Source organism: Rhizobium sp. BT03, assembly GCF_030053155.1.
Lineage (GTDB): Bacteria > Pseudomonadota > Alphaproteobacteria > Rhizobiales > Rhizobiaceae > Rhizobium.
Map to the genome: position 1 here is coordinate 3,966,616 of NZ_CP125640.1, position 225,063 is coordinate 4,191,678.

Consider the following 225,063-nt stretch of genomic DNA (forward strand, 5'->3'; position numbering starts at 1 on the left):
GCTCGTGCTTGTCGCCCGGTTGGACTTTTCCCTGGCCGCCGTCGTGCTGTTCTGGCTCGGCGCCTTCAGCCTGCTTGCCCGCCACTTCGTTCCGAGGATCCGCCATCATTCCCGCGAAACGGCGGAGGCCGGATCGATGCTGAACGGACGGATGGTCGATTCCTACAGCAACATGCAGACGCTGAAGCTGTTTGCACGTGACGAGGAAAGCGACCGCTATATGCGGCAGGGCTTCGATATCTATCAGGATACGGTGCTGCGCTTCACCCGGTTCATCACCGGCGTCAGGGCCTCGATGGCGCTGCTCTCCGGGCTGATGATCGTGACGATGGCGGGGCTGAGCGTCGATCTCTGGCTGCGCGGCATGGTCAGCTCGGGTGCCGTGGCATTCTCGCTGGCGCTGGTGCTCCGGCTGAATTTCCTGCTCGGGCGGCTGATGACGCAGTTCAACGGCATCATGCGCAATCTCGGCACCATCCAGAACGCCGCCGAGCTGATCTCCCAGCCTCTGGGGCTCGTCGATCGGCCGGATGCGAAGAACCTGCTGATCCGGCAGCCCGGCATCCGCTTCGACAATGTTTCGTTCCGCTACGGAAAGGGCCACCTGCCGGTCGTCGAGAATTTCTCCCTGACAATCCATCCGGGCGAAAAGGTCGGGATCGTCGGCCGTTCGGGCGCGGGCAAATCGACGCTGATGAACCTGCTGTTGCGCCTCTACGACATTCAGGACGGCCGCATCCTCATCGACGGCCAGGATATTGCCGCCGTGACGCAGGAATCGCTCAGAATGCAGATCGGCGTCGTCAGCCAGGATACCTCGCTGCTGCATCGTTCGGTGCGCGACAATATCCTGTTCGGACGGCCGGATGCCGGCGAGGAGCGGTTGGTCGAGGCGGCCAGGCGCGCCGAAGCCATCGACTTCATCGAGCGCCTGCAGGATCAGCAGGGCCGCAGAGGTTTCGATGCTCATGTCGGCGAACGCGGCGTCAAACTCTCAGGCGGGCAGCGGCAGCGCATCGCCATTGCCCGGGTCATGCTGAAGGACGCCCCGATTCTCGTTCTCGACGAAGCGACGTCGGCGCTCGATTCGGAAGTGGAAGAAGCGATCCAGTCCAATCTCCATCGGATCATGGAAGGCAAGACGGTGCTTGCGATCGCCCATCGGCTGTCGACAATCGCCGCACTCGACCGGCTGATCGTCGTCGATCTCGGCCGGATCATCGAGGAGGGCAGCCATGATCAACTGCTTCGCCGCGGCGGGCTCTATGCCGAGCTCTGGGCGCGACAGTCCGGCGGCTTCCTCGCGGCGGACGAGGATGCGGGCTCAAGGGTCGATGGCAAATTCCGCCATGAGGCCAAAATGATTTGATCCGAAGCTGTTCTCGATGCGGCGGACCGATTTCAGCCGCAGAGGCGCCCGGCTGAAGATGTGATCGATAGGAATGCCGAAGGGACCGGCGACGATCGGCCATGTTGCCGGCTCCAGCGATACCGTGCCCAGTCCTTGGCTGCGCATGAGATACTGCACGTCGGGCGCCAGAATCGACGTGTTGAAATCACCGGCAAGGACGAGCGGTCCCGGGAGGGACGGAATAATCTCGGCGAGGTCCTCGATTTCCAGGCCGTGGAATTCGTCGTAATAGGGCTTGGTCAGGTGCGCGGCGAGGAAATTGACCTTCTGCCCGTCGAAATCGATCGTCGAGATCGTCAGCCGGTTGCGCCAGAGCAGCCCGAGATTGCGGATGCGGGGTTCGATGAGCGGGCGCTTCGCCAGCACCAGCGTATCGCATTCCTGCATGCCGACACCGCAGCCGATGTAATAGGGGTAGGTCTTCAAGAGCCGCGGCAGTTCCGACAGCAGTGGCTCGGCCTCCAGAATGCTGACGACGTCGGCGCCTGAGGCGATAGCCATGTCGGCGATATCGGCGCCGTTGGCGAAATTGTCATTCTCGATATTGAAGGACATCAGCTTGAAGAGGGCCGGCCGGCTCTCCTCGACAGCCGGCTCGACGAACTCGCGCATCATCACCACGCCGTGGACGGCGAGGACCACGGATACGCCGAGCGTCAGCAGCGCATACCAGTGGCGCTTGACGAGAAGGGCTGCGACGGACGCGGCTGCCGCGGCGACCGCCAAGTGGACCTGGAAGCTGTAAAAGAAGGAAAGCAGATAGAAATCGGTGACATAGCGCAGCGAGACAATGGCGAGAACGAGGGTGGTGAGAACGCTGAATACGCAAAAAATCGTGTCTCTCATCCGCTCCGGTCCGGCTCGCTGGCGTGGCTGCGACTGCGCCTATCACGGTGGGCTTTTTGTTGCAATGCAGCATAACGGCAAGCTGGTGTTTGCCTTAAAAAATTCATCGGAAATTCCCGCGACATTGTGCCGTCATCCCCTTGCCAAGGCTGGACATAATTTGCGATCAAGCTTAGAACGCGCCGGATTGCCGGGGAATCTATGGCCGAATTGTGTCCAGATCGATTCGCCGGCAGAGGGGGCAGGGCGGAATTCCGCGATAATTGCGCAGAGGATGGTTAGGCCGTGAGCGAACACGTAACGACAAGCGAGGCTTCGACAGAGCCTACTCGCCGTGATTTTCTTTATCTCACCACTGGTATGGCGGGTGCTGTCGGCGCCGTCGCGGTTGCCTGGCCGTTCATCGACCAGATGCGCCCGGATGCGTCGACGCTGGCACTGGCCTCCATCGAAGTCGATGTCGCGAGCCTCGAGCCCGGCATGTCGCTGACTGTGAAGTGGCGCGGCAAGCCGATCTTCATCCGCAACCGCACGCCTGAGGAAGTGAAGGCCGCCGCCGACGTGCCGCTGGCCGACCTCAAGGATCCGGTCGCCCGCAATGCCAACCTGCCGCCCGAGGCTCAGGCAACGGGCGTCGACCGTTCGGGCGGCAAGGACAAGGAAAACTGGATCGTCATGATCGGCACCTGTACCCATCTCGGCTGCGTTCCGCTCGGCCAGGCCGGCGAATATAATGGTTGGTTCTGTCCCTGCCATGGCTCGGTCTACGACACGGCCGGCCGCATCCGGAAGGGTCCTGCGCCTCAGAACCTGGCGATCCCGACCTTTTCATTTGTGTCCGATACCAAAATCAAGATCGGTTGAGGGGAGACTGATTAATGAGTGGCCATTCCAGCTACGAACCATCAACCGGCTTCGAGAAATGGGTCGATGCGCGCCTGCCTTTGCCGCGCATGGTCTATGACAGCTTCATCGCATATCCGGTTCCGAGAAACCTGAACTATGCCTATACCTTCGGCGCCATGCTCTCCGTCATGCTGATCGTGCAGATCCTGACGGGCGTCGTGCTCGCCATGCACTACGCAGCCGACACGGTGATTGCCTTCAATTCCGTCGAAAAGATCATGCGCGACGTCAACCACGGCTGGCTGCTGCGCTATATGCATGCCAACGGCGCCTCCTTCTTCTTCGTCGCCGTTTACCTGCACATTGCCCGCGGCCTCTATTACGGTTCCTACAAAGCGCCGCGCGAAATCCTCTGGATTCTCGGCGTCGTCATCTACCTGCTGATGATGGCGACCGGCTTCATGGGCTATGTTCTTCCCTGGGGCCAGATGTCCTTCTGGGGTGCGACCGTCATCACCGGTTTCTTCTCGGCCTTCCCGATGGTCGGCGAATGGATCCAGCAGTTCCTGCTCGGCGGCTTCGCCGTCGATCAGCCGACGCTGAACCGCTTCTTCTCGCTGCATTACCTGCTGCCCTTCATGATCGCCGGCGTCGTCGTCCTGCACATCTGGGCGCTGCACGTCACCGGCCAGACGAACCCGACCGGCATCGAGGTCAAGACCAAGACGGACACGGTGCGCTTCACGCCCTATGCGACCATGAAGGATGCGCTCGGCGTATCGGTCTTCCTGCTGGTCTATGCCTATTTCGTCTTCTATATGCCGAACTTCCTCGGCCATGCCGACAACTACATCCCGGCCGACCCGCTGAAGACGCCGGCCCACATCGTTCCGGAATGGTACTTCCTGCCGTTCTACGCGATGCTGCGTTCGATCACCTTCAACATCGGCCCGATCGACTCCAAGCTCGGCGGCGTGCTGGTGATGTTCGGTGCGATCATCGTGCTGTTCTTCCTGCCCTGGCTCGACACTTCCAAGGTTCGCTCCGCGGTCTACCGTCCCTGGTACAAGGTGTTCTACTGGCTGTTCGTGATCAACGCGATCATCCTCGGCTGGCTCGGCTCGCAGCCGGCGGAAGGCGATTTCGTCTGGATCTCTCAGGTCTGCACGCTCCTCTACTTCGCCTTCTTCCTGGTTGCTATGCCGGTGCTCGGCCTGGTCGAGACGCCGCGCCGCATCCCGAACTCGATCACCGAAGCGGTGCTCGAGAAGCGCAACAAGACAGCTGCCGCCAGTGCAGCGGCCAATGCATAAGCGCGCGACGGAAGGGAACAGAAATATGAAAACGCTTGTTGCAAGCATTCTCTCGCTCGCCGTCGTTGCCGGTCTCAGTGGCGCGGCTCTGGCCGAGGAGGCGCCCGCCAACGGTGCGGCTCCGGCCCATCACGCAGAAGGTGAGACGCCGCATTATCCGCTGAAGCATCCGAAGGAGGAGGAATGGTCTTTCGCCGGTCCGTTCGGCCATTACGACAAGGGCCAGCTTCAGCGTGGCCTCAAGGTCTACACGGAAGTCTGTTCAGCCTGTCATTCGATGAAGCTCGTGCCTTTCCGCATGCTCGACGAGCTCGGCTATTCCGAGGCGCAGGTAAAGGCTTTCGCCGCGAATTACGAGGTCCAGGACGGTCCCAACGCCAGCGGCGAGATGTTTACCCGCAAGGCGGTTCCTTCCGATTACTTCCCGTCGCCTTTCCCCAATGCTGAAGCCGCAGCTGCTTCCAACAATGGCGCGGCTCCGCCCGATTTCTCGCTGATCGCCAAGGCCCGCGCCGTCACCCGCGGCTTCCCGCAATTCGTTTTCGACATCTTCACCCAGTATCAGGAAAGCGGCCCTGATTATATCCATGCACTACTGACCGGCTATGAAGAGCCGCCGGCGGGTTTCCAGGTGCCGCAGGGTGGACATTACAACCCTTATTTCAATGCTGCCGCCGTCCTCGCCATGCCGAAGCCGCTCTCCGATGGTCAGGTGACCTATGACGATGGCGCGCCGGCGACCGTCGACCAGTATTCCAGGGATGTTTCCGCCTTCCTGATGTGGGCTGCCGAGCCGCATCTCGAAGAGCGCAAGCGCACCGGCTTCATGGTCATGGTCTTCCTGGCGATCTTTACGGTGCTGATCTACCTGACGAAACGCTCGGTCTACGCCAACAAGGAACATTGAGCGCTTTCCGATCGACATTCAAAAGGCGGCCTCGGGCCGCCTTTTTTGTTGGTTCCGCCCCGGGCAGTTGATAGGGTGCGATAAGTTTTATGCCCTCGCAGATATGGACTTTTCATGGACAATACGACTTCCGAGCTTGCAGCCAGCATCCGCTCCATTCCTGACTATCCCAAGCCCGGTATCATTTTCCGCGACATCACCACGTTGCTCGGCAACCCGCGCGCTTTCCGCCGGGCGGTCGATGAACTCGTGCAGCCCTATGCCGGCACGAAGATCGACAAGATCGCCGGCATGGAGGCGCGCGGCTTCATCCTCGGCGGCGCGGTGGCGCACCAGCTTTCCTCGGGCTTTGTGCCGATCCGCAAGAAGGGCAAGCTGCCGCACGATACCGTGCGCATCGCCTACAGCCTGGAATATGGCGTCGACGAGATGGAGATGCATCGCGATGCGGTGCAACCCGGCGAAAAGGTGATCCTGGTCGATGACCTGATCGCTACCGGCGGTACGGCCGTGGGCGCGACCAAGCTGCTGCGCCAGATCGGCGCTGAGGTGGTCGGCGCCTGCTTCGTTATCGATCTGCCGGACCTTGGCGGCCGCAAGAAGCTGGAAGAACTCGGCGTCGTCGTACACACGCTGGTCGAATTCTCCGGCCACTGACCCGGTATTCGGCCCGCGGCGTCAGTCGAATTCCAAGACGCCGCTTTCGAAGCGCATGACGGGTTCGCCGTTCTGATTGACGCCCTCGCAGAGGATGGTGTTGAGGTGCCAGCCCGGCCGTGACGCGAGCGGCCGGCTGGAAAGGAGGGCGACCGAATAGGTCACGACGTCGCCCGGGAAGATCGGCCGCAGCCATTGCAGTTTCTGGAAGCCCGGCGAAGGGCCGAGGTTCGGCGCCTTCAGGCCCCTTTGGGCGAGGGCGACGCTCTGGTTTTTCCAGAAGGCGAGGAAGGTCCGCATCCAGGCGGCAGTGGTGTGCCAGCCCGACGCGCAAAGGCCGCCGAAGAGTGTGTCCTTGGCGGCTTCCTTGTCGACATGAAAACGCTGCGGATCGTAGCGCTTGGCGAAGCGAAGGATGTTTTCCTCGGTGAAGGTGTAGCTGCCGATCTCGGCCTTCTCGCCGACGGCGTAAAGCTCGGACATTCTCATACCAATACCTCCGGGCTCGTGCCGATCCCCGGCACGGAGCGCATGCGGATCATGACCGAATTTTCCGAGAGACAGACGAGCTCGCCGCGCTGATTTTCCAGCTCGTGGCGGAACTTGGCGATTCCCATGCCGGGGCGCGAGCGCATCGGCCGGGCTTCAAGCACGGTCGAGTGACCCTGCAATGTATCGCCTGAAAGCACCGGCTTTCGCCATTCCATCAGATCGATGCCGGGCGCACCCTCGCAGAGCGCGTTCAGGATGTAGCTGTCGGCCATCATGCGCATGAGCATCGCGGACGTATGCCAGCCGGAAGCGGCGAGGCCGCCCAGAATGCTGGCGCGGCCGGCGGCCTCGTCGAGATGCATTGGCTGCGGGTCGAATTCCCGTGCAAATTCGATGATTTCCTCGGCGAGCACCAGCTTCGGGCCGAGTGCGAAGCGGCGGCCGGGCTCGAAATCCTCAAAGGAAAGCTTTTCTGCCGCCATTCGCTTCTCCCGCCATATGCAGCGCCTGGAACAGGATGATTTTAGGCCGGATCAGCCTAAAATCTGAATCCTGTTCTACATAAGAGTTAGAGCATGATGTCGCCCGAAAACCACTCACACTTTTCGGCACCATGCTCTATTGCTTACAATAGCATCCGCGCGGGCTCAATGATTCCGGGGAGAGAAACCGGCATGACGGAACTGAGGTCGATACTCGACGAGGCGGCGCGCCAAGGGCTGATTTCGCCGGAGGCGGGCGGGCGGCTTTTGCCGTTCCTGAGCGAGCGCGGCGTCGCTGTCGTCGGACATCCCGCCGGTATCGCCGAGGTGTCGCCGGCCATGGCGTCGGAGGGGCAGGTATGGTCGGATACCGAGACGCCGCGTTTCGTGCGCGGGTTCCACGACGTGCTGATCACCATCGGCGTTATCGTGGCGCTTTGCGGCCTCTGGGGGCTTGCCGCACTTTATGCCGTGCTGCCTGCCATCATCGTGCTTTCGGAAATCCTGGTGCGCCGCCAGCGGCTTGCTTTGCCGGCCGTCAGCCTGACGATCGCGCTGTTCTGCTGGACATGCCTGCTGATGTCCCGTTTCTTCCCGCCGTGGACGCCGACCGCGCAATCCTTCGGAGCGGAGGCGACGCAGTTCGCCGCCGGATTCCCGATCATTCTCGGCGCCTATTATGCCCGCTACCGCGTGCCGCTGTCGCTGGCGCTCGCTATCATGTCGGCGCTTGCCTTCGTCCTCACCCTGCTTTTGCGGCTGGTGCAATGGGCAAGCGGCAATCCGGCATTTTTCCTCGATCATCCCGCCGTGCTGGCGCTGGTTGCCCTGACCTGCGCGCTCGGACTGTTTGCGCTGGCGCTCTATTTCGATCTCGGTGACCGGCTGCGGCGGACGACGCGTTCGGATATCGCTTTCTGGCTGCATCTCGGGGCGGCGCCGGCGCTGCTCTACAGCACGGTGTCCCTGCTGTCGTTCGGGGGAGGTGTCCGTATTTTCGACGTCGCGAATATGTCGGCGCGGACACCTGCAGTCGTCGCGACAGTGGCGGCGCTGATGCTGATCGGTCTCGTCATCGACCGGCGCGCCTTCGTGACATCTGGGCTGCTGTCGCTCGGCGTCGCGATCTTCAGCGTCGTCAGGCAGGGAAACGCTACGGTCGACACCTACATCTTCACAACGCTGATCGTTGTCGGCGCGATCGTATTGATCATCGGCACCGGCTGGATGCCGCTTCGGCGGCTGGTGCTCAGGGCACTGCCGCCGGCTATCGCAAACAGGCTGCCGCCGGGTTGAGGCGGCAGCGCTCCTTTATTTACGTATTGAAGCGGAAGTGGATGACGTCGCCGTCCTGGACGACATATTCCTTGCCTTCGTCGCGCGCCTTGCCGGCATCCTTGGCGCCGACTTCGCCGTTGTACTTGATGTAATCGTCATAGGCGATGGTGTTGGCGCGGATGAAGCCACGCTCGAAATCCGAATGGATGACGCCGGCGGCCTGCGGCGCCTTGGTGCCGCGCTCGATCGTCCAGGCGCGTGTTTCCTTCGGGCCGACGGTGAAATAGGTGATGAGGTGGAGCAGCTTGTAGCCGGCGCGGATCAGTCGGTCGAGGCCTGCCTCGTCGAGGTCGAGGGCGGAGAGGAATTCCTTGGCTTCCTCTTCGGGAAGCTGGGCGACCTCAGCTTCGATCGCCGCCGAGATGACGACGGTTTCGGCGCCCTGTTCCCGTGCCATGGCGGCGACGGCCGCGGTGAATTCATTGCCGGTCGAAGCCTCGGCCTCGGCAACGTTGCAGACGTAGAGCACCGGATGCGAAGTCAAAAGGTTGAGACCCTTGAGGATTGCGATTTCCTCGGCATCGAGCGTCGACAGCAGCGTGCGCACCGGCTTGCCTTCATTGAGCAGCTTCAGCGACGCTTCCATGATCGGCAGCATCGCCATGGAATCCTTGTCCTTGCTGGTGGCGCGCTTGCGCGTCTGCTCGGTGCGGCGCTCCAGGCTTTCGAGGTCGGCGAGCATCAGCTCGGTCTCGATCGTCTCGGCATCGGCGACGGGATTGATGCGGCCTTCGACATGGGTAATGTCGCTGTCTTCGAAGCAGCGCAACACATGGACGATCGCATCGACTTCGCGGATATTGGCGAGGAACTGGTTGCCGAGGCCTTCACCCTTCGAGGCGCCGCGCACCAGGCCGGCGATGTCGACGAAGGAGATGCGGGTCGGGATCAGTTCCTTCGACTTGGCAATGTCGGCAAGCTTGCGCATGCGCGGATCGGGCACGGCGACTTCGCCGGTGTTCGGCTCGATGGTGCAGAAGGGATAATTCGCCGCCTGTGCCGCCGCCGTTTTGGTGAGCGCGTTGAAGAGGGTCGATTTGCCGACGTTCGGCAGACCGACGATGCCGCATTTGAAGCCCATGGCTAAAACCTGCTGTTCTTGAATTCCTTGCTGGTGCCTATGGGATAAAGGAGCAATATGGTCAAGTCTTAGAGAGGTTTTAGCGTCGTTCACTTGCCGACCAATCCGTGCTGACCTATTGTTAAAAGCGACGGAGATTTCGGCGCATTGCGGATTTCACCGGGATGCGCCCTCGCTCAGATGCATTTGACCCCATCGGTGTCGCAGGCGGCGAGCGGTTCTGCTCGTTTGAAGCTTGGAGCCGCGACGGCTGACTACCGAAAATTCGTCATCGACTGATTAGCTGGTTTGAAGATTGCCGACCCCATGTCATCAATGGGTGGATTTTCCGATGAGTGACAATGACGTTGCCCTGAAACCGAAGACCAAGGTGAAGCCGAAGCTCGACAAGCCGAAGCTCTACAAGGTCATCCTCGTCAATGACGATTATACCCCGCGCGACTTCGTCATCTTGATCCTGAAGTCCGTCTTCCGCATGAGCGAGGAGACCGGCTACCGGGTGATGATGACGGCGCACAAGCTCGGCTCCTGCGTGGTGGTGGTCTGCGCCAGGGACATTGCCGAGACCAAGGCCAAGGAAGGCATCGACCTTGCCAAGGAGATGGGCTTTCCGCTGATGTTCACGACCGAGCCGGAGGAATAACTCGGGTTCAGCGCCGGCGGATCTGATATCCGGTCTTATCCCGCATGAAGCCGCAATTCTCGTAGAAGCGATGCGTCGCCGGGTTCGTCGAGCCGGTGAGCAGCATCACCTTGTAGCAGCCGGCCTTCCATGCCTCGGTCACCGCATGGCCGATGACGGCGCCGGCATAACCGCGCTGGCGGTGATCGGCGTGGGTGACGACGTTTTCGATGAGCGCATAGGAAGCGCCGTTCCGCGTCAGGTTGGGCACGACGATCAGCGTGGCGGTGGCGGCGGCGACATTACCGGCAAAGCCGATGAAGACGGTCATGCCTGGCTGGGCGAGGATGGTGGAGAACAGCTCCTCGGCCGTGGCCTTATCGAGAACCGGATCGGCCGGGTTTAAATGCTGGTAGAGTGTGGTCAGCTTGGGGAGGTCGACGGAGGCAGCGGGGCGGATGGCGAAATTCTGATCCGGCACCGGCCTCATTCCCCTTTGTTACCGAACATCTTCTTCAGAATATCGGCCATCGGGCCGGTGGCCAGCACCTTCGGCTGATTGTGATTGCGGGCCTGGTGGATATGCGACTGGCCGGCCGGCTTCTTTTCGGTCGTCTTACTGTCCTTCCGCGGCTTCTCCTCTTCGGCCTTGCCGCCGAGCGCCAGCGCGATCTTGTTCATCAGCTGCGAATCCTCGTTTCGCACCAGCATGTCGGCGTTGTCGGCAAGCGTCTCGAGAAGCGGCTCCAGCCAGGCCCTGTCGGCCTTGGCGAAATCGCCGAGCACGTGGTTCTGCACCATTTCCCTGATGCCGGGATGGCCGATGCCGAGGCGCAGCCGCCGGTATTCCTTGCCGCAATGGGCGTCCAGCGACTTGATGCCGTTGTGGCCGCCGTGGCCGCCGCCGGTCTTCAGCCGGGCCTTGCCCGCGGGAAGGTCGAGCTCATCATAGATTGCGACAAGATCGCCGGGCTGGAGCTTGTAAAAGCGCATCGCCTCGCCGACGGCCTCGCCGGAGAGGTTCATGAATGTCTGCGGCTTGATCAGCAGCACCTTCTCGCCGCCGAGTTCGCCTTCGGCAATCTCGGCCCTGAATTTCTTCGACCAGGGGGAGAAGCTGTGGCGCCGATGAATGGCGTCGACGGCCATGAAGCCGATATTGTGGCGGTTGCCGGCGTATTTGCCGCCGGGATTGCCGAGACCCGCGATGATCAGCATGGCCTGTCGTCCTCACTTAAGCTTTTCCCACGTTCACCACCCGGAAACGGGAGCAAAGTCAAGCGGAAAGGGCAAGCCCGCCGGCCGCGTCATTCCGAAAGGTTCATGCCGTATTTCAAGAAGATCTTTTTCTGGTCGCCATCGGCGATCAGCTTGTCGAGGGCAGCCTGCATCTTGGCGAGCAGGTCGTCCGGAAAGCTCTTCTCGCAGGCGATGCTCATAGGCTGGGCGGAGAGCACGGTCACGATCTCCACCGGCTGGTCGGCCTTCAGCTTGTCGAAATAGAGTTCGGAGATCGGCATCATGTCGATGCGCCCACTTAGCAGCTTGCGCAATGTCGCGTTGAAGTCGCTGGCGACATCGAGCTTGGTGAATCCCTTCTCCTTCAGGATCGTCTCGGTATAATCCTCGCGCTGGGTGCCAACCGTATATTTCTTCGCCTCGTCCAGATTGCCGGCGGTGACGCCTGAGCCCTTGCGGGTAATCAGGATGTTGCGGTCCATTAGCAGCGGTTCGACCCATTTGAACAGCGGGTCGCGGGCACTGTTGTGGGCCGTCACAAAGACGCAGGTCATCGGCACCGTGCGGGCAAGGCTGAATGCGCGCGCCCAGGGCATGATCTCGATCGTGTAGTCGACGCCGATCGCGGCCATCACCTTTTCGACCTGCTCGACGGTCGCGCCCTTGATCTCCTTGCCGTCGCGATAGTTGAAGGGGGCATAATCCTCGGTCGTGAAGGTTACCGTCTGCGCATGGGCGGCGCAGGGCAGCGCCAGGCATGCGAGAAGCAGGAGCTTTTTCATCATCTCATCTCCTTTGTTCATGAGGCGCGCGCGACGGCCGATTGCGAGGCCATCAGTTCCTCGATGAGTACGGCTGCGTGCTGCGGACGGTGGAAGAGGTAGCCCTGGCCGTAATCAAGCCCCATCTGATGGAGCGTGCGGCATTCCTCTTCGGTTTCGATGCCTTCGGCGATGACGGTACAGTTCATCTTGTGAGAGAGCGTGGTAATGCCTTCGATCAGCATGCGGCTCTTCTGGCGCACGTCGTCGTCGCCATCGTTGATCGCGCGGGTGAAGGACTGGTCGATCTTGATGATGTCGACAGGGAAGCGGTTGAGGTAGCTCAGCGACGAATAGCCGGTGCCGAAATCGTCGAGCGCGATACGGCAGCCGAAACGGCGAAGCTCGGTGACGATCATGCGGATCTGCGGGTTGTCGTGCATCAGCACGGCTTCGGTGATCTCGACGACGATGCGTTCCGGGCGGATGCCATGACGACCGACAATGGCGGCGAGACGGGCCGGCAGTGCGGGCTCGAATTGCAGCGGCGAGAAGTTGATGGCGAGATAGGTATTCTCCATGCCCGATATGCGGGAAATCTTCGCGAGGTTGGCGATCGCCTTCTCCATGATGACATTGCCGACGCGGACGATCTTTGCCGTCTCTTCGGCGACGCTGATGATCTCGGCCGGCGGCATCAAGCCCTTCTGCGGGTGGTTGAGGCGCATCAGCGCTTCGAAACCGGCGACACCGCGGCCGTTCAGATTGACGATCGGCTGCAGGAAGGCTTCGAACCAGTTGTCGGCGAGGCCGGCTTCGATATTGGCCTCGATCTCGGCCCGGCTGCGGGCACGGTCGAGCATGGCGTTGTCGAAGAGCTGGGCGCCGTTCTTGCCGTCGCGTTTCTTGGCATACATCGCCAGGTCGGATTTCTGCAGCAGCTCGGCCGCGGTTGCGGCATGGTGCGGATAGATGGCGATGCCGACGGAGGCACTCAGATGCATGTCGGGGGCGAAGGGCGTATCGAAGATCGAGGCGATCTGCTCGCACATCATCCGGGCGCGTTTTTCGGCGTCCTTCGCCGGCAGCAGGATAGCAAATTCGTCGCCGCCGAGACGGGCGGCCTCGTCGGAGGGAGCGAGATAGATCTTCAGTCGCTCGACGAGCTCGATCAGCGCCATGTCGCCGGCGGCATGGCCCATATTGTCGTTGATCCACTTGAAGCGATCGAGATCGACGAAGAGGCAGGCGAGTTCCTGGCCGGCCGCGTCGGCGGCGGCGATCTTGTTGTCGAGGACGGCTTCGAAGCCCTGGCGGTTGAGCAGCCCGGTCAGGTGATCGGTGATCGCCTGGCGGTGGTTGCGGTCCTCGGAGGCCTTGAGTTCGGTCACATCGGTCATGACCGAGAGCGAGAGGCGGTCGGGCGCGCCGGCTTCAGCCTCCGATTCCATGATGAGGACGTCCATGGTGCGGCCGTCCAGGCAAACGAATTTGACGGTGACGGTCATGCCGCTTTCGGCCTGGCGGCGCCTGACGAATTTGTCGCGGGTGGTCGATGTGACGAGATCGGCGAAGTTGCGGCCGATGACGGCGGCGCGGTTATAACCGGTGGTAAGCAGCCAGTAATCGCTGACGGCGGTGATGCGGTCTTCCTCGTCGAGCGAGAAGAGCATGGCAGGCGTCAGATTATAGATGTCGGTGGCGCGGCGGTGAGCGAACTTCAGCTCCTTTTCCTCGCTTTCAAGCTTGGTCTGCATCTCGTTGAAGCTGCGGGCAAGCCGTCCCATCTCATCGTTCGACTGCCAGTCGACATGATGGCGAGAGCCGAGCTGCCGGGTTGCCTCGATCGCTGCTATCAGCCGCATCAACGGCTGGATGACGAAGAAACGGTTGCCGATCAGCGCCGTCCCGAAAACGGTCAGCACGGCGAAGATGAAGATCGAGATGAAGACGACCTCTTCCTGCTTGAGGCCGGAAAACAAGCCGAGTGCGGGATAATAAACGCTGATGCTGCCGAGATTCTTCGGGCCGTCGACGGTATTGTAGATAATGGCGCGCGACACCTGAACGAGCTTGCCGTCGAAGGAGCGCGGGATGGTGGATTGGCTGACGTCGAGCTGGCCCGACTGGTCGCGCACTTCGACCTTGACGATGGCGCCCTGGGAAACGACCGTCGCGCTGATCTGGGTGACGCTCTCCTCATCGAGATCCCAGAGCGGCTTTGCCAGCGCCTGGGCATTGGCGACCAGAAGAACGGAAATATGATCGCGTATTTCCTTGTCGGCCCGTTCCGAGGAAAGGAAAAGGAAGAGAACAAAGAGAGGAGCGACAAAAACGAGCAGCGCTCCGCAAACAATTCCAAAAAATCTGTTCTCAACGGAATTGTTCATGGTTCCGTCTTCTCCCCCCAGGCCGACCCTATCTGCTGTCGCGCGTTAAGACGGGCTTCTTCGCAGCTGACGAAGCATGCTTTCACGAATACGTTAAATGTTGCTGAAACAGGGGCTTGCCGGGCAATGAAAAGCCCGCCTTCCCAGTGAACTGGCTGCTGAAAGTTGGACGACAACCTTTCAGGGGCAGTTCACGGGAAAGCGGGCCGTATGCTTTACAAATTGGTCGAAGCGATCAGGCTTCGGCTTCGCCTTCCGCGGCGCTCTCGTCGACGCCGGCAGCCGGAGCGATGATGGTCGCGATCGTGAAGTCGCGGTCGATGACCGTCGTGACGCCCTTCGGAAGGGTGACTTCCGAAATATGGATGCTGTCGCCGATCTTCTTGCCGCTGAGGTCAACGTTGAAGAATTCGGGGATCGCATCGGCCGGGCAATGAACTTCGACTTCATGGCGAACGATGTTGAGAACGCCGCCGACCTTGAGGCCCTGGGACTTCTCTTCGTTGATGAAGTGAACCGGGATTTCGACGGTCACCTGGGTGTTGCCGGAAACGCGCAGGAAATCGACATGCATCGTGAAGTCACGGACCGGATCGAGCTGGTAGTCCTTCGGCAGAACCTTGTACTTCTTGCCGTCGACTTCGATCGTCGCCACGGTGGTCATGAAACCACCGGCATGAATACGCTTCGTCACCTCATTGGTGTTGAGAGCGATGGCAATGGGGGCCTGCTTGTCACCATAGATGACAGCGGGAATCAAACCGTTGCGGCGAAGTTCACGGGCGGACCCCTTACCAACCCGTTCGCGCGCCTCGGCCTTGAGCTCGTAAGTTTCCTGGCTCATGGCTATTCCTTTCGAGGTTATTTGGAGAGTTCGGCGGCGGGCAGAAGCCTTGTTCCGTCGAACCGGAGGCGGGTTTCCCCATCCTCATCCGCGTTGCCTCCAAGGGTGTCTACACGGACCGGTGGCCTATATTATATGTCGATCGGAAAGGCAAGTTGCGGATTCAGGCTGTTTTCCGGTGAAATACGTGCTTTGGCAAGCCGAAACCGCACTCGACATCGAGGCGATCGTATCCCCGGTCCCGCAAGCGGCAAAATTCAGCAGTTCCCGCTCCGGCCGAGGTTGACATCGGCGCGCTTCCCCTTTTTGGATGCCGCATTCAAAAAGGGGCTGAGGAGAAATCGGACTATGCGTCTTAAACTTGTCACGGCAACGAGCTTGCTGGCACTTTGCCTTGCCACCACGGCTCAAAGCGTCGAGATCAACCAGGATGGCGCCAATGCGGTCAAAGACACTCTGACGAAGCTGCTGCCCGAGGATATGGCAAAGAGCGGCTTCATCAGTGTCAATCCGGCAGGCACGCGCTACGAGATCATCTACGATCTGGCGAAACTGCTTGCCAAGGTCGATCCGGCGAAATTCGCGATCAACGGGCTGACGCCGTTCTCGACGTTCGCCACGCCACTCGACAGCGGGCTCTGGAACATCGAGGGTGACAACAAGCTCAACGTCTCCGGCCATTTCAAGGGCCCCGACGAGAAACCGACGGATTTCGCCTATTCCATCGCTTCGCTTGGTTACACCGGCGTCTTCGACCCGGCGATCAGCTACCTTCGCTCCGGCACCTTCACCGCCAAGGACATCAAAGTCAGCAGCAAGTCCGACATGGAGGAAGTCCATGCCAGCATCGCCGGGATGGACCAGAAGCTGAGTTCGACCGACAGCGCCGGCGGCAACGGGCGTATCGATTTTGCGGGCAGCGGCTCGATGTCGACCTTCGTCGAGCAGGTTTCCGGCCTGCAGATGCCGCCCATTGAAATCCGTGCCGACTCGATCGATTTCGACGCCAAGGTGAACGGCCTGCCGGCCAAGCAGATCCGCGAGATAGTCCTTTTCGTCCTCGACCATCTCGACGAGAAGGAGTTGAGCCCCGAAAACAGCGACAAGATCAAGGGAATGTTCAAGGACGCGTTCCCGCTCCTTGCCTCGTTCAGCGAGACGATCGGGCTCAACAATCTGACCGTCAGCAGCCAGATGGGCAATGGCGGCGTCAAGGCGTTCGGTTACAACGTGGCTGTGGACGGGCCGAGCGACGCCATGCGTTTCGGCTTCGGCATGAATGCGCAGGACATCAGCTTCGACAGCCCGCTGATGCCGGCAAACTATTCGCCGTTCCTGCCGACCAGCTTCGAGCTGCAGCTGGCCATGCCGAATCTGGATTTCGCCACCTTCGGCGACGCCTTGATGGCGATGGATTTCAACGCCCAGGCGCCGGAGCAGAGCAGCGACGAGATGGCGAAAAAGCTCTTCCGCGACGGCCGCCTCGCCGTCGAGTTTCCGAAGATCAGCGCCAAGTCTGAGGTCTATGACGTCGACGTGACCGGCAAGATCGAAGGACGGGTCGACACCGAGAAGGACTATTCGATGGAGGCAACCATCCTTGCCCGCGATCTCGACAAGACGATCGCCGCGGTTCAGGAGCTTGCCAAGACGGATCCCGATCTCAACCAGGTCTCCTTCGGCATCATGATGGTGAAGGGCTTCGCCAAGACCGATGCGGATGGCCGCTCGCGCTGGGATATCAGCATCAGCCGCGACGGCGCGGTCGCCGTCAACGGACAGGTGGTCAAGGGGCCGGACGCTCCGGATCAAGATCAGGGGCTGGAGACAGACCAGGAGCCGGAACCGGATCAGGGCCAGGATGCGGTGCCTGCGCCGCCGCAGCAGCCTTGAGCGTTATCAATCGGGATAGGAAACAAATGAAGCCGGCCTTGTGCCGGCTTCTTGCGGCTTACGTGACAAGCTTCGCGGAATGATCGGAACGGCGGTTTATTCTGGGCTAATTCATACTGCTCAGTGAGCATGCCCGGTAACAGCCAGGTCCATCTGATGCAGAAATTGAAAGAGCCGGTCGAATGCCGGCTCTTTTTAATCGAAGAGGCTGGAGACCGACTCTTCCTGGGCGGTTCGGCTGATGGCTTCGCCGATCAGCGGCGCCGTCGTCACGATGCGGATATTGTGTGCCGAGAGCACGGCCGTGGTCGGCTGGATCGAATCCGTAATGACGAGTTCGCGCAGCTTCGAGGAGGTGACGCGGGTGACCGCGCCGCCGGAGAGGACGCCGTGGGTGATATAGGCAGTGACGCTGGCTGCGCCCTTGGCGAGCATCGCGTCGGCTGCGTTGCAGAGCGTGCCGCCGGAATCGACGATGTCGTCGATCAGCAGGCAGTCCTTGCCGGTGATGTCGCCGATGATGTTCATCACTTCGGATTCACCCGGCCGATCGCGACGCTTGTCGACGATGGCCAGAAGACAGTCCAGCCGCTTGGCAAGCGCACGGGCGCGAACCACGCCGCCGACATCGGGCGAGACGACCATGACGTTGCTGAGGTCGTAATGGCTCTTGATGTCGCGCGTCAGTACGGGCAGAGCGAAGAGATTGTCCGTGGGTATATCGAAGAAGCCCTGGATCTGCCCGGCATGGAGATCGAGCGTCATGACGCGGTCGGCGCCGGCTTCGGTAATGAGGTTCGCGACCAGCTTGGCGGAGATCGGCGTGCGGCCTGAGGCGCGACGGTCCTGACGCGCATAGCCGAAATAGGGAAGCACGGCGGTGATGCGGCGGGCTGAGGAACGACGCATCGCGTCGATCATGATCAGCAGTTCCATCAGGTGGTCGTTGGCAGGGAAGGCGGTGGGCTGCACGAGGAAAACATCCTCGCCGCGCACATTTTCCTGGATTTCCACGAAGATTTCCTGATCGGCAAATCTTCGAACACTGGCTCTCCCCAAGGGAACGTTGAGATAGGTGCAGATCGCTTCGGCGAGTTGCCGGTTCGAATTGCCTGCGAAAACCTTCATTTTGGTCCGCCCGTTATGCGCTGATAGCCGCGCTTTTTAGCCAGCTTCCCCGTGAATGCAAGGGCAAAGGCGCCACAGGCTTTCATATTTGCGAAAAGTTTGTGACTAACCGCCCCGCGCCTGCCGCCAGGAGGAGAATTCCGCGATGGTTTTCGAGCCGATCTGCTGCATCACCGAGGCGGGAACGCCCGCCCAGGGGTCGGCCGCGGCCGCCGGCACGCTTTCCTGCCCCTGGATGCGGTGCAGGCGGCCGCCGGCGCTGTCGAGCACGTCCCAGACATAGACCACGGTGACCTTGCCGTCGTCGCTGAAGGCGGAGAGGTAACCTTTGAGAATGTAATCGCTGCTGGCGTCGGTCGAGCTCTTGATGGAAAGGCCGTGCGCACGCGCCTCGGCACCGAGCTGGCGCGAGAGCGGGGTCACCGCCTGCACCGGCGCGCCGATGATCGGCAAGAAACGCACGGTGTTGCTGCGGGCAGAGGAGGAACCGGGGAGGGCGGCGGTCTGTTGCGGCTGTTGCGTCTCGACCGGCTGAGCCGACTGTGCGGGAGGCGCACCGCCGGCAGCCGGCGGCGGCAGCGATTGTTCCTCGATCGGGGCGGAGGCGGCCGGCGAGGAACTGTTCCTCGACAGGGCGTCCGCCTGCTCCTGCATCGTCGTCGGCGGTGCGCCGGTGCCGGGCCGATAGGCCTGCTGCGACTGATCGTAAGCTGGATGGTAGCCGCGCGGCTGGGAGCTTTGGGCGAAGACCCGCTGGCGGGAGCCCGCCAGACGCTCAGCCTCGCCCTGCGTCACCGGGCTCGATGACGCGCGTGCGGAGGAATCGCCGATATCGACCTGCGGCGTCAGCGCATCGGTGGTATTGCAGGCAGTCAGCAGAGCCGTGACGACCAGGAGCGTGGGCACAATCGCAGCTCGCGTCATCCCTTGATCCGTCCTTCCCACAATCGCATCAGCCCCGTCCGAATTTATGCGGGCGGGGGCGGGCGTCTGTCAATTCCGGATTCTCATCGGTCAAAGACCGATGAAATCGAGCGGATGGCGGGACAGCGCGCGCGGCGCATCCGCCGTCGTCAGATAGGTCTGGCCGAGCGTCATCGCCGTGCCGGTGTCGGAATCGGCGATGATCATGTGCACGAACAGCGACATGTTCGGCTCGATCGGCTGCGGATTGCCGACATGGAACATCTGGTGCTCCATCCAGGAGGGCGAGAAGCGGGCGCCGAGCGAATAACCGCAGGCATTCAGCCGGTGGCGGGCGAGGCCGCGCTCGTCCATGATCTTGGCATGCATGTCGAAGACGTCGCCGAAGCTGTGGCCGGGCTTCAGGACGGTCTCGATCGCCTCGATGGTTTCGCGGCAGGCATTATAGAGTTCACGGTGGCGTTGCATCGGCTCGCCGATGACGACCGTGCGCATCATGGCGGCATGGTAATGCGCGTAAGTGCCGGCCCATTCGAGCGTCAGCTGGTCGCTGGCGTCGAGTTTGCGGCGGCCGGCCTTGTAGCGGCAGAGCAGGGCATCGGCGCCGGAGCCGATGATGAACTCGTTGGCGGGATAGTCGCCGCCGCCGGAAAAGATCGCGCCCTGCATGGCGGCGAGGATCTCGGCCTCGTCGGCGCCGGGCTTCGTCAGCCGGATCGCGGCGTCGAGCGCGTCGTCGGCGAGAAGGGCGGCGCGTTCGACATAGGCGACCTCGGTCGGGCTTTTGACGAGGCGCAGCCGACTGACGAGATAGGATGCGTCGACGATCTGGCCGAAGGTGGTCAACTGCGCGTCGAGCAGCCGGGAGATACGGCCGGTCATACCGTGCGTATCATATTCGACACCGATGCGGGCGCCGAGCAGATCCATTTCGACCAGCAGGTTCTTCAGGTCGAGCGTCGGATCGGCATTGACCCGGTCGACCCAGATATGGATGTCCTCGAGGATCGAGGTGTGCCTGGCCTGGCGAAGATCGGCCGAGCGGGTAAGCAGGGCCATGGTGCCGTCGCTCTTGACGATCAGCGTCTGGAAGAAGCAGTAGCCGAAAGTGTCGTAGCCGGTCAGCCAGTACATGCTTTCCTGGGCGAAGAGCAGCAGGGCGTCGAGCTTTTCTTCCTTCATCTTCTCGGTGAGGCGCGCAAGCCGGCTTGCGAATTCTGCCTTTTCGAAGTGCAGTGCCATTCTGCTCAAGTCTCCCTGATTGAGATCGCGGAAATCTGGCGGCCGTAGTCCGGCTCCTTGCGATGTGTCGTCCTGCGGTAGGAAAAGAAGCGCTCGCTGTCCGGATAGGTGCAGAGGCCGAGGCTTTCTGCCCGCACGCCGGCCTTCGTCAGCCGGTCGACGGTCAATGCCGGCAGATCGAACATGGCGTGGCCTGATGTTGCCGAAGGCGCGAAGAAACGACGGTAATCCGGGTTCTCGGCGATGAAGCGCTCGACGAACTCAGGGCCGACCTCATAGCTTGCCTGGCTGATCGAGGGGCCGAGGCAGGCGACAATGCGTGCGCGGTCCGCCCCCAGCGCCTCCATGGCGGCAATGGTGTTTTCGAGCACGCCCGTCAGCGCGCCCTTCCAGCCGGCATGGGCGGCGCCGACGACGCGATTGTCCGGGTCGGCGAAGAGGATCGGGCCGCAATCGGCGGCAAGCACGCCAAGCACGATGCCGGGGGTGCGCGTGACCATCGCATCCGCCTCGGGGCGGGCGCCGTCGTAATCGGCATCGATCGTCACCACATCCGGGGAGTGCACCTGATGCACCGTCGCCAGCCGCTCGACCGGCAGGCCGAACCAGGCGGCGACCCGGCGGCGGTTTTCCAGGACCTTGTCACGTTCGTCGCTGGAGCCGAGGCCGACATTGAGGCCACGATACAGCCCTTCGGAAACGCCGCCGGCGCGGGTGAAATAACCGTGGCGGATAGTGCCGCCCGCTGCTTCGTTCAGCAGCGCGCTTTCGATCGGTGCGGGAGGGGCCGCGTCCTGCATCTGTGATTCCGGGGTTTTTTAAGAGGTTTGTTCTTATCCCAAGCGCATCGCTCGGCGGCGCGCTTCAAGTTCTTGGTCGCGCGGATGTTGAACCAGCCGCGTGCGCCCTGTCAATCCACCGGGCGAAAGGGCATGAGGTCGACTGCGGGATGAGAGACCGCCATCGCCTTGAAGAGCTCGCCCATCCGGCCTTCACCAGCGCCGGCGAGCCGTTCGACTGCCGTTTGAATGACCTGCTGGGTTTGCGGCTCGCGATCCTGGCCGAGGGCGGCGGCACGTTCGAGGATGCCGAGGCCGGTCAGAAAATCACCCTGATGCAGGGCGCCGTTCAGATGGACGCCGGCCGCAAGCGCTGTTTCGGCGAGCTGCTGGAAGTCGACATGGCTCGTCAGATCGGCTTCCCCGGGATGGGCGAGCGGCGGGTCGAATTCATGCATGCGCACGGCCTGCAGCGTATCGCCGAAGCCGGTGACGAGATGGCCGTAATCGATCGCGAGCGCCGTTCCGCCGAAGGCGCGCAGCCGCTCGCAGATCGCCATCATCACCGCCTGGCGGGCAGGCGAGATCTCGAAGAGCGTGCCGAGCGGCAGGTTCTGCGCCGGTTCGGGCAGAAGTGCCGGATCAAGGCCGGCGACGCCGGCGGCGAAGGTCAGCTCGCCATTGGCATCAATGCCGATCATGCGCTCGCGGAAACCCGTCGGCATGCGGACGAACTGACGGATCGGGATGGCGTCGAACAATTCGTTGGCGGCTATCAGCGTGAAGCCTGGCGGGATTTCGTCGAAGCCGTCGTGCCAGGTGATCTTCTCGCCGTAAGCCTCGAGTGTCTGGCTCTGGACGTCGCGCAGGCGCTCGCTGGTTTCGACGAGATGCACGGTCATCGCCTCCAGGAGCGGCGGGGCGATGCGGGAGATGACGCGCAGCATATCCGCCATCATCGTGCCGCGGCCGGGGCCGATCTCGACGAGGCGGACGCCCGCCGGCGTGCCGTGGCGCTGCCAGGCATGGACGATGAAGACGCCGATCATTTCGCCGAAAATCTGGCTGACTTCGGGCGCGGTGACGAAATCGCCGGACCGACCGAAGGGCTCGCGGGTGCGGTAATAGCCATGTTCGGGATCGGCCAGGCAGAGCGAGAAATAATCGGTGACGCTGATCGGGCCGTTGGCCTGGATGATCGCCTTGATCTTTTCGCCTAGAGCGGTGGTCATGTCGCGCGTCCTGCCGTTTTCAGAGCTGCAGCGCAGCCTGGCGGCGGGCCCTGAGCATTGCCCAGAGGCCGAGCAGGATCATCGGGGAGGAGAGCACCATGCCCATGGTCAGCCAGCTCGTGCCGAGGAGATAACCGAGCTGGGCGTCAGGCTCGCGGAAGAATTCGACGAAGATGCGCGACAGCGCATAACCGCAGACGAAGACGCCGGTGATGAAGCCGGGGCTCTTCAGCGCCCGCATGCCGTAAACCAGGCCGGCCAGCACCAGGAGCAGAACTATGCCTTCGAGGCCGGCTTCGTAAAGCTGGCTCGGGTGGCGGGCAAAGGGGCCGCCGGTCGGGAAAACCACGGCCCAGGGCATGTCGGTCAGCCGGCCCCAGAGTTCGCCATTGATGAAATTGGCGATGCGGCCGAAGAACAGCCCGAAGGGAACGACGGTGGCGACGATGTCGAACAGGCTCCAGATCGGAATGCCGTTGCGGCGGGCAAAGACGATCATGGCGATCGTCGTGCCGGTCAGGCCGCCATGGAAGGACATGCCGCCGTTCCAGATCTCGAGCGCACGCACGGGACTGCGCAGGACGGCAGGGAGATCATAGAAGAAAATATAGCCGAGACGGCCGCCGAGGACGACGCCGAGGGCCGCCCAGACGATGAAATCGTCGAGCTGCGTCCTAGACATCGGCGAGACGTTGCCGGGCCAGAGACTGTCATTGGCGGCGAGGCGGCGCGCATAGGCCCAGCCGAGCAGGATGCCGGCGACGTAAGCGAGACCGTACCAGTGAATCGCCAGCGGGCCGATCGAAAAGGCGATCGGATCGATGTCCGGGAAAGGCATGATGGCAAGGAGATTGGCTGCTGTCGGCAAGGTTTTCCCACCTGTTTGGTTGCGCGGAACATGCCGCTGCGATCCCGGACGGTCAAGTCCATTGTTCGTGATGGCGCTTTCGCGGCCCGGTCCGGCAAGCCGATCCGATGCAAAGCGCTTGCATCGCCGGTGGCGAAGCCCTACCTCAATCCTTGAGGCCCCGAAGGGCTGAAATCCACCTCATGCGAAGGGAGAAAAACGCCATGACGACCGGAACGAACCGCATCATGGACGAATTCGCCAAGCTGATGACCGATGCGGCCGGTGCTGCCCAGGGCGTCCGCAAGGAGATCGAAACCGCCTTCAACGCCCAGGCCGAGCGTTGGCTGAACAGCATGGATATCGTCAAGCGCGAGGAGTTCGAGGCCGTGCGCGAAATGGCGATCAAGGCGCGCGACGAGAACGAGGCGCTTGCCGCCCGCATCGCGGCGCTCGAAGCGAGGCTTGCCGGCGAGGGGCACTGATCCGCGTCGCAATCTTTCAGATTCGCGCCTTGCGCCTCAGGTCTTTGTCTTCCGCGTGCCGCGCAAACCGCTGAACACTTTGCGCGGCATGCTTTAAAGTCTCGATGTGAGTGAGATGCGGCGTTGCCTTCATGCCACACGCCGCATCCGTCACAAAAAATTCAGGTGGAGTTTTCCACCTGTGGACACTGCCAAAAAAGCCAATTCGCAGAGTCGCTTATTCTCCCTTCTGAATTGAATTTCGAAGAGCCTTTCCACAGTGGGCCGGCCTATTTTCCCCTCAGGGGGCTGGCAGGTGGCAAGGGGCATTATACACTGATTTTAAATGATGATTCGAAGCGACTTGGTAAGCTCCGGGCAGGTTATCTGCGTTAAGTCTGGCAGCGGTTCAACGATCATCCGAGTGGTGGTTCCGGTATTTGCGTGTGTCTTTCTTGTGTTCGTACACCAAGTTAGGTCGCATTCGTTCCGGTCAAGAAGGTGCTGCATGAACCTGATGGAATTGGAAGTCGAGCGTCAGTCGAACCCGGTCGATATGATCGAGTACGTTGCCTCCAACAACGACTGGTCGTTCGAACGGTCCGGCGAGGACGAGATCGCGATGACGGTCGAGGGTCGCTGGACGGACTACCACGTCTCCTTCTCCTGGATGGAGGAATTCGAGGCGCTGCACCTTGGCTGCGCCTTCGATATCAAAGTTCCCGACATCAGGGTCAACGAGGTGGTCAAGCTGCTCTCGGCGATCAACGGGCAGGTGCTGATGGGGCATTTCGACCTCTGGCGCCAGGAAGATGTCGTCATCTTCCGGCAGTCGCTGCTGCTGGCCGGCGGTGCGGAGCCCACCAACCGCCAGGTGGAAGTGCTGCTTTCCAGCGCGCTCGATACCTGCGAAGCCTATTTCCAGGCATTCCAGTTCGTCGTCTGGTCCGGCATGGACGCGACGAAGGCGATGGAAGCCGTGTTGTTCGAAACAGTCGGTGAGGCATAAGATGCCCGCGAACGCTTTCTCCTCGACAAATCCCGTCGTTCTGATCGGCGCCGGAAACATGGGCGGGGCGATGCTCTCCGGCTGGCTGAAAAGCGGCGTGCCGGGCTCGGCCGTCATCGTCGTCGATCCCGGCCCGTCGCCGGCGATGCTGGCGACGATCAGCGAGGCGGGGGCGACACATTTGGTCGCGATTCCCGCGGATTTGAAGGCAGGCGTGCTGTTTCTCGCGGTCAAGCCGCAGGTGATGGAGGCGGTGCTGCCGGCGGTGAAAAGCGCCGTCGGGCCGCAAACGGTGGTCGTCTCGGTGGCGGCCGGCAAGACGCTCGGTTTCCTCGAGAAACATCTGCGCAAAGCCGCCATGGTGCGGGCCATGCCGAATACGCCGGCCATGGTCGGGCGCGGCGTTACCGGCGCCTTTGCCAATTCAGCGGTCAGCAATCAGCAGCGCGAGCGTGTCCATTCCCTTCTCAGCGTCTCGGGTCCGGTGGAATGGGTGCCCGCGGAGGCCGATATCGATGCCGTGACGGCGCTGTCGGGCAGTGGTCCTGCCTATGTGTTCTATCTCGTCGAATGTATGGCGGAGGCAGGCCGCAAACTCGGCCTGCAGGCGGACCTCGCCATGCGTCTTGCGCGGGAAACAGTCGCGGGGGCTGGTGAACTCTTGCACCAGTCCCCCGACGACGCTTCGCGCCTGCGGCAGAATGTGACCTCTCCTGGAGGCACGACGGCGGCGGCACTCGCCGTGCTGATGGCGGAAGACGGCATGCAGCCTCTGTTCGACGCGGCCCTTGCGGCGGCGCGCAAGCGGGCCGAGGAACTGGCCGGCTGAGGGAGATCCGCATGGCCGAAGAGATCACTTACGCCGATTTCGAGCGTGTCGACATTCGCGTCGGCACGATTATCGAGGCCAGTCCCTTTCCGGAAGCGCGCAAGCCGGCATACAAGCTGGTCATCGACTTCGGCCCCGAGATCGGCATCAAGAAATCCTCGGCACAGATCACCGTGCACTACACGCCGGAAAGCCTGATCGGCCGGCAGGTGCTCGGCGTCGTCAATTTTCCGCCGCGCCAGATCGGGCCGGTTCGCTCGGAAGTGCTGACGCTGGGATTCGAGGACGAGAACGGCGCAATCGTGCTTACGGCCGTCGAACAGCCGGTGCCGAACGGCAAGAAGATGATGTGAGCGAGCGCTCACAGCAATTCGTTGACAAGCTCTCATGCTCGGCCTTGTGCCAAGCATTTGATCATCGCAATTTCTGGGCAGAAAATCGTTTATTTTCAGGTGCTTGCTTTGACGTGCGTAGACCCTCGGCACAAGGCCGAGGGTGACGCCGCGGGTTTTGCATTGGTTTGCCAGCAGCCTGATTTGCCCGAGCCGGATGCTCAACGCGGCTTGATTTCCTGCAGAAATGGATTGCTGCGCCGCTCGTCGCCGATGCGGCTGCCGGGTCCGTGGCCGCAGATGAAGCCGACGTCGTCGCCGAGCGGCAGCACCTTGTCCCGGATCGAATCGAGAAGCTGCTGATGATTGCCGCCCGGCAGGTCGGTGCGGCCGATTGAGCCGTTGAACAGCACGTCGCCGAGATGGGCGAAATTCTGCGCACGGTTGAAATAGATGACGTGGCCGGGGGCATGACCGGGCGCATGATAGACTTCGAATTCGTGGACGCCGAAAGAGATCTTGTCGCCATCCTTCAGCCAGCGGTCGGGTACGACGTTGCGCAAGCCCGATATGCCGTATTTTTCGGCCTGGGTCTCGATCTGCTGCAGCAGCGGCAGGTCGTCCTGATGCGGGCCGACCACGTCGATGCCGAGGGCTTCCTTCAGCTCGCTGGCGCCGCCGGCATGGTCGAGATGGCCGTGCGTCAGCCAGATTTCCTTGATGATCAAGCCGTTTTGCGCGATCGCCTGCAGGATGAGCGGCACGTCGCCGCCGGGATCGACGACGACGCCTTCCTTGGTCTCGGGATCGAAGAAGATCGTGCAGTTCTGCTGGAAGGGTGTCACCGGAATGATGCCGGCCTGGAGCATGCCCATAAGTGCCTCGCTTGGTGTCTCGGATGCCCCGGGTATAGTCCGAAACCGCGTCAAGGACAGCCGGAATCTTCCGTGTCTGCTGCCCGCCTCACGGCAAAAAGACGGGCTGCAACAAGAATTTATGCCTTGCGACGCTGTCGCCAAAGGCCGAAAAACTCTTGTTTTCTTCAACGTCTTCAATGGTTTGTGAGCGGCGCCTTGCAACTGGTTTTTCGCGCTCCGGAGTGGGTGGGAACATCGTGGAACGCCGCGCGTTGTCCGCCCATCGAAACCAAGGAGACGCTCAGATGACCTTGAAGAGAAACATTCTATTGGCTGGAGCCGTGCTCTTGGCGAGCGGCGGTCTGGCGCAGGCGGAGATGATGGCGACGACCGTCAACGATCTCAACGTCCGCGCCGGCCCGGGCCCGCAATATCCGGCGGTCGGTCTTGCCACCCGCGGTTCGACCGCGGTGCTCGACGGCTGCATCGAAGGCAGCCGCTGGTGCCGCGTCGACGTCAACGGTATGCGCGGCTGGGTCTATGCCGATTATCTGCAGGTCGACCGCGGCGGCACACCGGTCATCGTCGAACAGAACCGCGCCGAAATCGGCGTTCCCGTCGTGACCTATGAATCGACCGCCAGCGTCGTTCCGGCTGACCCGCAGCCGGCGCCCGGCGACGAGCTGCTCGGCCCGGTCGGAGCCGTCGAGACCATCACCCCGCCGGAGACGGTCCGCACCTATATCGAAACCAATCCCGGCCAGACGGTGCAGCTCGGCGGCGATGTCGTCGTCGGCGCGGAGGTGCCCGCCGATGTTACCTTCCAGTCGATCCCGGATTACGAATACCGCTATACGAGGATCAACGACCGGCCGGTACTGGTCGATCCCGGTACACGCCGGATCGTCTACGTTTATCAGTGATGTAACCGGTAAAAATACAATGAGGCGGTCGGCTGGCCGCCTCGTTTCCAGCCCGTTCCCTTCTCCCCTTGCCTCCCGCATGGGTTGATTTTTTCTTAACGCTTTCCTTCTTAATATGATAAAATACTAATATGCCGAAGGTTCGGCGTATAACGGCGATCGGGGAGATCGCCACAGGAGGAAAGTCATGGAAGCGCTACTTCCGCTCGTCATCCAATTGATTGCCGGTGCCATCGGTGGCAATGCCGCGAGCGTCGCCTTGAAGCAGCAAGCGATCAATGTCGTCGCCCGTACGATCGCAGGTGCGATCGGCGGTATCGCCGGCGGCATGCTGCTCGGCATGGTCGGTGGGGAAGCGGCTATGACCGGCCTGATCGCCGACGGCATCGGCGGTCTGATCGGCGGCGGCATTCTCTCGACGCTCGCCGGACTGGTCATGGCACGGGCGCATCGGTAAATGCCCGGCGGGCGTTCAGCTTAGCGCCGCACGTCTTTTTAGCTGTGCGGCGCCGTAACGCTTTGAATTGCCCGGCCGATCACGTGAAGGATCTTATCCGGCGGCGACCGCTGCCGGATAGACCTCCTTCATGGAGTCGTTCATCAGCGTTTCGGAAATCGTGGACGGCGGGAAGCGAAGCGGGCCGATTTCGCAACCCGCGTCACCTCAGCAGCCGAGCTGGTGAGGAAGCACCGGCGTTTTGGCGAGTTCGATGACGGTCTGGCGGCCGATGTCGTTCAGGAAGCAATCCGGTGTCGGCCGGATGCTCTTCAGCTTCTCGGCCGGGTTGAAATAGCTGCCCCATTGCCAGATGGCGACGGCGACGTTGAACCATATTTCCCCGTCCAACTGGTCAAAAGGAACTGAAGCCATCCCCAGTCTCCTCCGGCGCTTCAGGCGCCATGCCTGTTGATTGTTGTCCCCATTACGTTTTATCCACAGACGCAAGGGGAAATCGCGTATTGCGTCGGAGTGCCGGGCGGGCCTTGGTTTCCAGGAAATGCTGAGGAAATGAGAGTCCGTGCGTTTCCCGCGGGGGCGGGAAGAGAAAGGAATGCCGCGTGTCACGACAGACCGGCCCGAAAACAGGCAAGCCAGAGCCGCTGGCCACGCCGATGGAAGATACCGACATCATCGATTTCGAGATCATCGAGCTGTTCTTCTTCGCCTATCGCGACTTCGTTTCCGATCCTGACGCCATCCTCGAAACGAGCGGCTTCGGCCGGGCCCATCACCGCGTCGTGCATTTCGTCAACCGTAACCCCGGCATGACGGTGGCCGATCTTCTCGATACGCTGAAGATCACCAAGCAGAGCCTTGCAAGAGTGCTGAAACAGCTGATCGATTCAGGCTATATTCGCCAGGTGGCAGGTCCAGAGGACCGGCGGCAGCGCAAGCTTTATCCGACGAAATCGGGACGAGAGCTGGCGCTTGCCCTTGCCGAGCCGCAATCGCGCCGCATTGAGCGGGCATTCGAAGGGGCTTCTGCGGAGGTGCGGGAGGGCGTAAAAGCTTTCCTTAGAGGCATGCGGGACAGACAGAAGGCGGATTGAATGGCGGTCAAGACAGGTATTTCCGACGATGCGGCGCATCTGCTGGTGGTCGATGACGACTCGCGCATCCGCGCGCTGCTCAATCGCTATCTCGCCGAGAATGGCTTCCGCGTCACCGTCGCCGCCGACGGCGCCGAGGCGCAGCGCAAGCTCACGGGTCTCGATTTCGACCTGATCATCATGGATGTGATGATGCCCGGCGAATCCGGCATCGAGGTCACCCGCGGGCTTCGCGCCATCAAGAACGTGCCGATCATCATGCTGACGGCGCTGGCGGAATCGGGCAACCGCATCGAAGGCCTCGAGGCCGGCGCCGACGACTATCTTTCCAAGCCTTTCGACCCGCGCGAACTGGTGCTGCGCATCAACAACATTCTGCGTCGCAATGCCGGTGGCGAAGGGCCGAAGATCGAACAGGTGATGTTCGGGCCCTACACCTTCTCGCTGACCCGCAAGGAGCTGAAGAAAGCCAGCGAGGTGATCCGGCTCACCGACCGCGAGCAGGAGATCATGCTGCTCTTTGCACGGCGCGCCGGCGACACGATCCCCCGTCACGAACTGATCGGCAACGACACCGAGGTCGGCGAGCGGACGATCGACGTGCAGATCAACCGGCTGCGGCGTAAGATCGAGGATGATCCGGCCAATCCCGTCTGGCTGCAGACCGTGCGCGGCATTGGATACAGGCTGAGCATCGACTAAAGCATGCCGCGCAAAACTGTGCAGCGGTTTTGCGGCAACGACATGCGGAAAAACAAAGACCTAAGGCGCAAGGAGCGAATCTGAAAGATCGCGACGCGCTTTAGATCCAAGGATAGAGGCCAGGACCGGCGCTGATGGTGACGATCGACAGCTTGCGGCGGGAAGACCGCAGTTCTGCGCCCGGTTGGCGCTCGATCGTCCGCTGGTTGCGCCGGCGGCTGCCGACCGGGCTTTACGCCCGCTCGCTGCTGATCATCATCATTCCGATGGTGCTGCTGCAATCGGTCGTCGCCGCCGTCTTCATGGAGCGCCACTGGCAGATGGTGACGGAGCGGCTGTCGCTCGCCGTCACCCGCGACATTGCCGCGATCATCGAGATCATCGAGACCTACCCGCAGAATTCGGACTATAGCGAGATCGTTCGCATCGCCCGCGACCAGCTCAGCCTGCAGATCTCGATCGAGCCGGACGGCGACCTGCCGCCGCCGCGCGTCAAGCCGTTCTTCTCGATCCTCGACGGCATCCTCAGCGACGAGATCACCGACGAGATCCACCGGCCTTTCTGGATCGACACGGTCGGCAATTCGAACCTCGTCGAGATCCGCATCAAGCTCGACAACAAGATCCTCAGGGTGCTGACCAAGCGCAGCCAGACCTATGCCTCGAACACGCATATCTTCATCGTCTGGATGGTCGGCACCTCGCTGGTGCTGATCGGCATCTCGATCCTCTTCCTGCGCGGGCAGATCCGGCCGATCCTGACCTTGGCGCGCGCGGCCGAAAGCTTCGGCAAGGGGCAGAGGCCAGACAATTTCTATCCGCGCGGCGCCGACGAGGTCCGGCGCGCCGGCCTTGCCTTCATCCTGATGCGCGAGCGAATCGAGCGGCAGATCGAGCAGCGCACCGCCATGCTCTCCGGCGTCAGCCATGATCTGCGCACCATCCTCACCCGCTTCAAACTGCAGCTGGCGCTGGCTGGCGATAATCCCGACCTGCATGGGCTGAACGACGACGTCGACGATATGCAGGCCATGCTGGAGGCCTATACGGCCTTCGCACGCGGCGAGGTCGAAGAGGATGTCGGCGAGCTGAAACTCAGCGAGGTCTTCGCAAAGCTGGAATCCGATTTCGCCCTGCACGGCAAGACATTCAGCTATTCGATCGAAGGCGATGACGACATATCCGTCAGGCCGAACGCTTTCATGCGTCTCGTCACCAATCTTGCCTCGAATGCGCGCCGTTATGCCGGCAGGCTCGACATCGAGGCCAAGCACAGTGCCAAATGGTTGACGGTCATCTTCGACGATGACGGGCCGGGCATTCCGGAAAAGAACCGCGAGGATGTGTTCAAACCGTTCTTCCGGCTGGATGCGGCGCGCAACCTCGACGCGTCGGGCACCGGCCTCGGCCTGGCGATCGCCCGCGACATCGCCCGCAGCCACGGCGGCAATGTCACCCTCAGCGACAGCCCGCTCGGCGGGCTCAGGGCAACGATCCGCATTCCGGCCTAAACGCCTGTCACGGTCAGCTTCACGGCCTTGCGCGCATCGAAATCGCCCAAACGTTCGACGATCCAACGCCAGAGGGCGGCAACCTGCATGAGGAGGTCGCGTCCGAGCGGCGTCAACTCATATTCGACGCGCGGCGGCACTTGCGGATAGAGGGTGCGGATGATGAGACCGTCTCTTTCGAGGGTGCGCAGCGTCTGCGTCAGCACTTTCTGGCTGATGCCCTCGACCCTCTCCATGAGGCGCGAGAAGCGTAAGGGTGCACCGGCATCGGCGAGCACATGCAGGATGCGTAGCGGCCATTTCGCCGCGGCGCGCTCGATCAGTTCGCGGGCGCGCGCATCCTGTTCGTCCGTCATGGAGCAGCAGAAGTCGAACATGTCGCCGGTCATGTCAGTTACCTCAAGGTGTGTATAGATCGTCGGGGTACCTTCTTTCGATTGGATACAGTAGACCATACATCAGCCGGAAACCAAAGAAGGGAAAGGTTTCCGATGTCCAGGGTCTGGTTGATTACAGGAAGTTCGCGCGGTCTCGGCCGGGCGCTGGCGGAGGCGGTTTTGGCCTCCGGCGACAATCTGGTGGCGACGGCGCGCGATCCGGCCCGCCTTGCCGATCTCTCCGAGCGGTATGGCGGCCAGGTGCTGACGATAGCGCTCGATGTGACCGACGAGACGGCGGCAGCAGTGGCGGTCGAGGCTGGCGTGAAGAGGTTCGGGCGTATCGACGTGCTCGTCAACAATGCCGGCTACGGCAATGTTTCCTCGATCGAAGATACCAGTCTCGCCGATTTCCGGGCACAGATCGAGGCCAACCTGTTCGGCACGATAATCATGACCAAGGCGGTCATCGCCCTGATGCGCGGGCAGGGGGCGGGGCACATCATCCAGTTCTCATCCGTCGGCGGCCGTATCGGGCCTGCCGGGCGCGGCGCCTATTCGGCGGCGAAATTTGCTGTCGAGGGCTTTTCCGAGGTGCTGTCGAAAGAGGTCGCGCCATTCGGCATCAAGGTGACGGTGATCGAGCCCGGCGGCTTTAGAACCGATTTCGCCGGCGCCTCGACGGTGCTTGCCGAAGGGCGGCAGGACTATGCGGAGACGGTCGGCGCTACCGTGCGCTTCCAGCGTGAGTATAATGGCCGCCAGCCGGGCGATCCCGCCAAGGCCGCCGCGGTTATTATCCATATCGCCGGTCTGGATCAGCCGCCGTTCCGGTTGCTGCTTGGCAGCGATGCGGTCAGCAATGTTGAGAAAGCCGATGCCGCGCGTATCGAAGCCGATCGGGAATGGCGCGCAGTCAGCGTCTCGACCGATTTCGAGCCCGATGCCGAGACCCTTTGAGAAAATCGGCCGACGGATGGGCAAAAGAAAGCGCCGCTAAAAAGCGGCGCTCGGCATCAGCGATGAAGAGAGATCAGCCGGCGGTGCAGAAATGGCTGCGGCCGTCATTGCCGATATAGGTGCCGCTGCGCGGGTCGAAGGAGCGGTAGCGGTAGGAGCAGTAACGCTCCCATTGCGGCGACCAGGGCTCCACGGCGGCGCGGGCCGGCGCATAGTAGCGCGGCTGTTCGACATATTGCGGCTGCTCGACATAGACTCGGCGCGGAGCGCGGTAGACCGGAGCCGGCTCGTAATAATCCGGCTCGTAGGCCGGGTCGATATAGCGGCGCTCTTCGTAAACAGGACCATTATTGGCACTGGCGATGGCCGAGCCGACGATCAGGCCGGTCGCGAGACCGACGGCGCCGCCGACGAGAGCATCGTTGCCGTTGTGATGGCGCCAATGACGGTCGCGGGCCGATGCCTCGCCGATGGCGGAAAGCGTGAGTGCGGCAGCCGTTGCCGTCAGCAGAAGAGTTTTGGCGAGCCTGTTCATAAGCATAAAGTCCTAATCCCGGGAACCGAACGCCGGTTCCTTTCTCGATGATGATAGTCCTATAGATCGGTAGCTGAACGAAGGCTGAACGACAAAACCCGGCATTGCTGCCGGGCTTCAACTCGAATTCGACAGCCTTGTTAAGGGTTCAGCCCGCAATCTGCAGATTGACGGCCTTGGGGCCCTTGCCGCGGCGATCCGGCTCCGTGTCGAAGCTTACCTTCTGATTTTCCGTCAGACCGGCCAGCCCGGAGGCTTGAACGGCAGAAATGTGAACGAAGATATCGGCGCCGCCCCGGTCCGGCTTGATGAAGCCGAAGCCTTTGTCGGTATTGAAGAATTTTACAGTGCCAGTCTCTGCCATGCGTCAGGTCCTTTTCTCTCTGCCCGCCATCCACACGGGCAGCATCATAGCATTGCCTCCTTGCGGGAGGCGTTGGCAGGCAATTCTTGAAATGTGAGAAAAAGGTCCCCTCTACCTCGGCCTGCTCCAGGCAGGACTTTCGCCCGCCATTTTCGGAACCGGCTGACCGGGATAATTGGCGTTCCCGGCGCGCAAATACTTAAGGACTTCCCATGCTCGCAAAATGCCCGAACGCGCTGAGAGTGCTGCGTTAAACGAATTTTGGCAAGCAAAAGTTTTTTGCCGTGTCGTTCGAGGCACGGCTGCCCGGATATCCAATTTGCGCAAAAACGCAAAATTTCCTTCGCCGATAGGGAATGATTAACGTTTTATATCGTCTGCAATATAAATTTCGAGCAGATTTTCCCAAAAGTGCAACGTGAACGCGTCTTTTCGGTTCCGACAAAAATTTTTAAAAGACGCCATTCGCCCATATTTGGACGCGTGTTCAGGTGGCTGGCAGGCGTCGCCGAGCGAATCCGGGTACGAGTTCGACTACAAGCATAGCGATAAACATGAGCGCGCAACCTGCATAACCGGTGGCCGGCATCGTCTCGCCGAGCAGCAGGGCTGCGAGCGAGGCGCCGAAAAGCGCTTCGGAGGAGAGGAAGATCGCGGCCTGCGAGGGCGTGGTGTAACGCTGGGCGATCACCTGCAGCACGAAGGCCAGGCCCGAGGAGAAGATGCCGACATAGAGGATCTCGGGTCCTGCCGTCCATATCGCCGATAGGGTGATCGGTTCGAAGGCTGCGGCCATCGCGAGCGCGCAGACCGCGGTGACGGCGAATTGCGTGGCCGAGAGCGCGAGCGGCCTTCCGGTCGCAGAAACGGTCGTGCCGGCAAGGGTGATCTGGATTGCCCAGAAGACGGCGCAGCCGACGGTCAGGAGATCGCCTGATGTGAGCGCCGAGAGATGGCCGCCGGACAGGAGATAGATACCGGCGACGGCCATCAGCGCGCCCGGCCAGATGATCCAATGCGGGGCGCGGCGCAGGAAGAACACGGCAATCAGCGGCACGAAGACGACATAGAGGCCGGTGATGAAACTGGAATTCGTCACAGTCGTGGTCTGCAGCCCCACCTGCTGCGTGACTGCGCCGCTGAAGAGGGCAAGGCCGGTGAGGATATAGAGTTTCGCATGGCGTGCGCTTGTCTTCGCCTTGGATTTGCGCGCTTCAAAAACGACGAAAGGCAGAACGGCCAGCGTGGCGACGGCAAAACGCAGGGCGATAAACCAGAAGGGGCCGATCGCCTTCATCGCCGTCGACTGGGCAACGAAGCCGCCGCCCCAGATGGCGGCTGCGAGCAATAGCAGGAGGTTCGCCTGGGCGCGCGTCATGTCGGCCTCGATGGGAAAGGGTGCGCCCGAGCGGTTAGCCGTTGCGTTTCCTCCAGGCAAGGGTGAAGACTCATGCCTATCGGCGGAGATGACAGGATGCGACACGAAGAAAGCCGGCTGGCCGGCGATGCGGCAGCGACGTCCGGGGCCGGCAGGATATTCAGGCGGGCCGCTCGCCAGCAAGCTCGGCCTTGGACGTGGGCAGGCGGTTGCTCTTCTCGGCGTTCCCGAAACGATTGGCGACATCCATGGCTTCGAGGGTTTTGCCTCGGTCACTCTTGCGCTTCCGGAGACGCCTCGGCGGACGTTCGACTATGTGCATCTGTTTGTGACCGAACGCGCTGCGCTGGAGGCTGTCGCGGTTAAACTCTTCGGTGTTCTCAAGCCGGACGGCATGCTCTGGATCTCCTGGCCGAAAAAGAGTTCGCGGGTGCCGACCGATATCACCGAGGACGTGCTGCGAGAGACCCTCCTTCCGACCGGCCTTGTCGACGTCAAGGTCTGCGCCGTCGACGAGATTTGGTCCGGGCTGAAATTCGTCATCCGCAAGGAGCTGCGCGGGGCTTTGTGATCTTTCAGCCGTTATTGGCCTCGGCGCGCGAAACCCTGAGCAGCGCACCGTTATCCTCATCCGTCACCATCAGCAGCGCGCCATCGGGCGCGACGATGACATCGCGGATGCGGCCGTATTCGCCCTCGAACAGGCGTTCCTCGGCGACGAAGACGCCGCTCTCGTCGCGCTGCATGCGCGAGAGCAGCTGGAACTTCAGCGCTGCGACGAGGAAATTGCCGTCCCATTCCGGAAACATGGCGCCGCGATAGACGGTGAGCGCGCCGGGGGCGATCGATGGATCCCAGTAATGCAGCGGCTGTTCCAGCCCCTTTTTGGCGGTGCCTTCGCCGATCTCGGCACCGGAATAATCACGGCCGTAGGTGATGATCGGCCAGCCGTAATTCTTGCCCGCCTCGGGCTCATTGATCTCGTCGCCGCCGCGCGCGCCGTGTTCGACGGTATAGAGTTTGCCGTCCATGGTATCGAAGGTGATGCCCTGCGGGTTGCGGTGGCCTTTCGACCAGATTTCCGGCAGCGCCTTGCCGCCGTCCTTGACCGGATTGTCGGCCGGGATACTGCCGTCGGCATTGATGTGGATGATCGAGCCGGCATCGTCCCGCCAGTCCTGCGAGCGGTCGCGGTCGCCGCGGTCGCCGACGCTGATGAACAGCGAACCGTCGCGGGCAATGGCGATGCGCGAGCCGTACTGGATATTGCCCGAGGTGAAGCGCCGCATGGTGAAAACAGGTGTCACGGCATCGAGAACCTTCTCGTCGGCGGAAAGCGTGGCGCTGAAGGCCTCGGTGCCGGAGCCCTGTCCATTGGCGATTGCGGCGGTGAAATAGAGCTTTCTCGATGTCGCAAAGTCCGGAGCGAGCGCAACGTCCATCAGGCCGCCCTGGCCGCGGGCGCTGACCTTGGGCACGCCGCCAATCGGGTCGGAGACCTTGCCGTCGCGGATGATGCGCATGCGGCCCGGCCGCTCGGTAACGAGGTAGGCGCCGTCGGGCAACACCTCGACCGCCCAGGGATGGTCGAGCCCGTCGGCGAGCTTTTCGACACGGACCGTGGGGCCTTGTGTATTGACCGTATCGGCGGCATCAGCCGATGCGGTGCCGAGCAAGACCAGCGCTGCGGCGAAATGGAAGGCGGACAGTCTCTTCATCTTGTATCCCCGTCGTCTCTCCAGCGTCAAACCTGGAGCGGACGGGGGAGGGGTTCAACCCTCATTCGGCCTGCAATAACGGCTTTGTGTTTGCCGGTTGAACGGAACCGGTCGCTTGTCCATCGACCAGTTCGGCTTCCAGGATGTAGCGCAGCGGCCCGCGTTCGGTCGCGTCGAAGGGCCAGCAGGTGGTCAGCACCAGGTGGCGGCCATCGGAGGCGGGATCGATGCCGCTGGCATCCCAGGGAGCGATGCGGCCTTCGCCGGCCTTGAAGGTCAGGACCTTGCCGTCGCGGCGGGTGACTTCGATGGTGTCGCCCGGCTTTATGTATTGCAGCCAGCGAAAGTGGGTGTCGCGATGGGCGGCGATAACAGCGGTGCCTTCATCGCCTGGCTGCGGCGTGTTGGCGAGCCAGGCAGGACCAAAGGCGAGAGCTTCGCCGGAAGCGCCGGAAAGCACGATCGCCTCCTTGCCGAGGCGCGGTGCCCGCACTTTGGCCTCCGTGGTGAAATCCGCCCAGGGCCAGGGTTTTGTCTCCTGGCCCTCAAGTTCCGCGGCGAAGGCGCGTTTCAGCAGGATCTGGGAGAGCTCCGCCTTCGCCTTCAGCAGGAAGCCGTCGCCGATCAGCGCCAAGCCGTAAAGCGCGAGGCCGGCAATGGCAACGGCGATCGCTTTCTCGATCGAGGAAAGACGCCAAAGGAAGAAACCCTTTCTCTGGCGCGCCTTCGGCCGGTCGTGGGCCATGGCGGCGGCCATGGCGAGTTCCAGATAGGTCGGAAGCGGCTCGAAGTCGGCCGCTTCCTCGTTCCGGCTTGCTAGGAGCCTAGAGGCCATTTGATTTGGCTCCGACCGCGATCAGGCGCTTGATGCGCCGGCGCCAGACGGCGAGCCCGCTTGCGGCCGTCAGCGCCAGGAGCAGCATGGTAAGCCCGCGGATGATCTGCTCGTCGGCGCGCGTCGCGGTCTGCGGCAGGTTCACGGTCGAGCTTTTCTGCGCGATCATCGTCGCGGCCTTGGCGGTCGGGGCTGCGGCCATCATGTTTGCGATCTCAGGCGACACGGCGAGATCCCCTGTTCCGGCCGCGCCCTGCTGCGGTCCGGCGTTTCCTGCAGGGGTAACGGCGCCATGACGTTCTCCGCCGCCGGGAGGAACAATGTTTTCGCCGAAGACCTTATCGAAGTCCCAGCCCTCGGGCAGGTTGAGCGGCAGCTTCGCCGAGCCGAGCGGCTCGCCGGCCGGCCGAGACGGGGTGACGTCGACGGCGACGAGGCTGGTGAGGCGGGAGACGAGATGGTGGGCGAGCGCCACCGTCTCGATATCCTTGTCGAGCCCGGCCGGATCCTGACGCTCATAGGCGCGGGCTTCGAAATCGTCGATCTTGCGCCGCGCCCAGAGCTTGGAGATGCCGCTGCCGTCGGCGGCATTGGCGATATCCATTTCGACGCGCCAGGGCTGGTCGCCTGTCTTGCCGACGATCTCAAGCTTGCCGGCGGGCTTGTCCGCAGGCAGTTGCGCGGTGAGAACGACGGGTTCGCCGCTATAAAGGTCCGGCATCGGGTTCGGCGTGATGTCCTCGGCTGCGATGCCTTCGAAATGCGCTGATATATCGGTCATGGCGGGGTTCTGCAGCTTGGCGAAAAGCTCGCCCATGCGGCTTGCCACCTGATCGGCCGAGCCGATCTGAGTGAAGGTCCCGCGGCCGATTTCGGCGGCCTTGGTCATGAAATAGGTGTTCGGCGCCGAGCCGATGCCGACGGTGAAGACGCGGGCATCGCCGCGGTTTGCGGTGATTTCCTGGAAGAGCTGCTGTTCGTTGCCGATCGCACCATCGGTCAGGAACACGACCTGGCGCAGTGCCCCGGTCGCGACCGGTCCCTGATTGCGCAGCGCATCCTCAAGAGCGGGCAGCATTTCCGTGCCGCCGTCGGCAGTCAGGCCCCTGACATAGGCGATCGCCTTTTCGCGGTTGTCAGGGGTGGCGGCGACGAGGCCCTTGAAATAGTCGGTCATCGTGTCGTCGAAACGGATGACGTTGAAGCGGTCGTCGGGGTTCAACTTGGAAATAGCAAGGGCCAGGCTCTGCCTTGCCTGCTCGATCGACGGGCCGGACATGGAACCGGAATTGTCGATGACGAAGACCACTTCGCGTTTGGCCGGTGGCGTTGCTGCATCCGGCGCCGTGGGCGGAGTGACGAAGGCGAGCAGATAGGTCTTGCCGTCCTTGACTTCACGGAAGAGGCCGGCACTCGGCGTCTTGCCCGGAGCAGCCTTCCAGATAAGCTCGAAATCCTTGTCGGCGGGAACGGCGTCCCCCTTTAGGCTGATCGTTCTCGCCTGGTCGCCGTCCTGGCGGATATCGACCTCGTGGAAGGAGGATTTGACGTCGCCGAGCACGAAGCCGGCCTTGAGGTCGACGGTCAGCGAAACCGGATTGATCCTGGCGTTCTCGCGCGGATCGAGCACCGGCGCTTCGATCTTCTCGCGGTTTTCCACCGGATCGCGCGGCGTGGCGAAACCGGCGCCGTTGTTGAACTCGACGGTCTGGACGATCGGTGCCGGATTGTAGCGCGGGGCGACGACCATCGGGAAGCGCAGCGAGAACTCGCCGCCCGACTGGTGGACCGTCTCCTGATATTCGATCTGCACGACGATCTCTTCGTCAGGCCCGATATTGGCGACCTGGTTGGTGAAGATGTTCGGCCGCTGCTGTTCGAGCAGCGCCGTCTTCTTGCCCTCGGCCTTGGCCTGCTCGTAGATCTCGCGGGCTTCCTGGCGCGGCTTGATCTGGCCTTCGATGAAGCGTTCGCCGATCTGCATCTTCAGCGCGTCGACGGCGGAATTGTCCGGCAGCGGGAAGACGTAGGTGCCCTCGACCCAGCCCTTGCTCGGGTTCTGGAAACGCTGCGTCACCCTCACCCTGGCGACGGGGCCGGAGACATCGATGGCGACATCGGTCTTCAGCCGCGGCGCTTCGACATAAAAGCCCGGCTCCTTCGACGGGAAGAGCAGCGAGCCGCTGTTGACGTCGTTCGGCCGGACCAAGGCCACGAGTTGGCCGGATGCCTGCTGCGTCTCGGCGCGGGCGGTGGAGGCAAGCCCCAGCATCGCCGTGACACAGGCGACAAAGGCGGTGACGGCGACAAGAAATGAAATGGAAATTCGGCGCGCGCGGATGCGCCCTATGGCATATTCATCTTCCAGAAACATTGGCATACCCTCAATAACCAATTTCGGATGAGAGAATGATGCGGCTTCGATCTCGGCGCGCTCGCGACCGAATTGCGGCGCGGCGCGGCATTTGTTGCGGCTTATTCGTGGCGATGACGAAATCCGACGATCTGTCTGATTTCAAAAGACATAGGTGACAAAAAACGCGATCGTCGCACCCGCGAAAGTGTCGGGTGCGGTCGAGGGTGTCGCCGACTGTCCGCTACTGTTGCATCTCTTATGGACGGGTGATCCTGTAGATCAGCAGATCATCCGAATCCGTAAGCTTGATTGCGGTCCTGTCCAGATAGTCGATAACCCCACCATGATGCTCGACGAACAGCCGGTCCTGCTTGTCGATGGCGTTCTTGGTCACACCGAACAGATCGGCGCCCTGCGCGCGCAGTTCTTCGAGTTGTGCGATCGCGGTGGTGTCATCCGCGACGAATTTCGACCATTCGGTATCGCCTCCGCCGGGCGGGAATATCCAGCCGCGCGCCCTGCTGTAGTAGACTGCGACGGGATCGCCCACCTCGGGCGCGATGGCGACGACGAGGTCGCCCGGTTGCGCCAGCCGCGCGAGTTCCTCGCCAAGCAGCTTGCCCTTCATGGCGATCGGCTTCTTCATCGTCCTGACGAGGGGAAAGGTCGACCAGACAAGCGTGACGGCCACGATGCAGACCGAGCGAAGCGCGACCGCCGGCGCTGGAACGATTTTCGATGAAAGCGTTGCCAGAAGAAGCGCGCCGTGGCCGCAGAAGATCGCGATCGGCACATGGAAGATGTGGAGGTTCCACACATTGCTGGTGATCTCGCCCGCCGCCGCCAGATAGAGGACCGTGGCCGCGGCCAGCCACACAGAGGGAATGGCCGAAAGGATGCGCTGCTTCCGGTCTTCGGCGGGTTTCGGCGGCATCCACAAGCCGATGGCGAGCAGCCCCAGGAATGGATAGCCGTAGAACCACAAGACCGAGGTGTTCCATAGCGAATTGACGTAGAACCTGTCCCTGACGTAGGCCCAGACGCCGTAATCCCAGATATAGCCGCCGCTGCCGGCCATATGAAACGGCGGATAGCTGCGAGCGAGATAGATCGCCCAGCTGAAATAAGCGCCTATGATGGCCAGGCTCAAAAGCCCCGACAGGAAGACCCAGGCTGCCTGCCTTCGCTTGTTCTCCAGAATCCAGCAGACCATCAGATAGAAGATGACGGCGCCGGCAGCGATGCCTGGTGGCTTTGACAGCACGCCGAGCGAGAAGCTGACCGTGGCGAGCGGCAGGAGCCAGCCGCTGCCGCCGGCCCAGTATTTGGCAAACAGCCAGACGCCGAGGGTCACCAAGGCCAGCATCGCGGGATCGGGAAGAAACGAGCTGTCGATCATGACGGCCGCCGGCATCAGCGCGTAGGCAAGTGCCGCCGCGTGGGCGTGCATCTCGTCCCAGCATAGCGCCGTCAGCCTGTGCAGCGAAAACACCGTCACCACACCGAAGAAGGCTGCAACCACGCGGCCGAACCAGTCGTGCCAGCCGAAGAGCTGGTAGAGCAAGGCTGTGAGATAGCTGACGATCTGGAACTCGCGGCCCTGATAACTTGGTCCGGGCCCGGTCCAGCTGACCTCCGGAAAGAAGATGTTCCAGCTGCGCTCCCGGAAATTGTCGGCCATCATCGCGGTGCTTATCTCGCGCCAGCTGAAGCCGTCGACCAGCGGCAAGGTGATCTTGTGGAACCTGAAGACGATGGCAATAAACAGGATCGCCAGCAGGATCGCCGTGTCGAGGTTGAGGTAGTTGCGAGCAGCCATGTGCCGGTCGCTGGTCTGCTGCGGGTATTGCCGACCTTCGGCCTCATTCAATTCCGGGTCGTCCGGCAGGATACGCGCCGGCATCGGATCGAGAAGAGGATTAGGCTGAACGGGATCTCGCGGTCGGCTGCGGGGCGGCTTTGTCATGGGCGCAGTTCATCAGCAACGCCTTAAAAAGCAATTCGCCCAGATTGATTATTGACCGGGCGCTGCAAGCATTACCGAAGAGCACGGCGGGCCGGCTCCCCGGTGCGGCGAAACGATCAATAAGAATCATTGCCTCCATCACGCCTTTGCGCTTGAAATGCCGTCATACATTGGACATAGAGCTAACCGCAGAACTCCGGTCCCGGCTTTCTGCCTGTTTCAACCAATAGGACCGATATCATGGCCTTCCTTGCCGATGCTCTTTCCCGTGTGAAGCCTTCAGCCACCATCGCCGTTTCCCAGAAAGCGCGCGAGCTGAAAGCAAAAGGACGCGACGTCATCGGCCTCGGTGCGGGTGAACCGGATTTCGATACGCCCGAGAATATCAAGACGGCCGCCATCGACGCGATCAACCGCGGCGAGACGAAGTACACGCCGGTTTCCGGCATTCCCGAACTGCGCAAGGCGATCGCCGCCAAGTTCAAGCGCGAGAACGGCCTGGAATATTCCTGGGAGCAGACGATTGTCGGCACCGGCGGCAAGCAGATCCTGTTCAACGCCTTCATGGCGACGCTGAACCCCGGCGACGAAGTGGTCGTCCCGGCGCCTTACTGGGTGTCGTATCCCGAGATGGTGGCGCTGTGCGGCGGCACGCCGGTTTTCGTTTCCGCCACCCAGGAGCATAATTTCAAGCTCCAGGCCGCCGATCTCGAAAAGGCGATCACGCCGAAGACCAAGTGGTTCATCTTCAACTCGCCGTCCAACCCGACGGGTGCGGCCTATACGCATGCCGAGCTGAAGGCGCTGACGGATGTGCTGATGAAGCATCCGCATGTCTGGGTGCTGACCGACGACATGTACGAGCACCTGACCTACGGCGACTTCAAGTTCGTCACGCCTGTCGAAGTCGAGCCCAAGCTCTACGACCGCACGCTGACGATGAACGGCGTCTCCAAGGCCTATGCGATGACCGGCTGGCGTATCGGCTACGCCGCAGGTCCGATCCAGCTCATCAAGGCGATGGACATGATCCAGGGTCAGCAGACCTCGGGTGCGACGTCGATTGCCCAGTGGGCGGCCGTCGAAGCGCTGAACGGCACGCAGGATTTCATTCCTGCCAACAAGAAGATCTTCGAAGGCCGCCGCGATCTCGTCGTTTCCATGCTGAACCAGGCCAAGGGTATCGTTTGCCCGGTGCCGGAAGGCGCCTTCTACGTCTATCCCTCCTGCAAGGGCTTGATCGGTAAAACCGCACCCTCCGGCAAGGTCATCGAGACCGATGAGGATTTCGTTTCCGAGCTTCTGGAATCGGAAGGCGTTGCCGTCGTTCACGGCTCGGCCTTCGGCCTCGGCCCGAACTTCCGCATCTCCTATGCGACCTCGGAAGAGCTTCTCGAAGAGGCCTGCCGCCGCATCCAGCGTTTTTGCGCCGCCTGCAAATAAGCGGACTGCGATAGTGTCGATCGAAGGCCTGCCGGTGACGGCGGGCCTTTTTAATTGCGGTGACATTGACGATGTGGCTGCATGTAGCTACATTTTGTGGCATGAAGACCGTTTCGATCCGCGACGCGAAGAACCGCCTGACCGAGCTTGCCCGCGAGGTCGAGGAAGGCGAGACCATTGTCGTGACGCGCAACGGCCGCCCGGTCTTCGATCTCGTGCCACATCGGAAGCGCGGTGGCTTGGACCTGGAAGCCGGTCAGGCTTATCTTCGTGCGCGGGGCATCACCAATCCTGTACCGTTCATCGCGGATGATTTTGATGATCCGCTGCCGGAGGATTTTCTCCTGAAGCCTTTGCCGTAGCGATGAGGCTTCTCCTCGATACCCATATCGTTCTCGCGATCCTGCGCAAGGACGTGGGACAACGTTTCCCGGAGATCGCGGCGCTGCTTGGTGATAGCAAGACCGAGGGCTTCGTCAGCGTCGCAAGTCTCTGGGAAACGGCGATCAAGGCTCGTCTGGGAAAGCTGGATCCTGGCATGCCGCTTGAAGACATCGCGCGGTCTCTCGAAGAAATAGGGCTGATATTGTTGCGGATCGAAATTCAGCACGTCATCACCGCCGCCGACCCGGAGCCGGAGACGCGCGATCCCTTCGACCGATTGCTGCTGGCGCAATGCAAGGTCGAGGGCCTGCAACTTGCGACAGTCGACCGCCTGCTCGTCGATCATCCGCTTGCGCTGCGACTTTAGGCTCATGTCCCGATTCAAAGCCTTAGAGCGTTGATTCCGCTTTGCCTCGCAAGCCGTTGAATTCCGATTCAAAACGTGACGAGGAGCGACGGTTCGGCTGGTGATCTGCGGTTGCGGGCGGCCGCCAAACCCACTAGATATCCGGCATCAAGTTTAAGTTGCCGCTTCGGGGGGCCGGGATTTTGCAGCAGAGTGCCGTCATCGTCTGTTCGGATGTCAATATGCTGCCGGCTGCCTGCTGCACGCTGCTTTCCGTCAAGCGCAATCTCGGCGGTCCTGGCGTGGAGTTCCTGCTTCTCGGCATCGACCTCAAGCCGAACGAGATCACCGAGGTCGGAAATTTCGCGCAGCGGCACGACATGGCGATCGCCGTGCTGCCCTATCATACGCCGGAGACGGCAAAGCAGGCCCGGGGCCGCTGGTCGGCTGCGACGCTGGCGCGGCTCTACATGGATCTGCATATTCCTGGGAATGTCGAACGCCTGCTATACCTCGACGCCGATGTGCTCGCGGTGGCATCCGTCGACGAACTCTTCGCGCGGGACCTCCAGGGCAAGGCGCTTGCCGCGGTCGACGATTATGTCATGGCCTTTCCGGAGAAATCAGGCGCCCGGCAGCGGAAGATCGGCATGCGCGAGGGCGGACGATACTTCAACGCGGGCGTACTGCTGTTCGACTGGTCGGCCTGCCGGGCGAAGGGGCTATTTGCCAGGACACGGGAAATCTTCGAGGAGCGGTCGCATCTGTTCGAGAATAACGACCAGGACGCGCTGAACGTCACGTTCGACGGCGACTGGCTGGTGCTCGATCCGCGCTGGAACACGCAGACCGGGCTCCTGCCTTTCGTCGCCCGGCCGGCGATCCTCCATTTCACCGGCCGCAAGAAACCGTGGCAGGCGACGGTGCCCTGGGTGCATCGCCGGATGGCCAGGCGTTATGCCGAGGATCTCGGCAACACGCCCTGGGCGTCCTTCTGCAGGCAGCCGTCGGCTGCCGGCCGGATCGGCGGCTTCCTCTCGCATGTGGGAAAGCAGATCGGCGGGCTGGCGCGGCTGGCCCGGATGCGCGCCTATTTCAGCAACAGCTAGCAAGGCGCGTCCTTGGAAAGTGCATGTGAGCCGATATGGAATCGATCCCCAGTGATACGCAGAAAATAGCCGCCGCCGATAGCGGCTTCAATTTCCTGACGCCGGACGCGTGGACGGCGCTGCTGTCGCGCTATTCCCACATCGTGCTGGTGGCAAACAGCGAGGCGGTCGATTTGGAGCGGCTCAGAAGCGAGTTGCCGGAGACGGCGCTCTACGTCTTCTTCAACAATGTCTACAAGGTGCTCGACGAGCCCTTCGCCGGTCATGCGGTGCTGGTTGCCCGCAGCGGCGTGATGGGCGCCAATATCGTCCACCGGCGCGAGGTGGCGGATGTCCTGCGCTTTTTTGCCGGCGGTGATTTTCTGGGTGTCGTCAACATCCGCGTTTCCCCCGAGGAGAACTTCAGCGAGGAGAGCCGCTTCAACGGCACCGGCGCCCGCCATCTCGACATGACGCAAATGATCCGAGATCTCTATCCGGCAGGCAAGATCGCGACGAGCGGCTTTGCGATGGCGCTCTGGCTCGCCGACCTGCAGCTGCCGGGCAAGATCCTGCTTGCCGGCTTTTCGGCAAAGAGAAGCGAGAAGTGGAAGGTCTTCGACGTGCACGATTGGACGTTCGAGCAGATTTTCCTGCGGCTCTTTGCCAGGATGGGTACGATCTCGATGATCGGCGGCGTCGATGCCAGCCCTTATGCGGCGCTCGCCAAACGCTTTCCGCAGGTGCCGCCGGTCGAGATCGCGATGACGGCGGCCGAAGTCCTGTCCGAGCGGCTTCACAATGCGAACAGCCAGATCGACCGGCTGATGTCCGTCACCAAATCCATCCGCGCCATCGAGGGTTTCTTCCGGCGTTTCAAGCCGAAAACCCGCAAGGAGCGTTTCCTCGAAAAGTCGAAGGAATAACGTTCAGACACCTGCCGATAGGTGGGTGCCAAAGAACTCTTTCCACTATCGGCGTCGGTGCGCCGGCTTTTAAAGCCCCAGCGCCGTCAGCATGATGAAAGTGGCGAAAAGAATGAAATGCGTCATGCCTTCGATGGCGTTGGTCTCGCCGTCATTGAGGTTGATCGCCGCGGCAATCAGCGTGATCGTCACCATCACCGTCTGCACCGGGGTCATCGCCATGATGAAGGGCTGGCCGGTATAGAGCGCGATCGCCTCCATGACCGGCACCGTCAGGATCACGGTCGAGAGCGAGGCGCCCATGGCGATGTTGACGGTCGCCTGCATGCGGTTCTTAAGTGCTGCCCTCAAGGCGGTCAGGATCTCGGGGGCAGCTGAAATCGCCGCGACGACGACGGCGGTCACGGCGATCGGCGCGCCGCTGTCGCGCAGACCCTCGGCCATGAAGGCGGCCATGAACTCGGCCAGCAGGCCGATGATGACGACGCCGACGAGAATGGTGGCGATCGAGATTGCGGCCGACTCGTCGGAGCCATGCTCGTCCGGGCTTTCTTTCTTCCGCTCGGAACGTGGGTAGCTGTAGCTGAAGAAATAGCTGTGCTGGCCGACCTGCATGCGCAGGAAGAGACCGTAGAGCGCAATCATCGCGACGATGGTGAAGGCGGAATAATAGTGCCATTTATCGCCGGGCACGAATTCCGGAACGATCATCGAGATGCCCATGGCGGTCAGGATCATCACGCCGTAGGTCTTGCCCGAATTGTCGTTGTAGGGCTGTTCGCCGTGCTTGAGGCCGCCGAGCAGGGCGGCGAGACCCAGAATGCCGTTGATATCGAGCATCAGGGCGGAATAGATCGTGTCGCGCACTAGCGTCGGCGAACTCTCTCCGCTCATCATGATGGCGAGGATGATGACCTCGACAGCGACGGCCGACAGCGTCAGGATCATCGTGCCATAGGGATCGCCGACCTTGACGGCGAGCAGTTCGGCATGATGGGCAACGCGGATCGAGGCGAGAACGATGGTGCCGACCAGGGCGGCGGCGGCGATGAGCGCGACACCGCGTCCCATCTCGATCACGGCGTGTTCCAGGAGATAGGCGACGGCGGCAACGGCAAGTGCGGCGACCAGAAACTTCTCTTCTTTCAAGCGTGACGCAATCCCCACGTCTTAGCTCCTGTCCTGATTTATGCACCTTATCTAAGTCACTGATTTCGCATATCAAGCAGGCTGCCATCCAGGGCCATTTGCAGTCTTTGGCGTTTAATGGAATACTGAACGTTATCGGGGCCGGAAAGCAGATCGCGGCGTCCTCGAATTCTCGTCAAGCGGCCGCGATGATCCGGATCCTGTCCGGCAGCGTGCGAATGCGCACCAAAGATGAGGAGACGGATGCATGATCAAGGTGGTCTACGAAGTCGTGCCGCATGACGGCGGTTGGGCCTACAGGCTCGGAGGCGTCTATTCCGAGGCATTCCCGACTCATGCCGAAGCGCTTGAAGCTGCGCGCATCGTTGCGGCCGAACAGCAGGTCGGCGGCGATTCCGCCGAGATCAGTTGGCAGGACGAGAACGGCAAGTGGCATGAGGAATATGCCGAAGGCGGCGACCGGCCGGAAACCGAGGTGGTGGACGCCCAGTGGAAGGATCGCGCGGCCGGGGCCTCGCAAGGCATTTGACGTCAACGATCGTCTGCCAATGCTCGCGCGACGATTGCGTCGACGAATTCGCGCTTGTGCGCGGTATAACTGTCGCCATCCATCCTGAATTCACCTGCCAGCCTGCATTTGAGCGCGGCATATTCGGCCGCTGCCTCGGGATGGGCTATGAGATAATCCCGGAAAGCCAGCCTGTCTCGATGGGTGCCATTGCCGGCAGGACATAGGTAGACCCGCTCCCGCGGCACCGAACCTCTCGATAGAAATGCCCAGACCTCGTCGTCATAACGATTGCCGCGCGGTTCGTAGCCTTCCGCCAGAAGCACAGCGGTAGCCTCCCCGATATGCCCGAGGCCGGGAAGAACGATGTCGATATCGATCAGCGGCTTGGCGGTCATGCCTGATATGGACGTGCTGCCGAAGTGATCGATGGAGAGCGCCTGCGGCAGCAAGACGAGCAACCTGTCGCGGATGCGCCGGAACGCCTGCGGCCATTGCGGATCGTAGGGCACGAGTTCAACCGGATCGTGGCTCATCATCTTTTTCCGCTACAGGGCCTCGCGTCCGATAGGACAGCTTTCCGGTTGAAATTTGCGCATGATTCTCTTCGAAAATCGATTCCGGATCTCGGGGTTATGTGCCGGTCGAATATCGGTGATAGTCCTGAAGCCCCTTGACCAGGGCGTCGAAGGTGGCGCGGCAGCGCGGCGAGGTCTTCAGGCTCTCATGCATTGCCACCCAGGTGCCCAGCGGGATCCTGAACGCATCGGGCAGGAGGTGAACCAGATCGGGATTATCACGTGCGAGCCCGATCTGGCAGAGACCGATGCCGACGCCGGCGCGGATCGCCGAAAGCTGGGCAAGATTGCTGTCGGTCCTGTAGGAGAAGTCGATGCCCGGCACTTCATAGCGTTTTGTGACCATGCGGACATAGGCGGTCTGCCGGTCGAAGCCGATGAGCCGGTGGTTTGCGAGATCAGCCAGGGTTTGTGGAATGCCGTGTCGCTCGAGATAGCGGCGATGGGCGTGGAAACCGAGCGGGATATCCCCGATGCGGCGCACGACGAGCGCACCTTGCTGCGGCTCGGCCATGCGCACGGCGATATCGGCCTCGCGGTTCACCAGATCCTCAATCGCATCGGAAGCCGAGAGCTCGATCTGGAGTTCGGGATAGGCCTCCTGCAGCGGTCCGAGAATCCCAGGCAGCACTTCGACGGCGATGACCTCGCTGGCGCTGACCCTGACGGTTCCCGCGACGCGCTCGCGCTCACCGGATGCGGTGCGCAAAAGGGCGGCGGTGGTTGCGGCCAGCGTCTCGGCATAGGGCTTCAGCGCCAAGGCGGCATCGGTCGGCAGCAGCCCGTTCGGGGATCGGGTGAAGAGTTCGGCGCCGATTGCCGTTTCCAGTGCGTCGACATGGCGGCCTATGGTCGGCTGCGTCAGCCCCAATTCGCGGGCGGCGGCCGAAAGCGAGCCCTGCTGAAGCACGGTCAGGAAACTGCGGTAGAAATCCCAGCTCGGTTCGGTGTTCATATATTTTTGTATAGCGGCTGCATTTCTTTCGTCAATTTTGTTTATTCCGGCGCAGTGGCATAGTTCCTCCATTCAATCGAAGGAGATGATTGTCATGAGCAGCGAAATGAAGATGACGGCGCTCGTTCTCGGCGCCACCGGCGGTGTCGGCGGCGCGGTCGCCCGCAAGCTGCTTGCGCGCGGCTGGCGTATCCGGGCGCTCAACCGTGATGCCGCCATGGTGTCCAGGCGCGAGCCGGCCTTCGAATGGGTGCAGGGCGATGCGATGAATGCCGGTGACGTGTTGAGGGCGGCTGAAGGCGTCAGTCTGATCGTCCACGCCGTCAATCCGCCCGGTTACCGCGACTGGGACAAGTTGGTGCTGCCGATGCTCGACAATACCATCGCCGCTGCCCGCACCGTCGGCGCGCGCATCGTGCTGCCTGGAAACGTCTATAATTTCGGTCCCGATGCCCTGCCGGCGCCGACGGAGGAAAGCCCGCAGCATACGCTGACGACGAAGGGAGCGATCCGCGTCGAGATGGAGAAGCGGCTGGAAGCGGCGTCGCAAGCCGGCGCCGGCGTGATCATCGTCAGGGCCGGGGATTTCTTCGGTCCGGGCACGACTGGAAACAGCTGGTTTTCATCGGGATTCGTCACCCCGGGCAAGCCCGTGGGCACGATCCGGAATCCGGGCCGGCGCGGCGTCGGCCATCAGTGGGCCTATCTGCCAGATATGGCGGAAACCATGGCCCGGCTCATCGAGCGGGTCGATCGGCTGCCGCCCTTTGCCGTCTACCATCTGGAGGGATTCTGGGATGGCGATGGCATGCAGATGGCCGAAGCGATCAAACGTGTCGCCGGCGGCAAGGCGAAGATCGGCCGTTTTCCCTGGTGGATCGTGCCGCTCGCTGCGCCATTCGTTCCGATCATGCGGGAGATCAAGGAGATGCGCTATCTGTGGAAGGTGCCGCTCAGGATGCGGAACACGAGGTTGACGGCCGAACTCGGCCAGGAGCCGCAAACGCCGATCGACGAGGCTGTCAGAGCTTCGCTCACAGCACTCGGCTGCCTGCCGGAGCCGTATCGTGACACGGCGGCCGCCTTGAGCGTGCCTTCGCCCGAGAATGCGGGTTAAGCCGCCAGCTCGGCCAGCGCCATCCGGGCGACCGTCAGGGCCGTTTCCGCCTGCCGAATATTACCGTCGCCGAGAAACCAGGCGGCGGAAAGGCCGGAATAGGCGGCGATCCATTGCAACAGCCGCTTCGGCTCCAGCCGCGCCTCCGCAGAAACGACGGCGAGCTGGCGGCGGAAACGGGCAGGATCTGTGATAACAGGCAGTTCCTCATTGGCGAAGATATTGGCGAAATCGAAGCCGCGCTCGCCATGGAGCCGCTTCGGATCGATCGCCAGCCAGCCGCGCGCCTCGAAATCGAGAATGTTTTCGTGATGAATATCGCCATGCAGGACGGTGAGGTCGCGCTGGTCGGCGAGCAGGGCGTCGGCAATCGCCGAGCAATCGGCCAGCGCGCCGCCATGTTTTTTGGCTGCCGGTTCCAGATCGCGGAACCAGCGGGTGAGGGGCACGGGGTCGGGAAGCGGTTTCTCGCGCGGCGCATGCAGCCGTGCCGCGGTGCGGCAGAGGATGCGGCTCGCCTCGTCGTCCTCGCCGTTCATCGCCATGGCAAGCAGCGAGCGTTTTCCCGTCGCCCGTTCCAGGAGCACCGCGTCGTCCTCATGGGCATAGACATGGGCCGCGCCGTCGCCGTCCCACCACCGCATCAGCAGCGCGCCGTAGCGTTCGTCGATATCGGTGGCGACTTTCAGCATGGCGGGCCTGCCCTGCCAGAGGACCGGCAACAGGCGGCTCGAATGGGTGATGATGGGCTCGCCGTCTGATATCAGCGACCAGCGATCAAGATGGGGAGCGAACATGACGGCACCCTACAGAGACAGGTCGAAAATGGAAATCCCGCCTTTCGGCGGGATTCGCGTTGGTGGAAAAGCTCAGGCGACCTTTTCGAGGGCTGGGTAATCGACATAGCCCTTGGCAGTGCCGCCATAGAAGGTCGACTGGTCCGGCGTGTTGAGCGGCAGGTTCTTCGCCAGCCGTTCGACGAGATCGGGATTGGCGATGAAAGGCTTGCCGAAGGCGACGAGGTCGACGCGGCCGCTTTCGACAGCGTCGATCGCCAGATCGCGGTCATAGCCGTTATTGACCATCCAGTCGGCCTTGCCGCCGGCGGTTTCATAAGCCTGGCGCAACGCCTTATAATCGAAGGAAGGATTGTCGCCCTGACGGTAGTCGCGATCACCGCCGGTCTGGCCTTCGATCACATGGATATAGGCGAGAGCGTATTTTGCCAGGCCTTCGACGACATGGGTGAAGGTCGCCTGCGGATTGGAATCGTAGCTTTCACCCGACGGCGTCACCGGCGAGATGCGGATCGCGGTGCGGCCTGCGCCGATTTCGCTCACCACGGCATCGACGACCTCGAAGGCCAGCCGCGTGCGGTTTTCGATCGAGCCGCCATATTGGTCGGTGCGGTCGTTGACGCCGTCGCGGATGAACTGGTCGAGCAGGTAGCCGTTGGCGCCATGGATCTCGACGCCGTCGAAACCGGCGTCGATCGCCGCACGGGCGGCCTTGCGGTAATCTTCGACGATGCCGGGGATTTCGGCGGCTTCGAGCGCGCGCGGTTCGGAGGTGTCGGCAAAACTGCCGCTGCCGTCGTCATTGACCAGATAGGTCTTGGCCTTGGCGACGCGGTCGGTCGAGGACACCGGCTTGTCGCCGTTCGGCTGCAGCGTCGTGTGCGAGATGCGGCCGACATGCCACATCTGGACGACGATCTTGCCGCCGGCTGCATGAACGGCATCGGTCACGCGCTTCCAGCCGTCGAGAGCCTCTTTGCTGTAGAGGCCCGGCACATTGGCATAGCCTTGGCCTTGATGGGTGATCGCGGTCGCTTCGGTAATGATCAGCCCTGCCGTGGCGCGCTGGCGGTAATATTCGACATTGAGATCGTTCGGGATGGCGCCCGGCGAGCGGTTGCGGGTGAGCGGCGCCATGACGATGCGGTTCTTGACTGTGATGTCGCCAACCTTGGTGGGTTCGAAAAGCTTGGCCATGATGGTCCTTTCTTTTGCGGGAGGATCACTCGGCAGGGGCGAGGGCGGCCCGGCCCCGGGCGGAGAGATAGGAGAGTCCAGTCGCGCCGGCTGCGGCGAGCGGAACGCGGGTGAGATCGAAGCCGAGGGGCATTCTAACTAAAGGTCCTGCGTCAGCTGCTTCAGGAAGGCGGCGATCGTTTCTTCGTTGCGCTTGTAGAAGATCCACTGTCCGACGCGTTTGGTGGTGACGAGGCCGGCGCGATGCAGCGTTCCCAAATGGGCCGAGACCGTCGACTGCGACAGGCCGCAGCGCTCGAACTGGCTGGCGCAGACGCCCATTTCGAAGGGATGCTCCTGCGAGGGGAAATGCTGCTCGGGATTTTTCAGCCAGGTCAGAATGTCCATCCGGGTGGGATGGGCGAGCGCCTTGATAATCTCGTCTTTGTCCATCGTCGTGCACCGAACTATAAATCGTGTTTGTTCGATATATTGATCGTCAGACGTCGATATGCAAATCACGGAGGCGTGAGGCGGCGAGTTTTGTCGGGTGAGCAAAATTTAGGCAAAAAAAGAGGGCCACCGGAAAACCAGGGCCCTTGTAATTGTGAAGGTCAAAAACCTCCAGAGGGGAACAGCTAATGCGGTGGTACTGGGAGAGAAACCACGAGATGCATCAGCTGAGAGAGATATGGTGCTTCATTGAGCAGGTTTCAATGCTTTTTTGTGCATGCCTGCTATGCGCCGCACAATTTTTTTGCGGTGCGGCATTTCCCGAAGAGCCAAGGCAAAAAAAGAGGGCCACTGGAAAACCAGGGCCCTTATAAGTGTGAAGGTCAAAAACCTCCAGAGGGGAACAGCTAATGCGGTGGAACTGGGAGGAAAAGCCACCATGTGCATCAGCTATGTGCGATATGGTGGTTTAATGGGCAAACGGCAACCCTTATTTGTGCATGCCAGTTATGCGCTGTCCGCATAGTATGGAAATCATTCCATAAATCTGGCTCAAAAATTCCAGTTTCTAGCCTTGCTGACGATGAAATCGCGGAAGGCCTTCAGCTTGGCGGCGTTCTTGATCTCATCGGGATAGCAGAAATAGGTGTCGAAGGAGGGGACGTCGGCATTGATCGCCAGCTGAATCAGGCCCGGGTCGCGGCCGACGATATAATCCGGCAGGCAAGCGACGCCGATGCCGAGCAGGGCGGCGCGCTTGATCGACGTCTGGCTGTTGATCTGCAGATGCGGGATGCGCTTGTTGTCCGACGAGCGACCGGCGACCTCCAGCCAGTTGACGTCGAGCAGGTAGCTCGGCGCCGGCTCGCCGAAGGTGATGATGCGGTGATTGTCGAGATCCTCGATCTTCTGCGGCTCGCCGTGACGGTTGATGTAGGAGGGGGCGGCATAGACGTGCATATGCACGGTGAAGAGCTTGCGCTGGATGAGGTCGGACTGCTGCGGCTGGCGCAGGCGGATTGCGCAGTCGGCATGGCGCATGTTCACATCCACTTCCTCGTTGTCGAGGATCAGCTGGATCTGCACATCGGGATAAAGCTGCAGGAATTCCTGGATCTTGTCGGTCAGCCAGCCCTGGCCGAGGCCGACCGTCGTCGTCACGCGCAGCTTGCCGGACGGCGTCTCGGTCGTCTCGGTGAGCTGCATCTTCACGGTTTCGAGCTTCAGCAGCACGTCATGGGCGGTGCGGTACAGCAGTTCGCCCTGTTCCGTCAGGATCAGGCCGCGCGCATGACGGTGAAACAGCTTGGTGCCGACGTCCTGCTCCAGCGCACTGACCTGGCGGCTGATGGCGGATTGGGACAGATGCAGTTTATCCGCCGCATGCGTGAACGAACCCGCCTCGGCAGCTGCGTGAAAAATACGCAGCTTGTCCCAATCCAATGGCATTCCCCCACCCCTCATGCCGATCTTACTCCGCTGCCACGGCGACGGGCACGTGGCTCGTCAGATAGCGTTCGGCTTCAAGTGCTGCCATGCAGCCCAGGCCGGCGGCGGTGATCGCCTGGCGGAACGTATCGTCTGTCACGTCGCCGGCGGCATAGACCCCTTCCAGGCTGGTCGCGGTCGAATCCGGCGCGGTCCAGAGATAGCCGTTGTCCTTCAACTTCAGCTTGTCCTTGAAAAGCTCGGTTGCCGGCGCATGGCCGATGGCCACGAAAACGCCGTCGATTGCCATTTCGGTGATCGCGCCCGTGCGGGTGTCGCGCAGCCGCGCGCCGGTAACGGATTGCGGCATCGGGGGCTTGGCCGGCGTGCCGGTGATTTCGGCCACCTCGGTGTTCCACAGCACTTTGACATTGTCCTTGGAGAACAGGCGTTCTTGCAGGATCTTCTCGGCGCGGAAAAAGTCGCGGCGGTGCACCAATGTCACCGACTTGGCGATGTTGGAGAGATAGAGCGCCTCTTCGACGGCGCTGTTGCCGCCGCCGACCACGATCACATCCTTGTTGCGGTAGAAGAAGCCGTCGCAGGTAGCGCAGGCCGAGACGCCGAAGCCCTGGAAATGCTGTTCGCTCTCGATGCCGAGCCATTTGGCCTTGGCGCCGGTGGCGATGATCAGCGTATCGGCGGTCCAGACCTGGCCGCTGTCGGTGCGGGCGACGAAGGGGCGCTGGTTCATGTCGACTTCGGTCACCAGGTCGTTGACGATCTCGGCGCCGACATGTTTTGCCTGCTGCAGCATCTGCTCCATCAGCCAGGGGCCTTGGATCGGATCGGCAAAGCCCGGATAATTCTCGACATCGGTGGTGATCATCAGCTGGCCACCCTGTTCGAGGCCGGCGATCAAAACCGGCTTCAGCATGGCGCGCGCGGCATAGACCGCGGCTGTATAGCCTGCGGGTCCGGAACCGATGATGAGCACCTTCGTATGGCGGGCGGGCATGTCATTTCCTTTCGACTGGCAGGAGGGCGGCGGCTAAGTGGCGATTGCGGCCGTTTCGCGGTCCTCGCGCCATTTATGAACGTCCAATGCTTTTATTCAAGGGCAGCCTTGCGTTACCAACAAGGCAAATCGTCCTGTTGTGCAAGAATCCGTCATCGGCGTGAAACATTCTTGCGTATTCCGCCGCTTTATATAGAAGCTCCCCGCGGAGAATTAAAGAAAGGCAATGATGTGGGTCGCGCCGAACTCGACGTCATCGATATAAAGATCCTCCGGGAATTGCAGGCCGATGGCCGCATGACCAATGTGGAGCTTGCCGATCGCGTCGGCATTTCGGCGCCGCCCTGCCTGCGCCGGGTGCGCAAGCTCGAGGAAGCCGGCATCATCGAAGGCTACCATGCGATGCTGAACAGCCCACGGCTCGGCTTCGATCTCGTCGCTTTTTGCATGGTCGGCCTCAAGCATCAGTCGGAAGGCAATCTCAAGGCGTTTGCCGCCGCCACCGCCGAATGGCCGCTGGTGCGGCAGGCCTGGATGGTCTCCGGCGACAGCGATTTCCTGCTGCATTGCGTGGCTGAAAATCTCACCCACTTCCAGGATTTCGTCATCGAGGTGCTGACGGCGAACGAACATGTCGATACCGTGCGCACCATGCTGACGATCCGGCAGGTGAAGAAGCTCGAGCTGGTGGAAGTCTGAAGCTGTCTAAAGCGCGTCGCGATCTTTCAGATTCGCTCGTTGCGCTTTAGGTTTTTTACGCATGTCGTTGCCGCAAAACCGCTGCACACTTTTGCGCGACATGCGTTATTTGCGCGCTGAATAGCCGCCGCGGTTGATGCCGTGGCGCTGGAGCTTGTCGTAAAACGTCTTTCTCGGAATGCCGAGCGCCTCGATGGTGCTGCGCACGTCGCCGTCATTGGCCGTGAGCGCCTCGCGGATGATCTCCGCCTCGTAACGTTCCAGCCGTTCGGGCAGGGTACCGCCCGTCGGTTGGGCAGGGACGGGTGCGGCTGCGCCGCCTTCGACCCCCAGGACCACGCGTTCGGCATAATGCGAGAGTTCGCGGACATTGCCCGGCCATGCATGCGAGGCAAAGTGGCGGCGCACTTCGGGCGAAATCTCCGGCACCTCTCGGCGGAAGCGCTCGGCGGCGCGGGCGGCGAAGTGGGAAAACAGCAGCGGAATATCGTCGCGGCGCTCCCGCAGCGGCGGAATGGAGATCGTCACCACATTCAGCCGGTAATAGAGATCCTCGCGAAAATCGCCGCGCAGCTCGGGATCGCCGAGATCGATCTTGGCCGCCGCGACGACGCGCAGATCGACCGGGCGCACCTCATTGGTGCCGAGCGGAGTGATTTCGCGCATCTCCAGCACCCGCAGCATCTTGACCTGGGTGGCAACCGGCATGCTCTCGATCTCGTCGAGGAAAAGCGTGCCGCCGCTTGCATGTTCGATGCGGCCGGTGCGGCGCTTCTGGGCGCCGGTAAAGGCGCCGGCCTCGTGGCCGAACAGCTCGCTTTCGATGACGGTTTCGGGGAGCGCCCCGCAGTTCAGCGCCACGAAATTGCCCTTTCGGCGGTGGCTCCACTGATGCAGGATCTGGGCCACGACTTCCTTGCCGCTGCCGGTTTCGCCGGCAACGAGCACGTCGACATCGGTGTCGGCGATATGGCGCAGAATCTTCCGCAAATTTTCCATGACCGGCGTCTGGCCGATCAGCGGCGAATTCTCCTGCGCCTCTTCGGCAGCCTTGCGCAGCATGCGGTTTTCCAGGATGAGCCGCCGCTTCTCGCCGGCGCGGCGCACGCTCTGGACGAGCCGGTCGGCCGCAAAGGGTTTGGCGATAAAGTCATAGGCGCCGTCCTGGATGGCTTGAACCGCCATCGGAATATCGCCATGGCCGGTCATCAGGATCACCGGCAGGTCGGCATCCATGCCCTTGAGCGTGGCGAAGAGCTGCAATCCGTCGATTTCAGGCATGCGGATATCGGTGACGACGGGGCCGGCAAAATCGGCGGACAGGCCGGCCAGCGCGGCCTTCGCGCCATCATAGGCGGAAACGGAAAAGCCGGCGAGTTCGAGCGTCTGGGCCGTGGCGCGGCGCAGATCCCTGTCGTCGTCGATCAGTGCAACCGGCATCGGTGTGGCCATGGTCTTAAGCCTTCCTCAGATGAACGACGAAGCGGGTCCCGCTGCCGTCGCTGTCGACCTCCATGCGGCCGCCGTAATCGCCGACGATATCCTTGGAGATGACCAGCCCCAGGCCGAGGCCGCTTTCCTTCGAGGTGTTGAACGGCGTGAACAGGCCCTTGCGGATCTCAGGCGAAATACCGGGGCCGTTATCGGCGACCGTCAGCGCCACCATGTCCGCTTCGATTGATGTGGTGATTTCGACGCGACCCTCGTCAGCCTTCGGCGCCACGGCTTCAAGCGCGTTCTGAAGCAGGTTGATCAGCACCTGTTCGAGGCGGATCCTGTTGCCCATGACCTGCAGCTCGGCCGGTGGCAGGTGGATGTCGAGCGTATCCATGCGGCCGGCAAAACGGCTGCGCAACAGCATCACCGCACCCTCGATGACCTCCTTCAATCCCGTCGGTTCGGCGCTGCCGCGGCCCTTGCGGGCGAAGCTCTTCAGCTCTTCGGTGATCGAGCCTATGCGCTCCGTCAGCGCCGCGATGCTTTCGAGATTTTCACCGGCAGGAGCGGTCTGGCCGCGGTCGAGGAAGGTGCGGGCATTGTCGGCATAGGCACGGATGGTCGCTACCGGCTGGTTGATCTCATGGGCGACGCCGGCGGCAACCTGACCGAGGATCGCCAGCCGGTTGGCCTGCACCAGATCCTGCTGCACCGCCTGCAGCTTCTGCTCCGTGCTGCGGTGGCCGATGATCTCGGCCTGCAGCCGGTCGCGCGCCTGGCTGAGATCCACGGTGCGTTCGGCCACGCGCCGTTCCAGTTCCTCCCGCGCCTGCTGTTCCCTGAAAATCCTGAGGCTGACCGCCTGGCGGCGGCGCAACAGGAAGGCGGCACCCGCCAGCAGCGGCAAGAGCATCAGCAGCGCCAGCATGCGGGCTTCGCGGACGCCCGCATCGACGGACGGCCCCAGCGCCACGAGATGCTGCAAATGCCAGGCCGTCGCGGGAACCGGCATGCCGGCATCGAGAAAGTTGGTTTTCCCGGCGCCGCCCGGCATGACGATCTCGACGACGTCGAGCCCGTCGCCAAGGTGCCGGACCTTGGCGAGCGGCAGCGGCTGAAGCGGCGCATCGCCGAATTGCAGGCTCTCGCGGATCGCCGTCAGCCGGTCCTCGGCGATCCGGCCGATCGTCATGAACCGCCACGAGGGAATGCTGGTGATGAGGACGATGCCGCGATCATCGATGACGTAGGACGGTGCGTCCGTGGCGTTCCAGTCGGCCTCGACATCGTCGAATTCCACCTTGACGACGACGACGCCGAGCAGCCCGTCGCTGCCTGATATCCGCTCGGAGATATAGAGGCCCGGTTTCTTGCTGACGGTGCCGAGCGCGAAGTGCTCGGCCTGTCCTGCAGCGACCGCGCCCTGAAAATATTCCCGGAAACGATAGTCGTTGCCGACGAAGCTCGTCGGTTCGCGCCAGTTGCTGGCGGCAACCGCCATGCCGTCCTTATCGATGACATAGATGACGGCAGCCTTCGTGCCTGCTGCCAGCGTCTCCAGCTTCTGACTGAGGCGCTCGAAGGTGCCGGCGTCCTTTCCCGCCAGGGCCGCGGCGAGCGCCGTATCCTGCGACAGCACGAAGGGCAGCGCCCGGTATTTTTCGAGAACCGTGCGCAGCAGGGCCGCATTCAGCCTGGCATCGGTGCGGGCCTGTTCTTCCAGGGCAGCCTCGGCCTGGCGCCGGCCGATCTCGCCGCTTGCCCACAGGCTTGCGGCGACGGCGAGAAGCGCGACCACCGCATAGGCCCGCCACATCCGGCGGATGCGGTGCCGCAGGGGCAGGGAAGGCCACAGCGATGATAGCGACAGGGACATGGCGGATTTGTGCATTTTTCTGCACTGGTTGCAAATGGATTTGTGCGGATTTCCGCATTTCTTGACGGGCGATCGGCGGCTGCGGAAATTTTTAATGCGTAGAATCAATTGCTTAAATCGGTGACGTCAAACTGGCACGGTGATTGCGAAGGAGATGGCAACAACGGCTGAGCTGTTGGATTGAAGCGAACGGCTCGGGAGGCCGGAGTTCGTTCCGGACGAGCCTTAAGGAGGACATCATGATCGCAGCACCATTCGATGCAGTCGCAGACAGCAAGGGCAAGAAGCCCTTTTATTCCCATCTTTACGTTCAGGTTCTCGCCGCTATCGCCGCGGGTATCCTTCTCGGTCATTTCTATCCCGAACTCGGCGCGCAGCTGAAGCCGCTCGGCGATGCCTTCATCAAGCTGGTCAAGATGATCATCGCCCCGGTCATCTTCCTGACGGTGGCGACCGGCATTGCCGGCATGAGCGACCTGAAGAAGGTCGGCCGCGTCGCCGGCAAGGCGATGCTGTACTTCCTCACCTTCTCGACACTGGCGCTCGTCATCGGCCTGGTCGTCGCCAATGTCGTCCAGCCCGGCGCCGGCATGAACATCGATCCGGCTTCGCTGGATCCTGCCGCCGTCGCCACCTTCGCCACGAAGGCGCATGAGCAGAGCATCGTCGGCTTCCTCACCAATATCATTCCGACGACGATCGTCGGCGCTTTTGCCGATGGCGACATTCTGCAGGTGCTGTTCTTCTCGGTACTCTTCGGCGTCGCGCTCGCCATGGTCGGCGAGAAGGGCGAGCAGGTCGTCAATTTCCTCAACGCCCTGACGGCTCCGGTCTTCAAGCTCGTCGCCATCCTCATGAAGGCCGCCCCGATCGGCGCTTTCGGCGCCATGGCCTTCACGATCGGCAAGTACGGCATCGGCTCGATCGCCAATCTCGCCATGCTGATCGGCACTTTCTACATCACCTCGCTGCTCTTCGTTCTCGTCGTTCTCGGCGCCGTGGCCCGCTACAACGGCTTCTCGATCCTGGCGCTGCTGCGCTACATCAAGGAAGAGCTGCTGCTGGTTCTCGGCACCTCGTCTTCGGAAGCGGCCCTTCCGGGCCTGATGAACAAGATGGAAAAGGCCGGCTGCAAGCGCTCGGTCGTCGGCCTCGTCATCCCCACAGGCTATTCCTTCAATCTCGACGGCACCAACATCTACATGACGCTGGCGGCGCTGTTCATCGCCCAGGCAACCGGCATCAACCTCTCCTGGGGTGACCAGATCCTGCTGCTCTTGGTGGCAATGCTGAGCTCGAAGGGTGCCGCCGGCATCACCGGCGCCGGCTTCATCACCCTTGCCGCGACGCTTTCCGTCGTGCCTTCCGTGCCGGTCGCCGGCATGGCGCTCATCCTCGGCATCGACCGCTTCATGTCGGAATGCCGGGCGCTGACCAACCTCGTCGGCAATGCGGTAGCGACGATCGTCGTGGCGCGCTGGGAAAACGAACTGGATACGGCGCAGCTTGCCAGAGCCTTGGGCGGGGAGACCGAAGACACGTCGGCCGCAGGGCTCCAGCCCGCCGAATAACCAGCCTCATTGTTGGTAATCTTTGCGGCGGCCCGTCATCTGACGGGCCGTTTCTTTTTCTGCTTTAGCGGTTGTCGCCGAGAAGGCGGTCGTAAATGGCGCCGATCGCGTTTGCTTCCTTCTCCAGCGCAAAATTCGCCCTGACATGGCGCAGTGCATTCTCGCCATGCGCGATCGCCCGACCGGGATCGGCGATATAGGGCGCGATGGCCCGCGTCAGCGCCTCGCCGTTGCCGGCGGCGACGACCGAGCCGGTCTCGCCTTCGGCGATGAGTTCGGCATAGGCGCCGGCGTCGGATGCCACTACCGCCGTCCGCGAAGCCATGGCTTCGAGCGGCGTCAGGCCGAAACCCTCGTTGCGGGAAGGGGCGACGTAAAGCGTTAAACGGCGATACCAGACCTTAATATCGGGCACTTCACCGAGGAAGAGGATACGGTCGCCAAGGCCGGCGGCCGCGACATCGGCCTTCAGCTTGTCCGCGAAGCCCGTGTGTTCCGCCGTCACCCGGCCGGAGACGACGGCCGTCCATTCCGGGTGCTGCGGCAGGAGTTCGATCATCGCCCGGACGAAGAGATCGGTGCCCTTCTGATGGCGCACGCGGCCGAAACAGCCGACCAGATGGCGGCCGGGCAGGCCGGTGGCGGCAATGGTGTCTTCCGCCGTTTCCGGCGGGTGGAACAGGCTAAGGTCGACGCCGTGCTGGATGACGGTGTGCGGCACCTCGAGGAACGAGCCGGATCGGTCGCTGGTCGCGATGACAGCGTCCATGCGGCGGATCAGCCATTTCGTATAGGCGGTGTGGCGGCGTTGCGCCGCTGATGTGAAGACGAGTTTCAGCGGCATGCGCAGCAGGTGGCGAAGCAGGATGCCGACGGCCATCTCATTGTTGCGGCGGGCGTGCCAGACACGCCGGCGCCGGCGCGCCGGCGGGCGCCAGAGACCTGGGAGCTGCGACCACCGCAGCTTCGGCAGACCCTCCGGCAGGCCGGGGCCGAGGGTTGCGATCCTGACGCCGAGCCGGATCTGGCAGGGGATGAGCTGGACGATGGTCGACGTGACGCCGGAGAGCCGGCGCTTGAAATTGGGCGCGATGATCTCGACGTCACGCATATCAGGCAAAGGAGGGGTCTCGTCTGTGGCGGGCGATCAGCCCCAGGAAACCTGGAGGATTTCGTAAGCCTTGGAGCCGCCGGGCGCATTGACCTCGATGGAATCGCCGACTTCCTTGCCGATCAGCGCGCGCGCGATCGGGGAGGAGATGGAGATGCGGCCGGCCTTGACGTCGGCTTCCTGGTCGCCGACGATCTGGTAGGTCTTTTCTTCCTCGGTGTCCTCGTCGACGAGCTTCACCTTGGCGCCGAACTTGATCTTGTCGCCCGACATCTTGGTGAGGTCGATGACCTCGGCGCGCGCCGTCAGATCTTCCAACTCGCTGATGCGGCCTTCATTGTGGCTCTGGGCTTCCTTGGCGGCATGGTATTCGGCGTTTTCGGAAAGGTCGCCATGAGCACGGGCTTCGGCGATCGCCTCGATGATTCGCGGGCGCTCCTCCTGCTGACGCCAGCGCAGCTCTTCCTGCAGCTTGACGAAACCACCCTGTGTCATCGGTACCTTATCAACCATTTTTCTGTCCTTCACTCCTTGTATCTACGCAGTAGGCGCGAACACAAAAGAAAACAGGTCCCGAAGGGGAGCTTCGGAACCGTGCCACAATCCTAGTTAAGTGCTTATAGCAGATCGCCAAGGCCGATTTCCAGAAAATTCGCATAGACGAAAAAGCGAGCCACCGCCACGGCGGGTCATCAGGCGCAAAAACGCGGTTAAGGCAGGATCGCCGCGATTGACTTTGCCCGTAAGAACATATAGTGAACATGCCAATGAAGAAATCGCTAACAGAACGCTTGGCGGTCCTTTCCGACGCCGCCAAATATGATGCTTCCTGCGCCTCCAGCGGCACGGTGAAGCGCGATTCGGGAACAAGCGGCGGGCTCGGTTCGACCGAGGGATCCGGCATCTGTCATGCCTATGCGCCGGACGGGCGGTGCATTTCGCTTCTGAAAATACTGTTGACCAATTTCTGCATCTACGACTGCGCCTATTGCGTCAATCGTTCGTCGAGCAATGTCGAACGGGCGCGCTTCACGCCCGAGGAAGTCGTCTGGCTGACGCTGGAATTCTACCGCCGCAACTATATTGAGGGCCTGTTCCTTTCCTCCGGCATTATCCGCTCTTCCGATTATACGATGGAGGAGATGGTCCGCATCGTCCGCGAACTGCGCGTGACCCATAATTTTCGCGGCTATATCCATCTGAAATCGATCCCCGAAGCGTCGCCGCGGCTGATCGAGGAGGCGGGGCTTTTCGCCGACCGGCTGTCGCTCAACATCGAGTTGCCGACGGATAACGGCATCAGCCGCTTCGCGCCGGAAAAGAAGCCCGCCAATATCCGCCGATCGATGGGCGATCTGCGGCTGAAGATCGAGGCGGCCGGCGAGCCGACGCTGCGCACGAGGAAGCGCCAGCGCTTCGTACCGGCCGGCCAGAGCACGCAGATGATCGTCGGCGCCGACGGCGCGAATGACGCGACGATCCTTGCGACCAGCGGCCGGCTTTACAGCAGTTACGGCCTGAAGCGTGTCTATTATTCCGCCTTTAGCCCGATCCCGGATTCATCGAAAAACCTGCCGCTGATCAAGCCGCCGCTGATGCGCGAACACCGGCTCTATCAGGCCGACTGGCTCTATCGGTTCTATGGGTTCGGCATCGACGAAATTACCGCCAACCAGACGGGCGGCATGCTCGACCTCAACCTCGACCCGAAGCTTGCCTGGGCGCTCGCCAACCGGGCCGAATTTCCCGTCGATATCAACAAAGCCGAACGTGAACGCCTACTGCGCGTTCCCGGTCTCGGCACCAAGACGGTCAAATCAATCGTTTCGGCCCGCCGCTTTCGCCGGCTGCGGCTCGACGATCTTTCGCGGCTCGGCATCTCGATCAAGAAAGTCCAGTCCTTCATCTCGGCGGAAGGCTGGTCGCCGCGCCGGCTGATCGACCGCCCGGACCTTCGCGCCATGTTCGAGCCGAAACCTGAACAGTTGTCTCTGCTATGATGCGCCGGGTCGTGCTTGCAGGACGGGGCGATCTTGCCGAATGGCGCGATGCCTCGCGCGCTTTTGCCGCCGCCGGCATCTTGCCTGAGGAAATCGACTGGCGGGAAAAAAGCGCAGAGGCCGATCTTGCCTTTCAACGCGACGCCATGCCGCCCGCCCCTGTGACACGCAAGCCGATGACGGTGCCGCCCGCCTTTATCGAGCTTGCGGAGACGGTGCTTTGCCATTCCGACGCGGCGCGCTTCTCCCTGCTTTACCGCCTGCTTTGGCGGCTGCAGCTGGACCGGCAAGTGCTGGAGGTGGCCTCCGACGAGGATGTCGTGCGTGCTCGGCTGATGGCAAAAAATGTCCGGCGCGACGCCCACAAGATGACGGCCTTCGTCAGGTTCAAAGAGGTTGGTGCGGCAGCGGCGGGCCGTCGAAAATTCATCGCCTGGTTCGAGCCGGACCATCATATCGTCAGGCGGACCGCGCCGTTCTTCCAGCGCCGTTTCACCGATATGGACTGGCTGATCGCCACGCCCAAGGGCTCGGCGGCCTGGGACGGCGAACGGCTGACGATGAACGACGCGCCGTGCGAGAAGCCCAATCTCACCGATGCCACCGACGATCTCTGGCGCACCTATTATGCCAGCATCTTCAATCCGGCGCGGCTGAAGCTGAAGGCGATGCAAGCGGAAATGCCGAAAAAATACTGGAAGAACCTGCCGGAGGCCGATCTCATTCCGGGTCTGATCACATCGGCCGAAAGCAAGGTGCGGGAGATGGCGGCAAGGGAGGCAACGCAATCGCTGCCCTTTCACGACCGGCTGCAGCAGGCGGCGCGCAATATCCCTGCCGAACCCAAGGCGCCGGCCGGCACGCTCGAAGCCCTGCGCGCCGAAGCCGCCGCCTGCGCCCGCTGTCCGCTGCATGCCAAGGCGACGCAGACCGTCTTCGGCGAGGGGCCGCGCGATGCGCAGGTGATGTTCGTCGGCGAGCAGCCTGGTGATCAGGAGGATATTGCCGGGCGCCCCTTCGTCGGTCCGGCCGGCAAGCTGCTCGACCAGGTGATTGCCGAAGCCGGCATCGACCGATCGGCGCTCTACGTCACCAACGCAGTCAAGCATTTCAAATATGAGCCGCGCGGCAAACGCCGGATCCATCAGAAGCCCAATATGGGCGAGGTGAAACATTGCCGCTGGTGGCTCGATCGGGAACTGGCGCTCATCAAGCCGAAGCTGATCGTCGCCATGGGGGCGACGGCGCTTGCGGCGCTGACCGATGTGAAAGAACGCCTACAGGACGTCAGGGGAAAGGCGATGGTGATCGAAGGAGGACACACGCTCTTCGTGACGGTGCATCCATCCTATCTGCTGCGGATCCCCGACGAGCGGCTGAAAGCGGAGGAGATGGTGCAATTTCGCAACGATATGCTGGAGATTCAGCGGCTTATGGCGTCCGCCGGATAAAGTGATTCCGCTTGAAGTCGCGTCACCGCTCATTGAGCGGTGACATTGTTCTTTGTTTTTTGCGCAATTTCGGAGGCAAAACCGCGGGCGCAGTTTTGCTGGAATTGCTCCAATCTCAGGCGAAGTAGCTCTGCAGCGGCCGGACTTCGAGATTGCCGGCCTTCAGCGCCTTGATCGCCTGGGCGGCGGCTTCGGCGCCGGCCATGGTGGTGTAATAGGGCACCTTCTGCATCAGCGTCGCGCGGCGCAGCGACTTCGAATCCGAGATCGCCTTGTTGCCGTCGGTGGTGTTGATGACGAGCTGGACCTGGCGGTTGCGGATCGCGTCCTCGATATGCGGACGGCCTTCGAGCACCTTGTTGATCTTGGTGGCGGTGATGCCGTTTTCACCGAGGAAGCGGGCGGTGCCGCCCGTTGCCAGCACCTTGAAGCCCTGTTCGACGAGAATGCGGATCGCCGGCAGCACGCGCGCCTTGTCCTCGTCGCGGACGGAGACGAAGACCGTGCCGTCACGCGGCAGTTCGACGCCGGCGCCGAGCTGCGACTTGGCAAAGGCCAGCGCGAAATCGGTATCGAGGCCGATGACTTCGCCGGTCGAGCGCATTTCCGGGCCAAGGAGCGTGTCGACGCCGGGGAAGCGGGCGAAGGGGAAGACGGCTTCCTTGACGGCGATGTGCGTGAGCTTGCGCGGATCGGGCTTCTGGCCGTAGGCGGCGAAGGTCGCATCGAGTTTTTCGCCGGCCATGACGCGGGCGGCGATCTTGGCGATCGGCGCGCCGATGGTCTTGGCGACGAAAGGCACGGTGCGCGAGGCGCGCGGATTGACTTCGAGCACGTAGACGGTGCCGTCCTTGATGGCGAACTGGACGTTCATCAGGCCGCCGACATTGAGCGCCTTGGCCATCGCCTTTGCCTGGCGCTCCAGCTCGTCGAGCAGCTCGACGGGCAGCGAGCGCGGCGGCAGCGAACAGGCGCTGTCGCCGGAATGGATGCCGGCTTCCTCGATATGCTCCATGATGCCGGCGACATAGACGTCGGTTCCATCAGAGAGGCAGTCGACATCGACTTCGATGGCGTGGCTGAGATAGCTGTCGAAGAGCAGCGGGTTCTTGCCGAGCAGGGTGTTGATCTGGCCGGTCTTGTCGTTGGGATAACGCTGCTTGATATCTTCAGGCACCAGCTCCGGAACCGTGTCGAGCAGATAGGTCTGCAACTGGCCCTCCGAATGCAGGATCTGCATGGCGCGGCCGCCGAGAACGTAAGACGGGCGCACGACCAGCGGGAAGCCGATCTCGGCGGCGACCAGGCGGGCCTGCTCGACCGAATAGGCGATGCCGTTGTTCGGCTGGTTGAGATCGAGTTTCATCAGCAGCTTCTGGAAGCGGTCGCGGTCCTCGGCGAGGTCGATCATGTCGGGCGCGGTGCCGAGGATCGGGATGCCGTTTTTCTCAAGCGCCTCGGCAAGCTTCAGCGGCGTCTGGCCGCCGAACTGGACGATGACGCCGACGACTTCGCCCTTTTCCTGCTCGGCGCGCAGAATCTCGATCACGTCCTCGGCCGTCAGCGGCTCGAAATAGAGGCGATCCGACGTGTCGTAGTCGGTCGAGACGGTTTCCGGGTTGCAGTTGATCATGATCGCTTCATAACCCGCATCCTTCAGCGCGAAGGCGGCATGGCAGCAGCAATAATCGAACTCGATGCCCTGGCCGATGCGGTTCGGGCCGCCGCCGAGGATGACGACCTTCTTGCGGTCGGACACTTCGGCCTCGGAGCGGGCGGCGCCGACGAAGGGCGTCTCGTAGGTGGAATACATATAGGCGGTCGGCGAGGCGAATTCGGCCGCACAAGTATCGATGCGCTTGAAAACAGGGCGGACGTTCAGGCCGTTGCGGAGTTCGGCGACCTGCTTGGGGCGCTTGCCGGTGAGCGTTGCCAGACGGGCGTCGGAAAAGCCCATGGCTTTCAGCATGCGCAGGTTGGCCGCATCTTCAGGCAGGCCGTGTTCGCGGATGCGGGCTTCCGTGTCGATGATGTTCTTGAGCTCGGCGATGAACCAGGGATCGATCTTGCAGCCCTCATGCACCTCTTCGATGCTGAGACCCATGCGCAGCGCCTGGGCGACCATGCGCAGGCGATCCGGCGTCGGCGTGCCGATCGCGGCGCGGATGGCGTTGTGGCTGGATTCGCCTTCCTCGGAATCGGGGATCTCGATTTCGTCGAGGCCGGTCAGGCCGGTTTCGAGGCCGCGCAGCGCCTTCTGCAGCGATTCGGCGAAGGTGCGGCCGATCGCCATGACTTCGCCGACCGATTTCATCGCCGTTGTCAGCACCGGCGAGGCGCCGGGGAATTTCTCGAAGGCGAAACGCGGGATCTTGGTGACGACATAGTCAATCGACGGTTCGAAGGAGGCAGGTGTGGCGCCACCGGTGATGTCGTTGTCCAACTCGTCGAGCGTATAGCCGATGGCGAGTTTGGCGGCGACCTTGGCGATCGGGAAGCCGGTGGCCTTGGAAGCCAGCGCCGAAGAGCGCGAGACACGCGGGTTCATTTCGATGACGACCAGGCGGCCGTCCTTGGGATTGACGGCGAACTGGACGTTCGAGCCGCCGGTCTCGACGCCGATCTCGCGCAATACCGCGATCGAGGCGTTGCGCATGATCTGGTATTCCTTGTCGGTCAGCGTCAGCGCCGGGGCGACGGTGATCGAATCGCCGGTGTGGACGCCCATCGGGTCGATGTTCTCGATCGAGCAGATGATGATGCAGTTGTCCGCCGTGTCGCGGACGACCTCCATCTCATACTCCTTCCAGCCGAGCACCGATTCTTCGATCAGCACTTCGGTCGTCGGCGAGGCATCGAGGCCGCCGCCGACGATTTCGAAGAATTCCGAGCGGTTGTAGGCAATGCCGCCGCCGGTGCCGCCGAGCGTGAAGGACGGGCGGATGATGGCGGGCAGGCCGACATGATCGAGCGCCTGGGCGGCAATCGCCACAGCGTGGTTCATGTAGCGCTGCTTGCGGTCGCTCTCTCCGAGGTTCCACTGGTTTTCCAGTTCGTCCAGGGCCTTGTCGAGGTCCGGGCCGGAGAGGCTTTCACGCAGCTTGCTGCGCTCGGCCTCGTGCGTCTTGCGGTCGAGGTCCTTGATGTCGGTGGCGTTCGCCAGCATCGAGCGCGGCGTTTCCAGCCCGATACGGGCCATCGCCTCGCGGAACAGCGCCCGGTCTTCGGCCATGTCGATGGCGGCCGGCTTGGCGCCGATCATCTCGACATTGTAGCGGTCGAGCACGCCCATGCGCTTCAGCGAAAGCGCGGTATTCAAAGCCGTCTGGCCGCCCATGGTCGGCAGCAGCGCGTCCGGGCGCTCCTTGGCGATGATCTTGGCGACGACCTCGGGGGTGATCGGCTCGACGTAGGTTGCGTCGGCAAGGCCCGGATCGGTCATGATCGTCGCCGGGTTGGAGTTGACGAGGATGACGCGGTAGCCTTCCTCCCTCAGCGCCTTGCAGGCCTGGGTGCCGGAATAGTCGAACTCGCATGCCTGGCCAATGACGATCGGTCCCGCGCCGATGATGAGGATCGATTTGATGTCTTGGCGCTTCGGCATGGGCGATATCCATTGTCTGGCTGCGCAAAAAGCCGGCCAGGGTGGGAGATCACCGGGTCGGGTCGCGCATTGAGGTCTTTTCAGGCTAGAAGCGGCTTATAGGCAAATGTATTTGCAAACGGAACCCCATAAATCGCGGAATCGACAGGAATCCAACACGGCGCGAAAGACTATCGTCAGGCACGACCATCAGCCCCCGATGAACTGGCTGGAATTCCAGCCGTTGACGGATATATAGATTCGTTAAGCGCAATCACGGGCATTGCCGGGGAGAACGAAGATGGAATGGAGAGGCCGGCGTCAGTCCGACAATGTCGAGGATCGCCGCGGCGACCCGAGCAGCGGCGGTTTCGGCCGCGGCGGTGGCTTCAACTTTCCCTCCGGCGGCGGCGTTCGCCGCGCCGGCGGCGGCTTGAGCATCGGCACGATCATCTTCCTCGTCGTCATCTATTTCATCTTCAAGATGATGGGCGTCGACCTGTTGCAGGTGCTCGAAGGCGGCGGCATGTCGAGCGGTCCGGGCTACGAGCAGAGCCAGTCGCAAGGCACGCGGACGCCCGCCAATGACGAGATGACCGCCTTCATGCGGACCGTGCTTGCCGAAACCGAAGATACCTGGACGGGCATCTTCCAGGCGCAAGGCCAGACTTACGAGGAGCCGCGCCTCGTGCTGTTTTCGGGCTCGACGGCATCGGCCTGCGGCTCCGCATCGGCGGCAACCGGACCGTTCTACTGCCCCGGTGACCACAAGCTCTATCTCGACACGGATTTCTTCCAGGAACTCTCGGATCGTTTCGGCGCGTCGGGCGATTTCGCGGAAGCCTATGTGGTTGCCCACGAGGTCGGCCATCACGTGCAGAACCTGCTTGGCATCCTGCCGAAGTTCAACCAGGCCCGCCAGCGCATGAGCGAGGAGGAGGCCAACAAGATGTCGGTGCGCGTCGAGCTGCAGGCCGATTGCTTCGCCGGCATTTGGGGCAAATTTACTCAGCAGAAGGGCCTGCTGGAATCCGGCGACCTTGAGGAGGCGCTCAACGCCGCCCAGCAGATCGGCGACGATACGCTGCAGAAACGGTCGCAAGGCTACGTCGTGCCGGAGAGTTTCAACCACGGCACCTCGGCGCAGCGCGTCCGGTGGTTCAAGCGCGGCTTCGACAGCGGCCAGCTGTCGGCCTGCGATACGTTCTCGGGGCCGGTTTGAGGGCTCCCGTCTTCTCCCCAGCGGGGAGAAGGTGGCCTGAAGGGCCGGATGAGGGGGCTACACGGCACAACATTCATTGTTGCCCTTCGCTTGCGCTCAGCGCATTCGCGGCTCTGCCGCTCACCCCCATCTGCCTGCCGGCACTGACCGGGGTCGAGCCGCGGGTCTCGATCCGTCCTTCGGACCCCCGCTGGGGAGAAGGGATTCGTGGCAACCACCGCGCCCGCGGTTGAGGCATCTTATAAATTTCCCGTTCCGCATTATCAAAATCTTTGAAATGTTCACGGATTGTTTCGCTTTCCTTTCTGAGCTATTTCACTTTCTCGGCGACGAGGTCGTCTTTTCAGAACCAACCGCTGTAGAGATGCCTCATGCTTGACCCCAAATTCGTCCGTCGCGGCCTTTTCCTGGTCTTCATCATCCTCTTCCTCGACATTATCGGCATCGCCATCATCATGCCGGTGCTGCCGGCCTATCTGGAGCAGCTGACCGGCGGCGGCGTCAGCGATGCGGCGATCGACGGCGGCTGGCTAATGCTCGTCTATGCCGGCATGCAATTCCTGTTTGCGCCGCTGCTCGGAAACCTCTCCGACCGGTTCGGCCGCCGGCCGATCCTTCTGCTTTCGGTGCTGACCTTTGCGATCGACAATTTCATCTGCGGCGTCGCCACCAGCTTCTGGATGCTGTTTGTCGGCCGCGTGCTTGCCGGCATCAGCGGCGGCAGCTTCGCCACCTGCTCGGCCTATATCGCCGATATCAGCACGGAGGAGAACCGGGCGAAGAATTTCGGGCTGATCGGCATCGCTTTCGGCGTCGGCTTCACCATCGGCCCCGTCATCGGCGGTGTCCTCGGCGAATTCGGCCCGCGCGTGCCGTTCCTCGGCGCGGCAGCGCTCTCGCTCGTCAATTTCATCGCCGCCTGCTTCCTGCTGCCGGAAACGCTGGAGGCTAGGAATCGCCGCCGCTTCGAATGGAAACGCGCCAATCCGCTCGGCGCGTTGCGGCAGATGCGCCATTATCCGGGCATCGGCTGGGTCAGCCTCGTGATGTTTCTGTTTTTCCTCGCGCATGCCGTCTATCCCTCGGTCTGGTCCTTCGTCTCGACCTATCGCTACCGCTGGAGCGAGGGGCAGATCGGTCTGTCGCTCGGCATTTACGGCATCGGTGCAGCGCTGGTGATGGGACTGGTTTTGCCGCGTGTCGTGCCTCTGCTCGGCGAATGGAAGACAGCGCTTCTCGGCCTCTGTTTTTCGGCCGCAGGGCTTACCGGCTATGCCTTCGCCTGGGAGGGCTGGGTGGTCTATGTCGTCATCGTCGCGACCGTCATGGAAAACGTCGCCGATCCGCCGCTGCGCAGCATCGCCGCCGGCAAGGTGCCGCCCTCGGCGCAGGGCGAGCTGCAGGGCGCGCTGACCAGCCTCAGCAGCATCACCACCATCATCGGGCCGCTGATCTTCACGCAATTGTTCAGCTATTTCACCCGGCCCGAGGCGCCGGTCACCTTTGCCGGCGCGCCCTATCTGACCGCCGCCCTGTTCATCCTGGTGGCCGCCGGCGTGTTCCTCGTGCGGGTCCGGGTCCGTCAGCCGGCCGATGCGCTTGAGGCGGCGGGCTGATCAATCAGAAATGGTGATACGATGATGAATTTTTCATCATCTGCCTGTTTTGGGGTAGTTCTTTGCGGGCCTTTGATCTAAATCCCGATGATATTTCTCCGCTAATTGCGCGGCGACGCATATTTCAATCACAGGACCAGGTGTCATGGACACGCCGATCGACGCGCGCAGGCTTGCGCCGACAACCGATAATCGTTGGGGCGCACATTTCCGTGCAACGCTGGCGCTCGGCATTCCGTTGATCGGCGCGCAGCTCGCCCAGCTGGGCATCAACACCACCGACGTGATGATCGTCGGCCGGCTCGGCGCCGAGCATCTGGCGGCGATGGTGCTGTCTGCCCAGTTCCTGTTCACGATCCTGATCTTCGGTTCGGGCTTTGCCATCGCCGTCATTCCGATGGTGGCGCAGGCCTATGGCCGCGGTGACGTCGTCTCCGTGCGCCGGGCGTTGCGCATGGGTCTCTGGGTGGTGATCGCATATTGGGTCATCATGCAGCCCGCCTTCTTCAATTCGGAGCAGATCCTTCTCTTCGCGCAGCAGAAGCCCGAGGTGGCCAAGCTCGCCCATGGCTACATCATGATCGGCCAGTTCGGCGTGCTGCCGGCGCTGCTTTTCAATGTCATGCGCGCCCTCGTCAGTGCCATCGGCAAGGCGGGCATCATCCTCAACGTCACCATCGCCACGCTGGTGCTGAACGCGATCTTCGCCTATGCGCTGGTGCTCGGCCATTTCGGCTTCCCGGCGCTGGGGCTCGAGGGCGCTGCGATCGTTTCTGTCGTCGTGCAGACAGCCGGCTTTCTCTTCATTCTCGCCTTCGTCCAGAAGCGGGAGGAGACACGCCGCTACGAGATCTTCGTGCGCTTCTGGAAGCCCGACTGGCATGCGCTGCTGGAGGTCCTCCGGCTCGGTTTCCCGATCAGCGTCACCGTGCTTGCCGAGGTCAGCCTGTTTACGGTGGCATCACTGTTGATGGGCTATATCGGCACCATCGAGCTCGCCGCGCACGGTATCGCCCTGCAATGGGCTTCGATCGCCTTCATGATCCCGCTCGGTCTCAGCCAGGCCGCGACGGTGCGCGTCGGCGTCGCGCACGGGCAGGGGGATTATCGCGGGCTGGTGCGGGCTTCGATCATGGTGCTGATCCTTGCCTGCGCCATTTCGGCGGTGGGATCGGTGCTGTTTGCCACCATGCCGCAATTCCTCGGCAGCTGGTTCCTCGACGTCAATTCGCCGGAGGCGCCTGCAGTGCTTGCCTATGCCGGGCCGCTGATCGTCGTTGCCGGGCTTTTCCAGCTCGTCGATGGGCTGCAGGTGGTCGCCAACGGATTGCTGCGCGGCCTGAAAGACGCACGGGTGCCGATGATCATGGCGTTGATTGCCTATTGGCCGATCGGCTTCTTCCTCGCCTGGGCCTTTGCCTTCCCGCTGGGCTTCGGCGGCATCGGCATCTGGTTCGGCTTCCTCGTCGGGCTGGCGGCGGCGGCCGTCATGCTCTGCTGGCGGTTCTATCTTCTCCTTCGCCGGGAAGGCGCGACTTCAGGCGCCTGAGCCGGCAGCGTTATTTTAAGCCGCGACAGGCTTGTAGCTGGCGATATCGGCGCGAATGCCGAGACGCGCAAACATCTCCTGCGGATCGAAATTGGCGGCCTTGTGCGCGGCCGCGACGGCTATCCGCGCACGCTCGACGACCTCGGTATTTTCCCATTCGGCAATGGTAACGAAATTGAATTCGCCGGGACCGGCGACCTGCTCCAGCACCCTGTGATCGACGAAACCCTCCTGTGCCTCCAGCAACTTGTGGGTCATCATCACTTTGACGAGAAATTCCTCGCGCGCCGCCGCCGGCACGACGAACTTGTCGACACGATAGAAAGCTCCGCTCATCCATTTTCCCCTGCATCAGATGTCTGCGGGGCGTTTGTAATTCCTCAAGTATGGTTGAGGTCAATATGGAAGGGAAGACGTTCGGTCACTAACTTGGAATTGCGGGGCGACCGCTTCCTGAAGCTGTCGTGTTCCAGAGTGACGGCATTACCTCTTAACCACTTGTTGACTCACCCGCAGTTGAACAATAACTTGCTAATTTGGTCGTTGGGCTTGTCCTCACATGACGGATCAATCTCTTCAGCGTCGCCTCGCTGCCATCGTCGTTGCCGATGTGGTGGGATATTCACGCCTGATGGAGGCTGATGAAGTCGCAACGCTTGAAAACCTTAGGGAACTCCGTTCAGGCGTTATCGAGCCGGCCGTGATGCGCCACAACGGTCGCATCTTCAAGGTCGTGGGCGACGGCTTCCTGATCGAATTCGGTAGCGCGGTGGATGCGGTCGAAGCAGCGCTGGAAATGCAACGGGCCAACACTACTGTCGAGGCTTCCGGAGATCGACAACTACTTTTGCGTGTGGGCGTCAATCTGGGAGATGTCATTGACGATGGTCCAGACGTCCTCGGCGACGGGGTCAATGTCGCGGCGCGCTTGGAGACGCAGGCCGCGCCGGGAGGTATCTGCATTTCAGCCGGCGTTCACGGCGAGATCGTCGGCAAGATCGGCGACCGGTTCTTCGACGCAGGCGAACGCTACCTGAAGAATCTGACCCGCCCTGTCCACGTGTGGCATTGGCCCGATGCGCTGCAGAGCATATTGCCGCTGCCCGACCGTCCCTCGATCGCTGTATTGCCGTTCACGAACATGAGTGGGGATGAAGCGGACGCGCCTTTCGTCGACGGCCTGACTGAAGACCTGATCACCGACCTTTCCCGTGCGGCCGGCCTGTTCGTCATCGCGCGCAATTCCGTCTACGCCTACAAGGGCAAGCCGGTCAACGTAAAGCTGGTCGCTCAGGAACTCGGCGTCCGCTACGTTCTGGAGGGCAGCGCCAGACGCGCAATGGGCCGTGTCCGCATCAATGCCCAATTGATCGACGCGCTTGCCGGCGGGCACTTGTGGGCCGAGAGGTTCGACAGGACGGTGGAAGATGTTTTCGAATTGCAGGACGAAGTCAACGCCAAGATTGTCGAAGCCCTCGTCGGCCGGCTGACCATCCCGCCGCCGCGCAATCGGCCGAAGAGCTTCGAGGCGTACGACCTGTGTGTGCGCGCCCGCCTCCTGACGGAAGAGTCGCCGCAAACCGAGCGTGAGGCCTATATGCTGCTCCAGCGCGCGGTCAAGCTCGAGCCATCATATGCCGAGGCGCTCGGTCTGCTCGCCTATAACCGTTGGCTGGCCTGGACCCATTTCGGCGAACCCGAAGATCCCAATCGCCTGATAGCGACGACATCAGCGCAGAAGGCGGTCGAGCTGGACCCCAACGATGCCGGCTGCCGTTACGTTCTGGGGACCATTCTGGCCTACGAGCGGCGATGGGAGGAATCGGAGGCCGCCTTCGCCAAGGCCCTGGAGCTGGACCCCAACCACGCCGACACCTGGGCCGCCATGTCTGATATTTCAGTGCTGGACGGCAGGGTTGCCGACGGACTGGCGCAGATCGAGAAAGCGCTGCGGCTCAATCCCCGTCCAGCCTGCTGGTATCTTTGTCACCTTGGGCAGGCGCAATACGCCGCGCGTGACTATGAGGCCGCAGCCGCTACACTCCGCAGGGAAGACACATATCGTACCAACTCCCGCAAATTCCTGGCGGCTACGCTTGCGCAGTTGGGCCAGCGTGAGGAGGCGCGGCGGGAAGCGGAATTGTTCCTGATCGCCCACCCTCACTTCACGATCGGCCATTGGCTCAGCTCCCAGCCGCTGCGCGATGCATCTGTACGAGATCACTTCGTCGACGGCTTCCGAAAGGCTGGCCTGCCGGAGATGTGACAGCGGGTGGTGGCAATCCCGACGTGTTCTTGATCAACGGATCCGCGCTGCGCGAGAACGGCGGTCTGGATCGCAGTGCCAAGCTTCTTCAGACGCTCCACAAAACGCGTCAACCAGCCCGAGTCTCGCATGACTTTTCCGCTGGACCACCTGGCATCATGGTGGCGATGAGCCCGTAGCCCAAATGAAGACAGGATGCTTTGCGAAACATTTAAGCAGCTTCGCCGAGACATGAAGTCGACGATGCTGACTTTCGCGACCGGCGGCGCAAAGATGTCGTTACCTTGAACGAGACAATGTCTGCTTTGCCGCAGGTGCAAGGTATGCCTCAACGGCCGAAATAAGGGCGCAACGCAGCCTTATTCCTTTAACGAAAAAAGACCGCTATCGGCAGATGGCGGTCCTTCCTCTCATTTCTGCCCACATCACGCTAGCGGCTGCCGGTTTAGCGGGCCCTTGCGAAATCGGCAGTTCTTGAAATCAGCGTTCGGCGAGCGCCTGTTCGCCCTTCTTCTCGCGCACCATGTTGATGAAGCGGCGGAAGAGATAGTGGCTGTCCTGCGGGCCGGGCGAGGCCTCCGGATGGTGCTGGACGGAGAACACCTGCTTGCCGAGCACGCGCAGGCCGCAATTGGTGCCGTCGAAAAGCGAAATGTGAGTCTCTTCAACGCCATCGGGCAGCGACTTCGAGTCGACCGCGAAGCCGTGGTTCATCGAGACGATCTCGACCTTGCCTGTTGTATGATCCTTGACCGGGTGGTTGGCGCCGTGATGGCCCTGGTGCATCTTCTCGGTCTTGGCGCCGAGGGCGAGGCCGAGCATCTGATGGCCGAGGCAGATGCCGAAGACCGGGATATCGGTCTTCACAAGCGTCTTGATCACGGGCACGGCATATTCGCCGGTTGCCGCCGGATCGCCCGGGCCGTTCGACAGGAAGATGCCGTCCGGCTGCATGGCGAGCACGTCTTCGGCGCTCGTTGCGGCCGGCACGACGGTCACCTTGCAGTCGAGGCCGGCAAACAGCCGCAGGATGTTGCGCTTGACGCCGTAATCGAGGCAGACGACGTGGTACTTCGCGTCCGCTGCGGCGAGTTCCCCATACCCTTCATTCCAGACCCACGGCGTCTCGGTCCATTGCGAGGACTGGCCCGACGAGGCGATCTTGGCAAGGTCGAGACCTTCGAGGCCGCTCCAGGCCTTGGCTTCGGCCTTCAGCGCCTCGATGTCGAAGACGCCGTTCGGATCGTGGGCGATCACCGCGTTCGGGGCGCCATTCTCACGGATCCAGGCGGTCAGCGCGCGCGTATCGATGCCGCAGAGGCCGATGACGCCGCGCGCCTTCAGCCATTGGTCGAGATGCTTGGCGGCGCGGTAGTTCGAAGGCTCGGTGATGTCGGCCTTGAAGATGACGCCGACGGCGCCGTGGCGGGCGGCGGGCGTCAGATCCTCGATGTCCTCATCGTTGGTGCCGATATTGCCGATATGCGGAAAGGTGAAGGTGACGATCTGGCCGAGATAGGAAGGGTCGGTCAGGATTTCCTCGTAGCCGGTCAGCGCCGTGTTGAACACCACTTCGGCCTGGACCTTGCCGGTGGCGCCGATGCCCCTGCCTTCGATGACCGTGCCGTCGGCAAGAACGAGCAGGGCGGTCGGCTTTTCGATTGTCCAGGGTGCTGTCGCGGTCATCTTCATCCCGTTTCCGGCGGTCGGCGCGCGTTGCCGCGCTGGTCGCCATTTGATCTCGCAGGCGTGTGGACACGGCAATGCCGCGCTCTTCAGGCCTGATCACGAATTTTGGTGCAGGTGGCGGTAAATAGCCACGCAATCGCTGAGCGTCAATCTTTGTAGCGGAGATTGCCGCCGTTTTCCTGCGCGTTATCGCGGCGACCGCGCAATTTATTTGATCCGCCGCATCAGCGTGGTTTATGAAGCGGCATCAAAACAGGAGTGAAGACCATGCTGCGCGATCAACTCGCCACCCAGCTGAAAGAGGCGATGAAGGCCAAGAATGCGGAGCGGCTTTCCACCGTCCGGCTGATTCAGGCCGCGGTCAAGGATCGCGATATTGCCAACCGCGGCACCGGCAAGGAGCAGGCGACTGACGACGAGATCCTGCAGATTCTGGCCAAGATGGTGAAGCAGCGCGACGAATCGGCAAAGATCTACGAGGAGAATTCCCGGCCGGAGCTTGCCGCCAAGGAGCGCGCCGAAATCACCGTCATTCAGGATTTCATGCCGAAGCAGCTTTCGGATAGCGAAGTGCGCGCCAATGTCTCGGCGATCATCGCCGAGACCGGTGCTGCCGGCGCCAAGGACATGGGCAAGGTGATGGCGGCGCTCAAGGAGCGTTATGCCGGCCAGATGGATTTCGCCAAGGCGTCGGCGACCGTCAAGGAACTGCTGAGCTAATCCTATCTCAGACCACGCGTCTTGCCTGCGGTTCGTCTAGGACCGCAGGCCCGAGCACCGCTTCGGCTGCAGCATCGATGATGGCGAATTTCGCCGCCTGATAATTCCAATATTCGAGAATGAAGCGGCGCGACAGCCAGAAGTCGCCCTTGCGGGAGGGTTCTGTCCAGCCGACGCTTTCCATGTTTGCGGCTTGCGTCAGAAGCCGCTTCAGGTGGGTGTTGGAGATCATGAACTGTTCGCGGATTTCCCTGAGCGACAGAGGACCGACCACGACACGTTCGGCCGTGCGAGGAAATTCCGGAAGCCGCGAGATCAGGTAGTCCATCACCAGGCCGCCGGTATTTGCCCAGTTGAAGAGGTTGAAGGTGGGGCCGGGATTGCGCACCGCTTCGCTCCCGATGATCGACCTGGCGATGCGCGGCTGGATCGCTGCCATCATCGCCGAGGGGTCGGCGCTGACCTTGCCGGCGCGTTCACCGCCGTCGAGGCTGTCGAGGATCGTCAGATGGGCGACGAGCCATCGGGTGAAATGCTCCTCCGCGGTTTCCGTCGGCTCCAGATAGCGTGTGCGCTTATCGGGGCCGGGAACCGGCCGCAGAAAACGATAGGCCAGCATTTCCTGCATGAAGGCTGCGGCCGTGTTGCGGCTGGCGATGTCGTTCCTGACCGCGAAATCGATGAAGCGGCCGGAATAGAGGCCGCTCTTGCCGTCGTCGGGTTGGCCGTAGTGAAGCGCAAAGCCGGCATGGGCCATCAGCCAGCGCTGCTGTGCGGCGAAAATCGAGGCGATGCGCGGGCTCTCACGATAGATCGTGAGCATCTGATCGGCGCAATGCAGGATCGCAGCGAGAAAGCGATCGTCTGCTGCAAGAGTTTCAGCGGTAAAGGCCATGTAAAAGAGGTCCAGGAAATTCGGCGCATACTTCTTTCACGCAAGCCCCGCCTGTCAACGGTTTTGTCAATAATCGGTTAATTTCAAAAGGGAATTTGTATCAGGGGAAGCCAAAAATTTAAGAAGGCAGGAGCTGGGGGCGCTCCTGCCTTCTTGCTCTTTGCTTCCGCCGGCAAACGCAGGGCCGAGGCCCAAGCCGGAGGGTATTTGCAAAGGCACCCTTGCGAAGCGGCGCCGGGGGTAGGGATGGTGCTTCGCTCGGGGATCGCTTTGTTGAGATCGAACCTATTGCGGTGCGGCGGCTTATTCAAATTACAAAAAAATAATGATTGCCGAAAACGTCGTTTTTGGAGGCTTCGAAGCGATGGCTCGCGTGGCGTCGCCAGGATAAGGCTGGGCCATCGACGCAGGTGATAAGTATCTGTTTTAAAACGGTTTAACTTCGCTTCATCAAAGGCCAGTACTCATGCCGAGACATTTGCGATGGTTGAATTTCAACGCTTGAAAGACAATAGTGTCGCACCCTGTCGCAGGGGGCGATAACGCGTTTTTGATTGGATAACCGACGCCCCTAAGGACGGCTGCACTTGCCTGTGAATAGCGGGTTTTCGTGACAAGTTTCGTGGCATGAAGCGGCAAAGCAGCTTATATGGAGGCTGGCCAAGAGGTATAAATGCGCTTTTCCAACACTTTTCTCGATGATATTCGTGACCGCGTTCCGATTTCGAACGTGATTGCGCGCCGTGTCAGCTGGGATAAGCGCAAGACCAATGTGTCGCGCGGCGATTACTGGGCCTGCTGCCCGTTTCACGGCGAGAAATCCCCGAGCTTCCACTGCGAGGACCGGAAGGGCCGCTATCACTGCTTCGGCTGCGGCGTCACCGGTGACCACTTCCGCTTCCTCACCGAGCTTGAGGGCCTAAGCTTTCCCGAGGCGGTCCAGCAGATCGCCGATATGGCCGGCGTTCCGATGCCGCTTGCCGATCCTGTGATGGAGAAGCGCGAGAAGGAACGCGGCTCGCTGATCGACGTCATGGAAATGGCGACACAATTTTTCCAGGATCAATTGCAGACGGCGAATGGGGCGAGGGCGCGCGCCTATCTGCGCGACCGCGGGCTGACCGGGCGCACCATCGAGACCTTCCGTCTCGGCTATGCGCCTGACAGCCGCAATGCGCTGAAGGAATTCCTCGCCGGCAAGGGCGTCACCAAAGAGCAGATCGAGGCTTGCGGCCTGGTTGTTCATGAAAACGTGCCGGTGTCCTACGATCGCTTCCGCGACCGCATCATGTTCCCGATCCTCTCGTCGCGCGAAAAGGTGATCGCCTTCGGCGGCCGCGCCATGTCATCGGATGCGCCGGCGAAATATCTGAATTCCAACGAGACGGAACTCTTCCACAAGGGCAATGTCCTTTATAATTTCGCCCGCGCGCGCCGCGCTATCCAGGGGCCGGGCCGCGGCGATGCTCAGGACGAGAATGCCGGCGGCACCATCATCGCCGTCGAAGGCTATATGGACGTGATCGCGCTCTATCAGGCGGGCATTGAGAATGCGGTGGCGCCGCTCGGCACGGCGCTCACCGAAAACCAGCTCGAGCTGCTCTGGAAGATGGTGCCGCAGCCGGTGCTCTGCTTCGACGGCGACAGTGCCGGCATCCGCGCCGCCAATCGCGCCGCCGAACTGGCGCTGCCGCATCTGAAGCCCGGCCGTTCCGTCCGCTTCGCGCTTCTGCCGGATGGCAAGGACCCTGATGATCTCGTGCGCGATGAGGGCCGCGCGCCGTTCGACAAGGTGATGAGCCAGGCAAAGCCGCTTTCGGAGATGCTGTGGAGCCGGGAGATCAACACCGGCAAGTTCGACACGCCCGAGGCGCGCGCCGAGCTCGAGGCGCGGCTGAAGCAACTGGTCGCCGTCATCGCTGACGAGAATGTGCGCCGTCATTACCAACAGGACATTCGCGACCGGCTGAACGCTTTCTTCCAGCCGCAGTTCCAGAATCGCAACAATGGCGAGCGCCGCGGTTTCAGCGGCAATTCCCGGACGGGCCGCGACAATGCTGTCAAGGCAGGGCCGAAAAGCCCCAGCCTCATTTCCGACCGGCTCGCCCGCTCAGGCCCGGTGCGCGGCCACCGGGACAATACGGCGCTGCGCGAAAGCGTGCTGGCGCTCACCATCGTCAATCATCCGTCGCTGATGATCGACGATTATGACGAGATCGCCGCGATCGATTATGACAGCCGCGAGTTGAAGCAGCTCTGGTCGGCTGTGCTTGGGGCGGCGGCTGCCGTCGCCGGGCCGCATCTGACGCGCGAATATCTGACCGAGAGGCTGGAATTCGAAGGCTTCGGTCCGCTGATCAAGAGCCTCGACCAACAGGTGCGCAATGCCAGACTCTGGACGGCAACCGAGGAGGCGGCGATGGAGGATGCGCGTGAAGGTTATCGCCAGGCACTCGCCTTCCACAAACGGGCAAAGGCGCTGCGCCGGCAGAAGATGGAGCTCGAACGCGAGATTGCGCTGGCGACCGAGGCCGGCGACGGTGAGGCAATCGTTCAGCTGATGCGGGCGCAGCAGGAAGTGCATTTCGAAGGTGTGCGGCTTGAGAACCAGGAGGCGATCATCGACGGCTTCGGCGTGCTTTCCGGCCGCGTCAAAGGGGCGGCGAACCACTGATGCCGCAGACCGAACGGAACGAACCGGGCTTTTCCGCCTCCGATGCGCTGTTTTCGGCCGGCCGCGCACCGCTCGATATTCTCAAGCAGGTCTATGGCTATTCCTCCTTCCGCGGCAAGCAGCAGCAGGTGGTCGAACATGTGGTGTCAGGCGGCGATGCCGTGGTGCTCTTCCCCACAGGCGCCGGCAAATCGCTCTGCTTCCAGATCCCGGCGCTTTGCCGTGACGGTGTCGGCATCGTCGTTTCGCCGCTGATTGCGCTGATGCGCGATCAGGTGGAGGCGATGAAGCAGCTCGGGATCCGCGCCGCCGCGCTCAATTCGTCGCTGTCGCGCGAGGAATTCGTCGAGGTTCGCCGCGCGCTTTCGGCCGGCCGGCTCGATCTTCTCTACGTCACACCCGAGCGCATCCTGACCGACGGCTTCCGCGAACTGATCGCCAACGAGAAGATCGCGCTGTTTGCCATCGACGAGGCGCATTGCGTCTCGCAATGGGGCCATGATTTCCGCCCGGAATATCGCGCGCTCGGCCAGCTTGGCGAGCAATATCCCGGCGTGCCGAGGATGGCGCTGACGGCAACGGCCGATCCGCATACGCGCGACGACATCATCGAGCGGCTGGGGCTCGACGCTGCCCGGATCTTCACCACCAGCTTCGACCGTCCTAATATCGCTTACGAAATCGTCGAGCGCGACCAGCCGCGCCAGCAGCTGTTGCGCTTCCTGTCCGGCCACAAGGGAAACAGCGGCATCGTCTATTGCCTGTCGCGCGCCAAGGTCGAGGATACGGCCGACTGGCTGAACGGCCAGGGCGTGCGCGCGCTTGCCTACCATGCCGGCATGGACCGGGCGGTTCGCGACGCCAATCAGGATGCTTTCCTGAAAGAGGAAAACCTCTGCCTGGTCGCCACCGTCGCCTTCGGCATGGGCATCGACAAGCCGAACGTACGGTATGTCGCCCATCTCGACCTGCCGGGCTCCGTCGAGGCCTACTACCAGGAGACCGGGCGTGCCGGCCGCGACGGCCTGCCGTCCGAGGTCTGGATGGCCTATGGCATGGCCGATGTCATCCAGCGCGGCCGGATGATCGACGAGGGCGGCGCCGCAGCTGAGATCAAGCGGGTCGAGCGCGCCAAGCTCAACGCCTTGCTGGCGATCTGCGAGACCGCCTCCTGCCGCCGCCAGGCGATCCTGGCCCATTTCGGCGAGGCGCATGCCGGCCAATGCGGCAATTGCGACACCTGCCTGAAGCCGGTCGAGACCTGGGAGGGTACGGAAGCGGCGATCAAGGCGCTCGCCGCAATCTACCGCACCGGCGAGCGTTTCGGCGCCGGCCACGTCATCGACGTGCTTGTCGGCTACGTCAACGAAAAGACCGAGCGTTTCGGCCATGTCGATATGCCGGTTTTCGGCGTCGGCAAGGATATTGCCTCGCGCACCTGGCAATCCGTCTACCGCCAGCTGCTTGCCATGGGGTTGGTCCGGGTCGATCATGAGGCTTACGGGGCGCTGAAGCTGGAGCCGGAGGCGCGCGCCGTCTTCAAGCACGAGCGGCAGGTGTTCTTCCGCAAGGACCGTCCGGCCTCCGAACGGCGCACGAAGAAGGCGGAGCGCAGCGAGCGCAAGTCGGGACTGTCGGGCGCCGACGGCGCTCTGTTCGAAGCGCTGCGGGCCGAACGCATGGCGATCGCCAAATCGCTCGGCGTGCCGCCCTATGTCGTCTTTCCCGATACGACGCTGATCGCCTTTGCCACGGAGAAGCCGAGGAGCCGCAAGGAGCTGCTTGCCATATCGGGCGTCGGGCAGGCGAAGCTCGAGCGTTATGGCGATGCGTTCCTGGAGATCATCCTGGCCCAGGACGGCTGAATGGGCCGGCCGATGTCCTCGGTCCAGCGCTGAACAAGACAAGCCGATGGCGATATGCTAACCCGGAAGCTATAAAAAACATCAGGAAGGGCCGCCCATGACCTCGCCATTTCTCTCCCATCTCAGGACCGAAATTTCGGCGCTGAAGGATGCCGGCCTCTATAAATCCGAGCGTATCATCAGTTCCAAGCAGGCAGGCGAAATTGCCATTTCGACCGGCGAGCGGGTGCTGAATTTCTGCGCCAACAACTATCTCGGCCTTGCCGACAACGAGGAACTGGCCGAGGCCGGCAAACAGGCGCTCGACCGCTACGGCTACGGCATGGCCTCGGTGCGCTTCATCTGCGGCACCCAGGAAGAGCACAAGCAGCTCGAGGCTCGTATCTCCTCCTTCCTCGGCATGGAAGACACGATCCTCTATTCCTCCTGCTTCGATGCCAATGGCGGCCTGTTCGAAACGCTGCTCTCCGAAGAAGATGCGATCATCTCGGATGCGCTGAACCACGCCTCGATCATTGACGGCGTCAGGCTGTCCAAGGCCAAACGCTTCCGCTACGCCAACAACGACATGGCGGCGCTCGACGAGGAATTGAAGAAGGCCGAAGGCAGCCGCTTCAAGCTGATCGCCACCGACGGCGTCTTCTCGATGGACGGCATCATCGCCAATTTGGGCGGCGTCTGCGATCTCGCCGAGAAATACGGCGCCATGGTCATGGTCGATGACAGCCATGCGGTCGGTTTCGTCGGCAGGAACGGCCGCGGCTCACCCGAACATTGCGGTGTCGAGGGCCGGATCGACATCATCACCGGCACCCTCGGCAAGGCGCTCGGCGGCGCCTCGGGCGGTTATACATCGGCGAAAGCCGAGGTCGTCGAATGGCTGCGGCAGCGCTCGCGGCCCTATCTGTTCTCGAATACCCTGGCACCTGTTATCGCCGCTGCCTCGCTTAAAGTCTTCGACCTCATCGAAAACGGTGATGCTTTGCGCAAGCGCCTGTCCGACAATGCCGATCTCTTTCGCAGCGAGATGACCAAACTCGGCTTCACCCTTGCCGGCGAAGGCCATCCGATCATTCCTGTCATGCTGGGGGATGCCAAGCTCGCCCAGGACATGGCCGGGTTGATGCTGAAGAAGGGGATCTATGTGATCGGCTTCTCCTTCCCGGTCGTGCCGAAAGGCCAGGCCCGTATCCGCACGCAGATGTCGGCGGCGCATTCGCGTCAGGATGTCGAGCGGGCGATTGCGGCTTTTGCCGAGGCAGGGCGGGAATTGGGTGTGATTTGAGAATGGGGCTGCCCCTCACCCTAACCCTCTCCCCGTAAACGGGGCGAGGGGACGTGCCAAACGCGGCGTCGAGGGTTGGCGAAGCCGGTGCGGCATATCCCCTTCTCCCCGCGGGCGGGGAGAAGGTGCCGGCAGGCGGATGAGGGGCCGAGACAGGCACTGACCAAGGGATACAGATATGTCGAACATGATGAAGGCACTGGTCAAATCGAAAGCAGAAGTCGGGCTCTGGATGGAGAATGTGCCGGTGCCGGAGGTCGGGCCGAACGACGTGCTGATCCGGGTGAGGAAATCGGCGATCTGCGGCACCGACGTGCATATCTGGAACTGGGACCAGTGGGCGCAGAAGACCATTCCGGTGCCGATGGTCGTCGGCCATGAATTCTCGGGCGAGATCGCCGAGATCGGTTCGGCGGTCACCCGCTATCATGTCGGCGAGCGGGTTTCCGGCGAGGGCCATATCGTCTGCGGCAAGTGCCGCAACTGCCGGGCGGGCAGGGGGCATCTCTGCCGCAACACGCTCGGCGTCGGCGTCAACCGGCCGGGCTCGTTCGGCGAGTTCGTCTGCATCCCCGAAAGCAATGTCGTGGCGATCCCGGAGGATATTTCCGATGAGATCGCCGCGATCTTCGATCCGTTCGGCAATGCGGTGCATACCGCACTTTCCTTCGATCTCGTCGGCGAGGACGTGCTGGTCACCGGCGCCGGGCCGATCGGCATCATGGGGGCGCTCGTCGCCAAACGGTCCGGCGCCCGCAAGGTCGTCATCACCGATATCAATCCGCACCGGCTGGCGCTGGCGCGCAAGCTCGGCATCGACCACGTCGTCGACGCTTCGCGGGAAAATCTTGCCGACGTGATGAAAACGATCGGCATGACGGAGGGTTTCGACGTCGGGCTGGAAATGTCGGGGGCCGCACCCGCCTTCCGCGACATGATCGACAAGATGAACAATGGCGGCAAGATCGCCATTCTCGGCATCGCGCCGGCCGGTTTCGAGATCGACTGGAACAAGGTGATCTTCAAGATGCTCAATCTCAAGGGCATCTATGGCCGCGAGATGTTCGAGACCTGGTACAAAATGATCGCCTTCGTCCAGGGCGGCCTTGACCTTGCGCCGATCATCACTCATCGCATCGGCATCGACGATTTCCGCGACGGCTTCGAGGCGATGCGCTCGGGCAACTCCGGCAAGGTCGTGATGGATTGGATGTGAGGAGGAAGACATGCTTTATGAAGGAAGCTGCCATTGCGGCAAGGTCGCTTTCGAGGTCGAAGGCGAATTCACCGAGGCGCTGGACTGCAACTGTTCGCTCTGCCGCCGGCGGGGCGGGCTTCTGGCCTTCGTGTCGCGCGACAAGCTGGTGCTGAAGACGCCCGAAGAGGATCTCTCGACCTATACTTTCAACCGGCATGTCATCCGGCATCATTTCTGCGCCAAGTGCGGCATCGCGCCGTTCGGCGAAGGCGTAGCCCCGAATGGCTCGGCGATGGCGTCGGTCAATCTGCGCTGCATTCCCGCGGTCGATCTCGGCGCGTTGAAGGTGACGGCCTATGATGGCGAGGCAAAGTAGCCAATATTCGTGCTGATAAAGGCGAATAGAGCAACGATAGGTTTGTAAAAATGCCGCGAACAACGGGCGTTACGGGCAAAATCTTTGCTGCCCTTGTCTTTTGTTCGCCGCATCTTAAATAAGGCTTCGCAATCGCTGCCGCGGTTCAAAGCCTGTGGATAAGGCTTTTTCCGAGCTTTCGTGAGCTTTTTTGGTAGAAAAGCTTGACGAGAACAAAAAATGTGGGAATCACCGTTCGACTTGTTGAAACGGTGAACTGGGTCAAGGCGGATCGCGCAACCATGGCCGGAAATCCAAAAGCAAAAAAGCTTTGCTGTCCGGTGCCGGCGATCGTGGTTAATCAGGCTTTAAATGTCATCCCGTTAGGTGGGCAAAGGTGATTCGAGGGCGGCGCGAGCGACGCGTCAGGCCCTGAGACGGCCCATTCACCGTAGCGAGATTGGATAGCGTCAGGAAGGCGACGATATAAATGGCAACCAAGGTCAAAGAGAACGAAGACGCGGAAGTCGAACGCGACGGCGCAAGCGACGGCCCTCTTCTCGATCTTTCCGACGACGCGGTCAAGAAGATGATCAAGGCCGCCAAGAAGCGCGGCTATGTGACGATGGACGAGCTCAATGCGGTCCTGCCGTCCGAAGAAGTGACGTCCGAGCAGATCGAAGACACGATGTCGATGCTCTCGGACATGGGCATCAATGTCATCGAAGATGAAGAAGCCGAGGAAGCCGGTGCATCCGGCGGCGGCGATGACGACGACGCCGGCGGCGACGAGGAGAGCGAGGGCGGCGAGCTCGCGCCGTCGAGCGGCACAGCGCTCGCAACCGCCAAGAAGAAAGAACCGACCGACCGTACCGATGACCCGGTGCGCATGTATCTGCGCGAGATGGGCTCGGTGGAGCTGCTTTCCCGCGAGGGCGAAATCGCCATCGCCAAGCGCATCGAGGCCGGCCGCGAAACGATGATCGCAGGCCTCTGCGAGAGCCCGCTGACCTTCCAGGCGATCATCATCTGGCGCGACGAACTCAACGAAGGCACGACGCTGCTGCGCGAGATCATCGATCTCGAAACCACCTATTCCGGCCCCGAAGCCAAGGCTGCGCCGCAGTTCCAGAGCCCCGAGAAGATCGAGGCCGACCGCAAGGCCGCCGAGGAAAAGGAAAAGACCCGCCGCGCCCGCTCCGGCGACGACGACATCACCGATGTCGGCGGCGAGGGCCTGCCTCCCGAGGAGGAGGAAGAGGACGAGGACGAATCCAACCTTTCGCTGGCGGCGATGGAAGCCGAGCTTCGGCCGCAGGTGATGGAGACGCTGGATACGATCGCCGAGACCTACAAGAAGCTGCGCAAGCTGCAGGACCAGCAGGTCGAGCAGCGCCTGTCGGCATCCGGCACGCTGTCTTCAGCCCAGGAGCGCCGCTACAAGGAGCTCAAGGACGAGCTGATCAAGGCCGTCAAGTCTCTGTCGCTCAACCAGAACCGCATCGACGCCCTGGTCGAGCAGCTTTACGACATCAACAAGCGCCTCGTTTCCAACGAAGGCCGCCTGCTGCGTCTGGCCGAATCCTACGGCGTCAAGCGCGACAGCTTCCTGGAACAGTATCAGGGCGCCGAACTCGATCCGAACTGGATGAAGTCGATCGGCAATCTGGCCGCCCGCGGCTGGAAGGAATTTGCCCGCGGCGAAAACACGACGATCCGCGACATCCGCCAGGAAATCCAGAATCTGGCGACGGAGACCGGCATTTCGATTTCGGAATTCCGCCGCATCGTGCACATGGTGCAGAAGGGCGAGCGGGAAGCGCGCATCGCCAAGAAGGAGATGGTCGAAGCGAACCTTCGCCTCGTCATCTCGATCGCCAAGAAGTACACGAACCGCGGCCTGCAGTTCCTCGACCTCATTCAGGAAGGCAATATCGGCCTGATGAAGGCGGTCGACAAGTTCGAATACCGCCGCGGCTACAAGTTCTCGACCTATGCGACCTGGTGGATCCGTCAGGCGATCACCCGTTCGATCGCCGACCAGGCCCGCACGATCCGCATTCCGGTGCACATGATCGAGACGATCAACAAGATCGTCCGCACCTCGCGCCAGATGCTGCACGAGATCGGCCGCGAGCCGACGCCTGAGGAACTGGCCGAAAAGCTCGCAATGCCGCTCGAAAAGGTCCGCAAGGTCTTGAAGATTGCCAAGGAGCCGATCTCGCTCGAAACCCCTGTTGGTGACGAAGAGGATTCACATCTCGGCGATTTCATCGAGGACAAGAACGCGCTGCTGCCGATCGACGCCGCCATCCAGGCGAACCTGCGCGAGACGACGACCCGGGTTCTCGCCTCGCTGACGCCGCGCGAGGAACGTGTGCTGCGCATGCGCTTCGGCATCGGCATGAACACCGACCATACGCTCGAAGAGGTCGGCCAGCAGTTCTCGGTCACCCGCGAACGTATCCGCCAGATCGAGGCGAAGGCGCTGCGCAAGCTGAAGCATCCGAGCCGCTCGAGGAAGCTGCGCTCGTTCCTCGACAGCTGAGGCTTCGATGCCGTTCTGATTGGAAAAGCCGGGCCCTGTGCCCGGCTTTTGCTTTGATGATTAACACCAATGATCGCGGCGGCTTTCTTGTCCCTCCCCGGTGACAAGGCTATAATCCCGGCCCACGGGGGAAGGGATCGATCGCGACGCGCGAGCGAGGTCGATATGTACCTGTCGGCCGATCCTCCGTCAGGAGGTGCGACATGACCACTTACATCCTTTTGATCGATTGGACGGATCAGGGCATCCGCAATGTTCGCGACTCGGCAAAGAGGCTGGACGCGGCGAAGAAATTGCTCGCCGGCGTCGGTGGCTCTTTCAACCAGTTCTTTCTGACGATGGGCGGGCATGACATGGTTGCCGTCTGCGAGGCGCCCGATGACGCGGTGATGGCGCATTTTACGCTGTCGCTTGCCATGGCGGGGAATGTCCGTACCGAGACGCTGAAGGCCTTTCCTGAGGCTGCCTATCGGGATCTCATCGGTTCGCTCGGCTGAGTGCAATTACAGATTGTGTATTTTATCTGTTGCATGGCTTCGGCCGTGCTGGCAGTGTCGCACCGTGCTTCAATTTCCGCGGCAGGGCTCCCGGCCCGATTTTTCGGCAAGCTTCATGATGAAAGCGCTCCCCAGTTTCACGATCGCCGCCGATCGTCCGGCCGCTGCTTCCTGACCGATGGAACTGGCGGCGGGCAAATGGGACGATGGGATCCAGCGGGGCGCGGCGGCGTCCTTCGCTTTGCATGCCGCGGCGATCCTGGCTCTCCTGCTGCTGTTGCCGAAGGCCGAGCCGCCGCTGCCATTGCCCGATGACGGTCTCTCGGTGGAGATTGTTCCGCAGCCGGTGGGGCCACCGACAATGCCCGAGCCGGTCAGGACGGCATCGCCGGAGCCGGCAAAGTCCGAAGCCGCAGCGCCTCCAGCCCAAAGGCCGGTTGTCAACAATCCGCCTGCTGCGGCAATGCCGTCGGTGACGCCGATCGCGCCGCCGGCGCCGAAGCCCGCTGAATTCGTCATGGCAAGCCGGCTGTTTTCCGACAAGGTGCTGGCCGATCCGCGCAGCCGGCGCGCCCGCGAAGCGCTGCGCGGCCTTGCCGGCAGCGAGCGCAGTCTGCAGCTTTGCGACCTCGAGGCGCTGGAGCAGGTCCGCCGCGCGCGGCCGGATATGCGGCCCGATCTGCTCGCCCCCTATGCCATGGCGCCGGAGAAAATCAGCGGCAACAGCGTCGAGGTGAGGGGCGGCGCGTTGCGCAGCAACAGGGCATGGTACAACATCCAGTTCAAATGCGGGCTCGATGCCGGCTCCGGTAAGATCACCTCCTTCGCCTTTCTCGTCGGCGATGCCATTCCGCAGGCTGAATGGCAGGCGCATGACCTGGTGGCCGATGACGGGGCCGCCGACCAATGACGCTTATCGCTGCCGCGATCACGCAGTTTTTTTCCTTTGTGGCTTGATGCTGCCGGTTTTAAAGGCCACATCGCTGCTGTGACAGAAGAAGACGTGGCACCGGCGGAAACGCAGCACGAAACGGGAAAACAGCGGCCTGAAATCCGCTGGGGCATCGGTGTGTCCGTACTTCTGCATGTCCCCCTTGTCGCGCTTCTGATCTTCGGGCTGCCGAAAATTGAGCCGAAGCCTGCCGAAGACGAGAGCGTAAAGGTCGAACTCGTTCCGCCGCCGGAGGAGAAGAAGCCGGAGGAAAAGCCCAAGGAAAAGCCGCCGGAGCCGAAGCCGCCGGAACAGGCGAAGAAGCAACCACCGCCGCCTCCGCCACCTCCACCACCGGCGGCTAAGAAGGCTCCCGCGCAAGCGAAGCCGATGCCGACCCTGCGCCCGGTCATTGAGTTTGGCGATAAGAATAGCGGCCCCGAAAAATCGCTGACCGGAAATTCTTCGCAAGGTGAAGCCAAACCTGCGACAACCCCGCCGCAGCAGGAGTCCGAAACGGCGGAGGTGCCGGCAAAGGCGGCGGCCGATAAACCTAAAACTGAGGAGCCTCCATCAAAACCCCTGCCAGATGACGTGAAGCTTCCTGAGGTTGCGACGGCGGACGTTTCGCCGGAGCGTAATGGGCCGCCGACAGACGTGTCTGGCGAAACCAATACGACGATCGAGCAGGCCAAACCGCCTGAAGAAAAGACCGCTGAGACGCCTAAAACGGTTGCTAAAAACAGCGATCTACCCAAGGCAAAAACGCTGTTTTCACAGACGGACGATGGCAGTTCGTTTGCACAAACTGCGATCAATGGCCTTCCACGTAAAAATCGAGTGGCCACGCTTTGCGCCACCGAGCTTCAGGCCCAACTTGTTCACGGTTCGCCGCGTTATTTCCCGATCTCATTGCCCAGTTTTGGATTGCGAGCCGGCAGCATTCTGAACGTCGACGATGCGGCCTTTAGCACAGCCAAAGGCTGGTACCACGTTCGTTTCCGGTGCGAGTTGGATGAGGGAGCGTCGAAAGTCGTGTCGTTTGCCCACGAAGTCGGCGGGTTGATCCCTCGCAGTCAGTATGCGAAATACGATATTCGTGACTAGTCCTCGCGATGGGATTGCGTCTCACCGGCAACCAGCCACACGCAAGGAACCGCATCTAGCCTCTCCTCATGGCCGTGATGTTACGGTGAAGAGAGGACAATGATATGTCGAGCGAGATCGAGCATTTTCTTGAGCGTCAGGATGAAGCGGTGAGCGCGCTGTTCCTGGAACACAAGGGCGACGAGCTGACCGATATTCTGGTGGCGGCTCTGGAAGAGGCGTTCGAAATCCTTCTCGAAGCTGCACCCGCCGAAACCGTTCATTGAGGTGGAGGCGTGCGGTATGCCGCATAACTTCCTGTAATCGGAATACGTTTCCCCGCCGGCGGAACGAGGCGCCCAGATGTCCCAGCAGGATCAACCGCTTCCGGCGCGTACACTTGATGCGCGTCTTGCCAATTACCGGTTCGAACGCGACGCGCTCGGCCGTTCGGCCGCGAGCGTCTTCCGGCTGGAAGCGGGCGGATTGCCGACGCTTTATCTGAAGGTGGAGGAGGCGGGGCCGTTCGGCGAGCTTGCCGACGAAGCAGCGAGGCTTGACTGGCTCAAAGGCTCCGGTCTGCCCTGTCCCGAGGTCATCGCGCGGGAAAGCGACGGCGGGCGCAACCGGCTGCTGATCAGCGCCCTGCCAGGCGCCGATCTCGCCAGCGCGTCGATGCTGACGCCGCTTGTGCGGGTGGAATTGCTGGCCGCGGCGCTTCTCGATCTGCATCGCCTGCCGATCGCATCCTGCCCCTTCGATCACCGGCTGGAAAACCGCATTGCGGCGGCCAAAGCGCGGATGCAGGCCGGCATCGTCGACGAGACCGATTTCGACGAGACGCGGCTTGGGAAAAGTGCCGAGACGCTGTTTGCCGAACTCGAAAGCAGAAGGCCGGGCCGCGAGGATCTCGTCGTCACCCATGGCGATGCCTGCCTGCCGAATTTCATCGCCTCGGCAGAAGGGTTCTCCGGCTATATCGATTGCAGCCGGCTTGGCGTCGCCGATCGCTATCAGGATATCGCGCTCGCCTGCCGCAGCATCGCCCACAATTTCGGCGAGACGCTGGTGCAGCCCTTCCTCGATCGTTGCGGGCTGACGATGCCGGATCCGGCTAGGCTCCATTATTTCCAGTTGCTCGACGAGTTCTTCTAGCCATTGCTCCATCCGGCTGGCACAGTGGCCGCAATCGAACCTGCGGACAGACGATGGCGAAGAACCAGTTCAGGATGCTGCGCTCGGCGCTGGCGGGCGTCGAAGCAGTGGAAGCGGAAACACATCACAGTTTTTCCAGGCACACGCATGAGCAGTTCGGCATCGGCCTCGTCTCATCAGGGGCGCAGAAATCGCTGAGCGGCCGCGGCATGGTGGAGGCTGCGGCCGGCGATATCATCACGGTCAATCCGAACGAGGTGCATGACGGTGCGCCGATCGGCCAGCGGCGGTCGTGGCGCATTCTCTATTTCGATCCCGAGATCGTCGCCGGCCTGTCGCGAGAGATCGGCGACGGCGGGGCAGGGCGATCGGAAATCCCGCATCCCGTCATCCGCAATAGGGCGATCGCCGCCCGCTTCGAGGCGCTGTTTCGTGCGGTCACCGGTGGGGCGGCCGATCCGCTGCTGCGCGAGCAACTGCTTCTGCAGCTCTTCGCCGATGTCATGTGCGAACGCGGCGGCAGCGAGCGGCCGCCGGTGCCGGCGTCGATCCGCGCGGCCCGGGATCTGATCGACGACGATCCGCTTGCCGCCGTCTCGCTCGCCGATCTCTCCAGGGAAAGCGGGCTCAGCCGCTTCCAGGTGCTGCGCGGCTTTGCCAAGGCGACGGGATTGACGCCGCATGCCTATCTCGTCCAGGCCCGCATCCATATCGCACGGCGGCTGATTGCTCAGGGAACGCCGCTTGCCGAAGCCGCCTTCGCCAGCGGCTTTGCCGACCAGAGCCACATGACCCGCGTCTTCGTCCGCAAATACGGTCTCTCGCCCAGACTCTATGCCGGCGCCTTTCTCTGATCGGTGTCGGTCGCTTCGTCACCGGAGCGGAGTACCGATCCGTGACCAGGCCAGCCACCCGCCCTCGTCCTTCGAGGCTCCGGCCTGCGGCCTGCACACCTCAGGATGAGGGCTGATCGTGGGTGCCGTGCTTCTGATAAGCGGGCGAAATGGCTGCTCCTCACCTTCATCGAAAACAGGAGAGGATTTGGGCTCGACGCCCAAGAGAGCCTCATCCTGAGGTGCCCCGCAGGGGCCTCGAAGGACGGGGCGGGTGCGCTGGGCGGTTGATGGATGCAAGGCGCAGCGCCGAGCGTGTCCTTCGAGGCTCCGGCCTTTGGCCTGCGCGCCTCAGGATGAGGGAGATTGGAGGATGCCGCACCCTCTCTCCGGCATCCTCCTTGTGCCCCGCAGCCGTGAGAGCCGACCCACCCGCCGCGCTTCGGTTCTTTGTTTATACCCTGCAATTTCGTTCAAGACCGCGAGAACTCCCTGCTGTTTTCTCGGCGCGTCCAACAGGAGGCGGTGAATGTCGAGGCATGTTCAAGGGTATCTCTATCTGGCGCTGGCCATGCTGACCGTCGGAAGCACAGTCATTGCGAGCAAGCTCATCGCCTCCGGCCTGCCGCCATTTACCGCCACCGCCCTGCGCTTCGCGCTGGCTTTTCCGGTCCTCCTCGTGCTGCTGCGGGCAGGCGGCGTGCGGTTGCCGAAACTCTCCCGGCACGACCGCCTGATCCTCGCCATTCAGGCCGGCGCCGGCAGCGTCGGCTATACGACGCTGCTGATCTCCGGCCTCAGCCTGACCTCGGCGGCCGATGCCGGCGTGGTCATCGGCACGCTGCCGGTGGTGTCGGCCGCCATTTCCATTCTGCTGCTGCGCGAAAGGCCCGGGCGCGGCCTGCTTCTTGCCGTGGCGCTGGCGACGGCAGGCGTGCTTTCGATCGCCGTCACGCCGGATGCGGCCGGCGGGTCGCTCGCCGGCAATGGCCTGATCTTCGGCGCCGTCGTCTGCGAGGGGTTGTTCATCCTGCTGAACAAGAAGCTGAAGACTGACATTCCGCCGCTCGCCCAGTCGACGCTGATGGCCGGCATCGGCTTCGCCGTCGCCGTCATCCCGGCGGCTTTCGAAGCGCCACTCGCACAGCATATGCCCACAAGCGCCCTCATTGCCGTCGCCTATTATGCGCTGGTGCCGACGGTCGGCGGCTTCCTGCTTTGGTATGCCGGGGCGGCAAGGGTGAGCGGCACGGAGGCGGCGCTGTTCACTGCGGTCGCGCCGGTCTCCGCCGTCATGCTGGCTTTCCTCATCCTCGGCGAGCCGATCGGGCTCACCCAGATCGCCGGCATCGCCTGCGTGCTGGCGGCCGTGCTCGGGCTTGCCCTTGCCGGCAGCCGGGCGGCAATGAATATATCCGGAGAGAGATAGGCCATGCAGTTCCGTCATTCCGATGCGATATGGCAGGCGTTTCCGGAGCTTCGCGCCGGCGCGCTTCATGTGGACGCTATCCATGCGGATGCCGATGTCGAGACGGCGATCGCGCGCTTCAGGGCAATTGCCGAGGCCCGGCTGGCCGCCGCGCAGGAGGGGGAATTTCCTGAAATCCAGGCGTGGCGGCGCGGCTTTTCCCGCATGGGGCTGAAGCCGACGCAATATCGCTCAGCCGCCGAAGCGCTGCTGCGCCGCTTCCGCCAGGAGCATGGCCTGCCGCGCCTGCATCCGCTCGTCGATCTCTGCAATGCGATTTCGCTTGCCTTCGCCATTCCGATCGCCGTCTTCGACACGGAACGGATCACTGATGATCTCGAGGTTCGGCGGGCCGGCGGCCACGAGACCTATCTGACCTTCGGCGGCGAAATCGAGCATCCTGAAGCAAACGAGGTGATCTTCGCGGACGGCGCGGAGAGGGCGCATGCGCGGCGTTGGACGAACCGGCAGAGCGGGCTTTCGGCAGTACGGCCGACGACGCGCTCGGCGCTGATCGTTGCCGAGGCGCTGCACGCCTCTGCCGGCGAGGATATCGGCCGGCTGGTCGCAACGCTGGCGGAGGCGCTGGCGCATCACTGGCCGGCGGCGCCGAAAACGGCGATGCTGAGCCTGGCATCGCCGCGTTTCGAATTCTAACGCCTGTCATCAGGAAAGAGCTTGGGGCGGCGGCATGCCCGCCCTATCTCGGTGAGATCGATATCTCATGGAGACGAACCTCATGTCGGACAAATCGATCAAGATCCCGGGGCCGGATCATCCGATCACCGTCGAGTACAATCCCTGCCGCGTCGTCGTGACTGCCGGCGGCAGGACGATTGCCGACAGCCGCGATGCGCTGACGCTGCGCGAGGCCTCCTATCCGCCGGTGCAATATATACCGCGCAAGGATGTGGAGATGTCGCTGCTGCAACGCACCGATCATGCCAGCCATTGCCCCTATAAGGGGGACGCGGCCTATTACAGCATCATTCCGGGCGGCGAGCGCTCCAGGAATGCCGTCTGGACCTACGAGGCGCCGAATGCCGCGGTCAGCAGCATCAAGGACCATCTCGCCTTCTATCCCGATCGCGTCGACGGCATCGAGGAAATGGCCTCGCCGGAGGCCGGCACCTTCTGACGGTGACAGAGGCCTCGGGTGGAACCTGTTGGTTGCGGGATCGTTGACATGATCTAGCGGGGGATGTGTCGTGCCGAAATTCTACTTTCAGCTCCTCGATCGTGATGGCGTCGGGGCGACCGAGACCGGATATGAATTCGCCTCCATCGAGGCCGCCAAAGCGGAGGCGCGGCGCGTGCTCGCGGAGATGGCCGCCGAAGGTCTGCCGGCAGAACCGCTGAACATGCTGTCGGTGGAACTCTTCGACGAAAGCCGCCGGCCGCTTGCGGAAATCCGGCTGATTCTCGAGGAAATCGCCAAATAGCTTCGGCCGGCATGCCGCCTCCGATCGCGCTCGGAGCAATACGCGACTATGTCAAATTTAATTGCCGGCTATGAAGGCGGGTCTTAATGCATGTCGCCCGGAAGTGTGCAGCGGTCCCGGGACGACGGCATGCAACGGCGGCCGCTAACGCAGGACGTCGAGCCATTCATTGTTGAAGACGAGGCTGGCAACCGTCACCGGGTCGCCGCTTTCGTTGCGAACGGTGACGGCGATGATGGTGCGATCACCCGCGGGCAGTTCGTCACGGGCCACATCCAGCAGGATGCGGGTCACCTCTTTCGGAATGTCCGCGCGCGATCTGAGCTCGGTGCCGTGCTCATCGCGTGTCGGACCTTCGCCGTTATGCAGATCGAAAAAGTAGCGAGCCATGTTTTTTCCTGTCGTCACAGGGGGAAAGTACAGATGAAGACAATTGTTCCCGAGGCTAGGCATTGATTCTTATAGAAAATACAGGTCGCATCATCATGATCTCCTCTTGTGCTATCGGCGGAAAAGCCCGTGATTGAAGCCCTGCTGCTCAATCTTGGAAGCCGCGACGTGCTTTCGGCCGAGGAGGAGAACCTTCTCAGGTCGATCCTGGTCAAGGACAGGCATTTTGTTGCGGGAGAGGATATCGTTCTCGAAGGCAGCCGCCCGCCCTACAGCACGCTGCTGCTCGATGGTTTCGCGGCGCGCTACAAGGTGATGGCCGATGGCAGCCGACAGATCACCGCGCTGCATGTCGCCGGCGATTTCGTCGATCTGCATGCCTTTCCCGTCAAGAAGATGGATCACGGCATCGTTGCGCTGTCGACCTGTCATGTCGCCTTCGCCGATCATGCCGACCTCAGGGCGATCACCGAGCGCATGCCGCATCTGACCCGGCTGCTCTGGCTCGATACGCTGGTCGATGGCGCCATTCACCGGGAATGGATCGTCGCCATGGGCCGGCGCTCCAAACGCGCCCATATCGCCCATCTCGTCTGCGAGCTTTTCGTGCGGTTGCAGGTCGTCAAACGGACGCGGGGCGAAAGCTTCCAGTTTCCCTTGACGCAGATCGAGATGGCCGACGTGCTCGGCGTTTCCGTCGTTCATCTGAACAAGACGCTGCAGGCGCTCAGGCGCGAGGGGGTCTTCACTTGGGAGAACCGGACGATCACGATCGTCGACTGGGAGCGCCTGCAGGAAATCGCCGAATTCGACCCCGCCTATCTGAACATCTTCAAGGAGCCGCGCTGATGCCCGACACCGAAGCCTGGCAGGCAAATGCCGGCCGGCGCGACGTCATGTCCGCGCGTGGCAATTGACAAAGCGCTCATCGGAGCAGAACACCGTTTCGACATTCACGAAAACCTCCTGAAGGCCGCCGCTCCCATCGCCGGCCGGTGACATCGCAATGGACATATCCCAAGGCCCGCGGAGCGTTCTTCGCCACCCCGGCTATCTGAACTTCGCTGCCTCCCGCGTCTTTTCCTCGCTTGCCTTCCAGTCGATCGGCATTGCCATGGGCTGGATGATCTACGATCAGACGCACAGCGCCTTTGCGCTCGGCCTCGTCGGCCTCTGCCAGTTCCTGCCGATGGCGGTGCTGACCTTCGTCGTCGGCCATGTCGCGGACCGTTTCGACCGGCGGCGCATCGGCCTCATCTGCCAGCTGATCGAGGCGGTGACGGCGCTGGTGCTCGCCGTTGCCACCTGGCAGCAATGGCTGACCCCTTCAGGCATCCTCGTCGCCGTCACCGTGCTCGGCGCCGTCGTCGCCTTCGAGCGGCCGACCATGGCGGCGCTGCTGCCGAATATCGTGCCCGCCTCGATGTTGCAGAAGGCGGTCGCCACCTCCACCTCGCTGATGCAGACGGCGCTGATCATCGGCCCCTCGCTCGGCGGCTTGCTCTACGGGCTGAACCCGGTGGCGCCCTTCGCCGTGTCGGCGCTGTTTTTTGCCGCCGCCAGCGTCAACGTCATCTCGATCCGCCTGCAATGGGCGCCCGGCAAGCGCGAGCCGGTGACACTGGCCTCGGTCTTTGCCGGCGTCTCCTTCATCCGCAGCCGGCCGGTGATGCTCGGCACGATCTCGCTCGATCTCTTCGCGGTGCTGCTCGGCGGCGCCACCGCGCTCTTGCCGATGTTTGCCCGCGATATCCTCGATGCCGGCCCTTGGGAGCTCGGCCTTTTGCGCGCCGCACCGGCGATCGGCGCGCTTGCCATGTCGATCGTGCTGGCCCGCCGGCCGCTCGAGAGCAATGTCGGGCGCAAGATGCTTGCCGCCGTCGCCGTGTTCGGCGTCGCCACCATCGTCTTTTCGCTGTCCACCAACATCGTGCTTTCTGTCGCCGCCCTGCTTGTCGTCGGCGCGTCGGATACGGTCAGCGTCGTCGTGCGCAGCTCGCTGGTGCAGCTTCTGACGCCGGATGAGATGCGGGGTCGTGTCAGTGCGGTCAACTCGCTGTTCATCGGCACCTCCAACCAGCTCGGCGAATTCGAATCCGGCATGATGGCGGCAGCCCTCGGCCCGGTCGCCACCGGCATCGTCGGCGGGCTCGGCACTGTTATCGTCGTGCTCCTGTGGATGCGGCTCTTTCCCGATCTCACCAAGGTCAAGACGCTGCAGGGCTGATGCATGCATGGTGCGTTGAAAGCGGCGGCGGCTCCCGTTAGGGTCCGCGCAAATCATTAATCGGCGGGGCGGCGCGTGACGAAAACTTTTCTATCCTATCTGCTGGCGGTCATTTTCGCCTCGGCGCCGGCGGTGGCATCGGCCGATTGGCAGGCGGTGGAAGAGGTGCGGCCCTATTCGATTTCGGGAACGACCGGGGCCGAACTCTACGAATCGATCGGGGCGCGGGGCCCGAAGGCCGGGCCTACCGGCCGGGTGATCGCGCATACGACGTTCAAGCTGACCTGGACCCGGAAATATGAAGCGCAGGGCAATGCCTGCGTCATCACCACCAACCGGCCGAAGCTGATCATCACCTATACGCTGCCGAAACCATCGGCCGCGCTGCCGCCGGCCGTCGGCAGCAGCTGGGAGAGCTTCATCACGGGTGTGCAGACGCATGAGCGGGTGCATGGCGAGACCATCAAGGAGATGGTCAAGGAAATCGAGACGATGAGCATCGGCCTCACCGTTGCCGACGACCCCGATTGCCAGAAGATCCGCATCGAGCTGACCCGCCGCCTCGGCGAAATCTCTGCGAAGCAGCGCCAGCGCGGCCGCGACTTCGACAAGATCGAAATGGGCGACGGCGGCAATATCCAGCAGCTCATCCTCAAGCTGGTGAATGGGCCTTGATTGTCTCTGCCGGGCGCTTCCTCCCTGGACCTGCCCGGCCGCTCTCCTATCTCTCTCCCCAGCGCGGGATGGATGGAGGAGGCGTGTCATGTCCTATGTCGACGGTTTCATCGTGGCGGTGCCGAAGGAGAATATCGAGGCCTACAAGACGTTCTCGACCTTCGCCGGCACGATCTGGAAGGAATATGGTGCGCTCGAATATGTCGAATGCATCGGCGACGACGTGCCCTATGGCGAACTGACCTCCTTTCCCCGCGCCGTGCAGGCGAAGGAGGACGAGGTGGTGGTGTTTGCCTGGATCGTCTACCGGTCCCGGCAGCAGCGCGATGATGTCAACGCCAAGGTGATGGCCGATCCGAGGCTCAAGGGCGACCAATGGCAGATGCCCTTCGACGGCAAGCGGATGATCTATGGCGGCTTCGAGACGCTGATCAAACTCTGAGCCGATCAAGCATTGACTTGCCTCTTCTGACGCGTCACCTCGCGGCGATAAGATTCCGAGACGGGAGAGCGCCTTGCCCCAGACGATCCTGACACTGTCCACACGCGGACAGGGCCTTTACGAATTCACCGATCAGGCGAACGCCTTCGTCAACCAATCAGGGCGGGAGGAGGGGCTTCTCACCGTCTTCGTGCGCCACACTTCCTGCTCGCTGCTGATCCAGGAAAATGCCGATCCCGACGTGCAAACCGATCTGCTTTCCTTCTTCCGCCGCCTCGTGCCGCCGGCCTCCGATCCTGGCATGGGCTGGGTCGTGCATCGCGCCGAGGGGCCGGACGATATGCCGGCGCATATCAAGGCGGCGCTGACGCAGGTCTCGATCGGCATTCCGGTCGCGCGGGGCCGGTTGATGCTCGGCACCTGGCAGGGCCTCTATCTCTTCGAGCATCGCGACCGGCCGCATCGGCGGGAAATCGTTCTGCATCTCGGTGCCTAGAACACGATGATTTTAGGCTCGGTTGGCCTAAAATCATCCTGTTCTAAATTTAAAGAGTTAGAGCATGATGTCATGAGAAAACCGCACACACTTTTCGGCATCATGCTCTGAAAGGATTAATCCTTGTGAATGAGAAGTGAATGGTCGGTTCGAACGCCATTCAGTTTACAGCGTTTACTGTCGAGGCAATCCCTAAGGGAGAACCCAAGCATGTCGCGCAATAACGACATGCGTATAAATAAGACCAATCGACGGAGACGCCCCATGACACATTTCCTCGCCAAGGCCTCGCTTGCCGCATTGCTCGCCCTCTGCACCGTCCCGGCCACGGTCACCACCGCGGCAGCCGCCGGGCCGCAGACGAATTTCGTCGTCGAGGCGCAATATCACCGACCGATTCGCGGCTGCTCGCCGATGCATGCAGTGCGCAAGGCGCGCGATTTCGGTCTGCGCAGAGCCCAGATCACTCGCATGTCGCCGCGCGTTGTTGTCGTGTCCGGCCGCGACCATCGCGGCTGGGACCGAATGGTTTTCGCCAATGTCCGCGGCTGCCCGCTGATCCGGCGCTGAGGAATGCGCCGGCAGGCACCGACACGGCGCTTGCCGGCCGCTTTTGCCTTGACGGCGACACTTTCAGCCGCTTCTTCTCTAATCCGTATGGGTGATTCCCAGGCGGCTCGGCCGCACCGACTTTGAAACGAAAGGTTTTTCGATGATGCAGTTTTTGGCAAAGGCGGGTCTTGCCGTCATGCTGACCGCCGGCACCCTTGCCGGCACGGTGGCGCCCGCCGCCGCGCAGTTGAATATCATTATCGGCGATCAGGACCGTGACGCGCCGCGGGACTACCGCCGTCCGGCTCCGGGCTACGATCGCCCGCCGTCGGGCTACGACCGCCGTCCGCGCGGCTGTGATCCGCGGATGGCCGAAGACATGGCCCGCGATTACGGCTTCCGCCGCGCCCGCGTCGTCGACGTCACCCCGCGCCGCGTCATTGTCCAGGGCTGGACGCGTCGCGGCCCCGGCGAGATGAGCTTCGGCAACGTCCGCGGCTGCCCGGCTCTGCGTCGCTGATATAATTTAGAATACCGCCCGTCTCCCCGATGCGGCGGCCAGAACCGCCTTTGCCCGTCTCCCCGGATCGGCAAGGGCGGTTTTCTTTGTTCGGTTTGATGACAGCTGCGCTCTTACCCGGCGTGGTCCTCTGCTTCGGAGCCCAGCACTGCCCCTCACCCTAACCCTCTCCACGTTCTGACGGGGAGAGGGACTTGCCACGCGAGACGTTGGTGAGGGACGGAGAGGTCGCGTCATATCCCCTTCTCCCCGTTTACGGGGGTCCGAAGGACGGGTCGAGACCTGTGGCTCGACCCCGGTCGGTGCCGGCAAGCGGATGAGGGGCTGGTCTCGCGCCGGCTTTCATTTACTGCTCGATCGCAAACGTCACCGTGACGCTGACAGTGTAGTTGTTCTCGCCGCTCTGCACGGGAACGGCCGCATCGGCCTCCTTCATCATCGTGGCGCGATAGGCCGGCTGCGGCATCGGGCGAGGCACATTCTCGTTGATCTCGATGATGCGGCCGAGCTTGACGCCGGCGGCTTCGCTCAGCGTCTTCGCCTTCTTCACCGCCTCGGCAACGGCATTCTTGCGCGCCTCTTCGAGGGCTGCTTGCGGTTTGTCGTTGGTGAACTGGATGTCGCCGCCCTGGTTGATGCCGAGGGTGACGGACTGGTCGATCACCTGGCCGAGCTTGGCAAGATCGCGCAGCCTGATGGTGATGGAGTTGATGGTCTGGTAGCCGATCAGCTGCGGCTGCTGCTGCTGGCCATCGACCGGCTGCGGGTAGTTGTATTGCGGCTGGATTGAGAAGCCGGAGGTCTGCAGATCGCGCTCGGCGATGCCGCCGTCCTTCAGCGCCTTCAGCACCTCGTTCATCGCCTTGTTGTTCTCGTCGAGCGCTTCGCGAGCGGTCTTTGCCTGCTTGACGACGGCGAGATTGACGACCGCCATATCGGGCGCAAGCGCCGATTCACCATCCCCCGTCACCGAAATCACCGCCTCGCGCGGCTTTGCCTCCTGCGCCCAAACAGGCGCTGCGCTGCCGAGCGGCAGGGCCAGAAGGGCAGTCATCAGAAGAGTCTTGGAAAGCATCGGCGCCATGTTTCATTCCCTAGTTGTCGTTTCCCGGATGAACTTTCTGTCGGTTGATTGTGAAGCTATTGCGGCGGAAGGGAAGGGCGAGTGCGCATGGAAAGAAAAATGTGTGGGGTGCGGGCGTGGAAGGAGAGGGCGTGCCGTGTGGGCCCCCCTCTGCCCCGCCGGGAGATCGGCTAGGTACGAGGGCCTCGTCCCTCTCTTCCCTCATTCCAGTGTCCTCGGGGCAATGCCCTGAGGACACAGGAATGAGCGACTATCTGGGCTGTCAAGTCGCATATTCGAATTCTCTTCGCGCATCTCGTGCTTTTGCGTTGAGAATGACCAGGAGTTTTCGGGCGAGTGCGATGCGGATGACATTTTGGGTTTGCCGGCACTTTGCAACCTTTGCTGGAAGGCAGCCAGGTGCGGATCGTGTCGGGCTGCGATGGCGCCCACCACGTTCCGTCATACTCGGGCTTGACCCGAGTATCCATGCCGCACGCCTCGCTCGAGTTACTGGGCTGCGGTCGCCATTGTCCGTGCGAACGCCAACGCAGTGCGCTGGCTATGGGTCCTCGGGTCAGCCCGAGGGCGACGGATGGGGTGGGTAACTTGTGTGGCTAGGACCGCAACGGAGCGCATTCTTTTCTGCGGTTCTTACTTCGCTAGCCCTGGCGGAAAGCCTTACATCATCCGGAACCGGATTTGCAGTGACCGCTGAAGGATGCAGCGCTGATTTAAGCGCCGAAATCATCCATGAAGGAGGGATGAATCGCAGGCTTGCGCTCTTCGCGCGCGTCGCGAAAACGCTGGGGAACCGCACCGAGACCGGTGACAAAACGGGTCAGGAGATTGCGGTTGAAAAGCTTCTGTATGGCACTCATGGCAGTTCACTCATTCTTTTTTTTGTTAGGCGGCAGCATATATTTTGCCCAGGCTGCCGTCGCAATGGGCAATTTTGCATGACAGTTATGTGACGGTGCATGGCTTGAGTGCAGGCCGAAAGCCAATCACATTGGCGTTAGGAGGGCGTGCCAAGCGGGTAAACTGCCATAAATCCCCACAAATGCGCGTGATCGCGTGGTAAATTACCCCCTTCGGGCAAAACCCATGTCCTCCGAAGGAGAAGCTCAGATGAACCGATTTTTCGCACTTATCGCGACCGGAACGCTGATCAGCCTTGCCACGATCATTTCGGCCTGCACGTCATCCGATCTCGACCAGACCTCGTCGATCGGCGGCGGTTACTATCACGAGAGCCGCCCGCTCAACCCGGCCTGCGCGGATGGCTTCAGGCCGAGCGATGGGCGGTCTTGTAGCTATTAGCGGCCGACAAACCAGACCTGGTGAATGTGGTTTGTCGGTAAAGCCCAAAATCTAGGCGTTCGAACGCCCGCCGCCTAGATAGTCGGATTTCCGGCCTGAGCCGTGCCGCAATGAACATCACCACTTTGGACTCCTGCTGGGCGCCCAAGGTCATCACTCAGTGAAGCCCTTGCAGTCTGTTCCGCCGCTCTGCCAGCAATTCATTTTGAACCAGATTCCTGGCATTGTCCGAAAGACCATTCGGCCCCAACAGACCAAGTTGGGTGAACCGCGCTTCGATTTCCTTCGGAATGCTATCGGCTTCGTGTTGGCAAAGGCGCACAAGCCACTTCCATTCGTCGCTCGTCATATCCCTGTGCACGACCATGAATTGCTATCCTCCCGAGAACAACGACATCCATTAATAAGTACCACAACTTCTATCGAAAGGCAGGTGGTTCGACGATCAGGCTGATCATGCGGCCGACGTGAATGCGCCGGGAAGCTGCCTTATCCGGCCTGCATGTAGGAAGTAGAAGCTCTCGGGCAAAGGTCTAATCTCCGGACAACTGGGGATATACCGATGGGTGACGCTAGCGGCGACTTCGTGCCAGGAGGGGGATTCAGCCAACCTACCTCGACTCCGCTACGTGATGTCTGTGAATAAGACCATTTACCACTACCAGTTACGAACGCTGCTTGATACGTCTTTGCCTACGAGGTCTCCCCTCGCATACGCGCTGTCGTAACTGCGGCGTAAGAGCTAATGTCCATCGCAAGATCGTTGCGCGCCACATAATGCTTCGTGCACATGGCGTGATTGGAGGGAGACCTCGTGCCGCATCCCGCAACCGTTTTCGGCGGCTTCAAGTTCCGAATCAATCTTCCTGCGGCACTCACCAACGATGTTGCGTTACTTCGCTATTTGGGCGTCTCACCTGCCGAGCTCAAGAAAATCTGGTGGTTTCGCCACCGCATGTACAACGACTTCGAGATAGCTAAAGGCTCGGGCAAGAGCAGAGTAATTAATGCTCCTGACGACCGCCTGAAAATGCTTCAGCGGTACATCGCCGACCTACTTGACCAAATGTATAGTCCTCGCGATCCAGTCCATGGCTTTGTGATTGATCGGTCCGTGCGGACAAATGCATCCTCGCACCTGAGAAGCAAGTTTTCGATAAATCTGGACATTGAAAATTTCTTCGGCTCGATCTCCGAGAACCGCATTGCAGGCCTCCTCAAGGCCCTCGGCGTAGACAGTGGCGCGGCGGATATCGTCGCGAGAATTTGCTGCAACAGGGGACACCTCCCGCAAGGGGCTCCCAGCAGCCCCGTACTCTCTAACATGATCTGTTTCAGGCTCGACAAAGAGCTTCAATTGATCGCGAAGAAAGCACACTGCATCTACACCAGATATGCAGATGACATTACCTTCTCCAGCTATCAGCCGTTGTCCCCGCTATTCGAAGGCATCGTGCCTCCAGCCGGCAATTTCGACCCCGAGATGCTGATGCCGCGGTTGAAGGCAGCCTTTGTCAATAACGGATTTAAACTCAACGCCAGTAAGGTTCATTACGCGGACCGATATTCCCGACGAATAGTCACTGGCCTGAAGATTAACGAAGGTCTCAATGTGGATCGCAGATTCGTCAGAGACGTGCGAAGCGCGTTATATTCCGTTGAGAAAGACGGCTTAGCTGCCGCACAGAAGACCTTCGTAGACGATTACGGCGGCACTTGTCCCATCGACAGCTATCTAAAGGGAAAGATTGCGTGGATCGGCAGTGTCAAAGGGAGGTCCGATCCGATTTTTCGTGGCCTGGCATCACGATTCAATAACTCTTTCCCATCGAACAAGATCAAGCTTTCGGCGACACCAGAGGAAGTTCGGGAGCGTGCGGTATGGGTACTTGAACATTGGGAAGGCGAGTGTGCACAGGGCAGCGCCTTTTTCCTAAAAGACGTGGGACTGATTACCGCCTGGCATTGTGTATCCGAAGCCACAATGGCGGGCGCGGAAATTGACGTTTATCATCCAAAGAAGAGATCGAACGTCTTTAAGGTTAAGGTCGTGAAACATTGTCCGGTCCGCGATATCGCAATTTTGGAGCACAGCATTCCTGCCAACGATTACTACGAGTTTGTGCCGGCGACTCGCAGTGTGATGGTCGGCGATTCGCTCACAGCGCTTGGGTATCCTTCCTTTGGTCCTGGCGATGGCCTTAATATTCGATCTGGCCAAGTCAGTGCCCTTCCCGTGAAAAGCGCAGTGCAACTAATCGAGGTAACCCAGAAGCTCGCCCAAGGAATGTCCGGTGGTCCTTTGACCGATACCGATCACAAGGTGGCTGGCGTCATCCACAAGGGCGGCCCGCAGGAACCAAGAGACTTCGCAGTGGACATCAAAGCACTGATGAGCCTCGCCGCCGGTATTTAAGTTACCGCAAATTTTAACTGCCTCTGACCAAGAGTGGCATCCGCAACGGAATATCCGCGCTCCACTTAGACGTGGCGTACATCGCTAGTCGGCGAAGCGGGAACTACGGGACTGGCGCGCCTTCTCAGAATCACAAGTCCGTGTGAATTAGTCAGAGTAAAATGCTGTTGTTCACAACAGCGAACGACCATGTGGGGTCTTCCCACATTGATAATTTGTCTCAACTCGTCGGGAATCTCGATGGACGACTTTTGGACAAGGGAACATTCGGATTTCGAGTCCGAGGCAGACGTCGAAACGCGCTTCGTGACGCCCTTGCTTCTCGCGCTCGGCCACGCTCTCGACAACATCGCCGCTAAAAAGCGTGTACTCTTTCGCGAAGGCAGAAATAGCCGTATCGGCAGGAAGCCTGAAGCCGATTTCGTGGTTTACGCAGACAGGCCGCATTGCCGCGCTACGGCACTATTGGTCGTTGAGACGAAACACCCGAGGGAAATGTTAGACCAGGGCCGGGAGCAGGCAGAATCCTATGCCCAGAATATCAGGACGCCGCTCTACCTTTTGACAAACGGCAAGCAGGTCGAAGTTTGGCAACTCCAGATAGTTGGTGACAGCGAACTGGTTTTTTCAGACTCCGTCGAAAATCTTGCAGCTAGCCGGGGACATCTTGAGGGCTTGGCGTCCAGGGATGCGCTTTTATCGCTCTGCACGGGCTTGCGCTTCAAAAACATGGACGTTGTCCGCAGAGACCTGTCTGAGTACGAGACGAACGAGACCCGGAGATGTGAAAGGGAACTGAGTTTCACTGTCCCCCGATTTCTGACCAGGGCGGGGCAGGACGACGTTCAAGCTGAGCTTGTGTTAGACGGCAACGAAAAGGGCGCAATCGTCCTCGGCTCGTCAGGTTTCGGCAAAACGACTCTCGGGAAAGCGCTGCTTCTCGAGGCACTCGAGAAGCGACTGGAAGGTTCGTCCGCCCAGCTACCGTTCGAAGTATTCCTGCCCGATGTGCCTGTAGGAGAATGTACGCTTGAGACCTATCTAGTAGGTCGAGTTTCCGCTCACGTTCCGGGGTACAACCTCTCGGCCTTCAAGGATGAGGCAAAGACGAACGGCGTGTTGATTGTCGCTGACGCGTTTGACCGGGTTTCTTCCTTGGAGCGCCCTAAACTCACAACGCAGCTTAGGAATATCCTCCGGGACTTTCCAAAAAGCCGTATACTGGTGCTGTCCCGACCCAACTTGCTACCCGACATCGCTCTCTCGACCTTTAGCCTGCGCGGCTTCGACGAAAAGGATATGTGGGCCTTGTTGGTCAACGGTCGGGAGTTACGGGACCGCGGCTATTCTCGATTCAAATTGCCCGAACACTTGGTGCAGCTCTGCCAAATTCCACTGCTCGCCAGCCTCGTTGCGAACCATTACCATTCGTTCGAACGGTTTCCGACAAACGTAAATACGCTCTATGAGGAGTGGCTTGGCAGAATTCTCCATCCTTTTCCTGTCGTCGAGAAAGCTCAGCTTCGGGCGTTCCTCGAGGAGCTTTCGGCTCAAACCGCCATTGGACCAATGGATATCGGAAGGTGCTTCCAACTGGCGAAGGAGATGGATGTCTCTGCAGGTTTAAATCAGTTGGCCGATGCGGACGCGATCACCATCCGCGGTACAAGCGTAGAACTCGTTCACGAAGGGCTGGCAGACTTTTTCCGTGCGCAACGGCTGTTGCGGCTTCCGCCGGCCGAATTGTTGGCTTCTCTCAATGCAATAAGCACCGATGGCTCGTCACAGTTTCCCGGCCTTCTCCTTTCCGGCGCACCGACTCCGGAAGCCAGCAGGGTAGTGTGGGAAGCACTTGCAGGCCAAAGTATCAAAGTCGCCCTTGCATCATTGAAGTTTACGATTGGGGACGGTGAACGCCGTCCAGTTTCTAATTCGAGAAACGTAGCAGAGGCGCTGCTCACCGATGTCTTGACGAGTATCGAGGTACTACTTCGAACACACTTTTCGGACCAATTCGCCTTTGACGTCAGGTCGCGGCTAGCTGGAAGACCGGTTTCCGCACTTGGAATCGAGGGCCACATTGACCGTGGTTTCGTGAACTTCTCCTTTTTCGATGCCGAGCAAGATGATACGCGGGTGCGCTTTGGCGAAGCTGAAGAGCCGTACAGGTCGTGGGGCATTGCGCTGGACAAGCAAGACTATGACGCAGGTGCTGGACGAATTTTGGGCGCGCAAAGGATCGCTGACGCTATCAAGGAGTTGATAGACTGCCGAAGACTAAGAGGTGGTCCAGTATGGACGCAGGAAACGGTTCTCAGTCGTCTGCGTCATCTAGCGCGGTTCTATTCCATGAAATTTTCGGCTCCATACGATCTTGAGCATTGCAAGGCGGACCTCTTGCCGATTTCCAATCGACGAATGGGTGACCGTTTGCGTTCGCGCGCGCAATACATTCATACTGGAGAGCTTATCGAAGACATTGATGGGCTCATGTCTGATGGCATAACAGTTCTGCATGAGTGGTGGGTTGAACCTCGTGATCTCGACTTCAACGCTCCTGTCGCGCGAGCGAAGCTCGCGCATACACTCGACGAATATTTCCGAAGAAGCCAACAAGCCTATGTGGAGGTAGTTAGACGTGACCTGCCTGGGCTCGCTGCCTATCTTCGGGAATGCGCATCGATCCCGGTCAGGTATGATCTCAGGGGAGCGATTGTGAAAGTCCACGGTGGTCACGACTTGCATTTAAATTATGAACGTTGGCCGGTTCGTGATCTTGCCAATGCTGGGGCTGATCTAAGTTTTCCAGAGAATCCCATGATAGATTTGTCGCGGTCGACCTCGGATGCCTACATCTCGAAAACCGAGCTTGTGCTCGCCAAAGTCGGACGGCCCGGTTCGGATTTTCGTATCACCAGAGGAGGGATTGCGGTCCCGCAATTCAACGGCCGATCCCATAGGTCGGGCGATAGGGAAGACGAGACGGCGGTAGTCTCGTACGTAGCGAAAATGCTCAGCGACGATTGCCAGCAGGTTTTTAGCGTTATTCCAGCGTTCAGATGGCGATGATGCCTCGAGAGGCGGCATAATCGCCATCCCTTGCTGTGTGCGAAGGCAATCTCGGTCGCATTTGCGAGGAGGACTATGCAGTGGATCGTGACGAAATATTGCAGGCCACAATTCATTGGTACCTAGAGTCAGGTGACTTCAATGGCTGGGGAACGTTTCACCTTAAAGACCCGCGGGAAATCCAAGCCGTCATCGACCTGATTGAGGATCGTCTAGTCGATTTAATTACACATGAGGATGATGAGAACATCCACATTAAAAGGCATGATCCTCGCTTACCCGAGGTACAAGTCGAACGACTTCGCCGACCTAGTGAGCTAAATCACGGGTGCCTATATCCGACCGCTGAGGCCCTTCGCCTCAGCGGTGTGGTTCACGACGCCACACGGCCTTACACTTCAGCTCTGCGCGAGGGCGCGCCTCAGCTCGATTTTCGTGCGTTTCGCCTCGACGTACTCGAACAGTACCGCAACGATCCGCGCTACCGATACGAGGTAGACGACATTCACGGGACGATTTTTCGTCAGCACCCAAATGCGGAGGATGACGAATTCCACAAATTCGGCTTCGCTTTTGATTCCGAGATAAATAGGTACGTGGCGGCCTTCCTCCGATATCTCAATGATCTCTCGCCGGAGCAGCAACAAAGCTGGTATCGTTTCGAGGTCGACGGTGATTTCGGTCTGCATCCAGACTACTATCGAACTTCAATACTCGGGCAGTTCCCAGAACGCGTTTCCGTGTTCGATGCGTTCCTGAAGGAAAAGCGGATCATCAATGAGATGTGCGCCTGTATGGGCAAACAGGCACTCTTTCGGTCTAACTACGATGCATACCGCCGTCCTGCAGGGTTCGGCTTCCTAATTCGTCCTACCCGTGCGGAGTTCTCGGCGTTCTGCCTACTCCTGGATCAGTTACTATCAGACGACATAAATCGTGATTTCTTCCACGGAGACATGGAGATGGAAGAGCGTGGTCACATGGAAGATGGGCGCAAAATCGTGCAGCCGAAAGGAACGATCAGACTCCTTGATGAATGGATTGACGGGAACTTCCGGACGGAGGACGTAGACTTTAAACGAGACTTGATGACTGGCTTTCGAACAGTCCGTCAAGCGCGGCAGCGTCCTGCCCACCAGATCGAAGACAATGTCTTTGATGAGGTCTATTATCAGCAACAACGTGACCTTATTCGCGTAGCGTACACGTCAGTGCGGACGCTTCGCCAGTGTTTTGCCAACTATCCTCGCTGCGGAAATGTAAAGGTCCCCGAATGGCTTTTCGAAGGACGTGTTTGGACCAGATAGCTTGAGATTGGCAAATACCGCCTGAGGCTGAAATCTACGGAGCAGCCAGTTTAAATCGAAACCAATCCTGGTGATGAGTATCGACGGCCCGACGGCCCGACGGTTGGAAGGCGACGGCGACTTTGCCAGCGATGCTGGCACGCGCCGGAATTAAAGCCGAGTCGATGGAGGACCATCCCGCGTGTACGACGGGGAGCGGTTGGCCGGATGCCCGAGACATGCCGATGACTTTGGACGCTTGAAGTCCGCGCAAGGCGAAATTGTCGAACTCGAGGGATACATTGAGCGCATTTCCATCGAGTGAGTTCAGAGAGGTCACGTAGGCTCCGATTGCCGTCGGTTGTTCACAAATTGAAGACGTCGGTGTTGCATCCTGTTCGCCAAGGATCAAGGCAGTTCGCTCGAACGAAGGCGCTGCGGGCAACATTTGCCGGACAATCCAAACGTCATGCCAAATTTTGCGCCGGAGTTTCGTGCGAAACCAAAGGCAATCGGCCGGTCGAAATGCGCCTCTTCGAGGCTGTTTTTGCAATAAAAAAAACGCCCACCTTCGCAATCGTATTGACGAAAAAATCATCGATGATGACGAACTAATAAATGGTGGGCCCGGAGGGACTCGAACCCCCAACCAAGCGGTTATGAGCCGCCGGCTCTAACCATTGAGCTACAGGCCCGGACGCCGGTGGTGGCGCCTTGGCGCCGGAGGCCGGCGCCTGGATGCCGGGGCAATGGTTCCCGCAGCATCGGTTCGCTCTAACGCAAATTGCAGGGAGCCACAAGCGCAGAGCGCAAGCATCTGTGGACGATGCATATTTCATCGGCGCCGGTACTGGAACCTTCTCGCGCCGGCGACAATTACAGAGATTGGATTCGATGAAGGAGGGCGATCGCAGATGGTGGCGTTGAACAGTGCCGTGGTGCTTATCGTCGAGGATGAGCCGCTGATCCGGTTCAATGTTCTCGATGTGCTTGAAGAGGTCGGCCATGTGGCGCTGGAGGCGGCGAATGCCGACGAGGCGATGGTGGTGCTGAAGGGCCGGCAGGATGTCGATATCCTGTTCACCGATGTCAATATGGCGGGTACCATGGATGGCATCCAGCTTGCCAAGCGGGTGAGGGCGATGCGGCCGAACATCGGCATCATCATCACCTCGGGCATGGTGCGGCTCGACCCCATGGCGCTGCCCGCCAATACCGCCTTCCTGCCGAAGCCCTATATGCACGACGCGTTGATCTCGACGATCGATTCCCTGATGACGTGACGGCAATTCGCTGATGACATGAAGGGGCGCACAGCCGCAAAACGGGGACAGGTTTTGCGGCTGCGCGCGAGGCGCCGGGAGACATGCTCGTCTTCAGGCGTGCGGAGGGGGTCGCGCCCTCAGCTGAAGCTGCTCTTCAGCGCCTCGTTCTCGTGGTGAGCCTTCTTCTCGTAGATGGTGAACAGCGCCATCGAGAGGAGGTAGGAGAGGAAGGGATCCCCGATCTGCGTGGCGATGTCGCGGGAGGCGAGCACGTGGCGCTCCAGGGCCCCGATATCTTTCTGTATTGCGGTTTCAGCGAGGCGGTTCATGCTGCCATCTCCAGGAATTGGGTCACGACCGAGCGGGCCGGAACATGTCTGATGTAAAGGGGTAGGGTCAGGCCGAGGGCGGCGCGCATCTTGCGCAGCACACGGTCCGACACTTCGAAGGCGCCGCAGCAGACGGGGTACTTGCCGTAGCCGTCTGCGCGGCCGAGTTCTTCCACTTCGGCGCCCGCACGTTTGTAGACGCGCTTGAGATAGGGCTCGTAGTTGGAAATCATCGTATGGATGCCGTGATCGAGCGCGCATTCGCAGAGCGCCAGCAGCATCATCGAAAAGGCGCGGCCGGCGTCGATCTGGGGAAAATCCCTGGCGATCGCCTCTTCGTCGATGCACATGCGCGTGCCCTCCCAGATGCCCGGCGCGATCAGATCGGCGGCATCCGGAAAAGTCTCGCGGAAGACATCGTAGAGAAGGGTCGGGCCGGTCGTCGGCATCAGGCGCATGCCGCCGTAAAGACGGGTGCGGCTGTCGTTGCACCAGACGAGATAGGCCGGGGCCAGCGCATCGTAGCTGTCGCGCTCGTAGGGGCCGACGACAGGGACGTCCCAGCCGAGCGTATCGGCGAACACCTTTTTGCGCAGGCGAAACATCTGATCGAGTACGGCAGCGTATTTCTGATACTCATGTGCCTGAATGATAACGAACATTTTGCCCTCCAGCGTTTGCAAGTCCGTGGAGAGCAGAATGGTTCAGGCCGGCCGGATCGGAAATTCCCTCAGATGGGCCCCCTCAGATGGGGGGATTAGCCCAAAAGTATGAGCGCTGGCGTCACGAGATGCGCCGGCCGAAGATTATGGATTGATGATGCGCAATTGCACGGCTCGCGAGGCGGCGGCCGAGATCGTGGCGCAGCCGAGCTTGAAGCGGGCGGTCTTCAGATAATCGCGCGTCGTGTGCTCGGATATGCCCAGAATGACCGAGATATCCTTGTAATCCTTGCCGAGCGCGGTCCAGTGCAGGCACTCGATCTCGCGCGGCGACAAGGCCGGCACCGGGTCGTTCTCGCCGTGCAGCTCGTAGACGGCCTTGCGATGGATCAGATGGGCGATCTCGATCCATTCGTTGCGGCAGCGGCGGACGAGCTCGTTCCATTCGTCGACCGGGATGCGGGCATTCACCGACAGCAGCGCGCGGCGCTGCGCCTTGTCGGCGACGGGAATGGAGTAGCCGTTGCCGCCGATGCCGTGCTTCTGGGCGTCGACCAGCATGGCATAGGCCTCCGGCGTCGGCTCGACCTCGCTCCAGTCGAAGGGCAACTGGCGTTCGAAGCCCTGCTTGACGATCGGGTCGACCTTCACATAGCTGTTCAGCAGATAGCGGGAGACCCAGGCATCCGGATAGGTGGTGCGCACGAAGGGCGAATCGATCTTGCTGGCGATCGTCTGGGCGAGGTGGTAGGTGACGAAATCGAGGCCGTATTCCGCCTGCAGGATGCGGATGGCCGTATCCACATTGGCTGCCGCCTTGATCTGTTCGAAGGCCGGTTCGAACTTTTCGCTGTAGGTATTCTCGATCATTTCCACTGCCCCAATTCCCTCAATCCTACCGTGAGGACCGTCACAAATACAAGGCATCCCCACATATGCGGGGAATGACAATCCCGGCTCCGCCTGCTAGCGCCTTTCCACGAGGAGACCTCATATGGACAGCAAGAGACCCTTCGAGATTGCCGAATGCCAACAGGCCGCCAAGGGCCTGAAATCCAGTTGGCACGACATGGCAGGCTCCGAAGCGCTGATCCGCGCGCTCGTTGCCGAACGCAACGGCGACACCCCGCTGGCGCTGTTCTGGACCGAGGTCCACCGGGCGCTTTGCGTGGAAAACAACCTCTTCTGACGTGGCCGGCCCGGTCGGGCGTTTCAGGCTTTTCCCGATATTGACCGGATCGGCTAGGCACCAGGATCGGCCACGGCAAGACGAAATCCGTGTCCCGCAAGCGACCACGTTTTCATTCTCATCCGTTTCCGATTTTGCGACGAGAGTGTCGAGCGGCAATGCCGCGGCCGGGCAGACGGAAAGCCGCTACTCCCTGGATTTGTGCCATTATGCTTGATGAAGTGTTTCCAATGGCGGCGCTGGTGTCTCGGGAAACGGCTAGACTGTGCCATTGTTGGCGCGCGCGAGCCGCAAGTGGCAAGCCCCAAGCCCCAAGCCACAAGCCACAAGCCACAACCTCCCTCCGCCCTCATCCTGAGGCGCCCCGCAGGGGCCGCGAAGGACGAGGCCGGCCACCGATGTCTCCTCCGGCAATGGGTGTTGCGCCCATCACCCGCCCCCGTCCTTCGAGGCTCCGGCCTTCGGCCTGCACACCTCAGGATGAGGGCTGGTCGTGGTGCCGTGCGGCTACGGGCGACCGGTGTGCTAGGTGGCCGGTGGGCTGATCTCAGCTTCGTTCCGCTCTCCGGTGAGGCTCGCCGCGCCCTCTCTCCGCCCTCATCCTGAGAGCTTGTGAAGCTTTTGAATCTTGTGCGTTTCAGGCCAGTGTTGGCTGGTCTTGGCTGGCCGATGCCATCGAGCGTTAGCCGATTACGCGGTGCGTTTTGATGGTCGCGTGTTGGCGTCAGGGTGATTGCCCTGGTTTAGCCATTGGCAAGCCGATGGCCTTGCAGGATATTGTTGGTGAGTGCGTAGCAGAGCACGACGGCCTGGACCTTTTCGATGCCGCGCACCGTCAATTGTCGCAGATTCCAGTTGCGCCAGCGGGCATGGATGCATTCGCAGATCGAGCGGGGTTTGTACTGAGCCTTGCCCGTCTCGCTTCCCATGCGGGTCCGCCAGGTTGACACACCCGCACCGTCGCCGCGCCGCGGCAAGAAGGGATCGGTTCCGTGTTTGGACTGCGTGGGCGGACAAAAGACCTCGACCCCTTCGCCGTGCGCCCACTCGATATCTTCAGCGCTGCAAAAGCCGCCATCGGCGAGATAGCGGCGCGGCAGATGGCCGCTCAGCGCGCGCAACCGCTCCAGCATCGGCCGCATGAGGCCGCGATCGGAGCCGGCATTGGTCACCTCGAGCCCGACCACGAACTGCTCGCCGGCGGTGCTCGCAACCTGCACATTATAAGCCGGACGGAAGCCGCCGTCGGCCATCTTCATCACCCGCGCCTGCGCATCCGTGCTGGAGGCGCGCGGCTCCTTCGGCTTTTTGCCATTGCCGCGCTTTTCTTCGCGCGCTTGGCGATGGCGCTGAATCTCGTCAAGAGCGGCCTTGGCTGCTCTGAGCCGCTCGCCGCGCTCACGCGCCGCTCGTTGCCTGGCAGCCTCGATGCGCCGAGTGCTGGCATCCGAACGCGCATCGACCTCGCGCTTGAGCTGATCCACAACCGCCTCGGCAATGGAAAGATGCCGATCAAGCGTCGCCTTGCGGCCGAACGAGGCGGCACCCGCGCTCGCCCGGACCCGCACGCCATCCTGCGCCAAATTATCGAAAGCGACGAGGCCGGCATCGGCAAGCGCCGCCAGATGCTCGGCCAGCAGCCGGTCGAGCAGATCGGCGCAACCAACCCGAAAATCCGACAGCGTGTGATAGTTCACCGAGACGCCGCCGCACAGCCAGCGATAGACGTCGTGGCTCCCGCACAGCCGTTCCAGCGCCCGCGCACTGCCGACGCCATCGCTGCTGGCATAGAGCCACAGCGCCAGCAAAAGCCGTGGCGAAATCGGCGGATGGCCCGGCCGCTGCTCACGCGCTTTGATCCGATCTTCAAGCGCGCTCAGATCCAGTCCCTCGACATAGCTCCAAATCACGCGCACCGCGTGATCCTGGCCGATCAAGCTGTCGATATCCACGGCACGCAACTCGATCTGATCGCGCACCGGCTCGCGCATGCGCGCCGCCCCGCGCCCCGCCTGAGCACTGCGCTGCGATCCATGCACCGGCAATCCTTCGAACAGCTCGTCGCTCACCATCATCCCCCAAGCAAATCAACCACCCAACAGAATCACAATCCCATCGACACCGCCACAAAACATTCACAGGCTCTGAGGCGCACCGCAGGGGCCTCGAAGGACGAGGTCGGTCACCGGTAACTTCTCCGGCAATAGGGGCTGCGCCCATCACCCGCCCCCGTCCTTCGAGGCTCCGGCCCTTGGCCTACGCACCTCAGGATGAGGGCTGATCGTGGTGCCGTGTGGCTGGCGCGCGATCGGTATGCTAGGTGGCTGATGGGCTGATCGGTATGTCGTGTTGCTGGCGGGCGATCAGTACGGCCGAGCCGTGCATGCTGACTCTAGCTGTCGGCTGCCGCTCCGCTCTCCGGTCAGCCACAAGCCGCGCCCTCCCTCCGCCCTCATCCTGAGGTGCCCCGCAGGGGCCTCGAAGGACGAGGCAGGCCACCGGCCACCCCCGCTCACTCCACCTTGACCGGCCCGCGCTTCGACAACGCCGGCAAGGCCTCGTAATCCATGGCAATCAACGCCTCCTTCTTGCGGCGCGACCAGCCCTTGATCTGGCGCTCGCGGGCGATGGCGTCGATGATGCGGTCATAGGTTTCGGTGAAGACGAGTTCGACGGGCAAGCGCTTGGCGGTGTAGCCGTCATAGCTCCCGGCATTGTGCTCCCAGACACGCGCCTCGATCTCCTGCTTGGTCAGCCCGGTGTAATAAGAGCCGTCGCTGCAGCGGGGGATGTAGACGGTGACTTCCATGGCGGGAGGCTAGCATGCGGAGCGAGTGAGCAGCAATCGTGCGGTCCTAGAGTGGCGATCACCCGCCCTCGTGGTTCGAGACGGCCCTGCGGGCCCCCTCACCATGAGGGCTAGTTGTTGTGCCGTGTGGCTGGTGGGCTGATCGTTGTGCCGTGTTTTGCAATTGGGCTCTGGCGTGCCGGTGTTTTGCAGGCTGGGGCTCCGGCGTGCCGTTCCACTCTGTGATGCGGCAAGCCGCACCCTCTCTCCGCCCTCATCCTGAGGCGCCCCGCAGGGGCCTCGAAGGACGGGGGCGGCCACCGGCGCTCAAACGTATCGGCATGCCACCCGCCCTCGTGGTTCGAGACGGCCCTGCGGGTCTCCTCACCATGAGGGCTAATTGTTGTGCCGCGTGGCTGGTGGGCTGATCGTTGAGCCGTGTTTGCAGACTGGACTCTGGCGTGCCGTTTCACTCTGTGAAGAGGCACGCCGCACCCTCTCCCCGCCCTCATCCTGAGGTGCCCCGCAGGGGCCTCGAAGGACGGGGGCGGCCACCGGCGCCGAAGCCGAGATAGAGGTCAGCCAACCTTTGTCGAAGGGTTGATCCAGTCCTGGCGCGGCAGTTCGGGCTTCGGCTGCTTCGGGCGGAATTTCACCAGCACCTCGCGGCCGTCGACCGAGGCCTGCGTGCGTTCCAGCGCGGCCCGCTCGGCAACCGCCTGGCGCCAATGATCGTCATCGCGCCCGTCGGGGCGGCCCTGTTCTTCCCAGATCGCGTAGGCCCTTTTGCTGATCCATTCGTGGCGTCTGTCGCTCATCTATCCATTCCATGTGTTAAAGGCTTCATTCGGCAATTCTGTCCTGCGGAAGCGGTCTGTCGTGGCGAACGGGCAGGCGGCGCTTGGCGGCCATCAGCAGGTCGAGTTCGATCGAGGAAGGCCCGAAACGGGTGAAAAGGCTTTCGGCCTGCTCGCCGCCCAGGCCGTATTTGGAAGCGAATTCGTCAAGGCTGTAGGGACGGCCGCGCACGACCCTGCTTCGGCGCTCCGGTTCACGGATTTGCGTCATTGGTGATTCCCCAGACTGTTTTTCGAAGTGTGAGAACAAAACAGATTACAGCGGCAAAAGTTCCGTGATTTTTCAGGGTTTTTTCGCCACTGCAGGGCGGTCCAGAGGCTGTGGCATGGATTTTCAGGAAAGGTGGCGGCTGCGGAAATTTCGCCTAAAAGACGCAAGAAAATCAGCGCGTTATGGAATTGGCTTCCGCGAAAGCCGATAAATGGGCTTTACCCCGGCGCGTTAGTCTATAGAATCAATCGTGTTAATCGGTTCGCAGGGGCAGCAAAAACGTCCGTTCCCCGCGTTGGCGCGACCGATACCGGAGGACTTTGGCTTCAACCCATCAAGAGGAGACAGACATGATGAATGCCCTGCCGCCACTTCATGACGGCCACGCGCCGTTTACCCTCCAGCAGCTGTTTCGCGAAGCGCTTTATGCCTTCGAGGAATGGGACAGCGAATTGACCGAACCGATCGTGACCTACGAAGGACGGGTCATCCCCATCGGCTTCGTTTTCGAAGCCATGCGCGAATGCACCGACATCGTGCCGATGAACATCGTCGGCGCCGTCACCGAGCGGCTGACCAAGCCGTGGGAGGGCGAAGGCCCGCTCGACCAGATGACCTTCTCGACGGCGGCGCGTGTCATGCGCGTGCTGGTGCGCAAGCGCCTGCTTGCCAACGGCACGGTCGATCTCGTCGCCGTTTCGGCCCACGCGGCCGAAGATCAGAACCGCGACTGACAGGATGAGGATCGCGGCCATGGCTGCGATCCTTTTCCGCTTCCAGGCGGAACCTCGCCCATTGCCAGCCGTTTACTGGCATGCCCGCCGCCAGTGCGGGTGAGGAATAAGCACCATGCTGAAATCCATCGTTCATGAAATCATCGGCACGCCGCGGCGTGAACCGGAACTTCCGCAGTCGCTCGAGCAGTTTCGCGACAGGAAGCGGGTGCTGATCATCTTTGCCGATGCCCAGGACGACCGCGCCGTCATCCAGGACGAATGGCTGCGGAACGCGCATATGCGTCTCATCGAGGAAGACGTCGAAGTTTTCATCATCGCGGGCGGCGGCGCTTTCTCGCTGTTCGACGATGGCTCCGATCTCGATGCCGACGATGTCAGAGAGCGGCTGCAGGGCCCGCCATCCGGCGAGTTCGGGCTGATCCTGATCGGGCGCGACGGGACCGTCAAGCTGCGCTCGAATGAGCCGAGGACTGCGGAGGATATCTTCGCGGCCTTCGAGATGCTGCCGAAGCAGACGCCTTGGTAGGACTTCGGATTGCGCGTGACGCGCGACGGGGCGTGGCGAAGCCGCGCGTCCGGCGTCTTCGTATGCCGGCAGCCTGAAAGGCATTCCTAAAGCGCGTCGTATCAAGTTTGATTCATGCGACGCGCTTTAGCTCTTTGTTTGATGCATGTCGTTATCCCGGAACCGCTGCACACTTCCGGGCGACATGCATTAAAGCTCGAAGGCTTCCTTGAGGCCGAGGCTCTTGCGTTCGCGCAGGTCGAGATCGGTCTCGATATGGGCGATGTGATGCAGCATCAGCTGGCAGGCGCGGTCGAGGTCGTTGCTTTCGATCGCCGAGATGATCTCGCCATGTTCGGAATGGCCGCAGCTGGACGCGGTGGACTGGCCGTAAAGGGCAATCACCAGGGATGAGCGGGCGACGAGCTCTTCCATGAAGCGCTGCATGATCGCGTTGCCTGAGATCTCCGCCAGCATCAGGTGGAAATCGCCCGACGCCTTGATCTCGGCGCGGCGCGCCGTCTGGCCGCGTTCGCTCATCAGCCGGCCTTCCTCCAGCAGCAGCTGTTTCAGCTGGCTGATATCATCCGCGGTGATCCGCACTGCTGCCTCACGCAATATGCCGGGTTCGACCAGGCGGCGGGCGGAAAAGATCTGGCGGGCCTCCTCCGGCGAGGGATAGGCGACGAAGGCGCCGCGGTTCTTCTCGACGCTGACGAGGCCCTCATAGGAGAGCGCCTGCAGGGCGGCGCGGGCAAGCGTGCGGCTGACGTTGAAGAGATTGCCGACATCGCTTTCCGAAAGCTTGGTGCCGGGCGAAAGCCGGCGCTCGACGATCGCCTCGCGAATGGCGTCGCGGATCTGCTGCGCGCCGGTTTCGGCGGATTCTTCGGCCTGCATAGCCTTGGCGGCGGATTTCATGAAATCATTCCCTGATGGCGGGCAAACCATATCCGGCTTCGCGGCAAAAGTTAAACGGAATTTGTGCCCGAAACGTCGGCATCATTGTATACGATTTTCTGCACAAATTGAGCACGAAAGCCTAAATCATGTGCAGACACTGCCTTGCCCATAATTTTCCCTCATCGATGGATCGTCGATAAAACCGTTGTTTCACAATGGTTTGGTCTATGCAATGGAATCTGGCACGGCAGATGCATCGTCTTTTCCAAACAGGGGAAGGCATGATGTCGAAAGCGGCAGAGATCGATATAGTATCCGTTTCGAAGGTCTATGGGGCGACGACGGCCGTCCATGGGATCAGCCTGAAAATTCCGGCCGGCGCCTATTGCTGCTTCCTCGGCCCGTCGGGCTGCGGCAAGACCTCGACGCTGCGTATGATCGCTGGCCATGAAAGCATTTCGTCGGGCGATATCCGGCTCGGCAATACTGTTGTCACCGATTTTCCGCCGGCCAGGCGCGGCACGGCGATGATGTTTCAGTCCTATGCGCTGTTTCCGCATCTCGACCTCATCGACAACGTCGCCTTCAGCCTGAAGATGAAGGGCGTCGACAAGGCCGAGCGGCGGGCCAAGGCACTCGATATGCTGAGGCTGATGCAGATGGAGCCTTATGCCAGCAGGCGCCCGGCCCAGCTTTCCGGCGGCCAGCAGCAGCGTGTGGCGCTGGCGCGCGCACTGATCACCGATCCGGAGGCGCTGCTGCTCGACGAGCCGCTGTCGGCGCTCGATCCATTCCTGAAGATCCGCATGCGCGCCGAACTGAAGAAACTGCAGAAGTCGCTCGGCATCACCTTCGTGCATGTCACCCACAGCCAGGAAGAGGCGATGGCGCTCGCCGATATCATGGTCATCATGAATGACGGCCGGATCGAGCAGGCGGCCGCGCCCCGCGAAGTGTTCGAGAAGCCGGCAACCGCCTTCGTCGCCCGCTTCATGGGCGATCACAACGTGCTCAGCGGCCGGGTGACCTCAAGCGAGAACGGCGTGCTCGTCATGACTGTGCCGGAAGGGCAGAGCTTTTCGGTGCGCGGGGCGGGCAGGGAGGTCGGCGAGCCGGTCGATATCGGCATCCGCACCGACCGCGTGCGCCTGCAAGTGGCGACCGAATGGACGCTCGGCTTCAACGGCACCGTCTCAAACGTCGAATATCGCGGCTCCTCGGTGAAGATCACCGTTGTCGGCGCCGGCAGCGACGACTTCACCGTCATATCAGACGATAGCGACTATTTCGCCCGGCCGGTTTCGGTCGGCGATGCCGTCGCGCTCAGCTGGGCGCTCGAGGATGCCGTGCTTCTCGGCCGCTCTTCTGCATGAACCATCACCAACCATCCTTCCGCATCAACAAAAAGGGGAACTGACATGACGACTGAGATGACATCGACCAAGGCTGGGAAGGGTCTTTCCCGCCGCACGCTGCTGAAGACGGGTGCCGCCGCCGTCGGCGCCATTGCCGGCTCCGGCGCGATCACCGGCTTCCCGACTATCTGGGCGAAGACGAATATCACCCTTCGCCAGTTCGGTACTGGCGTCTCGAACATCAATGCCATCGCCGAGAAGTGCAAAGCCGATCTCGGCATCACGCTGGAGATGACGGCGACCGATTCCGACGCCGCCGCCCAGCGCGCCGTCACCCAGCCCGACAGCTACGACATCGCCGACATCGAATACTGGATCGCCAAGAAGGTGTTCCCGACCGGCGTGCTGCAGCCGATGGACGTCAAGAAGCTGAAATATTACGACAAGATCGTGCCGCTGTTCATCAACGGCAAGCTGAAGCCGGACAGCGTCATCGCCCAGGGCACGGCGCCGCACACGGTCGGCTTCGTCGAAGCCCAGGATTCCAAGAAATTCGCCAAGGAGCCGACCCAGTGGATGACGATGGTTCCGACCATCTATAACGCCGATACGCTCGGCATCCGCCCTGATCTCACCGGCCGTCCGATCACCAGCTGGGCCGATATTCTCGATCCGGCCTTCAAGGGCAAGACCGCGATCCTCAACATTCCGTCGATCGGCATCATGGACGCCGCGATGATCATGGAAGCCGCCGGCAAGATCAAATATGCCGACAAGGGCAACATGACCAAGGAAGAGATCGATAAGACGATCGAATTCCTGATCAAGACCAAGGGCGACGGCCAGTTCCGCGCTTTCTGGAAGTCGTTCGACGAGTCGGTCAACCTGATGGCCTCGGGCGAAGTCGTCATCCAGTCGATGTGGTCGCCGGCCGTCGCCGCCGTCCGCTCCAAGGGCATCGCCTGCACCTTCCAGCCGCTCAAGGAAGGCTACCGCGCCTGGGGCGGCGGCCTCGGCCTTGCCTCGCACCTGAAGGGCGCCGAGCTCGATGCGGCTTACGAGTACATCAACTGGTACACCTCCGGCTGGGTCGGCGGCTATCTCAACCGCCAGGGCTACTATTCCGCCTGCATGGACACCGCCAAGAACTTCATGTCGGCCGACGAGTGGGGCTACTGGATCGAGGGCAAGCCGGCGCAGGGCGATATCCTGTCGCCCGAGGGCAAGGTGATGGAAAAGGCCGGAGCCGTCCGCGACGGCGGCGCCTTCGAAGCCCGCATGGGCGCCGTCGCCTGCTGGAACTCGGTGATGGACGAAGACCGCTACATGGTCCGCCGCTGGAACGAGTTCATCGCGGCTTGATGTTTCAGGGCGGGGCAGCATTGTCTTTCGCTGACGCTCAAGACGTCGCTTCGCTCCGCCCCCTCATCTGCCCTTCGGGCATCTTCTCCCCGCTGGGGAGAAGGGGAGTTCGCGGCTAGAGTCGCATAATGAAAGCAAGGTTTGCGGTGGCCGGGGCGCTGCCGCGATTCCTCTTCTCCCCAGCGGGGAGAAGGTGCCGGCAGGCGGATGAGGGGGCGGCATCCTCGACCATGCCAGTCAATGAGATAACGGAGAACCGGACATGGCAAGCATCGCAGCAGACACGGAGGAAGGGCGGCAGGCCGGGCGCAGATTGAGTCTCTCCCCCTCAGCCATCTCCTATCTCCAGGCGACACCGCTGATCGCCATCCTCGGTTTCTTCTTCCTGCTGCCGATCGCCATGATCGCAATCGTCAGCTTCTGGGACTACGACTTCGCCGGCCTCTATCCCGATTTCCTCACCATGAACTACACCGACACGCTCGGTTCGTGGGTAACCTGGAAGACCTATCTCAACACGCTGAAATTCACCGCCATCGTCTGGGGGCTGACGCTTCTCATCGGTTTCTGGGTCGCCTATTTCCTGGCCTTTCACATCCGCAAGACCTCGACGCAGATGATCCTCTTCCTCGTCTGCACCGTGCCGTTCATGACGTCGAACATTATTCGCATGATCTCGTGGATCCCGGTGCTCGGGCGCAATGGCCTCGTCAATTCGTCGCTGATCAAGATGGGCGTCATCCCGCAGCCGATCGAATGGCTGCTCTATTCCGATTTTGCCGTCGTGCTCGCCATGGTGCATCTCTATACGCTGTTCATGGTGACGCCGATCTTCAACACGCTGATGCGCATCGACCGGTCGCTGTTCGAGGCGGCGCGCGATGCCGGCGCATCCGGCTGGCAGGTGCTGTGGAATGTCGTCATTCCGCTTGCCAAACCGGGCATGGCGATCGGCACGATCTTCGTCGTCACCCTCGTCATGGCCGATTTCTCGACGGTGCAGGTGATGTCCGGCGGCCAGAGCGCCTCGGTGGCGCTGATGATGAAGAACCAGATGTCGCTGCTGCAATATCCGGCCGCTGCCGCCAATGCCGTGGTGCTGCTGGCCGTGGTGCTCTTGATGGTGGCGGCCATCCTGCGCGTCGTCGATATCCGCAAGGAGCTTTGAGATGAACCACGAAAAACGCGGCCCCGAATTCTATCTGCTGGCGATCTTCTTTGCCGTCTTCGTGCTCTTCCTCTACGGTCCGCTCTCGGCGATCCTGATCCTCTCCTTCCAGGGACCTGACGGCGGCCTGACATTCCCGATGAACGGCGTTTCCACCCACTGGTTCTTCAACCTGTTCGAAAAGCAGGCGGTCGGCGATTTCGGTGCCTCTTTCCGCCGGTCCTTCACCCTCGGGCTGATGGTGATGGTCGTGACCGTCACCGTGTCGCTGCTTGCCGGCCTTGCCTTCCGCCGCCGTTTCCGCGGTTCGACCGTGCTGTTCTATGCGACAGTCGCCAGCCTCGTGGTGCCGTCGATCATCGTCTCGCTCGGCATCGGCGTCGTCTTCCAGGAGGGCGGGTTGAAGCCCGCCTGGTATTCCTCGGCCTTCGGCGCGCATCTCACCTGGACGCTGCCCTTCGGCGTGCTGATCATGTTCGCCGTCTTCAACCGTTTTTCGCCGGCCTATGAAGAGGCGGCGCGCGATCTTGGCGCCAGCTCCTGGCAGACCTTCCGCCATGTCGTGCTGCCGATGATCGCGCCGAGCCTGATCGGCGTCGGCCTGTTCGGCTTCACGCTCTCCTATGACGAATTCGCCCGCACCTTGATGACCTCGGGCAGCTACAATACGCTGCCGCTCGAAATCTACGGCATGACGACCAACGTCACGACGCCGGTGCTCTATGCGCTCGGCACGGTGACGACACTGTTTTCCTTCACCATCATTCTCATCGCGCTCGGCGTCATGACGATGCTCAGCCGTCGACAGGCAAAGATCAACTGACATGCGCATTCTCATCGTTAACCCGAATACTACGGTCTCCATGACCGAGAAGGCCGCCACCGCCGCGCGCGCGGTGGCTGCTTCGGGCACGGAAATCATCGCCGCCACTTCGCAGATGGGGCCCGTCTCCATCGAAGGCCATTATGACGGGGCGCTGGCGATCCCCGGCCTGCTTTCCGAACTGAGGGAACGGCAGGCGGCCGGCTACGACGCGGCCGTCATCGCCTGCTTCGACGATACCGGGCTCGAAGCGGCGCGGAGTTTCGCCGATGTCCCGATCCTCGGGCTTTGCGAATCCGCCGTCGCGACGGCCGGCTTCCTGGCGCAGCGTTTTACCGTGGTGACGACGCTCGAACGGTCGCGGGTGCTGATCGAAAATCTGGTGCGCCGCTACGGCATGGGCGAGCGCGCCAAGGTGCGCGCCTCCGACATTCCGGTGTTGGAGCTTGAAGATGCGGCATCGGGCGCGATTGGCAAGCTCAGGGCCGAGATCGAGCGGGCGCTTGAAGAAGACGGTGCCGAGGCGATCGTGCTCGGCTGCGCCGGCATGACGGATCTGGCGAGGGAATTGCAGGATATCTACGGCGTGCCCGTCGTCGACGGCGTCGCAGCCGCCGTCAAGCAGGCCGAAGCCCTGGTGTCGCTCGGGCTTTCCACCAGCAAACGCGGCTCCTACGCCTCGCCGCTGCCGAAACCCTTCACCGGCGCGATGAGCGCCTTTTCGCCGGCCGGGAAGCTCGGCTGAGCCATGGCCGTTTCCTTCGACTTCACAGAGCTTTCCGAGCGCGAACGTTACAAGCTGATGATCGGCACGATCATTCCGCGGCCGATCGCGCTGGTGACGACGGTCGATGAACACGGGCGGATCAACGCCGCCCCCTTCAGCTTCTTCAACTGCCTGTCGGCCGATCCGCCTATCCTGGCGATCGGCGTCGAGAACAATGCCGACATGTCGTTCAAGGACACCGGCCACAATATCCGCATGACCGAGGTCTTCACCGTCAACATCGTCTCCTTCGCCATCGCCGAGGCGATGCATGTCTGCGGCAGCAAATATCCGCGCGGCGTCGACGAGTTGAAGGAGGCGGGCCTGACGGCGGTGCCGGGCGAGAAGGTGGCCTCGCCCTGGATCGCCGAGGCGCCGGCCGCCTTCGAATGCCGGCGGCATGTGACGCTGGAGCTCGGCCGCTCGCGGCAGATCGTCATGGGCGAGATCGTCTACGCGCATTACCGCGACGGCGTCGTCGATCCGGAACGGCTGCATGTCGATCCGGCCGCGGTCGATGCCATTGCGCGGCTCGGCGGCGATACCTGCGCCACCATCCGCGACCGTTTCGAGATGCTGACGCCGAAGCTCTGATCCGGGGCAGGTCCAAGTTTTGCTTTACTTTTTCGCTTCCGGCGAGAATGGTCGCAGCGGATCATCACGGCAGAGGAGCGCTCATCCATGACAATCGAACAGGATCTCAGCCGGATCGCGGAGCAGGAGAAGGCGCTGAGCTTCGATGCTTTCGACCTGACGACGGCATGGCAGCTCGGCAAGCTCCTGCAGGAACTCGCCACCGAGCGCGGCCTCGGTGTCGCGATAGACGTGACCCTGCATTCGATGCCGGTCTTCTATGCCGCACTGCCGGGTGTGACGCCCGATAACGTCAACTGGGTCCGTCGCAAGCGCAACATGGTGCTGCGCTATTTCCGCAGCAGCTATGCCTCCGGCCTGAAGCTCGGCAAGGATGGCAAGACGGTCGAGGATAACGGCCTTTCCAGCGCCGATTATGCGCCGCATGGCGGCAGTTTCCCGATCAATGTCAGGGGTACCGGCTGCATCGGCGCGGTCACCGTTTCCGGCCTGCCCCAGCGCGACGACCATAATCTCGTGGTCGAGGCGCTGGCGCTGATGCTGGCAAAGGATCTGGACACGCTGCGGCTCGCGCCGCTGCTCTGAGCGGGCCATTTGCTGGATAGGCGGGCGCCGGGACTGAACCTCAGAGCCTGCCGCCGGCCTCAGTAATGCCCTTCGTCAGGCTGCCGGTTGCCGGGAAGAGCGGGATGAGGCAGGCCTGCAGGGCGTGGTAGATGTCGCCCTTGCCGGGGAAGAGCGAATGGGCGGGAACGAGATCTTCCGTCAGTTCTTCGTGCCAGCCGCCGTTCTTGTGGTCGATGAAGGCGCGCTCGATGACGTTCCAGATTTTGCGGTAGCATTCCTCGTGATAGTCGCTCGGCAGGTGCTCGTTGAGGAAATGCGCGGCGGCCGCACCCTCGCAGGCCGGCCACCAGAGCTTATTGCGCTTGGCGGGCTTGTCGTTCCAGTCGAGCGTATAGAAGAAGCCGCCCTTGTCGCTGTCCCAACCGAGCGCCATGGATTGCTCGAAGAGGGCTTTGGCCGCATCCGGCATCCACTCGATGCGTTTGCCGCCGAGCGCCCAAAGCTGCAGGATGAGGCGGGCCCATTCCAGCCAGTGGCCGGGCGTCGTACCGGCCGGGCGGAACATTTCGTTCGGATGATAATATTGCTTGTCGAGGTTCCAGTCGGCATCGAAATGCTCGGCGACGCGCCAATCGACCGAACCCGCCTGCCGGCGGATGACGAGATCGGCGATGCTTTCGGCCTTGGTGAGGTAATCCCGGTCGCCTGATGCTTCGAAGGCGGCCATCAGCGCTTCGGTCAGGTGCATGTTGGAGTTCTGGCCGCGATAGGCGCCGCCGTCGAGCGGCTGCCAGTCGGCGGTGAATTCCTCGGCGATGGCGCCATGGCGCGGCTCCCAGAATTTCTGGTTCAGGATTTCGGTGATGTCGGCAAGCATGCCGTCGGCAAGCGGATGGCCGATCGTCTTGGCGGAGGAGGCGGCCAGCAGCACGAAAGCGTGGCCATACCCCTGCTTGTTGGTATCGACCGGGCCGTCATTGTTCAGCGACCAGAAATAGCCGCCATTCTTGCGATCGCGGTGATGGTTCCAGAGATAGTCCATGCCGTGGTCGACGAGGTCGCTCGCACCCGGGCGGCCGAGCAGCGTGCCGATCGAGAAGCAATGCACCGCGCGCGCGGCGATATGGATGCCGCGCACCTGGCCCTCGGCATCGAGCGGCCTGCCGGTGTCGTCGAGATCGTAGAAGCCGCCCTTCGGGTTGATCGAATTGTGCTGGAAGAAATCGAAGAGGCCGTTTGCCTGGGCGAGCAGCCAGCCGCGATGATAGGCGCGGCTCGTCCAGTTTCCAAGCACGGGTGCCATGACACTTCCTCCGATTTCGTGCGTGATGCTTTTGAAATGCCTATATAGCGGCCATTCGAGTCTGTCATGGGGCCAGGCTTGCAAAGCACGAAATCGACAGGCATATATTGACATAAAGATATCTTTATGTGATTTGAACTGTCTGGTCTTACGACGTCAAGGAGCCCTCCCGTGTTTGATACTCTCTTTGGTCCGGAAACGGGCAAACGTGACGGCAATGAAGTTTTCGCAGCGCTGCGCAAAGCCGCGAGCGAACGCATCCTCGTCCTCGACGGCGCCATGGGTACGCAGATCCAGGGGCTCGGCTATGACGAAGACCAGTTCCGCGGCACCCGCTTCATCGGCTGCGCCTGCCATCAGAAGGGCAATAACGACCTTCTGATCCTGACCCAGCCGGATGCGATCGAAGAGATCCATTACAAATACGCCAAGGCCGGCGCCGATATTCTCGAGACCAACACCTTCTCCTCGACCCGCATCGCGCAGGCCGATTACGAGATGGAGAACGCCGTCTACGACCTCAACAAGGAGGGCGCCGAGATCGTCCGCCGCGCGGCGATCCGCGCCGAGCGCGAGGACGGCCGCCGCCGCTTTGTCGCCGGCGCCATCGGCCCGACCAACCGCACCGCCTCGATCTCGCCCGATGTCAACAACCCCGGCTTCCGCGCCGTCACCTTCGACGATCTGCGCTCCGCCTATGGCGAGCAGATCGACGGGCTGATCGACGGCGGTGCCGACATCATCCTGATCGAGACGATCTTCGACACGCTGAACGCCAAGGCGGCGATCTTCGCCTGCGAGGAGCGTTTCGAGGCCAAGGGCGTGCGCCTGCCGGTGATGATCTCCGGCACGATCACCGACCTTTCCGGCCGCACGCTCTCCGGCCAGACGCCGTCGGCCTTCTGGAACTCGGTGCGCCACGCCAATCCCTTCACGATCGGGCTCAACTGCGCGCTCGGCGCCAATGCGATGCGTCCGCACCTGCAGGAACTCTCGGGTGTCGCCGACACCTTCATCTGCGCCTATCCGAATGCCGGCCTGCCGAACGAGTTCGGCCAGTATGACGAGACGCCGGAGTTGATGGCGGCCCAGATCGACAGCTTCGCCCGCGAAGGCCTCGTCAATATCGTCGGCGGCTGCTGCGGCTCGACGCCGGAGCACATCCGGGCGATCGCCGAGACCGTTGCCAAATACAAGCCGCGGCCGATTCCTGAACATCGCCCCTTCATGTCGCTGTCGGGCCTCGAACCCTTCGAGCTGACCAAGGACATTCCCTTCGTCAACGTCGGCGAGCGCACCAACGTCACCGGCTCGGCGAGGTTCCGCAAGCTGATCACCAATGCCGACTACACCGCAGCGCTCGATGTGGCGCGCGACCAGGTCGAGAATGGCGCGCAGGTGATCGACATCAACATGGACGAGGGCCTGATCGATTCCGAAAAGGCGATGGTCGAGTTCCTGAACCTGATCGCCGCCGAGCCGGACATCGCCCGCGTGCCTGTCATGATCGATAGTTCGAAATTCTCGATCATCGAATCCGGCCTGAAGCGCGTCCAGGGCAAGCCGATCGTCAACTCGATCTCGCTGAAGGAAGGCGAGGAGAATTTCCTCGCCCAGGCGCGGCTTCTGCATAATTATGGTGCTGCCGTCGTCGTCATGGCCTTCGACGAGACGGGGCAGGCGGACAATTACGACCGCAAGGTCGAGATCTGCACGCGCGCCTATAAGCTGCTGACGGAAAAGATCGGTTTCCCGCCCGAGGACATCATCTTCGACCCGAACATTTTCGCGGTCGCGACCGGCATCGAAGAGCACAATAATTACGGCGTCGATTTCATCGAGGCGACGCGGACGATCCGTGAGCGTATGCCGCTCGTCCATATCTCCGGCGGCGTCTCCAACCTTTCCTTCTCCTTCCGCGGCAATGAGCCGGTGCGCGAGGCGATGCACGCGGTGTTCCTCTACCACGCCATCCAGGCGGGCATGGACATGGGCATCGTCAATGCCGGCCAGCTGGCGGTCTACGACAACATCGACCCCGAGCTGCGCGAGGCCTGCGAGGACGTGGTGCTGAACCGCCGCGCCGACGGCACCGAACGGCTGCTCGAAGTCGCCGAGCGTTTCCGTGGCGCCGGCGCTCGGGAAGGCCGGGTCCAGGATCTCTCCTGGCGCGAATGGAGTGTCGAGAAGCGTCTCGAACATGCGTTGGTCAACGGCATCACCGAATATATCGAAGCCGATACCGAGGAGGCGCGCCAGCAGGCCGCACGACCGCTGCACGTCATCGAAGGGCCGCTGATGGCCGGCATGAACGTCGTCGGCGATCTGTTCGGTTCGGGCAAGATGTTCCTGCCGCAGGTGGTCAAATCGGCGCGCGTCATGAAGCAGGCGGTCGCCGTGCTGCTGCCCTACATGGAAGAGGAAAAGCGCCTGAACGGCGGCGAGGAACGTCGCTCGGCCGGCAAGATCCTGATGGCGACGGTCAAGGGCGATGTGCATGATATCGGCAAGAACATCGTCGGCGTTGTGCTCGCCTGCAACAATTACGAGATCGTCGACCTCGGCGTCATGGTGCCGGCGACGAAGATTCTCGAAACAGCAATCGCCGAAAAGGTCGACGTCATCGGCCTATCCGGCCTGATCACCCCGTCGCTCGACGAGATGGTGCATGTCGCGGCCGAGATGGAGCGGCAGGGCTTCGAAATCCCGCTGCTGATCGGCGGGGCGACGACCAGCCGCGTCCATACGGCCGTCAAGATCCATCCCGGCTACAACAAGGGTCAGGCGATCTACGTCACCGATGCGAGCCGCGCCGTCGGCGTCGTCTCGGCGCTGCTGTCGCCGGAGACGCGCCAGGGTTATGTCGACGATACAAGGGCTGAATACGCCAAGGTGGCGGCCGCCCATGCGCGCAGCGAGGCAGAGAAAGTGCGCCTGCCATTGCCGCGGGCCCGCGAGAATGCACATAAGGTCGACTGGTCCGGCTACCAGCCGACGAAGCCGCAATTCTTCGGCACGCAGGTGTTTGAGGATTACGATCTCGCCGAGCTTGCGCGGTATATCGACTGGACGCCGTTCTTCCAGACCTGGGAACTGCGCGGTCGTTTCCCTGGTATTCTCGACGACGAGAAGCAGGGCGAGGCGGCGCGTGCGCTCTGGGCCGACGCCCAGGCGATGCTGAAGAAGATCATCGACGAGAAGTGGTTCCGCCCGCGCGCCGTCATCGGTTTCTGGCCGGCCGGCGCCGTCGGCGACGATATTCGGCTGTTCACGGATGAAAGCCGCGGCGAGGAGCTTGCCACCTTCTACACCTTGCGGCAGCAGCTTTCGAAGCGGGACGGGCGGGCGAACGTGGCGCTCTCCGACTTCGTCGCGCCCGTCGCAAGCGGCGTGCAGGATTATGTCGGGGGCTTCGTCGTGACGGCTGGCATCGAGGAGATCGCCATCGCCGAGCGCTTCGAGCGCGCCAACGACGATTATTCCTCGATCCTCGTCAAGGCGCTGGCCGACCGCTTCGCCGAAGCTTTCGCCGAGCGCATGCATGAGCAGGTGCGGCGCGAATATTGGGGCTATGCCAGGGAAGAGCACCTCAGCAACGAGGATCTCATCGGCGAAGCCTATGCCGGCATCCGCCCGGCGCCCGGCTACCCCGCTCAGCCCGACCACACCGAGAAGAAGACGCTCTTCAAGCTGCTCGATGCGGAACATACCGCGGGCGTGAAGCTGACGGAGAGCTACGCGATGTGGCCCGGTTCGTCCGTCTCGGGTCTCTATATCGGCCACCCCGACTCCTATTATTTCGGCGTCGCCAAGGTGGAGCGCGATCAGGTGGAAGACTATGCCAAGCGCAAGGGCATGGAGGTTCCCGAAGTCGAGCGCTGGCTCGGGCCGGTGCTGAACTACGTGCCGCGCAAGACGGACGAAGAGATCGAGGATGCGGCCTGATTTGGCGAGTCTTCGCAGTCGCTTGAGGCGGCGCGCTCAGGAACCGATTCAATGAATGAAAGCCGGGAAGTGATTCACTTTCCGGCGCAGTTCAACGACAAATCTCGTTACTCGGCGTCATGCTCGGCCTTGTGCCGAGGATCTGCTGCCCTGTCGACCGGAGGCAGATGCTCGGGACAAGCCCGAGCATGACGAAGGAGAAGTTGGCGGTCTTTTCAGCCGTTTCCGGCTTCATGCTTTCGATAGGCTTGATCATTACCGCGCTCAGGCTGTTTGAATTCGATAGCGGATATAACGATGGGATGGCATTCTTAGGCCAAGTTAGCAAATGAGGCCGCAATGCAAGTGACCGTCCGGGCCGCAAAGACCAATCTATCGAAATTGATCGATGCTGCTCTTTCCGGTGAGGCCGTGGTGATCGCCAAGGGGGCGAAAACCCGTGGTGAAGATCATTCCGATTGAACGGTCTTCCTTCAAAATCGGCCTGCTCAAAGGGCAAGTCACCGGAAATGGGCCGGACTTTTTCGCGCCTATGACCGAGCGCGAACTCGCGGTCTGGAAAGGGAGTGAGTGAATTCGCTTCTGCTAGACAATGCTTTATTCATGAGTTCGCCGGCGAGTGTGCGGCATCCATCCCAGCTTTCTCGACGGCATCGATGACGACGGGCAAGGCGTCGACGGTTTTGTGCGCTCGTCGCGAGGCGGCTTTCAGCCAATCGTATTGCTCGGCCGACATCAGCACGAATTCGCGGCGGCCATGACAGGTGATCTCGATGGGCTCATGCCGCGCCTGACGCTGAAATTCCAGAGACGTGGTCTGAGCCATGATAGGTTTCCAGCCTTCGACATCCAAATTAAACGTATAATTCGTATAGGCTCAAGCCGTCAGGTCACCCCGATCGTCAGCTCGGCGACGAAATCGTAGGCGTCGCCGCGATAGAGCGAGCGGGTGAATTCGACGGCACGGCCGGAGCCGAGATAGGAGATGCGCTCGATCGACAGGCCGGCGGCGCCGACGGGGACGCCGAGAAGCTGGGCGTCGGCTTCCTTCATATTGGTCGCCGAGATGCGCTGCACGGCGCGTACCGGCCGCACGTTGAGGCGTTCGAGTTCGGCATAGAGCGAGTTGGTGACAGCTGAGGGATCGGGCAGGAATTCGCCGGAGACGCTGGCGTTCTCGATCGCCAGCGGCTGATCGTCGGCGATGCGCAGGCGCGAAAGGCGCGACACCTTCACGTCGGTGCCGAGGCCGAGAATCATCATCTCGTCGGGCGAGGGGGTGTGGACGCCCTTGTGCAGCCACTCCGAACGGGAGGACATGCCACGGCGCGCCATATCCTCAGTGAAGGAGGTGAGCTGTGACAGGCGCTGCTCGACCTTCGAGACCGGCTTGGCGACGAAGGTGCCGGAGCCGTGGCGGCGCACCAGCAGGCCGTCGGCGACGAGTTCATCGATTGCCTTGCGCACGGTGACGCGGCTGACGGCGGCGAATTCCGCGATATCGCGTTCCGGCGGCAGCGCATCGCCGTGGCCGAGCGTGCCGGTGCGCACCGCTTCTTCCAGCGTGCGGCGCAGCTTGACATAGAGCGGGCCGGTGCCGGCGGCCTGCAGGCGCTGCAGGGAAAGGAGAGTGGCGAGGTCGTCGGTCATGCCGCACCTCTCTGTCTGTCGTTGAGGAGCTTGACCGCAAGTTCCACCGCGCCTTGCTGGGCATCGTTCCTGGGTCTGGCAAGCCGCGACCTGTAGCGTTCGGAAAGCCAGGGTTCATAAGCTTCGGCGAGGCCGCCGAGCAGGCAGATCGAGGGGCATTCGGGCCAGAGCAGCGCCTCGAGGCTTTCGCCGATCGCTGTTGCCGCATCGCTGACGATGCCGGCCGCGACGGCATCGCCCCTTGTCGCATGTTCGAAAACAATCGGCGCGTAACGGGCAAAATCCTTCGGCCGTGCCGTATGGGCGAATTCGACGATGCGCTCCGGATCGTTGCCATATTCGGCCATGATCGCTTCGGTGATGGGCGAAGCCGGGCGCACGCCGTCATGGGCGAGCAGTGATCGCTCCATGAGATCGCGGCCAAGGCGGGCGCCGCTTGCCTGGTCGCCGACGACGAAGCCCCAGCCGCCGATGCCGCGCAGGCGGCCGTCCCGCCGGGCATTATAGACCGAGCCGGTGCCGAAGGCGGCGACGATGCCGTCGGCATCGCCGAGCGCACCCTGAAGAGAGATCAAGGCATCGGTAACAACGCGGCCTTCGGCAAAGGGCAGAGCTCTTTCGATTCGCTCACCGTAATCCATGACATTGGCGCCGGCGACGCCGACGACCGATACAACTGAGGAAAGATCCTCAGCGTCGAGCCCGGCATCGCTCAATGCCTGCCGGGCGGATTCGACGATGTTGAGAAGAGAGTGTTCCAGATCGGACAGGATGTTGGCGGGGCCAGATTTGCCGCGGCCGATGACATTGCCATCCCTATCCGCGACCGCCGCCCGGCAGCTCGTTCCGCCGCCATCTATGCCGATTGCCAGCTCCGTCATCGGGCCTCCGATACGCCGTTCCCTTTGGTTTTCTATACAATACCAAAAAAATACCATTTACCAAGCGGAAAACATCGAGAAAATGTATCTTTTTATCATATTGATTTTGCTTAATAAAATTTTTTAATGAATTTTCTTGTCTCCAAAAGTTAAAATCGCCTGGACAATTGGTATTTTTTTGGCATTAATTTGGTAGAAGGGAACAGCGTTTCGAGGCCCACGAAAACCGGCAGCTTGGCAAGCCGGAGCCGCTTCGAGGATGACCAGGAGAACGACCCATGGCCTCTGAGGCTGATGGCAAGTTCGGGCGTCTGTCAGCTTTCCCATCCATTTGCCCATCCCGGTGCAGTCACCGGGACGGGGCGCAGTCGGCGCAGGCGACCGCCTCGCGTCCATCGAGCTTTCGGGGCCGGCAGGTGCTGGCGGCCCTCCAAGAGGCGTTGGGTGTTTCCTCAAACACGCCAACTGCTTGTTTCAGATCGAAAACAGCGCCTTGCGGCGCTTAAAACACAGGAGAGGGAAATGAAAAACACTGCTCTGAAAAGCCTGCTGCTTGCTTCCAGCCTGCTGACGTCAGCCGGTCTCGTCCACGCCGCCGACGTTACGCTGACGGTCGAAAGCTGGCGTAACGACGACCTGCAGATCTGGCAGGAGAAGATCATTCCGGCCTTCGAAGCGAAGAACCCGGGCATCAAGATCGTCTTCTCGCCGACCGCGCCGACCGAATACAACGCCTCGCTGAACGCCAAGCTCGATGCCGGCTCCGCGGGCGACATCATCACCTGCCGTCCGTTCGACGCTTCGCTCGAACTCTTCAACAAGAAGCAGCTCGTCGACATCACCAGCCTGCCCGGCATGGAGAACTTCTCAGCTGTCGCCAAGGCCGCATGGACCACCGACGACGGCAAGTCGACCTTCTGCGTGCCGATGGCTTCGGTCATCCACGGCTTCATCTACAACAAGGATGCCTTCGACAAGCTCGGCATCTCCGTGCCGAAGACCCAGGACGAGTTCTACGCAGCACTCGACAAGATCAAGGCTGACGGTACCTACATTCCGCTCGCCATGGGCACGAAGGATCTCTGGGAAGCCGCGACCATGGGCTACCAGAACATCGGCCCGAACTACTGGAAGGGTGAAGAGGGCCGCGAAGCGCTGATCGCAGGCAAGCAGAAGCTGACGGACGCCGACTGGGTCAAGCCCTATGAAGAACTTGCCAAGTGGAAGCCCTATCTCGGCGACGGTTTCGAAGCCCAGACCTATTCGGACAGCCAGAACCTCTTTACGCTCGGCCGCGCCGCCATCTATCCGGCCGGTTCCTGGGAAATCGCGCTCTTCAACACGCAGGCGCAGTTCAAGATGGGCGCCTTCCCGCCGCCGGTTCCGAAGGCCGGCGACACGGGCTACATCTCCGACCATCCCGATATCGGCGTCGCCTTGAACGCGAAGAGCACGCATGCCGAGGAAGCCAAGAAATTCCTCAGCTGGGTCGCTTCGCCCGAATTCGCCGATATCTATGCCAATGCGCTGCCGGGTTTCTTCAGCCTGAACTCCAACCCGGTGAAGATGTCCGATCCGCTCGCTCAGGAATTCGTTTCCTGGCGCGGCCCGTACAAGTCGACCGTGCGCTCGACCTATCAGATCCTGTCGCGCGGCACGCCGAATCTCGAAAACGAGACCTGGGTGGAATCGGCCAACGTGATCAACGGCACCGATACGCCCAAGGTTGCTGCGGAAAAGCTCCAGAAGGGCCTCGACAGCTGGTACAAGCCGGCGAAGTGATGTGATCAGGGGCGGCGTTTGCGGCCCCTCATCCGGCCTGCCGGCCACCTTCTCCCCGCTTGCGGGGAGAAGGAGACTCGCAGCGACCTCTCGGTCCGATGGCATCCCAGCAGGGCGTTGCCTCTCTTCCCAGACGGCAGAGAGTTCGGGTGAGGCGCAACGTTTTCCACCTGTGCACGCAAGTTTGCGGCCAGTGACTAGAACAGGCAAAAGCCATGAGCCCAACCGACAACGCGGCCGATATCGTCCCGATCAAGCGCCCGGTACGCTGGCACATCTTCGTTTTCATGCTGCCGGCGGTGATCGTCTACTCCGCCGTCATGGTGCTGCCGCTGATCGAAACGCTCAGGCTTTCGCTTTACAATATTGTCGACGGGCAGCCGGCCTTCGTCGGACTTGCGAATTTCAAGGTGCTGTTCGGCGATCCGCGCTGGGCGCATGATTTCTGGAACGCGCTGGTCAACAACCTGATCTTCTTCGCCATCCACATGTGCGTACAAAACCCGATCGGTATTGCGCTTGCCGCACTGCTTTCGGTGCCGAAGCTGCGCGGCGTCGCCTTTTACCGCACGGCGATATTCCTGCCGACGCTGCTTTCTTTCGTTATCGTCGGCTTCATCTGGAAACTGATCCTTTCGCCGATCTGGGGTGTGGCGCCTTGGATGCTCGATCTCATCGGGTTGAAATTCCTGTTCGCGCCCTGGCTCGGCAAGCCCGGTTCGGCGCTGATCGCGGTGTCGCTGATCTCCAACTGGCAATATATCGGCATTCCGATGATGCTGATCTATGCCGCGCTGCTCAGCATTCCTGAAGAGGTGATCGAGGCGGCCGAATGCGACGGCATCACCGGCTGGGCGCAGTTCTGGAAGATCAAGCTGCCGCTCATCCTGCCGGCGATCGGCATCATCTCGATCCTGACCTTCGTCGGCAATTTCAATGCCTTCGACCTGATCTACACCGTGCAGGGGGCGCTGGCCGGGCCCGACATGTCGACCGACATTCTCGGCACGCTGCTCTACCGCACCTTCTTCGGTTTCCAGCTGCAACTCGGCGACCGCTCGATGGGCGCGACGATCGCCACGGTGATGTTCCTCATCATCCTCGCCGGCGTCTCGCTTTATCTCTTCGTCATTCAGCGGCGCATGCGTCGCTACCAGTTCTGAGGAGCGCGCATGTCCAAGGCACGCACATCTCCAATCCGCACCGGCCTCGTGCATCTGGCGCTCTCCGCCTATACGCTGGTCGCGCTGTTTCCGGTTTTCCTGACCGTGGTCAACTCGTTCAAGGATCGCGCCTCGATCTTCCGCGAGCCGCTGATGGTGCCGACGCCGTCGACCTTCAGCCTCGTCGGCTATCAGACGGTGCTGGGGCAGGGCGATTTCGCCACCTATTTCCAGAACAGCTTCATCGTCACGATCGTCTCGATCCTGCTGGTGCTGCTTTTCGGTGCGATGGCGGCCTTCGCGCTTTCGGAATACCGCTTTCGCGGCAATATGCTGCTCGGGCTCTATATGGCGATCGGCATCATGATCCCGATTCGTCTCGGCACGGTGGCGATCCTGCAGGGCATGGTGGCGGCCGGTCTCGTCAATACGCTGACGGCGCTGGTCCTCGTCTATACCGCGCAAGGCATACCGCTGGCGATTTTCATCCTGTCGGAATTCATGCGCACGGTTTCGGACGATCTCAAGAATGCCGGGCGCATCGACGGGCTTTCCGAATATGCGATCTTCTTCCGCTTGGTGCTGCCGCTGGTGCGCCCCGCCATGGCAACAGTCGCCGTCTTCACCATGATCCCGATCTGGAACGATCTCTGGTTCCCGCTGATCCTCGCGCCCTCCGAGGCCACCAAGACGGTAACGCTCGGCTCGCAGATCTTCATCGGGCAGTTCGTCACCAACTGGAATGCGGTGCTGGCGGCGCTGTCGCTGGCGATCCTGCCGATCCTCGTCCTCTACGTCATCTTCTCGCGGCAGTTGATCCGCGGCATCACGTCGGGAGCCGTCAAATGAACCAGGAGAAACCGATCCGCGTCCTCGTTGCCGGCCTCGGCAATATGGGCCGCAGCCATGCGCTCGCCTATCACAACAATCGGGGCTTCGAGGTCGTCGGTCTGGTCAACCGCTCGACGCCGAAACTGGAGCCCGAGCTGCAGGGCTACAAGATCCATCCCGATTTCACGACGGCGCTGGCCGAACTGAAGCCGGACCTCTGCTCGATCAACACCTATTCCGACAGCCATGCCGATTTTGCCGTCGCCGCCTTCGAGGCCGGCTGCGACGTCTTCGTGGAAAAGCCGCTGGCGACCACCGTCGCCGATGCCGAGCGTGTTGTTGCGGCAGCGAAGAAGGCGGGGCGCAAGCTGGTGATCGGTTATATTCTTCGCCATCATCCGTCCTGGATGAAGCTGATAGAGGAAGCCCGCAAACTCGGCCCGCCTTACGTCTTCCGCATGAATCTCAACCAGCAATCCAGCGGCCCGACCTGGGCGACGCACAAGTCGCTGATGCAGACCACCTCGCCGATCGTCGATTGCGGCGTGCATTATGTCGACGTCATGTGCCAGATCACCGATGCGAAAGCCGTCGAGGTGCGCGGCATGGGGCTGCGGCTGTCCGACGAGATCGCCGTCGACATGTACAATTACGGCCAGCTGCAGGTGCTCTTCGAGGACGGTTCGGTCGGCTGGTACGAGGCCGGTTGGGGGCCGATGATTTCGGAGACCGCCTTCTTCGTGAAGGATGTGATGTCGCCGAAGGGCGCGGTGTCGATCGTCATGGATCCGAACGCCAAGTCCGACGATATCGACACCCACACCAAGACTTCGGTGATCCGTCTGCATACGGCCGAAACCGGCCCGGACGGCAAGTTCATCCGGCCCGACCAGGACCTGAGGATGATGGGCGAGCCCGGTCATCAGGCACTCTGCGACCTGGAACAGGCCTTCATGCTGAGGGCGATCCGCGAGGATCTGAACCTCGATCGCCATATGGCGGATGCGGTGGCGTCGCTGCGCATCTGCCTTGCCGCCGACGAGAGCGTGCGCACCGGCCAGCCGGTCAGATTGTAAGGAAAAATCAGTGGGATCACTTCAACTCAAATCCATCCGCAAGACTTATGGCACGCATGAGGTGCTGAAGGGCATCGACCTCGAAGTCAAGGACGGCGAATTCGTCATCTTTGTCGGGCCGTCGGGCTGCGGGAAATCGACACTGTTGCGCAGCATCGCCGGCCTCGAAGACGTCACCTCGGGCGCCGTCGTCATCAACGGCCGCGACGAGACGCTGACGCCGCCGGCCAAGCGTGGCATCGCCATGGTGTTCCAGTCCTATGCGCTCTATCCGCACCTGACGGTCAAGGACAATATGGGCCTCGGCCTCAAGCAGGCCGGCACGGCCAAAGACGAGATCGACAGCCGAGTCGGCAAAGCCTCCGGCATGCTGTCGCTCGCCCCCTATCTGGCGCGGCGGCCTGCTGAACTCTCTGGCGGCCAGCGCCAGCGCGTCGCGATCGGCCGCGCCATCGTGCGCGAGCCGGAACTCTTCCTGTTCGACGAGCCGCTGTCGAACCTCGATGCGGCGCTGCGCGTCCAGACCCGCCTCGAAATCGCCCAGCTGCACCGAAGCCTGAAAGCGACGATGATCTATGTCACCCACGACCAGGTCGAGGCGATGACGCTGGCCGACAAGATCGTGGTGCTGAATGCCGGCGCGATCGAACAGATCGGCTCGCCGATGGAACTTTACAACCGTCCCGCCAATGTCTTCGTCGCCGGCTTCATCGGTTCGCCGCAGATGAATTTCATCGCGGCCGAGAAGGTCGGCGACCACAGCGCCAAGACGATCGGCGTGCGTCCCGAACATATGACGCTGTCGCGCGAACAGGGAACCTGGGCGGCGAAGGTCGTACATGTCGAGCATCTCGGCGCAGACACGATCATCTATCTGGAATCCGATCAGTGCGGCCTGCTGACGGCGCGTCTGTTCGGCGAACATCAATATGAACCTGATGAGATCGTTTATGCGACGCCGGATCAGGCCCGTGTCCACCGCTTCGATGTGGACGACCAAGCGATCCGCTGAGGGGGGGCTTCCCTTCTCCCCGGCGGGGAGAAGGTGGCCCGAAGGGTCGGATGAGGGGGCCACACGGCACAGCATTGATTGCCCTGCTCGCTCGGTACAACAATGACAAATGTTCTGCCGTGTGGCCCACTCATCCGCCTGCCGGCACCTTCTCCCCGCTGGGGAGAAGAGACTCGCGGCCATGCCTTCGTCCCAAAGGCTGCTGTCTCCTCAATCATTCCCCCCAAAAAAAGGCGCCGTTTTACGGCGCCTTTTGCGTGAGCGGTGCTGGTAAACTCAGTCGCGGATGACCAGCGAATCGGCCGCCAGGAAACGCAGCGTGACGGTTTCGCCGGCCTGCGGCGGGGTGACGCCTGGGCTATTGAACATGTCGAAGGAGATGACGTTGCCGCCGACATCCATGCGGGTGCGGATGACCGACCCCGGGAAGTGGGCCGAGACGACCTGACCGGTGAGCGCCGTATCGCTTCTGGCGGTGTCGGAGAGCGAGCCTGCTTCCGGGCGCAGCGCCAGCGAGATGGTCTCGCCGGCCTTGTGTCGAGCATCTCGGCGCCGACACGATCATCTATCTGGAATCCGATCAATGCGGGCTTGCTGACGGCGCGTCTGTTTGGCGAACATCAGTACGAACCCGACGAAATCGTTTATGCCACGCCGGATCAGGCGCGTGTCCACCGGTTCGATGTGGACGACCAGACCATCCGAGCATGGCAACAACTGGATCTATTTTCGGAAAGCATGCGCGCAAATTTCAAAGGAGGCTCGGTCACAGCCCTCTATTTTTTTGTGCCACATTGCTCCGCCCGCCAGACACGCTTGACTTCCGTATCGTAGATCGTATACGTTATTCTAGTTGGCGTGGTGGAGATCTCCTCCACGAGATTTTCATGCGGTTCCGGCTGCAAAGCAGCTGCACGCTTTTGCTGGAATTGCTCCGGTCTCGAACAATAAGCGCGGGGAACACCAGATGCGTACCTCCAAGATCGTGCATATCGTCAGCTGCCATGCGGAAGGTGAGGTGGGTGACGTCATTGTTGGCGGCGTCGCGCCGCCTTCCGGCGCAACGGTGTGGGAGCAGTCGCGGTGGATTGCCGAGGATAAGACGCTCAGAAATTTCGTATTGAACGAACCTCGCGGTGGCGTGTTCCGCCACGTCAACCTGCTCGTCCCGCCGAAGAACCCCAAGGCGCAGATGGGCTGGATCATCATGGAGCCGGCCGACACGCCTCCGATGTCGGGTTCAAACTCCATGTGCGTGTCAACCGTGCTGCTCGATACGGGCATCATTCCGATGCAGGAACCCATCACCCGCATGATCCTCGAGCCGCCGGGCGGCCTGATCGAGGTCGAAGCCGAGTGCCGCAACGGCAAGGCCGAACGCATCCGCGTCCGTAACGTCCCTTCCTTTGCCGACAGGCTCGATGCCAGGATTGAGGTTGAAGGTATCGGCACGGTCACGGTCGACACGGCCTATGGCGGCGACAGCTTCGTCATCGTCGATGCGGCTTCCATAGGGCTCAGCCTCCGGCCGGATCACGCGCGCGATATCGCCCGCATGGGAGTCAAGATAACCGAAGCCGCCAACGATCAGCTCGGCTTCAAGCACCCGGGCAATGATTGGGGCCACATCTCCTTTTGCCAGATCACCGATCCGCTCGAAAAGAGGGATGGCGTGTTCTGGGGCAAGAATGCGGTCGCCATCCGTCCGGGCAAAATAGACCGTTCTCCCTGCGGCACGGGATGTTCGGCTCGCATGGCCGTGCTTCACGCCAAGGGTCAGATGAAGGCGGGCGAAAAGTTCATAGGCACCTCGCTGCTGGACACGGAGTTCCATTGCAGCATCGATGGCGAAGTCGACATCAACGGCAAGCCCGGCATCATCCCGATCATCTCGGGTCGCGCATGGGTCATCGGCACGAAGCAGCTCATGGTCGATCCGGCCGATCCGTTCCAGGCCGGCTATCGCCTCTCCGACACCTGGCCCATGGACCTCTAAAGAGACGGGGATGCCGTTAGAGCCTTTCCTGGTCAGATTGAAGCATTCTGCCGGAGCAGGTTTTCGTCAGGGCAGAGGCGATTGGCGACGGGCATACCCCAGGTACGGCCGAGCCGATCGCCTCTGATCCTGGCGGAAAGATGCCCGGCCCTCCGGCCGCACCGCTTCGCCGCGGCGAAGCGATCAGTGCGGCCGGCGCTTTAGAGTCTTGCAGATTTGCCAGGCAAATCTGCGGGAGGGTTGGCTGAAACGGGCTGGCTGATCGACCGGCCGGCTTGGCCGTAGAGCTGGGCTACGACGCGCGCCGGCCGGTCGACCATCCGACTCCGTTTGAGCCAACAGAATGCTTCAATCTAACCAGGAAAGGCTCTAAGTAATGCAAAAGGCGCCGTTTTACGGCGCCTTTTGCATGAGTGGTTCGTCAAACTCAGTCGCGGATGACCAGCAAATCGGCCGCCATGAAACGCAGCGTCACGATTTCGCCGGCCTGCGGCGGGGTGACGCCCGGGCTATTGAACATGTCGAAGGAGATGACGTTGCCGCCGACATTCATGCGGGTGCGGATGACCGACCCCAGGAAGTGGGCCGAGACGACCTGACCGGTGAGCGCGGTATCGCTTCTGACGCTGTCGGAGAGCGAGCCTGCTTCCGGGCGCAGCGCCAGCGAGATGGTCTCGCCGGCCTTGTGGGCTGCGACCGACTGCTTCAGCGTGATCTTCTGGTCGCCGATCTGGATGAGGTTGGTGTCCGGGTCGACGACCTTGGCCTCGATGAGGTTCAGCGTGCCGACGAAAGAGGCGACAAAACGCGTTGCGGGCGTATTGTAGATCTCGAAAGGTGAGCCGATCTGGTCGGCCTTGCCGGCATTCATCACGACGATGCGGTCGGAGATCGACAGCGCCTCTTCCTGATCGTGGGTGACGAAAACCGTGGTGATGCCGAGCTGCTGCTGGATCGCGCGGATTTCCTCGCGCAGCGACACGCGAATCTTGGCGTCGAGTGCGGAGAGCGGCTCGTCGAGCAGCAGCACCTGCGGCTTGACGGCGAGCGCGCGGGCAAGCGCGACACGCTGCTGCTGGCCGCCCGACAATTGGTAGGGGAAGCGGTCGGCCAGGTGATCGAGCTTGATCAGGCCGAGCATTTCCTTGACGCGGGCATCGATCTCAGGCTTTGGGGCGCCGGCGACCTTGAGGCCGAAGGCGACGTTGTCGTGCACCGTCATGTTTGGAAACAGCGCATAAGCCTGGAAGACCATGCCGATGTTGCGCTGGTTCGGTTTCAGCGCGCTCTGGTCCTTGCCGTTGATGGTCAACGTGCCGCCGGTCGGGGTTTCGAAGCCGGCGATCATGCGCAGGACGGTCGTCTTGCCGCAGCCGGACGGTCCGAGGAAGGAGACGAATTCACCCTTTTCGATGTTCATGTTGAAGTTTTTGACGACCTGGACCGGGCCGAAGGATTTCTGGATGTTGTTCAGTGTGAGAAAGGACATGAGCCGGTACCTTAAGCCTTTGCCGGGCGGGCTTTGCCGAAGCGGGAAACGAGATTGAGCAGGCCCATGCTGAGCCAGGTGATCGAGAAGGCGATGACGGCGAGTGCCGAAGGCTCGTAGGCCTTGTTGGCGCCGACAAGCTGCAGGTAAGGGCCGAAGGCCGGACGGTTGAGCAGGGCGGCGAAGGTGAATTCGCCCATGACGATCGCCAGCGTGATGAAGGCGCCCGACAGCACGCCGCTCATGACGTTGGGGAAAATGCACCTGAACATGATCGTCGTCCAGCGGGCGCCGAGGCTCTCGGCCGCTTCCGTCAGCGTGCGGACGTCGATGGCGCGCATTGCGGTATCGACGGCACGGTACATATAGGGCAGCGACAGGGTGATGTAGGAGAACACCAGCAGGATATTGGTGCCGGTCGTCGAGCCGGTCAGCGGCATATAGGACGACGAATTGTACATCCTGAGATAACCGAAGACGATGACGATTGCCGGGATGACCAACGGCAGCAGCGTGATGAATTCGACGACCGGTCGCATCTGCGGCAGGCGCAGGCGCACCCAATAGGCTGTCGGCACCACGAGCAGCATGCCGAAGACGATGGTCAGCAGCGCCATCAGCATGGAATAGCCGAAGGTCTCGTGGAACTGAACGTCGGAGAAGACCGACTCATAGGCATCGAGGCTGTATTCGCCGCGGCGCATGCGCAGCGAAAATTCGATGGTTCCGATCAGGGGAATGACGAAATAGGATGCGCCGAGAATGATGGCGAGCCAGGCTCCGAGACGTTGAGCTTTCATTTCTGCCACCGTTCGGCGCGCATGCGCAGCATGAGGTAAAGGACGTTGGAGACGCCGGTAATGACGATCATGCCGAGCGCGATGGCGTAACCGAGATTGGCATTGTGCAGGACGTCGCCGCGGATCTGCGCGTAGAGCAGGATCGGCACGATGTTCAGCGAGCTGCCGGTCAGCGCGAAAGCAGTGGCGATGGCGCCGAAGGCGTTGGCGAAGAGCAGCAGTGTCGTGCCGAGCAGGCTCGGCCAGAGGATCGGCAAGGCAACCATCGTCCAGTACTGGCGATTGGTGGCGCCGAGAATCTCAGAGGCTTCGCGCCATTCCTTCTTCATGCCGTCCAACGCCGGTGTCAGGATCAGCACCATCAGCGGGATCTGGAAATACATGTAGGTGATGGTGAGGCCGAAGAAGGACAGAAGGTTGAAGCCGGTGCCGTAAAGATTGAAGCCGAACCATTCCCGCAGGAAGACCGTCACGAGGCCGGTGCGGCCGAGCGTTGCCAGGAAGGCGAAGGCGAGCGGCACGCCGGCGAAATTCGAGGCGACGCCGGAAAAGGTCAGCAGCGTCGAGCGCACCGAGGCAGGCAGACCGCCGAGCACGACGGCCCAGGCGAGGAAAAAGCCGATCAGCGCACCACCGAGAGCGGACGCCACCGAGACCTTGATACTGATCCAGTAGGCGCTCATGATCGATGGGGTAAAGAGATCGCCGATATTCTTTAGCGTGAAATTGCCCTCGGGCGTCAAGAACGCGCCTACCACAAGATAGAGCGTGGGGATGATCAGGAATAGCAGCGAGAAAGTAATGAAGGGGGCAATACCCAGCCAGTCGATCACGCGGTCTTTGTTGATCAAGGGGGCGCTGCTCACCATCGGCGTTGAAACGGTACTCATGGAAAAGCTCATCCTGGGGCGTCGGAGTGAGAAAACCTCCCCGCCTTATGGGCGGGGAGGCTGGATCGGATATTACTGAACGTTGGCGCCGACGACGGAATCCCAGTTCTTAGTGATGGTTTCCTTACCGGCGGCCTGCTCTTCGAGCGTCGGGAAGACAGCCTTTTCATAGGCTGCTGCCGGCGGCAACTTGTCGAGCAGTTCCTTCGGGATCTTATTGTTCTTGGCAAGATCGTTGAAGCGGATTGGGTGGCAATAACCCTTCAGCCAGCCGAGCTGACCTTCGTCGGAATAGAGATATTCCATCCAGAGCTTGGCAGCGTTCGGGTGCGGCGCGAAGGCGGAAATCGCCTGCACGTAAACACCGGCGACGACGCCCGTCTTCGGAACGACGACTTCGAACGGAGGATTGCCCTTCAGGCTTTCACCCCAGGAAAGCGCATTGTAATCCCAGGCGACGATGATCGGTGTGGAGCCCTGCGCGAAGGGAGCGGCCTTGCCGACGACCGGCACGAAATTGCCGGCCTTGTTGAGTTCGGCAAAGAACTTCAGGCCTTCTTCGCCTGCCTTGGCAGCGTCACCGCCGGCTGCGGAAAGACCAGCGGCATAAACGCCCTGGACAGCCTGGTTGGCGCTGCGCGGATCGCCTGCAAGCGCGACGCTGTTTGCGTAGTCGCTCTTCTTCAGGTCGGCCCAGTCGGTCGGCGATTCCTTGACGAGATCCTTGTTCACGAGGAGCGCGAGAACGCCGTAATAGTCGCCATACCAATAGCCTTCGGCATCCTTGGCGGAATCCGGGATCGAATCCCAAGTGGAAACCTTGTAAGGCTGGATCAGGCCGTCTTTCTTGGCGGACGGGCCGAAGGAGAGGCCGACGTCGATGACGTCAGGAGCCTGGGGGCCGGTGTTACCCTTGTTGGCCTTGATCGCTTCGATCTCGTCGCCCGAGCTCGCATCCGGGTTCAGTTCGTTGACTTCGATACCGTATTTGGCCTTGAAGCCGGCAATGACATCGCCGTAGCCGCACCAGCTGTGCGGAAGAGCGATCGTCGTCAGGTTGCCTTCCTTCTTGGCGGCGGCGATAAGTTCTGCGCTGGGCTCGGCAGCAGCAATCGCGGTCGAAGCCACGATCATCGCAGTAGAAAGCGACAGAAGTCGAGAAATGTTAGAGATCACTGTTGTTCTCCTTCGGGTTTTCAGTGTCTGGCGATGCTGTTAATCAGCTTACATGAAGCTTGTGTGACGGCTGGATGACGGTAGTTTTGCATGAATAGCAGGCGCTTGCGTCAAATGGTTCATTTGCGACAGCGCAGTCTGTTTCCGCAATTTTCCGCCATTGTTTTTCCTCTCTTTTAGTCTTCTCCTCCTAGCCCGGTTTGCGGAAAAGCTTGGTCTGTTCGAACAGGCCCTCAAGCGTCTTCATGCGCTCTTTCGTTTCGTCCCAGGTGGAATTCTGAACGGCCTCGATGAGCGCTTCGACGATGAAGAGGGTGACGACGGAAGAATCCCAAGCTGATGGCGCTTCGATCCTGACGCGGAAGGCATGCCTGGCGAGCTTGGCGGCGGGCGAGCTCCACTGGTCGGTGAAGACGACGATTTCGGCGCCGCGCTTGCGGGCGGCGGTGGCAAGGCTCACCATCTCCTGCTCGTAGCGGCGGATGTCGAAGATGATCAGGATGTCGCCGGCATTCATGTTGAGGGCATATTGCGGCCAGCTGCTGGAGTTCGACGACAGCAGTGTCGTCGCCGGCCGAATCACCTGCATGTGGGTGAAGAAATACTCGGCAAGCGCGCCGGTGATGCGCCCGCCGACGAAATAGAGGCCGCGCTTGCGGTCCGACAGCAGCAAGGCGACGCTGTCGAAGGTCGCGGTGTCGAGATCGGTCAATGTCTGGCGCAGATTGCCCATGATGGCATCGGCGAAACGGTTGAGGATGTGGGTCCCTGGGGCGTTCTGGGCCCAGCGGTCGTGCTTGGCGATCGGGTTGGAGATCGTCGCCTCGACCTCGAGATGCAGATGCGCCTGAAAATCCGGATAGCCCTTGAAGCCGAGCTTCTGCACCATGCGCACGACGGTCGGCGTCGAAACGCCGGCATTCTCGGCGATCGTGGTGATGCTGCCGAGGCCGGATACCGGATAATTGTCAAGAAGGCTTTCGGCCAGTTGCTTCTCGGCGCGCGTCAGCGCCCCGAAATGCGAGTGTATGACGTCCGAAACCGTCTTAGACGCAACTGTCACCTTACTATGCTCCCCGGGATGGTCTAGCGCCACTTTCCCACTCAAAGTTAACAACGCTGTCATAATCCATGTCAACCACTGTCATGAAAAGAAATTTTCAGCCGATGCTTGACAGTGGCCGAAACCTGAAGAATTCTTTTCTTGGAAAGATTTTATTAAGGGATAGGAGTGGCGCCATTGGTGCTGGCCGGGCCGAAAATCCTCAGCGAAGCGGACGGCGACTGCGTCGGGATCGAGCGCGTCGGCGGCCGGAGCCCGGTGCTGATCGTGTGCGAGCACGCTTCGAATGTGCTTCCCGCTCATTTCGGTGATCTTGGCCTGCCCAGCGAAGCGCTCTCGAGCCACATTGCCTGGGACCCGGGGGCTCTTTCGGTCGCCCGCGGCATATCTGAAGGGCTCGATGCGACGCTCGTCTACCAGCGCTTCTCCCGGCTGATCTACGACTGCAACCGGCCGCCGAGTTCACCGGGCGCCATGCCTGAGAAAAGCGAGATTTATGCCATTCCCGGCAACACGGATTTGACCGCCAAAGAGCGCCTGGCGCGCACCGACGCGCTCTACGTGCCTTTCCACGACGCCATTCGCGGGCTGATCCGTGACCGCCGGGCGAGGGGGCAGGACAGCATCATCGTGACGATCCACAGTTTCACGCCGGTCTATCACGGCCGCGAACGCGCCGTCGAACTCGGCATATTGCACGATGAAGACAGCCGGCTCGCCGACCGCATGCTGGAGGCTGCGGCCGAGGCGCCGCTTTACAGGACGGAACGCAACCAGCCTTACGGGCCCGAGGACGGCGTGACCCACACGCTGATCCTGCATGGGCTTTCCAACGGCTTGCGCAATGTAATGATCGAGGTCCGCAACGACCTCATCACAGACGATGTCGGCCAAGGGGTCATGGCCGACTATCTAAAAGGGTTGCTCCAGCAAAGCCTGGACGCCTGACAAAAAAGAAGACCCGAGGGAGCAGTCTAACTGCGAGCGTCCGCACGGCGAAAATGCCGCGGGCAATTTGGCACTGAACCGGCCCGCAATCCCGCGGCCGATCGTGAACAGGGGGAAGTCATGTCGGACTATACCGATCTGGACAAGAAGCAGGATGTGCACATCCTGCATTCCATGGGCTATGCCCAGGAACTCGAACGACGCATGAGCTCGTTCTCGAACTTCGCCGTCTCATTTTCCATCATCTGCATTCTCTCCGGTGGCATCAACTCGCTGGCGCAGGCAACCTCCGGTGCCGGCGGAGCGGCGATCGGCATCGGCTGGCCGGTGGGATGCTTCATCTCGCTCGTCTTCGCCATCGCCATGGCGCAGATCAGCTCTGCCTATCCGACGGCGGGCGGGCTCTATCACTGGGGCTCGATCCTCGGCAACCGCTTCACCGGCTGGCTGACCGCCTGGTTCAACCTGCTCGGCCTCGTCACCGTGCTCGGCGCCATCAATGTCGGCACCTATTATTTCTTCATGGGTTCGTTCGGCACCACCTATCTCGGGCTGACGGACACGACGACGGTGCGCATCATCTTCCTCGTGATCATCACCGGCGCGCAGGCGCTCGTGAACCACATGGGCATCGGATTGACCGCGAAGCTTACCGACTTTTCGGGGTATCTGATCTTCGCAACGTCGATCGCACTGGCAGCCGTCTGCCTGATTGCGGCACCCTCCTACGAGATTGGCCGCCTCTTCACCTTCGCCAACTATTCCGGCGAAGTCGGCGGCAACGTCTGGCCCTCCACCTCGGGCGCCTGGGTCTTCCTGCTCGGCCTGCTGCTGCCGATCTACACCATCACCGGTTATGACGCCTCGGCGCATACCTCGGAAGAGACGGTTAAGGCCGCAGAATCGGTTCCGCGCGGCATGGTTTCGTCGGTGCTGTGGTCGGCGCTGTTCGGCTATATCATGCTGTGCGCCTTCGTCCTCATGCTGCCGAACATGGACGATGCGGCAAAACAGGGCTGGAACGTGTTCTTCTGGGCGATGGACAGCCAGGTCAACCCCATCGTCAAGGACATCCTCTATCTGGCGATCCTGGTCAGCCAGTGGCTGTGCGGCCTTGCAACCGTCACCTCGGTCTCCCGCATGATCTTCGCCTTCTCGCGTGACGGCGGCCTGCCGGCATCGAAGGCGCTGTCGAAGGTCAGTCCGCAGTACCGCACGCCGGTCGCTGCGATCTGGACCGGCTCGATCCTGTCGGTGCTGTTCGTCTGGGGCTCTTCGCTCGTTACGATCGGCGACACCCCGGTTTATACGATCGTCGTCTCGTGCACCGTCATCTTCCTGTTCTTCTCCTTCGCGATCCCGATCACGCTCGGTCTGTTCGCCTGGGGTACGTCGAAGTGGGACAAGATGGGGCCCTGGAATCTCGGCGAAGGCATGTTCAAGCTCTTTGCCGTGCTCAGCGTCATCGCGATGGTTCTGATCTTCGTTCTCGGCATCCAGCCGCCGAACGAGTGGGCGCTCTATATCACCGTCGGTTTCCTCGTGGTCACGGCGATCGTCTGGTTCGGCTTCGAAAGCCGCCGTTTCAAGGGTCCGCCGATCGGTGCTGAAGTGGCGAAGCGCCAAGCCGAAATCGCGGCGGCCGAAGCGGCTGTCGGCGAAAGCGGCGAACACTAACCATCGAGGCTTCCCTCTCCAATGGCGGGGCCGCATCCTGCGGCCCCATCACCGGTTCAACGAAAAGGCATCAGGCCCGCATCCGGCCGAGCGCATGCGATTTCGTTGCCCCGATTTTCTCAATTCCAATGTCAGGCGGATCAATCATGAGCAGCTACACATTCGACGATCTCAAGAAGGATGTTGCCGAAGGGCGCATCGATACGGTTCTGGCCTGCCAGGTGGACATGCAGGGCCGGCTGATGGGCAAGCGTTTTCAGGCGGAATATTTTGTCGAGAGCGCCTGGAAGGAAACGCATAGCTGCAACTATCTGATCGCCACCGACATGGAGATGGAGACGGTCTCCGGCTACAAGGCGACGAGCTGGGAAAAGGGCTACGGCGACTATACGATGAAGCCGGATCTCGGGACGTTGCGCCGCATTCCCTGGCTTGAGGGCACGGCGCTGGTGCTCTGCGACATGCTCGATCATCACACCCATGAGGAGGTCGCCCATTCGCCGCGCGCGATCCTGAAGAAACAGGTGAAGCGCCTCGAAGACATGGGCATGAAGGCCTATATGGCCTCCGAGCTCGAATTCTTCCTGTTCGACCAGAGCTACGAGGCGGCACATACCGCCGGCTACCGCAACCTGAAGCTCGCCAGCGCCTATAACGAGGACTATCACATCTTCCAGACCACCAAGGAAGAAGAGGTGATGCGGGCGATCCGCACCGGGCTGCAGGGCGCCGGCATTCCGGTCGAAAACTCCAAGGGCGAGGCTTCGGCCGGCCAGGAGGAGATCAATGTGCGTTATGCCGATGCGCTGGCCATGGCCGACCGGCACGCGATCATCAAGAATGGCTGCAAGGAGATCGCCTGGTCGAAGGGCAAGGCCATCACCTTCCTCGCCAAGTGGAATTACAACGCCGCCGGCAGTTCATCGCACATCCACCAGTCGCTCTGGAGCCTGGAGGAGAAGCCGCTGTTCTTCGACCATACCGGCAAATACGGCATGTCGCCGCTGATGCATAATTACGTTGCCGGGCTTCTCGCCCATGCGAGCGAGATCACCTATTTCCTGGCGCCCTACATCAACTCCTATAAGCGCTTCATGGCCGGCACCTTTGCGCCGACCAAGGCGATCTGGAGCAAGGACAACCGCACGGCCGGCTACCGCCTCTGCGGCGAGGAGACCAAGGGCATCCGCATCGAATGCCGCGTCGGCGGCTCCGATCTCAATCCTTATCTTGCCTTTGCCGCGCTGCTTGCCGCCGGCATCGACGGGATCGAGAACAAGCTCGAGCTCGAAGCCCCCTTCGTCGGCGACGCCTATGGCGGCAAGGATATTCGCGAAATTCCGCGCACGCTGCGTGCGGCCACGACCGCAATGACGGAATCGGCAATGCTGCGCAAAGCTTTCGGCGACGATGTGATCGACCATTACACCCGCGCTGCCGAGTGGGAGCAGGAAGAATACGATCGCCGTATCACCGATTGGGAAGTGGCGCGGGGGTTCGAAAGAGCTTAATAGGCATTTTGCGGGTTGCTGCCCCTCACCCTAACCCTCTCCCCGCTCGCGGGGAGAGGGGATATGCCCTGCGAGACGTTGGCGAGGGACGGAGAGGTCGCGGCATAACCCCTTCTCCCCGCGAGCGGGGAGAAGGTGCCGGCAGGCGGATGGGGGGCTATGGCCCTCGACGGAATTTTGATCAATACGAGGACGGAATCGATCATGGCAATGATCCAATGCATTTCACCGATTGACGGGTCGGTCTACGCCGAGCGCGCCGCGCTTTCTCTCGATGCCGCCAAGGATGTGGTGGCGCGAGCCCGCAAGGCGCAGAAGGCCTGGGCGAAACGGCCGCTCGAACAGCGGGTGCAGCTTGTGCTGAAGGGTGCCGCCCGGCTGAACGAGATGTCCGACATCGTCGTGCCGGAGCTTGCCTGGCAGATGGGCCGGCCGGTCAAGTACGGCGGCGAATATAAGGGCTTCAACGAGCGCTCCAATTATGTCGCTTCGATCGCGGCCGATGCGCTGGCACCTCTCGTCGTCGAGGAAAGCGACCGTTTCGAGCGCCGCATCGAGCGAGAAGCCCACGGCGTCGTCTTCGTCGTCGCGCCCTGGAACTATCCCTATATGACGGCGATCAACACGATTGCGCCGGCGCTGATGGCCGGCAATACGGTGGTGCTGAAACATGCCTCGCAGACGTTGCTCGTCGGCGAGCGGCTGGTGCAGGCCTTCGTCGAGGCCGGTGTGCCGGAAGATGTGTTCCAGAACGTCTTCCTCGACCATGAGACGACCTCGGCGCTGATTGCCGCCGGCAGCTTCAATTTCGTCAACTTCACCGGATCGGTAGAAGGCGGGCGATCGATGGAGCGGGCCGCCGCCGGCACCTTCACCGGTCTCGGCCTCGAACTCGGCGGCAAGGATCCGGGTTACGTCATGGAAGACGCCGATCTCGAGGCGGCCGTCGATACGCTGATGGACGGCGCGACCTATAATTCCGGCCAGTGCTGCTGCGGCATCGAGCGCGTCTATGTGCACGAATCCCTTTACGACGCCTTTGTCGAAAAGTCGGTCGCCTGGGTGTCGAACTATAAGCTCGGCAATCCGCTCGATCCCGAAACGTCGCTCGGGCCGATGGCGAACAAGCGCTTCGCCAAGGTGGTGCGCGAGCAGATCGCCGATGCCGTTTCCAGGGGCGCCAAGGCGCTTGTCGACCCGAAGCTTTTTCCACAGGATGACGGCGGCGCCTATCTCGCACCGCAGGTTCTCGTCGATGTCGATCATTCCATGGCCTTCATGCGCGAAGAGACTTTCGGTCCGGCGGTCGGCATCATGAAGGTGAAGAGCGACGAGGAGGCACTCGCCTTGATGAACGACAGCCAGTACGGGCTGACGGCCTCGCTCTGGACCAAAGACGTCGAGCGGGCCGCGCGTCTCGGGCGCGAGATCGAAACCGGCACCGTCTTCATGAACCGCGCTGATTATCTCGATCCGGCGCTCTGCTGGACCGGCGTCAAGGAGACCGGCCGCGGCGGCTCGCTGTCGATCATCGGTTTTCAGAATCTGACGCGTCCGAAATCCTTCCACCTGAAGAAAGTCATCGCATGAGCAGCAACATCACTGCAAACTGGAGCTACCCGACATCGGTCAAGCTCGGCCGGGGCCGGATCAAGGAACTGGCTGACGCCTGCAAGAGCCTCGGCATCAAAAAGCCGCTGCTCGTCACCGACCGCGGCCTCGCCTCGATGGCGATCACCAAGAACGCGCTCGACATCCTCGAAGATGCCGGTCTCGGCCGGGCGATCTTCGCCGATGTCGATCCGAACCCGAACGAGAAGAACCTCGAGGCCGGCGTCAAGGCTTTCAAGGATGGCGGCCATGACGGCGTCGTCGCCTTCGGCGGCGGCTCTGGCCTCGATCTCGGCAAGTGCGTCGCCTTCATGGCCGGCCAGACCCGGCCGGTCTGGGACTTCGAGGATATCGGCGACTGGTGGACGCGTGCGAGCCTCGAGGGCATTGCACCGATCGTCGCCGTGCCGACAACGGCGGGCACCGGCTCGGAAGTCGGCCGCGCCAGCGTCATCACCAACTCCGTCACCCATGTGAAGAAGATCATCTTCCATCCGAAGTTCCTGCCCGGCGTCGTCATCTCCGATCCGGAACTGACCGTCGGCATGCCGAAGATCATCACGGCCGGCACCGGCATGGATGCGTTTGCTCATTGCCTGGAGGCCTATTCCTCGCCCTTCTATCACCCGATGTCGGCAGGCATCGCGCTCGAAGGCATGCGGCTCGTCAAGGAATTCCTGCCGCGCGCCTATCGGGAAGGCACCGATCTCGAAGCCCGGGCCAACATGATGGCCGCGGCCGCCATGGGCGCGGTCGCCTTCCAGAAGGGGCTTGGCGCCATCCACGCGCTGTCGCACCCGATCGGCGCCGTCTACAACACCCATCACGGCATGACCAACGCGGTTGTCATGCCGGCGGTGCTGCGCTTCAACCGCAAGGCGATCGAGGAGAAGATCGGCCGGGCCGCCGCCTATCTCGGCATTTCGGGCGGTTTCGACGGCTTCTACGATTATGTGCTGAAGCTTCGCTCCGATCTCGGCGTGCCGGAGACGCTGACGGCGATGGGAATCGCTGCCGACCGCATCGACGAATTGTCGGCCATGGCGATCGAAGATCCGAGTGCCGGCGGCAACCCGGTTGCCATGACGCTCGAAAACACCAAGGCGCTGTTCAAGGATTGCTTCTGAGTATTTGAGGGTGGACCTGCAGAGCAGCCCGGAAAGCCTTGCTTTCCGGGCTGCTTCTATTTTAGCGGCATTCCCAATTTTAGGGATGTGAAAAATACCGGCTGCAATTTCGGCGGGCGTGTTTGGAATTTGTTAACCATGATTAGAAAGGATGGATTAACCGCACAATGCTCCGATGGTGCGTAAAAGAGCGATTCCGGCTCGCACCATTTCCTTCCGAGGACTGAACATGCCTGTCATCACATTCGCAAATACCAAGGGCGGCGCCGGCAAGACGACCGCTGTTCTCCTGCTCGCGACCGAGCTTGCCCGCAAGGGTTACCGCGTCACCATTCTCGACGCCGATCCGCAGCACTGGATTTCGCGCTGGCACGAGATCTCAGGTCATGTGCCCAATGTTTCGGTGATCGATTTCGTGACCACCGCCTCGCTGCCGCTGCATATCAGCGAGAACAAGCACAATACCGACTATTTCATCGTCGACCTGCCGGGCGCGCGCAATCCGCTGCTTGCCACCGCCGTCGGCCTTTCCGACCATGTGCTGATCCCGATCCAGGGCTGTGCAATGGATGCGCGCGGCGGCGCGCAGGTGCTCGAACTGCTGCAATATCTGGACGAGAAGGCAGGCATCAAGATCGGTCATTCGGTGGTGCTGACCCGCGTCAACTCGATGGTGACGACAAGGGCGCTGCAGCTCGTCAAGTCGCTGCTCAGCGAGCGGCACGTGCCGGTGCTGGATACCGCGATCATCGAGCGCTCCGCCTTCCGCGACATCTTCGACTGTGGCGGCACACTGCACACGATCGATCCCACACGCGTCAGCAATCTCGACAAGGCGCGCGAGAACGCCACCTGTTTCGCCGAGGAAATCATGAGCAAACTGCCGGTCAGGCTGACGGCATCGGCCCGCATGGCGACGGCGGCCTGAACATTCCCAGCATGAAATGGAAAGGCCGCCGGAGCGATCCGGCGGCCTTTTCCGTGTCGTTTGTCACGCCGGCTTCAATCGACGAATTCGACCGTCACTCCCGGCTTGACCATCTTGGCAAGCTCGGTGGCGTCCCAATTGGTCAGGCGGATGCAGCCATGGCTCTGGGTGCGGCCGATCTTGGACGGCTCGGGGGTGCCGTGGATGCCGTAGGTCGGCTTGGAGAGCGCCATCCAGACGGTGCCGACCGGGCCGTTCGGGCCGGGCGGGATGTTGAGGATCTTGTCGTTGGCGCCCTGCTGGAAATTGATCTTCGGATTATAGGTATAGCCGGGATTGAACGCGACGCGCTCGACCGTCACGGTGCCGGACGGCGAGGGCGTATCGGTGGAGCCGATCGATGCCGGATAGGCGGCAATGAGATTGCCGGCGCTATCATAGGCGAAGACCTGCTTGCGGCCCTTGTCGGCGATGATGCGGGCAACCTCGCCGCTCTTCGGCTCACCCGGATTGACGACCTTGATGACGGTGCCGGCAACGCTGAAATCGGCGCCGGGGTTCATCTCCTTGAGGAAGGCCTCATCCATGTGAAAGCGCTCGGCCAGCATTTCGGTGGTCGATGTATAGGCCAGCGACGGCAGCAGCGCCTTATGCGAATAGTCTTCCGGGATCTCTGCGACGTAGGGGCCGGCGGCATCGGCCGGCGTGATCGTGTAGCTGACGACCGGCAGGCCGCCGTTCATGCGCAGCTCTTCCAGAATGGCGTCGGTGTCGTTCGGGTCGAGTTTCGAGCCGGTCATCTGGTCATAGGCATAGATCGATTTGGTGACGTTCGAGCCCATATGGCCGTCGATGACGCCGGGAGAGATGCCGGCGCGATCGAGGAAGACCTGCAGGGCGACGATTTCCGGCTTCGACTTGTTCTTCAGCGTGATGACGGGTTCATCAGGCGCAGCCTTGGGCGCGTCGGCGGGCGGAATCTGCTGGTCCGGATCGATCGAGGCATAATCGTCGCCGGCCTGCGGATTGCCGATGCTGTTGTCCTCGGGATAGGCTTGGCCGTCGAGCGGCTGGCGTTCGATCGCCGCATCGCGCGGGATGCCGCCGGTGACCGCACCGCGCTCGGAATAACGCGTGTCGCCATAAGTGTTGTCGTCGGCATAATAGGGATCGTTGCCGTTCTGGTCTGCACTGATCTCGCTCGGGCCGGGCCGCGGCGGATAATAGCCGCGGGCGCGCATCTCGGTGGCGACGACATTGCCGTAGTCGTCGATCAGCACGCGGTTACCGCTGCGGTCGCGGGCATAGATATAGCCGCGCGGGACATAGTCGAGGATTTCGCCATTCGGCGTCACCAGCACGACATCGCTCTGGCGGCGGTCGCGGAACTGCTGCGCGCTTGCCTGCGGTGCTGCAGCCGCAATGGCCGCCAGCACGGCCGCAAGCGAAAATGCCGACTTCAAAAAGCGATTCACGTCTCACACCTCGAACAGTGACTGGGCCGACACACACCTGCGAATTTTGACGCTAGTGTGGAATTTATGAAAGCGTGCTGAACAAAATATGAAAATCACTAAGATTTCCTTTTACTCATAAACGTTTGCGTCTCGGCGTCAGTTCCGCAAAATCCACGGTTGCGGCAAAAGCGCAAGAGGCGGAAAGCCTCCGATTGACGAAAGACGGCGCAAAACCTAACCCTACGGCCGCCGACAACCTCCTGAGGAGACCCGAGATGATCGAATTTGCCGCTGCAAGCGGGCCGCGCCTGATGCTCGATGAAACCTCGGTGCTGGATATCGGCGGATGCATCGTCGAGGGCGTCGACATCGCGCCGAAGCGCGCCATTCCCGATGATGGCGACCCGCGAATCGATCACTCGCTCGAAGGCTTCCTGTTCACCTGCGGGCCGGACCATATCCGCCATCGCCAACCGATCGCCGGGCGGGCCGACGGCAAGGTCTATCCGCTGCACGGATCGGCCTCCGGCCATGCGGCCAAGGTGCTGTGGACGAAATACGAGAACGGTAATGCCGAATGCCGCGCCGATATCGACATCGTGACCGTCGAGGGACTGCCGCAGCGCATCGAGCGGCTATGGCGGATCGACGGGGCGACCGGCGAGGTGCGGCTCGACGACCGGGTCGTCAATACCAGCGACCGGACGGTGCCGAGCTTCCTGATGTATCACATGAACACCGGCGGCAAATGGCTGGACGAGGGCACGCGGCTGGAGGGGCCGATGCTGGAGCATGGCGGTTTCCCCTGGACATTCGGCGAGGAGCCGGGCGGCATCTTCTGCGTGCCGGCGCCGGCAACGGACGAGGGCCTGGCGGAAATCCGCCTCGGGCCGATCGCCGCGATCGGCGGCAGGACGCTCCGCGTGCGTTTCCGCGCCGATACGCTGCCCTATCTGCAGGTGTGGCGGAACCAGAAGGCGCCGGCTCATATTATCGGCATCGAGCCGGTTTCGCACCGCTGGGTCACGCGCGACGAGCTTCAGGCAGCCGGCGAGTTCAACATGCTGGCACCAGGCGAGAGCCGCAGCTATGCGCTGACCTTCGCCTTCGTGTGAGCGAAGTGTTGTTGACGCTTGCCGGCCTCCCGTCGTAGACCTTCAGCCCACGAGTTTTGAGGAGACAAGACGATGGATATTCGCCAGATCGACGATGAATATTCGGTTTCGGGTCAGATCACCCGCGAGGATCTCGACGAGATCAAGGCGCTGGGGTTCAAATCGATCGTCTGCCACCGCCCCGACCATGAGAGCCCGGACCAGACGTCGTTCTCCGTTATCGAAGCGCGCGCCAAAGAGCTCGGCCTCGAGATCGCCCATGTGCCTGTCGGGCCGATGGGCGTGACCGAGGAAGCGGTGCAGGGCATGGTCGATGCGCTCGACGAATTCCCGCGGCCGATGCTCGGCTATTGCCGCTCCGGCGCCCGCTCGACGGCGATCTACCAGAAGACCCACCATATCCGCAGCTAAGGTCCGTCCGGCTGCCGATTTTCCGGCGCTGCACCGCAGCGCCGCCACCTTCCCATTCACTCAGGAGACTATGATGAGCATTAAGCGTATCGACGTCGGCGCGCGCATGAGCGGCGCCGTCATTCACGGCAACACGGTTTATCTCGCAGGCCAGGTCGGCGAGGGCGAAAGCGTCACCGATCAGTGCAAGTCCGCGCTTGCCGAAGTCGACCGTCTGCTGGCTGCATCGGGCAGCAACAAGTCGAAGATCCTCCAGACCCTCGTCTATCTCTCCGACATCGCTTACTTCGCCGAGATGAACGCCGCCTGGGAAGCTTGGATCGATCCGGCCAATCCGCCGGCCCGCGCCACCAGCGAAGCCAAGCTCGCAGCGCCGAAATATAAGGTCGAGTTCATCGTTACGGCCGCCATCGACTGATCGTCGCCGCAGAATTGCATCAAAGCCGGTAAGTCCGCGATCTCACGGACTTACCGGCTTTTTTGTTTGCGCGATTTCCGAGAGCGTGCGTGTCGGCGTGATCGCCTCGGGATCGAGTTTGACTTCGATGATTGCCGGCTTGCCGCTTGCGCGCGCCCGCTCGAAGGCAGGAGCGAATTCTTCCGTCCGTTCCACCGTCTCGCCATGGCCGCCATAGGCGCGGGCAAGGGCGGCGAAATCAGGGTTGGTCAGGTCGGTGCTGCTGACGCGGCCGGGATATTCGCGCTCCTGATGCATGCGGATCGTGCCGTACATGCCGTTGTTGACGACGATTGCGATGATCGGCAGGCCGTAACGGATGGCGGTGGCAAATTCCTGGCCGTGCATCAGGAAGCAGCCGTCGCCGGCAAAGCAGATGACCTCGCGCTCGGGAAAGAGCCGTTTGGCGGCGACGGCGGCCGGCAGGCCGTATCCCATCGAGCCGGAGGTAGGGGCGGCCTGGGTGTTGAAGCGGCGGAAACGATGGAAGCGGTGCAGCCAGGTGGCGTAGTTGCCGGCGCCGTTGGTGAAGATCGTCTCCGGCCCGGTATTGGCCTCCAGCCATTCCATGATCGGCCCCATATGGACGGCGCCAGGACCTGTCGCCGGCGGCTTCGACCAGGAAAGATAGGCCTGGTGCATGCGCTCGGTGCGCTCCGACCAATGCGGCTCGGCCGGCGCTTCGAGATCGGCGAGTGCGGCGACGAAATCGGCAGGAGCGGCGCAGATGGCGAGATCCGGGCGGTAGACGCGTCCGAGTTCAGAAGGATCGGGATAGACGTGGACCAGCGATTGCTGGGGATAGGGGATATCGATCAGCGTATAGGAGGAGGACGGCATTTCCGACATGCGGCCGCCGAGCAGGATCAGCAGGTCGCTCTCCTTGATCTCCTTGGCCAGAACAGGATTGATGCCGATGCCGACATCGCCGGCATAGGAGGGATGGAGATGGTCGAACAGCATCTGCCGGCGGAAGGAGCAGCCGACCGGCAGTTGGAAACGCTCGGCGAAGATTGCGAAATCGGCGACCGCATCGGCATCCCAGCGCGTGCCGCCAAGGATCACCATCGGCCGCTCGGCCTTCAGCAGTCTGACATAGAGATCGTCGATCTGGCGGCGGCCGGGATGGGCCTCGACGCTGACATAGCGCTTGGCGCGGGGTGCCTCGACCTCGTCGCGCAGCATGTCCTCCGGCAGCGTCAGCACGACGGGGCCGGGGCGGCCGGAGGTGGCGATCGCAAAGGCGCGGGAGACGAATTCGGGAATGCGGGCGGCATCGTCGATCTCGCCCACCCATTTGGCGAATTCGGTGAAGGCGCGGCGGAATTCGACCTCCTGGAAGGCCTCGCGTTCGCGGGCTTCGCGCTGCACCTGGCCGATGAAGAGGATCATCGGGATCGAATCCTGCTTGGCGATGTGCAGGCCGGCGGAGGCGTTGGTGGCGCCGGGGCCGCGGGTGACCATGCAGATGCCGGGTTCGCCGGTCAGCCGGCCCCAGCAATCCGCCATCATTGCCGCCCCGCCCTCCTGGCGGCAGACGAGCACGTCGATCTCGCTGTCGCGCAGCGCATCGAGGACCGCAAGAAAGCTCTCGCCGGGTACGCAGGAGAGGCGTTTGACGCCATTGGCCTTCAGCGCCTCGACAATCAGTTCCCCACCGGTCTTCCTCATGACGATGCCTTCCTCTCGCGCTCGGCGAGTTCCGCCAGAATTTCTTCGGTGTGTTCGCCGAGACGCGGGCTCGGCCTGCTATAATGCAGCGGTGTCTCCGACAGCACCACCGGCGTCCTGACCCCTGGTATGACGGTGCCGGCGGCATCCGCAAGGTCGATGCGCAGACCGCGGACCTCTACCTGCGGGTCGGCGAACATCTCTTCGATCGTGTTGATCGGGCCGGCGGGAACCCCATTCTCCTCGCAGGCCTTCAACAGATCTGCCTTCTGCCATTTCAGCGTCTCGGTGGAGATGAGACGGCGAACCTCGCCGCGATTGGCGACGCGGGCCTTGTTGGTGGCGAAACGCTCCTCGCCGGCGACCGCATCGAGGCCGAGGATGGCGCAGAGGCGGCGGAACTGGCCGTCATTTCCGACCGCGAGGATGAGATAACCGCCCGCCGCCGGCACGACCTCATAGGGCGAGATATTCGGATGGGCATTGCCGAGGCGGGTGGGTGCGGCGCCGGAGACCAGGTAATTCATGTTCTGATTGGCGAGCACGGCCGATTGCACATCGAGCAGCGCCATGTCGACGAGTTGGCCTTCGCCCGATTTGAGCGCGTGGATCAGGGCGGCCTCGATCGCCGAGACGGCATAGATGCCGGTGAAGATGTCGGCGATGGCAACGCCCGCCTTCATCGGCTGGCCGTCCGGCTCGCCGGTGATCGACATGAAACCGGACATGCCCTGGACGATGTAATCATAGCCGGCGAGGCTGGCATAGGGACCGGTCTGGCCGAAGCCGGTGATCGAGCAATAGACGAGCTTGGGGTTCACCTTGCGCAAGCTGTCGTAATCGAGCCCGTACTTGACGAGGCCGCCGAGCTTGAAATTCTCGATCACCACATCGGCAGTGGCAACCAGCCGGCGGACGAGATCCTGGCCTTCAGGGCTCTTCAGATCGGCGGTGACGGAGCGTTTGCCGCGATTGGCGGCGTGGTAATAGGCGGCCGAGAGGTTTTCGCCGTCGGCGCCTTCGACGAAGGGCGGGCCCCATTGGCGCGTATCGTCGCCGCCGTCGGGGTTTTCGACCTTGATGACGTCGGCGCCGAGATCGGCGAGCATCTGGCCCGCCCAAGGGCCGGCCAGCACGCGGGCAAGCTCGATCACCCGGATGCCTGCAAGCGGCGGCCTTTTCGTGGTCTGCGTCATATTCCCTCGTCGGTTCTTACGGCGCCAGCGTCGCCTCAGATGTATCGGATACAGGCTTTGAAGCAAAGCGGCGCTCGCGCCAGAGGATGTACAAGCCCGATGCCATGATGATGGCGATGCCGAGCCATTTGACCGCATCCGGAAAGTCGCCGAAAACCAGCCAGGCAAAGATCGTCGCCGAGACGATTTCGAAATATTGCAGCGGCGCCAGCGTCGAGGCGGGTGCGGCGCGAAAGGCATAGACGCCGAAGATGCCTGCAATTGCGGCCATGGCGCCGACGCCGGCGACGTAGAACCAGGCGCTGCCTTCGGGCATGACGGGATCGAAGAGATCGGAACCGCTTCCTTCGCCTGCAAAAAGCAGGATGGTGCAGAAGAGGAGGCCCCAGATGCCCATCTGGAACTGCATCGCCCAGGGATCCTCCCGGTGCGACAGGACGCGGGTCATCAGCACGAAGGTCGCGATGCAGAGGGCGCTGAGGACGGGCAGAAGGGCGATATAGCCGACCTCCTGAAAACTCGGCTGAATGATCAGCATCGCCCCGAAGAAGCCGACGCCGCAGGCGGTATAACGCCGCCAGCCGATCGTCTCCTTGAGGAAAACGCCGCCGAGGATCGTCACCATGATCGGCTCGACAAAGAAGATGGCAATCGCGTCGGCGACTGCCATGTATTTCAGCGTGGTGACGAAAGAGATCATCGAGACGGTGATGATCAAGCCGCGGATGGCATGGAACAGGCTCTGGCGCCAGGAGAAACCGGCAAAGCTGCGCCGCCATATCACGATCGGCAGCATGCACAGCGCCTGCACGGCGAAGCGGCCGGCCGTGACCTCGGCGGAGGGGACGGTGACGACGGCGAGCTTGGCAAAGATATCGATCAGCGGCGAGAACATCACCGAAAGGAACATCAGCGCGAGCCCTGTTGTTACCTCGGAGGCTGAGGAAACGGGGCGGGCGGAGGTGCTGCTCATGATGGAATCTCTCTGGTTCAGGATCTTGCCGTTTGGAATCTGGCGACGGCCTCGTCGCACCAGTCCGCGAAGGCGGCGGTTGCAGCATCCGCGCCGATCTCGTTCAGCGTTTCGTGCCGCATGTCCTGATATATCTCAGTGCTGATACGAGAGAAGCCGCAGGCTTTCAAATGGTTTGACAGCCAGAGCACGGCTTTTCCGCGCTCCGTCGCCGGGTCTTCTCCGCCGCCGACAAGGTGGATCGGCAGGTCGAGGGGCAGCCGATCCAGATGGAGCTTCTGCGGCGCGCGAAACGTCAGTTCGAAGACATCGAGCCAGAGCGAGACCGAGGCGTCGAAGCCGCAGAGCGGATCGGCGATATATTTGTCGACTTCATCGGGACGGCGCGACAGCCAGTCGAACTCGGTGCGGTGGGCGGGGATCGATTTGCCCCAGGCGGCGAAGGTGAGTTTCGGCAGCAGGCCGCTCGGCACGTCGGAGCCCTTCAGCATGCGTTCGGCAAGCAGGATCGCCTGGGCGGCGCGGCCGGCGAGGCCGACGGCAAAATTCGAATTCCAGACGGCGACGGCGTCGAAATCGGAAGGCGCCGTGACCGCGGCATTGAGGGCGATCAGGCCCCCCATCGAATGGCCGAAGAGGATCACCGGCAGGCCGGGATGGCGCATGGCCGCGTGGGCGCGCATGGCAAGGACGTCGCCGATCACTTTTTCGACGCCGTCCCGCCGGGCGAAGCGGCCGATCGGCGCGTCGGGCGCCGTCGTCTCGCCGTGGCCGCGGTGATCATGGGCGTAGACGTGATAGCCGCGCGCCGCCATCGCCTCGGCAAAAGCGCGATAGCGCTTCGAATGTTCGGCGAGACCGTGCGATATCAACAGGATGCCGCGTGCCGGGCCGGCGGCCTCGGCATGGTGATAGGCGAGCGACACCCCCGGCGCGGCGAGCCTTTGCGTTTCAGAAAACATCTGGATCCTCCCTGCCGCAACAGACCAGATCGCCGCCCAAAAGCAACATCGGTTCCCGACTTATCCGATAACAAATTGCGTTCCTGCTGCGATTCAGGGTTGCGGGCTTTTAATCTTCGTGCTTATTTGTTCCTGTATTGTTCTTTTTTGGGGGTTGAAATGAGCAGCATGCAGTTGCGTAGCGCGGCGTTCGCCGTATCGATGGTTCTTGCCGGCGGCGCGTTCGCGCAGGAGGGCAGTGGGGCAACCCGCTTTATTCTGTCGGCAAGCTGGCAGCCGGCCTTTTGCCAGACAAACCAGAAGAAGGCCGAATGTGCGAGCCAGACCGGTGAGCGCCCCGACGCGACGAATTTTTCGTTGCACGGGCTTTGGCCGATGCGACAGAACTATTGCGGCGTGAGCGCCGAGCAGAAGGCCGCCGACAAGGATGGCAAGTGGAGCACATTGCCGGCGGTCACGCTTTCGGCCGAGACGCAGGCGGCGCTGGCAAAGGCGATGCCCGGCACGCAATCCGGCCTGGAACGGCATGAATGGGTCAAGCACGGCACCTGCACGAAAATGAGCGCCGAAGATTATTTCGGTGTCGGCGTGCATCTCGTCGGCGCGCTCAACACCTCGGCCGTGCGCGATCTCTTTGCCGCCAATATCGGCAAGCCTGTTAAGGCCGAGGCGATCAAGGCGGCTTTCGACAAGAGTTTTGGGCCGGGTGCCGGCGACCGCGTCAAGATGAGCTGCCGGCGGGCCGGCAATGTCAAGATGATCAGCGGATTGACGATCGGGCTTTCGGAGGCCGCCGGGGCGGCGTCGGCGAAAGGCACCGGGCTTGGCGATCTGATCCAGGGCGCGGGAAAAACGACGTTCGGCTGCGACGAGGGCGTCGTCGACGCTGCGGGCTTCTGACCGGAAATCCTGCGTAAACCGGGTTTCGGCGTTGCCCGCAGGCGCTGTTTCGCCTACATAGCGGCACGAAATGAAGTTTCCCGCCCGGAGCAGCGCAGCATGGCACGTCAGTTCATCTATCATATGTCCGGCCTCAACAAGGCCTATGGCAACAAGAAGATCCTGGAGAACATCCACCTTTCCTTCTACCCGGATGCCAAGATCGGTATCCTCGGGCCAAACGGCGCCGGTAAATCCACTGTGCTGCGCATCATCGCCGGCCAGGACAAGGAGTATACCGGCGAAGCCTGGCTCGCCGAGGGTGCCACGGTCGGCTATCTCGAACAGGAGCCGCACATCGATCCCAACAAGACGGTGTTCGAAAACGTCATGGAGGGCGTCGCCTCGAAGACGGCGGTGCTCGAGCGCTACAATGAGTTGATGATGAACTATTCCGACGAGACGGCGGAAGAGGGAGCCAAGCTTCAGGATATCATCGACAGCCAGAACCTCTGGGATCTGGAAAGCCAGGTCGAGATGGCCATGGAAGCCCTGCGCTGCCCGCCGCGCGACGCCGATGTCACCAGCCTTTCCGGCGGTGAGCGCCGCCGTATCGCGCTCTGCCGCCTGCTGCTTTCGCAGCCGGACCTGCTGCTGCTCGACGAACCGACCAACCATCTCGACGCCGAGACCATCGCCTGGCTCGAAAAGCATCTGCGCGACTATCCCGGTGCCGTGATGATGATCACCCACGATCGCTACTTCCTGGATAACGTCACCGGCTGGATCCTCGAACTCGACCGCGGCCGCGGCATTCCCTACGAAGGCAATTACTCGGCCTACCTGCTCGCCAAGGCCAAGCGCATGCAGCAGGAAAACCGGGAAGAGGCCGGCCGACAGAAGGCGATCAGCCGCGAGCAGGAATGGATCGCCTCCAGCCCGAAGGCCCGTCAGGCCAAATCCAAGGCGCGTATCAAGTCCTACGAACAGCTGGTGGAGGCGGCCGAAAAGCAGCGTCCCGGCGACGCCCAGATCATCATCCCGGTCAGCGAGCGCCTCGGCCAGGTGGTGATCGAGATGGAAGGCATCACCAAGGGCTTCGAGGGCCGCACGCTGATCAACGACCTGTCGATCAAGCTGCCGCCGGGCGGCATCGTCGGTATCATCGGCCCGAACGGCGCCGGTAAGACGACGCTGTTCCGCATGATCACCGGCCAGGAAAAGCCGGACGCGGGATCGATTCGTATCGGTGAGACCGTCCATCTCGGTTATGTCGACCAGAGCCGCGATGCGCTGGACGGCAGCAAGACCGTCTGGGAGGAAATCTCGGGCGGCGCCGAAGTCATCAAGCTCGGCAAGTTCGACATGAACTCCCGCGCCTATTGCGGCGCCTTCAACTTCAAGGGCGGCGATCAGCAGCAGAAGGTCGGCAACCTCTCGGGCGGCCAGCGCAACCGCGTTCACCTTGCCAAGATGCTAAAGGCCGGCGGCAACGTTCTGCTGCTCGACGAACCGACCAACGACCTCGATACGGAAACCCTGGGTGCGCTCGAAAGCGCGCTTGAGGCGTTTGCCGGATGCGCCATCATCATCAGCCACGATCGCATGTTCCTCGACCGCCTGGCGACGCACATCCTGGCTTTCGAAGGCGAAGGCCATGTCGAATGGTTCGAAGGCAACTTCGAGGATTATGAGCAGGACAAGGTCCGCCGTCTTGGCCCCGATGCCCTCAACCCGGGCAGCCAGGCCCATAAGCGCCTGACACGCTGATCGCCGCCGTTTCTGCCGTCGAGAAACCCCGGTTCCTACCGGGGTTTTTTACGTTTGCCCTGTCGCAATTTGAGCAGGCAATTTCGCTCGCGTGCGAATTGCCGCTTGTCACCGTCATCCAAATCACATAAAGATATCTTTATATCTTGATTGGATCGAAGATGAGCGAACCCTTGAAGCTTGGACTGGATGCGCTGGTGGACGTCATGAAGGCGGCCGGCGAGCCCACGCGTCTGCGTCTTCTGGCGCTTCTCGACGGCGGCGATCTGACGGTGACCGATCTTACCGAAATTCTCGGTCAATCCCAGCCCCGCATATCCCGCCACCTGAAGCTGCTCGGCGAGGCCGAACTGATCGAACGCTACCAGGAAGGCGCCTGGGCCTATTTCCGCCTCAAGCAGGACGGCAAGGCGGCGATGCTGGTGCGGGCATTGCTGAAGCATGTCTCCGAGAACGATCCGACCGTGCTTCGCGACGGCGAGCGGCTGTCGCAGGTCAAGCGCCAGAGGGCCGAGCGGGCACAGGCCTATTTCAGCCGCAACGCGGCTGAGTGGGACGAGCTTCGCCGCCTGCACGCGGCCGACGAAGAGGTCGATGCCGCCGTCATCCGGCTGCTCGGCAGCCAGCCGATCGATTCGCTGCTCGACCTCGGCACCGGCACCGGCCGCATCCTCGAGCTTCTTTCCGGGCTTTACCGCCGGGCGATCGGTGTCGATGCCAGCCGCGACATGCTGAGCGTGGCGCGCGCCAATCTCGACAAGTCCCGCATCACCAAAGCCACCGTGCGCCACGCCGATATCCTGAACCTGCCGTTCGAGGGCCAGGATTTCGACCTGGTGACGATCCATCAGGTGCTGCATTTCTTCGACCAGCCAGAGATTGCGATCACGGAAGCGGCGCGCATGCTGCGGCCGGGCGGCCGGCTCGTGGTCATCGATCTTGCGCCGCACGCGCTCGAATATCTTCGCGACGAGCATGCGCATGTCCGTCTCGGTTTCTCGCACCAGGCGATATCCGACTGGCTGCACAGGGCCGGGCTCGACGTCGAGCAGGTCGTCGATCTTCATCCGGGTCAGCAAAGCGGGCAGGGGTTGACGGTCACCGTCTGGCTCGCGCGCGATCCGAGGCGCCTGATGGCTTCGAAACTAAGCGAAGGCGCCGAACCTACATTTGCCGGGAGAGTATGACATGGCTTTGAATAACGAGGCACGCGGCCGCAACATCGGGATCTCCTTCGAATTCTTCCCGCCGAAATCGGAGGAGATGGAAGGTCAGCTCTGGGATACGGTCAGCAAGCTGCAGGACTGGGACCCGGATTTCGTCTCGGTGACCTATGGCGCCGGCGGCACCACCAAGGCGCCGACGCTGACCGCCGTCACGCGTTTCCTGTCGCAGACGCCGCTCGCCACCGCTTCGCACCTGACCTGCGTCGGTGCGACGAAGGAAGAGACGCACCAGATGATCGAGACGTTCCGCAAAGTCGGCGTCACGCATTTCGTGGCGCTGCGCGGCGATGCGCCCGGCGGCGCCGGCGCGCCCTACCAGCCGCATCCCGGCGGTTATGCCAATGCGGCCGAGCTGGTGGCCGGCCTCAAGGCGGTCGGTGATTTCGAGATTTCGGTTTCCGCCTATCCGGAAAAGCACCCGGAAAGCCGTGACACGGCCGCCGATATCGACATGCTGAAGCGCAAGGCCGATAACGGCGCCGACCGGGCGCTGACACAGTTCTTCTTCGACAACGACAATTTCGAGCGCTACCTGGAGAAGGTGCGCGCTGCCGGGGTCTCGATCCCCGTCGTGCCCGGTATCATGCCGATCCAGAACCTGACGCAGTTGAAGCGTTTCGCCGGCGCCTGCGGCACGATCATCCCGGCCTTTCTCGATGAGCGCTTCGCCGGCTTCGACGACAAGCCCGAGGAGCGGGCGAAGGTTGCAGCCGATGTCGCCGCCGAACAGATCGAGGATCTCGTCCGGCGCGGCATCAATGAGTTCCATCTCTACACGATGAACCGCGCGCCGCTGGTTTCCGCCGTGCTCGACAATCTCGGCTTTTCCCGCCGGGCGGCAAAAAGTGCGGGCGCGGCCGCCTGATCTATACTTGAAAAGGTGAAAAAGCGCATGTCGGGCGGGACATGCGCTTTTTCATTGGCGGATTGATCAGGGGAGTTCAGGTACTACCAGTCATTCCGTTTTCGTCGGCCAGCTCAGATGAAGAGCATGGACAAGACGAAAGCAAACGCTGCACTGACCAACAGAACATTCAAGGATTGCGTGAGTCCCATGTCTGTCTCCTCGCGTTAACCGGCCAATAATATGTCTGAAATATGTCGGTTGGAAAGCGGATTCTATGCTGCGCTGCAGAAGGATTCGACGGATAAGTCGAGGGGCCTCTCGGCAAGCCGTTGAAACTAATCGATTATATTCGATAATTTTTTGTTCACAGATTTTAACGTGCCGTTAAATTCGGCGATGGCCGGTTTACCTATGCGCCGAAAACATGGCGAATGGCCAACTGGTTGAAAATACGTGGAATTCGCAACCGATATCAGGTGGTCTTCACCAGCAGGCGATAGGCGCGGCCGTCGAGAATGACGAGGCCGAAACCGATCAGCGCCATGCCGGCGAATTCGCCGGGTGTCAGCCTTTCGCCCAGGAAAAGCACGCCGAGAAGGATGGCGCTCGGGGGCACCAGCAGGGTGACGAGCGAGGCGTTGGTGGCACCTGCCGCCGCCATGATCCGGAAATAGAGGATATAGGCGAAGGCGGTCGATACCAGCGCCAGCGCCAGCACGGCGACGAGAATATCGACCGGCGGCATCGGGAGCGTCCAGGGACGATCGGCCAGCAGCGACAGCGGCAGAGTTATCAGCGAGGATGCCGTCAACTGGCCGGCCGCTGTGACCGGTGCCGGAACATCCTTGAACCGCTTGCCGTAGGTGGCGGCAAAGCCATAGGAGACGGCGGCAAGTACGGGAAGCAGCAGAGCCCAGAGCGGCGCTTCACCGCCGGCCGCCAGGCCGGGGCCGATCAGCACGATCGTTCCGGCGAGGCCGACGAGGCAGCCGGCGATCTTTGCCGAAGACAGCTTCTCATCGGATGTGAAGTAGTTGGCAATCAGCACGGTCCAGATCGGCGTCGTCGCGTTCAGGATCGCGGCAAGGCCGGCGCCGATACGGGTCTGGCCGAAAAAGATCAACGCATGCGGCAGAGCATTGTTGATCAGACCGAGGATCAGGAATTCGCGCCAGCGGACCTTGAGGATCGAATAGACGTCGAAGCGGCCGGCGATATAGACGTGCAGCGCCAGCGCGGCGAGCAGCAGCCGGAGGAAGACCAGGGTCAGCGGCGGCACGTGCTGGACGGCAATGCGGGCAAAGAAGAAGGAGCCTCCCCAGATCAGGCCGAGCAGGAGCAGCAGGGCCCAGGTCCAGGCATTCATTCTGCTGTCCATACCGGTTCCTCCACCGTAAGCCGCTCGGTTGCCAAAAGCCGGCACCAGCTTTCAGGGCTCATGCTTAGCGCAGACGGCAGACCGCGCCACCCGTTTCTTGCGAAGCGGGTGACGGTGAGGTGCTGGCGGCGATCAGAGAGCGTTGAGAAGGGCAGGCGTCGCCCAGCCGTCTGCCGGCATGCCGAGGCGCTGCTGTTCTTTCTGGATCGCGACACGGGTGCCGGAGCCGAGGATGCCGTCGATCTCGCCGACATCATGGCCGAGCGACTGCAGCTTGGTCTGCAGCGTCTTCATCTGGTCGTTGGCGAGCCCCTGTTCCGGCACGCCCTTGAGATAGGTCGGGGCGCCGGAAAGCCGCGTCCCGAAATAAGCGGCCGAAGTCGTGTAGATGAACGACTTGTTCCATTCGAGATAGATCTTGAAATTCGGGTAGGCGATGAAGGCCGGTCCCATGCGGCCCTGTGGCAGCACCAGGTCGCCTTCCAGGTCGCCGAAGGCGGTATTGCCGTCGCGCGGCTTGACGCCGAGGGCGAACCATTCGCCCGCCTTCATCGTGCCGCCGAGGCCGGATTTCTCCCAGGGCAGGTTATCGGGCAGGGTGACTTCCTGCAGCCAGGGCTGGCCGCGCTCGAAGCCGAGATGCTGGATGAACTTCGCCGCCGTCAGGATGGCGTCCGGGCCGCTCTGCTTCAGGCGGACATGACCGTCGCCGTCGCCGTCCATGCCGTAGGCGATGATGTCGCGCGGCAGCATCTGCACCTGGCCGATCTCGCCGGCCCAGGCGCCGGTATTGGTGGCGGGGTCGAGATCGCCGTGCTGGACCATCTCGATGAGGGCGATCAGCTGCGGGCGGAAGAGCTCCGGACGGCGGCAGTCATGCGACAGCGTCACCAGGGCGTTGCGGGTGTTGAAATCGCCCTGGACGGCGCCGAAATCGGTTTCCATCGCCCAGAAGGCGGTGATGACGCCGGCGGGAACGCCGAATTCCTGCTCGGCGCGGGCAAAGACGTCGGCATATTGCTTCATCTTCTGGCGGCCGATGTCGAGGCGGGCCTGGCTGACGGTGCGCTGGGAGAATTCGAGGAAGGTTTGCTTGAAGACGCCCTGGGCGCGATCCCGGCTCAGAACCTTGGCGTCGATCTCGGCGCCGGCAAGGGCGGCGTCGGCGGCTGCCGCACTTGCGCCGGCGGCAACAGCATCCTTCTTGACGCCTTCGAGGAAGGCGGAGAGATCGCCGCCGCAGGGCGCGGCCGGGGCTGCGTCCGGCGCCTGCTGGGCGGCCGCGCCGCCGGCGATGGCGAGGGCAAACAGAAGGGCGAGTGCAGAGCGGCTTGCGAGCGAGCGGTGCATGGATGCGGTCCTTATATCAAACAGATTGCCGTCGCTTTCACAGAGGAATGTGACGGAAGCAAGAAACATCAGAAGACGTTACTAAGAATTTCTATCCTTGGAAACGGCGGCGACCCAATTGTTCCAGTTCTTTGCACTGCCGGCAAAGACATTGATATCGGTCGGGCCGCTGATGCCGGGAATGACGCCGGTCGAGGTATATTGCCAGAAGGCCCAGCGGCGGTCGGAATAGGTGACCTCGGGGTGTTTTGCCACCGAACGGACCCAGAAATGATAATCCTGGAAATAGCCGGCGAGATTGTCGCGGTGGAAATCGACCGAGGTGTAGATGATCGGGCGCTTGCCGTAATAGGCCTCCAGCCGGTCCATGAAACGTTGCATCTCGGCGCGCACTGTTTCCGGATCGGGACGATAGCGGCAGGTCTTCGATTCGGCGTTCCATTCGACGTCGAGCACCGGCGGCAGGCGCATGGCCTCCTTCGGCACGTTGCGGATGAACCAGTCGGCCTGCTGATCGGCTGAAGAGCAGAAATAATAGAAATGATAGGGCGCGTGCGGGATACCGGCGGCGCGGGCCTCGCGCCAGTATTCGTCGAAGCGCGGATCGACCCGGTCCTTGCCTTCCGTCGCCTTGATGAAGGCGAAGGCGACGCCGGAATTCTTCACCGTGCCCCAATCGATATCGCCCTGCCATTTGGAGATGTCGATGCCGTGGACCGCGTTCTGCTGCGGATGCTTCGGGCCGAAGTCCTGCGGATCGGTATCCTTGAAGCGCGTCTTCGGCTTGATCGATGCTGTTTCGAGATAGTCGTGGCCAGAAGAGGAGCAGCCTGCCAGGAGAATGGCCAGGGGCAAAACGCAAAACAAAAGCCGGCGCATGGGCGTCCCGTCGTAACTCGAATGATCTTTTTGCCCCACAGCCTGACCTTCGAAAAAGACGAGTCGGCAGAGGATAACCCTCTTTTCACCATATCAACGTAAAAAATCGGTTAGTTTCAAGCGAATTATGAGCGCTTGCTGATAATGGCCGCCCGCCAAGCATAGCCGCCACCGACGGTATCGAACACCAATCTCGCGTTATTTTCATGGGCTTGCGCTTCCAGGACCTCGCGCAGATCAGAGCGCGGGGTGACGTGGAATTTTGCAAGCCATGACTGCAGCATGCGGCGGAACCAGCCGGGCAGGCCTTCCTGCTGGCCGAAGTCGACGATGTGCAGCTGGCCGCCGGGATTGAGTGCGGCGATCGATGCATCTACGGCGCGCTCCCAGTCCGGGATCATCGACAGGGCATAGGAAATCAGGATGCGGTCGAAGCCGCTGACGCCGAATTCGCGCGGCGTGAAGGCCGTGGCGTCGGCGACGCGGAATTCCGGGATCGTCGCCTTGGTGGCGAAGGTCTTGCGCGCCGAGATCAGCATTTCCTGGGAAATGTCGAGGCCGAACAGCTTGGCGGTCGGGAAACGCCGATGGGCAAAGGCCATGTTGCGGCCGGTGCCGCAGCCGACTTCGAGCAGCGCGCCGCCCTCGGGCACGTCGAGATTGCGGATCGTGTTGTCGCGGCCGAGAAGATAATATTTGCGTGTCAGGTCGTAGATATGGCGCTGGTAGCGATACATGCCATCCATCAGGCTGGCATGTTCGCCGCTCTCTCCTGCCGTCTCGGTGCCGGCCTTGCTCACGCCTTCTTCCCGTAGATGTGGAAACCGCCATAGATCGCCGAGCGATCGAGCGCCGTCAGCTCCCGCGACTTCTCCTCGAAGTAATCCCACTGGTCGCGGATCGAGGGAGACAGGCGGCCTTCGATGATGCTCTTTTCGGCGGCGGTGCGGAAGATCACCCGGGCGCCGTCGCGCGCCGTGCGGGTGATTTCCCGCCAGACGTCGTTCAGCTGTTCATCCGTCATCCAGTCCTGCGCGTCGAGCAGGATGTAACGGTCGCGCGAGGCGGCCGGCTCGCGGGCCAGAAGCTCGGTGAAGCTTGCATGATGGACGTTGACGCGGTCGACATTGGCGCGGATCACCTCGTAGTGCTCCGACTTCAGATAGGTCGGCAGCGGGCCTTCCTCTTCAGTGCCGTAGCGGCGGCCGAAGGCCTGCCAGGCGAAATAATTGTCGCGCATCGGGAAATGACAGGCGAGCTTTTCCAGGCGGTGCTTCAGCACCGGCGCGATCGAATGATCGGCGGCGAGGCTTGCGAGCTCGTCATATTGCTGCGGCGGAATGCCGAGGCCGAAGAGCGAGCTCTTGCGGCCGGTGATCCAGCGCACCACCGGCTTTTCGAACAGCGGCGCGATCTGGTCGTCGAAGAACTGGCGCTGCTCGCGGATCGAGCGGGTCTTGGTCATCTCGCGCAGCTTGACGCCATGCAGGCGGGCAAGAAGATGGGCCGCGCCGATGAAACGGCCGAGCAGGCCGGTTTCGTAGATGTTGCGGTCGAAGACGGTGACGCGGCGGCGTCCGAACTTGCGGCCGTTCCAATAGCTGCGGGTCGCCTCGTCGAGCTTGGCGGCGAGATGCCGGTCGTAGGCGCGGCTGTTCGACTTCTCGTTCGGCATTGCCAGGAAGCGGACGAGATCGGCATGACCCGGCAGATGCTTGAAGGCGGCAAGTTTCAGGCGGTTCAGCGCGATATGGTGCGGGTTGAGATCGACGACGTCGATCGAGGCCGGCGCCTTGGAGAGATAGGCGAGCATGTTGCAGCCGCCGGAGCCGATGGTGACGATGCGGTGGTTCGGCTTCAGCTCCATCGCCTGCATGTCGAGATCCGGATCCTCCCAGATCTGCGGATAGACGAGGCCGGAAAAGAGAAGGCCGAAGAGACGCTCGGAAAAACCGTCCTTTGAAAAAGCCTTGTGGCGGAGAAGGGCGTCCTTGAGTTTCCGGTTCTTGCGGAAGCCGGCATCCGGTGCAAATTCTGACATGAGTCTGTCACCTTTTTAGCGTTCAGGGCGTGTAGCGCGCCACTGCTACAGTTTGATGACGTGGGCTGTGGGGCGCCGCTCGCCGGGAAGATCGCCCTCCTGGTAAAGTGATCGCGAGGGCGGCTCTTTTTCGCGGCCGCCTCTTTCCGGCGCGTGCGATTCCTGCTTCTCTCCCGGCATGGAGGAATGCCATGCGATTTGTCCTGCGTATCCTGAAGGCGCTTGCTCTCCTTGTCGTGCTCGCCGTCATCGCCGTCGCCGGTTGGCTCTTCGTCCAGCCGCCGGAACTGCTGCGTGTCGGCGACGGCTATGCCGCCAAGATCGTCTGCTCCAACGTCTTCATATCAGGCCGGGAGGCCGATGAGGTGCTCCATGACGATGTCCAGGCGCCCGGAAATCCGCTGCTCCGGCTGGTGCGCGTCGGCGTCGACCGCGACAGCGACCGTGTGACGGCCCGCTTCATGGGACTGTTTGCGCCGAGTTATGCGCTCTATCGCGGTGCTTTCGGCTGCACGAGCGTGCCGGACGGCAATTTCGAGGCGGCGGCGAAGGCGGTGCCTTTCGATGCGCCGGCCAGGGCGGAGGTGAACGAGGCTCTGTGGCCGGAGGGTGAGAGCGCCGGCGATCGGCCGGACGGGAAGATCGCCGCGCTGCTTGCCGATGAGAGAGTTGCCGGCCCGGCCATGCGGGCGATCGTCGTGGTGCGCAATGGCCGCATCGTCACTGAGGCCTACGGTCCCGGCTTCTCGGCGAAGACGCCGCTGATCGGCTGGTCGATGACGAAGACGGTGAATGCTGCGATTGTCGGCCGGCTGATGCTCGACGGCAAGATCTCCTTCGACGATGACAATCTGCTGGCGCAATGGAAGAACGACGGGCGCGCCAGGATCAAAGTCTCCGACCTGCTCGGCATGGAGAGCGGCCTTGCCTTCAACGAGGATTATGGCGATGTCGCCGATGTGACGCGTATGCTTTATCTCGATCCCGACATGGTATCGCTGCCGGCCAACGCACCGATGGAGGCAGAGCCGGGCAAGCGTTTCCGCTATTCGAGCGGCACGGCGGTGCTTTTGTCACGCATCTGGATGGACAGGGTCGGCAATGCACAGGCGGCCTTTTCCTATCCTGACGACGCGCTGTTTTCGCCGCTCGGCATGACGAGCGCCGTTTTCGAGCTCGATGCGCGCGGCACCTTTGCCGGAAGCTCCTACCTCTATGCGACGGCGCATGACTGGGCGCGCTTCGGGCAGTTCCTGCTGCAGGACGGCGTCTGGAACGGCCAGCGGCTGTTGCCGGAAGGTTTCGTCGGCGCCATGCGCACCCCGACGACGGCGTCGAACGGCCGTTATACGCAGGGCCAGGCCTGGCTTGCGCCCGGCGGCTCGAATGCAAAATTCGGGCTGCCCGAGGATACGTTCTGGCTGACGGGGCATGACGGGCAGAGCATGGCGATCGTACCGTCCGCCAATCTGGTCGTCATCCGGCTCGGGCTGACGCCGAGTTGGCTGGGCTATCAGCCGCAGACGCTTCTCAAAGCGGTCCTGGCGGCCTTGCCGCTAGCGGGAGCCCCGCAACAGCAGGCCGGGTCGCCACGGCAGAACCAGCCGCAGCCATAGGCTCGCAGTGCCGCTCGGCGGTTATCGATCTTGGTCGTCTCAGTAATTGCCCTGGGCGATGTCGGTCATGCCCTTGCGCTTGGCGTCGTAATAATAGCCGCGCGCATAGAGGCGCACGGCATCGTCTTCCTTGCTGTCGGAGACGAGCCAGGCGCCGCGCAGATATTTCGCGGCATATTTGATGTTGGTCTCGGCATCGAAGAGACCGCCCGGGGCGCCGTCATACCCCATGGATTTAGCCGTGTTGTACTTGATCTGCATGAGGCCGAAATAGCCGCGCTTGTTGTAAGCCTTCGGATTGTAGCGGCTCTCGCGATGGACGATGCGGTGGAGCAGCGTCTCAGGAATTTCGTAGAGCTTCGAATATTTCTGAATGAGCTTGGTGACGAAGCTTTTTTCGACGGTCGGCGCATCGTCCTTGTCGTCGTCGCTGAACATCGGCGGCGCCGTCGGCGGATCGATCGGCCCGGATTCATCGAAACCGTAGTCCATGCTGGCACGCGGCGTCGTATCGACTGCGGCAAGTGCCGCAAGCGCGCCGTTCTGCGGTGTCGCGGCAAAGGCAAGCTGGGTCGCCGGCTGTGCTGAGGCTCCCGGACGCGGCGTCGGCACCACGGACTGGATCGCCGTCATCTCGGGTGTCAGCGGGATTTGCGCATAGGCAGCCGGCTGCATGGTGAGATCGGCAGGCTGAGAGGCGGTCACGGTCGGCATCGCCGTCGCGGTCAGGGCAGGAGATGCCTGGGGAAGAGTGGCGCCGGCGACCGCCTGACCGGCTGTGCCTTCGGCTGTCGGGATTGCGGCAAGGGTTGCGTCTTCGCCGGGTTTCGGCATCGGCACCACGGTCTGGGCAGCTGTCAGTTCGGCCTGAGAGGTGTATTCGACGCTCGTGCAGCCGGTGATCACACCGCAGCAGAGCACCGTGGAAACGACAAGACCGCGTTTCAGGCCGGACAATCCGATCGCTACCATTCCGTCACTTTCGTGAAATCGCGCCGCCCCGGCAGCGTTATAAAAGTTACTAAAAAGCTTAAATCCGACGACCCCATTAACCTATTCGTGACATTCCGGCAACCACGGAATATTTCTAAGCTGCAATACGGCGATACCCGGCCGTCACGGCGCCTGCAGCGATCAGCAGAGTCCCGCCGGTGCGGTTTACGGCGCGCTGGACGCTCGCCTTGCGAATCAGCCCGCGGGCGGAATGGGCAAGAAACGCATAAGTGGAAGCGTTGAGGATCGCCAGCACGAGGAAGGTCGCTTCCATGATCGCCATCTGCCCGAGGAAGGGCAGGGCCGGGTTGAGGAACTGCGGCACGAAGGCGACGAAGAAGACGATGCTCTTAGGATTGAGGGCGGTGACGACATAGGCGTGGAGGAAGATCTTGAGCGACTTCTCCTCCGGCAGATTGTCGTTGTCGGCGATGGGCTCGCCGATGACAGGAGCTCGCCAGAGCTTGATTCCCAGCCAGATCAGATAGGCGCCGCCGATCCACTTCAAGACGGTGAAGAGGGTGGCGGAGGCGGCCAGGACCGCGCCGAGACCGAAGAGAGACGCAGTCATCGCGGTGAAGTCACCAAGCGCCACACCACTCACCGTCGCCAACGCCGTCCTGCGCCCATGACCGAGCGCATAGGAAACGACGAGCAGTATCGTCGGCCCCGGTATGGCCAGCATGATGGCGGATGCGGCCGCAAAAGCGAGCCAGGCTTCAAACGACATGGTGTCTCCTCCTATTCCTCAGGAACAAGCAAAGACATCATATTAACCATCCGTCAATCACGCTTCTTTGTATTTCTGGCCTATATTGTCCATGACTTCGGCAAACCATGCCGTCGAAAGGTCAAAAGCCTTGCCGCCCTTGATGCGCGGGAATTCTATAGTGCGCAATTTACCGTTTTGCGCTTCATCGTGCCCGGTGACGCCGGAGACTTTGTTGAGCGCGCTTTCTACGGCGAGGTCGACCATGCTCTGGATCAGCCGGAGGTCGTCGCCGTTGGCCGGCGCCGAGCGGGCGAAGTAGCCCGATTTCTGCACGAGCGAACGTTCGGCGTTCAACAGGCTGGCGAACTGCTTCTGGAACCAGGCGCCGACATTGATCGTGTCGATCTTCACATGGCCGAAGGCGTCGCGCTTGACCGTCTCGCCGGCCGCTTCGCGCTCGGCGACGATGGCGTCGAGGCAGGCGCCTTCAGAGACGAAGACCGTGGCGTGGCCGTTGCGGTCCATGCTCTCCTTCAGGCGGGCGGCCTCGGCGTCGAGGTCGAAAGCCATCTCGGGCAGGTAGACGGCGTCGATGCTCTTCAGATGCGCGTCCATCATCAGGCCGTCGACATACTGGTTGCGGCTGGTGCGCTGGAGATAGGCGCGGGCGGTGGCGGCCGTCAGCCAGCCGCAATGGCGGCCCATGACCTCGTGGATGACGAGGGTGCGGGGGGCGGCCGTCTGTTCGTTGCCGACATTGTCGAAGAAATGCGCGCCGACTTCTGCCGCCGTCCAGGCGCCGAGCGACTGGCGGATCGGCACGACGTCGTTGTCAACAGTCTTCGGCAGGCCGACGACGGTCAGATTGTAACCGTTGGCGGCGAGATAGGCGGCAAGGTCGGCGGCGGTGGTGTTGGTGTCGTCGCCACCGATCGTGTGGAGAATGGTGATACCGTCATTGGCGAGGCGTTCGGCGGCGACCCGCAGCGGGTTATCGCCTTCCTTGACCAGGCCGCGCTTGACGCAATCGGCAGCATTGGTGAGCTTGACGCGGCTGTTGCCGATCGGCGAGCCGCCATAACGATGCAGCAGCGGCGCCTTTTCGCGCATCTCGCGGGTGATCTCGATGCTGTCGCCGATGAGTACGCCTTGATAGCCGGACTTGTAGGCGACGATATCGATGTCGGGGGCGATGTCGCTGTAGCGTTCGATGAGGCCGCCGACGGCGGAGGAAAGACAGGGCGCCAGGCCTCCGGCGGTCAGCATTGCGACTTTCTGCTTGGCCATGATCCCTCCTATGGCGTTTCGGTGCGCGGTGTCAGCTATCGGCGTCTCTCGGAATTCGATTCAAGCGACGCGCCTAGCTCATTGTTTTCATGCATGTCGTCATCCCGGACCCGCTGCACATTTCCAGGCGACATGCATGAGCGCATGGATGCGGCAGGGAAAGGAGCCTGTAAAGTAAAGAATTTACGAAAACGCGCCTTTCTGCGGCGTGGCGACCGGAAGAGCTGATATAATCGTTTCAAGCCCGTTCTGACTGTCGCGAACTCTTGTGGAAATTGCCGGCGCGCGCGCTCCGAAGCGGAGGTGCCGGGCGCAGGAGGACGCTTTGCTGCGGTGCGACAATTACCAAATCGTGAAAACTGTGTTCGGCCCTACGACCAATAGTCGCCTTGCAAAGGCTACGATTCTTTGGTCAAGCTGTTTGGTATAAGTTGACAAGTGTGCGAGATTTTCGATGTCCTTCTGGGAAAAACTGTTGAATGCCATCGGCAATACCGCGGGCAATGCGCTGTCTGCGGTGGTCGAGGCTATCCGAACGGTTTTCGAAGGCGATCCCGAGACCCGGCGCAAGGTGGCTTTCTCCGTGGCGATCATCGCGCTGTCGGCCAAGATGGCCAAGGCCGACGGCATCGTCAGCGAGAAGGAGGTCGAAGCCTTCCGCGAAATCTTCGAATTCCCAGAGGATCAGGCAAAGAACGTCGCCAGGCTTTACAATCTCGCACGCCAGGATGTTGCCGGCTATGAGGCCTATGCCGAGCGGCTCTCGACGCTCTGCGTCACCTGCGCGGCCAATTGCCCGGTGCTGGAAGACGTGCTCGACGGCCTCTTCCACATCGCCAAGGCCGATGGGCTGATCCACGAGAAGGAACTGAATTTCCTCGGCCATATCGCCGAGATCTTCCAGATGAGCGAGACCCGCTTCGAGCAGATCGCCGCCCGCCATGTCTCCACAGGCGGCGATCCCTACAAGGTGCTCGGCGTCTCGCCTTCGGATGATTTCCTGACCATTCGCCGCCGTTACCACGGCCTCGTCAGCGAACATCATCCCGACCGGCTGATCTCGCGCGGCGTGCCGAAGGAATTCCATGTGATCGCCAACGAACGCATGGCGGCGCTGAACGCGGCCTATGCGGCGATCGAGAAGGAACGCCGCGCCGCATGACCTCGTTCGAGGCCGATTGCAGAAGCGCCCGCGTGCAGCCTTCGCCGAACCACGGCGAGCGGGCGGGCGGGCGCCGTCCTGATATGATCTTGCTGCACTATACCGGCATGCCGACGGCAAAAGGCGCGCTCGACTGGCTCTGTCGCGCCGAGAGCCAGGTCTCCAGCCATTATTTCGTGCATGAGACGGGCGAGGTGGTGCAACTGGTGCCGGAGGCGCGGCGGGCCTGGCACGCGGGAAAGAGCAGCTGGCACGGCGAGACTGATATCAATTCGCTGTCGATCGGCATCGAGATCGCCAATGCCGGCCATCCCGGCGGGCTTCCCGATTACCCAAAAGAGCAGATCGCCGCGGTGATCGAATTGTGTCGCGACTGTGTCAAACGTTGGTCGATCGTGCCTGAACGGGTGCTTGGGCATTCCGATGTTGCGCCGATTCGCAAGGTCGATCCGGGCGAAAAATTTCCTTGGGCCGCGCTCCACCAAGCGGGCATCGGCCACTGGGTCGAGCCGGCAACGATCACCGGCGGGCGCTTCTTTCAGCGCGGCGATACCGGCCAACCTGTGGAAGCGCTGCAGTCGATGCTGTCGCTTTATGGTTATGGAACTGAAATCACAGGAAAATTCTCGGAAAAAATGGCTGGTGACGTCGAAGCTTTCCAGAGGCATTTTCGGCCCGAACGAATAGATGGCATCGCCGATTTCTCGACGATCGACACGTTGCACCGGCTACTGTCGGCTTTACCGCGTTATTCCTGATTCCTCGACAATTGCTGAAACGCCGAATTTCGCACTGCAGCGCGAAATTCGACCTGCCACATCATTTCCCTATTATCTCCTCATTACGATGGTTTAAGAACGTCGCCAAGCGGTTCTCGGGCCTGTTTTCGAGTTAAACCACGGGCGCTATGTGAAACGATAAGAATTACCGCGAATCCAGATCGGTACTTGATCTGATATTCATTGTGACAGCGAGGCGCGCAGTCCGGAAATTCTTTGGGTCGGAGTGTTCAAGACTACATGAGAAAACTGATTGTTGTTGCTGCAGCATGCGTTGGCATGCTGCTGGCCGGAAATAGCTTTGCCTTTGCGAATGACTGGGGTGTGCGAGCTGATGCGCCGGTGAAGAAAGCCGAGCGCCCGTCGAAGAAGACAGAGCGTCCCTTGAAGAAAGCGGAGCGTTCGGTCAAGCCGGCGAAGCGTCCGCTCAAAACGGCGGAACGCCCGCTGAAGACGGTCGAGCGCCAGAGCGGTTATTCCGTCGCCAATGTTTCCGGCAATTCGTATTCCGCACTGATCAGCAAATATGCGAACCAATATAATGTACCGGTTGCGCTTGCGACCGCGGTCATCCGCATCGAAAGCAATTTCAATCCGAATGCGCGCGGCAGCCACGGTGAAATCGGCCTGATGCAGATAAAGCCTGCAACTGCCCGCATGATGGGCTATTCCGGCAGCGCCAAGGGCCTGTTCGATCCGGAAACCAACATCAAGTACGGCATGAAATATCTGGCTGCCGCCCATGATCTCGGTGGTGGCGAGACCTGCAACACCATCCTCAAATACAATGCCGGCCATGGCGCCACGCGCATGAACCCGGTGTCCAAGTCCTATTGCGGCAAGGTTCTGGCAATGCTTTGAGCCTGAAGCGCTTATCCCTGATAAGAGCTGGATGATTCAAGGTGACTGCCATGGTATCGCTGGAATTCAGCGAGGTGGGATATGGCAGTCGATTTCAGGTTCATCATCATCGGACGCGGCATGATGGGTGCCGCGGCCGCCCGGCATCTCTCCGCGATGGCCGACGGCATCGCGCTGATCGGCCCATGCGAGCCGGCTGAGCGCAAAGCTCATGATGGCGTCTTCGCCAGCCATTACGACGAAGCGCGTATCACCCGCACCTTCGACGGCAATCTGGCCTGGGGAACCTTCGCCGCCCGCGCGCTCGACCGCTACCGCGAGATCGAGGCAAGGAGCGGCATTTCCTTTTATTCGGAGGTCGGCTGCCTGTTTGCCGGTCCGACGCCAAGGGATGAGCACGACTATATCAACCGGGCGCTAACCGCCAGCCGGACGCTCGGCAGCGATATCGAGACCATCGCGCCGTCGGACCTTGGCCAACGTTTTCCCTATCTTGCCGTCGATCCAGATTTCACCGGATATTTCGAGCGCAAGCGCGCCGGGCACATCAATCCGCGGGCGCTGGTGCGGGCGCAGGCGAGGCTTGCCGAACAGGGCGGCGTCTCGCTGATCGAAGCAGTCGCCATATCCGTGCGCGACGCCGGTTCCCATGTCGAAGTGACGGCCGGCGGCAGAAGCTACAGTGCCGAGCGCGTGTTGGTCGCTGCCGGCGGTTTCAGCAATTTCAATGCCCTGCTGCCGCGTCCCGTCGATACCAGGGTGATGGCGCGCACGGTCGCCTTCTACGAGATCGGCGAGCGCGAGATGGCAATCTTCGGCGATATGCCGTCGACGATCGTGCTCGGCGACCGGGAGGAGGATCACATCTATATCCTGCCGCCGGTGCGTTACCCCGGCGGCAAGACCTATCTGAAACTCGGCGGCGACACCGAGATGCAGTCTTTCAGAGCGCTGGAGGATGTCGGCGCGTGGTTCCGTTCCGATGGCAGCGTGGCCGAGCGCGAGCATCTCGCGCGCATCGCCCTGGAGTTGATGCCAGCGCTTGCCGGCTGCCCGGTCACTTCGGGACCTTGCGTGGCGAATTTCACGCCGACCGGTTATCCCTATGCCGGATTTACTCAGTCGCCGCGCATCGCGGTGCTCACCGGCGGCAATTTTGTCGCGGCCAAATCTTCCGACGAACTCGGGCGATTGGGCGCCGTGCTTCTGGCCGAAGGGGCGCTCGGCGACAAGGATTTCGGCGGCGAACTGACGCCGGTCTTTGCCTGAAAGGGGGCGTCATGGCAGTCGATTTCAAATATATCGTCGTCGGTCGCGGGCTGATGGGGGCTGCGGCGGCGCGGCATCTGGCGCGGCAGGCGGATGGCGTGGCGGTGATCGGCCCGGACGAGCCTGATGATCGCAAGGCGCATCAGGGCGTCTTCGCCAGCCATTACGACGAGGGGCGGATCACCCGCACCATCGATCCCGACCGCAACTGGGCGCTGCTCGCCAACCGCGCGATCGGTCGCTACCGCGAGATTGCCCGCGACAGCGGCATCGACTTCTATCGCGAGGTCGGCTGCGTTGTCGTCGCGCCTGATGGAAGCGATTATCTCCAGAGGACCCGGCAGGCGGCGGTCTCGCTCGGCGTCGAGACCCGCCTTCTCGATGAGACTGGGCTGAAAGCCGCCTTTCCGTACTTCGCCTTTCCCGATGACGCTGCCGGCGTCTTCGAGGCGAAGGGGGCGGGCCATATCAGCCCGCGCAGACTGGTCAAGGCGCAGTCGCTGCTGGCGGAAAAGGCGGGTGCCGCCGTCATTCGCGACCATGCCGTCTCGATCCGCAGCGTGGGCGGATCGGCTGTCGTCGAGACTGCCGGCGGCCGGAGCTATCGCGGTGAGAAGGTGCTGCTGGCAGCGGGCGGATTTTCCATTGCGGAGAATCTGTTGCCGCGTCCGGTTGCCATGACGGTTTATGGCCGGACGGTCACGCTTTTCGAGGTGAGCGAGATCGACGCGGCGCGCCTTGCGACCATGCCGTCGCTCATTCTCGATGTGCCCGGCACCCATATTTACCTGCTGCCGCCGATCCGTTATCCCGACGGCAAATTCTACCTGAAGATCGGCGGCGACCCCGACGATCTGGCGCTCGGCGACGAGGCAGCGATGCGCGCCTGGTTCAAAACCGAGGGGCGCCAGACCGTGCGCGTCTATCTCAAACGCATCGTCGAAGGGCTCGTGCCCGACATGGCGCCGCTGTCGATTTCGACGGCCGCCTGCGTCGTGTCGCAGACGGAAAGCGGCCATCCGATGATCGGCTATACCTCATCGCCGGAAATTGCGGTGCTGACGGGCTGTGCCGGCACCTCTGCCAAGAGCTCGGATGAAATCGGCCGGCTTGGGGCGGAGCTGCTTTTATCAGGCAGAATCAGCGAACAGGGCTACTCCACGGATTTCACACCGCAATTTCGCTAAATATATTTTGATTTAGGTGGCAATTGCCGTCTCTCTCGTTTATGGGACCCCTGCCAGTTGGCTGGGCAGCCGCGCTTTACCAATGCCGAAAGGCGGTAGGGTGAGGAAAGTCCGGGCTCCACGGAAACACGGTGCCGGATAACGTCCGGCGAGGGCGACCTCAGGGAAAGTGCCACAGAAAGCAAACCGCCTGTCATGACAGGTAAGGGTGAAAGGGTGGGGTAAGAGCCCACCGCATTTCCGGCAACGGATATGGCACGGTAAACCCCACCGGGAGCAAGACCGAATAGGGATGACGCGGCGGGCCGAAAGGCCTTCCGGCCGGTTTCCAGGCCAGTCATCCGGGTGGGTTGCGCGAGGCAGCGTGCGAGCGCTGTCCCAGAGGAATGGCTGCCACGTTCCGGTTCACGCCGGAGCCATACAGAACCCGGCTTACAGGCCAACTGGCGATTAACTTTTGTGGCGCGAACAAGCCCCGATTTCAGGAATCGCTTCCCGGTAAGCCGCTGAAATCGAATGTTTTCAAGCGGATGCTCATGCAATCTGCCCGGTGAAAATTCTTTTTCCAAAAGCAGCGTTGTGCGCCATCGCGAGAGGGGCGATCCTAACCCTTTGTTAAACTTAACGGCTTATAAATTTTTGATCATGCGTCTATTGCAAAATGGGCGCATCCCATTGACGCCCATATGGTCCCATGCTATCCCAAATGCGCACTGCACCAGGGCAATCACCTGCCCATTCATCGCAAAGCAAAGGCGTCTTCCTCTCCGGAAGCGTCGGAGGGGTTTTCGCTCATCCGGCTTGCGACGCTGTGCCTGATATCGGGAGTTTCGGGCGTCTTTTGGTCCGGATCCCTGCGGGAACGGATGTTTCGTGTGATGAGCCGCTTCCTTTCGAACGCGACCAACAGGATCGATGCCAAGGGCAGGGTTTCCGTGCCTTCGGCGTTTCGTTCCGTGCTGGCGCAGCGCAATGTTCAGGAGCTCTATTGCTTCCAGGACTTTGTGTTTCCGGCGATCAGCATCGGCGGTCCGGATCTTCTCGAAAGATTCGAGCGGCAGATTGCTGCGGAGGATCCGTTTTCGCCGGATGCGAACGAGATGTCGCTTCTCATTCACGGGGGCGGGGTCTTCATGAAGCTCGACGCCGAGGGGCGGCTGATGGTCACGGATTTCATTCGCGGCTTTACAGGCATCTCGGACGAAGTGACTTTCGTCGGTCGGGCGGATCATTTTCAGCTCTGGCAGCCGCAGGCTTTTGTGGCTGCGCAGGCGCAGGCACGAGGGGAGCGCAAGCTGGCGGGCAAGCGTTCCTGAAAGAACGAGGGAACGGAATGGTGGCGAATCCTGGCGGAGGTTCAACTGATGCCGGTGGCGGACCGGTTCGTCACATTCCTGTTCTTCTTGATGAGGTGCTTTCGGCGCTGGCGCCCGCGCCCGGCAAGCTCATCCTCGACGGTACGTTCGGAGCAGGCGGCTATACCTCGGCCATTCTTGCGGCCGGCGCCGAGGTGATCGCGCTCGACCGCGATCCGACGGCGATTGCGGCGGGCCAGGAAATGGTTTCTGCCCATGGCGGCCGGCTCCGGCTCGTTCATTCGCAATTTTCGCATCTTGCCGATTATGCACCGCAAGGCGGGCTTGACGGGGTCGTCCTCGATATCGGCGTTTCCTCCATGCAGATCGATGAGGCCGAACGCGGTTTCTCCTTCCAGAAGAGCGGCCCGCTCGACATGCGCATGTCGGCCGCAGGCGTTTCGGCCGCCGATGTCGTCAATCGCGCCAAGGTCGCCGATCTCATCCGCATCTTCCATTTTCTCGGCGAGGAAAGCCAGGCGCCGCGCATTGCCCATGCGATCGAGAAACGCCGCGAGGAAAAGCCGTTCGAGACGACACGCGATCTCGCCGGTCTCATCGAGCTGGTTACCCCGCGCAAGATGAAGGACAAGATCCATCCGGCGACACGCGTCTTCCAGGCCTTGCGCATCTTCGTCAACGACGAGCTCGGCGAACTCGCCCAGGCGCTGTTTGCCGCGGAAGCGGCGCTGAAGCCGGGCGGCAGGCTGGTCGTCGTCACCTTTCATTCGCTCGAAGACCGCATCGTCAAGAAATTCTTCTCCGACCGCGCCGGCAAGGCGTCGGGGTCTCGGCATCTGCCGGTCGCGCATGAGCGGGCGGCAACTTTTGCGGCGATCGGCAAGCCGATGGTTTCGGCAAGCGCGGCGGAGGCGGAGATAAATCCGCGCGCCCGCTCCGCCAAGCTGCGCGCCGGCCTGAGGACGGAGGCCGCCGCTGAAGCCGCGGATATGTCGCTCTTCGGGTTTCCCAATGTCGCCAGTCTCGGAAAGCTTGGAGGTTGATATGCTGAAAACGTTCGATCTCGTGCTCATCGGCGTTATGACGGCCACCGCCGCCGTCACCTACACGATCAAGCATCGCGCCGAATTGAAGCTCGAGGAGGTTCATCGCCTCGAAGCCGAGATCAAGCTCGAAGAGGACACGATCGACCTTCTCAAGGCCGACTGGGCGCTGCAATCGCAGCCGAACCGTCTGGAACGGCTGGTCAAGGCCTATGATGACGAACTGCAGCTGCAGCCGACGCAGTCGACGGCGCTGGTGCATGCCAAGGAATTGCCGATGCTGAAATCCGAGGTTCCCGTGCCTGACGTGACCGAGGCCAAGGCCAGCGCCAAGGGCGCGACCGAGGCCAGCGCCAAGGGTGCGACCGAGGCCAGCGCCAAGGGTGCAACCGAGGCCGGCGCCAAAGGTGCAGCCCTGGCCGGCGCCAAAGGCGGGACCGTCACGGCCAAGGCTCAGCCTGTTCCAAAACCCGCGCCGCGCGCTGCGGAGGAGGATGAAGCAGATGAGATCGAAACGGGGTCGGTGGAATAATGTCGTTTCTTTCCCGCATCATGGTGTTGAAGAGCCAGGCGCATTTCTCCGCCGGCGTTTATAACCGGTTCGGCGGCCCGTCCCCCGCCGGCCTGGCGATCGAGGGATCCCGCAAGAAAAAATCGGGGCAGGCAAAGAGCCGTGTCGGCCTGCTGATCCTCGGCTTCATGAGTGTCTATGTCATTATCGGCGGCCGTCTCGTCGAATATGCGATGAAGGATCAGGAGGTCGTCTCCAGCATCCTGCCGCCCGATCGGCTGATGGCCTCGCGCCCCGACATTCTCGACCGCAACGGCGAGGTGCTGGCAACCGATATCCGCACCGTCTCGCTGTTTGCCGAACCCAACAAGATCGTCGATGCCGACGAGGCGGTCGAGAAGCTTGCGACTGTTCTTCCCGAGCTCGACGTTCGGGATACCTATAAGAAGCTCTCGGTCAAAACCTCGCATTTCGCTTGGTTGCGCCGGCAACTGACGCCGAAGCAGCAGAGCCAGATCCTGGCGCTCGGCATTCCAGGCATCGGCTTCCGGCCGGAGAAGCGCCGCTTCTATCCGGGCGGCTCGACCGCCGCGCATATCCTCGGTTACGTCAACATCGACAACCGCGGCGTCGCCGGCATGGAGAAATATATCGACGACCAGGGGCTTGCCGATCTTGCCTCGGTCGGCATGACCAGCGACCAGCCTCTCGAGCCGGTACGGCTTTCGATCGACCTGCGCGTGCAGAACATCGTCCGGGACGCAGTCGTCAACGCCGTCAACAACTTCCAGTCCAAGGGGGCGGGGGCCGCCGTCATCGACGTGCATACCGGGGAGGTGCTGGCCATGGCATCGGCACCGGATTTCGATCCGAACGATCCGCAGGAAGGGGCCAAGGAGGGTTGGCTCAACCGGATGACCAACGGCACTTTCGAAATGGGATCGACCTTCAAGACCTTTTCGCTGGCGATGGCGCTCGACACCGGCAAGGTGAAGATGACCGACACATTCGATGCCAGCAAATCGATCTATATCGGCGGCTTCACCATCCACGATTTCCACGGGCAGCGCCGCTGGCTGACCGTGCCTGAGATTTTCCAGTATTCGTCGAATATCGGCACGGCGCGGGTCATCGATATCGTCGGCATCGACGCGCAGAAGGACTATCTGACCAAGTTCGGCCTCTTGACGAAGATGCAGACCGAACTGCCCGAGGTGAAGATGCCGAGCCAGCCGCGCGTCTGGAAGAAGATCAATTCGATCACGATTTCCTTCGGCCACGGCGTCTCGACGACGGCGCTGCAGACAGGGGTGGCGGCGGCCGCTCTGGTCAACGGCGGTAAGCTGATCGAGCCGACATTCCTGCCGCGCAGCCGCGAACAGGCCGATGAGATCGCCACGCAGGTCATCAAAAAGACGACCAGCGACGAAATCCGCTATCTGCTCGATTTCAACGGCTACAAGGGATCGGGCCGCGTCGCCCGCGTGCCGGGCTTTGCCGTCGGCAGCAAGACCGGTACGGCCGACAAGGTGGTGAACGGCCGTTATTCGGCGACTCTGAACTTCAATTCCTTCATTGCCGCATTCCCGATCAACGATCCAAGATATGCCGTGATCACCTTCTGCGACGAGCCGAAAACCGGCGAGAAGCAATATGGCGGAACGATCTCTGCCGGTACCGCAGGCCCCATCGCCCGCGAGATCATCAGCCGCGCGGCTCCCATTCTCGGCATCGAGCCGAAATTCGGGGAGGGCGGATCGGCCTTGCTGGTGTCTTATTGAGTGTGAATGAATATCGACGCCGATTCGCGAGGGGTGGACCGGCTTCAAGAGAGAAAAGTGCATTCGATGAAATTGCGAGACCTGGCCGGAGATCAGTTTCCGGAAATTGAAGCACAGCTCGAAGGCCCGGCAGGCCTGCTTGATATTTCAGGCCTGTCATCGGACAGCCGCCACGTGACGCCGGGCAATGCCTTCGTCGCAGTCGCCGGCACCAAGGCGGATGGCGCGGGCTTCATCGCCGATGCGGCCGGCCGGGGGGCTGCCGTCGCGATCGCCTCCCAGCCCGTCGATGCTGCCATTCCGGTGCTTGCGGTCAAGGAGCCGCGCCGTTTCCTTTCGATCGCCGCTTCACGGTTCTTCGGCAGACAGCCCGAGACCATGGTCGCCGTCACCGGCACCGCGGGCAAGACCTCGGTGGCTTCTTTCACCCGGCAGATCTGGGCGCATGCGGGGCATGCGGCGGCGATGATCGGCACAACAGGTGTCGTCTCGCCGACGCGCAACGAATATGGTTCGCTGACGACGCCCGACCCGGTGTCGCTGCACAAGCTGCTTGCCGAACTTGCCGGCGAAGGTGTCACGCATGCGGCGATGGAGGCTTCCAGCCATGGCCTCGACCAAAGCCGGCTCGACGGCGTTAAGCTCGCCGCCGCCGGCTTCACCAATCTCGGCCGCGACCACATGGATTATCATCCGACCGTCGAGGCCTATATGGCCGCCAAGATGCGGCTCTTCGAAGTGCTGCTGCCGAAGGGTGCGCCGGCTGTCATCTTTGCCGACGATCCCTGGTCGGCGCCGGCGATCAAGGCCGCGGCCGATGCCGGTCATGATGTGCGTACCGTCGGGCGCAAGGGCGATTACCTCGCCTTGAAACGTGTCGAGCACTTCCGCCACAAGCAGACCGCCGAGATCCATATCGGCGGCGAGATTTTCGAGGTGGACATTCCGCTGGCCGGCGATTTCCAGGTGGCCAATGCGCTGGTCGCGGCAGGTCTTGCCATGTCGACCGGCGTCGAGCCGAAGGTGGCGATGGCCGCGCTCGAGAAGCTCGTCGGTGCGTCCGGCCGTCTCGAACTCGTCGGCCATACGAAAGACGGCGCGCTCGCCTATGTCGACTACGCCCATAAGCCTGACGCGCTGGAAAACGTGCTGAGCTCGGTCCGGCCCTTCACCACCGGCCGCGTCGTCGTCGTCTTCGGCTGCGGCGGCGACCGCGATCGCGGCAAACGGCCGATCATGGGCGAAATCGCCTGCCGGCTTGCCGACGTCGTCATCGTCACCGACGACAATCCGCGCTCGGAGGAGCCGGCCTCGATCCGGGCGGAGATCATGGCGGCAGCACCTAGCGCCTCGGAAATCGCCGATCGCGCCAAGGCGATCCGCGAGGCTGTCGCCATGCTGCGATCCGGCGATACGCTGATCGTCGCCGGCAAGGGGCATGAGGAAGGGCAGACGATCGGCAGCGTGACCCTGCCGTTCTCCGATCATGCGGAGGTGCGCAAGGCCTTGGAGGAACTGCAATCTTGAGCTGGCTCTGGACGACCGAAGATATGATCGCAGCAGTGGCGGGGCGCCCCTTCGGCACTCTGCCCGAAGGCATCACCGGCATTTCCATCGACAGCCGCTCGATCAGCCCGGGCGAAGCCTTCTTCGCGATCAAGGGCGACCGTGTCGACGGCCACGACTACGCATCGATGGCGGTGGCGAACGGCGCCTCGCTTCTCGTCGTCAGTGAGGCGAGGCTTCCGGCCATGGGCCGCCTGACGGTGCCGATGATCGTCGTGGAGGATGTGCTCGCGGCACTCGGCCGGCTCGGCCTTGCCTCGCGCGAGCGCTCCAAGGCCCGGATCATCGCGGTGACGGGATCCGTGGGAAAGACGACCACCAAGGAAATGCTGCGGCATGTGCTGTCGCCTTCCGGCAAGGTGCATGCCTCCGTCGCCTCCTTCAACAATCATTGGGGCGTACCGCTGACGCTGGCGCGCATGCCTGACGATACGGATTACGGCGTCTTCGAGGTCGGCATGAACCATCCCGGCGAGATCCGGCCGCTGGTGGCGATGATCCGTCCCGATGTCGCCGTCATCACGACGATCGCCCCGGCGCATCTCGGCAACTTCAAGAACATTAAGGAGATCGCCGCCGCCAAGGCGGAGATCTTCGAGGGGCTCGAGCCGGGCGGCCATGTGGTGCTCAACCGCGACAACGATCAGTTTAATTTCCTCGACCGCACGGCGCAGTCGCTCGGTATCGAGCATATCCATTCCTTCGGCCAGCATGCCAAGGCGGAATTCCGGCTGGCGGAATTCAACGGCGCGGACGAGAATTCGACGCTGTGGCTGACGATCGGTGGCGAGACGCTGGAGGTCGCGATCGGCGCGCCCGGCCGCCATATCGCCGAGAATGCGCTCGCGGCGCTCGGCGTCGTCAGGATCGTCGGCGCAGATATGGAAAAGGCGATCGAAGCGCTTGGAACGCTGAAGCCGGAAAAGGGCAGGGGCAAACGCCACCGGCTTTCGATCGGCAGCGGCAGGGACAGTTTCACGCTGATCGACGAGAGCTACAATGCCAATCCGGCGTCGATGCGCGCGGCGATCGCACTTCTGGCCGCGTCCGAGCCGGCCGGGCGCGGACGCCGTATCGCCGTGCTCGGCGACATGCTTGAGATGGGCGAGTATGCCGAGAAGGTGCATACCGATCTCGCCGTGCCGCTGCTTGCAGCCGGCATCGAGCATGTCTGGCTCGCAGGCACAGAGATGGCTGCGCTCAAGGAATCGCTGCCGGAAAGCGTCCATGTCGAATATCGCGAGAACACCGGCGAATTGACGGATTATGTATTGAACTCGGTCGCACCGGGCGACGTGTTGATGGTGAAATCGTCTCTGGGCATCGGTTTCGGCAAGATCGTCGCCGCGCTGCTTGACAAGTTCCCGCCATTTTCCGACACGCAACGCGAACTTTGATCGGGTAAACAAGGGGCCCTGAATGCTGATCTGGCTTGTCGAACTGTCGGAATATTTCAAATTTCTGAACCTGTTCAGATATATTACCTTCCGCACAGGCGCTGCTCTCTTCACCTCGGCCCTGATCGTCTTCCTGTTCGGGCCGACGATCATCAATTCGCTGCGCATCCGGCAGGGCAAGGGCCAGCCGATCCGCGCCGACGGACCGCAGACGCATTTCAAGAAGGCCGGCACGCCGACCATGGGCGGGCTGATGATCCTTGCCGGCATCGTCGGCGCGTCGCTGCTCTGGGCCGATCTTTCCAACGTCTACGTCGTCGCCACGCTGCTGGTGACGCTCGGCTTCGGCGCGATCGGCTTCTATGACGACTATCTCAAGGTGACGAAGCAGAGCCATATGGGTTTTTCCGGCAAGGCGCGCCTCGGCATCGAGTTCGTCATCGCCGGCATCGCCGTCTATTTCATGATGCGCACCGCCCTTGCCTCAGGCGTTGCCGGTTCGACCTTCGGTTCGTCGATCGCCTTTCCCTTCTTCAAGGACTTCATGATCAATATCGGCATCATGTTCGTCGTCTTCGGCGGCTTCGTCATCGTCGGCGCCGGCAATGCCGTCAACCTGACTGACGGCCTCGACGGGCTTGCCATCGTGCCTGTGATGATCGCCGCCGCCTCCTTCGGCGTCATCGCCTATCTCGCCGGCAACGTGGTGTTTGCGAACTACCTGCAGATCAATTTCGTGCCCGGCACCGGCGAGCTTGCCGTCGTCCTCGGCGCCGTCATTGGCGCCGGGCTCGGCTTTCTCTGGTTCAACGCGCCGCCGGCCGCCATCTTCATGGGCGACACCGGGTCGCTCGCGCTCGGCGGCACGATCGGCACCGTTGCCGTCGCCACCAAGCACGAAATCGTCATGGCGATCATCGGCGGCCTCTTCGTCATGGAGACGCTGTCGGTCATCATCCAGGTCGGCTTCTTCAAAATGACCGGCCGGCGCGTCTTCCTGATGGCGCCGATCCATCATCACTTCGAGAAGAAGGGCTGGACCGAGAGCCAGGTGGTGATCCGCTTCTGGATCATCGCGGTCGGCCTTGCCATGCTCGGCCTCTCGACGCTGAAGCTGCGGTGAGGCGGCGATGATCCCGGTCACGACGCTCAAGGACAGGAAGGTCGCGCTTTTCGGGCTCGGCGGCTCCGGCCTTGCCACCGCCCGGGCGCTGGTTTCGGGCGGCGCCGAGGTGACCGCCTGGGACGACAATCCCGACAGCGTCGCCAAGGCTTCCGCCGAAGGCATCCGGACGGAGGACCTGCACACGATCGACTGGAGCCAGCAGGCGCTGTTCGTGCTGTCACCAGGCGTGCCGCTCACTCATCCGAAGCCGCACTGGACCGTCGATCTTGCGCGCGCCGCCGGCGTCGACATCGTCGGCGATGTCGAGCTCTTCGTGCGCGAGCGCCGCGCCCATGCGCCGGATTGCCCGTTCATCGCCATCACAGGCACCAACGGCAAGTCGACGACGACGGCGCTGATCGCCCATATCCTGAAATCCGCAGGCTACGATACGCAGCTCGGCGGCAATATCGGCACCGCGGTCTTGACGCTCGATCCGCCGAAGGCCGGGCGCTATTACGTCGTCGAATGCTCCTCCTACCAGATCGATCTGGCGCCGACGCTGAACCCATCCGCCGGCATCCTGCTCAACCTGACGCCCGATCATCTCGACCGTCACGGCACGATGCAGCATTATGCCGATGTCAAGGAACGGCTGGTCGCCGGCAGCGATGTCGCGATCGTCGGCACCGATGACAGCCATTCGGCGCTGATTGCCGACCGCGTCGAGCGGGCTGATGTCAAGGTGGTGCGCATCTCCCGCCGCAACGTGGTGGCATCAGGCATCTACGCCGAGGGCACCAGGCTCATTCAGGCCGCCGGCGGCGCCATGCTGCCCTTCGCCGATCTCGACGGCATCCAGACGCTGCGCGGCAGCCATAATGCGCAGAACGCCGCCGCAGCCGTGGCCGCCTGCCTTGCCGTCGGTGTTTCCGCCGACGACATTCGCGCCGGCCTTGCCTCGTTCCCCGGCCTCAAGCACCGCATGCAGCCGGTGGGGCAGCGCGGCCGCGTCGTTTTCGTCAATGATTCCAAGGCGACCAATGCCGATGCCGCGGCGCCGGCGCTTTCGAGCTATGATCGCATCTACTGGATCGCCGGCGGCCTGCCGAAATCAGGCGGCATCACGACGCTCGCTCCCTATTTTCCGCGCATCGCCAAGGCCTATCTGATCGGCGAGGCGGCAGCGGAATTCGCAGCCACCCTCGGCGAGGCCGTGCCTTACGAGATCTCGGGCACGCTGGAGCGCGCCGTCGTGCATGCGGCAGCCGATGCCGAGCGCGACGAGGCGGCTGCTTCGGCCGTGATGTTATCCCCGGCTTGCGCAAGCTTCGATCAGTATAAGAATTTCGAAGTCAGGGGTGAAGCCTTCGTCGGACACGTGGCAGCGCTTGACGGGATCGCGATGCTGATCGGTTCGGCAACAGGAGAGAAATGACATGGTAAGCCGCGCGGAACGTGGGCCTCTGGCCGATTGGTTCTGGACCATCGACCGCTTCTTCCTGGCGATGTTCATCTTCCTGATGGGCATCGGTTTCATGCTGTCCTTTGCGGCCTCTCCGGCCGTAGCCGAGCGCATCGGGCTCGAGCCTTTCCACTTCGTCAAGCGCCACGCGGCCTTCATGATCCCTTCGATTTCCGTCATGCTCGGACTGTCGTTCCTGACGCCACGGCAAGTGCGGCGAACGGCGATCCTGCTGCTGATCGTCTCGCTCGCCATGATGGTGCTGGTGCTATTCGTCGGGCAGGAGGTCAAGGGCGGCAGGCGCTGGATCTGGATCGCCGGTCTTTCGATCCAGCCGTCGGAATTCATGAAGCCCGCCTTCGTCGTCGTCTGCGCCTGGCTGTTTGCCGAACATGCCCGCCAGCCTGAAATTCCCGGCAATCTCTTCGCCATCATCCTGTTTGCCATCGTCGCCGCCCTGCTCGTCGCGCAGCCCGACCTCGGCCAAACCATCCTGACCACGGCCGTCTGGGGCGGGATGTTCTTCATGGCCGGCATGCCATGGATATGGATCGTGCTGCTCGGCATCGGTGGCGCCGGCGGCCTGCTCAGCGCCTATTACGTCTTCCCGCACGTGGCTTTGCGAATAGACAAGTTCATGACCGGCGAGGGCGACACGTTCCAGATCGACACGGCGCGCGAGGCGATCATCCGCGGCAGCTGGTTCGGCCAAGGACCGGGCGAGGGCATCGTCAAGCGCATCATCCCGGATGCGCATACCGATTTCATCTTCTCGGTCGCGGCCGAGGAGTTCGGCATCGTCTTCTGCATGGCGCTGGTGGCGCTGTTTACCGTGCTGGTGCTGCGCGGTCTCTCGCATGCCTATCGCGAGCGCAACGACTTCAACCGCTTCGCCGTTGCCGGCCTGGTGCTGCAGATGGGCATCCAGTCGATCATCAATATCGGCGTCAACCTCGAGTTGCTGCCGGCAAAGGGCATGACGCTGCCGCTGATTTCCTACGGCGGTTCGTCGATGGTGGCGATCTGCGTCACCGCCGGCTTCATTCTGGCGCTGACGCGCCATCGACCGGAAAAGCGCGCGCAGGACCGGAGCCTTTTCCGCGTCCCGCACGGCATGCCGGCGGAGTAAACGGTCATGAGCAAAGGCATCGTGCTGCTTGCCGCCGGGGGAACCGGCGGCCATGTGTTCCCGGCGGAGGCGCTGGCCTTCAAGCTGAAGGAGCGCGGCTACTCGGTGCATCTCGTCACCGACAGCCGGGCCGAGCGCTATGCCGGCAAGTTTCCGGCCGAGGAGATCCATGTCGTGCCGTCGGCGACGATCGGCTCGAAGAACCCGGTCGCCGTCGCCCGTTCGCTGTGGACGCTCTGGAGCGGCATGCGGGCAGCAAAGAAGCTGATCCAGCGGCTGAAACCCGTGATCGTCGTCGGTTTCGGCGGTTATCCGACGGTGCCGCCCTTGCTTGCCGCCACGAGGCTCGGCGTGCCGGCGATGATCCACGAGCAGAATGCCGTGATGGGCCGCGCCAACAAGGCCCTGGCGACCCGGGTGCAGGGGATCGCCGGCGGTTTCCTGCCGGAGGGGGGCGGCGCCTTCCCTGATAAGACGGTGACGACGGGCAATCCGGTCCGCCCGGCGATCATCGCCGCCGCCGAGGTGCCTTATGCACCGTCGCATCCGGGTGAAGCCTTCAATCTCGTCGTCTTCGGCGGCAGCCAGGGCGCGCAATATTTCTCCAAGGCGCTGCCGACGGCGATTAGCCTGCTCGACGATGCGCTGCGCCTGCGCCTGCGCATCACCCAGCAGGTGCGCCCCGAGGACATGGAAATGGTCGGCGGCTGCATCGCCAAGCTGGAAATGGGGGCCGATATCGCGCCCTTCTTCACCGACATGGCCGAGAGGCTGGCGAAAGCCCATCTCGTCATCTGCCGCTCGGGCGCCTCGACGGTTTCGGAGATCTCGGTCATCGGCCGGCCGGCGGTGCTGGTGCCTTACCCGCACGCTCTCGATCACGACCAGGCGGCGAATGCGGCAGCGCTGGCTGCGACCGGCGGGGCCAAGGTGATCGCCCAGTCGGAGCTTTCGCCGGAGAAGATCGCGGCGATCCTGACGGCCGTGATGAACGACCCGGAAAAGCTGTCGCACATGGCAGCCGCGGCGAAGCTCGCCGGAAAACCGGATGCGGCGAACTTGCTTGCCGACATGGTTGAGGCTATTGCCGCCCGACGGACAATAGCGGAATTCAAGAGGACACGCGCATGAAACTGCCGAAGGCGATCGGTCTCGTTCATTTCATCGGCATCGGCGGCATCGGCATGAGCGGCATTGCCGAGGTGCTGCACAATCTCGGCCACAAGGTGCAGGGATCCGACCAGGCCGACAGCGCCAATGTCCAGCGCCTGCGCGACAAGGGCATCGAGGTGTTCGTCGGCCATCGGGCCGAGAACCTGGGTGATGCCGAGGTCGTCGTCGTCTCGACGGCGATCAAAAAGAACAATCCGGAATTGATCGCCGCGCGCGAGAAGCTGCTGCCGGTGGTGCGCCGCGCCGAAATGCTCGCCGAGCTGATGCGCTTCCGCAATGCGATCGCCATCGGCGGCACGCATGGCAAGACGACGACCACTTCGCTGGTCGCCACCCTGCTCGAAGCCGGCGGGCTCGACCCGACCGTCATTAACGGCGGCATCATCAACGCCTACGGCACCAATGCCCGCATGGGCGAGGGCGAGTGGATGGTGGTCGAGGCCGACGAATCCGACGGCACCTTCCTGAAGCTTCCGGCCGATGTCGCCGTCATCACCAATATCGATCCTGAGCATCTCGACCATTACGGCAATTTCGATGCCGTGCGCGCCGCCTTCCGGCAGTTCGTCGAGAACGTGCCGTTCTACGGCTTCGGCGTCATGTGCCTCGACCATCCCGAGGTGCAGTCGCTGGTCGGCCGCATCGAGGACCGCAAGATCATCACCTATGGCGAAAACCCGCAGGCCGACGTGCGCTTCACCAATGTGCGCATCGACGGCACGCGCTCGATTTTCGACGTCGAAATCCGCCGCCGCCGCACCGGCCAGGTGATCGCGCTCAAGGGGCTGGTCATGCCGATGCCCGGGCGGCATAATATTTCCAACGCGACGGCGGCGATCGCCGTTGCCAACCGGCTCGGCATATCGAGCGCCGATATCGCCAAGGGGCTTGCCTCCTTCGGCGGCGTCAAGCGCCGTTTCACGCTGACCGGCGAATGGAACGGGGTGCAGATCTTCGACGATTACGGCCACCATCCGGTCGAGATCAAGGCGGTGCTGCGCGCTGCCCGCGAAGCCTGCAAGGGGCGCATCATCGCGGTCCATCAGCCGCACCGCTACAGCCGCCTGGCAAGCCTGTTCGAGGAATTCGCCGCCTGCTTCAACGATGCCGACAGCATTTTCCTGGCGCCGGTCTATGCGGCAGGCGAAGATCCGATCGCGGGGATCGATTCCGTGTCGCTGGTCTCGCGGATAAAATCCGGCGGCCATCGCGACGCCCGCTTTCTCACTTCGGCAGAGCTTCTGCCGCAGATGGTTGCGGAGGTTGCAAAGCCTGGCGATTTCGTGGTTCTGTTGGGGGCTGGGAGCATCACATCCTGGGCAGCCGCGCTGCCCAAGCAACTGGAAGGCCTATCGGGAAAGTCCGTATGAAACAGGTGAATGGGGAAAAGCTTCTGGCGTCTCTCGGAGACGGTGTAAAGGATATCCGCGGTCGCATCACGCCGGATGCCCCCATGGACCGCGTCACTTGGTTCAGGGCAGGCGGCCTCGCCGAGCTGATGTTCCAGCCGCATGACATCGACGATCTCGTCGCCTTCCTGAAAATCTTGCCGGAAGAGGTGCCGCTGACGGTGATCGGCGTCGGCTCCAACATCCTGGTGCGCGACGGCGGTATTCCCGGCGTCGTGCTGCGCCTGTCCGCCAAGGGCTTCGGCTTCGTCGAGCTTGCCGGCGAAAACCGCATTCTGGCCGGCAGCATCTGCCCCGATAAGCATGTGGCGGCGATGGCGATGGATAACGGCATCGGCGGCTTTCATTTCTTCTACGGTATTCCGGGCAGCATCGGCGGCGCAGCGCGCATGAATGCCGGGGCCAATGGCGTCGAGACGCGCGAGCGGCTGATCGAGGTCAACGCGGTCGACCGCAAGGGCAACAGGCACGTGCTCTCCAATGCCGAGATGGGTTATTCCTATCGTCATTCGACCGCATCCAGCGAGCTGATCTTCACCTCCGTGCTGTTCGAGGGCTATCCGGAGGAGCGCGCCCAGATCCGCGCCGAGATGGACGCCGTGCGCAATCATCGCGAGACGGTGCAGCCGGTGCGCGAAAAGACCGGCGGCTCGACCTTCAAGAACCCTGCCGGCCATTCGGCCTGGAAACTGATCGACGAGGCAGGCTGCCGCGGTCTCGTCATCGGCGGAGCGCAGATGTCGTCGCTTCACTGCAACTTCATGATCAACATGGGGCAGGCGACCGGCTACGATCTCGAATATCTCGGGGAACAGGTGCGCCGCGAGGTCTTCGAGAAAGAGGGCATCAAGCTCGAATGGGAAATCAAGCGCCTCGGCGTCTTCATGCCCGGCCGCGAAGTGCGCCCGTTCCACGGTGTCACCAGCGAATAGCTTTTTGCTGCACGGCGAGCTTCAAACCTTCGCGCGGCGTGACGATGGGCGACCAGCCGAGCACGTTGCGGGCGTGGGATATGTCGACCTGCAGGGAACCGCAAAGACGCTGGTAGACCGCGTCTTTTCCCGTCAATTTCGCACCCAGCTGCAGCAAGGCGGGAGGGAAGGGAAGCAGCATCGGTTTGACGCCCAAGCCCGCCGCAATGCCTTCTATGAGCCCGGGTGTGGAGAGATCTTCTCCATCACCGGCGAGAAAGGTCTGGCCGGTCGCATCCCGATGCGTCATGGCCGTGACGATCAGGTCGACGAGATTTGGAAGCGCAACCAGTGTCCGGTGGTTCTTCAGCGATGCGAAGGGGAGCGGTATCTTCTTCCGGACAAGTCCGACGAGCAGGGGGAAGTTGCCCCTGGCGCCAGGCCCATAGACGAGGGGCGGGCGAATGACGACGACTTCCATGCGTGTTCGGGCTGAGATTTCATGCAGGCCGATTTCGCTTTCCAACTTCGAAACGCCATAGGGATCAAGCGGCATCGGCGTATCGTCGTGGCGGAAGGGCCGGTCGTTTTCTTCACCATTGACTTTGATGCTGCTGATGAAAACGAACCTTTTTACCCCGGCGTGTGCGGCCTGCTCGGCGAGATTGAGCGTGGCGGCGGTGTTGATCCGGCGGAATTCCGTCAGAGGATCGGCCGCGCGGTCATTCATGATGTGCACCCGGGCGGCGAGATGGACGACGACGTCAACACCGTCGAGCGCGGCCGTCCAGTCCGTTTCGCTGGATATTTCGATGGGGAAATGCCGCACCACTGCCGGAAAGCCGGCGGCGGCGGATCGCGTCGTCGCTCGAACCTCCCACAGCCGCTCGCCTTGCAGTCTTTCGACGAGAGGCCCGCCGACAAAGCCGGCCGCGCCGGTGATGAGGCATCGCATGATCTGTTCCCCGCTTGACCTTGAGTGCTCGGGTTAGCCGGAAGTGCCGACCGCATCAATAAAAAAGCCGCGCTGGCTGTTTTCCTCGGATGCACAGTTTCTCGATCCTTGCGCGAAGCTTGCCGCAGCATTTCTCACCAGCTTGACCGGACTCGAATTGTAGCAGATTCCCTATGAACTCTGTGGTTGAGATTTAGGAGGTGCGCATGCGAAAGAGTCTTGTTGCGGAGTTTCTCGGCACGTTCTGGCTTGTCTTTGGTGGATGCGGCAGCGCCGTCCTTGCCGCGGCCTATCCCGAATTGGGCATCGGTTTTGTCGGGGTGGCCTTTGCATTCGGCCTGACCGTGCTCACCATGGCCTATGCCGTGGGCGGTATTTCGGGCGGTCATTTCAACCCCGCCGTCTCCCTCGGCCTGACGGTCGCCGGGCGGTTTCCCGCGGCACGCCTGCTTCCCTATATCGTCGTCCAGGTTGTTGGCGCCGTTGCTGCGGCCGCACTGCTTTATCTCATTGCCAGCGGCAAGGCGGGTTTCGAACTTGGCGGCTTTGCCGCCAACGGCTATGGCGATCATTCGCCGGGCGGTTATTCGCTGCTTTCGGCACTGCTGATCGAAGTGCTGCTGACCATGTTCTTCCTGATCATCATCCTGGGATCGACCAGCAGCCGCGTGCCTGCAGGCTTCGCGCCGCTTGCGATCGGCCTCGGACTGACACTGATCCATCTCGTGTCTATCCCGGTGACAAATACCTCGGTCAATCCGGCGCGTTCCACCGGCCAGGCGCTTTTCGTCGGCGGCTGGGCATTGCAGCAGCTCTGGCTGTTCTGGATTGCACCGCTTGCGGGCGGGGTGCTCGGCGGCCTGGTGTGGAAGTTTCTCGACGACGCCGACTGACCACAAGGTCAGAGGCTATTCTGTTGAGCCCGCGTGGTTTTTCCATGCGGGCCTTTCCGTTTTGACAGACTGGCAGCGATGTTCGCTCCGACACTTCGATGACGTGAAGCTTCGAAAAATCAAGTGCGCGCCCGGACAAATGCCGCGCCTGGGAAGAAGAAGTTAACGAAAGTAAACACTTCATTAACCATAATGATGCTCTAATGCATGCAGGTCGGACAAAGGCCAGAAACGGCGCAGACAGCTTCGCGCAAGCGTCGATTTCGAGATTGAAAGTTATTTTTGGGGGTGTTGATGAGTCGCAAGCATGTCGCTGTCCTGATGGGCGGATTTTCCTCGGAACGGCCTGTCAGCCTTTCCTCGGGAAAGGCTTGCGCAGAAGCCCTCGAAGCGGAAGGCTTCGATGTGACACGCATCGATGTAGCGCGCGACGTTTCCGAAAAGCTTGCCGCGTTAAAACCCGATGTGGTCTTCAATGCGCTGCATGGCCCCTTCGGCGAGGACGGCACCATTCAGGGCATCCTCGAATATCTCGAGATCCCCTATACGCATTCGGGCGTGCTTGCCTCGGCGCTGGCAATGGACAAGGACAAGGCGAAGCTTGTTGCCGCCGCTGCCGGCATTCCGGTCGCCGAATCGCAGGTGATCAACCGTTTCGCCTTTCCCTCGACGCATCCGATGAAGCCGCCCTATGTGGTGAAGCCGGTGCGGGAAGGGTCGAGCTTCGGCGTCGTCATCGTCACGGAAGATCAGGCGCATCCGCCGCAAGTCGTCAGCTCGCCCGAGTGGCGCTACGGCGAGGAAGTGCTTGTTGAGCGCTATGTCTATGGCCGCGAACTCACCTGCGGCGTCATGGGCGAGACTGCGCTCGGCGTCACCGAGGTGGTGCCGCAGGGACACAATTTTTATGATTACGATTCCAAGTACGCAGCCGGCGGTTCAAAACACGTCATCCCGGCGAAAATTTCACCGAATATTTACCAAAAAATACAAAGATTGGCCCTAAGGGCGCATCAGGCAATCGGTTGTCGCGGCGTCAGTCGGTCCGACTTTCGTTACGACGATCGTTTCTCCGAAGACGGCGAAATCATCTGGCTGGAGGTCAATACCCAGCCAGGCATGACTCCAACCTCGCTTGTGCCCGAAATGGCCGGCCATGCCGGCTATTCCTTTGGTGAGTTTCTCCGGTGGATGGTGGAGGACGCGTCTTGTTTGCGTTGACGGTCAAGAGGATAGGGCGCCCCAGCCATCATGCCGTGCTTCCGGTCATGGAAGCCGAGGAGCGATTCGTGCTGCCGCGCCCGCTGCGCCGCGTTACCCGCTTCCTGATCAGCCTCGGCAGCGGCCGCATCTATATTCCGGCCCATACGGGCACGGTTTCGGCGGTCGCTTTCCTGGCTGCAACAGGGCTTTACGGCATGTCGCTCGGCGGCCACACCGAAGCCGTTGCGCAGGCGACGACGACGGCGGCGGGTTTTGCAATCGAAGATGTGAAGGTCTCCGGCAATTCCGAGACGTCCGAAATCGAGATCCTGCAGCTGATCGGCCTCGACGGCACGACCTCGCTGGTCGCCCTCGACGTCGATGCGGCGCGCAGGAAGATCGCGCATTTGCCCTGGGTCGAGAATGTCGAAGTCCGCAAGATTTATCCGAAGACGATCGAGGTGAAGCTCAAGGAGCGTCAGGCCTATGCGATCTGGCAGCACGGGCAGGAGCTTTCGCTGATCGAGAAGAACGGCAGCGTCATTGCGCCGCTGCGCGACAACAAGTTTTCGTCGCTGCCGCTCGTCGTCGGCCGGGATGCGGAAACGGCGGCGGCGTCGCTCGACGACGCCTTCTCGAAGTGGCCCGACGTCAAGGCCCGCGTGAAGGCCTATGTCTGGATATCGGGCCGTCGCTGGGACCTGCATATGGATAATGGCGTCGTCGTCAAGCTGCCGGAAGACGGTATCGATCAGGCGCTGGCGACGCTTTCGAAGTTCGACAAGGAGCACCAGCTCCTGGAGCGCGACATTGCTGCGGTCGATCTCAGGCTGTCCGACAGAACCGCGATCCAGTTGACGCCGGAGGCTGCGGTCCGCCGCCAGACGGCTGTGACGGAGCGCACGAAAGAATTGAAGAAGACGGGGCAGAATATATGAGCTTGTTCGGTTCGTCCCATTTCGGATTGCCGCGTCTGAAGCCACTTTCGTCGAAGCGGTCGCATGTCGTTTCCGTGCTAGACATCGGCTCGACCAAGGTCGTCTGCATGATCGGCCGGCTGACGCCGCGCGAGGAAAGCCAGATCCTGCCGGGCCGCACGCACAATATCGAGATCATCGGCATCGGCCACCAGCGCTCCCGCGGTATCAAGACCGGCGTGATCGCCGATCTCGACGCGCTGGAAGGCGTCATCCGTCTCGCCGTCGATGCGGCGGAGCGCATGGCCGGGCTGACCGTCGAGAGCCTGATCGTCAATCTGACGGCCGGCCGTCTCGGCAGCGACATCTACACGGCGACGATCGATCTCGGCGGTCAGGAAGTCGAGCTCAACGATCTGAAGAAGGTGCTGTCGGCTGCCTGCCAGCAGTCGCTGCGCCAGGACCGTTCGGTGCTGCATTCCCTGGCGACCGGCTTTTCACTCGATGGCGAGCGCGGCATCCGCGATCCGCTGGCGATGTACGGCGATGCGCTCGGCGTCGACATGCATGTCGTGACGGCGGAGCGCTCGGCGCTGAAGAATCTCGAGCTCAGCGTGAATCGCGCGCATCTGTCGGTCGAGGGCATCGTTGCGACGCCCTATGCATCGGGCCTTGCGGCTCTCGTCGACGACGAGGTCGAGCTCGGCTGTGCGGCGATCGACATGGGCGGCGGCACGACGACGATCTCGGTCTTTGCCGAAGGCAAGCTCGTTCATACCGATGCCGTCGGCCTCGGCGGCCATCACGTGACCACCGATCTGGCGCGCGGCCTTTCGACCCGCATCGAGGATGCGGAGCGGCTGAAGGTCGTGCATGCCACGGCCCTTTCGAATTCCTCCGACGAGCGCGAGCTGATCTCGATCCCGCCGATCGGCGAGGATGACCGCGACCAGCCGTCGCAAGTGCCGCGGGCGCTGGTTTCGCGCATCGTTTCGGCCCGAATCGAAGAGACGATGGAACTGATCCGCGACCGCATCCAGCGTTCCGGCTTCAGCCCGATCGTCGGCAAGCGCGTCGTCCTGACCGGCGGTGCCAGCCAGCTGACAGGCCTTGCCGATGTGGCGCGGCGTATCCTTGCCCGCAACGTCCGCATCGGCCGTCCGATGGGCGTTTCGGGACTGCCGACGGCGGCCAAGGGCCCGGCCTTTTCGACGGCCGTCGGCCTGATGATCTATCCGCAGGTCGCGGACATGGAGACACATGCGTCACAGAGCGGTCTGCTCATGTCGCTTGGGGGAAATAACAGCCGCATAGCCCGGATGGGCCAGTGGCTGAAGGAAAGCTTCTGAAATTGAGTGATTGGCCGGCGTGGCGATGCGGCCAGAGAGAGAAGGAACAGGTACCATGACCATCAAGCTGCAAAAGCCTGACATCACAGAGCTGAAGCCGCGCATCACCGTATTCGGCGTTGGCGGCGGTGGCGGCAACGCCGTCAACAACATGATCACCGCCGGTCTCCAGGGCGTCGACTTCGTTGTCGCCAACACGGATGCCCAGGCGCTGACCATGACGAAGGCCGAACGGGTCATCCAGCTCGGCGCCAACGTCACCGAAGGCCTCGGCGCAGGTTCGCAGCCGGAAGTCGGCCGCGCGGCCGCCGAAGAGTGCATCGACGAGATCATCGATCACCTGAACGGCACGCATATGTGCTTCGTCACCGCCGGCATGGGCGGCGGCACCGGCACGGGTGCTGCGCCCGTCGTCGCACAGGCCGCCCGCAACAAGGGCATCCTGACGGTCGGCGTCGTCACCAAGCCGTTCCATTTCGAAGGCGGGCGCCGCATGCGCCTGGCCGAGATGGGCATCCAGGAACTGCAGAAGTCTGTCGACACGCTGATCGTCATTCCGAACCAGAACCTCTTCCGCATTGCCAACGACAAGACGACCTTCGCCGACGCGTTCGCGATGGCCGACCAGGTTCTCTATTCGGGTGTTGCCTGCATCACCGACCTGATGGTGAAGGAAGGTCTCATCAACCTCGACTTCGCCGACGTGCGCTCGGTGATGCGCGAAATGGGCCGCGCGATGATGGGCACCGGCGAGGCTTCCGGCTCCGGCCGCGCGCTGCAGGCCGCCGAGGCTGCAATCGCCAACCCGCTGCTCGACGAGACCTCGATGAAGGGCGCCCAGGGCCTGCTGATCTCCATCACCGGCGGTCGCGACCTCACCCTCTTCGAAGTCGACGAAGCCGCAACCCGCATCCGCGAGGAAGTCGATCCCGACGCCAATATCATTCTTGGCGCCACCTTCGACGAATCGCTTGAAGGCATCATCCGCGTCTCGGTCGTCGCAACCGGCATCGACCGGGCGATCAGCGAAGCCACCGAGCGCAACCTGCAGCCGGTTGCACGGCCTGCTATCCGTCCCTCCGCGGCTGTTGCTCCGGCAGCGGCCGCAGTTCAGCCTGCCCCCGTGATGCAGGCACCGAAGGCCGTGGATCCGATCGCCCAGACCATCCGCGAAGCCGAGATGGAACGCGAGCTCGAATTCCCGGCCCCGCGTGCCAGCGCCCCTGCGCAGCAGCCGGTAGTGCAGCAGGAAACCTTCCGTCCGCAGAGCAAGATCTTCGCGCCTGCACCGGAAGCTCCGGCAATGCGTCCGCAGGTTCAGCAGCAGGCTCCGGCGCCCGTCATGAGCCAGCCGGTCATGAGCCAGCCGGTCCAGCAGCAGCCGGTCCGGCAGGAGCCGATCATTCGCCAGGCGCCAGAACCGATGCGCATGCCGAAGGTCGAGGATTTCCCGCCGGTCGTCCAGGCCGAACTCGACCACCGCACGCAGCCGGCTGCCGCGCATGCAGCGGAAGAGCGCGGTCCGATGGGCCTGCTGAAGCGAATCACCAATTCGCTTGGCCGCCGCGACGACGAAGCCGTTGCCGCCGACATGACTGCCGCACCGCCGGCCGCTTCGCAGCAGCGCCGTCCGCTGTCGCCCGAGGCAAGCCTCTACGCACCGCGCCGCGGCAATCTCGACGACCAGGGCCGGGCGGTTCCGCAGGCCCGGATGATGCAGGAAGACGACCAGCTGGAAATCCCGGCATTCCTGCGTCGCCAGTCGAACTGAGCGGCTGAGCAAGCACCGTTCATGCCCGGGATCTAGGTCCCGGGCATTGCTGTTTTTCAGCCCGTGATTCGCAAGCGATTTCAATCGCGTGACTTCGTAACAAAACGAAAGAAACAGTGATTTGGATTGGAGCGCCGGCCCACGTAAGTATGGTGCAAGGAAACTGCCCCAGGAGTCCTTTCGACGGGCTCCTTGTACAGAATGAACGATGACCGCGCCGATTGGGCAGACTGCCGGTGCGGAAGAATAAAGGCAGAATTTATGGCAATTGGCTTGCTGGGTTTTCAAACGACGGTATCGCGTCCCGTGACGCTTTCGGGCATCGGGGTCCATTCGGGCGCGAATGTTTCGATCACGCTGAACCCGGCCGAATCGGATACCGGCGTCGTTTTCCAGCGCCTGCATGCCAATGGCGACGTCACCGAACTCAAAGCCGTCTCCTCGCAGGTCGGCAATACCGACCTCTGCACCGTGCTCGGCTTCTCGCCGGCCCATTCGGTCGCGACGATCGAACATGTCATGGCGGCGATCTATGCGCTCGGTCTCGACAATGTGGTGATCGAGGTGCAGGGCTCCGAAATGCCGATCATGGACGGCAGCTCGCTGCCCTTCGTCGAGGCGATCGAGCAGGTCGGTCTGGTCTCGCTCGGCGTCAAGCGCCGCTATATCCGTATCACCAAGCCGGTGCGTATCGAGCATGGCGGCTCCTGGAGCGAATTCCGTCCCTATGACGGCATGCGCTTCGAAGTCGAGATCGATTTCGACTGCCCGCTGATCGGCCGGCAGAAATGGGCCGGCGACATGACCGCCGCCGTCTTCAAGGCCGAGCTTTCCCGCGCCCGCACCTTCGGCTTCATGCGCGATGTCGAGCGTCTCTGGGCCTCGGGCCACGCGCTCGGCTCGTCGCTCGAAAATTCCGTCGTCATCTCGGACGACAATACCGTCATCAACGTCGAAGGGCTGCGTTACGCCAAGGACGAATTCGTCCGCCACAAGACGCTCGATGCCGTCGGCGATCTCTCGCTTGCCGGCGCCCCGTTCATCGGCTGCTACCGTTCCTATCGCGGCGGCCATAAGATGAATGCCAATGCGCTGAAGGCGCTGCTCGCCGATCCCTCCGCCTATGAGGTTGTGGAGACGTCGTCGCCGCGCCAGCGCGTCGCCGCCCGCGAACTGATTGCGGTCAGCGCTTCGGAATTCGCTCCCTGGTCGGCATGACCTCCAGCACATTCTCAAGACCAGGCCGCCTCTTTCCCGGAGGCGGTTTTTTTATGTCCGCCGGGTCAGATGCTTTCCTGCCACAGGTCCGGGAAGAAGAGGAAAAGCCGGTCATTCCCCGGCTGCTGCCACAAAAATGCGTTAATGCCTTATCATTGCGTTGCTCTTGATGCACATTTATGGCTAGAAACGCCAGCGAGGCGTGGCTGCCGTGGAGCGAGCGGCGGCAGTGGGGTTCTTTCGAATGGGTTATGCAGGATCTGAAGGTATGATGAAGACAGCGCGTGCTTTGTTCGCATCGCTTCTGGTGCTCAGCGCAGGCGCCTCGATATCCGGTTGCCAGTCGGATCCCGATATCGACATCACCAAGCTCGGCCTCGAAACCGATCCGCCGGATGTGCTCTACACCCAGGGCCTTGCCAATATGAAGGCCGGCAACATGGCGGAAGCGGCGCGCAAGTTCGACGCGATCGACCGCGAGAACCCGTTCTCCGAATGGGCGCGCAAGGCGCTTGTGATGAGCACCTTCGTCAAATACCGCCAAGGCCGCCTGGACGATGCGCTTGCCTCAGGCAACCGCTATATGTCGCAATATCCGAAATCGCAGGATGCCGCCTATGTGCAGTATCTCATCGGTCTCACCTATTCCAAGCAGATCGTCGACGTGACACAGGACCAGCGCGCCTCGGCCAAGACGATCGAGGCGATGCAGGCCGTCATCGACAATTATCCGAACTCCGAATATGTCGACGACGCGCAGGCGAAGATCCGCTTCGCGCGCGACCAGCTCGCCGGCAAGGAAATGCAGATCGGCCGCTACTATATGGAGCGGAAGGAATATCTCGCCGCGATCTCGCGCTTCCGCATCGTCGTCGAGAAATATCCGAACACGAACCAGATCGAAGAGGCCTTGGCGCGTCTCGTCGAAGCTTATTATTCCATGGGCATCGTCGACGAGGCGCAGACAGCGGCCGCCGTTCTCGGCCACAATTATCCCGACAGCCAGTGGTACGCCGATTCCTACAAGCTGCTGCAGAGCGGCGGTGCCGAGCCGCGTGAGAACAAGGGCTCGTGGATCGCTGCGGCAGGCAAGAAACTTCTTCTCGGTTCCTGAGGCCAATGCTGATCCAGCTTTCGATCCGCGATATCGTCCTGATCGAGCGGCTGGATCTTGCCTTCGAGACCGGCCTCTCCGTGCTGACGGGCGAGACCGGGGCGGGCAAATCCATCCTGCTCGACAGCCTGTCGCTGGCGCTCGGTGGGCGCGGCGACGGCGGCCTGGTGCGCCACGGCGAGGACAAGGGCCAGGTAACGGCAGTGTTCGATGTCGGCATGGACCACGGCGCCCGCAAGCTCCTGCGTGAAAACGGCATCGAGGACGAGGGCGACCTGATCTTCCGCCGCCAGCAATCGGCGGACGGGCGCACCAAGGCCTATGTCAACGACCAGCCGGTCAGCGTGCAACTGATGCGCCAGGCCGGCCAGATGCTGGTCGAAATCCACGGCCAGCATGACGATCGCGCCCTGGTCGACACCAATGCCCACCGCACCCTGCTCGACGCCTTCGCTGGTCTTACCGATGAGGTTTCGGAGGCTTCCCGGCTGTATCGCCTGTGGCGCGACAGCGAGCGGGCGCTGAAGAAGCACCGCGAGAAGGTGGAAGGCGCGGCGCGAGAAGCCGACTATCTGCGTTCCTCCGTCGAGGAACTCGAGAAGCTCTCGCCGCGGGATGGCGAGGAGGACGAACTCGCCGATAACAGACAGAAGATGATGAAGGCGGAGCGAATCGCCGGCGATATTGCCGAGGCGTCCGAGTTCCTGAACGGCAATGCCTCGCCAGTGCCGCATATCGCTTCGCTGGTGCGCCGGCTGGAGCGCAAGAGCCATGAGGCGCCGGGCCTGCTCGAAGACACCGTGACGCTGCTCGATGCCGCGCTCGACCAGCTTTCCAACGCGCAGATGGAAGTCGAGGCGGCGCTGCGCAAGACCGAATACGATCCGAGGGAACTGGAGCGGGTGGAGGAGCGGCTTTTCGCGCTCCGGGCCGCCTCGCGCAAATATTCCGTGCCCGTCACCGAACTGCCGGCGCTTGCCGTCCGCATGATCGCCGATCTGGCCGACCTCGACGCGGGCGAGGAGAGGCTTGCCAGGCTCGAAGCCGAGGTCGGCCTGGCGCACGAGAATTACGACGCGGCGGCGCGCTCGCTCTCCGACAAGCGCCATCATGCCGGCACCGCGCTGGCTGCGGCCGTGATGACCGAGCTGCCGGCGCTGAAGCTCGAACGCGCCCGTTTCATGGTCGAGATCACCACGAATGCGCAGGAGGCGCTTGCTGAAGGTATCGACGTCGTCGAGTTCCATGTCCAGACCAATCCGGGCACGCGGCCAGGATCGATCATGAAGGTCGCCTCCGGCGGCGAGCTGTCGCGTTTCCTGCTGGCGCTGAAGGTGGCGCTCGCCGATCGCGGATCGGCCCCAACGCTGGTCTTCGACGAAATCGACACCGGCGTTGGCGGGGCCGTCGCCGATGCGATCGGCCAGCGGCTGAAGCGGCTGTCTGAGCGGGTGCAGGTGCTGTCGGTCACGCATGCGCCGCAGGTCGCCGCTAGAGCGGCGACGCATCTTCTGATCTCCAAGGGACCGGCGGCCGAGGGCTCCGAAAAAATCGCCACACGGGTGGCAACGATGGCGCAGAAGGACCGCACCGAAGAGATCGCCCGCATGCTAGCCGGTGCGTCGGTGACCGAAGAGGCGAGGGCGGCCGCCAAGCGGCTGCTGGCCGGCAACGGCTGATCGCCAAAGCCGTCTGTAAGGCTGACGGCGATAACATGCATTTCGCTTCGCGTTCCAAGGTCCAAAATTGAGCTCGAACGTTTTCCTCAATCTCCCTCATCCCTGTGCTCGTCACAGGGATCCAGCGCGCCCAAGGACTTGGGCGCGAGAGACTCTTCTCGAAGTCGTACAGAGTCATTTACGGCGCAGAGGCGCCGTGGCTGGATTCCTGTGACAGGCACAGGAATGAGGGAGGAGAGGTGGGTGCCCCGCTCATCATGGATCATCCGGCATGCTGTCTGCTCCTTAGTGAAGTTTGGCGAGGCTGTCGTCCCCAAACTCCCTCATTGCCTGGGCAGGCAATCTTCCCGATGCAGCATATCCCCCCTCTCTTTTCATCCGGCAATTTTGCTCTAAAAACAATGCCAGATTCTCTGGAGTGATGTTCCATGTCCACCGAAAGTTCCGCCGTCGACACGTTGACGATCGAAGAGGCTGCCGCCGAGCTTGAGCGGCTGGCAAAGGAGATCGCGCATCACGACGCGCTCTATCACGGCAAGGATCGGCCGGAGATATCGGATGCGGATTACGATGCGCTGAAGCGCCGCAACGATGCGCTGGAAGTGCTGTTTCCCGAGCTGATCCGGGAGGACAGCCCGTCGCGGCGTGTGGGTGCTGCGCCCTCCGTCACCTTTTCGCCCGTCGTCCATGCGCGGCCGATGCTGTCGCTCGACAACACGTTTTCGCAGGAGGACGTGCAGGATTTCGTTGCCGGCGTCTATCGCTTCCTCGGCCGCCTGCCGGACCAGTCGATCGCCTTTACCGCCGAGCCGAAGATCGATGGTCTGTCGATGTCGATTCGTTACGAGAACGGCAGGCTGGTGACGGCTGCGACGCGCGGCGACGGCACGACGGGGGAGAACGTCACCGCCAACATTCGCACCATTGCCGAAATCCCCAACGAACTGCCGAAGGGCGTGCCGGCAGTGGTGGAGATCCGCGGCGAGGTCTATATGGCCAAGAGCGATTTCCTGGCGCTGAACCGGCAGATGGAGGCGGAGGGCAAGCAGACCTATGTCAATCCGCGCAATACGGCGGCCGGGTCGCTGCGCCAGCTCGACGCCAAGGTGACGGCGAGCCGTAAGCTGAAATTTTTCGCCTATGCCTGGGGGGAAATGGCGGAGATGCCTGAAGATACCCAGTTCGGCATGGTGCAGACCTTCAAGAAATGGGGCTTTCCTGTGAACCCGCTGATGAAGCGGCTGAATTCGGTCGCCGACATTCTGGCCCACTACGATGAGATCGGCCTTGAGCGCCCCGATCTCGATTACGACATCGACGGCGTCGTCTACAAAGTCGACAGCCTCGAGCTGCAGGCCCGTCTCGGTTTCCGCTCGCGTTCGCCGCGCTGGGCGACGGCGCACAAATTTCCGGCCGAACAGGCCTTCACCGAGGTCGAGAAGATCGAGATCCAGGTCGGCCGCACCGGGGCGCTGACGCCGGTGGCGCGGCTGAAGCCGATCACCGTCGGCGGCGTCGTCGTCACCAATGCGACGCTGCACAACGAGGATTACATCAAGGGTCTCGGCAATAACGGCGAGCGCATCCGGCCTGAAGATCACGATATCCGCGAAGGCGATACCGTCATCGTCCAGCGCGCCGGCGACGTCATTCCGCAGATCCTCGACGTGGTGATGGAGAAACGTGCGGTCGATGCCCGCTCCTACGAATTTCCGAAAACCTGCCCGGTCTGCGGCTCGCATGCGGTGCGCGAGGTCAACGAGAAGACCGGCAAGATGGATTCGGTGCGCCGCTGTACCGGCGGCTTCATCTGCCGGGCGCAGGCGACCGAGCATCTGAAGCACTTCGTCTCGCGCAACGCCTTCGATATAGAAGGGCTCGGTTCGAAGCAGATCGACTTCTTCTTCGAACACGAGGACGCGTCGCTGCAGATCCGCACGGCGCCCGACATCTTCACGCTGGAGAAGCGCCAGCAGCAATCGCTGACCAAGCTGGAGAATATCGACGGCTTCGGCAAGGTCAGCGTCGGCAAGCTCTATGCGGCGATCAACGAACGGCGCAGCATCGCACTCCACCGCTTCATCTATGCGCTCGGCATCCGCCACGTCGGTGAAACCACGGCGAAGCTGCTGGCGCGCTCCTACGGCACCTATGAAGCCTTTGCGACTGGAATGAAGGAGGCGGCACCGCTTTCCGGCGACGCCTGGAACGATCTCAACGCCATCGAGGGCATCGGCGAGGTCGTGGCGCGCGCCATGGTCGAGTTCTACAAGGAACCGCGCAATGTCGAGGTGATCACCCGCCTGCTTGAAGAAGTAACGCCCCAGCAAGCCGAACAGCCGGTCACCTCAGGCAGTCCGGTGGCCGGTAAGACCGTCGTCTTTACCGGCTCGCTGGAAAAATTCACCCGCGACGAGGCGAAGGCGAGGGCGGAAAGCTTGGGCGCCAAGGTGGCGGGATCGGTGTCGAAGAAAACCGACATCGTCGTCGCCGGCCCCGGCGCCGGTTCCAAGCTCGACAAGGCGCGCGAACTCGGCGTGCAGACGATGGACGAGGACGAGTGGCTGGCATTGATCAGCGGGTGAGAGGCTGACGGCAAGCCGCCAGCCTCGTCCACTCACAGCCTGAGCCGCGCCATCGTATAGGCGTCGACATACTTTCCTGCTCGATATCCGAAGGCTTTAAGTAGGCCCTCCCGCTCGAAGCCGAACGTCTCGTAGAGGCCGATGGCGGCGTCGTTGTCGGTATAGACGGTCAGTTCCAGCCGCTTGATATCCAGCCAGTCGTCGGCGGCCTCGACCATGGCGCCGAGCAGGATGCGGCCGAAACCGCGGCCGGTGAAATCGTCATGCACACCCATGCCGAGACTGGCGACGTGCTGCCTGCGGCCGGAGAGGCGGTTGAGGCCGCAATTGCCGACGATCTTGCCATTCAGGGTGACGACGAGGTTGAGCGCGCCCGGCGACGGGTTTTCCATGTATTTGCGTACCTCTTCGACCCTCTGGTACGGCGGCCGCAGGGTGCCGGCCCGATAGCCCGGCAGATTTATCAGATCGGTGATTTCCTCCGCATCGGCAAGGCGGACGGCGCGCACGAGGACGCCTTCCGGCAGGCGCGGCCGGCGGCCAGGCTCAGTCTCTTCGTTTTCAGACATTGGCTGCTCTCCGTTGGTTTCAGGAGGAGAGCGCAAGTTTTGAAGAACCCTGCTCGCCTCGGCAGGGTTTTCGGGATGATCGGATCGCTGCTAACGCGCCATCGCTCCCGCGTACCCTTCGAGGGTCGTGGTGTGATGAATAAGCGCTGCCATGGTCACTGAGCCGATCATGGCGGCAAGTTTGGATATGCGGCGTGAAATGTCAACCGTACGTCGTGCCGAATTTGCGCGGCCGGGAGCGGGACGGTATTTCTGTTCCCCAGGAAACGATTCGGGTGCTGATTTGAAGACCATCGCGATTGACTTCGAAACGGCGAACGAACAACGCGGCAGCGCCTGTTCCGTCGGCCTTGCCTGGATCGAGGAGGGCAGGGTCACACGCGTCGAGGAGCGGCTGATCCGGCCGCGGGACATGCGTTTTTCCGGGATGAACATCGCGATCCACGGCATCCGGCCGGAGCATGTCGAGGATGCGCCCGAGTTTCCCGAGGTGATGGACGAGTTCCACGAGGATATCAGCGGCGCGACGATGATCGCCCATAATGCCGCCTTCGATTTCAGCGTCTGGCGGGCGTGCCTCGATCTCTACCGGCAGTCCTATCCTGAATTGACCTATCTCTGCAGCCTGAAGATGGCGCAGCGGATCTGGCCGCACTTCCTCTCGCATCGGCTGAACCTGATCGCCGAGCATCTCGGCCTGCGTTTCGTGCACCACAACGCCGCCGAGGATGCCGTCGTCTGCGCGGCCGCTGCCATCGAGATGGCGAAAGCGGTCAAGGCCAATGCCGTTCACGCCATACCGGCGCTGATCGGCATGAAGCCCGGCCGGCTGACGGCGCGGGCCTACGAGCCCTGTACCTGCCGGAAGGGCTGATCGTTTCCCTCAGACCGCCATTTCTTGCAAAGCATCGGGGCGCACTTATCTAGAAAGCGGATCACTAGGGAGCTGCCATGTCCAAGCCGCGCAATCTTCTCCTCACCGCCTTCTCTTTCGCTGCCCTCTCCGCCGGCGCCGCCGCGGCCGAAGTCGTCGGCAAGGTCGGGGTCGACTGGATCGGCAACGCCATCATCGTCGAGGCTGTCTCCGATCCGGAGGTCAAAGGCGTCACCTGCCACGTCACCTATTTCGACCGCAGCTTGATCGACCGGTTCAAGAACGGCAACTGGTTCGAGGATCCCTCCAACAATTCCATCGCCTGCCGGCAGACCGGGCCGATCGAGATCGGCAATATCGACCTCTCCAAGGATGGCAGTGAAGTGTTTCGCCAGGGCATGTCGCTGATCTGGAAGACGCTGGTCGTCAACCGCATCTACGACAAGGCCAACGACACGCTGATCTATCTCGCCCATTCCAGGGAGCTGACGGATGGTTCGGCGAAGATGTCGATTTCGACTATTCCGCTCTATGGGCAGAATGTGACGTGGAAGAATGGGAAGCCGCAATAAGGCTGCAGGTTGGTGCGCAACGCGAGTTTCATTTTGAGTAGTGCATCTCTCCGAGTTCCCTCATGCCTGTGCTTGTCACAGGCATCCAGCGTGCCCAAGTCCTTGGGCGCGGGAGACTCTTTTTGACAAGCGAGCCATTCACCGCGCAGACGCGCGGTGGCTGGATCTCTGTGACGAGCACAGAGATGAGGGAGGAGAGGGTGTGCCATGCGGCTCGGAGAGATTGGCGATGTCTTCTTCAAACGAAAAGGCCCGGACAAACCGGGCCTTCCAACGCCAGAACGGAAAAGTATCAAGCCGCCTGCGTCAGTTCGTCGGCGATGACGGTGTCGAGGTTCAGGAAGCAGACCATGGTCTTCTCCAGCGCGACGATGCCGCGGCAGAAGGCGCGCTGGGCTTCCGGGATGATTTCCGGGGGCGGCTGCAGGTCTTCGCTCTTGATGGTCATCATGTCGGAAACCTGCTCGACCAGCAGGCCGACCAGCTTGCCGGCGATGTCGGTGACAATGATCGCCGAGCGCTCGGAGGGCTCGGTCATCTTCATGCCGAGGCGGCAGGCCATGTCGATGACGGGGATGACCGCGCCGCGCAGGTTGATGAGGCCGAGCACGTAGGGTGGGGTGTGCGGCATCGGCGTCACCGGCGCCCAGCCGCGGATTTCGCGGATGGCCATAATGTCGATGCAGAATTCCTGGTCGCCCAGGTGGAACGAGACAATTTCGAGATAAGCGCCCGACTGCTTGATGGCGTTGTTGTTGTTCATGGTCAGAATTCTTCCCAGTTATCCCCGGCGGAGTAGCGATGCAGAACCGCCGTTAAATATAGATGTGACGGCTTAAGTCTTTCCTAACGATATGTATTTTGGGATTGCCCGCCGCTCTGAAGGCAAGCTATTCACAAACATCGCTTTTTTGATCCGTGCTGATTTTCGGGGCTGATTTCCGGTTGGGGACGGCCGCGGCCGATGAGACAATTAATCACGGGTCAGAAAACATATTGTTGAGTTGCGCACTTTCGGTCGAGACTATAATCACGCCGGCAGAGGCGGGCGACGCATTCGCCTGGATCGAGGATCTCGCCAATGAAGACATTCCGCATCGCCGTCTGGGTCGGTGTCCTGATACTTGCCGGGATTCTCGGCTTCGTCAGGTGGTATCCTTTAAAATCGGCGGACGTGGCGGCGGAGCCGCCCTTCGGTGTTCCTTTTACCCTGGTCTCGCAGAGCGGGCAGCCGATCACCGAGCAGGCGCTGCGCGGCAAGCCCACGGCACTGTTCTTCGGTTTCACCCATTGCCCTGAAGTCTGCCCAACGACGCTTTTCGAGCTGAACGGCTGGATGGAGAAGGTCGATCCGAAGGGCGACAAGCTTCAGGCTTATTTCGTGACCGTCGATCCGGAACGCGACACGCCCGAGATCATGAATGGGTACGTCTCCAACGTTTCCAAGCGCATCACCGGCATTTCGGGGCCGCCCGACAAGATTGCCGAGGTCGTCAAGGGTTTCCGCGTCTACGCCAAGAAGGTGCCGATCGATGAGAAGGACCCGAACGGCGATTACACGATGGATCATACCGCCTCGGTCTTCCTGCTCGATTCGGCCGGACGGTTTGCCGGAACGATCGCCTATGGCGAAAACCCGGACACGGCGGTAAAGAAGCTGGAGAATCTCGTCAGCAAGGGGTGATGGTTTCAGCGTGATGGGGCGTTGGCTCGACCGGTGGCGGGCAATGGCAACGGGAAAGACCGCCTATCGTGAGTGAAATCCGCCTTTACGTGACGACGACCGAAACCAAGGCCGAAGAGATCCTCGATCTTCTGAGCGCGGTCTTTGGCGAAGAAGACTTCGCCATCGGCACCACCGAGATCGACGAGAAGAAAGACATCTGGGAAGCCTCGATCTATATGATGGCCGAGGACGAAGCCGAGGTGCATTCCCGCGTCGAGGACGCGTTGAGGGCCTCTTTCCCCGATGCTCGGCTGGAACGGGAAGTCATCCCCGATGTCGACTGGGTGGTGAAATCGCTGGAGGGGCTGAAGCCCGTCAGGGCAGGGCGCTTCCTGGTGCACGGCTCGCATGACCGCGACAAGGTCCGCCCTGGCGATATCGCCATCGAGATCGATGCCGGCCAGGCCTTCGGAACCGGCCATCACGGCACGACCGCCGGCTGCCTCGAGGCCATCGACGCCGTGGTGCGCTCGCGCCCGGTCCGCAACGCGCTCGATCTCGGCACCGGCAGCGGCGTGCTGGCGATTGCGGTGCGCAAGCTGAAGAACATACCGGTGCTGGCAACCGACATCGATCCGATCGCGACGCGGGTGGCGGCAGAAAACGTGCGCCGCAACGGCATCGCGTCGGGCATCGTCACCCGGACTGCGCCGGGCTTTCATTCGACGGCCTTTTCCGAGCATGGTCCTTTCGATCTCATCATCGCCAACATTCTCGCCCGGCCGCTGATCCGCATGGCGCCGAAGCTTGCGACGCATCTGGCGCCCGGCGGCTCGGTGATCCTTTCCGGCATTCTCGCCGCGCAGCGCTGGAAGGTGATTGCCGCCTATAGCGGCGCGAAGCTCCGTCATGTCAGGACGATCTGGCGGAATGGCTGGGTGACGATCCATTTCGACCGGCCGTGATGTTCCCTCTTCTCCCCAGCGGGGAGAAGGTGGCCCGAAGGGTCGGATGAGCGACTATCTGGGCTGTCAAGTTGCATATTCGAATTCTCTTCGCGCATCTCGTGCTTTTGCATTGAGAATGACCAGGAGCTTTCGAGCGAGCGCGATGCGGATGACCATTTTCGGTTTGCCCTGGCTTTGCAACCTTTGCTGGAATGCCGCCAGATGCGGATCGTGTCGAGCTGCGATGGCGCCAACCAGGAACAGAATGGCGCGTGGTCCGGAGCGCCCGCCGCGCACCGGCCGGTGTCCGCTGCGTTTGCCGCTGTCGTTGGCAATCGGCGCCAGGCCGGCCAGCTTGGCGATCGCCTTGTTGGAGATCCGGCCGATCTCGGGCAATTCGGCCATCAGCCTGGCAACGGTGCGGTTGGCCACGCCCTTGACCGAGCGGAAGGCCCGGTTGAGGCAGGCCCAGAGCGGATCGTCGTCGATCATCGAGGCAATCTCACCTTCGAGGGTACGGCTCTGGCGCATCAAAAGCGCGATCACCTCATCGAGGCTTTCCACGATCGCCCTATCGGCGGCTGCACTGCGGCGCTGCTTTTGAACGGTCAGGTCACGCGTGATCTGGGACAGCCGCGTCATCAGCGCCGACAGCCGCAGCTGCGCGGCTTTCGGCGGCGGAAGGGCAGCCAGCCGCTTGGCTTCGGCATAATGGGCAATCATCGCCGCATCGATGCGGTCGGTCTTTTCCAGAAAGCCCATGGCCTCGGCAAAGCGGCGCACATGGCGCGGATTGGCAAGCGCGCAGGCGATCCCCAACTCCCACAACAACAGGAAGGCCGTCCGCTCATAGCCGCCCGACGCCTCCATGACGACGAGATCGACACTCTCGGCCCGGCAAAGATCGGCCAGCGCGCCAATGCCGGTGGCGTCATTGCTGAAACGCTCAAACGTCCCGGACGGGCGGATAAACGCATCCAGCCAGTCCTTCGAAACATCCACTCCACATATAACTCTGTTCACGGTAACCTGCCTTGTGCGTGCGATTGGAACCAAGCGACTATTCGGTCGTACGTGACGATGACGAAGATCCCAGGCTCATCCACGGTTGTAACCGGAGGGGGGACGGGCGACTTCGTCACGCCTCTGGCCGGGTGGCCACCCGGCCAGAGGCTCAATCGCTTCCATCGCACGAAATCACTAACGTGCAGATACAAGGGGGCCGCACAGCAAGCCCTTCATTGCCCTTCGCTTGCGCTCAGTGCACTCGCTCCTCTCGTTGCTCGCCCCCTCATCCGCCTGCCGGCACCTTCTCCCCGCTGGGGAGAAGAGGGATGTGGCAGCGCCCTTCTTCCTCTCGACCCTTTGCCGTGCCACCCCGCATTGGGGGCGCTGTTCCTGCAACGTGGGCAGATTTGCCAAGAAACAACAAAAAAGGCGGTGCCGATGGCACCGCCTTGGACCGGTCTATCCGGCCAATGCCCGCGAGCTCAAGGGGAGGAGCGCTCGAGCGGGCTCTACTGCATTCCAATAGGCCGGTCCGGGAGGGAGGAGACGGACGGGCTTTCAGACTTAGAACGCGTAGCTGGGGGCGCCGTTGTGGCGCGTGGCGCGCTGGCTGGCGCCGAGCAGCTTGAGGCTGTCGTCGTTCTGCGGCCGGCGGGCGCCGATGACGTGACGTACGGTCTGGCGTTCGCCAGCCTGCACCGGGCTGCTATATGCGAAGCGCGAGAGAGAGGCGGTCATTTCAAAAAATCCTTTGTTACCGGTTCATCGCGAACCGTTCGATGCCGCCTATATAGCTATTCTGAAAAGCCGAGGCAGAGGGTTTCGCTCATGGGAGCCATGCGGCCAATGCATAAAGCGTGCCAAATTCACTTTTCGCGTCACAGTTCTGTCAAAATATTGGGCGGCACCCCGGGTTTCGACTCGTTTCGTCGCTTTTTCTCCCCATCGATTGAAATTTCGCTAACATGGCCGGCATCCCCTTTACCGGATTCGTCTCAACCATTCGGGTTTCCAGCATGTTTCAGTCCTTCGAAGTCACCTCCACGCCCCAATTCGGCAGGGATCGCGTATCGGCGCTGCGCGCTGCTTTCGATTCGCTCGGGATCGACGCCTTCCTCGTGCCGCGCGCCGACGAGTTCAACGGCGAATATGTTCCCGCATGTTCGGAGCGCCTGGCATGGCTGACGGGCTTCACCGGCTCGGCAGGCATCGCGCTGATCCTGCGCACGCAGGCGATCGTCTTCGTCGACGGGCGTTATGTGACGCAGCTTGCCGAACAGGTCGACGGGTCGGTCTTCTCGGGCGGCGATCTCGTCAACGAGCCGCCGCATCTCTGGCTGGCCGCGAACGGAGCCAAGGGCCTGCGGCTCGGCATCGATCCCTGGCTGCATGCCGGTGCCGAGGTGCGCCGTCTGGAACGAGCGCTTTCGCAGATCGGCGGGACGCTCACCTTCCTGCCGCACAATCCGCTCGACAGGCTCTGGAGCGACCGGCCGGCCGAGCCGCTCGGCGCGGTCAGCATCCAGAATGTCGCGCAGGCCGGCGTGCTGGCGAGCGACAAGATCGCCACGATCGCCGCCGATCTTTCGAAGAAGAATCTTGCGGCGGTTTTGATCGCCGATCCCTCCTCGGTTGCCTGGACCTTCAACATCCGCGGCGCCGACGTGCCGCACACGCCGCATCCGCTGGCGCGCGCCATCGTCCATGCCGACGGGCGGGCGGAGCTCTTCCTCGATAAGCGCAAGACCGGCATCGAGCCGGAGGCCTATCTCGCGCAGATATGCACGCAGCTGCCGCCCTCGGCGCTGGAGGAGAGGCTCGCCGCCGTTTCCAGGGATGGCGGCCGTGTGCTGATCGACCCCGATATCGCCTCCTATGCGCTGGCCGAGATCATCCGCAAGGCGGGCGGCGAAGGGGTGGAGGGCGCCGATCCCGCCAAGCTGCCGCGCGCGGTGAAGAACGACGTCGAGATCAACGGCTCGGCCGCCGCGCATCTGCAGGACGGGGCGGCGATGGTGGAATTCCTCTATTGGCTGTCGCAGGAAAAACCCGGCACGGTGAGCGAGATTGCCGCCGCCGAGCACCTCGAAGCGGCACGCGCCCGCGTCGGCCAAAGCATGCAGAACCCGCTGAAGGAGATTTCCTTCGACACGATTTCGGGTGCGGGCGAACATGCGGCGATCATGCATTACCGCGTGACGACCGAGACCAACCGGATGATCGAGGCCGGCGAACTTTTCCTGATCGATTCCGGCGCGCAATATATCAACGGCACGACCGACATCACCCGCACGGTTGGCATCGGGGCGGTTTCAGAAGAGCATCGCCGGTTCTTCACGCTGGTGTTGAAGGGGATGATCCAGATCAGCACGGCGCGTTTCCCGAAGGGTACGCGCGGCTGCGACCTCGATCCGCTGGCGCGCATTGCGCTCTGGCGGGCAGGGGCCGATTTCGCGCATGGCACGGGTCATGGCGTCGGCTCCTATCTCTCGGTGCATGAGGGGCCGCAGCGCATCTCCAGGCTTTCGACGCAGGAACTGCTGCCCGGCATGATCCTGTCGAACGAGCCGGGCTATTACCGGCCGGGCAGCTTCGGCATCCGCATCGAAAACCTGATCTATGTGCGCGCGGCCGAGGAGATCGACGGCGGCGATGCGGCCATGCTCGGCTTCGAAACGCTGACTTTCTGCCCGATCGACCGCAGCATCGTCATTCCGGAGCTGCTGACCCATGACGAGCTGCACTGGTTCAACGACTATCACCGCCGCACGCGCGAGGCGCTGATGCCGCTGATCCACGATCACGACGTCAGGGCGTGGCTCGAAAACGCGACGCTGCCCTTGGAATATTAGAGTGGTGGCGCCTGAACGCAGGCGTTAAACGCCGGCGGTATGGCGCCAGATCATCACGACAGTCCAGGCGGCGACCAGCATCCATGTATGAGTGAAACGCAGGCCGACGAAGAGGGCGACGGCGAGCGCCAGCTTCGACTCCCAGCCGCCGATGAAGAAGGCAGGCGCGACCAGCGTCGTCAGCACGGCGGCCGGCACGGCGTTCAGCGCCGCCTCCATGCGCGGCGGGATGCGCTTCATCCGGGTGATGAGGACATAGCCGCCGATGCGTGTCGCGAAGGTCGCGGCTGCGGCGGCGAGGATGACGAGCGCCATGTGAAGATCGAATTCCATGGCTCAGACCTCGTGCACTTCGGATTGCAGGGCGTCGGCTTCGAGGTCAGGCTCCGGCGACGGCAATGGCAGCAGCGCGGCGAGCACGATGCCGGCGGCCGCACCGAGGCTGACATGCCAGGGCGAACCGACATAACGATAGGCGAGCACGGATGCCACCGCGCTGACGAGCGCCACGGGCAGGAAATTGTCGCGCTTGCGGAAGCCGAGGACGATGCCGAGGAAATAGGCCGGCAGCAGGATATCGAGGCCGATGGCCTTGGGATCGCCGATAAAGCCGCCGAGCATGCCGCCGGCGACGCTGATCAGCACCCAGGGAATGTAGATGATGATGCCGAAGCCGAAATACCAGGCGAAGGTCAGCGGTTTGCCGGCCTCGCTGCGCTTCACCGCTTCGGCAAATTGCGGATCGACGAGCAGGAAGAAAGTGAGGAATTTCTGCACCGGCGTGAAATGGCCGATATAGCGCGCCAGGGCCGCCGAATACAGCACGTGGCGGAAATTGACGGCGAGGATCGACAGCACGATCAGCCAGGCATGGACATTGTGGCCGAAGAGCTCGATGCCGACCATCTGGCTGGCGCCGGCATAGACGGTGGCGCTCATAAAGGCGACCTCGGAAAGCGACAGGCCGTTTTCGACCGCGAGCGCCCCGAACAGCGCGCCAAACGGCGCCGACGCCAGCGCAACGGCGGAGCCGCCCCGCAAACCTTCAACAAAGTCGGCGCGATTCATATGGGTGATCCTGTTGGAAATTCAGCTTTCACTTATGGTCTGTAACCTGCCGCGGCAATTGAATTTCGTTGATTGACCTATCGATTTCGCTGAAGCATCAAAGCCCCGATCGCGTCGGCTGGAGAGGACCTCATGAAGAAGATCGAGTTTTCGAAGGAAGAAAAGGCTGAAATCGTTTCGCGCATCCGCGATTATTTCGACCGGGAACTCGATCCCATCGGCGCCTTGCCGGCCGAATTCCTGCTTGATTTTTTCGCCGTGGAGATCGGGCCGTACCTCTACAATCGAGGGCTGAGAGATGCTCAGGCGGCCCTATTGAAGAGAATGGAAGACCTGGCCGAGGACATCCATCTGCTCGAGCGGGAGGAAAAATCCTAGCGTCTGGGGAAGGAAATCAGAGCCCTCATTTAACGCCAAATTATGTCCCGGCCGATATGGTCGTCGCGCTTTCATTCACCGGGTTGCGTGTCATTTGGCCTTGATTGTGTCTGTCGTTGATGAGCCGCGTTTTGCCAAGCTCGGCAAGCCGTTGATCTTTTTGATCTGGCTTGCGCTGGCCTCTGCTCTTTGCTGGTCCGAAACCGTTTGGCGTGACGAGGTTCGTGCATTGTCATTGGCCCTTCAGGGGGACAATTTCGCTGATATGCTTCGCCAGATGCATGGCGAGGGTCATCCGGCTCTCTGGTATATCCTGCTGCGCGCCGCCTATGTCGTGGTCGGCTCTCCCGTCGTTCTGAAGGTCGTTGCGCTGATGATTGCGGCGGCGGCGGCTTATCTTCTTGTTTTCCGGCTGAAACTGCCCCTTTCGATCATGCTGCTGTCGCTGTTCGGCAGTTTTTCGATTTTCGAATACGCCGCGATGTCGCGAAATTACGGCATCAGCATGCTGGTGATTTTCCTGATCGTCCTGACCTGGGAGAAAGGAGCCCGCAACGGAATATTGACCGGCCTGTTGTTCGCCTTGCTGGCGAACACCAACGTCCATTCGGTCGTCCTCGTCGGCGGCTTCCTGGCCTATTGGTTTTTCGATCTGGTTCTGGCGCGGCCAAGGCTTCGTTTGGGGGAATATCGAGCCTTTGCGACAGCCGCTGCCATCGCCGCGGTTGGAATTGTTGTGTGTTTCCTGACGGTCTATCCGACCTTCAATGATACGGGCCAGAACGATCTCAGCGGCGAAAATTTCGCTTTGCTTGCTCTTCGTGCTCTTACCCTGCCCAGTTCGCATTTCACGTCGTTCTATCCCGACAGCATCCTTGAACTGATAGTGGCCTATCCGTTGGCGTTCCGTATCTTTACCGCGTTGATGTCCGTACTCATCTACGGCAGCCTGTTCGCGTTGGCGAACCGATGGCCGGCAATGATCGCGGCCGGGCTGGTGCTTTTGGGGCTCTCGCTGCTTTTTACGCTTGTCTATCCCGGCGGATACAGACATCAGGCGCTCTGGCTGGTTTTCATGATTGCGATGACCGCCTTGACCACAGACTTCCAGCGTCAAGGGGCGGGCGTTGCCGCCATGAAGGCTGCCGGCGGCGGCGTAAAGTTCGGGCGCCTGTGCTTCCTGATATTGCTGGCGCTGCAGGTCGTGTCCGGTATCGAAAAGGTCAATCGCGCCTTCGTGGCCGAAATACCCTTCAGCAGGAGCAAGGATTTCGGCGCTTTCATGCAATCGCGCCCCGATCTCAAGGATGCGATCATCATGGCAGATCCCGACTATCTCGTCGAAGCCTTGCCTTATTATCTTTCCAATCGCACTTATCTGATGCGGGAGGAGCGCTTCGGCGCCATTGTGCGATATACCCGCAATGCGCGGCTTTCGCTAAGCCTTGCCGATGTTCTCCAAACGGCGCGCCGGCTGCAACAGAGCGAGCATGTACCTGTTATCGTTCTTCTGTCGCAGCGGCTTGATCAGATTAATGCGCCCGTCTCCTTGCGTGAGAGCTATGTCTGGCGGTTGTCGCTGACGCCGGATGAGATTGCAGCTTTCCTGAGCGCAACCGACCTCGTCAAACGTTTCGGGCCAGTCGTCGGCAGCGATGAGACCTACGACGTCTATGTGATGAAGTAAGCGAGCGGACTGCAGCCTCCCTCAGCCCTCGCGCTTCATCCGCTCCCGGCGCGCGAATTCGGCCTGCGAGGGCTCCGACATGGCGAAGCTGCCGGGTTTGACCTCGCCTGTGCGTTCGTAGACGCTCATGATGACGCCCGTGGTCGAAACCGAGTTGGCGGTGAGCTTCAGCGCCTCCGGTTTTGCGCCATGGCCGAACAGGCGCTTGCCGGGGCCGAGGATGAGAGGGAAGGTCAGCAGACGGAGTTCGTCGATCAGGTCGTGCGCCAGCAGGGTTGCAGGAGGCCGCTGCTGCCCTGGGTCAGAAGGTCGGGGCCGTCCTCCCGTTTCAGCCGGGCAATTTCGGCGACGGCATCGCTTCGCAGCGCAACGGAATTTTCCCAGGTGAGCGGCTCCTTCGAGTTGGTCGCGACGTATTATGTCGCGGCATTGAAGGCCTTGCCGATGGGGTCGTCTTCGCTGACATAGGGCCAGTGGGCGGCGAAGATCTCATAGGTGTTGCGACCGAGCAGCAGCGCGAAGGGATCGGTGAAGATCCCATCCATGAACTGGCCCATCGCCTCGTCCCAATAATTGACGGTCCAGCCGCCAAGGATGAAGCCGCCGGTCGGATCCTCCTCAGGCGCGCCGGGCGCCTGCATCACGCCATCCAGGCTCACAAAGGCTGCGCTCACAAGCTTTCTCATCTCTCGGCTCCACGGTTTGTGTGTTCAGAGCCAAGGACGGATGAGTGTGCGCCAATCCGA

General features: G+C 61.9%; 209 protein-coding genes, 1 tRNA gene, 1 other RNA gene and 7 pseudogenes (1 of these 218 only partly in view). 131 read left to right on the forward strand and 87 right to left on the reverse strand.

What is annotated here, in order from left to right; genetic code table 11:
• Positions 1-1,369, forward strand: the 3' portion of a protein-coding gene (locus tag QMO80_RS19260; RefSeq protein ID WP_283197933.1) for an ABC transporter ATP-binding protein. It extends 545 nt beyond the left edge of the window; only the last 1,369 of its 1,914 coding nucleotides appear in the window; its start codon lies beyond the left edge, outside the window; the stop codon is at positions 1,367-1,369.
• Here QMO80_RS19260 and QMO80_RS19265 read toward each other — a convergent pair.
• The gene (locus QMO80_RS19265; RefSeq protein WP_283197934.1) at positions 1,325-2,257 is read right to left on the reverse strand and encodes an endonuclease/exonuclease/phosphatase family protein; all 933 of its coding nucleotides are present in this window, start codon (positions 2,255-2,257) and stop codon (positions 1,325-1,327) included. The genes QMO80_RS19260 and QMO80_RS19265 overlap by 45 nt on opposite strands.
• Positions 2,258-2,542: 285 nt before the next feature.
• On the opposite strand from QMO80_RS19265, the gene petA reads away from it, so the two are divergent.
• From petA to QMO80_RS19285, 4 genes are all read left to right on the forward strand, one after another.
• Entirely contained in the window at positions 2,543-3,121 is a 579-nt protein-coding gene (gene petA, locus QMO80_RS19270; RefSeq protein ID WP_283197935.1) for a ubiquinol-cytochrome c reductase iron-sulfur subunit, read from the forward strand.
• 14 nt (positions 3,122-3,135) lie between these two features.
• Positions 3,136-4,416, forward strand: a complete 1,281-nt coding sequence (locus tag QMO80_RS19275; RefSeq protein ID WP_283197936.1) for a cytochrome b N-terminal domain-containing protein — start codon at positions 3,136-3,138, stop codon at positions 4,414-4,416.
• A 25-nt stretch (positions 4,417-4,441) separates the two neighbouring features.
• Positions 4,442-5,323: a cytochrome c1 gene (locus tag QMO80_RS19280; RefSeq protein WP_283197937.1), complete on the forward strand. Its 882-nt coding sequence runs from the start codon at positions 4,442-4,444 to the stop codon at positions 5,321-5,323.
• Between the two features lie 114 nt (positions 5,324-5,437).
• Positions 5,438-5,980 (forward strand): adenine phosphoribosyltransferase, encoded by a 543-nt coding sequence (locus QMO80_RS19285; RefSeq protein ID WP_116274091.1) that lies wholly within the window; start codon positions 5,438-5,440, stop codon positions 5,978-5,980.
• A 21-nt stretch (positions 5,981-6,001) separates the two neighbouring features.
• On the opposite strand, the gene QMO80_RS19290 is transcribed toward QMO80_RS19285, so the two are convergent.
• Together QMO80_RS19290 and QMO80_RS19295 are read right to left on the reverse strand one after the other, a co-directional pair.
• Complete coding sequence (locus QMO80_RS19290; RefSeq protein WP_283197938.1) at positions 6,002-6,469, reverse strand: MaoC family dehydratase; 468 nt, start codon at positions 6,467-6,469, stop codon at positions 6,002-6,004.
• A complete protein-coding gene (locus tag QMO80_RS19295; RefSeq protein WP_283197939.1) occupies positions 6,466-6,954 on the reverse strand; it encodes a MaoC family dehydratase in 489 nt (162 codons plus the stop codon). Before QMO80_RS19295 ends, QMO80_RS19290 begins: the two co-directional genes overlap by 4 nt.
• A gap of 192 nt (positions 6,955-7,146) precedes the next feature.
• On the opposite strand from QMO80_RS19295, the gene QMO80_RS19300 reads away from it, so the two are divergent.
• Complete coding sequence (locus tag QMO80_RS19300) at positions 7,147-8,250, forward strand: hypothetical protein (RefSeq protein WP_283197940.1); 1,104 nt, start codon at positions 7,147-7,149, stop codon at positions 8,248-8,250.
• 19 nt (positions 8,251-8,269) lie between these two features.
• Here the strand turns inward: QMO80_RS19300 and ychF are convergent, their stop codons facing one another.
• Complete coding sequence (ychF, locus tag QMO80_RS19305; protein ID WP_283197941.1) at positions 8,270-9,373, reverse strand: redox-regulated ATPase YchF; 1,104 nt, start codon at positions 9,371-9,373, stop codon at positions 8,270-8,272.
• Positions 9,374-9,704: 331 nt separating this feature from the next.
• Here ychF and clpS point away from each other — a divergent pair, with 331 nt between their 5' ends.
• Positions 9,705-10,016, forward strand: a complete 312-nt coding sequence (gene clpS / locus QMO80_RS19310) for an ATP-dependent Clp protease adapter ClpS (protein ID WP_283197942.1) — start codon at positions 9,705-9,707, stop codon at positions 10,014-10,016.
• Positions 10,017-10,023: 7 nt separating this feature from the next.
• On the opposite strand, the gene QMO80_RS19315 is transcribed toward clpS, so the two are convergent.
• The 5 genes from QMO80_RS19315 to QMO80_RS19335 form a co-directional block, all read right to left on the reverse strand.
• Entirely contained in the window at positions 10,024-10,485 is a 462-nt protein-coding gene (locus QMO80_RS19315) for a GNAT family N-acetyltransferase (protein ID WP_283197943.1), read from the reverse strand.
• Positions 10,482-11,213, reverse strand: a complete 732-nt coding sequence (gene pth / locus QMO80_RS19320) for an aminoacyl-tRNA hydrolase (protein WP_283197944.1) — start codon at positions 11,211-11,213, stop codon at positions 10,482-10,484. The genes QMO80_RS19315 and pth overlap by 4 nt, the downstream gene beginning before the upstream one ends.
• 89 nt (positions 11,214-11,302) lie before the next feature.
• Positions 11,303-12,016 carry an ABC transporter substrate-binding protein gene (locus tag QMO80_RS19325; RefSeq protein ID WP_283200233.1) on the reverse strand — a complete coding sequence of 238 codons (714 nt, stop codon included), beginning with the start codon at positions 12,014-12,016 and terminating at the stop codon, positions 11,303-11,305.
• A 17-nt stretch (positions 12,017-12,033) separates the two neighbouring features.
• Positions 12,034-14,385: an EAL domain-containing protein gene (locus tag QMO80_RS19330; RefSeq protein WP_283197945.1), complete on the reverse strand. Its 2,352-nt coding sequence runs from the start codon at positions 14,383-14,385 to the stop codon at positions 12,034-12,036.
• Between the two features lie 235 nt (positions 14,386-14,620).
• Positions 14,621-15,229, reverse strand: coding sequence for a 50S ribosomal protein L25/general stress protein Ctc (locus QMO80_RS19335; protein WP_049736194.1), 609 nt, complete (start codon positions 15,227-15,229; stop codon positions 14,621-14,623).
• A 348-nt stretch (positions 15,230-15,577) separates the two neighbouring features.
• Here QMO80_RS19335 and QMO80_RS19340 point away from each other — a divergent pair, with 348 nt between their 5' ends.
• Positions 15,578-17,122 carry a hypothetical protein gene (locus QMO80_RS19340; RefSeq protein ID WP_283197946.1) on the forward strand — a complete coding sequence of 515 codons (1,545 nt, stop codon included), beginning with the start codon at positions 15,578-15,580 and terminating at the stop codon, positions 17,120-17,122.
• Positions 17,123-17,317: 195 nt separating this feature from the next.
• Here the strand turns inward: QMO80_RS19340 and QMO80_RS19345 are convergent, their stop codons facing one another.
• The 6 genes from QMO80_RS19345 to lgt form a co-directional block, all read right to left on the reverse strand.
• Positions 17,318-18,250 (reverse strand): ribose-phosphate pyrophosphokinase, encoded by a 933-nt coding sequence (locus tag QMO80_RS19345; protein WP_003593082.1) that lies wholly within the window; start codon positions 18,248-18,250, stop codon positions 17,318-17,320.
• A gap of 105 nt (positions 18,251-18,355) precedes the next feature.
• Complete coding sequence (locus QMO80_RS19350) at positions 18,356-19,174, reverse strand: hypothetical protein (protein ID WP_283197947.1); 819 nt, start codon at positions 19,172-19,174, stop codon at positions 18,356-18,358.
• Positions 19,175-19,264: 90 nt separating this feature from the next.
• Positions 19,265-20,416, reverse strand: a complete 1,152-nt coding sequence (locus tag QMO80_RS19355) for a Xaa-Pro peptidase family protein (RefSeq protein WP_283197948.1) — start codon at positions 20,414-20,416, stop codon at positions 19,265-19,267.
• Between the two features lie 5 nt (positions 20,417-20,421).
• The gene (gene pgeF / locus QMO80_RS19360) at positions 20,422-21,216 is read right to left on the reverse strand and encodes a peptidoglycan editing factor PgeF (protein ID WP_283197949.1); all 795 of its coding nucleotides are present in this window, start codon (positions 21,214-21,216) and stop codon (positions 20,422-20,424) included.
• A gap of 110 nt (positions 21,217-21,326) precedes the next feature.
• Positions 21,327-22,427: a class I SAM-dependent methyltransferase gene (locus QMO80_RS19365; protein WP_283197950.1), complete on the reverse strand. Its 1,101-nt coding sequence runs from the start codon at positions 22,425-22,427 to the stop codon at positions 21,327-21,329.
• A 19-nt stretch (positions 22,428-22,446) separates the two neighbouring features.
• The gene (gene lgt, locus QMO80_RS19370; RefSeq protein WP_283197951.1) at positions 22,447-23,295 is read right to left on the reverse strand and encodes a prolipoprotein diacylglyceryl transferase; all 849 of its coding nucleotides are present in this window, start codon (positions 23,293-23,295) and stop codon (positions 22,447-22,449) included.
• A gap of 203 nt (positions 23,296-23,498) precedes the next feature.
• Here lgt and QMO80_RS19375 point away from each other — a divergent pair, with 203 nt between their 5' ends.
• The 4 genes from QMO80_RS19375 to QMO80_RS19390 all read left to right on the forward strand — a co-directional run bounded on the left by QMO80_RS19375 (position 23,499) and on the right by QMO80_RS19390 (position 25,929).
• Positions 23,499-23,759, forward strand: a complete 261-nt coding sequence (locus tag QMO80_RS19375; protein ID WP_003581142.1) for an accessory factor UbiK family protein — start codon at positions 23,499-23,501, stop codon at positions 23,757-23,759.
• A gap of 487 nt (positions 23,760-24,246) precedes the next feature.
• Positions 24,247-24,747, forward strand: coding sequence for a YbjN domain-containing protein (locus QMO80_RS19380; protein ID WP_003561305.1), 501 nt, complete (start codon positions 24,247-24,249; stop codon positions 24,745-24,747).
• A gap of 1 nt (position 24,748) precedes the next feature.
• Positions 24,749-25,576 (forward strand): pyrroline-5-carboxylate reductase, encoded by an 828-nt coding sequence (gene proC / locus QMO80_RS19385; protein ID WP_283197952.1) that lies wholly within the window; start codon positions 24,749-24,751, stop codon positions 25,574-25,576.
• A gap of 11 nt (positions 25,577-25,587) precedes the next feature.
• Positions 25,588-25,929: a tRNA-binding protein gene (locus QMO80_RS19390; protein ID WP_283197953.1), complete on the forward strand. Its 342-nt coding sequence runs from the start codon at positions 25,588-25,590 to the stop codon at positions 25,927-25,929.
• A 200-nt stretch (positions 25,930-26,129) separates the two neighbouring features.
• Here the strand turns inward: QMO80_RS19390 and QMO80_RS19395 are convergent, their stop codons facing one another.
• Both QMO80_RS19395 and QMO80_RS19400 read right to left on the reverse strand, forming a co-directional pair.
• Positions 26,130-26,783 (reverse strand): MBL fold metallo-hydrolase, encoded by a 654-nt coding sequence (locus QMO80_RS19395; protein WP_283197954.1) that lies wholly within the window; start codon positions 26,781-26,783, stop codon positions 26,130-26,132.
• 88 nt (positions 26,784-26,871) lie between these two features.
• Positions 26,872-27,021, reverse strand: a complete 150-nt coding sequence (locus QMO80_RS19400; RefSeq protein WP_283197955.1) for a hypothetical protein — start codon at positions 27,019-27,021, stop codon at positions 26,872-26,874.
• Positions 27,022-27,070: 49 nt separating this feature from the next.
• Here QMO80_RS19400 and QMO80_RS19405 point away from each other — a divergent pair, with 49 nt between their 5' ends.
• Positions 27,071-27,688 carry a DUF1236 domain-containing protein gene (locus QMO80_RS19405; protein ID WP_184344699.1) on the forward strand — a complete coding sequence of 206 codons (618 nt, stop codon included), beginning with the start codon at positions 27,071-27,073 and terminating at the stop codon, positions 27,686-27,688.
• A gap of 187 nt (positions 27,689-27,875) precedes the next feature.
• Positions 27,876-28,145 (forward strand): hypothetical protein, encoded by a 270-nt coding sequence (locus tag QMO80_RS19410; RefSeq protein ID WP_283197956.1) that lies wholly within the window; start codon positions 27,876-27,878, stop codon positions 28,143-28,145.
• A 93-nt stretch (positions 28,146-28,238) separates the two neighbouring features.
• Here QMO80_RS19410 and QMO80_RS19415 read toward each other — a convergent pair.
• Positions 28,239-28,514 (reverse strand): annotated as a pseudogene (locus QMO80_RS19415) (hypothetical protein); the annotation flags it as partial.
• Positions 28,515-28,747: 233 nt separating this feature from the next.
• Here QMO80_RS19415 and QMO80_RS19420 point away from each other — a divergent pair.
• The 3 genes from QMO80_RS19420 (at position 28,748) to QMO80_RS19430 (ending at position 31,452) form a co-directional block, all read left to right on the forward strand.
• Positions 28,748-29,239: a MarR family winged helix-turn-helix transcriptional regulator gene (locus QMO80_RS19420; protein ID WP_003581131.1), complete on the forward strand. Its 492-nt coding sequence runs from the start codon at positions 28,748-28,750 to the stop codon at positions 29,237-29,239.
• Positions 29,240-29,941, forward strand: coding sequence for a response regulator (locus QMO80_RS19425; protein WP_049736210.1), 702 nt, complete (start codon positions 29,240-29,242; stop codon positions 29,939-29,941). It begins immediately after the preceding gene.
• A 134-nt stretch (positions 29,942-30,075) separates the two neighbouring features.
• A complete protein-coding gene (locus tag QMO80_RS19430; RefSeq protein ID WP_283197957.1) occupies positions 30,076-31,452 on the forward strand; it encodes an ATP-binding protein in 1,377 nt (458 codons plus the stop codon).
• On the opposite strand, the gene QMO80_RS19435 is transcribed toward QMO80_RS19430, so the two are convergent.
• Positions 31,449-31,907, reverse strand: a complete 459-nt coding sequence (locus tag QMO80_RS19435) for a helix-turn-helix domain-containing protein (RefSeq protein WP_283197958.1) — start codon at positions 31,905-31,907, stop codon at positions 31,449-31,451. The genes QMO80_RS19430 and QMO80_RS19435 overlap by 4 nt on opposite strands.
• 36 nt (positions 31,908-31,943) lie before the next feature.
• On the opposite strand from QMO80_RS19435, the gene QMO80_RS19440 reads away from it, so the two are divergent.
• Entirely contained in the window at positions 31,944-32,789 is an 846-nt protein-coding gene (locus QMO80_RS19440) for an oxidoreductase (protein WP_283197959.1), read from the forward strand.
• A 73-nt stretch (positions 32,790-32,862) separates the two neighbouring features.
• Here the strand turns inward: QMO80_RS19440 and QMO80_RS19445 are convergent, their stop codons facing one another.
• The 3 genes from QMO80_RS19445 to QMO80_RS19455 form a co-directional block, all read right to left on the reverse strand.
• On the reverse strand, positions 32,863-33,330 hold the full coding sequence (locus QMO80_RS19445; RefSeq protein WP_283197960.1) for a BA14K family protein: 468 nt from the start codon (positions 33,328-33,330) through the stop codon (positions 32,863-32,865).
• 142 nt (positions 33,331-33,472) lie between these two features.
• Positions 33,473-33,688, reverse strand: coding sequence for a cold-shock protein (locus QMO80_RS19450; RefSeq protein ID WP_003561293.1), 216 nt, complete (start codon positions 33,686-33,688; stop codon positions 33,473-33,475).
• A gap of 487 nt (positions 33,689-34,175) precedes the next feature.
• Positions 34,176-35,066, reverse strand: a complete 891-nt coding sequence (locus QMO80_RS19455; protein ID WP_283197961.1) for a DMT family transporter — start codon at positions 35,064-35,066, stop codon at positions 34,176-34,178.
• Positions 35,067-35,162: 96 nt separating this feature from the next.
• Between QMO80_RS19455 and QMO80_RS19460 the strand changes: the two are divergent.
• Positions 35,163-35,637 (forward strand): annotated as a pseudogene (locus tag QMO80_RS19460) (DUF3052 domain-containing protein).
• Positions 35,638-35,641: 4 nt separating this feature from the next.
• On the opposite strand, the gene QMO80_RS19465 reads toward QMO80_RS19460, so the two are convergent.
• From QMO80_RS19465 to QMO80_RS19480, 4 genes are all read right to left on the reverse strand, one after another.
• Entirely contained in the window at positions 35,642-36,784 is a 1,143-nt protein-coding gene (locus tag QMO80_RS19465) for a PQQ-dependent sugar dehydrogenase (protein ID WP_283197962.1), read from the reverse strand.
• A 61-nt stretch (positions 36,785-36,845) separates the two neighbouring features.
• Positions 36,846-37,619: a class GN sortase gene (locus QMO80_RS19470; protein ID WP_283197963.1), complete on the reverse strand. Its 774-nt coding sequence runs from the start codon at positions 37,617-37,619 to the stop codon at positions 36,846-36,848.
• A complete protein-coding gene (locus QMO80_RS19475) occupies positions 37,609-39,993 on the reverse strand; it encodes a marine proteobacterial sortase target protein (RefSeq protein WP_283197964.1) in 2,385 nt (794 codons plus the stop codon). Before QMO80_RS19475 ends, QMO80_RS19470 begins: the two co-directional genes overlap by 11 nt.
• Positions 39,994-40,231: 238 nt before the next feature.
• Positions 40,232-41,878 carry a glycosyltransferase family 39 protein gene (locus QMO80_RS19480; RefSeq protein ID WP_283200234.1) on the reverse strand — a complete coding sequence of 549 codons (1,647 nt, stop codon included), beginning with the start codon at positions 41,876-41,878 and terminating at the stop codon, positions 40,232-40,234.
• Between the two features lie 303 nt (positions 41,879-42,181).
• Between QMO80_RS19480 and QMO80_RS19485 the strand changes: the two genes are divergently transcribed.
• The 5 genes from QMO80_RS19485 to QMO80_RS19505 all read left to right on the forward strand — a co-directional run bounded on the left by QMO80_RS19485 (position 42,182) and on the right by QMO80_RS19505 (position 46,128).
• Positions 42,182-43,384, forward strand: a complete 1,203-nt coding sequence (locus tag QMO80_RS19485) for a pyridoxal phosphate-dependent aminotransferase (protein WP_283197965.1) — start codon at positions 42,182-42,184, stop codon at positions 43,382-43,384.
• Between the two features lie 101 nt (positions 43,385-43,485).
• Complete coding sequence (locus tag QMO80_RS19490) at positions 43,486-43,746, forward strand: type II toxin-antitoxin system Phd/YefM family antitoxin (RefSeq protein ID WP_283200235.1); 261 nt, start codon at positions 43,486-43,488, stop codon at positions 43,744-43,746.
• 2 nt (positions 43,747-43,748) lie between these two features.
• Positions 43,749-44,135, forward strand: a complete 387-nt coding sequence (locus QMO80_RS19495; RefSeq protein ID WP_283197966.1) for a type II toxin-antitoxin system VapC family toxin — start codon at positions 43,749-43,751, stop codon at positions 44,133-44,135.
• 182 nt (positions 44,136-44,317) lie between these two features.
• Entirely contained in the window at positions 44,318-45,223 is a 906-nt protein-coding gene (locus QMO80_RS19500) for a glycosyltransferase family 8 protein (protein WP_283197967.1), read from the forward strand.
• 35 nt (positions 45,224-45,258) lie between these two features.
• Complete coding sequence (locus QMO80_RS19505; RefSeq protein WP_283197968.1) at positions 45,259-46,128, forward strand: 3-deoxy-manno-octulosonate cytidylyltransferase; 870 nt, start codon at positions 45,259-45,261, stop codon at positions 46,126-46,128.
• A 69-nt stretch (positions 46,129-46,197) separates the two neighbouring features.
• Here QMO80_RS19505 and QMO80_RS19510 read toward each other — a convergent pair whose 3' ends face one another.
• Complete coding sequence (locus QMO80_RS19510; protein ID WP_283197969.1) at positions 46,198-47,295, reverse strand: calcium:proton antiporter; 1,098 nt, start codon at positions 47,293-47,295, stop codon at positions 46,198-46,200.
• A 229-nt stretch (positions 47,296-47,524) separates the two neighbouring features.
• Here QMO80_RS19510 and QMO80_RS19515 point away from each other — a divergent pair, with 229 nt between their 5' ends.
• Positions 47,525-47,806, forward strand: a complete 282-nt coding sequence (locus QMO80_RS19515) for a DUF2188 domain-containing protein (protein ID WP_116274057.1) — start codon at positions 47,525-47,527, stop codon at positions 47,804-47,806.
• Between the two features lie 2 nt (positions 47,807-47,808).
• Here QMO80_RS19515 and QMO80_RS19520 read toward each other — a convergent pair whose 3' ends face one another.
• Both QMO80_RS19520 and QMO80_RS19525 read right to left on the reverse strand, forming a co-directional pair.
• Positions 47,809-48,324: a GrpB family protein gene (locus tag QMO80_RS19520; RefSeq protein ID WP_283197970.1), complete on the reverse strand. Its 516-nt coding sequence runs from the start codon at positions 48,322-48,324 to the stop codon at positions 47,809-47,811.
• A 94-nt stretch (positions 48,325-48,418) separates the two neighbouring features.
• Positions 48,419-49,318, reverse strand: coding sequence for a LysR family transcriptional regulator (locus tag QMO80_RS19525; protein WP_283197971.1), 900 nt, complete (start codon positions 49,316-49,318; stop codon positions 48,419-48,421).
• 94 nt (positions 49,319-49,412) lie between these two features.
• On the opposite strand from QMO80_RS19525, the gene QMO80_RS19530 reads away from it, so the two are divergent.
• A complete protein-coding gene (locus tag QMO80_RS19530) occupies positions 49,413-50,435 on the forward strand; it encodes an NAD(P)H-binding protein (RefSeq protein WP_283197972.1) in 1,023 nt (340 codons plus the stop codon).
• Here the strand turns inward: QMO80_RS19530 and QMO80_RS19535 are convergent.
• The 5 genes from QMO80_RS19535 to trxB all read right to left on the reverse strand — a co-directional run bounded on the left by QMO80_RS19535 (position 50,432) and on the right by trxB (position 55,307).
• Positions 50,432-51,232: an aminoglycoside phosphotransferase family protein gene (locus tag QMO80_RS19535; RefSeq protein WP_283197973.1), complete on the reverse strand. Its 801-nt coding sequence runs from the start codon at positions 51,230-51,232 to the stop codon at positions 50,432-50,434. The genes QMO80_RS19530 and QMO80_RS19535 overlap by 4 nt on opposite strands.
• 72 nt (positions 51,233-51,304) lie before the next feature.
• Positions 51,305-52,429: an alkene reductase gene (locus QMO80_RS19540; RefSeq protein ID WP_283197974.1), complete on the reverse strand. Its 1,125-nt coding sequence runs from the start codon at positions 52,427-52,429 to the stop codon at positions 51,305-51,307.
• 138 nt (positions 52,430-52,567) lie between these two features.
• Entirely contained in the window at positions 52,568-52,861 is a 294-nt protein-coding gene (locus QMO80_RS19545; protein WP_049736231.1) for a helix-turn-helix transcriptional regulator, read from the reverse strand.
• Positions 52,862-53,413: 552 nt separating this feature from the next.
• Positions 53,414-54,310, reverse strand: a complete 897-nt coding sequence (locus tag QMO80_RS19550; RefSeq protein WP_003581089.1) for a LysR family transcriptional regulator VtlR — start codon at positions 54,308-54,310, stop codon at positions 53,414-53,416.
• A gap of 22 nt (positions 54,311-54,332) precedes the next feature.
• Positions 54,333-55,307 carry a thioredoxin-disulfide reductase gene (gene trxB / locus QMO80_RS19555; protein ID WP_184696905.1) on the reverse strand — a complete coding sequence of 325 codons (975 nt, stop codon included), beginning with the start codon at positions 55,305-55,307 and terminating at the stop codon, positions 54,333-54,335.
• Between the two features lie 231 nt (positions 55,308-55,538).
• Between trxB and QMO80_RS19560 the strand changes: the two genes are divergently transcribed.
• On the forward strand, positions 55,539-56,006 hold the full coding sequence (locus QMO80_RS19560; RefSeq protein WP_283197975.1) for an Lrp/AsnC family transcriptional regulator: 468 nt from the start codon (positions 55,539-55,541) through the stop codon (positions 56,004-56,006).
• Positions 56,007-56,111: 105 nt separating this feature from the next.
• Here QMO80_RS19560 and QMO80_RS19565 read toward each other — a convergent pair whose 3' ends face one another.
• Both QMO80_RS19565 and QMO80_RS19570 read right to left on the reverse strand, forming a co-directional pair.
• Entirely contained in the window at positions 56,112-57,458 is a 1,347-nt protein-coding gene (locus QMO80_RS19565; protein ID WP_283197976.1) for a sigma-54 dependent transcriptional regulator, read from the reverse strand.
• 4 nt (positions 57,459-57,462) lie between these two features.
• Positions 57,463-59,334 (reverse strand): ATP-binding protein, encoded by a 1,872-nt coding sequence (locus tag QMO80_RS19570; protein WP_283197977.1) that lies wholly within the window; start codon positions 59,332-59,334, stop codon positions 57,463-57,465.
• 224 nt (positions 59,335-59,558) lie between these two features.
• Here QMO80_RS19570 and QMO80_RS19575 point away from each other — a divergent pair, with 224 nt between their 5' ends.
• Positions 59,559-60,890, forward strand: coding sequence for a dicarboxylate/amino acid:cation symporter (locus QMO80_RS19575; protein ID WP_283197978.1), 1,332 nt, complete (start codon positions 59,559-59,561; stop codon positions 60,888-60,890).
• A 64-nt stretch (positions 60,891-60,954) separates the two neighbouring features.
• Here QMO80_RS19575 and QMO80_RS19580 read toward each other — a convergent pair whose 3' ends face one another.
• Together QMO80_RS19580 and greA are read right to left on the reverse strand one after the other, a co-directional pair.
• Positions 60,955-62,010 (reverse strand): glycosyltransferase family 4 protein, encoded by a 1,056-nt coding sequence (locus tag QMO80_RS19580; protein WP_283197979.1) that lies wholly within the window; start codon positions 62,008-62,010, stop codon positions 60,955-60,957.
• 27 nt (positions 62,011-62,037) lie between these two features.
• Positions 62,038-62,514 (reverse strand): transcription elongation factor GreA, encoded by a 477-nt coding sequence (greA, locus tag QMO80_RS19585; protein ID WP_049736238.1) that lies wholly within the window; start codon positions 62,512-62,514, stop codon positions 62,038-62,040.
• Between the two features lie 254 nt (positions 62,515-62,768).
• On the opposite strand from greA, the gene QMO80_RS19590 reads away from it, so the two are divergent.
• Positions 62,769-64,001 (forward strand): putative DNA modification/repair radical SAM protein, encoded by a 1,233-nt coding sequence (locus QMO80_RS19590; protein ID WP_283197980.1) that lies wholly within the window; start codon positions 62,769-62,771, stop codon positions 63,999-64,001.
• Entirely contained in the window at positions 64,001-65,452 is a 1,452-nt protein-coding gene (locus QMO80_RS19595; protein WP_283200236.1) for a UdgX family uracil-DNA binding protein, read from the forward strand. The genes QMO80_RS19590 and QMO80_RS19595 overlap by 1 nt, the downstream gene beginning before the upstream one ends.
• 115 nt (positions 65,453-65,567) lie before the next feature.
• Here the strand turns inward: QMO80_RS19595 and carB are convergent, their stop codons facing one another.
• On the reverse strand, positions 65,568-69,056 hold the full coding sequence (gene carB, locus QMO80_RS19600; protein WP_283197981.1) for a carbamoyl-phosphate synthase large subunit: 3,489 nt from the start codon (positions 69,054-69,056) through the stop codon (positions 65,568-65,570).
• 280 nt (positions 69,057-69,336) lie between these two features.
• Between carB and QMO80_RS19605 the strand changes: the two genes are divergently transcribed.
• The 3 genes from QMO80_RS19605 (at position 69,337) to QMO80_RS19615 (ending at position 73,422) form a co-directional block, all read left to right on the forward strand.
• Positions 69,337-70,257: a neutral zinc metallopeptidase gene (locus QMO80_RS19605; protein WP_283197982.1), complete on the forward strand. Its 921-nt coding sequence runs from the start codon at positions 69,337-69,339 to the stop codon at positions 70,255-70,257.
• Positions 70,258-70,628: 371 nt separating this feature from the next.
• The gene (locus QMO80_RS19610) at positions 70,629-71,873 is read left to right on the forward strand and encodes a TCR/Tet family MFS transporter (protein WP_283197983.1); all 1,245 of its coding nucleotides are present in this window, start codon (positions 70,629-70,631) and stop codon (positions 71,871-71,873) included.
• A 145-nt stretch (positions 71,874-72,018) separates the two neighbouring features.
• Positions 72,019-73,422 carry an MATE family efflux transporter gene (locus tag QMO80_RS19615; RefSeq protein WP_283197984.1) on the forward strand — a complete coding sequence of 468 codons (1,404 nt, stop codon included), beginning with the start codon at positions 72,019-72,021 and terminating at the stop codon, positions 73,420-73,422.
• Positions 73,423-73,437: 15 nt separating this feature from the next.
• Here the strand turns inward: QMO80_RS19615 and QMO80_RS19620 are convergent, their stop codons facing one another.
• On the reverse strand, positions 73,438-73,758 hold the full coding sequence (locus QMO80_RS19620) for an antibiotic biosynthesis monooxygenase (RefSeq protein ID WP_283197985.1): 321 nt from the start codon (positions 73,756-73,758) through the stop codon (positions 73,438-73,440).
• A gap of 223 nt (positions 73,759-73,981) precedes the next feature.
• Between QMO80_RS19620 and QMO80_RS19625 the strand changes: the two genes are divergently transcribed.
• A complete protein-coding gene (locus QMO80_RS19625) occupies positions 73,982-75,688 on the forward strand; it encodes an adenylate/guanylate cyclase domain-containing protein (RefSeq protein ID WP_283197986.1) in 1,707 nt (568 codons plus the stop codon).
• A 480-nt stretch (positions 75,689-76,168) separates the two neighbouring features.
• Here QMO80_RS19625 and carA read toward each other — a convergent pair whose 3' ends face one another.
• The gene (gene carA / locus QMO80_RS19630; protein WP_283197987.1) at positions 76,169-77,374 is read right to left on the reverse strand and encodes a glutamine-hydrolyzing carbamoyl-phosphate synthase small subunit; all 1,206 of its coding nucleotides are present in this window, start codon (positions 77,372-77,374) and stop codon (positions 76,169-76,171) included.
• A gap of 270 nt (positions 77,375-77,644) precedes the next feature.
• On the opposite strand from carA, the gene QMO80_RS19635 reads away from it, so the two are divergent.
• Positions 77,645-78,097, forward strand: coding sequence for a GatB/YqeY domain-containing protein (locus QMO80_RS19635; protein ID WP_283197988.1), 453 nt, complete (start codon positions 77,645-77,647; stop codon positions 78,095-78,097).
• Between the two features lie 7 nt (positions 78,098-78,104).
• On the opposite strand, the gene QMO80_RS19640 is transcribed toward QMO80_RS19635, so the two are convergent.
• Positions 78,105-78,992, reverse strand: coding sequence for a hypothetical protein (locus QMO80_RS19640; protein WP_283197989.1), 888 nt, complete (start codon positions 78,990-78,992; stop codon positions 78,105-78,107).
• 673 nt (positions 78,993-79,665) lie between these two features.
• Here QMO80_RS19640 and dnaG point away from each other — a divergent pair.
• The 16 genes from dnaG to QMO80_RS19720 all read left to right on the forward strand — a co-directional run bounded on the left by dnaG (position 79,666) and on the right by QMO80_RS19720 (position 96,329).
• A complete protein-coding gene (gene dnaG, locus QMO80_RS19645) occupies positions 79,666-81,666 on the forward strand; it encodes a DNA primase (RefSeq protein WP_283197990.1) in 2,001 nt (666 codons plus the stop codon).
• Positions 81,666-83,531, forward strand: coding sequence for a DNA helicase RecQ (recQ, locus tag QMO80_RS19650; protein WP_283197991.1), 1,866 nt, complete (start codon positions 81,666-81,668; stop codon positions 83,529-83,531). The genes dnaG and recQ overlap by 1 nt, the downstream gene beginning before the upstream one ends.
• Positions 83,532-83,628: 97 nt before the next feature.
• Positions 83,629-84,816: a glycine C-acetyltransferase gene (locus tag QMO80_RS19655; protein ID WP_283197992.1), complete on the forward strand. Its 1,188-nt coding sequence runs from the start codon at positions 83,629-83,631 to the stop codon at positions 84,814-84,816.
• Between the two features lie 178 nt (positions 84,817-84,994).
• Positions 84,995-86,032: an L-threonine 3-dehydrogenase gene (gene tdh, locus QMO80_RS19660; protein ID WP_283197993.1), complete on the forward strand. Its 1,038-nt coding sequence runs from the start codon at positions 84,995-84,997 to the stop codon at positions 86,030-86,032.
• A gap of 10 nt (positions 86,033-86,042) precedes the next feature.
• Positions 86,043-86,390, forward strand: a complete 348-nt coding sequence (locus QMO80_RS19665; RefSeq protein ID WP_283197994.1) for a GFA family protein — start codon at positions 86,043-86,045, stop codon at positions 86,388-86,390.
• 469 nt (positions 86,391-86,859) lie between these two features.
• Positions 86,860-88,917, forward strand: coding sequence for an RNA polymerase sigma factor RpoD (rpoD, locus tag QMO80_RS19670; RefSeq protein ID WP_088936493.1), 2,058 nt, complete (start codon positions 86,860-86,862; stop codon positions 88,915-88,917).
• A gap of 203 nt (positions 88,918-89,120) precedes the next feature.
• Positions 89,121-89,414: a GYD domain-containing protein gene (locus QMO80_RS19675; RefSeq protein ID WP_283197995.1), complete on the forward strand. Its 294-nt coding sequence runs from the start codon at positions 89,121-89,123 to the stop codon at positions 89,412-89,414.
• A 178-nt stretch (positions 89,415-89,592) separates the two neighbouring features.
• Entirely contained in the window at positions 89,593-90,324 is a 732-nt protein-coding gene (locus QMO80_RS19680; RefSeq protein ID WP_283197996.1) for a DUF930 domain-containing protein, read from the forward strand.
• A gap of 36 nt (positions 90,325-90,360) precedes the next feature.
• Positions 90,361-91,452, forward strand: a complete 1,092-nt coding sequence (locus QMO80_RS19685) for a DUF930 domain-containing protein (RefSeq protein ID WP_283197997.1) — start codon at positions 90,361-90,363, stop codon at positions 91,450-91,452.
• A gap of 104 nt (positions 91,453-91,556) precedes the next feature.
• Complete coding sequence (locus QMO80_RS19690; protein ID WP_283197998.1) at positions 91,557-91,718, forward strand: hypothetical protein; 162 nt, start codon at positions 91,557-91,559, stop codon at positions 91,716-91,718.
• A gap of 76 nt (positions 91,719-91,794) precedes the next feature.
• On the forward strand, positions 91,795-92,586 hold the full coding sequence (locus QMO80_RS19695; RefSeq protein ID WP_283197999.1) for an APH(3') family aminoglycoside O-phosphotransferase: 792 nt from the start codon (positions 91,795-91,797) through the stop codon (positions 92,584-92,586).
• A gap of 53 nt (positions 92,587-92,639) precedes the next feature.
• Positions 92,640-93,440, forward strand: coding sequence for an AraC family transcriptional regulator (locus QMO80_RS19700; protein ID WP_283198000.1), 801 nt, complete (start codon positions 92,640-92,642; stop codon positions 93,438-93,440).
• 508 nt (positions 93,441-93,948) lie between these two features.
• Positions 93,949-94,848, forward strand: a complete 900-nt coding sequence (locus QMO80_RS19705) for a DMT family transporter (RefSeq protein WP_283198001.1) — start codon at positions 93,949-93,951, stop codon at positions 94,846-94,848.
• A gap of 3 nt (positions 94,849-94,851) precedes the next feature.
• A complete protein-coding gene (locus QMO80_RS19710; RefSeq protein WP_283198002.1) occupies positions 94,852-95,544 on the forward strand; it encodes a B3/4 domain-containing protein in 693 nt (230 codons plus the stop codon).
• An 82-nt stretch (positions 95,545-95,626) separates the two neighbouring features.
• The gene (locus tag QMO80_RS19715) at positions 95,627-96,025 is read left to right on the forward strand and encodes a DUF427 domain-containing protein (RefSeq protein WP_283198003.1); all 399 of its coding nucleotides are present in this window, start codon (positions 95,627-95,629) and stop codon (positions 96,023-96,025) included.
• A gap of 70 nt (positions 96,026-96,095) precedes the next feature.
• Positions 96,096-96,329: a hypothetical protein gene (locus tag QMO80_RS19720; protein WP_003565354.1), complete on the forward strand. Its 234-nt coding sequence runs from the start codon at positions 96,096-96,098 to the stop codon at positions 96,327-96,329.
• A gap of 144 nt (positions 96,330-96,473) precedes the next feature.
• Here QMO80_RS19720 and QMO80_RS19725 read toward each other — a convergent pair whose 3' ends face one another.
• Entirely contained in the window at positions 96,474-96,719 is a 246-nt protein-coding gene (locus QMO80_RS19725; protein ID WP_049736263.1) for a hypothetical protein, read from the reverse strand.
• Between the two features lie 129 nt (positions 96,720-96,848).
• Between QMO80_RS19725 and QMO80_RS19730 the strand changes: the two genes are divergently transcribed.
• The 7 genes from QMO80_RS19730 to QMO80_RS19760 all read left to right on the forward strand — a co-directional run bounded on the left by QMO80_RS19730 (position 96,849) and on the right by QMO80_RS19760 (position 101,631).
• Positions 96,849-97,568 (forward strand): Crp/Fnr family transcriptional regulator, encoded by a 720-nt coding sequence (locus QMO80_RS19730; protein ID WP_283198004.1) that lies wholly within the window; start codon positions 96,849-96,851, stop codon positions 97,566-97,568.
• A 157-nt stretch (positions 97,569-97,725) separates the two neighbouring features.
• Entirely contained in the window at positions 97,726-98,946 is a 1,221-nt protein-coding gene (locus QMO80_RS19735) for an MFS transporter (protein ID WP_283198005.1), read from the forward strand.
• A 75-nt stretch (positions 98,947-99,021) separates the two neighbouring features.
• On the forward strand, positions 99,022-99,621 hold the full coding sequence (locus QMO80_RS19740; RefSeq protein ID WP_283198006.1) for a DUF922 domain-containing Zn-dependent protease: 600 nt from the start codon (positions 99,022-99,024) through the stop codon (positions 99,619-99,621).
• Between the two features lie 88 nt (positions 99,622-99,709).
• Positions 99,710-100,063, forward strand: a complete 354-nt coding sequence (locus tag QMO80_RS19745) for a DUF1428 domain-containing protein (RefSeq protein WP_283198007.1) — start codon at positions 99,710-99,712, stop codon at positions 100,061-100,063.
• Positions 100,064-100,136: 73 nt separating this feature from the next.
• Entirely contained in the window at positions 100,137-100,559 is a 423-nt protein-coding gene (locus tag QMO80_RS19750) for a secondary thiamine-phosphate synthase enzyme YjbQ (RefSeq protein WP_283198008.1), read from the forward strand.
• A gap of 264 nt (positions 100,560-100,823) precedes the next feature.
• Positions 100,824-101,129, forward strand: a complete 306-nt coding sequence (locus tag QMO80_RS19755) for a hypothetical protein (protein ID WP_064839834.1) — start codon at positions 100,824-100,826, stop codon at positions 101,127-101,129.
• Positions 101,130-101,271: 142 nt separating this feature from the next.
• Positions 101,272-101,631 carry a hypothetical protein gene (locus QMO80_RS19760; protein ID WP_116407085.1) on the forward strand — a complete coding sequence of 120 codons (360 nt, stop codon included), beginning with the start codon at positions 101,272-101,274 and terminating at the stop codon, positions 101,629-101,631.
• Between the two features lie 346 nt (positions 101,632-101,977).
• Here the strand turns inward: QMO80_RS19760 and QMO80_RS19765 are convergent, their stop codons facing one another.
• The 3 genes and pseudogenes from QMO80_RS19765 to QMO80_RS19775 all read right to left on the reverse strand — a co-directional run bounded on the left by QMO80_RS19765 (position 101,978) and on the right by QMO80_RS19775 (position 103,575).
• Positions 101,978-102,715, reverse strand: a complete 738-nt coding sequence (locus QMO80_RS19765) for an SIMPL domain-containing protein (RefSeq protein WP_283198009.1) — start codon at positions 102,713-102,715, stop codon at positions 101,978-101,980.
• 262 nt (positions 102,716-102,977) lie between these two features.
• Positions 102,978-103,174: pseudogene (locus QMO80_RS19770) on the reverse strand (hypothetical protein); the annotation flags it as partial.
• A gap of 254 nt (positions 103,175-103,428) precedes the next feature.
• On the reverse strand, positions 103,429-103,575 hold the full coding sequence (locus QMO80_RS19775) for a hypothetical protein (protein ID WP_010068834.1): 147 nt from the start codon (positions 103,573-103,575) through the stop codon (positions 103,429-103,431).
• A gap of 250 nt (positions 103,576-103,825) precedes the next feature.
• Here QMO80_RS19775 and QMO80_RS19780 point away from each other — a divergent pair, with 250 nt between their 5' ends.
• On the forward strand, positions 103,826-104,017 hold the full coding sequence (locus QMO80_RS19780; protein ID WP_283198010.1) for a hypothetical protein: 192 nt from the start codon (positions 103,826-103,828) through the stop codon (positions 104,015-104,017).
• Positions 104,018-104,174: 157 nt separating this feature from the next.
• On the opposite strand, the gene QMO80_RS19785 is transcribed toward QMO80_RS19780, so the two are convergent.
• Positions 104,175-104,384, reverse strand: coding sequence for a hypothetical protein (locus tag QMO80_RS19785; protein WP_283198011.1), 210 nt, complete (start codon positions 104,382-104,384; stop codon positions 104,175-104,177).
• Positions 104,385-104,831: 447 nt separating this feature from the next.
• On the opposite strand from QMO80_RS19785, the gene QMO80_RS19790 reads away from it, so the two are divergent.
• From QMO80_RS19790 to QMO80_RS19800, 3 genes are all read left to right on the forward strand, one after another.
• Positions 104,832-106,433 carry a reverse transcriptase domain-containing protein gene (locus QMO80_RS19790; RefSeq protein ID WP_283198012.1) on the forward strand — a complete coding sequence of 534 codons (1,602 nt, stop codon included), beginning with the start codon at positions 104,832-104,834 and terminating at the stop codon, positions 106,431-106,433.
• Positions 106,434-106,673: 240 nt separating this feature from the next.
• The gene (locus QMO80_RS19795) at positions 106,674-109,502 is read left to right on the forward strand and encodes a type I restriction enzyme HsdR N-terminal domain-containing protein (RefSeq protein WP_283198013.1); all 2,829 of its coding nucleotides are present in this window, start codon (positions 106,674-106,676) and stop codon (positions 109,500-109,502) included.
• An 80-nt stretch (positions 109,503-109,582) separates the two neighbouring features.
• Positions 109,583-110,809, forward strand: a complete 1,227-nt coding sequence (locus QMO80_RS19800) for a hypothetical protein (protein WP_283198014.1) — start codon at positions 109,583-109,585, stop codon at positions 110,807-110,809.
• A gap of 598 nt (positions 110,810-111,407) precedes the next feature.
• On the opposite strand, the gene QMO80_RS19805 is transcribed toward QMO80_RS19800, so the two are convergent.
• Positions 111,408-111,483 (reverse strand) — tRNA-Ile (locus QMO80_RS19805).
• 219 nt (positions 111,484-111,702) lie between these two features.
• On the opposite strand from QMO80_RS19805, the gene QMO80_RS19810 reads away from it, so the two are divergent.
• Positions 111,703-112,071, forward strand: coding sequence for a response regulator (locus QMO80_RS19810; protein WP_012558426.1), 369 nt, complete (start codon positions 111,703-111,705; stop codon positions 112,069-112,071).
• Between the two features lie 119 nt (positions 112,072-112,190).
• Here the strand turns inward: QMO80_RS19810 and QMO80_RS19815 are convergent, their stop codons facing one another.
• From QMO80_RS19815 to QMO80_RS19825, 3 genes are all read right to left on the reverse strand, one after another.
• On the reverse strand, positions 112,191-112,382 hold the full coding sequence (locus tag QMO80_RS19815; RefSeq protein WP_003593249.1) for a hypothetical protein: 192 nt from the start codon (positions 112,380-112,382) through the stop codon (positions 112,191-112,193).
• Positions 112,379-113,044, reverse strand: a complete 666-nt coding sequence (locus tag QMO80_RS19820; RefSeq protein WP_283198015.1) for an acyl-homoserine-lactone synthase — start codon at positions 113,042-113,044, stop codon at positions 112,379-112,381. Before QMO80_RS19820 ends, QMO80_RS19815 begins: the two co-directional genes overlap by 4 nt.
• A 144-nt stretch (positions 113,045-113,188) precedes the next feature.
• Positions 113,189-113,914, reverse strand: coding sequence for a LuxR family transcriptional regulator (locus QMO80_RS19825; protein WP_283198016.1), 726 nt, complete (start codon positions 113,912-113,914; stop codon positions 113,189-113,191).
• A 124-nt stretch (positions 113,915-114,038) separates the two neighbouring features.
• Here QMO80_RS19825 and QMO80_RS19830 point away from each other — a divergent pair, with 124 nt between their 5' ends.
• The gene (locus tag QMO80_RS19830) at positions 114,039-114,233 is read left to right on the forward strand and encodes a hypothetical protein (protein ID WP_283198017.1); all 195 of its coding nucleotides are present in this window, start codon (positions 114,039-114,041) and stop codon (positions 114,231-114,233) included.
• Positions 114,234-114,976: 743 nt separating this feature from the next.
• On the opposite strand, the gene QMO80_RS19835 is transcribed toward QMO80_RS19830, so the two are convergent.
• The 4 genes from QMO80_RS19835 to QMO80_RS19850 all read right to left on the reverse strand — a co-directional run bounded on the left by QMO80_RS19835 (position 114,977) and on the right by QMO80_RS19850 (position 118,089).
• Positions 114,977-116,308 carry an IS1182 family transposase gene (locus QMO80_RS19835; protein ID WP_283196684.1) on the reverse strand — a complete coding sequence of 444 codons (1,332 nt, stop codon included), beginning with the start codon at positions 116,306-116,308 and terminating at the stop codon, positions 114,977-114,979.
• Between the two features lie 437 nt (positions 116,309-116,745).
• Positions 116,746-117,042 (reverse strand): GIY-YIG nuclease family protein, encoded by a 297-nt coding sequence (locus QMO80_RS19840; protein WP_283198018.1) that lies wholly within the window; start codon positions 117,040-117,042, stop codon positions 116,746-116,748.
• A gap of 557 nt (positions 117,043-117,599) precedes the next feature.
• Complete coding sequence (locus QMO80_RS19845) at positions 117,600-117,839, reverse strand: DUF2934 domain-containing protein (protein WP_283198019.1); 240 nt, start codon at positions 117,837-117,839, stop codon at positions 117,600-117,602.
• Between the two features lie 25 nt (positions 117,840-117,864).
• Positions 117,865-118,089 carry a hypothetical protein gene (locus tag QMO80_RS19850; RefSeq protein ID WP_283198020.1) on the reverse strand — a complete coding sequence of 75 codons (225 nt, stop codon included), beginning with the start codon at positions 118,087-118,089 and terminating at the stop codon, positions 117,865-117,867.
• 350 nt (positions 118,090-118,439) lie between these two features.
• Here QMO80_RS19850 and QMO80_RS19855 point away from each other — a divergent pair, with 350 nt between their 5' ends.
• Entirely contained in the window at positions 118,440-118,823 is a 384-nt protein-coding gene (locus tag QMO80_RS19855) for a hypothetical protein (protein WP_003593258.1), read from the forward strand.
• 115 nt (positions 118,824-118,938) lie between these two features.
• Positions 118,939-119,352: a DUF4174 domain-containing protein gene (locus QMO80_RS19860; protein WP_184378288.1), complete on the forward strand. Its 414-nt coding sequence runs from the start codon at positions 118,939-118,941 to the stop codon at positions 119,350-119,352.
• A 189-nt stretch (positions 119,353-119,541) separates the two neighbouring features.
• Here the strand turns inward: QMO80_RS19860 and QMO80_RS19865 are convergent, their stop codons facing one another.
• Positions 119,542-120,252: a GntR family transcriptional regulator gene (locus tag QMO80_RS19865; RefSeq protein WP_283198021.1), complete on the reverse strand. Its 711-nt coding sequence runs from the start codon at positions 120,250-120,252 to the stop codon at positions 119,542-119,544.
• A 266-nt stretch (positions 120,253-120,518) separates the two neighbouring features.
• On the opposite strand from QMO80_RS19865, the gene QMO80_RS19870 reads away from it, so the two are divergent.
• The 7 genes from QMO80_RS19870 (at position 120,519) to QMO80_RS19900 (ending at position 126,887) form a co-directional block, all read left to right on the forward strand.
• Positions 120,519-121,607, forward strand: a complete 1,089-nt coding sequence (locus tag QMO80_RS19870) for an ABC transporter ATP-binding protein (protein ID WP_283200237.1) — start codon at positions 120,519-120,521, stop codon at positions 121,605-121,607.
• A 45-nt stretch (positions 121,608-121,652) separates the two neighbouring features.
• Entirely contained in the window at positions 121,653-122,951 is a 1,299-nt protein-coding gene (locus QMO80_RS19875; RefSeq protein ID WP_283198022.1) for a PotD/PotF family extracellular solute-binding protein, read from the forward strand.
• Between the two features lie 262 nt (positions 122,952-123,213).
• Positions 123,214-124,119 carry an ABC transporter permease gene (locus tag QMO80_RS19880; RefSeq protein WP_283198023.1) on the forward strand — a complete coding sequence of 302 codons (906 nt, stop codon included), beginning with the start codon at positions 123,214-123,216 and terminating at the stop codon, positions 124,117-124,119.
• Position 124,120: 1 nt separating this feature from the next.
• Entirely contained in the window at positions 124,121-124,942 is an 822-nt protein-coding gene (locus QMO80_RS19885) for an ABC transporter permease (protein WP_283198024.1), read from the forward strand.
• A 1-nt stretch (position 124,943) separates the two neighbouring features.
• Positions 124,944-125,687, forward strand: coding sequence for an aspartate/glutamate racemase family protein (locus QMO80_RS19890; protein WP_283198025.1), 744 nt, complete (start codon positions 124,944-124,946; stop codon positions 125,685-125,687).
• 3 nt (positions 125,688-125,690) lie between these two features.
• A complete protein-coding gene (locus QMO80_RS19895; RefSeq protein WP_283198026.1) occupies positions 125,691-126,302 on the forward strand; it encodes a flavin reductase family protein in 612 nt (203 codons plus the stop codon).
• Between the two features lie 87 nt (positions 126,303-126,389).
• Entirely contained in the window at positions 126,390-126,887 is a 498-nt protein-coding gene (locus QMO80_RS19900) for a heme-degrading domain-containing protein (RefSeq protein WP_283198027.1), read from the forward strand.
• A gap of 40 nt (positions 126,888-126,927) precedes the next feature.
• Here QMO80_RS19900 and QMO80_RS19905 read toward each other — a convergent pair whose 3' ends face one another.
• On the reverse strand, positions 126,928-128,172 hold the full coding sequence (locus QMO80_RS19905) for an AGE family epimerase/isomerase (protein ID WP_283198028.1): 1,245 nt from the start codon (positions 128,170-128,172) through the stop codon (positions 126,928-126,930).
• Positions 128,173-128,343: 171 nt separating this feature from the next.
• Here QMO80_RS19905 and metH point away from each other — a divergent pair, with 171 nt between their 5' ends.
• From metH to QMO80_RS19920, 3 genes and pseudogenes are all read left to right on the forward strand, one after another.
• Positions 128,344-132,117, forward strand: coding sequence for a methionine synthase (gene metH, locus QMO80_RS19910; protein WP_283198029.1), 3,774 nt, complete (start codon positions 128,344-128,346; stop codon positions 132,115-132,117).
• A 188-nt stretch (positions 132,118-132,305) separates the two neighbouring features.
• Positions 132,306-132,449: a hypothetical protein gene (locus QMO80_RS19915; RefSeq protein WP_283198030.1), complete on the forward strand. Its 144-nt coding sequence runs from the start codon at positions 132,306-132,308 to the stop codon at positions 132,447-132,449.
• Positions 132,450-132,456: 7 nt separating this feature from the next.
• Positions 132,457-132,691: pseudogene (locus QMO80_RS19920) on the forward strand (type II toxin-antitoxin system Phd/YefM family antitoxin).
• A 27-nt stretch (positions 132,692-132,718) separates the two neighbouring features.
• On the opposite strand, the gene QMO80_RS19925 reads toward QMO80_RS19920, so the two are convergent.
• The 3 genes from QMO80_RS19925 to QMO80_RS19935 are packed head-to-tail and all read right to left on the reverse strand — an operon-like array spanning position 132,719 to position 134,648.
• Positions 132,719-132,943 carry a type II toxin-antitoxin system prevent-host-death family antitoxin gene (locus tag QMO80_RS19925; protein WP_283198031.1) on the reverse strand — a complete coding sequence of 75 codons (225 nt, stop codon included), beginning with the start codon at positions 132,941-132,943 and terminating at the stop codon, positions 132,719-132,721.
• A gap of 59 nt (positions 132,944-133,002) precedes the next feature.
• Entirely contained in the window at positions 133,003-133,767 is a 765-nt protein-coding gene (locus QMO80_RS19930) for a GntR family transcriptional regulator (RefSeq protein WP_088681285.1), read from the reverse strand.
• Positions 133,764-134,648, reverse strand: coding sequence for an N-acetylglucosamine kinase (locus tag QMO80_RS19935; RefSeq protein ID WP_283198032.1), 885 nt, complete (start codon positions 134,646-134,648; stop codon positions 133,764-133,766). The genes QMO80_RS19930 and QMO80_RS19935 overlap by 4 nt, the downstream gene beginning before the upstream one ends.
• A 522-nt stretch (positions 134,649-135,170) precedes the next feature.
• On the opposite strand from QMO80_RS19935, the gene QMO80_RS19940 reads away from it, so the two are divergent.
• The 5 genes from QMO80_RS19940 to QMO80_RS19960 all read left to right on the forward strand — a co-directional run bounded on the left by QMO80_RS19940 (position 135,171) and on the right by QMO80_RS19960 (position 140,512).
• Positions 135,171-136,430, forward strand: a complete 1,260-nt coding sequence (locus tag QMO80_RS19940) for an ABC transporter substrate-binding protein (protein WP_283198033.1) — start codon at positions 135,171-135,173, stop codon at positions 136,428-136,430.
• A 215-nt stretch (positions 136,431-136,645) separates the two neighbouring features.
• Complete coding sequence (locus QMO80_RS19945; protein WP_283198034.1) at positions 136,646-137,593, forward strand: carbohydrate ABC transporter permease; 948 nt, start codon at positions 136,646-136,648, stop codon at positions 137,591-137,593.
• A gap of 9 nt (positions 137,594-137,602) precedes the next feature.
• Positions 137,603-138,442 carry a carbohydrate ABC transporter permease gene (locus tag QMO80_RS19950; RefSeq protein ID WP_283198035.1) on the forward strand — a complete coding sequence of 280 codons (840 nt, stop codon included), beginning with the start codon at positions 137,603-137,605 and terminating at the stop codon, positions 138,440-138,442.
• Positions 138,439-139,500, forward strand: coding sequence for a Gfo/Idh/MocA family protein (locus QMO80_RS19955; protein ID WP_283198036.1), 1,062 nt, complete (start codon positions 138,439-138,441; stop codon positions 139,498-139,500). Before QMO80_RS19950 ends, QMO80_RS19955 begins: the two co-directional genes overlap by 4 nt.
• Positions 139,501-139,510: 10 nt before the next feature.
• Complete coding sequence (locus tag QMO80_RS19960) at positions 139,511-140,512, forward strand: ABC transporter ATP-binding protein (protein ID WP_283198037.1); 1,002 nt, start codon at positions 139,511-139,513, stop codon at positions 140,510-140,512.
• A 276-nt stretch (positions 140,513-140,788) separates the two neighbouring features.
• On the opposite strand, the pseudogene QMO80_RS19965 reads toward QMO80_RS19960, so the two are convergent.
• Positions 140,789-141,049, reverse strand: a pseudogene (locus QMO80_RS19965) (TOBE domain-containing protein); the annotation flags it as partial.
• Between QMO80_RS19965 and QMO80_RS19970 the strand changes: the two are divergent.
• A pseudogene (locus QMO80_RS19970) lies at positions 141,049-141,217 on the forward strand (sugar ABC transporter ATP-binding protein); the annotation flags it as partial. The pseudogenes QMO80_RS19965 and QMO80_RS19970 overlap by 1 nt on opposite strands.
• 262 nt (positions 141,218-141,479) lie before the next feature.
• Positions 141,480-142,508, forward strand: coding sequence for a proline racemase family protein (locus QMO80_RS19975; RefSeq protein ID WP_283198038.1), 1,029 nt, complete (start codon positions 141,480-141,482; stop codon positions 142,506-142,508).
• Positions 142,509-142,935: 427 nt separating this feature from the next.
• Here QMO80_RS19975 and QMO80_RS19980 read toward each other — a convergent pair whose 3' ends face one another.
• The 5 genes from QMO80_RS19980 to QMO80_RS20000 form a co-directional block, all read right to left on the reverse strand.
• Positions 142,936-143,997 (reverse strand): ABC transporter ATP-binding protein, encoded by a 1,062-nt coding sequence (locus QMO80_RS19980; protein ID WP_283198039.1) that lies wholly within the window; start codon positions 143,995-143,997, stop codon positions 142,936-142,938.
• Between the two features lie 11 nt (positions 143,998-144,008).
• Complete coding sequence (locus QMO80_RS19985) at positions 144,009-144,797, reverse strand: ABC transporter permease (RefSeq protein ID WP_283198040.1); 789 nt, start codon at positions 144,795-144,797, stop codon at positions 144,009-144,011.
• Positions 144,794-145,687 (reverse strand): ABC transporter permease subunit, encoded by an 894-nt coding sequence (locus tag QMO80_RS19990; protein WP_283198041.1) that lies wholly within the window; start codon positions 145,685-145,687, stop codon positions 144,794-144,796. The genes QMO80_RS19985 and QMO80_RS19990 overlap by 4 nt, the downstream gene beginning before the upstream one ends.
• Positions 145,688-145,759: 72 nt before the next feature.
• Positions 145,760-146,863: an ABC transporter substrate-binding protein gene (locus QMO80_RS19995; RefSeq protein ID WP_283198042.1), complete on the reverse strand. Its 1,104-nt coding sequence runs from the start codon at positions 146,861-146,863 to the stop codon at positions 145,760-145,762.
• A gap of 190 nt (positions 146,864-147,053) precedes the next feature.
• Entirely contained in the window at positions 147,054-147,926 is an 873-nt protein-coding gene (locus QMO80_RS20000; RefSeq protein WP_283198043.1) for a MurR/RpiR family transcriptional regulator, read from the reverse strand.
• Positions 147,927-148,103: 177 nt separating this feature from the next.
• Between QMO80_RS20000 and QMO80_RS20005 the strand changes: the two genes are divergently transcribed.
• From QMO80_RS20005 to QMO80_RS20030, 6 genes are all read left to right on the forward strand, one after another.
• Positions 148,104-148,874, forward strand: a complete 771-nt coding sequence (locus QMO80_RS20005) for an N-formylglutamate amidohydrolase (protein ID WP_283200238.1) — start codon at positions 148,104-148,106, stop codon at positions 148,872-148,874.
• Between the two features lie 120 nt (positions 148,875-148,994).
• A complete protein-coding gene (locus QMO80_RS20010; protein ID WP_283198044.1) occupies positions 148,995-150,551 on the forward strand; it encodes an amino acid permease in 1,557 nt (518 codons plus the stop codon).
• 146 nt (positions 150,552-150,697) lie between these two features.
• Positions 150,698-152,062 (forward strand): glutamine synthetase family protein, encoded by a 1,365-nt coding sequence (locus QMO80_RS20015; protein WP_283198045.1) that lies wholly within the window; start codon positions 150,698-150,700, stop codon positions 152,060-152,062.
• A gap of 204 nt (positions 152,063-152,266) precedes the next feature.
• A complete protein-coding gene (locus QMO80_RS20020; protein ID WP_283198046.1) occupies positions 152,267-153,652 on the forward strand; it encodes an aldehyde dehydrogenase family protein in 1,386 nt (461 codons plus the stop codon).
• Positions 153,649-154,800, forward strand: a complete 1,152-nt coding sequence (locus QMO80_RS20025; RefSeq protein WP_283198047.1) for an iron-containing alcohol dehydrogenase — start codon at positions 153,649-153,651, stop codon at positions 154,798-154,800. Before QMO80_RS20020 ends, QMO80_RS20025 begins: the two co-directional genes overlap by 4 nt.
• Before the next feature lie 229 nt (positions 154,801-155,029).
• On the forward strand, positions 155,030-155,728 hold the full coding sequence (locus QMO80_RS20030; protein WP_283198048.1) for a ParA family protein: 699 nt from the start codon (positions 155,030-155,032) through the stop codon (positions 155,726-155,728).
• A gap of 74 nt (positions 155,729-155,802) precedes the next feature.
• Here QMO80_RS20030 and QMO80_RS20035 read toward each other — a convergent pair whose 3' ends face one another.
• Positions 155,803-157,203 carry a L,D-transpeptidase gene (locus QMO80_RS20035; protein ID WP_283198049.1) on the reverse strand — a complete coding sequence of 467 codons (1,401 nt, stop codon included), beginning with the start codon at positions 157,201-157,203 and terminating at the stop codon, positions 155,803-155,805.
• A gap of 257 nt (positions 157,204-157,460) precedes the next feature.
• On the opposite strand from QMO80_RS20035, the gene QMO80_RS20040 reads away from it, so the two are divergent.
• The 3 genes from QMO80_RS20040 (at position 157,461) to QMO80_RS20050 (ending at position 159,129) form a co-directional block, all read left to right on the forward strand.
• Positions 157,461-158,300: a DUF4432 family protein gene (locus QMO80_RS20040; protein WP_283198050.1), complete on the forward strand. Its 840-nt coding sequence runs from the start codon at positions 157,461-157,463 to the stop codon at positions 158,298-158,300.
• Between the two features lie 72 nt (positions 158,301-158,372).
• The gene (locus tag QMO80_RS20045; RefSeq protein WP_283198051.1) at positions 158,373-158,711 is read left to right on the forward strand and encodes a TIGR01244 family sulfur transferase; all 339 of its coding nucleotides are present in this window, start codon (positions 158,373-158,375) and stop codon (positions 158,709-158,711) included.
• A 73-nt stretch (positions 158,712-158,784) separates the two neighbouring features.
• Positions 158,785-159,129, forward strand: coding sequence for a RidA family protein (locus QMO80_RS20050; protein WP_088939601.1), 345 nt, complete (start codon positions 158,785-158,787; stop codon positions 159,127-159,129).
• Positions 159,130-159,171: 42 nt separating this feature from the next.
• Here QMO80_RS20050 and QMO80_RS20055 read toward each other — a convergent pair whose 3' ends face one another.
• Genes QMO80_RS20055 through QMO80_RS20070 form a run of 4 tightly spaced genes read right to left on the reverse strand, consistent with a single transcriptional unit; the run spans position 159,172 to position 163,970 of the window.
• The gene (locus QMO80_RS20055; RefSeq protein ID WP_283198052.1) at positions 159,172-160,839 is read right to left on the reverse strand and encodes a thiamine pyrophosphate-binding protein; all 1,668 of its coding nucleotides are present in this window, start codon (positions 160,837-160,839) and stop codon (positions 159,172-159,174) included.
• Positions 160,836-162,035, reverse strand: a complete 1,200-nt coding sequence (locus tag QMO80_RS20060; RefSeq protein ID WP_283198053.1) for a CaiB/BaiF CoA-transferase family protein — start codon at positions 162,033-162,035, stop codon at positions 160,836-160,838. The genes QMO80_RS20055 and QMO80_RS20060 overlap by 4 nt, the downstream gene beginning before the upstream one ends.
• Before the next feature lie 16 nt (positions 162,036-162,051).
• Positions 162,052-163,008 carry a DMT family transporter gene (locus QMO80_RS20065; protein WP_283198054.1) on the reverse strand — a complete coding sequence of 319 codons (957 nt, stop codon included), beginning with the start codon at positions 163,006-163,008 and terminating at the stop codon, positions 162,052-162,054.
• 17 nt (positions 163,009-163,025) lie between these two features.
• Entirely contained in the window at positions 163,026-163,970 is a 945-nt protein-coding gene (locus QMO80_RS20070; protein WP_283198055.1) for an alpha/beta fold hydrolase, read from the reverse strand.
• Between the two features lie 159 nt (positions 163,971-164,129).
• On the opposite strand from QMO80_RS20070, the gene QMO80_RS20075 reads away from it, so the two are divergent.
• The 4 genes from QMO80_RS20075 (at position 164,130) to metF (ending at position 168,710) form a co-directional block, all read left to right on the forward strand.
• On the forward strand, positions 164,130-164,870 hold the full coding sequence (locus tag QMO80_RS20075; protein ID WP_283200239.1) for a ribonuclease: 741 nt from the start codon (positions 164,130-164,132) through the stop codon (positions 164,868-164,870).
• A 99-nt stretch (positions 164,871-164,969) separates the two neighbouring features.
• Positions 164,970-166,619 (forward strand): energy-dependent translational throttle protein EttA, encoded by a 1,650-nt coding sequence (gene ettA, locus QMO80_RS20080; protein ID WP_283198056.1) that lies wholly within the window; start codon positions 164,970-164,972, stop codon positions 166,617-166,619.
• Positions 166,620-166,780: 161 nt separating this feature from the next.
• The gene (locus QMO80_RS20085; RefSeq protein WP_283198057.1) at positions 166,781-167,806 is read left to right on the forward strand and encodes a metalloregulator ArsR/SmtB family transcription factor; all 1,026 of its coding nucleotides are present in this window, start codon (positions 166,781-166,783) and stop codon (positions 167,804-167,806) included.
• A 1-nt stretch (position 167,807) separates the two neighbouring features.
• A complete protein-coding gene (metF, locus tag QMO80_RS20090) occupies positions 167,808-168,710 on the forward strand; it encodes a methylenetetrahydrofolate reductase [NAD(P)H] (protein WP_003593331.1) in 903 nt (300 codons plus the stop codon).
• Between the two features lie 454 nt (positions 168,711-169,164).
• On the opposite strand, the gene QMO80_RS20095 is transcribed toward metF, so the two are convergent.
• From QMO80_RS20095 to QMO80_RS20115, 5 genes are all read right to left on the reverse strand, one after another.
• The gene (locus QMO80_RS20095; RefSeq protein WP_283198058.1) at positions 169,165-170,070 is read right to left on the reverse strand and encodes a DMT family transporter; all 906 of its coding nucleotides are present in this window, start codon (positions 170,068-170,070) and stop codon (positions 169,165-169,167) included.
• A gap of 132 nt (positions 170,071-170,202) precedes the next feature.
• Positions 170,203-171,420, reverse strand: coding sequence for a lytic murein transglycosylase (locus tag QMO80_RS20100; protein ID WP_283198059.1), 1,218 nt, complete (start codon positions 171,418-171,420; stop codon positions 170,203-170,205).
• An 81-nt stretch (positions 171,421-171,501) separates the two neighbouring features.
• Complete coding sequence (locus tag QMO80_RS20105; protein ID WP_283198060.1) at positions 171,502-172,299, reverse strand: GH25 family lysozyme; 798 nt, start codon at positions 172,297-172,299, stop codon at positions 171,502-171,504.
• 125 nt (positions 172,300-172,424) lie between these two features.
• Positions 172,425-173,099 (reverse strand): class I SAM-dependent methyltransferase, encoded by a 675-nt coding sequence (locus QMO80_RS20110; protein ID WP_283198061.1) that lies wholly within the window; start codon positions 173,097-173,099, stop codon positions 172,425-172,427.
• A complete protein-coding gene (locus tag QMO80_RS20115) occupies positions 173,096-174,340 on the reverse strand; it encodes a DUF3419 family protein (protein ID WP_283198062.1) in 1,245 nt (414 codons plus the stop codon). Before QMO80_RS20115 ends, QMO80_RS20110 begins: the two co-directional genes overlap by 4 nt.
• A 191-nt stretch (positions 174,341-174,531) precedes the next feature.
• Between QMO80_RS20115 and QMO80_RS20120 the strand changes: the two genes are divergently transcribed.
• On the forward strand, positions 174,532-175,956 hold the full coding sequence (locus QMO80_RS20120) for a serine hydrolase (protein ID WP_283198063.1): 1,425 nt from the start codon (positions 174,532-174,534) through the stop codon (positions 175,954-175,956).
• A 39-nt stretch (positions 175,957-175,995) separates the two neighbouring features.
• Here the strand turns inward: QMO80_RS20120 and QMO80_RS20125 are convergent, their stop codons facing one another.
• The 3 genes from QMO80_RS20125 to QMO80_RS20135 all read right to left on the reverse strand — a co-directional run bounded on the left by QMO80_RS20125 (position 175,996) and on the right by QMO80_RS20135 (position 178,948).
• Positions 175,996-176,928: a lytic transglycosylase domain-containing protein gene (locus QMO80_RS20125; protein ID WP_283198064.1), complete on the reverse strand. Its 933-nt coding sequence runs from the start codon at positions 176,926-176,928 to the stop codon at positions 175,996-175,998.
• Positions 176,929-177,043: 115 nt separating this feature from the next.
• Complete coding sequence (locus QMO80_RS20130) at positions 177,044-177,679, reverse strand: LysE family translocator (RefSeq protein ID WP_283198065.1); 636 nt, start codon at positions 177,677-177,679, stop codon at positions 177,044-177,046.
• 57 nt (positions 177,680-177,736) lie between these two features.
• Positions 177,737-178,948, reverse strand: coding sequence for a pyrophosphate--fructose-6-phosphate 1-phosphotransferase (locus QMO80_RS20135; protein WP_283198066.1), 1,212 nt, complete (start codon positions 178,946-178,948; stop codon positions 177,737-177,739).
• A gap of 454 nt (positions 178,949-179,402) precedes the next feature.
• On the opposite strand from QMO80_RS20135, the gene QMO80_RS20140 reads away from it, so the two are divergent.
• From QMO80_RS20140 to murB, 18 genes are all read left to right on the forward strand, one after another.
• Positions 179,403-180,110 carry a DnaJ family molecular chaperone gene (locus QMO80_RS20140; RefSeq protein WP_283198067.1) on the forward strand — a complete coding sequence of 236 codons (708 nt, stop codon included), beginning with the start codon at positions 179,403-179,405 and terminating at the stop codon, positions 180,108-180,110.
• On the forward strand, positions 180,107-180,868 hold the full coding sequence (locus QMO80_RS20145; RefSeq protein ID WP_283198068.1) for an N-acetylmuramoyl-L-alanine amidase: 762 nt from the start codon (positions 180,107-180,109) through the stop codon (positions 180,866-180,868). Before QMO80_RS20140 ends, QMO80_RS20145 begins: the two co-directional genes overlap by 4 nt.
• Before the next feature lie 261 nt (positions 180,869-181,129).
• Positions 181,130-181,750 carry a lytic transglycosylase domain-containing protein gene (locus tag QMO80_RS20150; RefSeq protein ID WP_283198069.1) on the forward strand — a complete coding sequence of 207 codons (621 nt, stop codon included), beginning with the start codon at positions 181,130-181,132 and terminating at the stop codon, positions 181,748-181,750.
• Positions 181,751-181,831: 81 nt separating this feature from the next.
• A complete protein-coding gene (locus tag QMO80_RS20155; RefSeq protein ID WP_283198070.1) occupies positions 181,832-183,019 on the forward strand; it encodes an FAD-binding oxidoreductase in 1,188 nt (395 codons plus the stop codon).
• Between the two features lie 11 nt (positions 183,020-183,030).
• A complete protein-coding gene (locus QMO80_RS20160; protein WP_283198071.1) occupies positions 183,031-184,206 on the forward strand; it encodes an FAD-binding oxidoreductase in 1,176 nt (391 codons plus the stop codon).
• Positions 184,207-184,259: 53 nt separating this feature from the next.
• Positions 184,260-184,657, forward strand: an RNA gene (gene rnpB / locus QMO80_RS20165) — RNase P RNA component class A.
• A 427-nt stretch (positions 184,658-185,084) separates the two neighbouring features.
• Positions 185,085-185,522, forward strand: a complete 438-nt coding sequence (gene mraZ / locus QMO80_RS20170) for a division/cell wall cluster transcriptional repressor MraZ (protein ID WP_025395324.1) — start codon at positions 185,085-185,087, stop codon at positions 185,520-185,522.
• Between the two features lie 17 nt (positions 185,523-185,539).
• Positions 185,540-186,565 (forward strand): 16S rRNA (cytosine(1402)-N(4))-methyltransferase RsmH, encoded by a 1,026-nt coding sequence (gene rsmH / locus QMO80_RS20175; protein ID WP_283198072.1) that lies wholly within the window; start codon positions 185,540-185,542, stop codon positions 186,563-186,565.
• A 1-nt stretch (position 186,566) separates the two neighbouring features.
• A complete protein-coding gene (locus QMO80_RS20180) occupies positions 186,567-187,097 on the forward strand; it encodes a hypothetical protein (RefSeq protein WP_283198073.1) in 531 nt (176 codons plus the stop codon).
• Positions 187,097-188,857, forward strand: coding sequence for a penicillin-binding protein 2 (locus QMO80_RS20185; protein WP_283198074.1), 1,761 nt, complete (start codon positions 187,097-187,099; stop codon positions 188,855-188,857). The genes QMO80_RS20180 and QMO80_RS20185 overlap by 1 nt, the downstream gene beginning before the upstream one ends.
• 6 nt (positions 188,858-188,863) lie before the next feature.
• Entirely contained in the window at positions 188,864-190,384 is a 1,521-nt protein-coding gene (locus tag QMO80_RS20190) for a UDP-N-acetylmuramoyl-L-alanyl-D-glutamate--2,6-diaminopimelate ligase (protein WP_283198075.1), read from the forward strand.
• Positions 190,381-191,820, forward strand: a complete 1,440-nt coding sequence (locus QMO80_RS20195) for a UDP-N-acetylmuramoylalanyl-D-glutamyl-2,6-diaminopimelate--D-alanyl-D-alanine ligase (protein WP_283198076.1) — start codon at positions 190,381-190,383, stop codon at positions 191,818-191,820. The genes QMO80_RS20190 and QMO80_RS20195 overlap by 4 nt, the downstream gene beginning before the upstream one ends.
• 22 nt (positions 191,821-191,842) lie before the next feature.
• Complete coding sequence (mraY, locus tag QMO80_RS20200) at positions 191,843-192,943, forward strand: phospho-N-acetylmuramoyl-pentapeptide-transferase (RefSeq protein WP_003593357.1); 1,101 nt, start codon at positions 191,843-191,845, stop codon at positions 192,941-192,943.
• A gap of 7 nt (positions 192,944-192,950) precedes the next feature.
• Complete coding sequence (gene murD / locus QMO80_RS20205; protein ID WP_283198077.1) at positions 192,951-194,363, forward strand: UDP-N-acetylmuramoyl-L-alanine--D-glutamate ligase; 1,413 nt, start codon at positions 192,951-192,953, stop codon at positions 194,361-194,363.
• 1 nt (position 194,364) lies between these two features.
• The gene (gene ftsW, locus QMO80_RS20210; protein WP_283198078.1) at positions 194,365-195,519 is read left to right on the forward strand and encodes a putative lipid II flippase FtsW; all 1,155 of its coding nucleotides are present in this window, start codon (positions 194,365-194,367) and stop codon (positions 195,517-195,519) included.
• 6 nt (positions 195,520-195,525) lie between these two features.
• Positions 195,526-196,650: an undecaprenyldiphospho-muramoylpentapeptide beta-N-acetylglucosaminyltransferase gene (murG, locus tag QMO80_RS20215; protein WP_283198079.1), complete on the forward strand. Its 1,125-nt coding sequence runs from the start codon at positions 195,526-195,528 to the stop codon at positions 196,648-196,650.
• Positions 196,647-198,062, forward strand: coding sequence for a UDP-N-acetylmuramate--L-alanine ligase (gene murC, locus QMO80_RS20220; RefSeq protein WP_283198080.1), 1,416 nt, complete (start codon positions 196,647-196,649; stop codon positions 198,060-198,062). Before murG ends, murC begins: the two co-directional genes overlap by 4 nt.
• Positions 198,059-199,033, forward strand: coding sequence for a UDP-N-acetylmuramate dehydrogenase (gene murB, locus QMO80_RS20225; protein ID WP_097628246.1), 975 nt, complete (start codon positions 198,059-198,061; stop codon positions 199,031-199,033). Before murC ends, murB begins: the two co-directional genes overlap by 4 nt.
• On the opposite strand, the gene QMO80_RS20230 is transcribed toward murB, so the two are convergent.
• On the reverse strand, positions 199,020-199,967 hold the full coding sequence (locus tag QMO80_RS20230) for an SDR family oxidoreductase (RefSeq protein ID WP_283198081.1): 948 nt from the start codon (positions 199,965-199,967) through the stop codon (positions 199,020-199,022). The genes murB and QMO80_RS20230 overlap by 14 nt on opposite strands.
• Positions 199,968-200,173: 206 nt before the next feature.
• Between QMO80_RS20230 and aqpZ the strand changes: the two genes are divergently transcribed.
• From aqpZ to ligA, 9 genes are all read left to right on the forward strand, one after another.
• Positions 200,174-200,860, forward strand: coding sequence for an aquaporin Z (gene aqpZ, locus QMO80_RS20235; protein WP_283198082.1), 687 nt, complete (start codon positions 200,174-200,176; stop codon positions 200,858-200,860).
• Positions 200,861-201,154: 294 nt separating this feature from the next.
• Positions 201,155-202,081 (forward strand): D-alanine--D-alanine ligase, encoded by a 927-nt coding sequence (locus QMO80_RS20240; RefSeq protein WP_003593368.1) that lies wholly within the window; start codon positions 201,155-201,157, stop codon positions 202,079-202,081.
• Positions 202,069-203,001, forward strand: a complete 933-nt coding sequence (locus QMO80_RS20245) for a cell division protein FtsQ/DivIB (RefSeq protein WP_049733635.1) — start codon at positions 202,069-202,071, stop codon at positions 202,999-203,001. The genes QMO80_RS20240 and QMO80_RS20245 overlap by 13 nt, the downstream gene beginning before the upstream one ends.
• The gene (gene ftsA, locus QMO80_RS20250) at positions 202,998-204,329 is read left to right on the forward strand and encodes a cell division protein FtsA (RefSeq protein ID WP_003565034.1); all 1,332 of its coding nucleotides are present in this window, start codon (positions 202,998-203,000) and stop codon (positions 204,327-204,329) included. Before QMO80_RS20245 ends, ftsA begins: the two co-directional genes overlap by 4 nt.
• A gap of 55 nt (positions 204,330-204,384) precedes the next feature.
• Positions 204,385-206,100 carry a cell division protein FtsZ gene (ftsZ, locus tag QMO80_RS20255; protein WP_283198083.1) on the forward strand — a complete coding sequence of 572 codons (1,716 nt, stop codon included), beginning with the start codon at positions 204,385-204,387 and terminating at the stop codon, positions 206,098-206,100.
• A gap of 261 nt (positions 206,101-206,361) precedes the next feature.
• Positions 206,362-207,318, forward strand: a complete 957-nt coding sequence (lpxC, locus tag QMO80_RS20260) for a UDP-3-O-acyl-N-acetylglucosamine deacetylase (protein ID WP_184344444.1) — start codon at positions 206,362-206,364, stop codon at positions 207,316-207,318.
• A 244-nt stretch (positions 207,319-207,562) separates the two neighbouring features.
• The gene (locus QMO80_RS20265) at positions 207,563-208,432 is read left to right on the forward strand and encodes an outer membrane protein assembly factor BamD (RefSeq protein WP_018242851.1); all 870 of its coding nucleotides are present in this window, start codon (positions 207,563-207,565) and stop codon (positions 208,430-208,432) included.
• A 5-nt stretch (positions 208,433-208,437) separates the two neighbouring features.
• A complete protein-coding gene (gene recN / locus QMO80_RS20270; protein ID WP_283198084.1) occupies positions 208,438-210,111 on the forward strand; it encodes a DNA repair protein RecN in 1,674 nt (557 codons plus the stop codon).
• Between the two features lie 428 nt (positions 210,112-210,539).
• Positions 210,540-212,696, forward strand: coding sequence for an NAD-dependent DNA ligase LigA (gene ligA, locus QMO80_RS20275; protein WP_283198085.1), 2,157 nt, complete (start codon positions 210,540-210,542; stop codon positions 212,694-212,696).
• 32 nt (positions 212,697-212,728) lie between these two features.
• Here ligA and QMO80_RS20280 read toward each other — a convergent pair whose 3' ends face one another.
• Entirely contained in the window at positions 212,729-213,265 is a 537-nt protein-coding gene (locus QMO80_RS20280) for a GNAT family N-acetyltransferase (RefSeq protein ID WP_283198086.1), read from the reverse strand.
• Positions 213,266-213,548: 283 nt separating this feature from the next.
• Between QMO80_RS20280 and QMO80_RS20285 the strand changes: the two genes are divergently transcribed.
• On the forward strand, positions 213,549-214,139 hold the full coding sequence (locus QMO80_RS20285) for a 3'-5' exonuclease (RefSeq protein ID WP_088939638.1): 591 nt from the start codon (positions 213,549-213,551) through the stop codon (positions 214,137-214,139).
• A 77-nt stretch (positions 214,140-214,216) separates the two neighbouring features.
• Positions 214,217-214,711, forward strand: a complete 495-nt coding sequence (locus QMO80_RS20290) for a CreA family protein (protein ID WP_283198087.1) — start codon at positions 214,217-214,219, stop codon at positions 214,709-214,711.
• Between the two features lie 292 nt (positions 214,712-215,003).
• On the opposite strand, the gene QMO80_RS20295 is transcribed toward QMO80_RS20290, so the two are convergent.
• On the reverse strand, positions 215,004-215,474 hold the full coding sequence (locus QMO80_RS20295; protein WP_003541378.1) for a chemotaxis protein CheW: 471 nt from the start codon (positions 215,472-215,474) through the stop codon (positions 215,004-215,006).
• A gap of 318 nt (positions 215,475-215,792) precedes the next feature.
• Here QMO80_RS20295 and QMO80_RS20300 point away from each other — a divergent pair, with 318 nt between their 5' ends.
• Together QMO80_RS20300 and QMO80_RS20305 are read left to right on the forward strand one after the other, a co-directional pair.
• Entirely contained in the window at positions 215,793-216,395 is a 603-nt protein-coding gene (locus QMO80_RS20300; RefSeq protein ID WP_283198088.1) for an SCO family protein, read from the forward strand.
• Positions 216,396-216,463: 68 nt separating this feature from the next.
• A complete protein-coding gene (locus QMO80_RS20305) occupies positions 216,464-217,342 on the forward strand; it encodes a 50S ribosomal protein L11 methyltransferase (protein ID WP_283198089.1) in 879 nt (292 codons plus the stop codon).
• 66 nt (positions 217,343-217,408) lie between these two features.
• On the opposite strand, the gene QMO80_RS20310 is transcribed toward QMO80_RS20305, so the two are convergent.
• Complete coding sequence (locus tag QMO80_RS20310) at positions 217,409-218,347, reverse strand: IS110 family transposase (RefSeq protein ID WP_283200240.1); 939 nt, start codon at positions 218,345-218,347, stop codon at positions 217,409-217,411.
• 549 nt (positions 218,348-218,896) lie between these two features.
• Positions 218,897-219,070: a hypothetical protein gene (locus QMO80_RS20315; protein ID WP_172599188.1), complete on the reverse strand. Its 174-nt coding sequence runs from the start codon at positions 219,068-219,070 to the stop codon at positions 218,897-218,899.
• A 278-nt stretch (positions 219,071-219,348) separates the two neighbouring features.
• Here QMO80_RS20315 and QMO80_RS20320 point away from each other — a divergent pair, with 278 nt between their 5' ends.
• Positions 219,349-221,184, forward strand: coding sequence for an aminopeptidase P family protein (locus QMO80_RS20320; protein ID WP_283198090.1), 1,836 nt, complete (start codon positions 219,349-219,351; stop codon positions 221,182-221,184).
• Between the two features lie 24 nt (positions 221,185-221,208).
• Here the strand turns inward: QMO80_RS20320 and QMO80_RS20325 are convergent, their stop codons facing one another.
• Both QMO80_RS20325 and QMO80_RS20330 read right to left on the reverse strand, forming a co-directional pair.
• Entirely contained in the window at positions 221,209-221,517 is a 309-nt protein-coding gene (locus QMO80_RS20325) for an AzlD family protein (protein WP_283198091.1), read from the reverse strand.
• Positions 221,518-221,520: 3 nt separating this feature from the next.
• Positions 221,521-222,252: an AzlC family ABC transporter permease gene (locus QMO80_RS20330; protein WP_283198092.1), complete on the reverse strand. Its 732-nt coding sequence runs from the start codon at positions 222,250-222,252 to the stop codon at positions 221,521-221,523.
• 132 nt (positions 222,253-222,384) lie between these two features.
• On the opposite strand from QMO80_RS20330, the gene QMO80_RS20335 reads away from it, so the two are divergent.
• The gene (locus QMO80_RS20335; protein ID WP_283198093.1) at positions 222,385-222,630 is read left to right on the forward strand and encodes a DUF2164 domain-containing protein; all 246 of its coding nucleotides are present in this window, start codon (positions 222,385-222,387) and stop codon (positions 222,628-222,630) included.
• A gap of 94 nt (positions 222,631-222,724) precedes the next feature.
• Entirely contained in the window at positions 222,725-224,317 is a 1,593-nt protein-coding gene (locus tag QMO80_RS20340) for a hypothetical protein (RefSeq protein ID WP_283198094.1), read from the forward strand.
• A 21-nt stretch (positions 224,318-224,338) separates the two neighbouring features.
• Here the strand turns inward: QMO80_RS20340 and QMO80_RS20345 are convergent.
• Positions 224,339-225,003: pseudogene (locus tag QMO80_RS20345) on the reverse strand (dihydrofolate reductase family protein).
• Between the last annotated feature and the right edge of the window lie 60 nt (positions 225,004-225,063).

What these genes read in the sequence shown, in the direction of transcription:
- metF (WP_003593331.1), top strand. Translation starts at nt 167,808, where the DNA reads ATGGCTTTGAATAACGAGGCACGCGGCCGCAACATCGGGATCTCCTTC.
- QMO80_RS19485 (WP_283197965.1), top strand. Translation starts at nt 42,182, where the DNA reads ATGGCCTTCCTTGCCGATGCTCTTTCCCGTGTGAAGCCTTCAGCCACC.
- QMO80_RS20095 (WP_283198058.1), bottom strand. Translation starts at nt 170,070, where the DNA reads ATGGACAGCAGAATGAATGCCTGGACCTGGGCCCTGCTGCTCCTGCTC.
- QMO80_RS19900 (WP_283198027.1), top strand. Translation starts at nt 126,390, where the DNA reads ATGACAATCGAACAGGATCTCAGCCGGATCGCGGAGCAGGAGAAGGCG.
- QMO80_RS20050 (WP_088939601.1), top strand. Translation starts at nt 158,785, where the DNA reads ATGAGCATTAAGCGTATCGACGTCGGCGCGCGCATGAGCGGCGCCGTC.
- QMO80_RS19290 (WP_283197938.1), bottom strand. Translation starts at nt 6,469, where the DNA reads ATGAGAATGTCCGAGCTTTACGCCGTCGGCGAGAAGGCCGAGATCGGC.
- QMO80_RS20105 (WP_283198060.1), bottom strand. Translation starts at nt 172,299, where the DNA reads ATGCGCCGGCTTTTGTTTTGCGTTTTGCCCCTGGCCATTCTCCTGGCA.
- proC (WP_283197952.1), top strand. Translation starts at nt 24,749, where the DNA reads ATGCCCGCGAACGCTTTCTCCTCGACAAATCCCGTCGTTCTGATCGGC.
- QMO80_RS19455 (WP_283197961.1), bottom strand. Translation starts at nt 35,066, where the DNA reads ATGACGCGCGCCCAGGCGAACCTCCTGCTATTGCTCGCAGCCGCCATC.
- QMO80_RS20180 (WP_283198073.1), top strand. Translation starts at nt 186,567, where the DNA reads ATGCTGAAAACGTTCGATCTCGTGCTCATCGGCGTTATGACGGCCACC.
- recN (WP_283198084.1), top strand. Translation starts at nt 208,438, where the DNA reads ATGCTGATCCAGCTTTCGATCCGCGATATCGTCCTGATCGAGCGGCTG.
- ftsW (WP_283198078.1), top strand. Translation starts at nt 194,365, where the DNA reads ATGGTAAGCCGCGCGGAACGTGGGCCTCTGGCCGATTGGTTCTGGACC.
- mraY (WP_003593357.1), top strand. Translation starts at nt 191,843, where the DNA reads ATGCTGATCTGGCTTGTCGAACTGTCGGAATATTTCAAATTTCTGAAC.
- QMO80_RS19935 (WP_283198032.1), bottom strand. Translation starts at nt 134,648, where the DNA reads ATGACGGAGCTGGCAATCGGCATAGATGGCGGCGGAACGAGCTGCCGG.
- QMO80_RS19700 (WP_283198000.1), top strand. Translation starts at nt 92,640, where the DNA reads ATGGCGAAGAACCAGTTCAGGATGCTGCGCTCGGCGCTGGCGGGCGTC.
- QMO80_RS19860 (WP_184378288.1), top strand. Translation starts at nt 118,939, where the DNA reads ATGCTGAAATCCATCGTTCATGAAATCATCGGCACGCCGCGGCGTGAA.
- tdh (WP_283197993.1), top strand. Translation starts at nt 84,995, where the DNA reads ATGTCGAACATGATGAAGGCACTGGTCAAATCGAAAGCAGAAGTCGGG.
- QMO80_RS19665 (WP_283197994.1), top strand. Translation starts at nt 86,043, where the DNA reads ATGCTTTATGAAGGAAGCTGCCATTGCGGCAAGGTCGCTTTCGAGGTC.
- QMO80_RS19950 (WP_283198035.1), top strand. Translation starts at nt 137,603, where the DNA reads ATGTCCAAGGCACGCACATCTCCAATCCGCACCGGCCTCGTGCATCTG.
- QMO80_RS19325 (WP_283200233.1), bottom strand. Translation starts at nt 12,016, where the DNA reads ATGAAAAAGCTCCTGCTTCTCGCATGCCTGGCGCTGCCCTGCGCCGCC.
- QMO80_RS19850 (WP_283198020.1), bottom strand. Translation starts at nt 118,089, where the DNA reads ATGACGCAAATCCGTGAACCGGAGCGCCGAAGCAGGGTCGTGCGCGGC.
- murC (WP_283198080.1), top strand. Translation starts at nt 196,647, where the DNA reads ATGAAACTGCCGAAGGCGATCGGTCTCGTTCATTTCATCGGCATCGGC.
- QMO80_RS20135 (WP_283198066.1), bottom strand. Translation starts at nt 178,948, where the DNA reads ATGGCCAAGCAGAAAGTCGCAATGCTGACCGCCGGAGGCCTGGCGCCC.
- QMO80_RS19520 (WP_283197970.1), bottom strand. Translation starts at nt 48,324, where the DNA reads ATGATGAGCCACGATCCGGTTGAACTCGTGCCCTACGATCCGCAATGG.
- QMO80_RS19575 (WP_283197978.1), top strand. Translation starts at nt 59,559, where the DNA reads ATGATCGCAGCACCATTCGATGCAGTCGCAGACAGCAAGGGCAAGAAG.
- QMO80_RS19845 (WP_283198019.1), bottom strand. Translation starts at nt 117,839, where the DNA reads ATGAGCGACAGACGCCACGAATGGATCAGCAAAAGGGCCTACGCGATC.
- QMO80_RS19830 (WP_283198017.1), top strand. Translation starts at nt 114,039, where the DNA reads ATGGACAGCAAGAGACCCTTCGAGATTGCCGAATGCCAACAGGCCGCC.
- QMO80_RS19565 (WP_283197976.1), bottom strand. Translation starts at nt 57,458, where the DNA reads ATGGCCACACCGATGCCGGTTGCACTGATCGACGACGACAGGGATCTG.
- QMO80_RS19675 (WP_283197995.1), top strand. Translation starts at nt 89,121, where the DNA reads ATGACCACTTACATCCTTTTGATCGATTGGACGGATCAGGGCATCCGC.
- QMO80_RS19640 (WP_283197989.1), bottom strand. Translation starts at nt 78,992, where the DNA reads ATGGCCTTTACCGCTGAAACTCTTGCAGCAGACGATCGCTTTCTCGCT.
- QMO80_RS20100 (WP_283198059.1), bottom strand. Translation starts at nt 171,420, where the DNA reads ATGCACCGCTCGCTCGCAAGCCGCTCTGCACTCGCCCTTCTGTTTGCC.
- QMO80_RS19990 (WP_283198041.1), bottom strand. Translation starts at nt 145,687, where the DNA reads ATGAGTACCGTTTCAACGCCGATGGTGAGCAGCGCCCCCTTGATCAAC.
- QMO80_RS19430 (WP_283197957.1), top strand. Translation starts at nt 30,076, where the DNA reads ATGGTGACGATCGACAGCTTGCGGCGGGAAGACCGCAGTTCTGCGCCC.
- QMO80_RS19725 (WP_049736263.1), bottom strand. Translation starts at nt 96,719, where the DNA reads ATGGCTCGCTACTTTTTCGATCTGCATAACGGCGAAGGTCCGACACGC.
- QMO80_RS20065 (WP_283198054.1), bottom strand. Translation starts at nt 163,008, where the DNA reads ATGAGCAGCACCTCCGCCCGCCCCGTTTCCTCAGCCTCCGAGGTAACA.
- QMO80_RS20240 (WP_003593368.1), top strand. Translation starts at nt 201,155, where the DNA reads ATGAGTCGCAAGCATGTCGCTGTCCTGATGGGCGGATTTTCCTCGGAA.
- clpS (WP_283197942.1), top strand. Translation starts at nt 9,705, where the DNA reads ATGAGTGACAATGACGTTGCCCTGAAACCGAAGACCAAGGTGAAGCCG.
- ftsZ (WP_283198083.1), top strand. Translation starts at nt 204,385, where the DNA reads ATGACCATCAAGCTGCAAAAGCCTGACATCACAGAGCTGAAGCCGCGC.
- QMO80_RS19440 (WP_283197959.1), top strand. Translation starts at nt 31,944, where the DNA reads ATGTCCAGGGTCTGGTTGATTACAGGAAGTTCGCGCGGTCTCGGCCGG.
- QMO80_RS19815 (WP_003593249.1), bottom strand. Translation starts at nt 112,382, where the DNA reads ATGAACCGCCTCGCTGAAACCGCAATACAGAAAGATATCGGGGCCCTG.
- QMO80_RS19875 (WP_283198022.1), top strand. Translation starts at nt 121,653, where the DNA reads ATGACGACTGAGATGACATCGACCAAGGCTGGGAAGGGTCTTTCCCGC.
- QMO80_RS19615 (WP_283197984.1), top strand. Translation starts at nt 72,019, where the DNA reads ATGGACACGCCGATCGACGCGCGCAGGCTTGCGCCGACAACCGATAAT.
- QMO80_RS19570 (WP_283197977.1), bottom strand. Translation starts at nt 59,334, where the DNA reads ATGCACAAATCCGCCATGTCCCTGTCGCTATCATCGCTGTGGCCTTCC.
- QMO80_RS19380 (WP_003561305.1), top strand. Translation starts at nt 24,247, where the DNA reads ATGAACCTGATGGAATTGGAAGTCGAGCGTCAGTCGAACCCGGTCGAT.
- carA (WP_283197987.1), bottom strand. Translation starts at nt 77,374, where the DNA reads ATGACCGCGACAGCACCCTGGACAATCGAAAAGCCGACCGCCCTGCTC.
- QMO80_RS19375 (WP_003581142.1), top strand. Translation starts at nt 23,499, where the DNA reads ATGACGACCGGAACGAACCGCATCATGGACGAATTCGCCAAGCTGATG.
- QMO80_RS20140 (WP_283198067.1), top strand. Translation starts at nt 179,403, where the DNA reads ATGTCCTTCTGGGAAAAACTGTTGAATGCCATCGGCAATACCGCGGGC.
- QMO80_RS19955 (WP_283198036.1), top strand. Translation starts at nt 138,439, where the DNA reads ATGAACCAGGAGAAACCGATCCGCGTCCTCGTTGCCGGCCTCGGCAAT.
- QMO80_RS20160 (WP_283198071.1), top strand. Translation starts at nt 183,031, where the DNA reads ATGGCAGTCGATTTCAAATATATCGTCGTCGGTCGCGGGCTGATGGGG.
- QMO80_RS20295 (WP_003541378.1), bottom strand. Translation starts at nt 215,474, where the DNA reads ATGAACAACAACAACGCCATCAAGCAGTCGGGCGCTTATCTCGAAATT.
- QMO80_RS19695 (WP_283197999.1), top strand. Translation starts at nt 91,795, where the DNA reads ATGTCCCAGCAGGATCAACCGCTTCCGGCGCGTACACTTGATGCGCGT.
- murD (WP_283198077.1), top strand. Translation starts at nt 192,951, where the DNA reads ATGATCCCGGTCACGACGCTCAAGGACAGGAAGGTCGCGCTTTTCGGG.
- ftsA (WP_003565034.1), top strand. Translation starts at nt 202,998, where the DNA reads ATGAGCTTGTTCGGTTCGTCCCATTTCGGATTGCCGCGTCTGAAGCCA.
- QMO80_RS19975 (WP_283198038.1), top strand. Translation starts at nt 141,480, where the DNA reads ATGCGTACCTCCAAGATCGTGCATATCGTCAGCTGCCATGCGGAAGGT.
- QMO80_RS20320 (WP_283198090.1), top strand. Translation starts at nt 219,349, where the DNA reads ATGTTTCAGTCCTTCGAAGTCACCTCCACGCCCCAATTCGGCAGGGAT.
- QMO80_RS20055 (WP_283198052.1), bottom strand. Translation starts at nt 160,839, where the DNA reads ATGAGGAAGACCGGTGGGGAACTGATTGTCGAGGCGCTGAAGGCCAAT.
- QMO80_RS19490 (WP_283200235.1), top strand. Translation starts at nt 43,486, where the DNA reads ATGAAGACCGTTTCGATCCGCGACGCGAAGAACCGCCTGACCGAGCTT.
- QMO80_RS19745 (WP_283198007.1), top strand. Translation starts at nt 99,710, where the DNA reads ATGTCCTATGTCGACGGTTTCATCGTGGCGGTGCCGAAGGAGAATATC.
- QMO80_RS19445 (WP_283197960.1), bottom strand. Translation starts at nt 33,330, where the DNA reads ATGCTTATGAACAGGCTCGCCAAAACTCTTCTGCTGACGGCAACGGCT.
- QMO80_RS19285 (WP_116274091.1), top strand. Translation starts at nt 5,438, where the DNA reads ATGGACAATACGACTTCCGAGCTTGCAGCCAGCATCCGCTCCATTCCT.
- QMO80_RS19825 (WP_283198016.1), bottom strand. Translation starts at nt 113,914, where the DNA reads ATGATCGAGAATACCTACAGCGAAAAGTTCGAACCGGCCTTCGAACAG.
- QMO80_RS20015 (WP_283198045.1), top strand. Translation starts at nt 150,698, where the DNA reads ATGAGCAGCTACACATTCGACGATCTCAAGAAGGATGTTGCCGAAGGG.
- rpoD (WP_088936493.1), top strand. Translation starts at nt 86,860, where the DNA reads ATGGCAACCAAGGTCAAAGAGAACGAAGACGCGGAAGTCGAACGCGAC.
- QMO80_RS20155 (WP_283198070.1), top strand. Translation starts at nt 181,832, where the DNA reads ATGGCAGTCGATTTCAGGTTCATCATCATCGGACGCGGCATGATGGGT.
- QMO80_RS20020 (WP_283198046.1), top strand. Translation starts at nt 152,267, where the DNA reads ATGGCAATGATCCAATGCATTTCACCGATTGACGGGTCGGTCTACGCC.
- QMO80_RS19495 (WP_283197966.1), top strand. Translation starts at nt 43,749, where the DNA reads ATGAGGCTTCTCCTCGATACCCATATCGTTCTCGCGATCCTGCGCAAG.
- QMO80_RS19760 (WP_116407085.1), top strand. Translation starts at nt 101,272, where the DNA reads ATGATGCAGTTTTTGGCAAAGGCGGGTCTTGCCGTCATGCTGACCGCC.
- QMO80_RS19470 (WP_283197963.1), bottom strand. Translation starts at nt 37,619, where the DNA reads ATGGCCTCTAGGCTCCTAGCAAGCCGGAACGAGGAAGCGGCCGACTTC.
- murG (WP_283198079.1), top strand. Translation starts at nt 195,526, where the DNA reads ATGAGCAAAGGCATCGTGCTGCTTGCCGCCGGGGGAACCGGCGGCCAT.
- QMO80_RS19300 (WP_283197940.1), top strand. Translation starts at nt 7,147, where the DNA reads ATGACGGAACTGAGGTCGATACTCGACGAGGCGGCGCGCCAAGGGCTG.
- QMO80_RS20230 (WP_283198081.1), bottom strand. Translation starts at nt 199,967, where the DNA reads ATGCGATGCCTCATCACCGGCGCGGCCGGCTTTGTCGGCGGGCCTCTC.
- QMO80_RS20265 (WP_018242851.1), top strand. Translation starts at nt 207,563, where the DNA reads ATGGGTTATGCAGGATCTGAAGGTATGATGAAGACAGCGCGTGCTTTG.
- QMO80_RS19870 (WP_283200237.1), top strand. Translation starts at nt 120,519, where the DNA reads ATGTCGAAAGCGGCAGAGATCGATATAGTATCCGTTTCGAAGGTCTAT.
- QMO80_RS19350 (WP_283197947.1), bottom strand. Translation starts at nt 19,174, where the DNA reads ATGACGCGAGCTGCGATTGTGCCCACGCTCCTGGTCGTCACGGCTCTG.
- QMO80_RS19330 (WP_283197945.1), bottom strand. Translation starts at nt 14,385, where the DNA reads ATGAACAATTCCGTTGAGAACAGATTTTTTGGAATTGTTTGCGGAGCG.
- QMO80_RS20330 (WP_283198092.1), bottom strand. Translation starts at nt 222,252, where the DNA reads ATGAATCGCGCCGACTTTGTTGAAGGTTTGCGGGGCGGCTCCGCCGTT.
- QMO80_RS19865 (WP_283198021.1), bottom strand. Translation starts at nt 120,252, where the DNA reads ATGAAATCCGCCGCCAAGGCTATGCAGGCCGAAGAATCCGCCGAAACC.
- ychF (WP_283197941.1), bottom strand. Translation starts at nt 9,373, where the DNA reads ATGGGCTTCAAATGCGGCATCGTCGGTCTGCCGAACGTCGGCAAATCG.
- QMO80_RS19595 (WP_283200236.1), top strand. Translation starts at nt 64,001, where the DNA reads ATGCGCCGGGTCGTGCTTGCAGGACGGGGCGATCTTGCCGAATGGCGC.
- QMO80_RS19690 (WP_283197998.1), top strand. Translation starts at nt 91,557, where the DNA reads ATGTCGAGCGAGATCGAGCATTTTCTTGAGCGTCAGGATGAAGCGGTG.
- QMO80_RS19810 (WP_012558426.1), top strand. Translation starts at nt 111,703, where the DNA reads ATGGTGGCGTTGAACAGTGCCGTGGTGCTTATCGTCGAGGATGAGCCG.
- carB (WP_283197981.1), bottom strand. Translation starts at nt 69,056, where the DNA reads ATGCCGAAGCGCCAAGACATCAAATCGATCCTCATCATCGGCGCGGGA.
- QMO80_RS20070 (WP_283198055.1), bottom strand. Translation starts at nt 163,970, where the DNA reads ATGTTTTCTGAAACGCAAAGGCTCGCCGCGCCGGGGGTGTCGCTCGCC.
- recQ (WP_283197991.1), top strand. Translation starts at nt 81,666, where the DNA reads ATGCCGCAGACCGAACGGAACGAACCGGGCTTTTCCGCCTCCGATGCG.
- QMO80_RS20280 (WP_283198086.1), bottom strand. Translation starts at nt 213,265, where the DNA reads ATGTCTGAAAACGAAGAGACTGAGCCTGGCCGCCGGCCGCGCCTGCCG.
- QMO80_RS19605 (WP_283197982.1), top strand. Translation starts at nt 69,337, where the DNA reads ATGGAATGGAGAGGCCGGCGTCAGTCCGACAATGTCGAGGATCGCCGC.
- QMO80_RS20120 (WP_283198063.1), top strand. Translation starts at nt 174,532, where the DNA reads ATGCGATTTGTCCTGCGTATCCTGAAGGCGCTTGCTCTCCTTGTCGTG.
- QMO80_RS20130 (WP_283198065.1), bottom strand. Translation starts at nt 177,679, where the DNA reads ATGTCGTTTGAAGCCTGGCTCGCTTTTGCGGCCGCATCCGCCATCATG.
- greA (WP_049736238.1), bottom strand. Translation starts at nt 62,514, where the DNA reads ATGGTTGATAAGGTACCGATGACACAGGGTGGTTTCGTCAAGCTGCAG.
- QMO80_RS19545 (WP_049736231.1), bottom strand. Translation starts at nt 52,861, where the DNA reads ATGGACAAAGACGAGATTATCAAGGCGCTCGCCCATCCCACCCGGATG.
- QMO80_RS19765 (WP_283198009.1), bottom strand. Translation starts at nt 102,715, where the DNA reads ATGGCGCCGATGCTTTCCAAGACTCTTCTGATGACTGCCCTTCTGGCC.
- QMO80_RS20150 (WP_283198069.1), top strand. Translation starts at nt 181,130, where the DNA reads ATGAGAAAACTGATTGTTGTTGCTGCAGCATGCGTTGGCATGCTGCTG.
- QMO80_RS19355 (WP_283197948.1), bottom strand. Translation starts at nt 20,416, where the DNA reads ATGGCACTGCACTTCGAAAAGGCAGAATTCGCAAGCCGGCTTGCGCGC.
- QMO80_RS20290 (WP_283198087.1), top strand. Translation starts at nt 214,217, where the DNA reads ATGTCCAAGCCGCGCAATCTTCTCCTCACCGCCTTCTCTTTCGCTGCC.
- QMO80_RS19475 (WP_283197964.1), bottom strand. Translation starts at nt 39,993, where the DNA reads ATGTTTCTGGAAGATGAATATGCCATAGGGCGCATCCGCGCGCGCCGA.
- murB (WP_097628246.1), top strand. Translation starts at nt 198,059, where the DNA reads ATGAAACAGGTGAATGGGGAAAAGCTTCTGGCGTCTCTCGGAGACGGT.
- QMO80_RS19985 (WP_283198040.1), bottom strand. Translation starts at nt 144,797, where the DNA reads ATGAAAGCTCAACGTCTCGGAGCCTGGCTCGCCATCATTCTCGGCGCA.
- QMO80_RS19525 (WP_283197971.1), bottom strand. Translation starts at nt 49,318, where the DNA reads ATGAACACCGAACCGAGCTGGGATTTCTACCGCAGTTTCCTGACCGTG.
- QMO80_RS19915 (WP_283198030.1), top strand. Translation starts at nt 132,306, where the DNA reads ATGACGAAGGAGAAGTTGGCGGTCTTTTCAGCCGTTTCCGGCTTCATG.
- QMO80_RS19680 (WP_283197996.1), top strand. Translation starts at nt 89,593, where the DNA reads ATGGAACTGGCGGCGGGCAAATGGGACGATGGGATCCAGCGGGGCGCG.
- QMO80_RS19820 (WP_283198015.1), bottom strand. Translation starts at nt 113,044, where the DNA reads ATGTTCGTTATCATTCAGGCACATGAGTATCAGAAATACGCTGCCGTA.
- ligA (WP_283198085.1), top strand. Translation starts at nt 210,540, where the DNA reads ATGTCCACCGAAAGTTCCGCCGTCGACACGTTGACGATCGAAGAGGCT.
- QMO80_RS19450 (WP_003561293.1), bottom strand. Translation starts at nt 33,688, where the DNA reads ATGGCAGAGACTGGCACTGTAAAATTCTTCAATACCGACAAAGGCTTC.
- QMO80_RS19345 (WP_003593082.1), bottom strand. Translation starts at nt 18,250, where the DNA reads ATGAAGGTTTTCGCAGGCAATTCGAACCGGCAACTCGCCGAAGCGATC.
- QMO80_RS19515 (WP_116274057.1), top strand. Translation starts at nt 47,525, where the DNA reads ATGATCAAGGTGGTCTACGAAGTCGTGCCGCATGACGGCGGTTGGGCC.
- QMO80_RS19390 (WP_283197953.1), top strand. Translation starts at nt 25,588, where the DNA reads ATGGCCGAAGAGATCACTTACGCCGATTTCGAGCGTGTCGACATTCGC.
- QMO80_RS19480 (WP_283200234.1), bottom strand. Translation starts at nt 41,878, where the DNA reads ATGCCGGCGCGTATCCTGCCGGACGACCCGGAATTGAATGAGGCCGAA.
- QMO80_RS19340 (WP_283197946.1), top strand. Translation starts at nt 15,578, where the DNA reads ATGCGTCTTAAACTTGTCACGGCAACGAGCTTGCTGGCACTTTGCCTT.
- QMO80_RS19895 (WP_283198026.1), top strand. Translation starts at nt 125,691, where the DNA reads ATGGCCGTTTCCTTCGACTTCACAGAGCTTTCCGAGCGCGAACGTTAC.
- aqpZ (WP_283198082.1), top strand. Translation starts at nt 200,174, where the DNA reads ATGCGAAAGAGTCTTGTTGCGGAGTTTCTCGGCACGTTCTGGCTTGTC.
- QMO80_RS20030 (WP_283198048.1), top strand. Translation starts at nt 155,030, where the DNA reads ATGCCTGTCATCACATTCGCAAATACCAAGGGCGGCGCCGGCAAGACG.
- QMO80_RS20125 (WP_283198064.1), bottom strand. Translation starts at nt 176,928, where the DNA reads ATGGTAGCGATCGGATTGTCCGGCCTGAAACGCGGTCTTGTCGTTTCC.
- QMO80_RS19840 (WP_283198018.1), bottom strand. Translation starts at nt 117,042, where the DNA reads ATGGAAGTCACCGTCTACATCCCCCGCTGCAGCGACGGCTCTTATTAC.
- QMO80_RS19705 (WP_283198001.1), top strand. Translation starts at nt 93,949, where the DNA reads ATGTCGAGGCATGTTCAAGGGTATCTCTATCTGGCGCTGGCCATGCTG.
- QMO80_RS20315 (WP_172599188.1), bottom strand. Translation starts at nt 219,070, where the DNA reads ATGACCGCCTCTCTCTCGCGCTTCGCATATAGCAGCCCGGTGCAGGCT.
- QMO80_RS20025 (WP_283198047.1), top strand. Translation starts at nt 153,649, where the DNA reads ATGAGCAGCAACATCACTGCAAACTGGAGCTACCCGACATCGGTCAAG.
- QMO80_RS20185 (WP_283198074.1), top strand. Translation starts at nt 187,097, where the DNA reads ATGTCGTTTCTTTCCCGCATCATGGTGTTGAAGAGCCAGGCGCATTTC.
- QMO80_RS19835 (WP_283196684.1), bottom strand. Translation starts at nt 116,308, where the DNA reads ATGATGGTGAGCGACGAGCTGTTCGAAGGATTGCCGGTGCATGGATCG.
- QMO80_RS19425 (WP_049736210.1), top strand. Translation starts at nt 29,240, where the DNA reads ATGGCGGTCAAGACAGGTATTTCCGACGATGCGGCGCATCTGCTGGTG.
- pth (WP_283197944.1), bottom strand. Translation starts at nt 11,213, where the DNA reads ATGCTGATCATCGCGGGTCTCGGCAATCCCGGCGGCAAATACGCCGGC.
- QMO80_RS20115 (WP_283198062.1), bottom strand. Translation starts at nt 174,340, where the DNA reads ATGTCAGAATTTGCACCGGATGCCGGCTTCCGCAAGAACCGGAAACTC.
- QMO80_RS19940 (WP_283198033.1), top strand. Translation starts at nt 135,171, where the DNA reads ATGAAAAACACTGCTCTGAAAAGCCTGCTGCTTGCTTCCAGCCTGCTG.
- QMO80_RS19715 (WP_283198003.1), top strand. Translation starts at nt 95,627, where the DNA reads ATGTCGGACAAATCGATCAAGATCCCGGGGCCGGATCATCCGATCACC.
- QMO80_RS19410 (WP_283197956.1), top strand. Translation starts at nt 27,876, where the DNA reads ATGGAAGCGCTACTTCCGCTCGTCATCCAATTGATTGCCGGTGCCATC.
- QMO80_RS19620 (WP_283197985.1), bottom strand. Translation starts at nt 73,758, where the DNA reads ATGAGCGGAGCTTTCTATCGTGTCGACAAGTTCGTCGTGCCGGCGGCG.
- QMO80_RS19435 (WP_283197958.1), bottom strand. Translation starts at nt 31,907, where the DNA reads ATGGTCTACTGTATCCAATCGAAAGAAGGTACCCCGACGATCTATACA.
- QMO80_RS19400 (WP_283197955.1), bottom strand. Translation starts at nt 27,021, where the DNA reads ATGTTCCCACCCACTCCGGAGCGCGAAAAACCAGTTGCAAGGCGCCGC.
- rsmH (WP_283198072.1), top strand. Translation starts at nt 185,540, where the DNA reads ATGGTGGCGAATCCTGGCGGAGGTTCAACTGATGCCGGTGGCGGACCG.
- lpxC (WP_184344444.1), top strand. Translation starts at nt 206,362, where the DNA reads ATGGCAATTGGCTTGCTGGGTTTTCAAACGACGGTATCGCGTCCCGTG.
- QMO80_RS20335 (WP_283198093.1), top strand. Translation starts at nt 222,385, where the DNA reads ATGAAGAAGATCGAGTTTTCGAAGGAAGAAAAGGCTGAAATCGTTTCG.
- QMO80_RS19265 (WP_283197934.1), bottom strand. Translation starts at nt 2,257, where the DNA reads ATGAGAGACACGATTTTTTGCGTATTCAGCGTTCTCACCACCCTCGTT.
- QMO80_RS19610 (WP_283197983.1), top strand. Translation starts at nt 70,629, where the DNA reads ATGCTTGACCCCAAATTCGTCCGTCGCGGCCTTTTCCTGGTCTTCATC.
- QMO80_RS19780 (WP_283198010.1), top strand. Translation starts at nt 103,826, where the DNA reads ATGAACCGATTTTTCGCACTTATCGCGACCGGAACGCTGATCAGCCTT.
- QMO80_RS20325 (WP_283198091.1), bottom strand. Translation starts at nt 221,517, where the DNA reads ATGGAATTCGATCTTCACATGGCGCTCGTCATCCTCGCCGCCGCAGCC.
- QMO80_RS20145 (WP_283198068.1), top strand. Translation starts at nt 180,107, where the DNA reads ATGACCTCGTTCGAGGCCGATTGCAGAAGCGCCCGCGTGCAGCCTTCG.
- QMO80_RS19930 (WP_088681285.1), bottom strand. Translation starts at nt 133,767, where the DNA reads ATGACCGACGACCTCGCCACTCTCCTTTCCCTGCAGCGCCTGCAGGCC.
- QMO80_RS19890 (WP_283198025.1), top strand. Translation starts at nt 124,944, where the DNA reads ATGCGCATTCTCATCGTTAACCCGAATACTACGGTCTCCATGACCGAG.
- QMO80_RS19855 (WP_003593258.1), top strand. Translation starts at nt 118,440, where the DNA reads ATGATGAATGCCCTGCCGCCACTTCATGACGGCCACGCGCCGTTTACC.
- QMO80_RS19880 (WP_283198023.1), top strand. Translation starts at nt 123,214, where the DNA reads ATGGCAAGCATCGCAGCAGACACGGAGGAAGGGCGGCAGGCCGGGCGC.
- QMO80_RS19395 (WP_283197954.1), bottom strand. Translation starts at nt 26,783, where the DNA reads ATGGGCATGCTCCAGGCCGGCATCATTCCGGTGACACCCTTCCAGCAG.
- QMO80_RS19295 (WP_283197939.1), bottom strand. Translation starts at nt 6,954, where the DNA reads ATGGCGGCAGAAAAGCTTTCCTTTGAGGATTTCGAGCCCGGCCGCCGC.
- QMO80_RS19335 (WP_049736194.1), bottom strand. Translation starts at nt 15,229, where the DNA reads ATGAGCCAGGAAACTTACGAGCTCAAGGCCGAGGCGCGCGAACGGGTT.
- QMO80_RS20010 (WP_283198044.1), top strand. Translation starts at nt 148,995, where the DNA reads ATGTCGGACTATACCGATCTGGACAAGAAGCAGGATGTGCACATCCTG.
- QMO80_RS19465 (WP_283197962.1), bottom strand. Translation starts at nt 36,784, where the DNA reads ATGAAGAGACTGTCCGCCTTCCATTTCGCCGCAGCGCTGGTCTTGCTC.
- QMO80_RS19655 (WP_283197992.1), top strand. Translation starts at nt 83,629, where the DNA reads ATGACCTCGCCATTTCTCTCCCATCTCAGGACCGAAATTTCGGCGCTG.
- QMO80_RS19635 (WP_283197988.1), top strand. Translation starts at nt 77,645, where the DNA reads ATGCTGCGCGATCAACTCGCCACCCAGCTGAAAGAGGCGATGAAGGCC.
- QMO80_RS19945 (WP_283198034.1), top strand. Translation starts at nt 136,646, where the DNA reads ATGAGCCCAACCGACAACGCGGCCGATATCGTCCCGATCAAGCGCCCG.
- mraZ (WP_025395324.1), top strand. Translation starts at nt 185,085, where the DNA reads ATGAGCCGCTTCCTTTCGAACGCGACCAACAGGATCGATGCCAAGGGC.
- QMO80_RS19755 (WP_064839834.1), top strand. Translation starts at nt 100,824, where the DNA reads ATGACACATTTCCTCGCCAAGGCCTCGCTTGCCGCATTGCTCGCCCTC.
- QMO80_RS19885 (WP_283198024.1), top strand. Translation starts at nt 124,121, where the DNA reads ATGAACCACGAAAAACGCGGCCCCGAATTCTATCTGCTGGCGATCTTC.
- dnaG (WP_283197990.1), top strand. Translation starts at nt 79,666, where the DNA reads ATGCGCTTTTCCAACACTTTTCTCGATGATATTCGTGACCGCGTTCCG.
- QMO80_RS19315 (WP_283197943.1), bottom strand. Translation starts at nt 10,485, where the DNA reads ATGAGGCCGGTGCCGGATCAGAATTTCGCCATCCGCCCCGCTGCCTCC.
- QMO80_RS19540 (WP_283197974.1), bottom strand. Translation starts at nt 52,429, where the DNA reads ATGGCCAAGCTTTTCGAACCCACCAAGGTTGGCGACATCACAGTCAAG.
- QMO80_RS20075 (WP_283200239.1), top strand. Translation starts at nt 164,130, where the DNA reads ATGAGCAGCATGCAGTTGCGTAGCGCGGCGTTCGCCGTATCGATGGTT.
- QMO80_RS19530 (WP_283197972.1), top strand. Translation starts at nt 49,413, where the DNA reads ATGAGCAGCGAAATGAAGATGACGGCGCTCGTTCTCGGCGCCACCGGC.
- QMO80_RS19365 (WP_283197950.1), bottom strand. Translation starts at nt 22,427, where the DNA reads ATGACCACCGCTCTAGGCGAAAAGATCAAGGCGATCATCCAGGCCAAC.
- ettA (WP_283198056.1), top strand. Translation starts at nt 164,970, where the DNA reads ATGGCACGTCAGTTCATCTATCATATGTCCGGCCTCAACAAGGCCTAT.
- pgeF (WP_283197949.1), bottom strand. Translation starts at nt 21,216, where the DNA reads ATGCAGGACGCGGCCCCTCCCGCACCGATCGAAAGCGCGCTGCTGAAC.
- QMO80_RS19275 (WP_283197936.1), top strand. Translation starts at nt 3,136, where the DNA reads ATGAGTGGCCATTCCAGCTACGAACCATCAACCGGCTTCGAGAAATGG.
- QMO80_RS19550 (WP_003581089.1), bottom strand. Translation starts at nt 54,310, where the DNA reads ATGCCATTGGATTGGGACAAGCTGCGTATTTTTCACGCAGCTGCCGAG.
- QMO80_RS20085 (WP_283198057.1), top strand. Translation starts at nt 166,781, where the DNA reads ATGAGCGAACCCTTGAAGCTTGGACTGGATGCGCTGGTGGACGTCATG.
- QMO80_RS19590 (WP_283197980.1), top strand. Translation starts at nt 62,769, where the DNA reads ATGAAGAAATCGCTAACAGAACGCTTGGCGGTCCTTTCCGACGCCGCC.
- QMO80_RS20060 (WP_283198053.1), bottom strand. Translation starts at nt 162,035, where the DNA reads ATGACGCAGACCACGAAAAGGCCGCCGCTTGCAGGCATCCGGGTGATC.
- QMO80_RS19535 (WP_283197973.1), bottom strand. Translation starts at nt 51,232, where the DNA reads ATGTTCGCTCCCCATCTTGATCGCTGGTCGCTGATATCAGACGGCGAG.
- QMO80_RS20040 (WP_283198050.1), top strand. Translation starts at nt 157,461, where the DNA reads ATGATCGAATTTGCCGCTGCAAGCGGGCCGCGCCTGATGCTCGATGAA.
- QMO80_RS19505 (WP_283197968.1), top strand. Translation starts at nt 45,259, where the DNA reads ATGGAATCGATCCCCAGTGATACGCAGAAAATAGCCGCCGCCGATAGC.
- QMO80_RS20300 (WP_283198088.1), top strand. Translation starts at nt 215,793, where the DNA reads ATGAAGACATTCCGCATCGCCGTCTGGGTCGGTGTCCTGATACTTGCC.
- QMO80_RS19405 (WP_184344699.1), top strand. Translation starts at nt 27,071, where the DNA reads ATGACCTTGAAGAGAAACATTCTATTGGCTGGAGCCGTGCTCTTGGCG.
- QMO80_RS19925 (WP_283198031.1), bottom strand. Translation starts at nt 132,943, where the DNA reads ATGGCTCAGACCACGTCTCTGGAATTTCAGCGTCAGGCGCGGCATGAG.
- QMO80_RS19775 (WP_010068834.1), bottom strand. Translation starts at nt 103,575, where the DNA reads ATGAGTGCCATACAGAAGCTTTTCAACCGCAATCTCCTGACCCGTTTT.
- QMO80_RS19625 (WP_283197986.1), top strand. Translation starts at nt 73,982, where the DNA reads ATGACGGATCAATCTCTTCAGCGTCGCCTCGCTGCCATCGTCGTTGCC.
- QMO80_RS19795 (WP_283198013.1), top strand. Translation starts at nt 106,674, where the DNA reads ATGGACGACTTTTGGACAAGGGAACATTCGGATTTCGAGTCCGAGGCA.
- trxB (WP_184696905.1), bottom strand. Translation starts at nt 55,307, where the DNA reads ATGCCCGCCCGCCATACGAAGGTGCTCATCATCGGTTCCGGACCCGCA.
- QMO80_RS19905 (WP_283198028.1), bottom strand. Translation starts at nt 128,172, where the DNA reads ATGGCACCCGTGCTTGGAAACTGGACGAGCCGCGCCTATCATCGCGGC.
- QMO80_RS19710 (WP_283198002.1), top strand. Translation starts at nt 94,852, where the DNA reads ATGCAGTTCCGTCATTCCGATGCGATATGGCAGGCGTTTCCGGAGCTT.
- QMO80_RS20190 (WP_283198075.1), top strand. Translation starts at nt 188,864, where the DNA reads ATGAATATCGACGCCGATTCGCGAGGGGTGGACCGGCTTCAAGAGAGA.
- QMO80_RS19280 (WP_283197937.1), top strand. Translation starts at nt 4,442, where the DNA reads ATGAAAACGCTTGTTGCAAGCATTCTCTCGCTCGCCGTCGTTGCCGGT.
- QMO80_RS19735 (WP_283198005.1), top strand. Translation starts at nt 97,726, where the DNA reads ATGGACATATCCCAAGGCCCGCGGAGCGTTCTTCGCCACCCCGGCTAT.
- QMO80_RS19785 (WP_283198011.1), bottom strand. Translation starts at nt 104,384, where the DNA reads ATGGTCGTGCACAGGGATATGACGAGCGACGAATGGAAGTGGCTTGTG.
- QMO80_RS19980 (WP_283198039.1), bottom strand. Translation starts at nt 143,997, where the DNA reads ATGTCCTTTCTCACACTGAACAACATCCAGAAATCCTTCGGCCCGGTC.
- QMO80_RS20045 (WP_283198051.1), top strand. Translation starts at nt 158,373, where the DNA reads ATGGATATTCGCCAGATCGACGATGAATATTCGGTTTCGGGTCAGATC.